Raw genomic sequence first — 230,686 nt, 5'->3', positions numbered from 1 at the left:
TCCTCGGTTTTCTCTCCTTCGGGTAATGCACGCTCAAACAATTTGTTGATGCCGTTACCTACCATGAAGTTATAGGAAGCGACTTCATGAGTCGGATATCCCAAAGTTTGCAGAGCATGATTCGTACTATGTGCCAAATCGGCAATGGTATTCAATAAAGTACCATCCAAATCGAATATTATCAGTTTCTTCATATCTTTATACCTCTATGTTTACGACAAAGATACGGATAATTCAGCGGTAACTTTACTGCCATCCCACCTACAAGCTTTATAATAATTGTTAACGGAAAAACAGAATCAGTCCGAAAAGCTCCTTTTTCAAAGAAAATATTTTAAGTTTGTGAAATAGCAACAAAAAGGGAAGAATTTGAACTTAAAAACTGAAAAGGAGACGCTTATGGGATCAAAGAAAACAGACTTAATGCGTATTTCATATTTTGTAGCCATCGTGATATTGGTATGTCTGATAGGTAATCTCAAAGACCTTTGGCTACAATCGTGGACCGACCTGATCATCTATCTGATAGTCCTGTTTGCCGCCGCCGAATGTCTGTTCAGTACGTTTGCACGCATCCGTGCGGTCGGAGAGCAAAAACAGCCCCGTTGGCTGACTTCTATCTCCCTGCTGATTTACGGAATCCTTTTCCTCGGAACTCTATTTTTTATCGGAGATTTCTTAATAAACAAGTTATGACAAAGAAAAATCTACTCAAAGGAATCTGCCTGCTATGGCTATTGCTGGCAGTAACTCCTGTATTGCAAGCCCAGGATCGTGCGCAACAGGCATCCGAACTTCTCGACCGACTGATTGCAGGCCAAGGAGACAGTGTGTATGTACATCTGGACGATAACATCCGGAAAATGCTTTCCGTAGAGATGTTGAACGGACTGTTCAAGCAATTGGAACAACAAGCAGGTAAGTATCAGTCGCACGGAGAGTGGAACACCGAACCAATAAACGGTATGACTGTTTATTATTGCGACGTTAAGTTCGAACGCTTACCATTGCGTTTTCTCACAGCGTTCAATCCGGACGGAAAGGTGAATACCATTCGTTTCGTACCTGTTCCGCCTGAAAAGACCACTCCCCCGACGACATCGGTACAAGATAAAATAAAAGAGACAGACATACAGGTTTGTACGGGGAATTTCAAGCTTCCCGGCACACTGACTCTTCCTAAAAACGGCAAAGATCTGCCGGTAGTCATTTTGGTACACGGTTCGGGGGCCAGCGACCGGGACGAAACGGTAGGGGCCAATAAACCTTTTCGGGACCTCGCGTATGGACTGGCCGAGCGTGGAATAGCCGTGATCCGTTATGACAAGCGTACCAAAGTATATGGAGCCGACAGCGCACCTGCAGGCAAAGAAATTACTTTCGATGAAGAATCAGTGGATGATGCCCTTTCGGCAATTAAACTTGCCCGTTCCATACCGACAATAAATCCCGAACGGATCTACATTCTCGGACATAGCCTGGGAGGCACCTTGGCTCCCCGCATCGCCCAACGTAGCGATAAAGTTCCGGCAGGGATTATTCTGCTTGCCGGTGCAGCCCGTCCACTCGAAGATCTGTTTATAAGTCAGGTGAAGTTTCTCGCCTCTGCACTCCCATCGACTAAAGATATTGAAAAGGAAATAGCCGAACTACAGAAACAAGTGGACAACGTGAAAAGGCTGGGTACAGACACATTCGACATTACAACTCCTTTGCCCATGAATCTCTCTCAAGCTTACTGGATGCTTGCCAATCAATATAAGCCTCTGGAAGTGGTCCGAAAACTGACTCTCCCCATACTTGTCCTTCAAGGCGAACGTGATTATCAGGTCACCATGCAAGATTTCGAATTATGGAAATCCGCCCTGGCAAAGCATCCGAATGCGATATTTAAATCTTATCCCCGACTCAATCATCTGTTTCAGGAAGGAGAAGGGAAGTCAACCCCTCTTGAATACAGCCGTCCCTCCTCTATTCCTTCTTACGTGACGGATGACATCGCAGCTTTCATCAACCGACCCAAGCCCGGTAACTGATGACAACGGAAACAACAGTTCCAACAAACAAGCGTTATTTATCCGTACAAGATCACCCATCCCCCATCCTTCTCAATCGCCCCTTCCTTTCTTGAAAATCGGCATCGGTATCATTGTGGTTTTGATAAATACCATCTATCATCACACCCGGACAAGCAGGATAGCAGAAAAACTAGAAACAACAACGATCCACTCTGTATCAACAACTTAAACGACTTCACTTTCAGTATATAAAATGCTTGATTTAACAGAGTGTTAAAACAAGCGTTTTGTTTGCAAAGAACAAGTCTTTTAAACACAAAACACTTCTTCTTTGCCAACAAAAAGAAAACACCCGGAAAACCGCATTAACAATGTTAACGAAAGAGGAGACCACATTTATAAGTCCATAAGGTTGTCAGTCCGCCTCCCTTTCCACTCTTACTTATTAAATTTCCAATCAAAAAGATGCTCCTTCCGCTTTCTTTTACTAAATTTGCATTTAAATTTGCCCGAATCATGAAGAATGAACCAACATATAGCTTGCTAAACGCCATCAATTATCCCAAAGACCTGCGCCAACTGAGCGTAGATCAATTGCCGGAGGTATGCGAGGAATTAAGGCAGGACATCATTAAGGAACTATCGTGCAACCCGGGACACTTCGCTGCCAGCCTCGGTGTGGTAGAACTGACTGTAGCACTGCACTATGTGTACAACACTCCTTATGATCGTATTGTCTGGGATGTGGGACATCAGGCCTACGGACACAAGATACTGACCGGACGGCGTGAAGCTTTCTCTACCAACCGTAAACTAGGCGGTATCCGTCCTTTTCCCTCACCGGAAGAGAGTGAATATGACACATTCACTTGCGGTCATGCCTCCAACTCCATCTCGGCAGCGTTGGGTATGGCAGTGGCAGCCGAGAGAAAAGGAGAAAAAGACCGCCATGTAGTAGCCGTTATCGGTGACGGATCCATGAGCGGAGGACTTGCTTTCGAAGGATTGAACAATGCTTCATCGACTGCGAACAACCTGCTGATCATACTCAATGATAATGACATGGCCATCGACCGCAGCGTAGGCGGCATGAAACAATATCTGTTCAATCTCACTACTTCGAACCGATACAACCAACTGCGTTTCAAGACATCCCGCCTGTTATTCAAAATGGGATTACTCAATGAAGAACGTCGGAAGGCCTTGATAAGATTGGGAAACAGCCTGAAATCTCTGGCAGCCCAACAGCAGAATATCTTCGAAGGAATGAATATCCGATACTTCGGTCCCATCGATGGACACGATGTAAAAAACATAGCCCGTATCCTGCATGATATTAAAGATATGCAGGGACCAAAGATTCTACACCTCCACACCATCAAAGGAAAGGGATTTGGTCCGGCAGAAAAACAGGCTACTATATGGCATGCCCCGGGTAAGTTCGATCCGGTAACAGGAAAACGTATTGTAGCCAATACGGACGGGATGCCTCCCCTGTTTCAGGATGTATTCGGGCATACGCTGGTAGAACTGGCGGAAAAGAACAAACGGATCATGGGAGTCACCCCCGCCATGCCGAGCGGCTGCTCCATGAACATGCTGATGGATCGTATGCCGGATCGCGCCTTTGACGTAGGCATTGCCGAAGGACATGCCGTGACTTTCTCCGGAGGTATGGCAAAAGACGGATTACTGCCCTTCTGCAACATCTATTCCTCGTTTATGCAGCGGGCTTACGATAACATTATCCATGACGTAGCGATACAAAAACTAAATGTAGTATTCTGTCTTGACCGCGCCGGGCTGGTAGGTGAAGACGGTCCTACGCACCACGGTGTGTTCGACATGGCTTATCTACGCCCGATCCCCAACCTGACTATCTCGTCACCGATGGACGAACATGAGTTGCGGCGCTTGATGTATACTGCCCAATTGCCCGACAAAGGACCTTTTGCCATCCGTTATCCGCGCGGGCGGGGTTCGTTGGTGGACTGGGAATGTCCGTTGGAAGAGATTCCGGTGGGAAAAGGACGGAAACTAAAGGACGGAAACGATCTGGCAGTAATTACAATCGGCCCTATCGGCAAGTTGGCTGCCCGTGCCATCGAACGTGCTGAAGCAGATACCGGCATTTCCGTAGCGCATTATGACCTTCGTTTCCTCAAGCCGCTCGATGAAGAGCTACTGCACGAAGTCGGCAAAAAGTTCCGCCATATCGTAACGATAGAAGATGGAATCATTAAAGGAGGTATGGGATGCGCCATACTCGAATTTATGGCCGATAACGGATATTATCCCGAAATCAGGCGCATCGGTGTACCGGATCAGTTCATTGAACACGGATCGGTGCAGCAACTCTACCACTTGTGCGGGATGGATGAAGAAGGAATTTACAAGGTAATTACTAAAAACAAATTACGAATGGATGCTCCTGTGGAAAGCTGCATGGCTACCCATTCTTAATCCCCCAATACGCAATAGAACCGCAATTTGCAATCACAATGAAGATAATTATTGCTGGTGCCGGAGCTGTAGGCACCCATTTGGCTAAATTACTCTCACGCGAGAAACAGGACATCATCCTGATGGACGATGACGAAGAGAAACTAAGTACGCTTAGTTCTAACTTCGACCTGATGACTGTTACGGCCTCTCCTTCGTCCATATCAGGACTGAAAGAGGTAGGCATCAAAGAGGCAGACCTCTTTATCGCCGTCACTCCCGATGAAAGCCGGAATATGACCGCGTGCATGCTTGCCACCAATCTGGGAGCCGAAAAGACAGTAGCCCGCATCGACAATTACGAATACCTGCTGCCAAAGAACAAAGAGTTCTTCCAGAAACTGGGTGTCGACTCCCTTATTTACCCGGAAATGCTGGCTGCCAAGGAGATCGTATCATCCATGCGTATGAGTTGGGTGCGCCAATGGTGGGAATTTTGCGGAGGATCACTTATCCTGATCGGTACAAAGATGCGTGAAAAAGCCGAAATACTGAATGTCACGCTGGCCGAACTGGGTGCGCCGGATATTCCCTATCACGTAGTAGCCATCAAACGGGGCACCGAAACCATTATCCCCCGTGGAGACGATACCATCAAACTGCACGATATCGTATACTTCACCACTACCCGGAAATACATCCCTTACATCCGAAAAATTGCCGGAAAGGAAGAATATGCCGACGTACGCAATGTGATGATTATGGGCGGCAGCCGCATCGCAGTCCGTACAGCACAATATGTACCGGATTACATGCAGGTAAAAATTGTGGATAACGACATAAACCGCTGTAACCGCCTGACAGAGTTGCTCGATGATAAGACCATGATTATCAACGGAGACGGACGGGATATGGACCTGTTGATTGAAGAGGGACTGAAAAACACGGAAGCTTTCGTAGCCTTGACCGGTAACTCTGAGACCAATATCCTGGCCTGCCTTGCCGCCAAACGCATGGGAGTGAGCAAAACAGTGGCGGAAGTAGAAAATATCGATTACATCGGTATGGCGGAAAGCCTGGACATCGGCACGGTAATCAATAAAAAAATGATTGCCGCCAGCCACATCTACCAGATGATGCTCGATGCAGACGTTTCGAATGTGAAGTGCCTGACCTTTGCCAATGCGGACGTAGCAGAGTTCACAGTACCCGAAAACGCCAAAATTACCAAAAACAAAGTGAAAGACCTGGGACTACCCAAAGGGACCACTATCGGTGGCCTGATCCGCAACGGAGAAGGTATACTGGTTACGGGTGATACCCTTATTCAGGCAGGTGACCACGTCGTCGTATTCTGCCTCAGCATGATGATCAAGAAGATAGAAAAGTACTTTAATTGATGGTATGATAAACTCTAAAATGATATATCGCATCACAGGTTTCCTCTTACTGATAGAGACAGGCCTGTTACTTTGCTGTGCAGGTGTTTCGCTGATATACCGCGAGGATGACCTGAGCAGTTTCCTGTTGTCGGCAGGATTGACTACTTTAGTCGCCATCCTTCTGCTGGCTCTTGGCAAAGGAGCCGAAAAACAACTTAACCGCCGAGACGGATATGTCATTGTCAGTGTAGCATGGGTCGTGTTTTCCTTATTCGGAATGCTCCCGTTCTACCTCAGCCATTATATACCAAGCATAACCAATGCCTTCTTCGAAACGATGTCCGGATTCAGCAGTACCGGAGCCACCATTCTCGACGATATCGAAGCACTGCCCCACGGACTTCTCTTCTGGCGAAGCATGACACAGTGGATAGGCGGATTGGGCATTGTCTTTTTTACCATTGCCGTACTGCCCATTTTCGGTGTGAGCGGCGTACAACTCTTTGCCGCCGAAGCCAGCGGGCCTACCTACGATAAAGTACATCCCCGTATCGGTGTGACGGCCAAATGGATATGGACTATCTATGCCGGACTGACAGCCATTGAAGTGATTCTCCTGTTATTCGGAGGCATGGGACTGTTCGACAGTATCTGCCACTCGTTTGCCACGACCGGTACAGGAGGTTATTCTACCAAGCAAGACAGCATAGCCTATTACAATTCACCTTATATAGAATATGTGATAGGTGTTTTTATGTTTCTCTCCGGAATCAACTTTACGCTACTTCTCCTGCTATTTACCGGTAAACTGAAGAAAGTATCTCAAAATGCCGAGTTAAAGTGGTACGTGATGTCAGTGATTCTCTTTACCGCATTCATTGCGGCAGTGCTCTACCGCACCACCCCGATGGGAGCTGAGGAATCTTTCCGCAAAGCCTTTTTTCAAGTAGCTTCGCTGCATACTTCCACCGGATTTGTAACAGCCGACTACATGCAATGGGTACCGGTACTTTGGGGTACCCTGACTGTCATCATGCTGATAGGTGCCTGTGCCGGAAGCACCACAGGAGGTATGAAATGCATCCGAATGGTGATTCTGGCCAAAGTGTCACGAAATGAATTTAAACACATCGTACATCCGAACGCCGTACTTCCGGTGCGGGTGAACAAACAGGTCATTTCTCCTGCCATCCTGTCGACGGTACTGGCATTCTCATTCATCTATGCCGTCATCATCATTGTCAGTGTACTGTTGATGCTGGCAATGGGCGTAGGTTTCACAGAATCTATCGGGACGGTGATTTCAAGTATCGGAAATATGGGACCGGGATTGGGGAGCTGCGGTCCGGCCTATTCATGGGACGGACTCCCTGATCTGGCCAAATGGTTATTGTCGTTCCTGATGTTACTGGGACGTCTGGAACTATTCACCGTCTTACTTTTATTCAGTTCTGACTTTTGGAAAAGGAATTAGAAACAAGTAGAGAAGCTTCATTGTTGTATCATACAAGATAATATATAGTAGAGGCGGGTCAGAAATCGGTTGATAATCCCTCCAACTTCTGACTCCCTTGATTTATTAAAAAACCTTTTTTGTCACGTGGAGTTTGCAAAAGAGATAAAATTAAATTCTATATTTGCAACCGTTTAAGAAATAGGAATGAAACAAAACTTAAAATATTATATAATAATAGTGCTTGCCGTGCTGCTTCATTCGGTAACGATGAAAGCGGCAAACACCTCTTATATAATAGAAGATCCGGACCAGGAAGAATGTTTCATTTCGCAAGCTACTCCTGCAAGCCGGAATATCCTGGAACGCTTTCATTTCTATTGCACCATTATGCCCTGTGAAATGGGGCATGCAGATATTTCTCATGTACCAACGGACAAAAGTTTTATCCGTCCTGAAATGATCTTTCATAAATACAGAATGAGAAATAATCCTTTTTCTGTCCATTCAAATCACTCACATACATACAATCCGTCTGATCCACTGACCTACTATGTCTACGGATTAAGGAAAATCATCATTTAAAGAGTCACAAACCACGAGTAGCCATGCTATCATGTAAACTGTTTCACTGATAGCTGTCAATACTCTTTCAATCAGTTGTCACTCAGAGGTGTGTCAACTTATTGCTTACTTCAGATTATTCAATCTAAACATACTATTGGATTATGAATTTTACATTGTTAGTTGTCGTTCTGCTGACCGCAATTGCCTTTGTCGGTGTGGTGATAGCCCTTTCAAACGCTATCTCGCCGCGGTCGTATAATGCACAAAAGTTCGAAGCGTATGAATGTGGTATCCCTACGCGCGGTAAATCATGGATGCAGTTCCGTGTAGGATACTACCTGTTTGCCATTCTGTTTCTGATGTTCGATGTCGAAACAGTATTTCTGTTTCCCTGGGCCGTCATAGCCCGTGACCTGGGACCTCAGGGATTGATTAGTATTCTCTTCTTTTTAGTTGTGTTGGTTCTGGGCCTTGCCTATGCCTGGAAGAAAGGAGCACTGGAATGGAAATAATGAAAAAGCCTAAAATAAAGTCTATCCCGTATGAAGACTTCATCGACAACGAATCGTTGGAAAAGATGGTCAAAGAACTCAATGAAGGCGGTGCAAACGTCTTTGTGGGAGTACTTGACGATCTTATCAACTGGGGACGCAGCAACTCGCTGTGGCCACTTACTTTCGCAACCAGCTGTTGCGGTATCGAATTCATGGCACTGGGTGCCGCGCGTTACGACATGGCCCGCTTCGGGTTTGAAGTAGCCCGTGCCAGTCCGCGCCAAGCCGATATGATCATGGTATGCGGCACCATTACCAACAAAATGGCTCCGGTACTGAAACGTCTGTATGATCAGATGGCAGATCCCAAATATGTAATTGCCGTAGGAGGATGTGCAGTAAGCGGAGGCCCGTTTCGCAAATCCTATCATGTGGTGAACGGAGTAGACAAGATTCTCCCGGTCGATGTATATATTCCCGGATGCCCTCCCCGCCCGGAAGCATTTTATTACGGTATGATGCAACTGCAACGGAAAGTGAAGATAGAGAAATTCTTCGGAGGAGTAAACCGGAAAGAGAAGAAACCTGAAGGGAAATGAATCTGCTTTAATTAGTAAAATATGGAAGAAATAAAATACATAGAACCCGCAGCACTACACGACGAAATGCTGCGTCTGCGTAACGAAAAACAGATGGACTTCCTCGAAAGCCTAACGGGTATGGACTGGGGAGTGGCAGACGAAGGTGACGCACCGAACGTAACCCGGGGACTTGGAGTAGTCTATCATCTGGAATCGACCGTAACCGGCGAACGCATCGCGATAAAAACATCCACAAATAACCGCGAAACTCCGGAAATACCTTCCGTCAGTGACATCTGGAAAGCGGCCGACTTCAACGAGCGTGAAGTTTTCGACTATTACGGCATTGTATTCATCGGACATCCCGACATGCGACGTCTTTATCTGCGTAATGACTGGGTAGGCCATCCGATGCGTAAAGATAACAACCCGGAGAAAGACAATCCGCTACGTATGGACAATGAAGAGACGTATGATACGACCCGGGAAATAGAGCTGAATCCGGACGGAACGTATCAAACTCAGGAGAATGTGATCTTCGATGACCGTGAATACGTAGTCAACATCGGGCCACAGCACCCGGCAACCCACGGAGTGATGCGCTTCCGCGTCTCACTTGAAGGCGAAACCATCAAAAAGCTCGACGCCAACTGCGGATATATACACCGTGGGATCGAGAAGATGAACGAAAGCCTCACCTATCCGCAGACTTTGGCACTGACCGACCGGCTCGATTATCTGGGAGCACACCAGAACCGCCATGCACTCTGCATGTGCATCGAGAAAGCAATGGGTATCGAGGTCAGCGAACGCGTGAAATACATCCGTACCATCATGGACGAACTTCAGCGTATCGACTCTCACCTCCTATTCTACTCCTGTCTTGCCATGGACCTGGGCGCATTGACAGCCTTCTTTTACGGATTCCGTGACCGTGAAATGATTCTGGATATGTTCGAAGAAACTTGCGGCGGACGTTTGATAATGAACTACAATACCATTGGAGGTGTACAGGCAGACCTGCACCCGAACTTCATCCCGAGAGTAAAGAAGTTCATCCCTTACCTGCGTGGAATCATCCACGAATATCACGACGTATTCACCGGCAATGTCATTGCCCGGCAACGTCTGAAAGGTGTAGGGGTGCTGAGTCGCGAAGATGCCATTTCTTTCGGATGTACCGGTGGAACAGGCCGTGCCAGCGGCTGGGCATGTGATGTACGCAAACGTATGCCTTACGGCGTATACGATAAGGTGGATTTTAAAGAAATCGTTTATACCGAAGGCGACTCTTTTGCCCGTTACATGGTGCGTATGGACGAAATCATGGAGAGCCTGAACATTATCGAGCAATTGATTGACAATATTCCGGAAGGACCGATACAGGAGAAAATGAAACCCATCATCCGGGTACCGGAAGGAAGTTACTATACCGCCGTTGAAGGCAGCCGCGGTGAATTCGGAGTGTTCCTCGAGAGTCATGGCGACAAGACACCTTACCGTTTGCACTACCGTTCGACGGGGTTGCCACTGGTTTCGGCTGTCGATACCATCTGCCGGGGAGCTAAGATTGCCGACCTGATCGCTATCGGCGGAACGCTGGATTATGTGGTACCGGACATCGACAGATAAGAAAGCCCTGACGGCTCTTATCCTAAATCCGGATCACTCCAATCGTAAATAGTAAATCGTCTAATCGTAAATATAGTATATGTTTGACTTTAGTATAATAACAAGTTGGATACACCAGACATTAACCTCCGTCATGCCGGAGGGATTGGCTGTATTCATAGAATGTGTCGTTATCGGGGTGTGCATTGTGGCTTTGTACGCCATACTTGCCATTCTCCTTATTTATATGGAACGCAAGGTGTGCGGTTTCTTCCAGTGCCGACTGGGTCCGAACCGCGTAGGAAAGTGGGGAAGCATCCAGGTGCTCTGCGATGTGCTCAAGATGCTGACCAAAGAGATCATCGAACTGAAGCATTCGGACAAATTCCTTTATAACCTGGCTCCGTTCATGGTGATTATCGCCTCATTTCTCACCTTTTCGTGCCTGCCTATCAGTAAAGGGCTGGAAGTGCTGGACTTCAACGTAGGTGTCTTCTTCCTGTTGGCAGCTTCGAGCATAGGCGTAGTGGGTATCCTGCTGGCCGGCTGGGGTTCGAACAATAAGTTCTCACTGATCGGTGCTATGCGAAGCGGTGCACAAATCATCAGTTATGAATTGTCTGTCGGACTTAGTATTCTCACAATGGTGGTCCTGATGGGTACCATGCAGTTTTCTGAGATTGTGGAAAGTCAGGCTAACGGATGGTTTATCTTCAAAGGACACATCCCGGCCCTGATCGCTTTCGTTATCTATCTGATAGCCGGCAACGCAGAATGTAACCGTGGTCCGTTCGACCTTCCCGAAGCAGAAAGTGAACTGACGGCAGGATACCATACCGAGTATTCGGGTATGCACTTCGGCTTCTTTTATCTGGCCGAATACCTGAATATGTTCATCGTAGCTGCCGTAGCCGCTACCATCTTCCTGGGAGGCTGGATGCCGCTGCACATTGTCGGGCTGGACGGATTCAATGCAGTGATGGATTATATTCCGGGATTCATCTGGTTTTTCGGAAAGGCATTCTTCGTAGTGTTCCTGCTGATGTGGATCAAATGGACTTTCCCGCGTCTGCGTATTGACCAGATACTAAACCTGGAATGGAAATATTTGGTACCAATTTCAATGGTCAATCTGGTAATCATGGTATTAATCGTAGTCTTCGGACTGCACTTCTAACCCGGAGGGCTAAAAGATGAAAAATGAAGAATATACATATCTAGGCGGCCTGATGCAAGGCATCGGCTCCCTGCTGACGGGTATGAAAACCACCATCAAGGTATATTTTCGAAAGAAAGTGACCGAACAATACCCGGAGAACCGCGCCGAACTCAAAATGTTCGACCGCTTTCGCGGTACATTGAACATGCCTCACAACGAAAACAATGAGCACCGTTGTGTAGCCTGTGGGTTGTGTCAGATGGCATGCCCCAATGATACCATTAAAGTGACCAGCGAAACCATTGAAACCGAAGAGGGCAAAAAGAAGAAAATACTGGCAAAGTATGAATACGACCTTGGTTCGTGTATCTTCTGCCAGCTCTGTGTCAACGCTTGCCCACACGACGCAATCACCTTCGACCAGGTATTTGAGCATGCCGTATTCGACCGGACCAAACTTGTCCTGCAACTCAACCGCGAAGGAAGTAAAGTAATCGAAAAGAAAAAAGAATAAAAGAATATGGGACTTACACTTGAAACAGTAGTATTCTACTTTCTGGCAGTGTTCATCATTGCCATGTCCATACTGACAGTGACCACGCAGCGTATCGTGCGTTCGGCCACTTACCTGCTGTTCGTGCTTTTCGGCACAGCAGGTATCTACTTTCTGTTAGGATACACTTTCCTCGGATCGGTACAGATCATGGTCTATGCCGGAGGTATCGTGGTGCTCTATGTATTCTCCATCCTGCTGACGAGTGGAGAAGGCGACCGGGCCGCTCACCTGAAACGGAGTAAATTCCTGGCAGGGCTTGTCACTACGATTATAGGTGCAATCCTGGTGCTCTTCATTACACTGACACACAAATTTGTGCCGACAAGCGATCCGGAACCTGTAGAAATCAGTATCAAGACCATCGGACATGCTTTGTTAAGCAGTGGTAAATATGGATATGTATTGCCTTTTGAAGCAGTCAGCATTCTGTTGCTGGCCTGTATCGTGGGCGGATTATTAATTGCACGTAAAAGATAGGACGATATGATGATACACATGGAATATTACCTGGTGGTTTCTACCATCATGATGTTTGCGGGAATATACGGGTTCTTCACCCGCCGCAACACACTTGCTATCCTCATCTCTGTAGAACTGATGCTGAATGCTACAGATATCAACTTTGCCGTATTTAACCGTTTCCTTTTTCCCGGAGAGCTCGAAGGGTATTTCTTTGCCCTGTTCTCCATTGCCATCTCGGCAGCGGAAACGGCTATCGCTATCGCCATCATGATTAATATTTACCGGAATATACGTAGTATTCAAGTAAAGAATCTGGATGAATTAAAGTGGTAAATACGTCATTATGATCATAGAAATAATAACTAAATTATGGAATATACAATTCTGATCCTTCTTCTCCCCTTCCTCTCCTTCCTGGCATTAGGGATAGGAGGCAAGTGGATGAGCCACCGAACAGCGGGCACCATAGGCACGCTGGTATTGGCAGCAGTGACAGTACTCTCGTACGTCACGGCCGTACATTACTTCTCGGCACCCCGTCTGGCAGACGGAACGTTTGCCACACTCATTCCTTATAACTTTGAATGGCTTCCGTTCACGGAAACACTAACGTTCAACCTGGGCATTTTGCTCGACCCCATCTCGGTGATGATGCTGATCGTAATTTCTACAGTCAGCCTGATGGTACATATCTACTCTTTCGGCTATATGAAAGGCGAACGGGGATTCCAGCGCTACTACGCATTCTTATCCTTATTCACCATGTCTATGCTCGGACTGGTAGTGGCAACCAACATTTTCCAGATGTACTTATTCTGGGAGTTGGTAGGTGTATCTTCTTACCTCCTGATCGGTTTCTACTATACCCGTCCGGCTGCTATTGCCGCCAGTAAAAAAGCATTCATCGTGACTCGCTTTGCCGACCTGGGCTTCCTGATCGGTATCCTGATATACGGATACTACGGAGGTACTTTCGGATTTACTCCCGACACAGTTTCAATGTTGAGCGGTGGCGCCGGTATGTTGCCTCTGGCACTCGGGCTGATGTTTGTCGGCGGTGCCGGCAAGAGTGCCATGTTCCCGTTGCATATCTGGTTACCGGACGCCATGGAAGGTCCGACTCCCGTCAGTGCACTGATTCATGCCGCCACCATGGTAGTAGCCGGCGTTTACCTGGTGGCACGCATGTTCCCGCTTTTCATCGAATATGCTCCGGACGTACTCCACCTGATTGGTTGGGTAGGTGCTTTCACCGCTTTTTATGCTGCCAGCGTGGCTTGCGTACAGAGTGACATCAAGCGTGTACTTGCTTTCTCGACCATCTCACAAATCGGATTTATGATCGTGGCACTGGGTGTTTGTACCTCTTCCGATCCGCATCACGGAGGGTTGGGATACATGGCCGGCATGTTCCACCTTTTCACACACGCCATGTTCAAGGCCTTGCTCTTCCTGGGTGCAGGCAGCATTATCCATGCCGTTCACTCCAACGAGATGTCGGCTATGGGAGGATTACGCAAATACATGCCGATCACGCATATCACCTTCCTGATAGCTTGTCTCGCCATTGCAGGTATTCCTCCGTTCTCGGGTTTCTTCTCCAAAGATGAAATTCTGGCAGCTTGCTTCCAGTATAGCCCGACGATGGGTTGGGTGATGACCGTCATCGCAGCTATGACCGCCTTTTATATGTTCCGTCTCTACTACGGCATCTTCTGGGGTGGCACAGCACCGGGGCAAAAGTCGACAAGCGATGATACAAGCCACGTACATACTCCCCACGAATCTCCCCTGACCATGACTGTTCCGTTAATCTTCCTGGCCGCCGTCACTTGCGTGGCCGGTTTCATTCCTTTCGGACATTTCATCAGCTCCAACGGTGAATCGTATACCATCCATCTTGAGACATCAGTAGCCGTCACAAGTGTAGTGATTGCTGTGGCGTCCATCGTCCTGGCCACTTGCATGTACCTGCGTCAGCAGCAACCTCTGGCAGATAAACTTGCCAAACGTTTTGCCGGACTGCACCGTGCAGCCTATCATCGTTTCTACATCGACGAGGTGTATCAGTTCATCACACACCGGATTATCTTCCGTTGTATCTCTACACCGATCGCCTGGTTCGACCGCCACGTGGTAGACGGATTCTTCAACTTCATAGCCTGGGGTACCCATGCTACAAGCGATGAGATACGGGGATTGCAAAGCGGACGTGTACAGCAATACGCTTATGTATTCCTGCTCGGAGCGCTGATACTTATCTTAATATTAATCTTATAAAGCACAAAAGATATGAACTTTTTATCCTTATTCGTACTCATTCCTCTGCTGATGCTTGGCGGGTTATACCTTGCCAAAAGCATTAAGGCCATCCGCGGAGTGATGGTAGCGGGAAGTACGGCGTTGCTGATCCTGAGTGTTGTGCTGACGTTCCTTTATTTGGGCGAGCGCCAGGCAGGAGCTACAGCCGAGATGTTGTTCCGTGCCGATACGGTATGGTATGCACCGCTTCACATAGCCTACTCGGTGGGAGTAGACGGAATATCGGTAGCGATGCTGCTGCTTAGCGCTGTCATCGTGTTCACCGGCACCTTTGCCTCCTGGAAGTTGCAGCCGCTGACAAAAGAATATTTCCTGTGGTTCACCCTCCTGTCGATGGGAGTATTCGGTTTCTTTATCTCCATCGACTTATTCACCATGTTCATGTTCTACGAAATCGCATTGATACCGATGTACTTACTCATCGGTGTATGGGGTTCGGGACGCAAAGAATATGCAGCCATGAAGCTGACCCTGATGCTAATGGGTGGTTCGGCATTCTTGCTGATCGGTATTCTGGGTATCTTCTTCGGTGCCGGCGGAACAACCATGAACATTCTTGAAATAGCTCAACTGCATAACATTCCGTTTGCGCAGCAATGCATCTGGTTTCCGCTCACTTTCCTGGGATTCGGTGTGCTGGGAGCACTCTTTCCCTTCCATACCTGGAGTCCTGACGGTCATGCCTCGGCACCGACTGCTGTCTCTATGCTGCATGCCGGCGTATTGATGAAGCTCGGAGGCTACGGTTGTTTCCGCATCGCCATGTACCTGATGCCGGAAGCTGCAAACGAACTGGGCTGGATCTTCCTGATCCTGACAGGTATCTCCGTTGTATACGGTGCTTTCAGTGCTTGCGTACAGACAGACCTGAAGTACATCAACGCATACTCTTCCGTAAGCCACTGCGGCCTTGTGCTCTTCGCTATCCTGATGATGAACCAGACAGCAGCTACCGGAGCGGTGCTTCAGATGCTCAGCCACGGATTAATGACAGCTCTGTTCTTCGCCCTCATCGGTATGATATACGGACGTACCCATACCCGTGACGTACGCGAGCTGAACGGACTGATGAAAGTGATGCCGTTTCTCAGTGTCTGCTATGTGATTGCCGGACTTGCCAACCTGGGTCTTCCGGGACTTAGCGGCTTCGTAGCCGAGATGACTATCTTCGTCGGTTCATTCCAGAACTTCGATGTATTCCATCGTACACTGACCATCATCGCTTGCTCGTCCATCGTGATCACGGCAGTCTATATCCTCCGACTGGTAGGTAAGATTCTATATGGAACGTGTACCAACAAACATCATCTGGCACTGACGGATGCAACCTGGGACGAGCGCTTTGCCGTCATCTGTCTCATCATTTGTGTCGCCGGACTGGGTATGGCTCCTTTCTGGGTCAGCCACATGATTGGCGAGAGTGTATTGCCCGTTGTTTCACACTTAATACCCTAAAAGAAGATGGATTATTCACAATTTCTATATATGAAAGAGGAGCTGTCACTGATAGCAGTTATCCTCATCCTGTTTGTTGTCGACCTGTTGACCTGTCCGGACCAAAAAGGTGCCACTCCTAAGGTGAACGTCAGGTCGCTCACCTTGCCGGCTGTGATCCTGATGACCCTCCACACCGTAATCAACCTCTTTCCCGGAACTCCGGCAGAGGCTTTCGGCGGAATGTATCAGTACACACCGATGCAAACCATCATCAAGGCAGTGCTCAACGTAGGTACCATCATCGTGCTACTGATGGCCCATGAATGGTTGAAACGCGAAGACACCCGCATCAAGCAGGGAGAGTTCTATGTACTGACACTCTCTACCCTGCTGGGTATGTACTTTATGATTTCTGCGGGACATTTCCTGATGTTCTTCATCGGATTGGAAATGGCAAGTATCCCGATGGCCGCACTGGTGGCATTCGATAAATATCGTCATCACTCCGCAGAAGCAGGTGCCAAGTACATCCTGACCGCACTGTTCTCAAGTGCATTGCTGCTATTCGGTCTTTCAATGATATACGGTACGTCCGGTACGCTCTATTTCAATGACCTCCCTGGACACATCACAGGCAATATGCTTCAGATTATGGCATTCGTGTTCTTCTTTGCCGGAATGGGATTCAAAATCTCATTGGTTCCTTTCCACCTCTGGACAGCCGACGTATACGAAGGAGCGCCTACAGCCGTAACCTCTTATTTAAGTGTGATTTCCAAAGGATCGGCAGCTTTCGTGCTGATGACCATCCTGATGAAAGTGTTCGCACCGATGGTGGCACAATGGCAGGAAGTGTTGTTCTGGGTAACCATTGCTTCCATCACCATTGCCAACCTCTTTGCTATCCGCCAACAGAACCTGAAACGTTTCATGGCATTCTCCGCTATCTCCCAAGCGGGATACATCATGCTGGGTGTCATCGGAGGCAGTGAAATGGGAATGACTGCCCTGGTTTATTATGTACTGGTTTATCTGGCAGCAAACTTAGGTGTATTTGCAGTCATCTCAATTGTGGAACAACGTAGCAACAAAGTGGAGATAGACGACTATAACGGACTGTACAAGACCAATCCCAAACTGGCTTTTATCATGACCCTTGCCCTGTTCTCACTGGCCGGTATCCCTCCGTTTGCGGGTTTCTTCTCAAAGTTCTTCATTTTCATGGCTGCATTCAACAGCGGATTCCATCTATTGGTATTCATTGCCCTGATCAATACAGTCGTATCGCTTTACTACTACTTACTGATTGTAAAGGCCATGTATATCAATCCCAATGAAGAACCGATCCCCACTTTCCGCAGTGATAACTACACCAAAGTGAGTCTCGTACTTTGTACTTTGGGTATCATAGCTCTGGGTATTGCAAGTTGCATCTATCAGGGAATTGACAAGTTCTCATTCGGAATGGGAATGTAAAAACGGTAAACGATCAGCTATAAACAACAAACGGTGAACAGGCATACAGTATAGTATGTGTTGTTCACCGTTTGTTGTTTATAGCCGGACCGTCTATCAATCGTTAACGATTGACTGTTCGCTGTTAATATAGGGAATGGTGAACCAGAAACGGGCCCCTTTCCCTTCTTCCGAGTCCACTCCTATGACGCCGCCCAGCTGCTCCACAATACTTTTACAGATGGAGAGTCCGAGCCCGGTTCCGTGGATAAAGCTGTTCAGCTTCACAAAGCGTTCAAAGATATGCGTCAGTTGCTCTTTAGAGATTCCGATTCCCGTGTCGCTTACATAAAACTCCACACCCTCTTCCTTCTTTTCATATCCCACATGGATGCTGCCCGAGGAGGTAAACTTCAGGGCATTGTTCACGAAATTGGAGATGACCTGATGCAACCGGTTCCGGTCACTTATCACAGTGCAATCCGAAGGATGCGGATCGAATACTAATTCAATTCCCTGGGGAACCTTTATCTGAGAGCTGCGAACGATATCTTCACAAAGCATATTCACATCCGTCTCCCCGTAGGTGAACTCAAACGTACCGGCCTCAATCTTCGATAAGTCCAGAATGTCCGAGATCAGCTGCAGCAGCAAGTCATTATTCTCTTGTACGATCTTGATGTATTCGCAGCGTTCCTCCATGTCTTCCGTATCGACCAAAAGGCCCGAGAAACCGACAATCGCATTGAGTGGTGTACGTATCTCGTGACTCATATTCGCCAGGAAAGCGCTCTTCAGCCGATCCATGGTTTCCGCTTTCTCTTTCGCCTCGATAAGCATGGCTTCCGTCTCCTTCAGTTCCGTAATATCATAATTAATGCCGATAATCTCCACCTCCCCATGCTCCGGTTCAAACTTGGTCACTACCACATTCATCCGTACCCAGTTCCACTCGTTGGTAGCGCCGGGTTTCAGGATACGCATTTCGCTACGGAAGTCCTTCTCTTCACCCGCCAATACCTTCTCGTAAAAGTCAAAGACCTTCTGCCGGTCTTCAGGATGCATCTTATCATAAACGCCCACAACGGATGAAAGCGGAATATCCTCCGTCTCACCCATATTCTTAAACCACTGTTTGATGGCATAGCCACGTTTACTCAGCAGGTTCAGTTTGGCATAACCTACTTTTGCATAGTCCGATATCAAAAGGAAGAAGTTCTCAAAATCACGGATACGGTTAATGGCATCGATACGCTCCGTATTATCGATGTTGATCAGCACATAGCCGTTGAAGTTCCCTTGGCTGTCAAAGAGTTTACTGACCTTTGTATACAGCTCGATTATATTACTTTTATCGGAATGGTAGTAATCGGAAGCCTTATTAAAAGAGTAGTTCAGTCTGAAATCGACCAGGTCTTCGTTCCGTACCCGTTCTCTGATTTCAAGAGGCACATTCGGATTCTCAAAGAAATTGACTCCCATTACATCGGCTTTATCTTTTACACCAAAGGTTTCCATATCCCAGTTGTTCAAGTCGAGCAAATTGCCATCCTTATCGTAAATCTCCACTCCCGCGGGAATATTGGCAAAGATATTCTTGAAAAGCTTCTCACTGCGATCTAAAGCCCTATGGGCACGAATCGTCTCGGTAGAGTCCAGAAACAGAGCGACCACCTCGTCCTTTTCCGGAGAATACACGATGCAATGGGAACTGCGCTGGGTGCGATGGAAGTAGACATCAGTCTCTTTGTGCACACTGCCCTCCATCACATCGAGAAGATAATCCACCTTGGCCTTAAAGTCCGCATGCAACTCGCTGGCAAGGCATCCCACGTAATCGGAAAGAGACATTCCTATGAGTTCCGAACTCAAATCATTGGCATCGGCTATCCGGTAATCACAAGGTAGTCCGGCAGCATCCCGGACCATAGTCATACGTATATACCCCATCGGCATGAAGCGGAACAGATTACGCAAAAAAGAACGTTCGCGCACAGCTTCGTCTTTCGCTTTACGCAGCTCGATACAGATGCTGATGATATTGGCAAGAGACGATAACCATTGGAAGTCTTCATTATTCCAGTTGCGATAATTCTTCACCAGATCGATCCCCATATACCCCCATACATGTTCGCCGGCTATCAGCGGAGTGATCATCAGTGACTTGATGTTCTGGCGGCTCAGGATCGCATATTCCGCTTTTGCATGTTTCGGAAGCTGGTCCAATGAATCCAGTATCACCGGTTTACCCGACAGGGTCTGCTGCCTCCACCAAGGTAAACTGTCAGTCGGGATACGTTGCAGGCTATCGATCTCCGGCAACACTCCTTCGGCCACCACCTCGTAGGTACAGTCCTGATAGCGGTAATATTCATCATATTCAAAGATATACACGCGTCCCCCATGAAAAAGATCGAGGATATCCTTCAATATCTCCATGATACAGAGGTCCACACTATCATCTTTGAGAAAGCGTAAGAGTGAATGGGAAATGGAGTTCTGCCTGTACAGCAAGTCGTTGACACGCTCCAGAACCCGCTCGGAAGTATCATTGGGAGCTTCTACCCGCTGCATGATACCGAATGAAACGACTCCCCTGCCCGGTATTTCTTCACGCTCCCCCAAACGGGTGTGCAACCACACGATTCCCTCTTTGGAGTGAATGGGGAAAGTCTGTTCATAAAACTCCCTATGGATGGAAGCATTGAACTCCCGGACTATCTGTTCCTGATAATCCTCACGCACCCGTTTCCTGAAGTCCGTAAAAGATATGGTATTTCCTTCAAGTCCCAATAAATCGCAGAGGTATTCTGAGCATACATAATGCCCGGCTGTGAAATCAGCTTCCCACCATCCGAGTTGCGCCATGGACGCCATTTGCCGAAATCGTTCAATATCGTTATCCATAAAAGTAGTTTACAGGAGTATATGTTTGTTTGCTGTTAGTACGCAAATTTAGGAAATTATCCATTCACACCAAGAGAATGGATTAAATATTTGTGGCAAGCAGACGCTGAGAGCAGCACTGCGGAAAGGGTACACAGGAATGTAACACAGATGTTAACGAATCGTATAGGGCATGTATCACCCCCGTAACCTGAATCGTGCAACTTTGCACCGACAGAAAAACGTAGATAAAAAGACATGAAACAACAAATCGGGAGACTTCTCTCCACTCTTCTTCTCGCAACATTTTCCTTAGGAATCACAGCAGGGGTCATCCAGGGAACCATCATTGATAAACAGACCAAAGAACCCCTGACCGGAGCTACCGTACAGATTGCCGGAACCACGACCGGAACCGTAGCCGATGTAGACGGTAACTACACACTGACGCTAAGCAACGGCACCTATACCATTGAAGTGAAATATATAGGATATAAAACACTCCGGATGAATGAAGTGAAAGTGAAAGCCAATGCGACACTGAACTTTGAACTGGAAGTAGACGCGCAAACGCTGGACGCCGTCACCGTAGTGGCCCGGAAAAACCTGGAAGGCGAAAAGGCTTTACTGCAAGAGAGACAGAAAGCAACGCTTGCCATCGAAAACATGGGAGCCAAAGAGATGACCCTGAAAGGTATATCGAACGTACAGGACGGAGTCAAGAAAATAACCGGTATCTCCATTGCAAGCGCCGGACAACTGATAGTACGCGGACTGGGTGACCGGTACAGCACGACCACCCTGAACGGTTTGCCCATCGCCTCGCCCAACCCGGACAACAAGTTGATTCCGCTCGACCTCTTCCCGGCCTCTACCGTAAAGAACATCACCGTCAGTAAAGTATATGCCGCCGGAGCCTTTGCCGACTATTCGGGCGCACATATCGACATCAGCACCAAGGAGAACACGGGAAGTGACTTTTTCTCCATCGGCTTCAACGTGGGCGGACGCTTCAACACTGTCGGAAAAGATTTCTATTATAGCGACCGGAAAGGCGGACTCTTCAGTACGGGAAACCTCAGGAATAAAGACCGGATTCTGGCTATGGGTAAAAGCGAGTTCCGCGATTACGCCCGCAACAATGACCCGTTCGGCACAAACTTCGCTATCAGCAAGCACCGTTCACTACCCGAATTCGGTGGTAACCTGGGAGGAGGCAAGAGCTGGACACTCCCCAACGGAAACCGTCTGAGCGTGCTTGCCTCGGTAGGTGTCAGCAACGAAAACCAAATCTTGAAAGACGCCTACGTGACCACTATGACCGCTCAGGGCACACACCTCGACAAGTTCAATTATGACAGTTATTCCAGCGCACTGAAAATAGCCGGATTGGGCAACATCGGCTACTCGTTCCGGCAGGCGGACCACATCAACTTCACCGTGTTCTATGCACGCAATGCCATCAACGATTATATGTCCCGCGAGGGGATCGATGCCGAAAAGAACAACATCACATCGAGCAACAGCGTTTTCCATGCCTACTCACTACTGAACAACCAGTTGCTGGGACACCACGAACTGACTTCTCAGTGGGATGTAAACTGGAGCGCTTCGTACGGACTGACCAACAGTGACGAACCGGATCGCCGGCAGGTGGTCTTCTTCCGTAACGAAGGCAGCGATAAGCTGAACCTCTTTAAACTCAACCAGACTACCAACCGCTACTTCGGAGAACTGCAAGAGAAAGAGATTGTAGGAGATCTGCGCACCTCGTACAAATGGGGAGATGCGAACCTGATTCGTGTGGGAGGTACTTACAAAAGCAAAAAACGCGACTTTGAAAGCGTGAACTTCTACTACGATATCAATGCCTTGAACGCTGACGTCACCAACATTTATGATACCAACGGATATCTGAATCAGGAAAACATAGCCAACGGGACGATAAAAGCCAACATCGATGCACAGCCCCGTTACAACTACTACGCCGGAATGGATGTGTGGGCAGGGTTTGCAGAAATAGAGTACTACCCGATGGAATCTCTGCTGGTCAACGTGGGACTGCGCTACGAGCAGGCCAAACAATGGGTACGCTATTGGACGGACGGCGGACAGGAGAAGAAAACGAACCTGGACAAAGGCGACTTCTTCCCGGCACTGAACCTGAAGTACAGCCTGAACGAAACCAACAGCCTGCGCCTCTCCGTATCACGCACTGTCACCCGCCCTTCATTTATCGAAATGGCTCCGTTCCTCTACCAGGAATCTTACGGAAGTGCCTATATCCGCGGTAACAACGAACTGAAAAACGCTTATAATTATAACATCGACCTGCGCTATGATTTCTTTCCGAAACGCAACAACGGGGATATGTTCTCTGTCACGGGTTATTTCAAAAAACTGAAATCGCCGATTGAACAGACTCAGGAGTCTTCGGGCGGCACAGTGATCCGCTCTTTCCGCAACGCCGAAGACGGAATAGCCACAGGAGTGGAAATAGAATTCCGCAAAGAACTGTTCAAGAACTTCCGTATCGGAGCCAATGGTTCATACATGTACACAAACGTCGTATTGCCCGAAGGCGGGGTATATACCGACTCGGAACGCGCTCTGCAAGGAGCCTCTCCGTTCCTGATCAATGCAGATCTCAGCTACACTCCTCAACTGAGAGGAGAAAGCGACCTGACACTGGCACTGGTTTACAATGTGCAAGGCCCGCGCATCGAGACAGTAGGTATCTACGGAACAGGTAACATCAAGCAACAGACCCTGCACACGATGGACTTCATAGCAAGCTATGCCATCAACAAACACCTGAGCCTGCGCCTGCAGATGAAAGACTTGTTGAACAGTACCATCCGCTTCAAGCAGGAGCTGCCGGCAACGGGACAAAAGGTGGAAGTAGAATCATTCCGTCCGGGAACCAGTGCAGAAATAGGAGTCTCGTACAGATTCTAAGGCTCGCCACAGGGTCACACAGAATATTTATATGAATAATCAAACAGATAGTATAAACCTAAAACAGTATGAATATGAAAACGAATTATCTAAAACTCAACTCTTGGGCCGTAGCAGCCCTGATGGGAATGTGTTCACTTGCAGCTTGTAGTGACGACAACAGCGGCGAAGGCGGCGGAAACGGCGACAGCGAAGAGGTGATCGCCAACAACGGAACACTGAAAGGAAGCGTAGACGGGTCGAAAACCGTCATCCTGACCAAAGGCTACAACTTCTCCCTCGACGGAGAATATATCGTCAAAGCCGGTTCCACCCTGAAGATCGGCGAAGGTGTGACAATCAGCGCCAAAAGCGATGATGCCACCATCGACTACATCCTCGTGGAGCAGGGAGCCAAGATCGAAGCAGTAGGTACTGCCTCCGCACCGATTGTCATGACTGCCGATACCAAAGAACCGGGAGCATGGGGCGGCATCCACATTTGCGGCAAAGCCCCGATCAACATCGGATCGACCGGTAAATCGGAAGTCGGAGATGCCGCTTATGGTGGTTCCGATCCGGCGGACAACTCGGGTATCCTGAAGTACATTCGCCTGGAATACGCCGGATACAAGTTCACTACGGAAAAGGAGTGTAACGGCTTCACCTTCTATGGTGTAGGAAACGGTACGACCCTCGAATACCTCGAAGCATACAAAGGTACCGACGACGGCTTCGAATGGTTCGGAGGTACGGTCAATGCCAAATATCTGGTATCGGTGAGCAACAGCGACGATTCATTCGACTGGACAGAGGGATGGAGCGGAAAAGGGCAATTCTTTGTCGCCTACCAGGAAGATCCCGCCACTTTGGGATATACATGCGACTGCCTGATCGAGGCCGACAACTATGACAAGAATATGGATGCCGCTCCGATCTCATGCCCGACACTGGCCAACCTGACACTGATAGGCGCCAACAACGACGAAGGCAAAAGAGGCATCCGCCTGCGTGCCGGAACTCAGGCCAAGATCTACAATGCACTTGTTACAGGCAAGGCCAATAACCTGACTACCGAAACAGAACAGACCGAGAAATTCCTGATCGACGGTCCTTCGGTACTGAACTACATCGCTATCGCGGGAGATATCAAGGCAAGCGGTGACGGCGGTTACTCTTCTGCCCTGTTCACAGCCGAAGGCAATCACAATGCCATCAACCAGACTTTGAGCTTCAGCAATATCTTTATCGGAACACAGGACGGAGGAGCCGACCTGTCAGCAGACAGCTTCTTTGAAAAAGCGGCTTATAAAGGTGCAGTGAAAGCAGACAATGAATGGACCAAAGGTTGGACCAAGTTATAAATCACGTATACACTCACAGAATGAAGCACCGGACAGTCCTGCTGGCCCGGTGCTTTACCTGTTTTTCAAACTATGGACAGATACAGACTAAAGATTATCGCATTGACAGCACTGGTGTGCCTGACCGGCAGCAGCTGTACGGACGACGAGAACAACGGACAGGGCAATAACATTATTTATGGTGAGAATATCATCGGAAACGGAGAACAGACCTTCGAGATAAAAGATCATCAATACCTGAAACGGGGCACTTACCTGATGAAGGGATGGTGTTACGTCACTTACGGTTCGACGCTGACCATTGAAGCGGGCACCGTTATCAAAGGAGACAAGGAAACCCGCGCCGCCCTGATTGTAGAACCGGGCGGGAAACTGATTGCCAGGGGAACGGTAGATGCTCCCATCGTATTCACCTCCGAAATGCCCGCCGGGAAACGGAAACCGGGTGACTGGGGAGGATTGATTTTATGTGGTTATGCCCGGAACAATGAAGACATCATGCAGATAGAGGGAGGCCCGCGTACCATGCACGGAGGTCCGAACAACGCGGATAATTCGGGCGTCCTGAGCTACGTCCGTGTAGAGTTTGCGGGATATCCGTTCAAGAAAAACCAGGAGATCAACGGCATCACCTTCGGTTCGGTAGGAAACGGCACGCAAATAGACCACCTGCAAGTATCGTATGCCAACGACGATGCCTTCGAATGGTTCGGCGGAACGGTTCATGCGGAATATCTGGTGGCCTATCACTGCTGGGACGACGATTTCGACATAGACAACGGCTATAGCGGCACATGCCGGCATCTGCTGGGCATCCGCCATCCGCGAATAGCGGACATCACAGGTTCTCATGCCTTCGAATGCAGCAATAATGGCACGAACACTCCTGCGACACCTACCACAGCCGCCACCTTTGAAGATGTCACGATCTATGGCCCTGCCTCAGGGGATGCCTCGTTCGTAAATCATCCCGACTTTATCAATGGCGGCGGCCTCCGGCCTGAGAATGAAAGCATGCTCGGGCTATTCGGCGCGGCACTGTATATGGGCAACAACACATCGGTGACTTTCCGGAACTGCCGGATCAGCGGATATCCGTCGGACATGGAGGGCACACCGGCCTCAGCGGATAACGTAGTATTCAGCGAAAGGGAAGAAACCGGTTATCCGGAGTGGACCCAAGGATGGTGTAACTTCAACCCGCAAGAGACAGAGTATTGAATTCACCACAGAGTCTTATTCATTGCCGCTTAACAGAGCGGTTTTGACATTCTGTCCAAATGATATTTCAATCCTCTCAGATTGCTTTCTTTCGGCCCGAGGGAAAGGCACTCTGCGAAAAACGCCTCCTATGGCAATCCGGCATGATTGCTTTCGTAGGCCAAACAAGCCAAAGACAAACAAAACCGCACTACTTTCCAGAGGACAGGCAACCGATAGACAGTGATACCCCTCTAAACACAACTTTTTATCACTTCCGCTTTGTTCATCTCAGAGTAGTAACCGGAAAGATTCCGTCCACTTTTGAGCCTCCGATCGGAAACAATAGGAGTAATCCGGAAAAACATTAGGAGATATTTCGAAAAGAAGTAAGCATTTTCGGGAAACGCTTACTTCTTTCGGAGTAAATGCTTGCTTCTTTTCTCCGAAACTCCGGCCTATTCTCATCAAATCCCGGCTTTCGGAGCCCCGGACCTTGGCTTTCCGGAGCAGAAAGTCCTTTTGTCGGGCTTTTCTTCTCCCAGACGGACCTGAAAAAAGAAATGCGCTGTTTGTCAAACAGCGCATTTCATACCTTTTTGAAAGAACAATCGAATATAATCTATCAGAATGATTCATAAGAGGAGTTACTGTTAGCGACGATCGCTATACACTCCATCTCGATCAGCCAGGCAGGCCGGCATACAGCAGCAACAACAAATTGTATCGGTGTATCAGGAAAGCGTTTGGCAAACAAAGCGCGCACAACCGGATAATCCGAAGCGTCCCGCAGATAAACAATCGTCTGCGCCACATCCTCAAAACCGGCTTTGCCCTCTTCGAGCAACTTCTCTACATTTTCCCACATCCGCCGGGTCTGTTCCCGGACATCACCTACATGAACCACTTCACCGCGATGATCGATACTCGCCGTACCGCTGATAAAGAGATGACGACGGTCGCCATACTCCACGGAAGTTCCCCGTTCGAAAGTCACTCCATACAAGGCTGTCGGGCTGAGATGAGACAGCGCATGCAGGTAAGTCACCTGTCCCGGCTGCAATCCTTTTACCGCATAGGCATCAAACAGCACATGTATCTTCGGATCGGCATGCCGTCCCTCTATGCCGGTACTGGCTATATAATGGGTCGATTCGGTCAGTCCCTGCCCCAGAAAGTTTTCACGGCGTGCCTTGACAATGCCGGCATAATTCACATCCACGTTCTGCACAAAGATCCAGGTACGGATGCAATCGGAAGCCAGCGTACAGCCTTTTCCTACCAGATCGGCTTCATAAGATTTCAACAAGGTTTTCATCTGCCGCTCCGATTTGCCGCAAGACACACCCGCACCGGCTGTCCAGTAATGCTTGTAAGCGGCATTCGGTTCGGAGGTCAGATAGACCCACAAAGCAATCTTACTTCCATCCAACGGGGGCTGTTGCACGACAGAGACAGCGCACGACGGCTCTTTCTGCAAGACAACCTGCAAAGCCTCCCACTGATTGGCGGCATCACTCAGGAAGTAACGGCAAAACACGGGTACCATTCCCCTGATTTTCACCTTCCTGCTCAGTATCCTATGGTATGCTTTACGAATAGCCGTCAGCTGCTCTTCATAACTCCCCGCTTCCGGATCGACATGAAACATCAAATGCGCCTCTCTCGTTCCTCCCTCACCCCCAAAAAGGGAATATTCAACAGTAGTCCTTAAATACTCTATTCTATGTTTTCTGTATTCCATATTCTTACTCATCTTTTATTTCACTTTAACTCGCTCCTTCGACATCAGCCCTTTGGCCATCTCCCGCTTGTCCCATTGCACCGGAGCAGACACAAACTCGGGAACATTATACGAATAGATCAACTGATCGTAGAACGTATACGGATCTTGCTGAGGCAGCAGGAAAGGTTTCCCTATACGCCCCTGTCCGTCCACCGAGGAGATATAAAGGCGGGTGTACAACCCGTCACCTCTCCGGCTGCTGAACACAAACCAATGTGAATTGCTGCTCCAGTTGTGATAGCTTTCCGTGTCGTCACTGTTCACTTCCTCCAAGTTGCGATAGGTTCCGGTCTTCAAGTCCAGCAGCCAGAGATCGGCCTCTTTGTGCCAGATGGAGAAGTTCCCATAATCGGAAAGCGTGAACATCAGGTATTTTCCGTCGAACGAAGGTTTGGGGAAAGAGATACTTTTGTCCAGCGTGCGGGCTGAGATCAACGTATCGATCCGGTCACCGAACGTTCCGTCTTCGGGATGGAAAGCAATGCTGCACAAGCTGTATTTCACGTCTTTGTATCGGACAGGCATCTCTTTCTGCTCGGCCGAACAGAAATAAAGCGTTCGTCCGTCGGGCGAGAATGCCGGAAAAGTTTCAAACGAAGCCGTACTCAGCAAAGGAGTAGTCAGTATCCGATGGGACCGGGGATGATAAACCACCACATCCGAAGCCTGGTCGAATACCTCTATCGGCTTCTTTCCTCCCAGATGAAAGGCCTGATTGGTTTTGTTCACCGAATAAGCGATGTATTCGCCCGAAGGATGCCAGTACGGATAGACACAGGCCGACAATTGCCCGTCGGCTTTGGTATCGAGAAATTCCAACCGATCTCCTGTGTCGATTACAGTGGCTCCATGCCCGCCTCTTACATGTACGCTCGACGGTGTGGGCTCCGTCCGGTTGAAAGCATGGCAATTGATGCAGGCGGCCGTCACCTGCGTATTCTCAAATAAAGGAGTCTGGCGGAATGTTGAAAGTTCACGTTCGTAGATCCCCATCTTGCTGTACACTTCATATCCGGGTGCGAGCAAACGGTATACCAACCCGTAATCGATCGGGAAAGGACTGACATATATCGGAAACGGACGATACTCTTTCCACTTCTTCCCCTGGCGGACAGAGACTTTCACCTCGATGCTGTCTCCCTTATTACTTTCAAGAAGTTCGTGCCATTGCTTGGCGGGAATGTCTACGGATCTTCCATTCAGCCGTACAGGCTTTCCTTTCGTACCGGCAATCACGACATCAACCGCCTCTACCCCATCGTCCGTCACCCGGAAGTTAAGCGGGGCAATGGTAGAGGGAATGGTAACCCCGACATAATCGGGGAATATCGATGGCAATGTATCCACCTTGGCAGGGGATGTCACCTTCTCTTGACAAGCTGCAAACAAGAAGAGCAGCCCTATCATGCTAAAACAGTATTTTATCTTTTCCATCTTATCTAAAGTCTGCATAAAACCAATATGTATCTCCGAATCGGGCAGACAATGCATCTGCCGAACGGGCAGATGTGAAAATCTGTGCGTATTCTCTCAATCTATTCTCTGTCTGCGGGTTTATCTTCCAGGGAATTGTATCTGTTGCAGTGTGTTTGCTCATAAGCCAATAGAACAACAACGCTTCCTGATAGCCCTTGGGAACGGAAGAATATCCCAGATCGGCTCCCAAAGGATAATAATGCACAAAACGTCCCACATCCTTCTTCAAGAGTGTACAAGCCATCAAATACTCATACGCCATCCGGTTGCGGGGATTTGCATGAAGCAGGAACTCCAATGTCATCTCCGGCAGGTCAGGGTTAAAGAAGAAATCGGTTCGCGGAGTAAGCCTCCTCAATCTCCCGTATTCCGGATGTGCATTGACCCGGTCTTCATCATTCAGGCAAGCCAGAGTTTCAGTAGCCCAATCTTTATAAAAGAGGGTATGCTGCAAGATACGCAGATACTTCCGGGCCACTTCGTACCTGCCATTAATCAAATTGGTCTCAGCAAGCCTTTTAAAACAACGCACACTCTTCCGGTAATCCGGAACGGCCTCCATAGCCTCGAAGACAAACTGCTGCGCCACATTGACCAATCCCAGGTAATAATAAGGTTCACCGGCTACCAAAGGAATGGTGAAGTCGTTGACAAATGACATCAGTAGTCCTTCCTTCCCCCGCTGGTAAAAACTAAACATACGTTCCGGCAGCTGCCCTTTCATTGCTAAAGCCAAATTGAGACAAGAAACCGACATCGGTGTATCGGGTGCTTTCTTTTCCGCCATCGCAATCACTTCATCCCATTCTTGCATGCGCACATGATAATCATACCCCATCACTTCCTCTTTATTCAACCCGATACCGTATTTGCCATACAGATTCAAAACAAACAACATCAGGATAAATTGCAGAACCCATGCTCCCGAGTAGTATCTCCAAGTCATCTTCTCGGGCAAACGAGCTACCAATAACGGTACCAGAATCACAGCCAGCCAGGCTATCACCTGCATTTGTGGAAAGACTAATGGAAAACGATAACTTCCGATCGCCCACAACAGGCGGTCGGCCGGATATGGAAATACAGCCAAGGATATCCAATAGGTCACTCCGGCAATTCCCAATGTACCTCCCACCAGAATCCACCAAGGCAGACGCCTACCGGCAAACCGGCAAAACTCAGTTATCCATATCAATGGAATGAAAAGCCATGCACATCCTCCCGCCAGCAGATAAAGCAGCGGAATGCCGACTCCCCAATAAATCAGGCGTATCCGCCTATTCTCAATAAATGTATATCCGATGAGTGCTCCCAGCACCATTCCCACAGAGATGGCTCCGGAAAGAAGAAAATTTTCGTCGCAGAACAGAATAAAGAAACATAAAGAAGGTAGCAGAGTAAGCGGATACCATGCCGGGTGTCCGCCCAGGCGGTTTGCAATCCAAACCATCAACCTGTGAATACCTCCTATTGCACCGGTCAAGATAGCGGCTCCCGCCCACGAATAATAATAGAATTGGGTGAGAAAGCCTCCCAGATAGTCCGCCATTCCCCCGGGATGGGATACTTGTTCGACAAAATAGTCGGATGTAAAGAGAAACATCTGGAACTGTTCCTGATAATGCAGATGGTAGGAGTAGTATACTCCGAAGAAAATGAAGACACCTGCTCCCAATAAGATGGACAAAAGCAGGTTTATTCTTTTGACGTGCTTGTTTTTCATATTCGGTAAATTGTGCCCAAAAGTACAAAAAGTTTGGAAAACAATCTAACGAAACAGGAAACAATACAGTTATTCGCCCAACAGCTCGATGCACATACGTCCGTTATGATAAGGACATTTCCAGAAGCCGGCCTTATCATCATCCCGGTTCAGGCTACCGTCGGCACGAAGGCTCCAGAACCATTCGCCATGCACATCGTCAGTCAAATGTCGTTTAATAAACTCCCAGCAGTCGATGGAATGTTGCAAAGCCCCTCGATCACCGAAATATCGGAACAGGTTATAGTATCCGACTACGGTTTCGGCTTGTACCCACCAATGGTAGTCGCCGTCGATGTGTCCGGTAGTGAGATTCTTTTCATATATCATTCCTCCGTCGGAAGTAAGTCCTTCGGATGCAGCCGCAGCTATCTTCTTTACAACAGGTTCTATCTCCGCAATGAGTCCGGCGTCTCCCAATACCCGGGCGGCTTCATGCAACAACCATGAGGCTTCGATATCATGTCCATAAGAGACGACCGGGTATTTGCTTTGCCAGTCGTTATCGAAAAAGAGTTGTAAATGGGATGTGTCCTTATCCAGTATCTTCTCTGTAAAAAGTCCTATCAGGTTGTAGAGCTGACGTTCCAGCCGTGCATCTTTCCAGACCCGGTACAGGTTGGTGTAAGGTTCGAGGATATGCAGATGGGTATTCATAGTCTTGCGTTCATTCGCATCTTTCTCGCTGAGGCGCATATCGGCTATTTCGTTCCATTCACGGGTAAGCGCTTCACAATAACCGTTCTTCAGCCCATCAAAGCTGTGGGACTCTATATCATTGAATAAACGGACGGCATACATCAATGCTTCCGGATCTCCGGTAGCCCGATGGAACTCGCTCAGTCCGTAAATGGCAAAGCCGATGGCATAAATCTGTTTCTTGGTATCCAGCGGCTCACCTCTATAATTGAGTGACCAGTAGACCCCTCCGAACTCGGAATCATAAAAGTGGTCGATAAGGTATCGTTTGGCACGGTTTGCCATCTCTTTGTACTCCTCTCTACCCAGCAGACGATAGGCAGCAGAATAAGTCCATAAAATACGCGCATTCAGAATAGCCCCTTTATCGGCCCGGGGCATTAATTCCTCCTGTCCGGTGATGCGTCCGTAAAATCCACCGTTCTCCTGATCTACCATCCGTTCCATCCAGTAAGGAAGAATACGGGTAGTAAGCTCTTTCTGCATTTCTTGTTTAAGAATCTCGTCCATATGATGTCTGAATTATGATTGAATAGCCTTTCTTCTCTTCTCCAACTCTGAAGTCACCTCTCTCATCTTCTTCTCCGATAGCGGATACATACTGATGAAAACGACGGACAGAACTGTTCCGACAGCGGGCAACCAGCTGAGAAACATCTTAATCCCATGAATAGCCTCTACACTCTGCACTTCGTTGGCACGAAAGCCGAAGTAAGCCAACAACCAACCGGTCAGTGCACTTCCGATAGCCCAACCGAACTTCTGGCTCATGGACGAAGACGAAAAGATCAGACCTGTAGCCCGGTTGCCGGTCTTCAGTTCCGAATAGTCAGCACAGTCGGCGTACATGGACCAGAGCAAAGGGAAAATACTTCCGGCACAGATACTGATCAGCACCTGAAAAACAAAAATCAGGGTGATGTCTCCTTTCCCAAACCAATAAAAGATAACGGAAAGGAGAGTAGCCAGACTCATGGCTCCCATGTATGTGTTTTTTTTGCCAATACGGTTACTGACCGGAGCTGCAAGAATCACTCCCACAATATTGGCAGCCTGTCCCACTGCCAGATAAAGGCCGCTCAGCACAAAAGAAACGCCAAAGAAGGAAACCGTGGAGTAATCCTCTTCCACAACAAAGTACTTGAAGTAATAAACCGTAGCTCCGTCACGAATAGAATTGAATACCAAAGCTGCCACTCCGGCTCCGAGCAGAATCCACCACGGACGGTTGTGAAGCAAATCTTTCAAATCGTCTTTCAGGGAGTTTTGTACTTCCCTGATCGGTTTTACCCGTTCACGTGTCAAGGCGAAACAAAGATAAAACAGAGCCGCACACATCACAGCAATCACCACCACACTCAACATCCATCCCCGTTGCTCGTCTTCTGCACCACCAAACAGGTTGACCATCGGCATGAAGAGCAGCAAAGCAATAAAACTGCCGATATAGGCAAAAGTCATACGGTAAGTGGACAGGGTATTCCGTTCTTTCGGGTCAGGACTCATCACTCCCAGCAGTGAAGCATAAGGCACATTGATAGCCGAATATACCATCATCATCAAAGAATAGGTGATGTAGGCATAGACCAGTTTTCCGGTATCATTCAACTCCGGAGTGGTGAAAGTAAAAATACCAATCAGTGCAAAAGGAACGGCAAGATACAGTAGATAAGGACGAAATTTCCCCCAGCGGGTCTGTGTGCGATCGGCAATCACTCCCACGATCGGATCGAAAGCCGAATCCCATACCCGGGTAATCAGAAACATGGTTCCTACCACGGCAGCAGGCAAGCCGAATACATCGGTATAAAAAATCATCAGATAGGACCCGAACAGTTTCCAGAACATGGACGAAGCCATATCGCCCAGTCCGTAACCGATCTTCTCTTTCAGTGTAATCATGGCAGTCATTCTATTCTTGGTTTTCTTATTTCATCAATCTCAGATTTCGTTCAATCAGGTTTTTCAGTATCTCTACCGAAGCTGAGGAAGAAAAGCCGTCCTGAGGAGTGTGCAGGCAGTAATCCACCAACCGTTCGATAGTTGAGGTAGCTACATGCATACGGGTGTCCGACGAAGCATAGTAGATAAATACTTTTCCGTCATCGTCGGCTATCCAACCATTCGAAAAAAGCACATTCGACACATCCCCAATGCGCTCTTCTCCTACCGGAGCCATAAAGTACCCCGCCGGAGAAGCTATCAGCCGGGTGGGATCATCCAACGATGTCATATACATATACAATACATACCTGAGCCCGGCAGCACAATTGCGTACTCCGTGTGCCAGATGAAGCCATCCCTGAGGAGTCTTGATAGGATGCGGCCCTTCACCGTTCTTCACCTCCTTGATGGTATGATAATATCGTTTGTCGATGATCTTCTCTTCTCCAACCTCGGCGTGGGTTATATCGTCAATCAATGCCCATCCGATACCACCTCCGCTACCGGTATCGATAAATCCGTCTTGCGGACGGGTATAAAGTGCATACTTTCCATCCACAAACTCGGGATGCAGCACCACATTACGTTGCTGACTCTTTGTTTTCAGATCCGGCAGACGTTCCCAATTTTTCAGGTCTTTGGTACGGGCAATGCCGGCAGTGGCTGTAGCTGACGATAAATCACCTATGGGAGCATTGTCATCGTGCCGTTCGGCACAAAAGATGCCATATATCCACCCATCTTCATGGGCAGTGAGACGCATATCGTATACATTGGTTGCAGGAACCACATCTTCGGGTAAGGTCACCGGATACTCCCAGAAGCGGAAATTATCAATACCGTTCGGGCTTTCGGCAACAGCAAAAAAAGATTTGCGGTCTGCTCCCTCCACTCTCACCAACATCAGGTACTTCCCATCCCACTTAATGGCTCCGGCATTCAACGTCGCATTCATACCGATACGTTCCATCAAAAAAGGATTCGTCTCCTCGTTCAGGTCGTATCGCCAGAAGACAGGAGTATGCGCTGCAGTCAGTACAGGGTAACGGTAACGCGTAATCACTCCGTTTCCCTCTTCTACCGGTTCATTCTTACGCATCAGCAGTGCTTCATGCCCGGCAAGCAATTTAGCAACTTTATCATTAAACAGACTCATAATGGACAGTGTTTTTATCGTTATTTATTTGATTTTCTATTTATAAAGGTTCTTCACGTCCGACACAAACAGAGTTTTCGGTTCACGGTAGAACTTCACAAAGTCATCGGCGGACACCTGTCCGGGATAAGGAGCATAATAGTGGTTTACCCTTTCACGTGCATTGCGCCACACCAACACATAACTGATAGGATACTTGCTGATTACCGGATAGAGAGTCTGTGTCCACCAGACAGAATCGGGAATAGCCTCGAAACCGGTTTCGGTAATGGCTATAGGCTTATCGTGCGCCTTACCTACTTCAGTCAGGATAGCAAGCGACTTATCCAATTGCTCCATATATTGTGTCCGGTCGAACTGATAGGTGTCAAAGCCCACCAGGTCGATGATATCATCTCCCGGATAACGCTCCAGATAAGCAGTCGAATCTTTGGGTTCCGATCCCGGTGAATAAGCATAAAGCAGGTTCTTTACTCCCCGGGCATGCATACGATCATGCGTCATCCGCCAAAGAGCCTTATACTGGTCGGCCGTGCAAAGATTTTGTCCCCACCAGAACCAACTGCCGGTATGCTCGTGCCAAGGACGGAAAATAACCGGTATTTTTGTACCTTCTTCCGTCTCCAAAGTATTCATAAAGGCTGCAACAGCATCGAGCCAACTTATAAATTTCGCATGATGTACACCACCGGGCAGTATGGAAGCTACAACCGTCGTATCACTCACATCCCACGCATCTTTACCGGTCAAGGGGTTATCGAGATGCCAGCTAAAAGAAACCACTCCTCCCCTTTTATATTGATTAATCGTCTCCTGACGTATTTTGCGAAACGGCACGTTATCCAGACTTTTCTCTCTTTCCAGTTCAATGTGGCCCAGATCAAACGACATGACAGCCGGATAATCACCACACACACTTTTCACGTCACTGCGATCTTCGTCACCTTCCCAGCCGACACCGTAAAGCGGATCGTCATGATGACCAAACATAATCCCCTGTGTGGGAACCTTCCGTAGATTATTCAGTAAATTCACTGTTTCCGCCGTTCGCAGAGTGTCGACAGTCGAATCCGCTCCTGTTTTCTTTCCGGAAGGTGAACAAGCACCCAATCCTGCCAATAGCAGTGCACCTGTAGCTAATATCTTTATTCTCTTTATCATAATTCGTTTATTTAACGATGAATACTATGCAAAAGTACGAGGGTTCCCCCTTGAAAACAAGTACAATATTATCCAATACTGGTATTATCATTCACCTACCCTTATTGTACTTCTCTACAGCCAGATAAAAGGCCTGAATATTGTCAAAAGGTACTTCGGGCGGAGTATCGCAACCGGTGGATATAATAAAGTTAGCGTATTCTCCGGTACAGGTCAGAAGTTCTTCTGTCCGTGCAAAAACATCTTCAGGCGTCAGTACCCTGAACACTCCTACAGGATCCAGATTACCCATCACCCATACATCCGAAGGGCATTCCCGGAGAGCAGTTATCATATCCGCTTTATTTCCGAAATGATACCCTTTAGCACCGGTAGCCAGCATAGCAGCAGTGCAATGTCCGGTGTTACCGCAATTATGCAGAATAACTGCAAACGAATCATCCTGGACAGCATCGATAATACGTTTCACATAGACCGAAGAATAGCGTTGACAATCTTCATTCGAAAGAAGTCCGGCAGCCGGTTCCGCCATAATAACACCGGCCACTCCGGTCTCTTTGATAGCCAGACAATAACGGAGAATGAATTCCGTGCATTTCTCCAGTAAAAGCAGGACAGTATCGGGCTCGGTATAGATAGCCATCATAATTTCCGTCATATCGTATAGACGACCTGCCAGAGAATAGGGACCGATACAACCGGCCAGCACGGGCTTGTCTATTCCTTCTGCTGCCAGGCGGTCGGCCAGCAAATACTGAGGCATGCGTCCCGATTCGACCGAAGGAATCTGCAAAGCCTCAACATCTGCATATCCAGTGAGCAAACGTCCGCAAACACTGGGTACTTCATTGGGGGACATACTAAGTCGAGCTCCAAAAGCTTCTGCTTCCACGGTAAGATCCATAATAGTGGTACAAGCCGCCGATTGCGGAAAACATTCGTTCAATGCACGGATAGCGTGATAATGAATTTCACCGTTCGTTACGGCATCCGATACCTGTTTCCCTAACAATTCAATACCCGGATGGGTCATAATGGGGATGGCTACCCGTTTTCCTGATACTAATTTATCTTTTATATATAGTGATAGTTCCATAACATTCTATCTGTTTAGTTTATTTCTGTTTTTATAGCAATCGGCTTTGCCGCATAGTTCGCATCCATATTTCCGTTTGACAATACATGGACCATAAGCAATAATACCACTGACCGATTTAATAGGCGACATCAGCGAAGAATCACTCAATCGGACCCCGCAGGGAAATTCAGGCAAGCAGCTGAAAAGCAACTGCTGTTGCGTGACGTGCCATCCGCAATAACCGGGACTGTAAGGATGACTGACTCCGTATCCCAAAGGAAACATTCGGGATTCCACTTTCCGGCATACTTCACGGACAACTGCTTCAGCAATTGCCGAACCGTAAGCATCCAGAAGAAATTCGCGTAAGATGTCTCCCTGACTGCCTATCCTATGCTGAAAAGCCTCAAACTCGTACCCCGCAGTAGCAACAAAGAGTACATAGCCCGCAGCATCTTTAAGATAAGGAGTTATAACAGATCCTGTTTTCAGAGAAATACCGTTTACTCCCACCTCACAAGTACCGGCCGGCTCGGCATCGAACAGAGCATACAGAAAGCGGGGTGTACAAATTCCGGCAATCTCTGTTTCCAATGCATCAGATATTGCCTGTATCTCCGCATCAGGCACGTAACCGGCTCCCATTGAAAGATTAATATCCTCCGGATCGAGTCTCAACGAAGTGAAAGGCAGACACTCTTCAACAATATGGGAATTCACCAGTGGCATATTCAACAGGCGTTTATCAACTTCTTGGCCATTATTACGGCTGCATTGGCATTACTGGTATAGGCATCGGCACCGATAGATTTGGCAAAGGCATCGCTGACAGGTGCTCCTCCTACCATTACTTTTACTTTTCCTCTTAACCCGGAGGTTTCAAGGGCATCGATCACTTCCTTCATGTAATTCATGGTAGTGGTGAGCAGTGCGGACATGCAAATAATATCTGCCTTATTTTCCAATGCCGCAGAAATGAATTTATCACTCGATACATCCACTCCCAGATTGATGACTTCAAACCCACATCCTTCAAACATCGAAGCAACCAAGTTCTTACCTATATCATGCAAATCCCCTTTTACCGTACCAATCACAATCCGACCGATATACGAATTGACCTGCCCTTGCATCAGTGGTTTGAGTATATCGAGGGCACCACGCATGGCACGGGCGCTCATCAAGAGGTTCGGAACAAACACTTGTCCCGATTCAAAACGTGCTCCAATGGCTTCCATGGCTTTAATCATATATTCATTAATGATTTCCTGGGGTGCTGCTCCTCCGGCAACAGCTTCCCGAGTAACACTGACTGCCTGTTCCAATTTACCGGCCAAAATGGCTTCATATAATTCATTGAGGTTGTTCATAGCTTTTATCATTTATAAGATTAATAATATATAGATACTCTTTCTTAAAGATTACCTAACATAAATTTATTGTACAGCGAGATGATTTTACGATTTGCCAACCGATCTATCAGGGGACTTTAAGAGAATTTCAAAGCCATCTGATGATCAATACAGGCCAAACATGGTAGAAATAGTATTTTCTGAAAATTATCAAGAGATATCCTTTAGAGCATCGAACATCGCAACTACATTGTCTACCGGAACATTGGCCTGAACATTATGGACAGCATTGAAAACAAAACCTCCGTCACGGCCCAATATCTCACACTGCCCCATTACATGGCGACGTATCTCATCGGGAGTACCGAAAGGCAGTATCTTTTGCGTATCTACCCCACCGCCCCAAAAGGTCAATTGACTGCCGAATTCCTCTTTCAATCTTCTGGAATCCATGTCTTTGGCATTAATCTGAACCGGATTGATAATATCAAATCCGGCTTCGATCAATCCGGGTAGAATCGGGATAATAGCTCCACAGGAATGCTTAAAGATTTTCCAGGTAGTATGTTGATGTATCCAATCATTCATCCGTCGATAGTGTGGTAACCAAAGCTCACGGAAGGTATCTATAGAGCAAAACTGTGATTCCTGGGAACCGAAATCGGTCCCACATGTCAACACCACATCTATCTTATCTCCTAATGCAGCCCAGAGTTTTTCATAATTGGCAATGGCAATGTCGATCTCTTTCTCAAATACCTGATGCAAATAGTCCTGCCGCATAGCAGTAGACATATACCATTCTACCACACTACGAATCCCCTTGGGCTGCTTCAATCCCATACCGGGAACAAAAGCAACATCCCCCAGAGCCGTTCCCCCGAAACTGGCAACAACAGCTCTGCCGGTCTGATATGCCTTGTCTGCCTCAGCACAGTAATAAGCCAGATCATTCTCTGTCAATAGCCCGAACTCTTCTACATTGTCTTCCGGGTCCAAACGATCTTCTTCAATGGGCTGCTGACGCTCAATAGCATTAATGAAATAACATCCTTTGGGCATCACGGCACTGGGGGGATAGTTTTGATCCCCACCGGCATACACATATACATCTCCCCGCATATCAGGAGTTAAATCCATTGCTTCAGGCACCAACACCCGTTGCCCCCAAGGGGTTGTCTGTTCGTGCATACGAGTCGTATCCAAATCGAAGATATCTTTGGGTCCACCTATACCTATACAGTCTACTCCGATCTTTTCGGCCAGTTCCGCATCTATCTCTCCTAACATCTGAAAAGCATCTACAATCTTCACCGGACGGGGTGCCAGTCCATAATAGTTTCTTAGCGCTTCCACAATACGGCAATGGATACCCGTGACTGCTGTAGACCCGAAATCAACCGGTATACTACCTGCATTCTGATGATTGAGTGCACAACGCACTTTATCTCTTGATCTGTTCATGACGTTTACATTTTAAAAGTATATTTTCGGTTTATCTCAAATGCTTGTCGGCAGGCAATATCCTCGGAAGAGCCTCCCACCATTATTGTAAAGCGTCCCGGTTCGACCACCCATTCCCCCTCTTGCATATACAGAGCCAATGACTTCTTATCAAGAGTAAAAGTTACTTCTCGGGATTCACCAGCCTTCAGGTGAATACGGCTGAACGCCCGTAACTGCTTGGCAGGAGTCGTAAAACTGCTTACGTCATCCCGGAAATAGAGTTGTGCCACTTCATCACCATCTGCAGTACCCTGATTTTGTATGGTTACTGTTACATCTACCCGGCAATCATCACTTCCTTCAGTTACCTGCACTTTCATATCCGTATAGGAAAAAGTTGTATAACTAAGACCATAACCGAAAGGATAACGAGGAGTACCCGGTTCTTCAATATATCGGCTACGATTTCCTTTCCGTCTTGTATTGTAGTATACCGGCAACTGACCGACCGAACGTGGCACAGAAAGAGTGAGACGTCCTGCGGGATTGTAATCACCGAAAAGCACATCGGCCACAGCATTCCCTCCCTGCATGCCCGGATACCAGGCATCCACAATTGCCTCTGCCTCTTGAATAGCTCCCTCCATCAATAACGGACGCCCTTTAATCAATACCAATACCACCGGTTTACCCAACCTGGAGATTTCTTCCAACAACTCCAGTTGTCTTCCCATAAGATGAAGTGTGGCTCGATCATAGCCTTCGCCACTTTCCATATCACTGATCTGATTTATAGTGACTTTTGCCGCACCGGTTTCTTCATATTCCGAGGAAAAATCCCGGGCACTCGATCCTCCCATAACCATTACTACGGCATCGGCATTACGGGCTGTTTCTATAGCATCTTTAAATCCGGTACGGGAAGAATCACGCACTGTACACCCCTTGGCATACAGCACACGAGTTTCTTTAGAGACCTTTTGTCGAATTCCATCCAAGACTGTCACTACAGTCCCATCGGCTTGAGGCGCGGTATAGTCTCCAAGCATATTATACACATTATCGGCATTGGGACCTATAACAGCAAGGGTACGAATATCCTTCTTCAACGGCAACAGCTTGTCCTTATTCTTAAGCAGAACGATTGACTGACGGGCTACTTCACGAGCCAGTCCGGTATGTTCGGAAGAGGCAACAAGTTGTACTGCCTGCTTTTCATCTACAAATGGATCATCAAACAATCCCATTTGGAATTTGAGAGATAAAATGCGACGTACCGCCTTATCTATCGTTGCTACAGCAACATCCCCTCTTTTGACCGCAGCAACCAACTGCTCAGCATAGACATTCGTTCCCAAATCACTATCCACTCCGGCATTCACGGCCTTTATGGCCGCCTCATAGTCATTGCCGGCAACACCATGTTCCCGTAATCCTCCGACAGCATACAAATCGGACACGACAAAACCTTTGAATTGCCAACGATCTTTCAGGATATCCGTTAACAAATAACGACTTCCGGTACATGGATTTCCGTCTATTTCATTGTATGAACTCATCACAGACAATGCCCCGGCACCTACCGCCTCACGAAAAGGAGGAAAGATAGCCTCTTCCAGTTCGCGCTCGCCTATATGGGCAGTACCTCCGTTATGTCCGCCTTCCGTCCAGCCATACGAAGCAAAATGTTTGAGGGTCGCTATCACGCTTTTACCGTCGTTTAATGTCTCTCCCTGAAAACCACGTACCAGAGCAGTTCCCATCACCCCATTCAGATAAGGATCTTCTCCATAAGTTTCCTCTACACGCGACCAACGCGGATCACGGGCCAAGTCGAGTACCGGTCCATAGCCGATGTGTGCTCCCTGAGCACTTGCTTCAATAGCAATGACACGTCCCATCTGCCGGATCAGTTCCGGATTCCAGGTACTTGCCTGACCGATGGAAGTCGGAAATACTGTTGTACCAATCGCCATGTGGCCATGCGGACATTCTTCCGCCAGAAACAGCGGAATACCCAAACGGCTATGTTCTATGACGTAAGATTGAAGACGATTGGACGCTCGGGCAGCCAGCGAAGGATTGAGTCCGGTATGCAACGTACGTTGCGTCCACGGATCAGCCCGCATAAAACCCCAGAGCGATCCGATATGGTACTCTCCGATTTCTTTCTCCAACTGAGGGGTCAGGCGGATGTCCTCTCCCACCCGTTCGTACATGGGCCACCCCAATGAAGTAAGCATCTGTCCTACCTTTTCCTCCAAAGTCATCTGTGACAAAAGATGCTCCACACGATACTCCACAGGAGCAGAAGGGTTTTCATAAGTGTCCATCCGCCCATTCTTATTCAGGTCATAAAAATGCAAGCGCGTCACTTTGTCTTTTTTCTTCCCGAATGTGTTTTTAGCCCGAACCGGAAAAATAAAAAACACACTCAACATCAAAAAGCATATTAATTTCATTTTCATTGTTTCTGAATTATCTGGTTAATATCACTTACCGCCTCCTTTATCATATTTATCGTCGAATCTGTTGCATAAACCGAATTCAGCCCTTGTTCCTCCTGCCCGGGATCTCCCATATAGTCATCTCCCCTTTGCCAAAAGAGATGTTGAGGTTCCGCAAATCCACCCCATGCCCAGAAGTTACATCCTTGGAAAACACCCTTTTCGGCAGCATGCTTTTCGACGATATCAAACACAGCTCTGTAATACCGGTCCCGCTGAACAGTGGAAGTATTCGAAGTAAACTTCACACTGTCTCTCGGTAAACCAAACTCTTCAAGTACCAGCGGCTTGTTTATCTTAAAAGCTTCCTGCACATGCATATCGATATAAGAGCAGGTGTTTTCTATTGCCTGCCCGATGGTACCCGGAATATCTTTCTTATCGATCCATCCCCAATTATTCGGCCAAATATGAATCGTAGTATAATCAACATTCGCATCGGCATGGATAGAAGTCCAAAGTGACAAATCCCCCTCACAACCGGCCATTCCTTCCGATCCAATAGAAACCAAATGGTTAGAATCCATAGATTTAATAAGAGCAGCGCAATCGGCAATCCAGGCTGCAAAACTCTTTTTATTGTCCTCACCGAACGGACGGGGTTCATTACCTATCTGCCAAGACATAATTGCAGGATCTTCACTATATTTTTTTCCAGTATACCGATTGACACGATTTACAACGTGAGTAATATGATCCCGGAACAAATGGTGTGCTTTTTCCGACTTAGCATATTGTGCCACATAATTCGAAAAAGCATCCCATCCGGCTACATTCGGCATAGGCACTTCACCATGTCCCGCCCAATAAAGATACTGGGAATATCCGCCCGACCACTCCCAGCTGTTATTCAGGAAAAGTACGGCATACATATCCCGTTTATCCAACTCCGACAGGAAGAAATCGAGCCCGTCAAAAATAGTATCATTATACACACCGGCTTCCACCTGAAGTGCAGGCTCAGCTTTCGTCGGAATCCCATCTTTTCCGTCTGCTCCAACAAGAACACGCAAATTGTTAATACCAAGAGCCTTCAAATAATCCAGTTCACGAAGTAATCTCTCCCGGTTACCTCCCTGTCCCTGTGACCCCAAAATAGCTCCATACCAAAAATTAGTTCCTATATAATAATAGGGTTTTCCATTCACCGTCAGACGTCCGTTTGACACACGGACAAAAGGATCAGGAGAAACCTGAGGAGAAGTGCACGCCCCAAGCACAATCAACAAGGTTAATAGGATAGTCGATAGGATTTTCATAATCATCAGATATTTTATTTATAAGATTCTTTCCACCCTGAAAGTGATATTGCAAAGATAGACGTTGGATGGATGTATACCTAATACTATCTTAGCATTCCATGATATTATTTATAAGCAGGTTCAGTGCCAAGTATAAAAATTAGGAATTTCATCAGCGAAGAGCACCAAAGTGTCCCTCTTAAACCGACAAAAATCGGCTGCTGCCGGATGTCCTTTATAAGGAGAAAACCCCGACCAAGTGCATACATAATTCAAGGCTACCCCTTCCGAACGCAGAATAGATAACAATTGTGTATACCACAATGAATCACGTGTCTGTGTACCTGTCTCAGTAATGGCAGAAAGTTTTCCATGCTTTTGCGCATATTGTGTAAGGATACGGGCTTTCAGAACTACCAGGGAAGTATCTCCCCCATCCGGACGAAAATCCCAATAATTATCCATACCTACAACATCTACATATTTGTCTCCCGGATAACGTTCCAGATATTCGGCCTCAGTAGTGAAACCACAGTCCGGAGAAAATGCATATAAAAAGTTATGCACCTCTAAAGAATCTCTGAGATAAGTGACTGTAAACCGATACAATTTTTTAAATTCTTCAACCGAACAATGATTTTTTCCCCACCAAAACCAATTACCATCAAACTCATGCCAAGGACGGAATATGATCGGAATCAACTCTCCGTCATCGCCCTTTGCATTGTGTGCAAAATCAGCAATGATCTTCAAATCGGCTTTGAAGGTAGCATGATAAGAACCTCCCGGCAAGATATGACGAACCACTTGTGTTGTATCATAAAAATTTCCTCCGGTCACCGGACTATAATAATGCCAACAGAACGTAATAACATTTCCCCGATTATATGCAACATGGAATTTTTCCTGTATGTAATTCAATTCTTTTGTTTCCCAACTGCGAGGATTCGTAAAATGAAGGAAATCAAAACTAGCCAAAGCAGGATAAGCCCCCGTCACATCATACGCATCACATCGGTTTGCCTCATCCCTCCAGCGTGTACTATCCGAATCGAACCCATCCATTTCATAATTATGTTGTCCATAAACCACCCGTTTTCCGGTCAGTTGCCGCAAGTTATAGAACAATGCCGCCGTATGTTCAGTTGCTCTCGTATCAACCAACATCAATCTGGTTTCTGTCAAGAGGTTCCTTCGCGAAGATATGCAAGACAGGATGCATACTACAATAACAATATATATTCCAATTCTTTTCATTAATAATCTATTTGAATGATTTTTGATGCCTCACTTTCATGATCCCAAAAGGATACGGAAGTCACGCAATAATAATAAGTTCCTTTCAGAGAAGTCCCGTCGAAATCAAATCCATTATCGGCAAAACTCTGTGTATTTCCCGCTACAAACGTCACAAACGTATCTGCTCCGATTTTAAAATTAGGAGTTCTGCTACGATAGATGCGATACATTTCCACATTTGGCACACGACTCCAAAACATACGTTTACCACAAATTGGTTTTATCATCGGAACTTCGGGTTTATCATCTCCCGGTACCTCAGTTACTACCACCGTATGATTCCGAGCCGGAGCCGAACCCGGATAGCAAAATACATTGTCAGAATCTGAAACCGAAATGTAGTATTCTATTCCCTGACGCGTAATCTCAGAAGCAGGTAAGGTTAATGTGAAGACACCTCTGGTCCGGTGCTTAAATGGTATTTTTTTCCACACTTTCTCTCCTGTTCTCCGATAGTGAAATATCCCGGATACAAATTCCGGTAACCGATTTTCAACGACTGAAAACCGAATGTGCAACGGAGTTCCCTCCATTATTGAAGTCAACGGGGAATTAATCACAATAACCGGAGCTTCCCGGTCAGCACTCCCGGCCAGACAATCGGCAGGTATTCCCAAAGGGCTTTTATGCCCTTCAATATCCACTGCATATACCGTATACGAAGCTGCTCCATGAAACTTATCCTGATAACAATTCACATCAGACGCCAATGTATCAATCTCTTCTCCATTACGACAAACCACGAAGGAACTTACTGCCGGCTCTTCATTACGCCAACTAATCTGTGCTCCCTCAAGAGTACCTTTAGCTATAATATGCGAAGGAGCCTGTACCCGTTGCTGTTTACGTAGCTGGTTGATCTTCTCTACATAGTTCTGTTTCACAAACCGATTCTGAGTACTCATAATGTTTCCATAGGAAGAAATATCTTCAATACGATACAAAAAGCTACGCGCCCATTCATCCATTTTCCCCGGTAAATCATTCCATTGATAATTTTCAAAATCAGTATTCAAAGCTATATGGCATGCTGCTCCATGAATACGTGCTCGTAATCGGGAGAGACGCAATTGTTGAAGTACATCCGAAGTAACGGCCATACAACTATCAATTGTTTTCAGCTGTTTATCAGCTAATTTCCCAGCTTTGGCTATTACATTAAAAGGTTGAAAACGAACATAAAGCGTATGAACACCTTTTAACCCTTTCACCGGAACGGTCAATGATTTCCAGGATTGCCAACCTTCCGTGTTCTTTACTTCAAACCGAGCGATAGCAGGTCCTCCCAATCGATCCAGATAAACAGTAGCAACACCACCCGAAGATGCAGAAGCAATCCGTATGGACATTCGTTCGGGACTATTACTAAAATCAACTGCCGGATACTGCAACCAGTCATCAGCCATAATATATCCCACGCACTCTCCTCCTTCATCACAAGGAGCATTTTTTGTACCTTTTTTCTCTGCATATCCGGTGGCCTTTATCTCCACATCCTTTCCATTCTTTCCCCCAAAAGTCATCGAATAAAGATTCATCAACGGATAAGTATGTACCATCTGATTAAATCCGGGTGTTTCCTGACACTCACCGAAATCGGTAGCAAAAGGTTCGTTTTGATCGATAATGTCAGTAATGGCATCCACTGCATTTTCTCCATAATTGGCAAGTGCAAAATCCCGATACACTTTCTCCGAAGAGTCCAGCACTTCATGATTATACCAAGGAGCCTTACTGATGTACCACATCTTTGGAGAAATAGCATCCGCCAATCTCCATGTCAGCGCATAAAATCCGTTCATATTGGCAGAAGCATCTCCAAAGGCCCGGATTGTTTCCGAAAGATCTACATTATAAGGATAGTAATACTCAGAACTGTTAAAATCACGTTCCAGCCAGGGACATCCCCAGTATTCACGATTTCCATAAACACTTCCCGGCTCAAAAGCGGCCGAATAGTAAGATATAGGAGCACAAATGACATCTTCAGGCAGACTATTCACCGATTCCGCAGTTAGCCCCCAGCCCGATACAGCTATACGGGTAGAAGGCGACTTCCGCTTCATCTCTTCATAAAATCCATCAAAGACTCTTCGCCAACGGGCATAAAAAGCCTCATTTTTCTGACCTTCGGATTGAAAACAAAGCAGATAGTCCAATTCCGGATACTCACGAGCTATTTCTGCGACCTGTACCTTTATCAAGTCTTTGTTATCCGGTTCAGACTGATATTCCGGCAAAACGACATCAATATCTAACCCTAAACCTATTTTTACACCACGTAAGTGTGCATAGGCAATCACCTTACGGAATATAGTTGCTCCTTTCTCTTTGATCTGACCATTCGTCAACGTTTCATTATGCAAGCCATAGTCTGCCCCGAAATCATAATCATCATAAACTTCAGATGCCCCGAAAAGATATTCGTTGATATTCCATCCGGGACAGCCCCATCCGTGTCCTGTCTTTATAGTAGGCATCCATCCACGCGATAAATGCCCTTTGTATTCAAAATTATGAAACAGTTCATTATGTCCGCAAAACCCGTTATAGTTATGAATCATAATGAAGCTCATACGCATCCGTGCTGCCTGATCTATGATGTAACGCCAATCATCCCAAGAATAAATGGTAGCCGATTGCGGAAAATTAGTCCAGGGAAGAAATCCACGGATAGCCACTGTCGGAGTTCGTTCATCTTGAATCAACGGTATTCTCGTCTGAACCTCTTTCTTATCAGGATATACATCTCCATTCATATAGAAACGCATTCCTAAGTGATCTTCCAGCAACCCATATACACCATAAAGCAATCCATTGGCATCAACACCTGCAATGACAACCAATTCCCTGCCTTTTTCTTTTACTGTCCGAATGACATATCCCTGCTCTCCCGGCATGGACTTCAGAGGTAATACTCCTTTGTCTCTCCAAGACTTCACTAACGGATGATCCAGTCTTGTCAGAACAAATTCCGTTTTCCTGTCCGGTACTTCTTCATGATCGATGGACAACAAGCGTCCGGACAGCTGATAATAATACCGCTGAAGTTCTACCGCCGCATATTCTTCAATCGGCGTAGCAGAAGCTGTTAACAAAATCTGTGCTTTGACAGCCGATGCTGCCATCCCCCAAATTAAGATAGCCAGCAGGTGATATGCCATTCGTTTCATTTTTCTTTTATTTTATTTTCCAGATAAATTTTAAGATCATTATATTCGCGCCACACACGTTGATTCAAAGAGCTAAGTACTCCCAATTCTCCACGAGAATGAACACGTTCCATATAAGTATCAAACATTTCTTTAACAGGGGCTGAAACTAACAGCCGATATGCGTCCATATACTCCTGCGAACCATTTATTTTCTCACCTTGCACTTCCTTCTTTTTTAAGATAAAAGCAGGCATCATAGCCCGATCTACCTCATCCAACAACAGTTCAAAACGGAACATTGCTATGAAACGTTTCAGATTCTCCCGTTTCTCTCCTCTTAACTTTTTCAATAACGATTCTCCCGAAGACACCAACTCTTGTCGTATTCGCACATTATTTTCATCTAATAATCCCCATTCCGGAGTATATGCATAAAATTCCGGTGACGGTACATTCCATTGAATCTGTTCACGATCCATTCTGGCAAGTAAAGGAGTCATTTCTTTTGCGGCTTCTTCCCCAAATTCCTCTGTCAGATATCGGTCATACAATTGATCTACACTCTCGTCAGCACCCTTATCCGAAGCAAAACGGGCAAACGTTCGAAAATTAAAACGGGGTTCCTCTGTACGCCAGTGAATAGCAATTACTCCGTCCAGATTTTGTTCGGCAGCAAGCTTTACCTGTTCACGCATCATATTGACCCTCGGCTGAAAATGCCAGAGTTGATGATCCCCCTCCAACCAGGGTACAGCCCAAACACTACGGTTTCGGGCAATCTCTTCCAAGAAATCAGGTTGCGGACTTTTTCCTAAATCCGGATTAAGGCAACTGAAAATAATATCTTGTGGTAAGGCCCTATCCAGTCCTTTCAATAAAGAAGGCAACTGATGTCCCCCTCCCCAACCACCAAGGATTAACTTTGCACGAGAGCCTTTTGATTTCAAATGTTTATAAGTCAATTTCATGTATTCCAATGCCCATACCCCGACAAAACGAGCCGATGAATCGGCAGCCTCTTTAAAGAGTGCCTGATTCTCTTGATAAGCCCGGGCAAAGGGTTTATCTCTAAGTGCTTTCTGAACATCGACACCCATAAATGAATGTTCATTCAGCCACATCCAGATATAATCGATATCCGGATAAGTGTTTAGGATATCATCAATTGCCGCATAATGTATCTCGGCAGCTATCTGACTTTTCGGATTGGGGATCATATTCGATTCACCTGCCCAATAAAAACAATCTCCGGCTACATTCAAAGAAAAATATTCGGGAGGGATCACTCCAAATTCAAATCCCATAGCCATTCGGATTCCCCGTTCATGTGCCATCTTCAGAACATCCCTCATCAAGGACTGAGCTTTTTCATAATGTTCCCGAGAAGAATGTGATGTTATCGAACCATTATTGCCAAAAGCTTCTGCACCAACAGGCAATTGAAATATCTTTCCCGTATCAAAAGCAAAGTCTTTCACAGCCATCGGAAGATATCCCCAACGGGCTGTCATCGAATTATCAAAACAAGCTTGCGGAAGAATATTTTTATATTCTATTTTTATCATAGGTTCCACATAGGTGGCATAGCGTTCTCCACCACCAGTATAATTATGAAAACCAATAAAATTGATACCATTCTTCCGGCATTCATCCAGATAAATCCGGTAATCCGACAGATTCCAGGAAGTAGGTCCCGATAGAAAATTATGCCAGGGCAACACTCCCCTGATATTAAATTTGTCTTGTGCCTGGATTTCCAGGCAGATAAACAAAGCAATAAACAAATATTGAATTTTTCGCATTATCATTTTTGTTAGATTTATATTGCAAGCTGAGTTAAAAAGAGGGATAGTTCCATAAAAACTTCCCTCTTTTACCAACTCTACCCTACATCAAGCAGATTATAATCTGCTTTTTGCTAAGCACACCTTAATCTTTGGGAACGATACGGAAATTATCAAAACAGATATCCGTATCTTCCGCCCAACTATTACCCATAATCTGCAGGACTCCATCATTAGGAATATCTCCTTTCCACATCTCTCCCAGATCAATAGAAACGGTTTTCCATTCTCCATTTGTATTCAGAGCAAGTCCCGATGCAAAAGGTTCCCAATCGTAATTGATCTGTGAAAAATAGAAACGAATCTGCCTTTTAGTCAATGGTTTGATTGTATTTACTTCAAACTTCAGCAAATATTTATTTTGATCGGCAATAACCTCCGGAGAATATTCGACAGCACACTGTGCAATAGTAGTCACCTCGTTCCAGTCCCAATCGTTCGCATCCCCTTTATTGATCTTGAAACGGGAGAAGTATCCACTGTACGGAGCAGGCACAGGACCATCTATCACATATTTACTACCTCCCCAACCGGTAAACGGATCAAAGTCACACAGCATGTTGCCTTTTTCCATATATTTACCTGGAACCGTTACCTCTCCACAAACCGGACTGACTAATTTAATTTTTGATCCCATTACAGCATCTTCCGGCAATACAAAACTCAAGCTGTTGCCCGTTGATTTTGTAATTTTCACTTCTTTACCACCAAAGAACAGTTGTCCCGATTCGGTCGTTATCTCATAAAGATCGAAATAATCGCCGACTACTTTCATTGTATCACCGGCCGGTGTAAATTCATTGAACATTCCATTCACTTCCAATTCGGGGATAAACACTGATATCGGAGCTGTCACTGTAGAATTTCCACTCCCTAAAGTTATCAGATTATTTATTTCTCCCGGAATCACTCTTGGAATCGGAAAAGTAATTTCTCCGGAAGTGATGTATGCGTCTTTCAAATCAACCTGCACATCATTCACCAGAATTGAATTAACAGCATTCAGTCCCGTACCTTGCACTATGATGTACTGTGCAAGATTAGCCTGATCAATGCCCTGCTCACGGTCAAGTACGGTAGATACCCTTGTAACCGCCAAAGGAGCATATTCCACTTCATCGTCCTCACATGATGCAAAAAGCCCACAGCCCAGCATCACCCACACGAATAAAATATATCTAAATGTTTTCATTGCATCTTCAATTTTAAATGTTACGAATGTATTCATTACCATCCCGGATTATTAGAATCAATCTTATCATTAGAGTTCACTTCACTGGTAGGTATCGGATAAAGAAGATTTCGTTCCAAACGACGTTTAGTCACATTATGCTCATCCATATCGATGGCATTCATCACATCCAGATAGATACCCCAACGGAAAAGATCATAACGGCGGTCAGCTTCATAGGCCAATTCGCGGGCACGCTCTTCCAGTACAGCCGAACGGAATTCATCCTGATTCATTCCGGAGAACGGAGTGGCATGTGCACGCGTACGAATGCGGTTCACCTGATTATAGGCCTCAGCGTCCGGCCCACCATTCAATTCATTGACAGCCTCAGCATAAATCAACATGATATCCGGCAAACGGAGTAACGGAAAGTGAAAATCACTGTTTTTTTGTTTCCGGTCTGTAACAAAAGTAAATTTTGTCAACTTCGCCAATGTCCACCCCTGACCTTCATGATAGACTTCCGTACCATCAAAAGCATTGCCCTGACTGTCATATACCTCCTTATTCTCCACTTTATCTGCATACCAACGGGGATAATAGTTATAGATAACCTTACCATTGGATATACCATCCGACGCATATCGATGAATAACTCCATCGACAATACGCTTATCCTGTTCTTCGAAAAGCAGATACCAGTGATCGCGCATACCATACCAGTTACCTTCCATCGTACCGTCTTCTTTGAAAATGCCCACATAATCCTGACAGATCGTGTTTCCAAAGTCCTTATCACCGCTGATGGCCTGTGCCATCCAGATGTGTTCTCCCTTATTACGGTTTCCTATGGCCCATACGTCCATATAATTATCAAACAGGGTATATTCGTTTATCACCTCCCAAGCTTTGTCACGTGCCAACGCATAATACTTGGCCGGATCAAAAGACTCATAACCTGCAACAGTCTTTGCAATGTGCGTGATAGGTTGTGGTTCAAATATATTCGGATTTCCTCCCTTAACCACGATAGGCACACCGGACATCGCCCCGGAAGCCATAGTAACATATACCTTCGCCAACAATGCTTTAGCAGCTCCATTTGAAGCATGCCCCACCACGAAACCTGCATCATCTTTTGAGTACATACCTTCAGCCTGTTCCAACAATTCGATAATATGTGCATATACATCCGAAACCGATGCACGAGGTTGACTCATAGCTTCTCCTTCCGAAATGGATTTCCGGAAAATAGGTACAGGACCGTAATTTCTCACCAAATTAAAATAAGCCCATGCTTTAAGGAAACAGAGTTGAGCTAAAGCATCCTGTTTACTCTCCTGGCTCAGATTACTCATTGCCGAAATCTTGGATATACCCAGATTTGCCCGGTGGATTAACGTATAACTACCTTGCCACATGTGGTCTATCCCCCAAAAACCTTGTGGGTTTCCCGCTCCCACATTACCGAATGCCCATGAAGCTCCTGATGCGTAGTCACAGTCCATATTGGTCAGGTAAAGATAAGATCCCGGAGCAATAAAGCTGGTGATCACCGTATTATAGGCTCCTGTCACGAGCTGAGAAGCTGCACTTTCACTGTCGCCCAACTGCTCAGGCGACACAAAATCATAGGCCTTTTCATCCAGTAAATCATTGCATGAACATGCCAACAAGACCGTCCATAACAATAAAAACGATTTGAATATTATTTTTTTCATGACTTTTCTTGATTTGAGTTAAACATCAGAATGTACATTGTAAACCAAATGAGAAGGTGCGACTGCTTGGATATGAGAATAAGTCTACACCACGACGGGAAGCATCACTTCCGAAAGAATTTACATCCGGATCATACCAACTATATCCCGAAATGGTAAATACATTACTAACGGAAGCAAACAGATTGATAGATTCGATTCCTTTGAATGGAGAAATAAACTTATAGCCCAGATTAATGTTCTTCATTCTCAGATAAGATCCATCTTCTACATAGCGGTCGGACAACTTCATTGTTCTCCCATAGCCGGCATAAGCTTTCGGCCATTTGGCATTCTCCCGATTTTCGGGTGTCCAACGGGATTCATATATATTCTGAGGAATATTACCAATACCACTCATAGTCACTTCAAGCAAGTTTGCATTAAAAATATCACCTCCGACACAGCCTTGCAGGAAAAAACTCAAAGAGAAATTCTTATAAGTAAAATTGTGAGTCATACCAAACGTAAAGTCCGGATTCGTGTCACCAATTACCTGACGATCGGCATTCGTAATACCGGCTACCCCATCAAAATCCTTATATTTTACCTCACCTACCATTGCTTTACATACAGCCTCCGACTCTTTTGCATAGAACGGATCAGCTCTCACCTCAGCTATATTATCATAAAAGCCGTCTTCCACAAATCCATAAATGGTTCCGATCGGCATTCCGTTACGCTGTAAGAACACATTATCAGCCTTACTCCATCCTTGAGCAAACTGATCGCCCGGAAGACCACTGATTTTATTACGATTAAAAGAAATATTAGCATCAAAGTCCCAATTGAGATTCTTTCCGGTGATTGCATAAAATTTTCCCGTAATTTCAAGTCCTTTATTGGTTACGTTACCAAAATTTGTCGTCATATTTGAAAAACCTGTACTTTGGGGTATCTGTATATTCTGTAACAAATCAGATGTTTTCTTATAATACAGATCAATAGTCAGATTAATTCTATTCTGGAAGAAACCCATATCCACTCCTACATTATACTGGCTGGTAGTTTCCCACTTCAGGTCCGGATTGGCCGGTCCTCTCCAAGTCAGATTAGCAAATCCACTGGCAAGTGCACCATTAATTGGATAATTGGCCACAGTCAGATAGTCACGGGTAGCATATGCCCCAATCGCCTGATTACCTGTTTGTCCATAACTTGCACGGAATTTCAGGTTACTAAACACATTCAGATCTTTAATAAACTGTTCTTCTGATGCTCTCCAGGCAATAGCCCCTGAAGCAAAGTTCGACCATTTATTACCAGGCGCAAACTTACTGGAACCATCTCGGCGGAAAGAGGCAGTAAACAGATATTTATTCATCAGATTATAGTTGGCACGTCCCAAAAAGGAAACCAAAGAAGTCATTCCTCGCCCGCTAGTCGGTTTCTGAGGATTCACAGCAGCACTCATATCAAAATCTTCTGTCAAGTCTTGCGGAAATCCGGTAGCTACCATTGCCTTATTACCATAATCCCCTCTTTCATAAGAGAAAGCTGCGACTACATTTAGCGAATGATTCCTATTAAAGGTCTTATTATAAGTTGCCATCGTTTCAAGTACCAGGTTTTTCGACCAGTTATCTGCCTTGGAAGCATATCCGTTTGTCGGATCTTTACCTTCTACTGTTTCCCTGTTGTAATACACATCACGTTCATTGATATTGTAGGAGAAACCAACATTCTGACGAACCTTCAAATCTTTGTACGGAGTGATCTCTACAAATGAAGAAGAAAAGAAACTATTCGTTGTCAGTTCATCTTTAGCAGCACGTGTATATACATAAGGATTAGAAGAGAACCAGTTCAACTGGGCATTATTCGTTTCATCATCCAGCGGAGCGGTAGCCGGATAAAATAAAGCACCACGAATAATACCGTCACTGACAGAATTCGTTTTAGCAAGTTTATTCAGCGAATTGGTAAAACTCATATTCGTACCTATTTCAATCCATTCATGTACTTTACGAGCCAAGTTCGCACGGAATGAATAACGTTTGTATCCGGAGTTATGAATGATACCACTCTGATCCAAAATATTACCGGAGATTGCATAATATCCTTTATCATTCGAACCGTTCACGCTCAGATTGTATTCCTGGGAAAATGCTGTTTCAAATACTTCATCCTGCCAATTTACGCTAGGATATGTACCATTCCGATAGTCCTCCGGTCCAGGAGAATAAACAGATTCACCGGTACTGGGATCTACTTTGGAAGTACCCGGATATGGAATTGCTTCATTCGCATTCTCGTATTCATTAAACATCTGCGCTGCTTCATTCCTATACATCGCATATGCATATCCATCCAACATATCCAATTTCTTCACTACTTTCGATATTCCGAAATTAGCACTGAAGCTGATATTATCTTTTCCTTTTGCACCACGTTTGGTAGTAATCAATACCACACCATTTGCACCACGCGATCCATAGATGGCTGTGGCAGAGGCATCTTTCAAGATCTCAATAGATTCGATATCCGACGGATTAATTGTCGAAAGCGGATTGGCTGTCTGCATCATACCGTCTTTGCCTGTTCCCGGCATTCCACTACTGGTAAAAGGAATACCATCCACGATATAAAGCGGTTCGGTAGAGGTGGAGAATGAATTAGCACCACGAATCTGAATACTTACCCCGGCTCCGGGAGCACCATCATTCTGGTTAACCTGCACACCTGCAATACGCCCTTGGAGTCCCTGATTAATACTAATCGGGTTTGTTTTCATTAAATCTTCACTTTTGATGCTGGTGACCGAACCAGTCAAGTCACTCTTCTTCATGGAGCCATAGCCTATAACTACTACTTCATCCAGTAGTTCAGTATCCTCTTTCATGGTCACATTGAGCACTTTTTGTCCGGGTTTTAAAGTGATCTCCTGTTCTTTATAACCTACACACGAAAAGACCAATACATTCTTACCATTTGGGACGTTAACACTATACTTACCGTCCACATTGGCAATAGAACCGGTTCCGGCACCTTTAACCAGAACATTGGCTCCGATCAATGGAGATCCATCGTTAGCATCGGTAATTACACCTGTAACAATGGTTTGCTGAGCCATCATATGGCCACTCATTAAGAGTGCCATCAGAAACAACATCATGTTCTTCATACTATTACACTGATTTTAAATGATTAATTTTGTGATAATGCAAAAATAGAGTCAACCGGCAGAACAAACAAATATGATTTTATCATTCACTTATGCAATTCAAACAAACACTCTTTATTCGCTTTTTGCCTTTAATGCATCCGTTATTCCACCATAGTTTATCTAAAAGACGAAATTGAGACTTATTTCATCCCAATATCGGGGAACTTTCTCAAATGTAAAATTAGTGCAGTTATTATTAACAATCCAGTATTATTTTATCTGATACTGATACAATCAGCACACCCTCTACATCAGAGAACAAGTACATACAGAAATCACCTTCAAACAATCTTTCCTTAAAAAAACAACTACTACCCCAGAACCTGTAAAAACTAACTTTACCTTATCTTAACCTCAAAACCTTTCGTAATACCTTTCGCCAACCCCGGTTGTCCGGAACCGATAAACAAAGTATACTTTCCGGAAAGCATCCTCCATTTCCCATCTTCCCAAACTGATAACTCCCGGGGAGCTATAGTAAAATCCACTTTCTTTTTCTCACCTGAAGCAAGTTTTACTTTTTTAAATGCCACTAATTTTTTCAACGGATATGTGTAAACAGGAGTATTCTCCCTCGAAACATAGACCTGAACCACTTCTTCTCCTGCTAACTGACCTGAATTGGATAACTCGACCGAACATTGTAAAATCGCATCCGGCTGCAAAGTATCATTCCCTTGTATATTATCGAACTCAAAAGATGTATAACTCAATCCATGGCCGAAACCATATAAAGGTTCCCCTTTCATATAACGATAAGTACGCCCTTTCCACATATCAAAATCCAGTATATCCGGTAACTGTTCTTCGGTTTTGTAGATAGTCATAGGCAACTTACCCGACGGATTTTCATTTCCAAACAGCAAATTGGCCAAAGCCCTACCCGCTTCCTGTCCCGGATACCAAGCCTGCATAATAGCCAGTATATGTGTATCCGCCCATTCGGAAGTCAACGGATTTCCCGTGTGGAAAACCAATACAATTCTCGGATTCACCTGATAAATCTTTTTTAGAAACTTCTCTTGTTCCTCCGGTAAATAAATAGAAGGCATATCATGGTTTTCTCGTGCCATTTTTTCATCACTACCCAAAGCTACAAGTACTATATCTGCCCCTTTTACCACTTGCGCTATAGAATCCGCAGAGGTTCCCATTCCGTTCAGATAAGTGACTTTCCCTTTTTTACCTATCAGCTCCTTCACTCCTTTCAAAAGGCTAACCGAATAAGGAGGCTGTCCGCTATATCCCCCCAAATAATTGTAATCGGCAAACGGTCCTACTACGGCTACAGATTTAATCTTTTCTTTATTTAAAGGTAACAAAGCATCGTTTTTCAATAGCACGACCGACTTAACAGCAGCCTCATAAGCAAGTTCTGCAAATTTCTTTCCTGCCAATAGTTTCTTATCATAATGATTATATGGGACAAGTTCCATCGGATCAAACTCTCCCAACTTAAACCGTGCCGTTAATACTCTTGTCAAAGCCCGGTCAATAGCAGCTTCTGAAATTAATCCTTGTTCTACCGCTTGAACAAGTTTTTCCTTATAAGTAGTACCACATTCCAGATCACAACCACTGTTTACTCCTAAAGCAGCTGCCTCCTCCAGCGAGTTTACCACCCGGTGCTGCCAATTCATCACCCCAATAGCCCCGCAATCAGAAACTACAAATCCATCGAATCCCCATTCTTTTCTCAGCACATCATCGAGTAACCAATGCGAACCGCTGGGTGGTACTCCGTTAAAAGCATTATAAGCTGTCATTACCGATTGTGCGTTTGCCTCTTTCACACAAGCCTCGTAAGCGGGGAAATAATATTCATATAGCTGTTTCGTCGGTATTTGTGAAGAACTGGAGAAACGATTGTTCTCTTCGTTATTGGCCACAAAATGTTTGATTGTTGCGACAGTTTTCAGATAAGTCGGATGATCCCCCTGTAAGCCTTTAACAAAAGCCACTCCAAGTCGCGAAGTCAGATGCGGATCTTCACCATAAGTCTCTTCATTTCTTCCCCAGCGTGGATCACGCGCCATGTTTATAGTAGGCGACCAGTAAGTGAGCCCTTTTCCTATCTCCAGATATTTCAACCGTGCCTCCGTAGAAATAGCAGAAGCCACCCGTTTGACTAACACCGTATCCCAGGTAGAAGCCAGATTAATGGCTTGCGGAAAGACTGTCACTTCACCGGCACGAGCCACTCCGTGAAGACATTCATTCCAATAATTATAAGCAGGAAGATTCAACCGCGGAATGCTATCACTTTCGCTCACCAACTGAGCTACCTTCTCTGCCAATGTCATCTGTTGAATCAGCGTCCTTACACGAACTGCGACCGGTTGCGACAAATCTCCGATAATCCTCTCTTTTACACCACGGACTTCCACTTTTCCTCCTGCATTAAAAGCCGGACAATCCTCACACCCTCCATTGTCCTGAGCCCTCAACATTATACCTGTAGAAAGTAGAATCCCTATCATTACTATTTTTGTTTGCATGTCTTTCATATTCTGTCTCCACTGTTTTTAGTTCATACGCTTTTCAATAATGCAAAATTATCGGGATTCCATCAAACCATCCAGTATTATTTTATCCATTCATAATACAATTATTATTTTGATAACCTATGTTGCTCCATAAATCGATTATCTTTGCATCATAGTTAATCTTCAAAAGATCTCAGCATATGATCAATCCTATTTATTCAGCCGATAAAGCAAGATACTCCGGTGGGATGAAGTACCGTCGTTGTGGTAAAAGCGGTATACTGTTACCGGAAGTTTCTCTGGGCCTCTGGCATAACTTTGGTGATGTTGACACATTAGCCAACAGCCTCCGGATGGCTCACTTTGCATTCGACAAAGGTATCACACATTTCGACCTGGCTAATAACTACGGTCCCTCTTACGGCTCAGCTGAAGAAACGTTCGGACTCATCATGAAGAAATCCTTTATGCCCTATCGGGATGAACTATTCATATCCACCAAAGCCGGCCATGATATGTGGGAAGGTCCTTACGGAAACTGGGGCTCCCGAAAATACCTGATGAGCAGTCTCAACCAGAGTTTAAAACGTATGAATCTGGAGTATGTCGATATTTTCTATACCCATCGTTACGACCCCGAAACTCCACTTGAAGAAACTCTTCAGGCGCTCGTCGATATTGTCCGGCAAGGTAAAGCCCTCTACATCGGTATATCCAAATACCCCAAAGAAAAGGCAGAGTTCGCCTACCGATATCTGGAAGAACGAGACGTGCATTGTCTACTCTATCAGGGACGATACAACCTGTTTAACCGCGAACCGGAAGAACAAGGCATTCTGCAACAAGCCAAAGAAAATGGTACGGGCTTTATCGCCTTTTCTCCTCTGGCTCAAGGTCTGCTCACCAACCGGTATCTAAATGGAATTCCGGAAGACTCAAGAATAGCCCGCGGAGGTTTCCTGAAGAAAGAGCAATTGACCGAGCAAGTATTCAATAAAATCAAAGCATTGAATGAAGTGGCAGGTAGTCGGGGACAGACCTTAGCCGAAATGGCATTGGCCTGGGTCTTGAAAGATGATCTGGTAACCTCTGTTATCGTCGGCGCGAGCTCCGTCAAGCAACTGGAAGACAATCTGAAAGTGACGGAAAACTGTAAGTTCAGTACAGACGAGATTCAACGTATCGGGAACATTCTTCAATGAACTCTTTTTCACCACAGATTAACAGATCACACAGATGTGTAATATTCAGATTATCATATGGAATTTAGAGTCAATCCACGACCCAACAATCAATATTCCTTGTTTTCGAGCTAAAGTTCACTCCTGCCTTTAGCAGTTGACGGGGATCATTGGCAAACGGAGCGGCATATCCCTTTTCTTCTATCTGTTTCAAAGCCTCTTCCGCACTCCCGTCAAATTTGAACTCCATCACATAAATGTATCGGTCTGTCTTCAAAACCATATCGATGCGCCCGTTAGAAGTATGATACTCCGCCTGGACATAAAAACCAAGTAACTTATAAACAATAAAAAGAACATTCTGATAATGCAACTCCAAGTCACGTACCAGTTCATAAGGAGTATCGGCGAAGAAACTTTGCAGACGACGAAAGAAAGCATCACAATCTCCCTGTTCCACTTCAGAAACGAACCTGGTTATATGAAACCCTGTTTGTCCTTTATCAATATTTGCATAAAAAGGAAGTAAATACCTGATAAATCCTTCCTCTACTTCCCGATTGGGAAATCCCAGGCGGTAGATATCAAAACGTTCATCATACCCTTTTATCGTCAGATAGCCACTCTGATAAATCACCGGCAGAGGATTCTTCGAAGTAGAATCTATGCAATTCAGCATATCTGATGTCGCCTCATCGTGCGCCAGCTGTTGCAAGTCATATTTATCACGCAGTAAAAGTTTTACCAAATAAGACGGAGTACCTGTTTCGAACCAGTAACTGCCAAACTTCATCTTATAAAAAGTATTCAGTATACTGAACGGATTATATAAACCGATAGAATTTTCCGTGAAATGATAACCATCATACCGTTCCTTCAGCTCCCGGCAAGCATCTTCGTACGACATCTTTTGATATTTCGCCAACTGACGAATTTCCGGTTCCAGATAATGATGGATTTCCTTTTCTGTAATTCCACACAACTCCACATAAGGTTCGTCCATAGAGATATCGTTCAGATTATTCAGGTCACTAAACACACTTACCTTACCAAACTTGGTAACTCCCGTCAAAAGGGCAAAGCGGATATACCCGTCCATCGTTTTCAGCACAGAATAAAAACCTTTCAGTGTATCACGATACTTCTCTCCCAACTCCTCATTACCGATAGCCTGCAACATCGGTTTATCATATTCATCAATCAAAATCACCACCCGCTGCCCCGACTGTTCACAGGCACGCTGTACAATACCCTTGAAACGCAAAGGAATAGAAGTTTCAGAAGGAGCAGTCCCGTACACCATTTCCCATTTAGCCAACGTATCGTTCAATATTCGATCCAGGCTTTCGGGCGTATCATACTTTTCGGTGTTCAGATCCAGATGTAAAATCGGATATTTTATCCAATCTTTTTCCAACTCCTCCATAGCCAAACCACGAAACAAGTCCTTTTTCCCTTGAAAATAAGCTTCAAGAGTAGATATCAGCAGACTCTTGCCAAAGCGACGGGGACGGCTCAGGAAATAATATGAACCCGTTTTTACCAATCTACAGACTAATGCAGTCTTATCTATATAAAGATAGCCTTCCCTACGTATTTTCTCAAAGTTCTGTATCCCAATCGGGTAAAGTTTAGCCATAACACATTTCTATTAATCGTTTCACTCACAAATATACAAGATTATTCTTAATTATCGGTTTTGCTAACCATAATAATAAATGCCGGTACCCATTCTTCCGAACAGATACCGGCATTTATTTTTTCAACCGAAACGATCGGTCAACTATCAGAGCAATCCCTGCCCTCCTATCACTCCTGCAATGGCGCTTGCCACAGCTATAATCACCTTTAAAAGGATATTCCAGCTATTCTTCTTCATGTATTTATCTGATTAAAGTTATTATGCAGTCGGATCATCCACAATGTCTCCATCACCATTACCGGAATCATGACCGCCCGAAGTGCCGATACTGCCTATCTTCTGAAACTCAACACCCTGAAGCAATGCACGGGTAGTGCCAATAGCGGCAGGCCGGGTATATTTCGGTGTGAAGTGACAGAGAAGAGCCCCCACCTGGTTCGGATTGACATCCTCCTCTTTGTCTACTCCCCTCCCCCGGCTACGCGCCTTCATCGTAAAAGTACCCAACCCTTCCAGGCGTACCGTCTTACTGTTCAATAACTCGCTGCGCATTGCCGTCATTAAGTTCCGGACCACATTATGCACATCACCCGGGGTCAATGACGACTTCTCCGCAATCATCTCTGCCAGTTGCTGGGTGGACACCGTTTTACCTATCTTCACCAGATTCAAATGCCACTTCTTGTCACCGGCCTTAGTTGCCATGGTCGATTGTACTGCTCTATAAAATAAAGTCATATTCCTAATCTCCTTTTGTTCATGTTATTACTACTAATTTTATTCACATTTCGTTGATCAACATTGCAAAGGTGGACATTTACAGGAAGATGACAAAGGAAAACAGGGCATCTGGAACCGATCACTCAGGGAAAGTTATAAGTATCATATTATCAACAGTTTCAACGCATGTACAAAACCTAATCTACACCGACTTTCTCTGACAGATCCACCTGTGTTAGTCCAGTTTCCCTACGCATTTGTTTTACGTATTCTGCTATCGTTTGATTTTCCATATTATACCTGTTGGGGCACAAGTATAATAAAAGACTCCCACTTTTATACCCGATATGGTATAAAAGCGGGAGCACAGTATTTATTTATACCCCAACGGGTATACTTTTACATATCTTGTCTGATCGTATCTACTACTCTCTTGATATCTTCATCCGTCAATGTCGGTCCTGAAGGCAGACAAAGGCCGATATCAAATAAGTGTTCACTCGTACCGTTTCCATAGAATGGAGCATCTACAAATACAGGCTGAAGATGCATCGGCTTCCACAAAGGACGAGTCTCTATATTCTCAGCATCCAGTTTCAAACGAATGTCCTCACGAGTCTTACCGGCAACACTCGGATCAACCAGGATACAAGTTAACCAGAAATTTGAATCAAACCTCCCATCAGGGTTTTGAAGAACCGTTATACCGGGAACGTCCTTAAGCAACTCCGTATAAAGAGTATGTATAGCCCGTCTTCGGGCAACATGTTCATCGAGGACAAACATCTGCCCACGACCGATACCCGCACAAATATTACTCATCCGATAGTTGTAACCGATGTGGGTATGCTGATAATGTGGAGCGGCATCACGAGCCTGCGTAGCGTAGAACTTTGTTTGCCGGGCCTCTTCCTCCGTGCGACAAATCAGAGCACCTCCCCCGGAAGTCGTGATCATCTTATTCCCATTGAAAGAAAGCGCGGCCAATTCACCAAAAGTGCCACACTTCCGTCCGTTCAGTTCCGCACCCAACGCCTCGGCAGCATCCTCCAGAACCGGAATCCCATAACGACCCGCAATCTCCATGATCTCGTCCATCTTGGCAGGCATACCGTAAAGGTGAACGGGAATGATCGCTTTCGGGAGCTTACCCGTCTTGCGCAAACGGTCCTTTATAGCCTCCTCGAGTAATACCGGATCCATATTCCAGGTATCCTTCTCACTGTCCACAAAAACAGGTTTGGCCTCCAGATAAGAAATCGGATTGGCAGAGGCGGCAAAAGTAAAACTTTGGCAGATCACTTCATCACCGGGTTTTACATCCAGGAGAATCAAGCCCAAGTGAAGTGCAGCCGTTCCGGCACTCAAGGCCACCACACGACGGTCCTCATGTAAATATTCAACCAAAGATTGCTCAAAGGCATCCACGTTAGGTCCCAAAGGGACAACCCAGTTCGTATCAAAGGCCTCTTTTATAAAGTCTTGCTCACGGCCACCCATGTGAGCAAGCGAAAGCCAGATTCGCTTATTCATAATATTGATGAAATTAAATATCTATAAATAGTATTTTTCTCAGAAAAACGATAAATTTGTCATAGAATCAACTAAGTCTGAAAATTAATGAGCAAATATGACACAAGGGAGAATGAATCAGAAACTCTCCCCAACCTTCAAAATCTAAGCAATGCCGAAGACATTGCAATAGCAGAATTGGAAGGCTTTATGTTTTCTGAATTATTCTTAGAAAATGAACTAACAGAAAAGACTAAGTTTAATGTTGCGTATATATGCAAGATTCACAAACTTGCATTTCAAGATTTATACTCTTTTGCAGGAAAATACAGAACCGTTAATATTTCAAAAGGAGGATTTGTCTTTCCGGCTGCGCTATACATCCCCCAATCTATGCAATCGCTTGAAAAAGAGATTTTATCAGAATTACCCGATCGCTATAATAATCAAAAGCAACTAATAAAAGATATAGCCAAAGTCCACGCTGAATTATTATTTATCCATCCTTTCAGAGAGGGCAATGGTAGGACAGCACGCATTTTAGCCAATTTAATGGCAATAAAGCAGGGATATCCAAGACTAAATTTTTCCGCCTTCACCAACCGACAGTTTCCTCTTTACATAGAGGCTGTTCAGAAAGCTGCGGAATTAAATTATACGTATATGGAAAGAATTATAGAGAAATGTTTTGAAGACGAGACTGAACCTTCTGAAAAATAGCTAAAGCCTTTTCTTCAGAGATAACAATACCCTCTAATCTAAAAGAAGCCAATATAGATGTTATAGTTTGGCTCTTTTCTTTCTCTGAATATTGCTTTAAAACTCTTTTTGCTTTCATAATGCCCAATCATTTGTATCCATTTACAAAGATACAATATTCTTTCCATTTAGTTCAGTGCTTTCTCTATTTTCTTAGATACTCTTAATTATTTCACATCTGTTTCCCACTGCCAAAACACGGTCAGGAATATCCTTAGTCACCACAGAACCGGCACCGATCACACTCCACTTTCCTATCTTCACACCGGGAATAACGGTAGTACCGGCACCAATCCAGCTCCCCTCCCCCACCGATACATTTCCACAAAGAGTGGAATGCGGAGAAATATGCACATAATCTTCAATGACACATTCATGATCCACAGAGGCACCGGTATTAATAATACAATGCCTGCCTACCTGAGCACACACCTGTATAATACTCCCTTGCATCACGACACTCCCCTCTCCAATATCAGCAAGCTCAGATACAATGGACAAAGGATGAATAGCACATCCAAACTCCACGGACAAAGTATCCACAATCCTCTTCCGTATCCGATTATTTCCAATACTGACGATCAGTGGTCCCCGCACTTCCGACGGACGTAATACGGGATGACCAAGAAGAGAAGTAACCTCCACATTATCATCAAACAACGCTTCAATCGATTCATGACCGGCTCGTAAAATATCAATGATCACTTTGGCATGACCACTGGCACCATATAAATACATTCGTTTAATTATTTCCAGTAAAAGGTTCCATTGTTACTGAAGTATCAGAACTGATACCCTCACGTACAAAAACCTTTTTAATAGTCAAAAAAAAGATCTTCAAGTCCAACAAGAAAGAACAATGATCCACATACCACACATCCAATTCAAACTTCTTTGTCCAAGAAATAGCATTACGACCATTCACTTGTGCCCAGCCGGTTATACCGGGCCGAACTTCATGACGACGAGCTTGCTCTTTACTGTATAGAAGTAAATATTGAGGTAATAAAGGACGAGGACCAATCAAAGCCATATCTCCTTTTAGCACATTTATCAATTGGGGTAATTCGTCAATAGAAGTAGAACGGACAAACTTACCAACTTTCGTCAAACGTTGTGCATCAGGCAAAAGACAACCTTTTGAATCACGCTCATCAGTCATGGTTTTGAATTTTATAACTTTGAAGATTTTACCATCTCTGCCGGGACGATTTTGTAAGAAGAAAACTCCTGCACCTTTATTAGCAAAATATAACCAGAAAACAATAATGAAAAGTATAGGGCAACAAATCACCAAAGTGCAAAAAACAAGACTAAAGTCAATTACACGTTTCAAAAAAGAACGATACATATAGCCAAAATTTAAAAATTAGTCTGTTGAAAAAATTTCTTCAAGAAACGATACAAAATCATCAGCTAATTTTATTCTGGAGAAATTAGCTTCTGCAAACTTCCTTGCATTTTGTCCGGCATTCATTCTATAATTATCATCATCTACCAGCTTAATCAAACCATTGGCAAAAGCTTGTGCATTATTCGGTGGTACCACTACACCCAAATCATTTTTTTTAATCATATCGGCCAACCAACCGGGATAATTATTCAAAACAGCTAATCCCGATGAAATATAATCAAAAAACTTATTAGGTGAAGTTCCGTAATAAAACGCAGGAACATTCGCCAACACCATTAACCCCACATCTGCCGATGCTACAATTGTATTTAATTCTTTCTTAGGCATCGGATCATAAAATCGGCAACTATCCAATTTTTCTCTTTTCACTCGATCCATCAGATGGGGTTTCATTTTTCCATCACCGATAAATGCCAATACAATATCACTCCTACCTCTATTTTTCAATTCATTTGCAGCGTCCAATATTGCATCCAGCCCATTAGCAATTCCATGTGCTCCAGTAAAAACAGCAACTTTATCCGTTGGTTTTATACCTTTTAGTTTCAAAAGCTCTCTTGGAGCAGGTTTGAATATATCTAAATCACACCCATTGGGTATCATAGCTATGCGCTTGTCAGACTGACTACGTTTCCGAATGCCTTCACAAATTCCAGGTGAGAGTCCCACACAAGCATCCGAATAATGATAACTCATCCACTCTAAAAGACTCATTCCCCAAAGAAGAAACGGATTCTTTATGCCCAATGCTTTAGGAAGTTCCGGCCATAAATCGCGTACCTCGAATATAAATTTTTTCTTTCGGAACAGTTTCATCACAATTCCCGGAATACCAGCCGTCAATGGTGTTGAAGTGGCAAACAATAAATCGTACTCTTCTTTTAATGCGATTTGTACTCCTTTCCAACCAAACTTTATAAATGTCAATGCTCTTTTAGCTATCCCATCCTTATTCGAATAAGGTAAAGCTATTTGTATCACATCAATTCCATCCACCATCCCTCTGTGCACATTTTTGATTTGAGTTCGGGGTAAATCTAACTTTGCAGTCTCACCACATACCATACAAACAGAATGTCCACGTTCTACGAGACGTTTTGCCAATTCATAAGATCGTGTACCTCCGGCCTGAGTAGGAACCGTAAAATGTTGATGGAAATAAAGAACTTTCATTTTAAATCACTTGAATAATTGTTGTTATAGATTCTGAATTACTTATAAATTCGATTTCCTTATTTTCTTTTTTCTGTCCATAATATTCAGAGTACATGCCCTTAGACGAAATGTTATGATGACCTACTGATTTAAAGTCTATTCTCGAAGACTGTGTATGCCACAGTTGATGTATTTTGCTCCCTTGAGGTTTATTTAAAACAATATCCTCAACGACCCATTTCGGATCATTTTTCTTCTTTATTATCTTTCTTGAATGAGTTATATCTTGCCCTAACTGTCTGAAACAACTTACTACTCCTAAAAAACAATAAGATTCATCCAACTCCTGTATAGAGGCCTTTAAAGCTTGCGACCAATAAAACCATATAAACCTTGCTCCTTTCAGCATCTGGTTATTATTATCCAACATGATTGTATTGTGAGATTGTGTCCCCATAAAGTAATTGATATCCGAAGCATCCGTATTATACTTATAACTACCTCCGTCCATCAATATGTTTTCTCCTTTATGCCAGACATCCATATGCAAATTATCTGCGTGTGCCGGACGATCCTTATATTTACCGCAACGAATAAAAGTCAATGTATCCTGTTCACGTATCAAATAATACCCTCCTATATCAAAAGAAACACATCCCATCTTTTGTCTGAGAGGAGTAAACTCAACATGTATACAATCCCAGTTATTTGCATACCAACCTCTATCCTCATATACATCATCATAAAGATTTTCACCGGTCAGCAAATAATGAAGCGCATCGAGCTGAGGACGGTAATCTCTATAATCTGAATCATTCAATTTAAAGAATAGAGCTCCATCATTCGAACCGTAATTGGGTAAATATCCATTCGATAATTCCTGACACTGATATAGAAAATTGACCGATTGATAAGCGCGCTGATAGACATGTTTGTTAAAACATTCTCCATTTCTTTCAGCAAGAGCAATGCCCCATGTCAGTAACTGAATCACCACCCTATGATAATTCATACTAAACTGAAGGTAAGTTCCATCTTCTGCTATCTGATACTCGATCTCTTTTTCGAACCACTTTTTTCCCTTCGCTTTCCATAACTTCGCATCCGGAAACCAGGGAAAAAGTAAACCAACAACATACAATGTTAATGTCTCCGTTATAGCATGATTATTACGAACTGCTATTCTTGAGAAACTAATATTACCATAGACGTGCTTTATCTGCCAGTATATAGAGTTTATAATCTTCTGAAAACAACTTTCTGTTAAAAAAGGGGATGATTTGTAATAATATAGAGCAAAAATCCAATTGAGAACCCTTAACGAAATCTCCTGACTACACTTATAATTCGGTCCGCAATTCAGAGGATTTTTATCAATCCAGTCCTGTATCTGATTAAAAACGAACTGACTATGATCTTCTCCGGTTGAGTGATCATATCGTATCACTGTATAGAGATATGAAAATCTTGACTTTTCCCATACATATTTGATATCTCCGGCTTCTTGTACAATATCCTCCACCTCAGTCCAATGCTTGGATACGTCATACTTATAATTTGTATCGGGATTAGTCACCCAATCATAATCAGCACCCAAATTATACCATTTAGATGAAAAAAAGTAGCATTCCCCTTTTATAACACGTTGGAAATCAGAAGCTAAATCATATGTATGCACATTACTCAATGAAACCTCTTTTGATGAATCAAAAAAGAACGGCATCGCTTTCTCTTTCCATTCTTCTAATGAAAAAAAATTCTGCGATGCATAATTCACCGGATATCTAAACCGTAATAAACCCGATTTACGTTGAATTTCATAGGAGATGCGAAATAAGAAATATTTTGCGCCCATGTCACAGAGAATTTGAAAATATAAAGAAAATATGTTCATCTATTTTATATTTTAATTCTACAATTCCGTCTTTTTTGAAGGTTAGCGTCCTATTTTGATATATCACATAAAGAAAGCCTCCGAAAGACGGTTATCTCTTAAATAAATTCAAAAAGGGAGTTGATTTTTAAAATTTATTATTAATGCGAATCAGCAGTTGAAATCACTGCTTGATTCAGTTAGTTAAAAAGTTATTATTCAGTTAATTATCTCGTTTGTTTATTTCTTAATTTCCTTGAAAATCAGTATATTAGAAGAATAAAACCACTCATTATTCTAATTATGATTCCCAAGGAGAAAGAACTAAAACTTATAAAAATATATATGTATATCTGCGATATTTACCAGTCTTCACTGAAGTTCTACTGCCAGAGATTCAGTAATAATGCAAATCCTATCTTTACCGATGAGGAACTGCTTACCGTATATCTATTTTGTAGAGCCTATCAGCGATACTTCAACATCAAAGAGATACATACATTCACTAAAGAGTATTTGCTTTCATGGTTCCCAAACCTCCCTTCTTATCAGACATTCAACTATCGGTTAAACCTGATGAATGAGGCCATTAGTGAACTTGTAAAGCATCTCATTACATTCTTTAAACCAGCAGACTGCGATTCTATGACATCACTTATTGACTCTATGCCTATTATTACTTGTGCAGGAAAGAACAAAACCGGGAAAGTCGCTACTGAAATTGCGACCAAAGGTTACTGCTCTACAAAGAACATGTATTACTTCGGTATCAAACTCCATGCTTTAGCCTTCCGTAGGGAGGGAACCATTCCATTCCCTGAAATGATTATCTTATCATCCGCAGAGGAGAATGACCTGACAGTCCTTAAAAGAGAAGCCGCTGATTGCATTATAAACAGGGACATCTTTGCTGATAAAATATACTCAGACTTTTCTTTTTGGGGAAACAAACAGCAAGAACAAGGACTTTCTATGCTCACTCCCGTCAAAGCTATAAAGGGGGAGCAACCGGTTATTACTCAAAGAGAAAAAGCCGGTAGAGACCTATTCTCGACCGCTGTATCAAAGGTCAGACAACCCATAGAATTATTTTTCAACTGGCTGAATGAGAAAACAAATATTCAAAGAGCGATGAAAGTCAGATCAACATCCGGACTTTTGGTACATACGATGGGAAAAATTGCCATCGCATTTATTTATTTAATTTTTTAAAACAAGAATCAGAGTTCAACTGCTGATTCGCATTATTACTTAGTCCAATAGCTATTGAAAAAAGATTCTCATAAATTTACTATTTCCCAGAAAAACATCTTAAAGTATTGCAATGCAGCCCCCCTGCATCTTACAAATGAATACGATGGTATTAATAAGCGACCGATACTCGGGTCATCTTGCTTGCTACTGCCAAAGAATAACGAGTTCTTTGCTCACCCAACAACGGGCGTATGAAACGTACTGCAATAAAACTGTCGATCGTGTACAAACCGTCTTTGGTATAAGCAAAGAGTCGGAATCAAAATGAATGAAGGTAGTTCAGTGCTTTATCTATCAGATCACCTCTTGGCGAATACACATCTAAGAGCATTGTATCCAACTTACTTCGTATTTTTATAATAATCTCTTTGGTCTTAAGATTTTGGCGGTAAGCCTTAATCTGTTCGGCACTAAACTTACCTTTTTTCGGCAACCAACCGGTACAGTTCCCCAAAAGCATCAAAAAAACAACATTTTTATCACCGCCTTGCTCGGAAGTATATTTAAATTTTGCACGGACATGGGCCGAGCAACAATTTATTCATACACTCAATGGCTTATTATTCAATTTTAATCAACTTTTCAATGATTCTTTCACAAGCTAGTCCATCACCATAAGGATTCACAGCCTTACTCATTGCCTCATAATATTCAGTATCATCCAAAAGCATGGAAACTTCAGATATGATTTTGTCATAATCTGTGCCTACTAATTTCACCGTCCCTGCTTCAAGCGCTTCAGGACGTTCTGTCGTATCACGCATTACCAATACTGGTTTCCCTAAACCTGGAGCTTCCTCTTGAATACCACCACTATCCGTTAAAACGATAGTCGCCTTTTCCATTAAATACACAAATGACAAGTATTCCAAAGGTTCAATAAAAAACATATTATCTAAAGTTGATAAATCATCTCCAAAAACTTCATGAATAGGTTTTCTTACATTAGGATTCAAGTGCATTGGATACACAAAATCTACTTCAGGATATTTTTCGGTTAAAGCTTTTATAGCTTTGCACATCGAAATAAACCCATCCCCAAAATTCTCACGACGGTGTCCTGTTATCAATACGAGCTTCTTGCCATTATCCAACCGATGAATATCATATCCGGATATTTTTAAAACATGCTCTAATTCAGCATCCAATTCCCGATTTCCTTTTATTTTATTTACAACCCAATAGAGAGCGTCTATTACTGTATTACCTGTAATCAATATACGATCCTCTTTCACCCCTTCACCTAATAAATTTTGTCGACTCAACGATGTGGGTGCAAAATGGTATGTCGCGATACGTCCTGTAATTTGCCTATTCATTTCTTCAGGCCAGGGACTATAAACATCATAAGTTCGCAAACCTGCCTCGACATGACCGACAGGTATCTGCTGATAGAAAGCTGCCAATGCGGCAGTGGTTGAAGTTGACGTATCTCCATGTACTAATACAATATCTGGATGTACCTCTTTAAAGACATCTCTTAATCCTAAAAGGACACGTGCTGTCACATCATACAAATCTTGACCTTGTTTCATTATATTCAAGTCAAAATCCGGCTCAATGGCAAAAATAGAAAGAACTTGATCAAGCATTTCGCGGTGTTGTCCTGTCACACAAACGAGTGTTTGAAACTGATCAGGATGCATTTGGAACTCTTTTACTAAAGGAGCCATTTTAATGGCTTCGGGACGAGTCCCGAAAACCAACATTACTTTTTTCATAATAACATTATTATTTTTTATAAATGCCACAAAAATCAAGAATTACTTTGTCGCTAACATATGGTAATGCCTTGAAAACAGAGTGTGCTACTAAAAAAACCACAATATCAGCCTTTGCATAAGCTTCTTTATAATCAGTCAGTTTAAAAACCTTATGTTCGCTGACGTTCGGTTCTACAATTAAAATATCCGCATTATTACAACTTTGCATGACCTTTGTTGTAATATACTTGGCAGGGGCTTCTCGAAGGTCGTCAATATCCGGTTTGAAAGCTAGCCCCATCATAGCTATCGTTGGCTTATGGTGGTGTTCCAATTCAAATTTCAACATCGCATTTTCTACCTTCTCAGCACACCAAAAAGCTTTATAATTATTTATTTCTCTAGCTTTGGCTATTATTTGAGATTCAATAGGAAAATCTGCTGTTATGAAATAGGGATCTACGGCGATACAATGCCCCCCAACGCCACAACCAGGTTGAAGTATATTTACACGAGGATGTTTATTTGCTAAACTAATCAATTCCCAAACATTGATGCCAGCTTTATCACAAATCACTGAAAGCTCATTGGCAAAAGCTATTTGCACATCACGGGATGAATTTTCAGTTAGTTTGCACATTTCTGCCGTTTTACAATTTGTACGATGTAAAGTACCTTTTACAAACTGGCTATAAAACTCAATAGCTTTATCTGTCGATTCCTTATTCATTCCTCCAATCACACGATCGTTATGTACCAGTTCATGAATAACATTACCCGGTAATACACGTTCTGGACAATAAGCAATATAAATTTTCTCTTTCAACTCTGGACGAAGAGAGAATATCAAATCTTTCATTTTATCTGTAGTGCCGACGGGAGAAGTCGATTCAATCACATACAAATCTCCCTCTTTCAAAAAAGGAACAACAGCACGTGTAGCTGCTTCCACGTATGAAATATCCGGTTCATGATTCCCCTTAAAAGGAGTAGGAACTACTATAAAATAGGCATTGCTCTCCTTGGGAGTAGTAGAAGCTATCAATTGACCTTTGCTTACGACCTCTTCAAGTAGATCCTGCATACCAGGTTCTATGATATGCAATTTACCCTGATTGGTCATTTCTACCACTTTAGGATTAATATCTACTCCTGTTACTTGTACTCCGTGCTTTGCTGCAATAATTGCAGTAGGAAGGCCAATATAGCCTAACCCCATAAAACATGCTTTCATCATCGTTTATATTTATCAATTCAATTCTTAAAGTTCGTTTCTATTTTTTTTAACAGCTGAATTGCTCCATCGTCAATCATTGTTGCTTTGGGGATTGACTTTATTTTATTAATTCTATTTTTTATTTCTGTGGAAGTTAGTCCGGATATAAATTCTTTTATGGTTTGCATATCACTGGCATCTACTCCGAAACCTACACCCATTGAATTTACTTTTTCAGCTAAAAATGTATGAGAAGAGACTATTATTGGTTTCCCATAATAGATTGATTCAAATAATTTATTAGGTTCAGCTAATCTGACATTCAAAGATTTTACATCATAACAAGATACGACCAGATCAACTTTCTCATAAATATTTTGTAAATCATCCGGATATTTATAAGGGCCAAAATAATGGATATTAGGATACTCTTTTATTAAATTATCAATTACTGTCATATTCATAGCTTTACCATAGAAATGAAAGCTATAATTTGGGAAATACTCACCGACAGTTTTCGCAAACAGGAGAACAGAATCAGCTCTTACAAATCCAATAAAAGAAAAAATAAAATGATCATTAGTCGGACATTCTGATATTTCTATATTTTTTCCTAAAACTTCTTTGGGTAAATTATTAGGTTGATAGATAAATTTATTTGCAATATTTTTACTTCCCAAATACTTTATAAAACCTTCAGATGTAACTACTGTAGTAATTGATTTCTTAATAATTAATTTATCGATGGTCTTAAAAAAAGATCTAATTAAAGTGGTAGGAAAATAGCCATAAACTAAATCTGAAATTTGATAAATGTATTTTTTATTTGAAAACAGTAAAGTTATCAGAGCTAAATCAAAAGAACACGCAAAATACATACAGTTTTCATTCCGATATAAATTGAATATTTTTTTTAGTTTAGAAGTTGCTCTGAAGAATTTTCCTACATATCCTTTTCCGTTGGGAACTAGTCCTAAGTCCGTAACGTTAACTCCTGGAGGATAGTTTCCTCCAACACCATCTCCTCTATTAAAAGCAAACACTTCAACTATAAAACCCGCTTGATGAAGAGCTGTGACTCTTTTTATAATATGTGTTGCTGTTATAGAAGGAGAAATTACTATTATTTTTTTCATTCTATATTTTTCAATAAATCTTTCAAAGTGATTATTCGAATATTATCCTTTTCCAAACGATATAGAAATTGGTTTAAATAACTCAGAGAGTCTGGAGAGAAATTTTTTGGATGGCCTATAATTGTAAAGAAATCACTTTTCAAATGCTTATGATGCTGATAAACTTTATTTATATGGAAAAAACTTTGATAATCAATACTGGCGGAAATAGTATGGAATAGCGATAATTTTTTCACTCCGCTTGTAATTCTTTTATAAAATGGCAGAGGGTCATCACCCCCATCCCCCCAGTTAACAGATTGATAAGCTCTCATGTTTTTTCTCTTATCAAGAAGATAGCCTATCAAATTTTGTCGAAAAGTACTTATAGGTAACTCCCAGTTATAACCGTTTTTGTCTTCATTAACAACATTTGTCAAAAATCGATACAAAGCCTTATGCGGAACAAAACGGTAATCATAATTATGAGTTTTATTATCTCGTGCCGTCCTAGCTCGTGGTAATACAGAAGAATCAATCTTGATACCATTTGAATTCAACAAATCAGCAAACAAATTAAAATTTTGTATTGAATATCCTCCAGCTCTAAATCCAATAACTTTAGAATCAACTATCTCTTCCAAAAGATGCACACACTCATTAAATCTCGGGATAACTTCATCAAAAGACATATCAGAAAGTTTGTAATGCTCCCAATCTAAATTCCAGATTTTATTATCAAAATTAGAATAAAACCACTGAGGATGAATATGTAATTCAATATCATGTCCAAATTGAGATAAGGATTTCACATGATTTATAACTTTATTATATTCATTTCTTGCATCTTTACTTTTTTCAGAGAGTTGTTTCAACCTATAGATATAAGCTGCATCAACAAAAATAGTCACTTTTATATCATGTATTAAGCATACTTTATTAAGTTGTTCCATCGGTTCGATTAGGCATTTATCAATGGTACCAACTTTATCGTTTAAAAACAGCTCATAATCTAACGTAATCAATGTATCCATCATAAAAATAATTCACTTATCCCACCATTCTTTTTTTACCATATTTTCATCCCAAATAAACATTTTTCGGCATTGTATAGAATTATCTTTATATAGAGAATAATTACTATCTACCATTTTTACAGCACCTATTAATTCATGCAAATCCCGTCCGTCGGATTCAAGGTATACACCCATTTTAAATTCGTCAACTATTGATTTCATAGATTCATTACTACCACAAATTATTGGGATGGCTAAAGAACATGCTTGATAAAACCTATTTGCTTCACAATACCTATTGTTCGGAGTATCTTTTGTATATAATATCACAGTGAATATAGCATCTTTTAAATATAAAGATAACGATAACTGATTTGTCCATCCTGCAAGAAACACCCGTTCTTTAAACTTATCACCATACTTCTTTTCCAATTCAACTTTTTCATCGGAATCAAGACCGCCAATAATTACAACTTTGTAATTCGTAGCATCTAATACACAAGCTATAGAATTAAAAGGATACCTATCTTTCTGTTCCACTCCCTGTATATAAACATATTTTTCTCCTTTAAGCCATTTAATAAATCTTTCATAAACAGGTGATTCTATACACTTCTCCAAAAAGATATGGTCTGGATAATTTCTGATATAACTATGTTTCGACTTATCAGATATAACACCTTGTTCATAAAGATAATCCAAACGAAAAGGATTAGCATGTAAGATTTTTAATGATTTTCGCTCTATATAATGGAAAATCCACTTGCATTTATTATTCAAAAACAATTCAGGTATTTCATGCAAATCCCATACAGTCTTGTTCTTTTTTGCGAACAAAGGAAATAAAAAAGTATTTTCATCATTCGCCCATAATACATCATACTTTCTTACATGCATTATCACTTTCAAGTAAAATTCTAGTGTTTTAAGCAATAGGAGTTTTTTTGATGGAAATAGAGCTCTAGACCTCAAGCTAAATGAATGGTAATGGATGCGATAACTTGTAATATCATCTTTTTCTGTATTATCATTCAACAATGCAAATATTTTCACATCCGCATCTTTAGAAAGTGCCAATGACACTTTTCGTATTCGATCATCAAATTCCAAACTATTTGTTTTGACGATCATTGCAATCTTCTTCATATTCCGGCTTTTTACAATGAATTACCTGTTCTCTGCCTATAAAAGTTTATATTATTATTATCTCGTTCACTATACTGTTTATGTTCTGTTAATATATACCAAATGCTATTTGAGTATGGTAAATACACATATCCTTGCCACAATGACTTTGACATGAGAAGCATAAAATATGAAACGAAAAGCAACTTGAGTAAATTACCTTTCTTTAGTAACATTGCTACCGCTATTGACAAAAAATATCCCATAGGAATTACTAATCTAAAGCCACTAGGCACAATCAATAATATTCTGAATAGAAAAAAATAAATTATAATATATGAGTATATCTTCTTTCCATATTGTTGGTTGTGTTCAACAATATAATTCCTAAATGAAACAATAATTATAAACAGAAAAGCATTTATCATTGAACCAATAGTGAAAAAAGCATCATTATCTTCGACTGAATAAGAACCAAAATTTTTGGTTCCTAATAATTCAAGTTGAGGAATAAGCTGTGATATTAAGTTAGATACAGGGCCTGTAGAACTAAAAGCAAAAGAAACTATAAAAAATAATACAATAAGTATAAGCCTTTTGGAGCGAAATATAATATTATCAAATTTAATCAACAATAAAATGAAAACAATAAAAATAGTAGTAATATGAAAAAATGGAGCTAAAACAGCAATCATTAAAAACTTTTTTGTATGGCCATTCAGTAAATATCCCAGTCCTATATTCAAAAAAATAATTGACGTCATAAACCTCAATGGATTATCTACCAACATAAATAATAAACTTATTGGCAATAAAATTGAAATAGAAGAAATCCAAAGAGGAGTTATTTGTCGGAACAAACGAATTAACGTATATAAATATATGCATTTCAAAAAAGCTAATGTGATAAAGAAATCACTAATAAATAATTTAAGAAAATAGAATAAAGTATAAAAACCTTTCTCATAGGTAGCATTATAATAGTAGTAATCTGCTGATTGGTATTGCAGTTCATACGCTCTCCAGTCAGAGCCAGTCATATAACCGAAACATAAAAATATATAAAGCCAAATGATAAAAACTATTTTTATATTTTTATTTACACGAAAGCTATCTAAAAGAATTCCTAACAAAAAAGTTATTATATAAATAAACATTTATTTCATCAAAATTTATCATTAGATTTCTGGGCGCATCTTTCAATATAAAAATTCATCCAGTATTTCGCTTTTTCATTCCAACCATTATTAATTATCTCCAACTTCAATTTAGAAGAAATAACTGGGAAATCTCCAGACAAAATCTCTAAAATAGAGTTTGGCAGTTGTTCAAATGTGTCAATCTGTTTATAGGGTTTTCCATACTTTTCTAAAGTAGGATATCTCAGCCAAGTAGCATTAATTACAGCAGTATCACAAAGCAGATATTCTTGAACGCTCGCTGAATATGCATCACTAGACTGCATGTGAATAAAGATATCTGATGATTTTCTTAAAGCAACTAGTTTATCTAAAGAAAGAAAGTTTGTATACATAATATAATGAATGCCACATGTTTCAAGACGCTGTTTTATTTCTTTTTTATAGAGTTCAGTACCGCCATAAGTAAAAGGAAAAACCAAACACAGATTTTCTGGTAATTGCGACTGGATTTTCTCTATTGCATCCAATAATTTATGATGATTCTGAGAAATAGAAGCATTATAGCCACATGTAATAATGTAAGAATCTTCTAGCCCAAGTTTCTTTTTAGCTTCTTCTTTCGAAAGTTTTTTTTGTGCATTAATAGCATCAATTGTATCAGAACCAAATCCTAAATTTACAAATTTACCATCCGGTACATTGAATAACGTCGCAATATCATCCCGAAACTTAATAGGAGCAACAGAAATGTAATCAACTTTATGATAACATAATTTAGCTATCAGTTTGTCAAAAGCATTGATACGATAGACATCGCTTCCCCATGGAGAGATCATTAATTTAGGACTTATTATTCTATAAAATGGATATAAAAAAAAAGAATTTCTATTCCAGAGATGTACATTAACTAAATCATAACGATGTTTCAAAATAGGTAAGAATGAAATATAAACATCCAACAAATTCAGCAATGAACGTAGTATTTTTATTTTATATAAAAATCTAAAAAACAAGTGTTTTGTGTTATATATTTTATAGCATAAAAAACTGGTTTCTCTAGAATGAAAATATAAATCAAAAATATCGATATCTAATTGATGTTCTTTATCTAAAATATTGAGATGAGTTAATAACCGCCTAACATGGTTATCTGTAGACTCCCCTACAATTAAAATCTTAGATTTCATTCTTTCCTATTTTTAATAGTTCTAAGTAAAGAAATAAATAATTTCTTTCTAAAAATATAACATATTGTCAAATATATAGCTATATATAAAATTATTCCTAAAAACAGTTCAAATAAGCTAAAAGTATATATTTTCTGAAAAAGCAACGCTATTATTGTTAGAATAAAAGAAACTTTTAAAGGAAATAATTGTTTTGTAAGGTATTCAACTAAATTTACGGATATCATTTTATGTAAATTCATCCTAACCATTAAAGGTACTGAAACCAGAGTACAAAATAAAATAAATGTAATAAAGATATTAAAGTTAAAGCAACTTCCAATTCCTAACAAAAGACAAGATAATATTATACGGCAAATTGTCCATTTCAGACCAATGTCAGTTCTACCTAATGCAATTTGCAAACTACTGACAGGTGTACTTGTACAATTAATACCATATACGACGGACAATATTGTCAAAATAATCCAATATTCTTGATAAGATCTACCATACACTATAAGCAAAATTAATGGAGAAAATGCAGCTATTATAAAAAAAAGTGGATAATTAATAATAGAAATTATTTGCACCAATTTCAAAAAAGTTTTTTTGAGTAATAATACATCACTTTGTATTGTAGCTAAAAAAGGAGTTACAACTTTAGGCAATATGCTATTTATTAAATAATATATTTTTAATACTAATTGCTTACACAAAGAATAAACGCCTAGCATTTCTAAAGAATACACATTACTGATCAATATAATATCTAATTCACGACTAAAAAAATCAAAAACAGCTGAACCTATTTGATAACATCCTATAGATAAAAATGGTTTAGTATCATTAAATGCAAAATGCAACTTAACATTTTTTTCTATATGAAAACACAATATTAAATATACTATACTTATGAAAAAAGTACCTATCAAAGTCGAAAAAACAAGGCTATAAATACCAAAATCCATTACTGCTAAAATCATAGCAGACAAAAGCATTAAACATGAAGAAAAGATATCTATTAAGGCTACAAATTTAAATCTAAATTCTTTTTGCTGGATAGTTCTTTGTAAACGAGAAGTTGATAGAAATAATAAATTTAAAGATAATAAAGGTAATATATATTTCAATTCGCTCAATTTATAATATTCTGCAATAAAAGGGGTAGAAATTAATAATAAAAAGAATAGAATGATTCCCATTACAATATTTAACCAAAACAAAGAACTATACTCGTTTTTTGTAATATTTTTCCGATACATCACAGCTGAAGATATTCCCATATCTAAAAAAATATCTGTAAATGATATTATAAGTAATGCAATTGCAACTAGGCCAAAATCATTTTTATCTAAATAACGAGTTAAAATCACAATCTGTAAGAACTTAGCTATACTGCTTATCACTGTACTCGTACTTGTCCACTTAAATCCAGTTATTGTTTTTTCAAGAATTGTCTTTGCCACTTTCTTCTATTAAATCAAAAACATTTATTGTATACTCTATCAATTAATTATAAAAATAATAAATATCTTAGATTCCAAGTAGCTTTAGATATTCGTTCCATTCTCCAATATCAGTCCATGACTTTTCGCTGACAGGAAAACACCCTATTTTACCACCTCTACTTTTTACTTTCTCCATAAGATGAGTAATATGAAATAATTCATTTTCTGGAATTTCATTGATTAATTCAGGCTGTAATATATAAACTCCCGAATTAATCATATAGGTAAATTCAGGCTTCTCAATCAACTCAGTCATTAATCCGTTTTCAATAGTTTCGATAACCCCATAAGGAATACGTGTTCTTTTAACAGCCGTAACAATTGTAAGATCATTACTATTGTTAATATGATAATCGTATACGTCCCTATAATCCTGATCTATAATTATATCACAGTTAGAAACAAAAAAAGGAGTTGATATTTTATCTTTTAGTAATGAAACACTTCCAATTGTACCCAATGGCTTATCCTCTTTAAAAAAACGAATATCGTATTTATGATCCAACTGAGCCAGATAAAATTTTAAAATATCATATTTGTAATTTACTGACATATAAAATTTACTACAACCTATAGATTCAAATTGATCCAGAATTGCCTCAAGAATTGTTTTATCTCCTATTGGGATTAAGGGTTTAGGGATGACATTTGTGAGGGGTTTTAAACGCGTGCCCTTACCGCCTGCCATGATAACTACTGGTAAATCTATTTTCCTGTCATCCACACGTACTTCATCAATAAACAAATCTTTCCAAAACAAGACATCAACCAATTCACCTTTACTGTCGAGTATGGGCATGCATTCCGCACGTAAATGAATCATTTTATTCTTTATTATTTCAAGGCTTTCACCTTTATACGCAAATACCTTATTCTGATCAAGGATATTATTTATTTGCATACTTGTATCATTTTGTTTGATAATAGCCCTTTGGATATCTCCAATTGTTAAAATTCCAACAAAACAATCTCCTCTAAAGACAAATAGAAGCTTTACTTTCTCTTCATCCATCTTCTTCATCGATTGAAAGATAGAAATATCAGACTGAATGATTAGATTCTGTATTTTATCAAGAAGCATATTTACTGTTTATTTCTCTATAATTTAAATGCGTAATAAATAGAATAGATGAGAAAAAAGTCATTTAGCGGGACTACCTTTTACTACAGTATTAGGACGGACTGATTTTGTAACAACAGAACCTGCTCCCACTGTTACATTTTCCCCTATTTTTACTGAAGGCAATAAAGTTGCATTAGCACCAATATAAGCCTTGTCATCAATCTCAACTTTCCCTAATAAGACAGCATTAGGCGCTACAGTAACATAATTGCCGATTAGACAGTCATGCATAATATTGGCATTCGTATTTACTTTAACCATCTGTCCTATTTTGATATTTGAAGAGAGATTGGCACCTCTCTGTATTATTGTTCCTTCACCTATTATTGCACTACGGGAGATGGATGCATCCCGGCTGATTAATGAAGCCACCTGGAAACCAATACTTTTATAATAATGGTATAACTTATAACGAACATGAGGTACATCCGGAGTTATCAATACCGGAACATTCTTATATGTTTCAAACAAGACTTTGGCTTTATCGTCCGTACCTATGATCGGATATCCCCAATATGTATCATTTGTGAGATAGTTATCAATTATACCTGCTATTTCAATATCGTTATCTTCACAAAGCTCTATAATTTCATGGAAGCCACCCACTAATATTACTTTGTTATCCATTGATTGCAACATCCACAGTGTGAGTTACAAATTCAATCTGTTCATCCGTCAAATCGGCATACATTGGCAATGTTATTTCATTATCAGCAACATATTCGGTCTGAGGTAAAACTGCACCATAATCTTTATAAATCGAGAATTTATGTATTGCCGGATAATGGTTGCTGGTTTGAATACCTGATGCATGTATTCTATTTCTTATTTTGTCCCTTTTATCTTTAGTTGAGTTAACCAAAACAACCGGCATTATATAATTTGAAACAAATTCTGTATTATCTGCAAATGGGACTATGAGCCCTCCTATTTTAGAAAGTTCCTCAATATATTTGCTTCTGACACGAACACGTTTCTCTAAATCAGCCTGTAATTTCCGCATCTGAACACAACCTATTGATGCACGTATATCATCCATACGAAAGTTGTAACCTAAATCAATGATGTCGTATGCGGTAGCATGACCTTTAGCTCTTTGATATGACATTGTGGTCATACCATGTGAACGAAGTAAGCGGGCTTTAGATGCAATCTTTTCATTATTGGTTATCAACATCCCGCCTTCTCCAGTGCTAATATTCTTATTCGAAAAGAAACTAAACGTGGCTACGTCTCCAATTGTACCTAATTTTTTTCCTTTATATTCGGATAACGGCCCATGGCAAGCATCTTCAATGACTTTGAGGTCATATTCTTTAGCTATGGACATAATTTCATCCATTTTTGCAGGAAAACCCGCCATGTGAACGACGATAATAGCTTTTGTTTTCGAAGTTATTTTTCTTTTTATATCTTCCGGATCAATATTTATATGGTTCGGACCTACAATATCACAAAATACAGGTGTTGCCCCCACATATCGAATACAATTGACAGATGCAGCAAAAGTCAAAGAAGGGCAAAGTACTTCATCTCCCGGTTGAATGCCACTAGTTAGACAAGCTAAATGCAAAGCGTCTGTACAATTAGATAAACTCACTGCATACTTCACATTCATCATTTCAATAAACAAATTCTCCAGTTCTTCACATTTAGGACCTGTAGATATCCATTTTGAACGAATAGTGTCTGCTACTGCCTGAATTTCATCTTCATTGAAATTCAACTGAAATAAAGGGATTTGATATTCCATTGTATATTATTTAATTAACTTACATTTTCTGGTCTAAATTCTTTCCTTTCTCCACGTGTTCAAAATTGGGAAGAAATCTTTTAAGTGCAGTCACGATATCAGACTTATGGCAATCCGGAAGGGCAAAGAGAGACTCCAGTTCATCAAAGAAGGAATCCAATTCAGACAAAGGACGTTTACTGGCATCCTCAATCACACCCAAAGAAGAAAAACGTTCCAAATTTAACTTTTCACCGGGCACATAGAACTCTTCGTAGCCTTTCTCACCCGTGGTATCACTTTCAAAATAAACAACAGGATATATCTTGCTGTCATCCGGCATTTCGGCAGCATATCTTCTGGCTTCTTCATCTGTAGCACACTCTTTTTTTTCATAACCCAAAGTGCGGAGGAAACGGTCACAGATAGAAGAAAAAGTGATCATCTTTTCCTCACCTAACTTTGGAAAGAAAATCTCTCCATTATTTCCAAGAACGCAGGCAAGCATACAGATCTGACCGCTTTCCTCAGGAGAAACAAAGTAACGTTTCACGTCGTTGGGGGCAGCCAAAGGCTGTTTCTTCATGATACGGTCAATAAAACCGGCCAATAGGGAGCCATTGGAAAAGGCGACATTGGCAAAACGGGCAGTAGTGACTTTAAATTTAGAGGAGTAGGCCATTATCATATCTTCCATGATACGCTTGCTAGCCCCCATTATATTCACAGGATTGGCTGCTTTATCCGTAGAAACACAAAAGAAATGACGGGGAGGAAATTCCGATAACAGATCAAGCAGTTTCTTGGCTTTTATTACATTATTTTCAATCAGAGCCTGTACCGAATATTCGTCTTTCTCACTCCGTACATGCTTGTGTGCCGAAAAGTTGGCTACAATATCAAAACCCTGCTCCTTACGGAACATCCGCTCGAAGATGGGATCTGCAAAGTTCAGGGTATAAGTACGATACTCCTTCGGAATATACAGCCCATAAGTGGAACGCAAATCACGGGTAAGTTCGGCCAATCCATTCTCGTTTAAATCGATCACAACAAGTTTGGAAGGCTTAAAAGGAAGAATGGCTTTTATATAGGAAGAACCGATGGAACCCGCACCACCAATCACCAATAAACTCTTACCTTCAACCTCCTGGCGAAGACGATCACTGTTTGCTGCAATATCAGGAGCAAACATGCTGGAACGACGAAAAGTAATATTTTCGCCGATAAAATTATCTACATTAAGCATATTATCTTTCGTTCATCCAAATTTATTCTTCAACATACTCCCACGGATAAGGATTATCCACCACAGTCTGAAACTCGTTGATAGCCTCTTGCTGTTCAGTAGTAAGTGATACCGAATCCCAAGAAGCGATAATTGCACGGGCTTCGTCAGCCAAAGGCTCGTCGAATACCTCACCATAGCAGGCGGTAAGCAGACGAAGCTTCAATAGTGAAGCGGGAAGAGTATCGAGGATATCCCAGCAACGATCTAATATCTTCTGGACATGTTCGCGCTTTTCTCCGTGGTCGATGAACGATGCGTTGTAACCCATTAGGAGAGCGAGACAGACAGAGGCCTGTTCTTCAACCGTGGAACCTTGGACACCGGAATTATACAATGTTGTGGTCAAGCGGTAAACTTCATTGTTGCGGCGGGACAAGTCATCGCTGTAAATGGGACTCCCGTCCATGCCCAAATACATCAGGTCGTGCGCGGCACGCTGAAGGGAAGCTACTTCTTCGGAAAGAGTCATAATAAATTTGAATTATGAATTATTTGATTACTTCTATAAGATCAGGGTGAATAGTGGCCATGGCAACGGCTATGACACCTTGTATAGCAATGACTACGCGACGATCCCGGGCACCTTTCACTTTCAGGAAAACACCTTCTTGGCCCTCGAAGTCACCACCTGTAATACGGACTTTGGTTCCTTTGGACAAGTTGAGTTCATCGGGTTGAAAGTATAAAAGATGGTCACTGTAAGTACCGGCTACAGCGATGAAACGCTGCATTTCATTGTCGGGGATAATTATCTTCTTGCCGCTACGGGTATCGGTGATATATTGCAAATAAGCAACCATAGACTTGACACGTTTCACTTCGGAAGGACAAGCATGAATAAAAATCAGATTGTGAATGATAGGAACCAAAACACGGACTTTTTTCCCTTTCTTTATACTTATCTTATATTGCATAGGAACAAAACAGCCCAAGTTCTCTTTCGCAAGCAACCGCATAGCGTCAGTCTCTCGACGATAAGTGGCACGCATAGCGAACCATATTTCGGTCTCTTTTTCCACTTCCATTATACGATTATTTCAGAAAAGGACATTCTCCCGGGGCTTTGAACTTCTTACATACACTTGAAATTCAATCACTTGCGAGTACTTTATGTAATATACGGCAAGCTTTGTACTCTCTTGCCACGGTTTCTTGTAGTTACTCATTACCTATCTGGTAAGAAACTATAAACAAACGAATTATACTAAAAAAACGTGTTTTTAAACGTTCGTCTATTTGAACACTATTTTTGTATTCATTTTTTCAGTATCGAAACATAAAAGCAGACAGATAAAAAAGAGATTTTTATCCATAGATATCTATCTAGAAATTAATATATTAAGGTAGAAAGGCAAGAGTGCAAATCTTTTTTTTAATTAAACATTTTGCTATTATGAAAATACCCCTTATCTTTGCGTTCAAATAGACGAACGTTTTTTGAAACATCTCTCCTTAAACAAATTATCTCACTATAAGCCAACAGCTTACCTCCAAAAAGAAATTAAACTCCACAATTTATCTTATATTTGTAAGTTTACTAAATTTTTCGTTCATACCTTTGCAACATTTTATACAAATAAAAATCACTAAAATTAAAAAGATTATGAACTACGAAAACAAACAACAAGAAGAAAAAAAAAGAATTCAAAAAAAACAAAACGGACAACAAGCAAATCTCTGACAATAGAGACCTTAAGTCAAACAGAGGACGAAAAAAGGAGAAACCCATACAAGGGATTGTTTTGAAACACTACGAATGCTTAAAGCTACTAATCACACTCTATCAAGATGGGGCAATGGGTATAAAAAAGGAGACATCACAAGTTGCATTAGCACGATATATAGACGACAAAAAACTATTAGGGAATATTCGAAATGGAATATTCATTCCATTGAAGTTCAGCACTATTCTAAAGGAAACAAACACCATCTGGAACGAAATGCTACGAGATAAATCCATTGGCATAAAATAGACAAGAAAACACACCATGAATTATTATACTCCAACCTAATCGGCAAACACTCTACCTTCGGGCCGACAAACAATTTATAAACTTTAAAATCATTATAATATGAAGAAGTTGAAAAGCCCGGCATCACAAAGTGAAGCCATGAAACTGAGATGGAAAAAACGGATCGTCTTCGAGAAAGGATACACCGAGTCGTGCGCCGAATGGATGGCAGAACGACTTGAAGCACTCCTGGACCATATGCAATATGGACATGCGACGGTAGCTTACCGAAAACAAAACGGGAGTTTCCAACTGGTGAAAGCAACATTGATTTACTACGAAGCGGAGTTCCGTAAGAAGTATGATCCCACAAAAATAGAAGGCGCAGTAGTCTACTGGAATGTGGACGAACAGCGATGGACGACATTCCAGGTGGAGAACTTCATGGAGTGGAGACCGATCGTATAGGGCGTCACCACAGATTACACGGATTTTCACGGATGAATTATTTATACTTTGAGGAATCAAGTGAAAACGTCTTTGGAAATCCGGAGTAATTTGTGGTAAATGTATTATTGAAAGTACAAACAACTAATCTAAAAAAACAAATATGGCAATAGCATACGACGGGATCAATTATTTTCCGGTGGGCGTAAACTTCATGGAAGAGAACGCAATGGAAGTGATAGAAGCAAAATATGGAATAAAAGGGTCGGCAATTGTGCTGAAACTGATGTGTAAGATTTACAAGGAGGGATACTACATACGATGGGATGAAGAACAATGCCTGATTTTCGCAAACAAGGCAGGAAGAGAGGTGCAGGCAGAAGAGGTGCAGGGGATCATCGAGATTCTGTTCACCAAAGGAATACTGGACAGAAACAGTTATCAGGAAAACGGAATACTGACTTCGGAAAGTATACAGAAAGTATGGATGGAAGCGACAAAGCGAAGGAAAAGAGAGTTGTCGGAGCTCCCTTACCTGATGGTGAAACCGGAAAAAGAAAATGGAAAAGCCGACACTCCCCCGGCACTACAAGAAATTCAGCAACCAGAGCTGTTCAAAAAGGAAAAAACACCTGTTAACCCGAAAAATGTAGTACATCATGTAGCCGTTGACGCAAAAAATGCATGCAATTCCGGACAAAGTAAAGTAAAAGAAAAGAAAGCAGAGGAAAATAAAGAATTTCCCCCCTCAGCTCCCCCCAAAGGGGAGGAAGAAGAGCGGAAGGGGGATTCTGCTTATCTCCCGATACCGGGATACGCCTTCAATACAATGACGCACAATTACTCGGGACTGATGGACACGCTAAAGAGATTGAGCATTACCGACACCGGGGAAGTAAACTCCATACTCAGGCTGTCGGACTATGGGAGGAAGGGAACGACGGTATGGAAACTGATTGCCAACACTTGCTGGAGCGACATCGGAGCCAAAGGAAGATACCTGATAGCGGCGCTAAACAAGACGAAAAGAAGGTAGCAGAGAGTGTCAGTCCCCTATTTGTAGTTGACAAAAAAGCAAGTATACAGGCTTTTGACCAGAAAAGGATTCAGTGAAACAAAGAAGTAAAAAGTGTGCTTAACGAACTAAAACACAGTGTTTTTAAAGCACAAGATTTCTCTCGCCCAAAGCTTTGTTTTAACGCTACGTTAAAGCTTGTTCTTTAAATGCAAATAGCAAGTGTTTTCAATGCAAAAGGCTTGTTATTTGCACACAAGAATAAAATAACGGAGAAATGGAGTTAACAATGTTAATTGAGAAACACTCTACAAACAAAAAGAAATCTCTGTCATTCTAAAATCAAAAGTACAAATAGCCGTAATCAAATTCACAATATATTGTGAATTTCATGATAAAGGTACATAACTCAAGCCACAAAAAGCTCAAATTCACAATATATTGGGAATTTCCTTGCTTATCAAACAAATACTTAGTATTTTTGTTTCAAATTCACAATATATTGGGAATATGAAACAAATTGGAATACAGATTCGCCAACGAAGAAAAATGTTGGGTATAAATCAGCAAACACTTGCCGATTTAGCACAAATCAGTATCAATACTATAACAAAAATTGAAAATGGAGAAATAAATATTAATTTTCAAAAGCTCTATGCCATATTGGAGGTATTAGGATTAGAACTTTCTCTGAAAATTAAAAATAAGGAGGGACATCTATGAGACAAGGAGTCGTATACTTGAATAAAGAACGGGTAGGCATTATTACGGAATTATCTTCTAACGAATATAAATTTCGCTATGATGACGAATATTTCAATGATCCATCAAAGCCCTCCATAAGCCTGACATTGACAAAACAACAACAGGAATATACTTCCCATTATCTATTTCCTTTTTTTGCCAACATGCTGTCAGAAGGGCACAACCGCATCGTTCAGGCAAGATTATTGCAGATTGATGAAAAAGATGATTTTGGTATTTTATTAGCTACAGCACATACCGACACGGCTGGGGCTGTAACCATAAAACCTCTCGACTATGATTGAATTAACTTGCTGTCCTTCTACTTTACAAAAGGGATTCTCAACCTATTCGCCTGTTGCATTGAAAGAGCTGTTCAATAGCCAAAAGGTAAACCATATACTGCCATACAATGGCATGGACAATAATGAAACGGAACAAAAAGAATTTCAGAATAACAACAAACACATGTCTATATCCGGAGCTCAACAAAAATACTCTCTTGTAGTAGATAATGGGCAAATGAGACTATCACTGGAACAGGAGCAAGCCACATTGTTACTTAAAACCAAACTTTCTGAATATGCCAACAAAGAGATAAGTCCGGCCAATGAACACTTAACCATGCAAATAGCCTCGCAAGTTTACAATATTCCTACAGCAGCCAATGGGCTCTGTTTTTTTCAAAATGATGAACCTGCCTATATCACACGACGTTTTGACATTGCACCCAATGGAAGAAAATTCAGAAAAGAAGATTTTGCTTCTTTAGCCGGAATATCAAAGGGGAATAAAGGTCCCAACTACAAATATGATGTATTAAGTTATGAAGAGATGGCGGATATTATCAAACAGTACGTCTCAGCATCATCTGTAGAGGTTCTAAAATTCTTTCGATTAGTTATTTTCAACTTCCTTTTTTCAAATGGAGATGCTCATGCTAAAAATTTCTCTTTGTTAGAAACTCCTTCTGGAGATTTTATACTTGCTCCGGCATATGATTTGCTAAATACCAGACTGCATATTTTTGATGATCATGTATTTGCTTTACAACGTGGCTTGTTTAAAGAGAATACGTTAAACGGAAATGACGGTGCGGTTACAGGAAAAGAATTCATAGAATTTGGTATCCGCATCGGCATTCCCCCCAAAAGAGTTCATAAAGAGCTAATAAGCTTTTGCCAAAAGGCAGAACAAGTACAAGATTTAGTCGAAAAATCATTTTTACCGAATCAATTAAAGAAACAATATTTACTCCATTACCAAATGAGAAAAGATTCCTATCTTTCGGTAGGCATTCCTACATAAAATTATACCAGTTTCTTTTTCTTCCTGTAGTTTTCACGAAACTCTTTGGGCGAACATTCTTTCTTTTTCTTGAAGATCCGATTGAAATTAGAAAGATTATTAAACCCGCATTCATAACAGATTTCAGCAATAGACATAGTAGAATCAACCAGCAGGCGGGCAGCAAACCCCAAACGAATGTCAATGATATAGTCCGAAAGATTCTTACCGGTACGCAATTTAAAGAAGCGACTGAAAGATACCGGAGTCATTCCTACCATATCAGCCAGCTGATTCAGGCGGATCTCTTCCTGATAATGGGCATTAATATATTCCTGCACTTTCTGCACACGGCGGCTATCCGAATGAATGCCGATTTTCGCGAAGGAAGAACTTGACAACGTACGGGCCTCTTCATTGAAAAGTGACAGTTCATAAAGTATGGTCAAGAACTTGATGACAGCATAAAACCCCTGTTTCTCGGATGCCAGCGTATCGAGAAGGGGATAAATTTTCAGGATGGCGGACATCGGAAAACAAAGACCTTTCTGAGCTTTCTCAAGCATATCACGAATAGAATCGAACTGATTCTTATTGATAAAACTTTTGAAGAAAAGATCGGAAGAGAACTGAATCGTTATTTCACGGATCTCTTTCGAATGACAATCATGTTGTTCCCATACATGTTCCAGATCTTTTCCGGTAATCAGAACCAAATCATAATCACTGATCACTTCTGCCGAATCACCGACGATCCGTCGCACACCGGCTGCTTTCTCCGTAAAGTTCAGCTCAAATTCGGCATGATTGTGAATGGGATAAGTAAACTCCGTTTTATACCGTTCGGCAATGTAGAAACAATCCTTATCGGACAACGGAGTGATCTCCCGAATAATGTTGCTTTGTAGTGCATTCATAGCTAATATAGTATTATTAGCCACAAATATAACACACTTTTTTAATTTCTTCTATTCCACTCCCGAAAATCTTCTCCCGTAGGATTCTGGAATACGCGCAAACCAAATTCCGGAACAATGGCAAGCAGATGATCGAATACATCGGCCTGAATTCCTTCGTAAGGTACCCACTCTTTCACAGCAGAAAAAAAGTAAAGTTCGACCGGAATACCTTGTTCGGTGGGCTGAAGATACCGTACCATACAAGTGAGGTTCTTATTGACATCGGGAAGACTTTTCAAGTAGTTGGTCAGATAGGCACGGAATACTCCGAGATTGGTCTGACGTCGCCCATTGACCAAAATAGAGTTGTCTATGTGATGTTCTTTATTATACTCTTTCACCACCTGCTCGGTCTGCTCCACATAATCGGTCAACAATTGGATTTTCTTATATTTAGCCAACATTTCGGAGGTACAGAATCTTACACTGTTCATATCGATATTGATAGAACGCTTCACACGCCGTCCACCGGACTCTTGCATACCCCGCCAATTCTGAAAAGAATCGCTGACCAGCAGATAGGGAGGGATGGTAGTGATGGTATTGTCCCAATTGCGCACTTTCACCGTATTGAGCGTCACTTCAATCACCGTACCGTCGGCTCCGTATTTGGGCATAGCAATCCAGTCACCTACTTTCAGCATATTATTTGCAGAAAGTTGAATGCCGGACACAAATCCCATGATACTGTCTTTAAACACCAACATCAGGATGGCAGCCGAAGCACCAAGCCCGGTGAGCAATACCATCGGAGATTTATCTATCAATACACTGATAACAACAATTCCTCCAATGAAAAATAGTATCACTTGTGCCGTTTGCAACAAACCTTTCAATGGTCGATCACGAAACTGTTCTCGCTCACTGTATACATGATAAACAGCCGACAGAAATGCACTGATAAAACGCAGAAAAACCGCAATGATATAAATCATGCAGATACGACGGATAAAATCGAGGGCACTTACATTCGGAATAGCCAAAGGAATCAACACATAAATAATGATGGGAGGGACAAGATGACTGAGGTAAATCAAAACTTTACGGTCGAACACAATATCATCCCAGGTTGCTTTGGTCTTTTTCACTAGTTTGGCAACTACTCTTAAAAGAATGTTACGACAAATAAGATCGGCTAAAAAGGCAATGCCAATAATCAGTACCAGTGTCATAATGGGACCTACTTCACTGGAGTCAAATCCCCAGGAAACGAATAAGTCATTTATTTTTTCGGTTATCTGTTCCATATAAAAACTCTTTTATGTCTTCTTTCAACCATTGATAAAGGTATAAATCTTTGTAAGCACTATTTTTGCGAAGCATTACCTCCACATTGACCTGACTGTTTTGATAACAAGTCAGTTCATTATGAAATTGTTCGTCATGTTCCGCCAATTTTTTGATTTCTTGTTCCCGTTCGCGTCGCAGGGCTGTACAAACGGGAGTCAATACTTTCATCACGACATTGTCCATGATGTGATGCCCCTGAATAAACAGATATGTTGTGTCAGGAAGCACTCCAAGTCCTTTTAATTCGACCGATAACTTATCGACCTCTTCGATACCTTGTGGAAAACGCGTGGATAACTCAGAAAGTTTAGACGTTACCGAACGCCTCACTGCCTCCAAAGAACGTTCCGGATGCCTCAAGCTGACATCGTGCAAACGAACACAGGCATTGAATTCACTCATAGTAAACGTATAAGTATCATGACGACGATAAAACCAGACAGACCACAGGAAAAGTGGATAAGCAATCTGAGAGTATCGTTTCATAAACTCATTGAAGTCAATCAGGTGTCTGTCGTTCAAAGTGGCTTGCACACAGACCTCATGCAAGCTATCGGCATAACAATGATAGTTTTCAATAGCATAAGCATAGGTCTGAAAAATATATCTATTACGATTAATTTTACGTGAAGTAGCAGTAGCTCCTTGCAACAAAAAGTCATAATCGCTATCCACACAGGCAATCAGACTTTTGCCTAACTCGGCCGTATTAAGGGTATTCATCAGTACCATTTTCTTGCCTTTAGCCAAAGATGTAGCCGAAGGAAGCATCACCTGAAAATAATGTTCTTCGTCCTCAAACTCCTCAAGCAGTGTACGCCAGAAAGCTACATCGTCATAACTCTCAACATAAGCTACAATCCGGCGGCGCGCCTTTTTAGAGTATAACTTATGAGCAGCATTGAAATAGGAAGAAGTCAGATTGTCTTTGAGACTGATTGCCATAGGTCGTGTTTTAGTTAAATCCTACTTATAGCTGGTTGCAATATCACTTACTTCGGTCACAGCATCGAGCCATCCTTCCATGATCACTGCAGGAGAATGTGTCGTTAGTATAATCTGCACATTCGGATTCAGTTCACGGATCATCGATATCAGCTTTTGCTGCCATTCGATATGCAAAGAAGCTTCGGGCTCGTCCATGAACAATACGCAATGGGCATTATCCTGTACAAGTACAGTAAGCAGAATAACTAACATCTGCTTTTCACCGGAAGAAAGTTTATAAGGAAACAGAAGTTCACCATCCTGATAGAAAGCAATATCATTGCGTCTACGGTCTATTTTTTTACGGGTATAGCTGAATAGTTCGTCAACCATGTCTTGAAAACGACGTTTAGCAATGGAAAGCGTGGCTGCTTTACTACGTTCTTCCTCGTTATTGCTGCTCAACAGCTCGATCATCTTATTGCCTATATTGACTTGATAATCCAGATAACGGCGCTGCAACAGATAGAGTTGCCAGTCGAGTTCGGACTTTACATTCTTATCTGCCATACGGGCTGTGAAATCCCCCATAATAAGCGGACGATCGTAACTACGGATAACATCATAAGGAATGTAAGTAGCTTCGGGATTGTCGAAAAAGATATGTACTCCGTTTTTTTCATCACTCTTCACTTCACCCGACAGTTGCTCGAGATACCCGACCGATCGATTCAGGATAGTGGTTTTTCCAACTCCATTGATTCCGGATAGTATATTGACATCCGGACGAAGGTCCCAGACTATATTGAAACGGTCCCATAATCCGTCTATTTCAATTCGTTTGATATAATTGGCTGATAGTTCCATAAATGGTTGCATTTAAATTAAACAAATATAGAAAATTCAAACGATAAATTGGTTACTTTTGCATCAGTTTTCAATAAAGGTAACATTTTCGGTATGGAGATTGATAAGAATCTGAAAGGACACGCATTGGCATTTACAGCCAACATGATGTGGGGGCTGATGTCCCCCATCGGTAAATCGGCATTGGCAGAGTTCTCAGCGCTTTCGGTAACCACCTTCCGCATGGTAGGTGCCGCAGCAGCTTTCTGGATACTTTCCGCTTTCTGCAAACAAGAGCAGGTAGGACACCGTGACATGGTGAAGATTTTTTTTGCTTCTCTGTTTGCCCTTGTTTTCAATCAGGGGATATTTATATTCGGATTGTCTCTCACTTCTCCGATAGACGCATCTATCGTAACAACAACTTCACCTATCATCACTATGATTGTAGCGGCCATCTATCTGAAAGAACCGGTTACCAACAAAAAGGTTTTGGGCATCTTTATCGGAGCAATGGGAGCGTTAATCTTAATTCTAAGCAGTCAGGCAGTAAGTGCAGGAGGAGGAAGCATTTGGGGAGATTTACTTTGCATGATTGCGCAACTTAGCTTCTCCATCTATTTAACCGTATTCAAAGGGTTATCCCAACGCTATTCGGCCATCACGATTAATAAGTGGATGTTTATCTATGCATCCATCTGTTATATTCCTTTCTCATACCAGGATATAGCAAGCATTAAATGGGACAGCATTTCGACAGCCGCCATCTATCAAGTACTTTATGTGGTACTATGTGGAAGTTTCATTGCTTACATCTGCATCATGACCGCGCAAAAACTAATGCGCCCTACAGTAGTAAGCATGTATAATTATGTACAGCCTATTGTTGCTTCTATTGCTGCTATTTTAATGGGAATCGGAAGCTTCGGCTGGGAAAAAGGAGTTGCAATCGCATTAGTATTTCTTGGAGTCTACTTTGTGACTCAAAGTAAATCGAAAGCAGATTTGGAAGGTGTGTCATAACTCACCACAGAATTTTGACACACCTTTATCATTATTTCAGATCTTCAAAATAGGTATCGAGTAGGCTCTTGGCAGCAACAAAAGAGGTCAGATTTCCCCTGAGCACTTGTTGCTCCTTTTCTTGTAACATCGATTCGATCTTGGCATTATGATAGAAACTGTCACGTAACTGTTCATTGATGCTTTCATACATCCAGTATTTACTTTGTTCGTTACGGCGATATTCAAAATAGCCATTACCTTTCACAAAATCGATATACTCATACACCATATCCCATATTTCCTTTACCCCAAGATTGTAGAATCCGGAATATGTGAGTACACGCGGTGTCCATCCGGAATCGGGAGCGGGAAAAAGATGCAAAGCATTACGGAACTGAGCAGCGGCTAATTTGGCTTTATCGATATTGCTACCATCAGCCTTATTAATCACAATACCATCTGCCATTTCCATGATACCGCGTTTAATACCTTGAAGTTCGTCTCCCGTACCGGCCAACTGAATCAACAGAAAGAAATCGACCATCGAGTGAACAGCCGTTTCACTCTGTCCCACTCCCACCGTCTCTACAAATATCTTATCGAAGCCGGCCGCTTCACACAGAATGATTGTTTCACGGGTTTTACGGGCTACTCCCCCCAAAGAACCGGCGGAAGGGCTGGGACGTATAAATGATTTAGGATGCACTGAAAGCTGCTCCATACGAGTTTTATCACCCAAAATACTTCCTTTGCTGCGTTCACTGCTCGGGTCGATGGCTAAAACAGCTAACTTACCTCCCTTTTCGAGAACGTGCAATCCAAAGACATCAATCGAGGTGCTTTTACCGGCTCCCGGTACACCACTGATACCTACACGGATTGAATTTCCGGAATAGGGCAGACATTTTTCAATAACTTCCTGGGCAGTAGCCTGATGTTCAGGACGCACACTTTCTACCAAAGTCACAGCCTGACTCAAGATCGTCACATCTCCCTTGACAATCCCCTCCACAAACTCACTAACCGACAATTGACGCTTCTTTACCTTCCGTTTCAGATAAGGATTTACAGATGACGGTTGTTCAATGCCTGCATTCACAACCAAACCTTTATACGCTTCGTTATTCTCAGGATGTTCCATGGCAGATATTAATTATGTGATTCGTTATTCGTAGCTTTTACATCGATCTCCACTTTCGGTTGCACCGGATCATTGGTGATCATCAGGATACGTAAATGTCTCTTTTTCTTTCCAAGGTTCTTTTTCAGAACAGTCACCCTCAGCCGAGTACTTTCACCCGGTTGCAGTACAGTTTTTTTCAAAGCAACCCCCACTGCCGGATTAAATACTTGCAGTTTGCTAATTTGCAGAGGAGATTTACCTGTATTAGTGATAACAATGTCTCGTCTGGCTTTGTTTTTCTTGGCCAGCACCTGACTTAAATCAATCTTAGATTCGGACAGGCGAATAACAGGAGCGACCGCCTTATCCTGTTCGGTCATTCCTGAAAAGTCCGGAAGAAGGACTGCTGACACAGGTATTTCGTTCTCTTCACCCACTTTATCACCGGCAAAACGAGCCAGATAAACAGAAGACTGGGTCAAGCCCAAATCCATTAGTTGTTTGGTGTCGAGTGTGAGAGTAATGGTTCCTTTCTTACCCTTTAAAAGGACGGTCGGATTAGTTTCCATTTTCAGATAAGGCGGAAGGTGCATCAATACAGGTTCGTATGGACGATCGGAAAGATTGACTACTCCTAATGTGATTACCGGTTTCTCTCCACTGTGTGCATCCGGAAAATCAATATCTGTACGATCAATCCGGATTTGCCCGATTGCATAAGGATGTGTTTTAGTAAAGTCCTTGATTTCCTGAACCACCTCCCCGTCAAAATTCAGATAAACCAAACTAGGCTGTGCATTGCTGTAAATGCCGATTGACTTATTGAAATGCCCTAGCGCTTTAGCATCAAACGTAGCACTAACTGTTCCTTTTTCTCCGGGAGCAATCGGAGTTTTCGTCCAGTTAGCAACCGAACAGGCACAAGAAGTGGTAACATTAGTCAGTACCAAAGGTTTATCACCTGTATTGGTAATAGTATATTCTACAGAAACCGGACGTTTCCATTCGATTTGTCCGAAATGATGGGTCTCCTTATTAGAAGAGATACGAGGTTGAGCTACAGCCGATAAAGTAATAGTAAGTAAAGTAAATATGAAGAGTAAACTACGTTTCATTCGTCTCTGTTTTATAATTATTAGTTGTTTAGAGTACAAAAATAGGGGTTTTCAGTGAGATTCTGCCATTGATTACATATTTTTAAGCACAAGACATGATAACATACTTCTTTTGTAAATACTCTTAAAGCAACTATTTACCACTATCCATTAACATAGATATGGCTTTCTCGTATTGCTGCCATGACTGCTTATTACGTAAAGGGTTTCCCAACCATACTACCTTATTTGAGCGGTCTATAACGAAATCTTGATATAAAGGATTATCAAAAATACCATTTTCTTTTTTAAAACATCCCAATGAATCAAAAAATATCGGATAACTGACATGCATTTGTCTAAACACCTCATTAACAGTAAAAGTATCTTTTTCATGCACAATCATAAGAACTCCTGTATGCGTATCCAGCAACCGACGCTTATTTGTTTTCATATATTGCATCTTCTCCAAACTACAAGGTGTACAATTACCCGAATCGACATAAGATATCAGTAAAAATTGGTCTTTAAAAGCCTTATTACCAACCGTATTAAAGTTTTTATCGGAAAAGATAATTTCTTTTCCGATAAAAGCTTCTAGTTCCGGATATACGTTATTCTTTTTACCACAGGATAATAGAACAATGGTGCAGAACATCAGACTAAGAATTCCAAGCTTTCCCATCAATACTTCATTTACTAAGCCAGGAAACGTCATAAGCCCAAATCGAATCATCTTCACCCTGAGCGTACAATCTATTATTTTGAGGATCTAAAGTGATCCAAGAGATCTCCTTATCCAACTGTATCTTATATACGGGCCGCCCTTCCCAATTGAAGACATGGACAGTCTTTGATTTAAAAGGATACTTACCTCCCATTTCTGCCTGATCAATATAAAGGGCAAATATATATCGTGAATTCACAGCCGCACTTGTATAATAATAGCGTATGCACTCAAGATTTTGTTCTATATCACTGAAGTCAAGCGTATCATCCATCCTGTACCCTACTTGTTTTCCTGACTTTACATCTAATATGGTGATCTGGGCAACCCGCTGCATGGCAATGGCCACTTTAGTCTGATCTGGATGTATATAACTATGATTAGCGTAAAACATGCCACTCAGAACATCATATTTATCATCCTTCAAAATAACCGGTCGGTTGAACAACTTATATTCCTTCACTTTATTCCCCAAAGAATCTTTATATAAATAAAATTTGCGCGGAATATATTCTTTACCTTTGGAATACTGTTCCTCACACTGATTTTGCCCTAATATATATCCATCTTTCAAAAAGAACAGGGTAGTAGCCGGGTAAACGAAATATTTATTCCAATCCATGGGAATAATAGCATCGCAAACAGTAGCTCCTGTCTCTATAGACTTTGTAATATTCAATAATCTAGCTGATTTGGCATTATCTCTGACCCATAACTTCAATTCGCCATTCTCCCTTATAAACTGCTGAGAGTTTTTACAGGATAAATAGTCATTTGGCCCTTGCCCTTTGGGACATAAAGAAGCGATATGTTTGCCACTATTCACACTAAATACATACATCCAGCAATCACTATATTTATGCGAAGTAAAAAACAATAATGAGTCATACGCTAATACTGAACCGTCATAAATATCTTCAAGCTCTACTTTTACCGGAGACAACAAAGTATCGTTATCAAACGATTTGATAACTGTTATATCACCATTAAAGTAAAGATCCGTCTCTTCTTTACAAGCAAAAAAAACAAATCCGACCATGAAAAGGATTAAAATAAACCTATTCTTCCATTTATTTTTTAAAACCATCATTCTAACATGTATTAGTTAACTATCTCGTACAATAAAGAAAACTATATATCCAATCTTTGTGACCTTCGGTAGTACCAGATGGACAACGGTAAATAACGCTTTCGGTAGTTCCTGAATTACACACCAAATAATACTCTCCCGTAGAATCATCTTTTGTAAATTCACTGGAGCTTACACACTTTTTTATCGTAGTTGATGGATTATCCTCATTCCCTATACCATCGCCTTCAGCATTAGCAAGAGATTCAACATTTGCCAATGCAATATCTCTGGCGTTCTTTTTATTATCTACGAATTTAAGAAACACAACTCCTGCTAAAGCAGAGAAACAAAGCACTGTTAGAATAGTAAATAATTTTTTTATTTTCATAAAAATAGATTTAAGGTTTAACAATCATATCCTACAAAGATAAGTTTTATTTGCAACAAAAACCATTTTAATAAAAATATTATAATATAATTCAAAGATTATAAACTAAAAATAAAAAAGAGATGCAGATACTTACATAATCCAAGTATCTGCATCTTAAAAAAAGACAGAGTTCTATTTACTGAGAAACTTCGTAACGGGCAGAAGCTGAATGGGCAGCATATTCGGGTGCATAGGCACTTTGAATAGTAGCAATTCCTGCTTCATAACTTCCCGCACGGTCTACACGATAACTGTATTCTAAAACATAAGTCCCCTTATTCAAAGTATCGAAGAAGAAATCGGTAGAAGCATCTTTTACTGCAACATAACAACCGACATCACCGACATTACGATATCCGGACAGGACCTCTACCGGTTCAAGACAAGCAGCACGTTGATCTTTCAATTGTACAAAGTCCATTGTACGATCGAGACGAACGGTCAGACGAACAACTACTTTATCACCAACCTTTAATTGAGTTTTACCGATAACCGGCTGTAACCGGCGATTATTATTAACAATCGTCTCTACATACAATTTCTTATCAACATTCAACCCACTTCCCTGGCGGACCACTTTATCAAGATTCTCTTCGAACTGTGCATAAACTGCTCCCCAGGCAATACCCGGATCTCTCTTTTCAACGATAATCTCATCGGTATTCACGGTCTTCTTATCGGTAAAAGTCTTTTTGATATAGCCTAATCCCGGAACAGTCGTCTTGGCAGGACTTATCGTTTCTAAAACTTCATTGCCAAGGACAATACGCACGTCTCCCTGATTATCCAATAAATTAGTACCCCGGTAAAGCAAAGCATAAACAGCATTGGCTGTAGCTACCGGAGAGTCCCACTGTTGAGTTTGCTTCTGTTTTAAAAGCCACATTTTCATTTCTTCAACAATCGTGGCATTGCTGCCTACCATCTCAAAAGCCTCCATTACATCAACATGGGCAGGCACTTTTAAGTTATTCCAAGCATACGGACTATCAGTCCTATCAAAGAACATGCCTTGCTCGTCTGTTTGAGTAAGATATTCTTTGAGAGATGCCATAAACTCCTGAGCTTCTTTTACCTTACCTGCCTTCTGTAATACAATAGCCGACCAGGCCTTCTCGGTGACGGATTGTTGAGACAATGATGGAGCAACTTTGGATAGGAAGTAATCATAACCTTCTTTCACCGATGCCGGAACTTTTTCGCCAGAGACAGCAATCAAATAAAGATACTTCAATGCACTTCGTGAAATTCCCTCTGATTTATTGCCAACCTTTTCTGCCTCACGGATAGAACGATATTCCTGCAAGGCTTCTTTATGGAGATAACCGAAAGCTGCTTGTTGCATATCCAGCGCTCCTCCCTCCAGCGGCTTCCCTGTAAGCAGGGCTATACGTGCATTCTGTTCTACAATGAAGTCGGTGACAAAAAGACTTCCGTCCATTCCTTTATACCAGCTCCACGAACCATCAGGTAACTGGAGTTCCTTTAATTTCAACAAAGCTGCTGTATTACAGTTACGGATATTATTCAAATCGAATAAAGTGGCAATACGCTCTTTTTGTTCGCTTTCCGAAGTCGCTTCCATCACCCAAGGAGATTCAGAAAGAAGGATATTCTTCACTTCCTGATTTTTTTGCAAATTACTCAAGAAGCTTTCTTTAGTGCCTCCCTGGAGTTTCCAACTATCAAATATTGCCTGAATACGTGGCTGAGCATTCATGATATAAGAAGCCATTGTATTGGCATACCAGGAAGTAGCCCACGAAATAGCATCATCATTCCGAGGTTGTGATAGTGCCGGTAATGCTTGCACTGCATACCAAGCCGGATTGGAAGTAAACTCTACAGTTAAACGGCGGTTGGTCGCAGTCTTACTATGGTGATTGAACAGATCGGCCAAAGAAAAAGTACGTGTTTGCTCGCCACGAACAGGCATGGGCAAAGTCTCTGTCAAGTTCTCCTTATCACTGAGAACCGGAAGCAAATGCTGCTCTCCATCACTGAAATTTCCTCCTTCGGCAATCATCCGGCATCCCAAAAGTTCATATTTATCGGTTACTGTGAACAAGAAACTTACACCGACACTCTGTCCGGCTCCGGCATTAAATTTCTTCTGTTGGGTCGATATTACCTGATCTGTCATTGGATCGAAAAGTACCAGTTTCACAGTACCAGACAGATTTTTACCGGTCAGATTACTAACAGAAGCAGCCATGGAAGTGTGATCTCCTACCCGGACAAACCGAGGTAGATTCGGAGTAAGCATAAACTCTTTACTGGTAACAGCAGTAGCATCCATCTGCCCTGTCATCATATCTTGTGTATGAGCATATCCTCGGAAATTCCAGGTCGTGAGACTTTGAGGCATACGGAAAGAGAAACTGACCTCACCCTGAACGTTCGTGTGAAGCTGCGGATAAAAGAAGGCAGTTTCCGCAAAGTCGGTACGTAACTCTATATCTGTTGTCCTACCCATATCGGCATTGTCCATTGACATTGCCATTCCGCTCTCTTCCGTAACAGGAACCATTTCAGATTCGAAAACGACATCGGCTACGGCAGCGCTCTTCATTTGTGGTTTTGCAGCACCCATTCCGCGCAGACGTGCATATCGGGTAGTCGGGGCAGCATCATTGGTGACCGACAACATTTCGGCAACCGCATATAAAACCGGAGGCAAGTCAAAATGATCATAGCTAAACGGAGGCACCTTAAAATCAGTCCGGCGGAAACCAAAATAAAAATAGTTTGAGCCAACATAATCTCTCCTCCAACGAGCAATGGGGACAGAAAGTTGATAATGTAATTGCAATGACTGGTTGGTCTTCCAAATTTTATCCAAAGAGGCATCATACATAGTAGCCAGCATTTCGGCCAAAACAGGTGATTTCTGTGGATTACGGATAGTCAGTTTCCATTCCTCTTCCTGCCCGGGACGTAATTTATCACGGAATACATCCCAACGCATATTCAAGTTATGATCGGGCAAACGTTTTATCAGGCTTACCTCCTGTTCGTAAACAACACCTTTACGAACAAATACAAAGGTAATACCCAAACCATTCCCGTAGGCTTCCCGATACGGATATTCAAAACGAACAAGAGAATCGGACAAATGAAGAAGCTTACTCTCCAGATGCTTATTACCACAGAACACATCCATTAAGACATAAGTATCTTTTTCGGAAGTACCAAAATAGAACAGGGCAGGATGTGCTGCATCAAACCGGGTATTCACTTCATAACACCACAAAGGCATAGATACCGGAGGACGCTTATCATCGGAAGCAAAAAGAATCACTACCTTTTCCGCATCTACCTTACGGCCTTGATCATCTTTCACCGAAGCTACAAGTTTGTAAGCACCTGAAGGAAGTTTTTTCCAATCGGAGAACAAGATCTCTTCATTGGACCTAAACGAACCGGAAAGAGCCGGTTGATCGGAAACGTCCTGTTCTTTCAAGGGTTTTGATTTCTGATAATCGGAAATCAAAAACAACCGGTAACTGCCTTCGACACTGACCGGTTTACGATCCAGATTATTTACCCGAAAAGTCGCTTTCACAGAATCATCCTTGCAAATCAGTCCGGATATATCAGCAAACAATAACAAAGAGGTCTTTCCTGCCCGCAGACTTGTTTCTGAGGTTTGCGTTTCACCTGCGACATTGGTTACTGAAAGCTGCACTTTATAGTCATAATATAAAGAGGTATTGTCACCGTCTCCCAAATCGGGATTCGAAGTGTCTGGTTTCAGATCCACAGGAATTTCGAAGTTTCCATCTACTCCCAAACGGACAGTGTCAGAGGCCAAAATAACCGGATTCATCCCCCACATCCGCCAAGTATACAATGAGCGGGTAATGGTATAAGCAACAGGAATATCCTGTAACGGCACACCACTGAAAGTTTTTACACTCCCTTTCAACTCGACACGATCTCCCAACCGATAACTTTCAGTCACCGGCTCAAAAGTAATATCAAATGTAGGACGTTTGTAATCCTCTACACGAATGGAACGAAATCCGTTTTGAGTATTCAAACTGAAAGTACCGTTCAAACAAACGGACGGTAAAACAAATTCTGCGGTGAAAGATCCAAAATCATTGGTACGCAGCTTCTTTGCACTGATTTCTTGCCCATTGGCATCCGAAAGAGTCAGCGTATATTCCTGTCCCGCAATCACATGGGCAGAGTCAGGATACTGTTCATAGGCAATGCCTTTTACATAGACAGTCTGCCCCGGACGATAAACAGAACGGTCGGTAAGCAAAGTTACCACAGAAACAGGTTTTGAATGGTCTGCAAAATTATAATCTCCTCCCCATAAATACATCTGCGGCATAGCTGTATCATTCCCTTTGGCAGCAGTCAGATACCTATATTTTTCCGACGAAGCAAACTGTACTTTCCCTTCGGTATTGGTAGTGGCTGTCAGAAGTTGTTTGTTCTGTCGATCGAAGAATGAAAGAACAACACCCTGCAAAGGCTTGCCACTCATAGCATCGAGAATAGCTACCTCACTCAGATTAGAAGGTAGAGATCGGGTAAGAACTTTAAAGCAAGTAGAATAGAGAAATTTTGAAACATTGGAACGAACCTTAACACCCGGAATAACACGGAGGGCGTACAGTCCTGTTTCAGATGCCTTTATGTGGTAGATGGAATCTTTCACTTTATAGTCATCTGACGGGAAGAGAACATAATGTTCCGATGAAAGTAAACGTCCATGTTTTTTTAGAAATGCGTCATTGGGTGCTTCCACCGTATTCGGACGTGCCGGTAAATTAATTACATACAACTCTACCGTAAAGTCTTTCAAATTTTTAAAGCTGACTTTTAAATCAAACTCCTCACCCGGATAAACTGTTGACGGGGATTGTACTGTCAGATCGGGACGCAGAATTTCTTGCTTCAGTTCTTTCAGAGCATTGATGCGGCGATAGTCCGGATAGCGAGAGATAGCCTCTTCGCACAATTGTAACGCAGAAGCGGGCACTCCTGCATCCATTGCCGCCTGTGCCTTGAGCAAATAAACTTCTGCACAGACATCATGTGACTTATTTTCGGCAATCAGTTTGTCCAGTGCAGCCAAATAAGGATCCTGTGTCAAGCCAAGTTTCCCCTCCGGAGCACGATAAGGCCGAAAATCGATATCAGTAAGCCTCTTCCACTGCAAATAATCCAAAGTAGTAAGCAACAGAGCATCGTGATTATCAGTCCGACGATATGAATTCATCATATGCTGATAAATTTCTTCAATGCGTACATTTATTAAAGAATCACGGCCAAATCCGGACAGATTCTCCAATGAAGTAATGGCACGGGAAGCCAACAAATGATACATATCATGATGATAGTAATCACTGGTTACTCCAAGTTCCACAAAAGGAATGTAGCTTCGGGAGGAAGTATCGAGCAGTAGCAAAGAGTCTTGAAATGTTACGGCTATTTCTGTCATTACTTTAGTTACAAACTGATTCTTACTCCACTCCCGGATATCAACAGAGGGAGCTTCTTCTTCCAAATCCGTACGTTGATTCAGTTTCCAACGGTTTTGGGAAGCATAATCTGCATACATACTACCGATAAGCGAATGCAGGATTGCACGGTCCAATGGCTTGTCCGTAGTCACCGCCCACTGCTCTAAGCCATTCAACGACACGTAAAAGCTATCCGGAGTAATCTCTTCCCTAAATTTCATCTGCCAAATATAAGCTTTCAGCATTTGAGGAGAATTCTTCTCTGCTTTAGCTTTTTGATAAATTTCACCGGTTAATCGGACAACTGTTTGGGGCAAACTTTTCTGCTGGGCCTGCTCCACTTGCTTCCATAATCTATCGTATGATTGAGCATATGTCCATGACATCATCCCCATAGAAAGTAACACGATAATACAAATCAGTTTAATTCTCATATATTAAAAGTTTAAGTATCAATACATAATTAACAAAGTAACAAATTAAAGTTTAAAGATTTGTTCTTTTTAGCTTAAAAAAAGAGAACAGGGCAAACGTGATACGATTATTAATGGTTCTAATTAATCTCTTTTAACACAAAAATCAAAATAGCAAAACTTTTTCGGGTATCTTTGTAATAAGAACCATTTATCTAATCACAAACTAAGGCACAACATTTTATGAAAAACCGACATTACTTAAGGCACATACTGGCCATTACTGCGTTATTATTCAATGGAGAAACCATTTACTCGCAAACTTATCCAATAGAAAACTACTTAAAAGCAGCAGGAGACTATGTTACTATTTACAATGGTGAAATCGAATTAACATACAGTCTTGCCCAATACGACAATCTTCCCTATTTTCAAGGTGATGAATTTACCACAGGAGAGATTATCTTCAAAGGAAACCGATACCCGGGACTGGATCTTCATTTGGATTTACACAAAGACCAACTTTGTGCACTGACTCCTGACAGCCATTACAGCATGATTATCAATAATGAAGGAATCGAACAAGTCAACCTGCACAATACTACATTTATCTATTTCCGTCCGACAAAGAAGACAGATCTCAATAAGGGATTTTACGAATTACTACAAGACGGAAAGCGACTGAGACTGCTGGCACGAAAAACATACTCCGTTGCTCAGATCAACGTAGAAAAAATAGCCAAAACCCGCAAACATCAAACTGAATATTTCATATACGGAGTAAAATATTATCTGGAATACAATGGGATATATTATCCCGTCAGTAACAACAAGTCGTTTGCCAAGATCTTTCCGGAGCAACATAAACTGATAAAACGTTACGCACGAAAACATAAACTTAATTTTCGCCATGACGCTGATGCCTCATTAATCGCTCTTACTAACTTTTGTGAAGAATTGATAGACCAAAAACAAACACGATGAAAAAAAGTACATACTTATGGATGTTGCCCCTACTATTTGCATGGCCGCAACAAATGACGGCTCAACACCCCCTCTCACTTCCTGCCGACAGTATAACTATTGACTCCTTATTGGAGACTGTAGAAAAAAATACACCCTATAGGTTTTTCAGCACTATTAGTGCTCCTTTCAAGGTTTTGGTGAAAGGAAAAGCTTCACCCCTGCAACAATTAAAAGAAGCACTTGAGCCGACTCCCTATAAATTGTCAGTATCCGGAAACAATTTATTCGTGCTGAAAGAGCAGGAACTCATCACGCTATTACCTGCTAAACTGACCGGAGAACCGGAAAAAGGCGAAAGTTATTATGGTGACGTATATACTTACCTAAGCGGAGAACCTGAAAAGGCATCTTCAGAAAACAAAGTGTATAATGTGGGAGATGTACGAATCAAGCAACCACCACGAAAAGCGGTACTCAAAGGGCAAGTTACTAACTTTAAAACCGGTGAGCCCATGATAGGCATCAATCTGATTTTAAAGGACCCATGGATTGCGACGACAACAGATGTTAAGGGAAACTTTACTCTTGAACTTCCTACCGGACACAAACAAATTGATATCAAAGGACTTAACATTAAAGATACCCGTCGACAAATTATGCTTTACAGTGATGGTACACTGGACATCGAACTTGAAGAAACTACACATATGCTGGACGAAGTAACCATTACTTCCGGACGTATACAAAATGTGAAAAGTACGCAATTAGGTGCAGAAACACTGCGTCCAACCCAATTGAAGAATATCCCGATGGCCTTGGGAGAAGTAGACATTTTAAAGATGGTACAGGCTTTACCCGGTGTAAAAACAGTAGGTGAAGCTTCAAGCGGCTTCAACGTACGTGGTGGAGCTACCGACCAGAATCTAATTCTGCTAAATGACGGAACCATCTATAACCCGAACCATTTATTCGGCTTTTTTGCAGCCTTCAATTCAGATATGGTAAAAGAAGCCGAGATATATAAAAGCAGCATCCCGGCACAATATGGTGGACGTATTTCATCCATTCTAGATATCACCGGTAAAGAAGCCAATAAAGAAAAATTCACCGGTTCGGCCGGTATCGGTCTGGTAACGAGTAAACTGAATCTGGAGATTCCGATTATCAAAGACAGAACGTCTGTATTACTAAGTGGGCGTACTACGTATTCTGACTGGATCATGAAGCAGCTTCCGGAGAAAAGCGGATACAAAAACGGTACCGCCGGCTTTTATGATTTGGCTGCTATTGTGGCACATAAATTCAATGACAAACATAGTCTTAATGTCTACGGATACTATAGTCATGACCGTTTCGCTTTCAATTCAAACGAAAAATACGGCTACAATAATCTCAATGCTTCCGCACGATGGAGAGCTGTATTTAACGAAAAACTGATAGGATACTTCTCCGCCGGATACGATCATTACGATTACAATAACCGCGAGACCGTCAATGCATCAGCTGCTTATAAACTTTCATTTGATATTAATCAGTATTTTGTCAAAGCAGACTTCACAAACATACTGGCCGATAAGCACACGCTCAACTTTGGTTTCAAGTCCATGCTCTATCATATCAATTCGGGCACTTATGAACCTGAAGGAAGTGAATCATTTGTAAAAAAGGACGTTTTACAAAAGGATAAAGCCTTGGAAACGGCATTTTATTTAGGTGATGAATGGGAAATCACTCCCAAACTATCGGTCAACGCAGGTATCCGTTACTCACTGTTCAGTGCACTCGGTCCACGTTCGTACTATCAATATGCATCAGGCATGCTCCCACACGAATCGACCATAACGGACACCATCACTGCAGGAGCAGGAAAATTCATGAAGACTTATCATGGGCCGGAATTCCGGTTATCCGCCCGGTATGCCTTCACAGATAATTTCTCGGTCAAAGCCGGATTTAACTCGATGCGGCAATATATCCATAAGTTGTCGAACACTGTCATTATGTCGCCAACGGATACATGGAAGTTGAGCGATGTGAACATCAAACCCCAAAGAGGCTGGCAAGCCGCAGCCGGACTTTATCTAAATTCTCCGAGTGGCATCTGGGAATATTCTGTGGAAGGATATTACAAACGAATGTCCGATTACCTGGATTATCGTGGAGGAGCAAAGCTACTTATGAACCACCATATTGAAACTGACGTCATCAACACGCAGGGACATGCTTATGGCGTAGAATTGCAGGTAAAAAAACAAGTCGGTAAGCTCAACGGATGGATGAGTTACACGTATTCACGTACCTTCTTGAGACAGAATGATAAACGAATTGAGAAACCGGTGAATAACGGTGACTGGTATCCTACAGAATACGATAAGCCTCACGACTTTAAGTTTGTAGGTAATTACAAATTTACGCATCGATACAGTATGTCAATCAACGTGGATTATAGCACAGGACGCCCCACTACCATACCTGCCGGACAGTATTATGATGAATCAACGCAATCGATGCGAGTTTACTATACGGAAAGAAACTCATACCGCATACCGGATTACTTTCGTACAGACATCTCTTTTAATATAGAACCCAGCCATCATCTGACCCTGTTGACACATAGTTCTATTTCGATTGGGGTATACAATGTCACCGGAAGAAAGAATGTGTATTCTATTTATTATATGCCGGAAGAAGGACAAATAAAAGGATACCAGATGTCTATTTTCGGAGTTCCGATTCCTTTCATTACGTATAACATAAAATTCTAACATCATGCTGAAATCAAAATATAAAATCTATCTGTTACTACTCTGCCTGACAGGTTGTGTTTCAGAATACAACGCACAACTACCTTCTTCCGATGAAGAATTGCTGGTAGTAACCGGCGACATTATCGCTAATACAGAAGCCATATTCTCATTAAGCAAAAGTATTCCACTATCCGAAGACATGCCGGAAGATTATCGAAACATTTATGCCAGAATTGCTGTAGTAGGCAGCGACGGCTATCGAAGTGATTTCGGAACGGCTCTTGGTGATGGTAAATACCAGGTCAGTATCGGTGAATTGCAGGATGATGTATCCTACGGAATAGAGATAGAATACGACGGAGAGATTTATACCTCGTCTCCTTCCACACCGATGGTATCTTCTGAAATAGACAGTGTTTCGTGGATACAACCAGAACCTGAACAAGCACTTTCTATACGGGTATCGACCCATGGTGATCCCGGAAAAACTCAATACTACATGTGGAACTATCGGGAAGACTGGGAGATAAGAGCCAGCTACATTACAACTTGCTACTTTGATCCGGATATGAACCGCATCTATGAAGACAGCAATTATCCAACTTTCTATTGTTGGAAAAAGGAAATATCAAGAAATATATTGATTGGCTCTACGGAAAAGTTGAAAGAACATCTGATCATAAATAATAAGCTACTTGATGTGCCGGTCAATGAAGACAGATTCACTGTACTATACAGCATACAGGTACAGCAACGGGCATTGAGTAAAGAGGGATATGAATATTACTTGAATGTACAGCAACAGAATGAAGAAATGGGAGGAATCTTTACTCCACAACCCTCTGAAATCCAAGGAAACATTAGTTGTATCAGTCAGCCCAAACGAAGGACGATCGGTTATGTAGGCGTCTATAAAAACATCTCTGAAAAGAGAATATACATTCATCCCAACGAAATTAAACGTCCTCCTCTATACAGTGGCTGTGAAGAAGTGTCGGATAGCGAAATGGATGAACAGGGCTATAGCACATATCTGATAAGATACCTTGCCGGTTATCGTCCAGTCGGTACAGGCACTCACATTGACCACTGGGCCCTACGGAGATGTACAGAATGTGAAGCCAACGGAGGAAGTAAAAACAAGCCTTCATTCTGGCCCAACGATCATCAATAACTTAAACAAAAGGAGGCAATTATGAAACGGATTTTCACACTATATCTCTTTATCTTATTCTGTCTGATTTTGCAAGCACAAGAAGAATTATATGAACGGGTATACGTACATACGGATAAAACGTGTTATTTGGCCGGTGAAGAAGTATGGCTCAAATTTTATACTATTGACACACATTTTCGCCCATCTTCTTTCAGCAAAGTGGGATACGTAGAAATATCGAATACTGAACGGCCTAAAGCACAACTTAAACTGGCACTTGACAATGGGAGCGGTTCGGGCAAAGTCAAGATTCCTACAGACGCTCCTTCGGGAATTTATGAATTGACCGGATACACACGATATATGAGGAATGAAGGAGAAAAAGTGTTCTTCAGAAAATCCATTGCTGTAATTAACACTTTCCGAGTATCAGACTCCGATCCTATTGAACTAGCGGATTCTGCCGAGATATATCCGAAAGGGAAACCGGCTACCACCGAAAATATTCATATAAAAACTTCCCGGTCGAACTACAACACACGCCAACTCGTAGAATTGACCATTAATAGACTACCGGATGAAGTATCCGATCTTACTGTCTCGGTAAGCCGTAATGATTCACTGGTAACCCTCCCGCCTCTTGAAGAATCCACCTGGAGAAAACAAGTGACCGCTACTCCCGGAACATTTTCCGGAAAATGGATACCGGAATATGAAGGGCATATCATCTGCGGACAGATAGAAAGCCCTACAGGAGAAACATTGAAGCAAGTACAAAATGAACCTATATCAGCCGACATCGCTTTCGTAGGAAAAGATATACGATATGTGCAAGGACAAGTGGAATCGGAAGGAAATACACTGTTCTACACAAGCCATGTATATGGAACAAACGATGTAGTAGCCGCTGCATGGAACATTAACGGGGAACCGTTCAGAATGAACATCTTATCACCCTTCAGTGAAAAGTTACCCCAAAACCTGCCATCATTAAAACTCTATCGGAATAAAAAACGACTGTTGGAAAGGAGCATAGGTATACAGCTGCAGCAAGTCACAGTGCTCGATTCATTGGATCATGCTATTCCTCTGCAATCTTGTTATGGACTTCAACCTTATCTGAATTACAATTTGGATGAATACACACGATTCAATACAATGACAGAAACTTTCGTGGAATTCGTACGCAGTGTGATAATACGTAAAGTTAATGGAAAACGTAGATTAAGAGTACTCAAAGAAGGAGAAAAAAGATTCAATATCGGAAATACATTGGTACTGCTGGACGGTGTTCCCATTCATGACCATGAGGATATTTTAAAATATAATCCCAGATTGGTGAAGAAAATCGAAATATATAACGGCCGTTATGGATTTGGTGGTGAAGTATTCGAATGCATGATTTCACTTACTACCCAAAGAGGAGACTTACCTTCCATACAGCTTAGTGACGATTCACGACTAACGGTTTACGAGTGTCCGCAACTGCCTGTTACATTTAAGATGCCTGAATATAAAGACGCTACTGACAAAAAATCACGTAGACCGGATTTCCGCCATACGCTATACTGGAATCCCTCTGTAGAGACAGAAGCAGGAATAGATACCACACTTTCATTCTATACTTCTGACCTTGAAGGAGAATTTAAGGTGGTAGTGGAAGGCTTCACATTAAAAGGAGAGCTGATCAGAGGCGAGGTAAACTTCCATGTAAAAAAATGACCCGGCCTCAAAACTCAACGACACGAAACAAACTTGAGTCAAAATAAAAAAAGTGGGGAACACTTTTATTTAGTGTATCCCCACTTCATCATTTCATTTCTGCCGGCTTCTCTCAAACATCTTTCCAGCAGATGCATTACTACTTTTTTCATTGCTTTAAATACTAATAATAATTACCTTAATTAATACACACTGAAAACCTGAAGGGAAAAACGCTTAGAGCGTCACATATCCCCAAATGTTAGGATTGGCATTAGCCAAATTCTTTAATAAACTTCTTACAATCTTCATAATCTTTTCACCTTAAAAACTGTTACCTAAAAACTTTGTTATCCTAATTTTTATGTTTTACAACACAAAAGTAAAACCAAAACAGATACGTTGTACTCAAAAGCAAGATAAAAACATGTTTTAAAACACATTTCTTGATGTATATCAAGAAAAAGAGTCCCGGATGGTAATCAAAAGACAAAACAGGACAATAAGGGAGTCAAAAAGACAGGCTGCAACTGACAATATCTCACATCCGAATGACAGGCCGTCATAAAGTAGACAGGAAGAAAGATAGTTTTCAAAAGTAGAAAAGACACTAAAAAGAAAAGAGGAAAGCGTTTACACCACGCTTACCTCTTTTCACTATCAATGGACTTTATTTATTTCATTGGAGTCTGCTCCAAAGTAGCAATTAAAAAGTCATAGAATTTTTGAACTGTCGGAATCAAAGCTCTTTCATCGGGAGAATGCGGAGAGCGTAGTGTTGGCCCAAATGAAATCATATCCAACCCAGGAATAATAGCTCCGATGATACCACATTCCAATCCGGCATGAATTACTTTCACTGCCGGTTCTGTACCAAACTGCTTCTTGTAAGATTCCTTCATAGCATGTAAAATCGGAGAATTAATATCGGGTTGCCATCCGGAATAGCCTCCGGTCATCTCTACCTTCATACCTGCCATAGAAAAACAACATTCCAAACTGGTAGTCAGACATTCCTTCATACTGTCACTGGAACTGCGCGCAAGGATTTTGAAAGAGGCTTTACCTTCACCAATATTGATGATAGCTAAATTTGAAGAGGTTTCCACGGTATCGGGAATAGTAGGAATCATACGCATCACACCATTCTGGCAAGCAAAAATAGCATCGATCAGATTATCCTGGATTTCTTCAGGAACTTCTCCTGCAGGTAATTCTACCCGTTCTGCAGTAAAGCTGATAGGAGTTTCGATCGCTTTGAACTCTTCATTGAAAAGATCTTCACAATATTTCACCAAAGCCAACAATTCTTCTTCATTTTCAGCAGGAATAGTCACTACAGCATGTGCCTCGCGAGGTATGGCATTCCGCATATTTCCGCCTTCCCAGCTTGCCAGGCGGGCTTCATAAGTTGCTACTGCCTCACGTATAAAACGTACCAACAATTTGTTGGCATTGGCACGTCCCTGATTAATCTCCAATCCGGAATGTCCTCCACGAAGACCTTTCAGATTCACTCTAATAGCGATATCACCTTCTTCCGGAGCAACTTCCTTATATTCAAGAGAAGCTGTTACATCCATACCACCGGCACAGCCAATATAAAGTTCACCTTCATCTTCAGAATCAAGATTAAGCAATATTTCGCCATTCACCGTACCCGGTTTTAAGCCAAAAGCACCATACATGCCCGTTTCTTCATCTTTCGTAATCAAAGCCTCCAATGGCCCGTGTTTTAGATTCTGATCTTCAAGAACAGCCATGATAGCAGCTACACCCAAACCATTATCGGCCCCCAATGTAGTACCTTTCGCTTTTACCCATTCACCATCTATATAAGTTTCGATCGGATCTTTCTCAAAATCGTGAACCGTATCGTTATTTTTCTGCGGAACCATATCCATATGTGCCTGAAGGATAACTCCTTTACGATTCTCCATCCCCGGAGTGGCGGGTTTACGGATAATCACATTACCGGCATCATCCACAAAAGTTTTCAATCCAAGACTATTACCGAAGTTTACCAGAAATTCGGTAATTTTTTCCATATGTCCCGATGGCCGGGGAATCTGTGTCAAAGAATAAAAGTGCTTCCATACATTTTGTGGAGCTAAATCAAGAATTGTGCTCATAAATGAATTATTTATAGGTTTTAAATCAATTTCTGAAGGTCAAAGCTACTAAAAAGAATGGAAAAGAAAGAATTACCGGAAGAAATTCAAATAAAAAAAGTTCAAAAAGCGGATTCAGAGATTAAATATATATCGTTCGGTACATACAATATTTAATCCACCCCCGTCACTTCCGGTGTAAAAAAGAAATAGTCACCAATCCATAAACACCCAATAAAATAACCAGCAGAGTCTGGATGCCATGAACAATTAGTGCAAAAATCCCTGCATCCGTCGCATTTACTCCGTAAAGCATCATCATGGTAATAACGGCAAAATGCCATGGACCGGCTCCATTCGGAGTAGGCACAATTACAGCAAAGGTGCCTCCAACAAACATAACCAATGCAGCAAGTAAGCCCAAATGTGCCGTAAAAGCAAAACAATAAAAAGTGAAATAAAAATGCAGGAAATAGCTAAGCCATATCAAAAAACTATAGAGTAGAAAAAGCGGAAGATTCTTCACATTACGCAGTGACATAATTCCTTCACAAACATTAAGCACAACTCCTTTCACTTTCTCAAAGAAAGAAAGCGTACGAATCAGATAGTAGAGAAGTACAATAACTCCGATTGTACAAAATAAAATAATGTAAAACCAGACAGAAGTAAGTAAATGCATGAATGAGGGGATTTTCGTTCCGGTTTGCTCAAGGAAGGTAACAAACACAGGCATTTGCAATAGAACCGTAACGCCGGTAATCAAAAGAATAGTCACAGTATCTACCAGACGTTCGGTAACCACAGTTCCTAAAGATTTAGCAAAAGAAACGTTGTCATACTTAGCAAGTACCCCGCAACGACTCACCTCACCTACCCTCGGTACAACCAAACTAGCTGCATACGAAATGAAAATGGCATCAACACAATCCCTTCTTCGGGGAAATGCTCCCAAAGGCTCCAGCGTCTGGCGCCAACGCCAACCACGAAATACCTGTGCAAATATGCCGAAAAGAAGCGAGAAAGCCATCCACCACCAGTTTGTGCCATGTTGCAAAACTTCCGTAGCCTTCACAAAATCGAAGTCACGATAGACCCAATATAAGATAAAGCCTCCCAAAACCAATGGTAAGATAAGTTTCAGCGCCTTTTTTATTAGTTTCTTCATCCCTAATTCTTTATTCTTCATTTAAAAGAATTACCTTTGTCTGCTGCAAAAGTAGTTATTTAGTTGATAAATGAAATTAGTAAAGCCTAAAAAGTTTCTCGGACAACATTTCCTGAAAGACCTGAAAGTGGCACAGGACATTGCCGATACAGTAGATACATTCCCCGATTTGCCAATTTTGGAAGTCGGACCGGGAATGGGTGTGCTCACTCAGTTTCTTGTTAAGAAAGAACGGTTGGTAAAAGTTGTAGAGGTAGACTACGAATCAGTAGCCTATTTGCGAGAGGCCTATCCGTCATTGGAAGATAACATCATCGAGGATGACTTCCTGAAAATGAACTTACAACGTTTGTTCGACGGACATCCTTTCGTCTTAACTGGAAACTACCCTTACAACATATCCAGCCAAATTTTCTTCAAAATGCTGGATAACAAGGATCTGATCCCCTGCTGTACTGGAATGATTCAAAAAGAAGTAGCCGAACGCATCGCCGCCGGACCGGGTAGTAAAACGTATGGTATACTCAGCGTTCTGATACAGGCCTGGTATCGGGTAGAATATCTGTTTACAGTAAATGAACAGGTGTTCAATCCACCTCCCAAAGTGAAAAGCGCAGTCATACGAATGACACGCAACGAGACACAAGAGCTCGGTTGTGACCCCAAGCTATTTAAACAAATTGTAAAAACAACTTTCAACCAGCGTCGAAAGACATTACGAAATTCAATCAAACCGATTTTAGGTAAAGATTGCCCGTTGACAGAAGACGCCCTGTTTAATAAACGACCGGAACAACTGTCGGTGCAAGAGTTTATCCACCTGACAAATCAGGTGGAACAAGCACTAAAAGTTCCGATAGAACCAGTTTCTCAGATAGAAAATCCATAAAGAACCAACCGGATTATCGGACTGAACTAACAAAGTAGGAAATGTAATATACAAAACTTATCTTCCTTATTATTATAGGAAGTTAAGTAAGGCTGTAATTATGAACGAAGAATACATTGACAACGTAAAAGAACTTATCGAAGAAAAAGATGCCGATAAGGTAAAAGAGCTTCTTATCGACCTACACCCTGCTGACATAGCGGAATTGTGTAACGAGTTGAACCCGGAAGAAGCCCGCTTCGTCTACCGATTACTTGATAATGAAACAGCTGCGGATGTACTTGTCGAAATGGATGAAGACGTTCGTAAAGAGTTTCTCGACATCCTGCCATCAGAAACTATTGCCAAACGCTTCGTTGACTATATGGATACGGACGACGCAGTAGACCTGATGCGTGAACTGGATGAGGATAAACAGGAAGAAATACTTTCGCACATTGAAGACATCGAGCAGGCAGGAGACATTGTCGACCTGCTGAAGTATGATGAAAATACTGCCGGTGGTTTGATGGGTACGGAAATGGTAACCGTCAACGAAAACTGGAGTATGCCCGAATGTCTGAAAGAGATGCGCCAACAAGCCGAAGAACTCGACGATATCTACTATGTATATGTAATAGATGATGATGAACGCCTTCGCGGAATATTTCCACTGAAAAAGATGATCACATCTCCCTCTGTATCTAAAGTAAAACATGTAATGCAGAAGGATCCTATCTCAGTACACGTAGACACCCCTATCGATGAAGTGGCACAAATTATTGAGAAATATGACTTGGTTGCCATTCCTGTTCTTGACAGTATAGGCCGACTAGTAGGACAAATCACCGTAGATGACGTCATGGACGAAGTTCGTGAACAATCAGAACGTGACTACCAGTTAGCATCCGGTCTTTCTCAAGATGTAGAAACAGACGATAATGTACTCCGCCAGACTACTGCCCGCTTACCTTGGTTGTTAATCGGTATGATTGGAGGTATTGGCAACTCTATGATATTGGGGAACTTTGATTCCACTTTTGCCGCGCATCCCGAAATGGCCCTTTACATTCCATTGATTGGTGGTACAGGCGGAAACGTAGGAACTCAATCGTCAGCTCTCGTCGTACAAGGCTTGGCCAACAGTTCCCTTGACGCCAAAAATACTTTCAAGCAAGTCAGCAAAGAAGCCGTAGTTGCCTTGATCAATGCTACGATCATCTCTTTATTGGTATATACCTATAATTTTATCCGCTTCGGAGCAACCGCCACAGTCACTTATTCGGTATCCATCAGTCTGTTCTCAGTAGTGATGTTTGCCTCCATCTTCGGTACTTTGGTTCCAATGACACTCGAAAAGATGAAAATAGATCCGGCCATAGCTACAGGACCGTTTATTGCCATTACGAACGATATCATCGGCATGATGATGTATATGGGGATTACGGTGTTATTATCGTAAAAAATGGCTCAATTAAAAAAAAATAAAGGAAAATAGTATGAAGTAATCATTTTATTTCATTAATTTGTGATCTAATGGATTTAAAGACAAATCCTGTTTTCCTAAAAACGAATATACAATGATGGACTCTCATGACACTAACCAACCTTTGAAACAAGGGGAATTAGAAGAAGAAAAAAAAGCAGTTGAGGTTTCTGAAGAAATTACAGAAACTCCGGCTGAAGAAACTATTGTGGAAAAACCGACAGAAAATGCTTCGAAACTAAGCACTAAAGAAGAGGTGCTGCTCCGGTTAAAAGAAGTTGCCCAAGATGCTGAAAATGCAAACAAGCAGGAACTGGATGGTTTAAAGCAAACTTTCTATAAAATTCATAATGCCGAAATCGAGGCTGCGAAAAAAACGTTCGTAGAGAATGGTGGTGCCGAAGAAGAATTTATTGCTCAGCCCAGTGGCGTGGAAGAAGAATTCAAAAGTTTGATGGCAGCTATTAAAGAAAAAAGAAGTGCCTTGGCAGCTGAGATTGAAAAGCAAAAGGAAGAAAATCTACAAGTTAAACTATCGATTATCGAAGAGTTGAAAGAGTTAGTGGAATCACCCGATGACGCCAACAAATCCTACAACGAATTTAAAAAGCTACAGCAGCAGTGGAACGAAGTGAAATTGGTGCCACAAGCTAAAGTGAACGAGTTATGGAAGAACTACCAGTTGCATGTTGAAAAGTTCTATGATATATTAAAACTGAATAATGAATTCAGAGAATACGACTTCAAAAAAAACCTGGAGATTAAAACACATCTCTGTGAAGCTGCCGAAAAGTTGGCCGATGAACAAGATGTAGTCTCCGCTTTCCATCAATTACAGAAACTACATCAGGAGTTCCGTGACACCGGTCCTGTCGCCAAAGAATTACGTGACGAAATATGGAATCGCTTTAAAGCCGCTTCTACAGCCGTCAACCGTCGCCATCAGCAGCATTTCGAAGCTCTAAAAGAGACTGAACAACATAATTTGGATCAGAAAACAGTTATCTGTGAAATAGTAGAAGCTATTGAGTTTGACCAATTGAAAACATTTGCGGCATGGGAAACCAAGACACAAGAGGTGATCGCCCTGCAAAACAAATGGAAAACAATTGGTTTTGCTCCGCAGAAAATGAACGTGAAAATCTTTGAGCGTTTCCGTAAAGCTTGTGACGAATTCTTTAAAAAGAAAGGAGAATTCTTCAAGTTGCTGAAAGAAGGTATGAATGCTAATCTGGAAAAGAAAAAGGCATTGTGCGAAAAAGCAGAATCTCTGAAAGATAGTACAGAATGGAAAGAAACGGCTGAAATCTTAACCAAGCTCCAAAAGGAATGGAAAACAATTGGCCCTGTTTCTAAAAAATACTCGGACGCTGTTTGGAAACGTTTCATTACTGCATGTGATTACTTCTTTGAGCAAAAAGGCAAGGCCACTTCTTCTCAACGTTCTGTAGAACAAGAGAATCTAGAAAAGAAGAAGGCAATCATTGCCCGCTTAACTGCTATTGACGAAACGACGGATGCCGATGAAGCAAGCAAAGAGGTTCGTGAATTGATGAAAGAATGGAATGGTATCGGACATGTACCGTTTAAAGAGAAAGACAGGCTTTATAAACAATATCACGGTTTGATTGACCAACTTTTCGATCGATTTAATATCAGTGCATCGAACAAGAAACTGAGTAATTTCAAATCTTCTATCGGCAATATTCAAAGTGGAGGCTCCCAGTCACTCTACCGTGAACGTGAGAAATTAGTCCGTACATACGAAAACATGAAAAATGAACTCCAAACTTATGAAAATAATTTGGGCTTCCTGACTACCTCTTCTAAGAAAGGAAATAGTCTTTTGACAGAAATCAACCGCAAGGTGGAAAAATTAAAATCCGACTTAGAATTAGTATTGCAGAAAATAAAAGTAATCGATGAATCAATCAAAGAAGAATAAAGGAAAATAATTTTAGTTCTATGTAAAAGGCGTATCAAAGGGATTTTGAATCTCTTTGATACGCCTTTTCTAAATTCAAGTGTTACACATTAAAAACAGGTATAAACATTCCCCATTTACCTACATAATATCAACAGATTATATTATTTCGTTTGAAAGAACGATAAGAAACGGTTCTCTGCCACCGAAGATATTACCGAACAACTGTTTTATCAAAAAGACTTAAAAGGATAAAAAATCCCTCTAAAACCGTAGTTTTAGAGGGATTTTACTTATTTATAATGTGAATTTGTTGGGCTATCTGGACTCGAACCAGAAATGACAGGACCAGAATCTGTAGTGTTACCATTACACCATAGCCCAATGTGACTTACGATCAACATCTCTTGTTTCTCGTTTGCGGTTGCAAAGGTACAAAGTTTTTTTTAATCACAAATACTTTTCGCTCTTTTTTTCTAAAAAAATATCTAATATGCCGGATTCCAAAGAGATGCATCCCTAAAAAAAAACAAAAAATGAAATAGATTTAGCACATTACTTTCATTGATACAATAAATCAGCGTATATTTGTAAAAAATATCACGTTTATGACAAGAAAACAAAGAATCCCCTTTCCTTGTTATAAACAGAAACTGAACATTGATTATTTAATTTCAACCTATAAATGAACGAAACGAAAGTATTAATAGAAAAGATAACCGAAGGTATACAAGAAAAAAAAGGTAAAAACATTGTCATAGCAGACCTGACAAACATAGACGACACGATATGCAAATACTTTGTAATCTGTCAGGGGAACTCTCCCAGCCAGGTCATTGCCATTGTAGATTCCATAAAAGAATTTACCCGCAAAGGTGCCGGCACCAAACCCTCTGCCATCGACGGACAGCGAAATGCAGAATGGGTAGCTATGGACTTTTCAGATGTATTAGTACATGTATTCCTACCGGAAGCCAGAAACTTTTATAATTTGGAGCACCTGTGGGCAGATGCCAAGTTAACTACAATTCCCGACATTGATTAATCTATCAGTATGGACAATAACAGCAAGAAACCCAACAATAAAGTAAATATGCCCAAGTTCAACCTGAACTGGATGTATATGATTATCGCCCTAATGCTTTTAGGGCTGTATTTCGCTAACGGAAGCAGTTCTGTCAGTAAGAACATCTCTTACGATGAGTTCCAGCAGTACGTACGTGACGGCTATGTAAGTAAAGTGATCGGTTATGATGATAATTCGGTTGAGATTTATATCAAACCCCAGTACGTAGGAACCGTATTCAAACAAGATTCCACCCGTGTAGGCCGGAATCCGATGATCACTACGGAAGCCCCTTCACGCGAGAACCTGGATAACTTTCTACAAAAAGAAAAAGAGGAGACGCACTTTGACGGTTCTGTCAGCTATGATAAGAAAAAAGACTATTTCAGTGCAATACTTTGGAATGTACTGCCGATTGTCTTCCTGATTGCTTTATGGATATTCTTCATGCGACGCATGGGCAGTGGTGCCAGCGGAGGTGCAGGCGGAGTATTCAATGTAGGAAAGTCGAAAGCCCAGCTTTTTGAAAAAGGCGGTTCCATCAAAGTAACTTTCAAAGATGTAGCCGGACTGGCAGAAGCCAAACAAGAAGTAGAAGAAATTGTGGAATTCCTGAAAGAACCCCAGAAATATACTGACCTGGGAGGTAAAATTCCTAAAGGCGCTCTATTGGTGGGCCCTCCGGGAACAGGTAAAACGTTGCTTGCGAAAGCTGTGGCCGGTGAAGCCAATGTACCTTTCTTCTCTTTGGCCGGTTCCGATTTCGTTGAAATGTTTGTCGGTGTAGGTGCATCCCGTGTACGCGACCTCTTCAAACAAGCTAAAGAGAAAGCTCCTTGTATCGTTTTCATCGACGAGATTGATGCTGTAGGACGTGCTCGCGGTAAGAATCCTGCAATGGGCGGAAATGATGAACGTGAAAATACGTTGAACCAGTTGCTGACGGAAATGGATGGTTTCGGCTCAAATAGCGGTGTTATTATCCTGGCAGCCACCAACCGTGTGGATGTACTAGACAAGGCATTGCTCCGTGCCGGACGTTTCGACCGACAAATCCATGTAGATTTACCTGATCTGAACGAACGTAAAGAAGTATTTGGCGTACACTTGCGCCCCATCAAAATAGACGATACGGTAGATGTAGACTTACTGGCACGCCAGACACCCGGATTTTCGGGTGCAGACATTGCCAATGTATGTAATGAAGCTGCTCTGATCGCCGCGCGTCACGGAAAGAAATTCGTAGGCAAGCAAGACTTTCTGGACGCAGTAGACCGTATTATTGGCGGACTTGAAAAGAAAACAAAGATTACTACGGAAGCCGAACGTCGGTCTATTGCCCTGCACGAGGCCGGACACGCCAGCATTTCCTGGTTATTGGAATATGCCAATCCATTGATTAAGGTAACTATCGTCCCCCGCGGACGGGCCTTGGGCGCTGCCTGGTATCTGCCGGAAGAAAGACAGATCACGACTAAAGAGCAAATGCTCGACGAGATGTGTGCTACTTTGGGCGGGCGTGCTGCTGAAGACCTTTTCATCGGCCGTGTATCAAGCGGAGCTGCTAACGATCTTGAGCGCGTAACCAAACAGGCGTATGGCATGATCGCATATTTGGGCATGAGTGAAAAGCTACCCAATTTATGCTATTATAATAATGATGAGTATTCATTCCAGCGTCCATATAGTGAAAAAACTGCCGAACTGATTGACGAAGAGGTCAAAAGAATGGTAAACGAACAGTATGAACGTGCCAAACAGATTCTCTCGGAACACAAAGAGCAACACAACGAATTGGCACAGCTACTGATCGATAAAGAAGTCATCTTTGCTGAGGATGTAGAACGTATCTTTGGAAAACGTCCTTGGGCTTCTCGTTCGGAGGAAATCATGGCAGCTAATAACAAACAAGAAAACGCCGTTCATCCTGCAGATGGAGAAGATGTAGACACAACTACTCCGCAAGCAACAGAGTCTCAAGAGGGCAATACGCAACAAGAGTCAGCGGCATCACAAAACTAAAAACGTAACAACACCTTGAAGAACAACTTTTTACAACGCGCCATAACAGGAATATTATTCGTAGCCATCATAGTGGGTTGTATACTATATGATCCACTGGCTTTCGGCACTCTTTTTGTCACTGTCAGCGCTCTGACTATACGCGAATTCGGACATCTCGTCAACCAATCGGGAGAGGTAAGCATCAACCGGACTATCACCATGTTGGGAGGAGCTTATCTGTTTCTGGCCATTATGGGTTTCTGTATCGACGCTGCCGGTTCTAAAATATTTATTCCTTACCTGATATTAATCATTTATCTGATGGTAAGCGAGTTATATCTCAAAAAGAAGAATCCGGTTTTAAACTGGGCTTACTCCATGCTGAGCCAGATGTACATCGCGCTTCCCTTTGCCATGCTGAATGTGCTTGCTTTCCAGAATGATCCGGAAGCAAGCAGCGTATCATACAATCCGATATTGCCTCTATCCATCTTTGTCTTTTTATGGCTGAATGATACGGGGGCATATTGTTTCGGATCACTTTTCGGCAAACACCGCCTATTTGAACGCATATCACCTAAAAAATCATGGGAAGGTTCCATTGGCGGAGGTATTGTAGCCATTGCCTCTTCATTTGTTTTTGCCTGCTACTTCCCCATCATGACATGGGCAGAATGGGCGGGACTGGCATTGGTAGTTGTCATTTTCGGAACTTGGGGTGACCTGACAGAGTCTCTGCTGAAACGCCAATTGCAGATTAAAGATTCAGGAAGTATTCTACCCGGACATGGAGGTATGCTCGATCGCTTCGACAGTTCACTAATGGCTATACCGGCAGGCGTTATTTACCTATATGCACTGACATTGCTCTAAAGCAGACCAAAAAATAAGTCACAAAAAAATAACGGGCTACAAACACCAAGTACCCTGCAAAAGATAGCAGAAACTTATTGTTTGTAGCCCGTTATTCTTTTAACTAACCTTCTTTTATTTTATTTGCACTTCATCCGAAAGCGTCACCTGCTTTGCTTCCTCCGGCATTGACTGACCCTTTAAGTTAAAGACCACTTCCGTTTCCCCGTCCTTTACGGAATTCAATTTCACCTTAATGCCTTTCTTACCGGTCAGATCCAATGAATTCAAGTTGAAAGATACGGCACCATTCGCCTGGCGAGCGGTCACATCATCGTATGTTTTATAGCGAAGTTCCAAATGGATGTATCCATCATCCTCTCCTTCAGCAGCTGTAGCCCGCATATCACGAACCAGACTGACAAGATGCTTCTCCTTAACCGGTAAATTCTGACGGAAAATGACATTCAGGTATCCCCCGCCGATCCACATCATATCCTTGTTAACCCAAACCGGATCATTCCCAAATTCCGATTCATTCTCAGCCGTCAAATCTTCTACCTGTTTGGTCAGGACATTATAATTATGCTCTACCTTCACAGCATGATCATATCCTTCATAATTATCGTAAAGTGGGTTGAAGTAAGTAATCACCCGTTGCCCGTCTATCGGCTTATAAAATGGAATAGCAGTTGCAGCCGGCCAAAGAGTTCCCCAACGGTCAGCATTCAGCGAATAAGTGTCGCCACCGACCACACGTACCGTAGCCCAATCTACCGCTATATCTCCCAATGAATAGCCATCATTATCGTCACACGATTGCAATGCCGGCAGCATCAGTGTCAACATTGCCATCCAAAGTAGTTTTATTTTTTTCATCTCTTTTTTTAGTTAATCCTTATATCCTATAAATAAAAAAACCGGGCATTTACTGCACCGGTCTCCTGTTTATTATTGAATAAAAAACTATTTTTTAAGCAATTTCACCATTTCACGAGCTGCATGCCGGGGGGCTCCGGCCGGTCCGAGTAACCGTGCCATCTCTTCGTAACCGTCCAACATTTTGCGACGATAATCCTCCCGAAACAGCAAACGCTCCAATTCGGCCCGCATATTCTCTACCGTCATCGTATCGGCCACCAACTCCCTGACAACTTCACGTCCGGCAATTAGATTGACCAACGAGATAAACTTCACCTTCAAAATATGCCTTCGGAGAAAAGACACCAATTTGCCCACCGGAGTATGATAACAAACCACCTGAGGAACACGGAAAAGAGCTGTCTCGAGAGTAGCCGTACCGGAAGTAACCAAGGCAACATCCGCCTGTTGGAGCAAACGATAAGTCCGGTCAAAAATCACCGCCAGTTCCGTTCCTTTTACAAATTTGGCATAGTATTCCGGAGAAATGCCCGGAGCAGCTGCCAGCACAAGCTGATAACCGGGAAAAGCTGAAGCAGCCCGGATCATATCGGGCAGATTATCCTTAATCTCCTGTTTTCTGCTACCTGCAAGCAAAGCTATGATAGGTTTATCTGCCAATTCACTATCGGCAATAAAATCGGCAAAGGACTCCTGATGCGACGCCTTGAAGGCGGTCACCTCATCTACCGTCGGATTTCCCACATAATGAATGGGATATCGATGTCCCTTGAAAAATCCTACCTCAAAAGGAAGTATGGAAAAAAGCTCGTCCACATCTCTTTTTATATTCTTGATCCGATACTCTTTCCATGCCCAAATCTTGGGAGAGATATAATAATAAACCGGTATCTTTGTTTTCGCATGCACAAACTTAGCAATATCGAGATTAAAGCCCGGATAATCCACCAGAATGACCACATCGGGCGACCACGCCACGATGTCCTCCTTGCATCTCTTCATGTTGGCAAAAATGGTCGTCAAATGTAGCAGCACAGGGATAAACCCCATGTAGGCCAACTCTTTATAATGCTTCACCATTGTTCCTCCCACGGCAGCCATCAAATCACCGCCAAAGAAGCGAAATTCAGCTTCCGGGTCTTCCTCTTTCAGTGCAGCCATCAAGTGGGAAGCATGCAAATCGCCCGAAGCCTCGCCAACAATCAGATAATATTTCATAATTCCCAGGATTTCAGTTCATCCATAAAATGATAAGCGGTCATATCCACTACAGTAGGTGTAATCGCTACGTATCCATTAGCCAGTGCCCAGTGATCATTCTTTTCGTTTTCCGGTTCATGATCGATAAATTCTCCGGTTAACCAATAGAAATTCGCATCGTCTCTCCGGGGGCAAGCCTGCCATTCTCCGCTCCAATGTCCTTTGGCCTGTTCGCAGATTCTCACCCCTTTTATCTCCTGAGTATTAGGAAAATTCACATTGAGGCAAGTCAGTGGCGGAAGTCCTTTCTCAAGCACCATCGCAGCTATTCTCCGGACATAAGGTCCTGCTGCATCAAAATCAGCTCCGGGGGCGTGGTCACAAATAGAGAAACCGATAGAAGGAATCCCATTGAGACAACCTTCGATCACGATCCCCATCGTACCGGAATAGTGCACATTGGTAGCGGAATTGTCACCATGGTTGATTCCACCAACAACCAGGTCCGGCTTCCGGTCGAGTATCTGATTCCGTGCCAGTTTTATGCAGTCGGTCGGTGTACCGGAACATTTATAAACAGTCAGTCCCACATCTTTCTTTAATAACTGATAGTGCACCGGCTGTGTCACCGTTAATGCACATCCACTGCCGGAACGAGGGGCATCCGGGGCCATTACCACTATCTCGCCCAGCGGGCGGAGGAATTTTATCAGTTCACTAATACCTTTTGCCATGATGCCGTCGTCATTGGAGACGAGGATCAGAGGTCTTTTATTTTCCATACAATCTACCTTATCTGTTATTTTATGTTTTCGAAATGCACAAAAGTAACAAAAAGAACTTGTATCGACAACAGAACCAAATAGGAAAGCGAAAGTCTCTTCATTTTCCATAGATGATAACTATAAAAGAGAGGAATAAAAACATCCGGGTGTTTTACACAACAACATCCGGATGTTTTAAGATAGAACATGGGGATGTTATTATCCAAAACATGGGGATGTTTTGCCACTTCTCTTTTCATGTAAACCCAGAAAGGGTCTGATGTTTAGCCATGCAGACTACCCGTTTACAAATCTTAATCTTCTGCAAGTGAGTAAAAAAAGGAATCGATATTCAATTTTAATACGTATATTTGCAAGCTAAAAAGAGAAAAAATGCCCGTATCTCACCTGGCAGTTATTAACAAAACAGGTGACTTATCAACAGATTAAGCAAAGTTTCTATTTTTTAGTAGGCGCTCTGAGGATTTATCACTTATTTCGCTGCCAATAAATTTAGATAATATGGGAAAAATAATTGCTTTGGCCAATCAAAAAGGTGGTGTAGGAAAAACAACGACTACGATTAACCTCGCAGCTTCGCTGGCTACGCTCGAAAAGAAAGTACTGGTTGTTGATGCAGACCCACAGGCAAATGCCTCTTCCGGATTGGGAGTCGACATCAAGCAATCTGAATGTACTATCTACGAATGCATTATCGACAGAGCCAACGTACAGGACGCTATTCATGACACCGAAATTGATTCGTTGAAAGTCATTTCATCGCACATTAATCTCGTAGGCGCCGAAATAGAAATGCTAAATCTCAAAAACCGTGAAAAGATACTGAAAGAAGTGCTGACTCCGTTAAAGGAAGAGTATGATTATATTTTGATAGACTGCTCTCCTTCGCTGGGACTGATCACAATCAATGCCCTCACGGCAGCCGATTCGGTGATTATCCCCGTACAAGCGGAATATTTTGCCCTTGAGGGAATCAGCAAACTGCTGAATACCATCAAGATCATCAAATCGAAACTGAACCCGGCACTCGAAATAGAAGGTTTTCTGCTGACCATGTACGACTCACGTCTGCGTCAAGCCAACCAAATCTATGATGAAGTGAAACGCCACTTCCAGGAACTGGTGTTCAAAACCGTCATCCAGCGTAACGTAAAACTGAGTGAAGCCCCCAGCTACGGCCTCCCCACCATCTTATATGATGCAGAGTCCACCGGAGCGAAAAATCATTTGGCGCTGGCTAAAGAACTAATAAGCAGAAACAGTAAATAAACGAAGATATGGCAACACAGAGAAGAAATGCATTAGGCCGCGGGCTGGACGCCCTACTCTCCATGGAAGAGGTGAAAACCGAAGGTTCTTCGTCTATTAACGAAATAGAACTGTCGAAAATCTCCGTCAACCCCAACCAACCACGCCGTGAGTTTGATGAAACGGCACTGGAGGAGTTGGCCGATTCGATCAGAGAAATAGGAATTATCCAACCCATCACCTTACGTAAAGTCTCGGACGACGAGTACCAGATTATTGCCGGAGAACGCCGCTACCGCGCCTCTCAGAAAGCCGGACTGGATACTATTCCCGCATATATCCGGACAGCCGATGATGAAAACGTGATGGAAATGGCGCTGATAGAGAATATCCAGCGTGAGGATCTTAATTCAGTGGAAATCGCACTGGCCTACCAGCACCTGATAGAGCAATATGACCTGACACAGGAACGGCTGAGTGAACGTGTCGGCAAGAAGCGTACGACCATTGCCAACTATCTGCGCCTGCTGAAACTGCCGGCACCGATACAAATGGCCCTGCAAAACAAGCAGATAGACATGGGACATGCCCGGGCATTGATCACATTAGGCGATCCGAAACTACAAGTTAAAATATTCGAAGAGATTCTGGAACACGGATACTCCGTTCGCAAAGTAGAAGAGATCGTGAAATCGCTGAGCGAGGGAGAAGCCGTAAAGAGCGGAACCAAAAAGATAACCCCGAAACGGGCCAAACTGCCCGAAGAATTCAATATGCTGAAACAGCACCTTTCGGGATTCTTTAACACCAAGGTACAACTGACCTGTTCTGAAAAGGGAAAAGGAAAAATAAGCATCCCCTTCAGCAATGAAGAAGAGTTGGAACGTATCATGGAAATCTTCGATTCACTGAAGAAATAAATGGCAAAAAAAACTAAAACATACCCGTTATACATTGCCCTGCTTCTCTGTTTCTTTCAGGTAGCAGGGATTGATGTGTATGCACAGGAGCCTGTCAAAGTATCCCAAGACTCCATTTCTCCGGTACGCGAAGCCCCCAAAGCACGGGCACGCCGCCATCGCGAGCCGGTCGTTTCTACTCCGGCCACCGACAGTGTGAAAGTGGAGAAAGCAGTCGTCCTCCCACCGATAGACAGTTTGGAGAACCTGAAACCCGCTATCGTTACGGCAGACAGCCTGGAGGAAGTCAACCGACAGAACCTGGAAAGGATAGAAACACCCGTCATGCCATCGGTCGTAAAGGCAGATAGCCTGCCACCCGTCATGTCCAAGAAGCTTTTCGTACCTAACCCGACGAAAGCTACCTGGTATGCCATCGTATTTCCGGGCGGAGGACAAATTTATAACCGCAAATACTGGAAGTTACCTATTATATATGGTGGATTTGCCGGATGTGCTTACGCATTGAGCTGGAACGGGAAAATGTATAAAGACTATGCTCAGGCGTATATGGATATTATGGATAACAATCCTAATACCAACAGTTTTCAGGATTTGCTTCCTCCGAATCATAACTATACCGATACGCAACTGAAAGACCTGCTCCGCAAACGAAAGGACACATACCGGCGCTATCGGGATCTCAGTATATTCGCCGTCATCGGTGTATATCTGATTTCCATCATCGACGCCTATGTGGATGCGGAACTATCGAATTTCGACATATCACCCGACCTGAGTATGAGGGTGGAACCTACTATTATAAATAACAACCCGTTGCAACCCGGCAGCAAGTCGGTAGGCGTGCAATGCAGCCTCAGATTTTAACCCATGAAGATTGAACAAATAAGAATGAAGAAATTAGCAAACTATTGCCCCCTGATTTTATTATTTTTGTTTGCCACACCCAAGGTAAACGCACAGAGTGTAGACGTAGTGATTCGCGACAACGGCAAAGAACGCCAAGAGAGCATCGAGCTTCCCAAAAGTATGACTTATCCTCTCGATAGCCTGCTCAACGACTGGAAAGCCAAGAATTATATCGACTTAGGAAAAGACTGCAGTACAGCGGAGATCAACCCGCTGTTCAGCGACTCCGTATACATCGACCGCCTATCACGCATGCCGACTGTTATGGAGATGCCATACAACGAAATTGTACGTAAATTTATTGATATGTATGCCGGACGCCTGCGGAATCAAGTCTCTTTTATGTTGAGTGCCTGCAACTTCTATATGCCTATCTTTGAGGAGGCCCTCGATGCGTATAATTTACCATTGGAATTGAAATATCTGCCTATTATCGAATCGGCCTTGAACCCGTCGGCAGTATCGCGCGCCGGTGCAGGAGGCTTGTGGCAGTTCATGATCGGAACCGGCAAAATGTACGGTCTGGAGTCAAACAGCCTGGTGGACGACCGTCGTGACCCGATAAAAGCAACCTGGGCAGCAGCACGCTACCTGAAGGATCTATATGACATTTATCATGACTGGAATCTTGTGATTGCGGCTTACAACTGCGGACCGGGCACTATCAATAAAGCCATCCGCCGCTCGGGAGGAGAAACCGACTATTGGAGTATTTATAATTATCTGCCCAAAGAAACAAGAGGTTACGTACCGGCATTTATCGCCGCGAACTATGTAATGACCTATTACTGTGATCACAACATCTGCCCGATGGAAACCAATATTCCCGAAAGCACTGATACGATTCAAGTTAACAAAAACCTCCATTTCCAGCAGATCGCCGACTTATGCAACGTCCCAATGGACCAAATCAGAAGTCTCAATCCACAATATAAAAAAGAAATCATACCGGGCGAAAGCAAGTCGTACACACTGCGCCTTCCACAAAACGCGGTCAGTTCGTTCATCGACCGTCAGGATACGATTTATGCCCACCGTGCCGGCGAACTGTTCAAGAATCGGCGTACAGTGGCCATCAGGGACGACAGTTCAGCCTCCAAGAGGAGAGGTAGCTCTGCCAAAGCCGGCAGTGGTACACCCACTTACTATAAAATCAAAAACGGGGATACCCTGGGAGCCATTGCGGCAAAATATGGTGTACGCGTAAAAGATCTTCAAAACTGGAACGGATTGCGGGGAACTAACATTTCCGCAGGAAAACGTTTGAAAATATACAAATAAATCGCCTTTCGCTTGCCTGATGTTTAAATTTGATTATTTTTGCAGAAAAGGAACGAAAGGACTAAATTATGGACACTGAGAACCAGAAAGAAATAGCTGAAGAGCAGATGATTGAACAAGCGTTTCAGGAATTGCTGAACGATTATCTTGCTACCAAGCACCGCAAACGTATTGAGATTATAACCAAGGCCTTCAATTTCGCCAATCAGGCACATAAAGGCATCAAACGACGCTCGGGGGAACCGTATATCATGCATCCCATTGCCGTCGCGAAGATCGTATGCAATGAAATAGGCCTTGGCTCGACTTCCATTTGTGCCGCTTTGCTGCACGATGTTGTCGAGGACACCGATTATACAGTAGAAGATATCGAAAATATCTTCGGGGCCAAGATTGCACAGATTGTCGACGGACTGACCAAAATCTCCGGAGGTATTTTTGGTGACCGGGCTTCGGCACAAGCAGAAAACTTCAAGAAACTCCTGCTCACCATGTCTGATGATATCCGGGTGATCCTGATCAAGATTGCCGACCGCCTGCACAACATGCGTACACTCGGTTCCATGTTGCCCAACAAGCAATATAAGATTGCAGGCGAAACCCTTTATATTTACGCCCCTCTTGCCAATCGCCTGGGACTGTATAAGATCAAGACGGAACTGGAAAACCTCAGTTTCAAATATGAACATCCTGAAGAATATCAGGAGATTGAAGAAAAGCTGAACGCAACAGCTGCCGAACGCGATATGGTATTCAACGAATTCACCGCTCCCATACGCGAGCAGTTGGATAAAATGGGATTAAAATATCGAATCCTGGCACGTGTGAAGTCCATCTACTCTATCTGGAACAAGATGCAGACCAAGCATGTTCCTTTCGAAGAGATTTATGATCTTCTGGCTGTACGGATCATTTTCGAACCACGCAACATAGACGAGGAACTGAACGACTGTTTCGATATTTATGTTTCTATCTCCAAAATCTATAAACCGCATCCCGACCGTCTGCGCGACTGGGTGAGCCACCCCAAAGCTAACGGATACCAGGCACTGCACGTCACTTTGATGGGCAATAATGGCCAGTGGATCGAAGTCCAGATACGCAGTGAGCGGATGAACGATGTAGCCGAACAGGGATTTGCCGCTCACTGGAAATATAAAGAAGGAGGAGGCAGCGAAGACGAAGGCGAACTGGAGAAATGGTTGCGTACCATTAAAGAGATACTCGACGATCCGCAGCCGGATGCCATCGACTTTCTCGATACAATCAAATTAAACTTATTCGCCTCGGAAATCTTTGTCTTCACCCCGAAAGGAGAGCTCAAAACCATGCCGCAGAACTCCACTGCCCTGGATTTCGCCTTCTCACTGCACACGGATATAGGAAGCCACTGTATAGGTGCCAAAGTGAATCATAAACTGGTGCCGCTAAGCCATAAGCTGCAAAGTGGTGACCAAGTGGAAATCCTGACATCCAAGTCACAGCGTGTACAGCCCCAATGGGAAGTGTTTGCCACTACTGCGCGTGCAAGAGCTAAGATTGCGGCTATTCTGCGTAAGGAACGAAAAACCTTCCAGAAAGAAGGAGAAGAATTGTTAAATGAATTCTTTAAGAAAGAAGAGATCCGCCCGGAGGCAGCCGTCATCGAGAAGTTGTGCAAACTGCATAACATGAAGAACGAAGAAGAGTTTCTTGTAGCCATCGGTAACAAAACCATCGTTCTGGGAGATGCCGACAAAAATGAACTGAAAGAGAAACAAAGCAGCAACTGGATGAAGTATCTGACTTTCTCTTTTGGCAATAATAAGGATAAACAGCAGGAGGAAAAAGAACCGCAGGAAAAGGAAAAAATCAACACCAAACAAATTCTCAAACTGACGGAAGATGCCCTGCAAAAGAAATATATCATGGCCGAATGTTGTCATCCCATCCCCGGTGACGACGTACTGGGATACATGGACGAGAATGACCGCATCATCATCCACAAGCGTCAATGTCCGGTAGCGGCCAAACTGAAAAGCAGCTACGGCAACCGCATCATTGCCACTGAATGGGATACACACAAGAAACTTTCGTTCCTGGTATACATTTATATTAAAGGAATAGATAATGTAGGGCTGCTGAATGAAATTACACAAGTTATTTCACGCCAGCTTAATGTGAATATCCGGAAACTGGATATGGAAACGGACGATGGCATTTTCGAAGGAAAGGTCCAATTGTATGTGCACGATGTGGAAGATGTAAAAGCTATTTGCAACAACCTGCGCAAGATTCCGAATATAAAGTCGGTGACACGTGTAGAAAACTAACAAAACAATAAATTAAATAACGGGAAGAGGAGCAATGAGTGCTTGAACAATCACTCATTGCTCCTCTTCCCGTCTTGTTGAAAACCCATCCAAAGCATCCCTCATTCCGATCAACTCTTGACGAATCTGCTTCAAACGGTCGATAATTTCAAAATTCCGGATCGTCGCTTCCCTGTTATCTTTCAGTTTCTGGCGAGCTCCGGGCAGAGTCATTCCTCTTTCTTTCACCAAATGATAGATCAGGCGAATGGTTTCCACATCCTCTTTCCTATACTGGCGCACGCCACGACTCCCTTTCTTTGGGGATATCTGCGGGAACTCCTTTTCCCAGAAACGAAGCAACGATTCGTTGACATCAAACATTTGGGCAACTTCACTGATAGAGTAATATAATTTCAGGTCTCTCTCCGTATTTTGCATGATTTTCTTCTCTTTTAGTCAAATACTTTACCGTGGTTGGCGGCAATCTGAATCATCCGTTCATAATCTTCCGCACTCAAATCCATAAAGTAATAGTTCACCGGATTGACCACCTGTCCTTTGACGTGCACTTCGTAATGCAAATGCGGGCCGGTACTCTTTCCCGTACTTCCTACCCCGGCTATAACTTCACCACGCACGACCTTTTTACCCAGTTTAGTACGAAACTCCTGTAAATGGGCGTAGCGGGTACGATATCCGAAGCCATGGTCAATCTCGACAGTATTGCCATAACCGGTCTCCCATCCCATTTTCACAACCGTACCATCACCCGTGGCATACACGTCCGTACCCGGATGCGCCGAGAAGTCCATGCCGGCATGAAATTTCGTTGTTCCGTAGATGGGGTCAATCCGTGTCCCATAACCGGATGCTGTCTTCCGAAGGTCCTTATTGGATATAGGCTGGATGGCGGGAATACATTTCAGCATCTGATCATGATTTTTACACATTGCCACTACATCGTCAAATGACTTGGACTGGATATAAAGCTGTTTGCTCAGTACATCCATCTTTTGGGTAGTGTTGATCACCAACTTTGAGTTAGCCATATCCATCAATTGTTCGTAACGGTTCGTACCACCATAACCGGCCTGACGAATAGCCGGTGAAACAGGATCGGCCATAAAAATCACTCTATAGAGGTTATCATCACGCTGCTGGATATCCTGAAGCACCCCCATCGCCTCGTCAAGACGACGAGAGAGTACGTTATATTGCGCCAAGAGTTGGCTATTTTCTTTCCGCAACTCCTTCTCTGAGGGAGAACCGAAAATCAGTAACAGAATGATGAAACTGCCGGCTCCCAGTCCCATTCCTATAAAAAGACGGCGGAGAATGCTCAGCGCCCGTTGTCGGACAGTCGGATAAATCCGGTCATAAGTCTGCGTTTGCGGATTATAGATGTAGTAAACTTTGCGCATCTTATAAATATTTCGCTTGTTAATACGGCAAAAATAATAAAAACAAGCTATCTTTGCACTGCTTTTTTCAGAATATTAACCTCAACAATAGATATATAGAAGTATGTTGACTGCAAAAGAAACCAGAGATTCGTTTAAGAATTTCTTCGAGTCAAAAGGACATCAGATCGTTCCTTCGGCTCCAATGGTGATTAAAGATGACCCCACCCTGATGTTTACCAATGCAGGGATGAACCAGTTTAAAGATATTATTTTGGGTAACCACCCGGCGAAATACCACAGAGTCGCGGACTCACAAAAGTGCCTTCGTGTAAGCGGCAAGCACAATGACCTTGAAGAAGTAGGACATGATACCTACCATCACACCATGTTCGAAATGCTGGGTAACTGGTCGTTCGGTGATTACTTCAAGAAAGAAGCCATCAGTTGGGCATGGGAATATCTGGTAGACGTCCTGAAACTGAATCCGGAACACCTGTATGCAACAGTATTCGAAGGTAGCCCGGAAGAGGGTCTGGAGCGTGATAACGAGGCCGCCTCTTACTGGGAGCAATACTTGCCTAAAGACCATATCATCAACGGAAACAAACATGATAACTTTTGGGAAATGGGTGATACAGGCCCTTGCGGTCCGTGTTCGGAGATCCACATCGACCTCCGTCCTGCAGAAGAGCGTGCCAAGATTTCAGGACGCGACTTGGTGAACCACGATCATCCCCAGGTTATCGAAATCTGGAATCTTGTATTCATGCAATACAACCGCAAAGCCGACAGCACTCTTGAGCCGCTTCCGGCGAAAGTGATCGATACCGGTATGGGATTCGAACGCCTGTGCATGGCTTTGCAGGGTAAAACATCCAATTACGACACGGACGTATTCCAGCCGTTGATTAAAGCAATCGCCCAAATGGCCGGAACGGAATATGGCAAAAATGAACAGAACGACATTGCCATGCGTGTTATTGCCGACCACATCCGTACCATTGCGTTCTCAATTACTGACGGACAATTGCCTTCGAATGCCAAGGCCGGTTACGTGATTCGTCGTATCCTGCGTCGTGCCGTTCGTTACGGATATACATTCCTTGGACAGAAACAGGCATTTATGTACAAATTACTTCCGGTTCTGATTGACAGCATGGGAGATGCCTATCCGGAACTGATTGCTCAAAAAGAGTTGATCGAAAAGGTTATCAAAGAAGAAGAAGAATCATTCCTCCGTACTTTGGAAACCGGTATCCGCCTGCTCGATAAAACAATGGCTGACACCAAAGCTAACGGAAAGACTGAAATCAGCGGTAAAGACGCTTTCACATTATACGATACATTCGGTTTCCCACTCGACCTGACAGAGTTGATTCTGCGTGAAAATGGTATGACAGTCAATGTCGAAGAGTTCGATGCCGAAATGCAACAGCAGAAACAACGTGCCCGCAATGCAGCTGCCATAGAGACAGGTGACTGGATCATACTGAAAGAAGGAACTACTGAATTTGTAGGTTACGATTACACGGAATACGAAACCTCCATCCTGCGTTATCGCCAGGTGAAACAGAAAAACCAAACTCTGTATCAGATCGTACTGGACTACACTCCGTTCTATGCAGAGAGCGGTGGCCAGGTAGGTGATACCGGTGTATTGGTAAACGAATTCGAGACTATCGAAGTAATCGACACCAAGAAAGAAAATAATCTTCCGATACATATTACAAAGAAACTGCCCGAACATCCGGAAGCTCCGATGATGGCATGTGTAGACACAGACAAACGTGCCGCTTGTGCAGCCAATCACTCGGCTACCCACTTGCTGGACGAAGCGCTCCGTGAAGTTTTAGGCGAACATGTAGAGCAGAAAGGATCATTGGTTACACCGGACTCTCTGCGTTTTGACTTCTCTCACTTCCAGAAAGTGACAGACGAAGAACTCCGCAAAGTAGAGCATCTGGTAAACGCCAAGATACGTGCCAATGTTCCATTACAGGAACACCGCAACATCCCTATCGAAGAAGCGAAAGAACTGGGCGCAATCGCCCTGTTCGGCGAGAAATATGGTGACCACGTACGTGTTATCCAGTTTGGCTCATCCATTGAATTCTGTGGAGGTACCCACGTTGCCGCTACCGGAAATATCGGTATGGTAAAAATTATCTCTGAGAGTTCGGTAGCTGCCGGTGTACGCCGTATCGAAGCATATACCGGAGCTCGCGTAGAAGAAATGCTGGATACGATCCAGGATACTTTGAGCGACTTGAAAGCTCTTTTCAACAATACTCCCGACCTTGGTGTGGCCATTCGCAAGTATATCGACGAAAACGCAGGACTGAAAAAACAGGTGGAAGACTTCATGAAAGAAAAAGAAGCTGCCGTCAAAGAACGCCTGCTGAAAAATGTACAAGAGATTAACGGCATTAAAGTCATTAAGTTCTGCTTGCCGATGCCCGCCGAAGTAGTGAAGAACATCGCTTTCCAACTTCGTGGTGAAATTACAGAAAATCTCTTCTTTGTAGCCGGAACAGTAGATGCCAATAAACCAATGCTGACTGTTATGATCAGTGACAACCTGGTTGCCGGCGGACTGAAAGCAGGTAATCTGGTGAAAGAAGCTGCCAAACTGATTCAGGGTGGCGGTGGCGGTCAACCTCACTTCGCAACAGCCGGTGGCAAGAATCCGGACGGACTGAACGCTGCTGTTGAGAAGGTACTGGAACTGGCAGGAATCTAAAGGGGCCGACTCTTACGAGTGGGTACCACGCTATCCGAAAGTTCCCATATAAAGTTAGAAGTCAGATTAAACATCATAGACTCTCCGAGTAAAGAGTCCGGTACTGCACCGGACTCTTTCTATTTTATTCCCCTTCATCGAATGTCCATATCACAAACTCACTTTATCCCCCGGAAAGAGCAAGAATGATCTTGTTTATTCTACTCCTTCTACTACAGTAACGGAGAAGAGTGGACAGACTCAGCCTCATCCAAGATTCTTGATCGCCCGAAACTCTTTTGGAGAGATACCCGTATTCTTTTTAAAGAAATGCGTCAAATAGGATTGGTCCGGAAAATGCAGTTGCTCAGCTATTTCTGTTACAGATAAACGAGGCTCATTCAACAGCACTTTTATTTCGGCCACCAACTGTTCATCAATAAGCTGTTTAGGCTTCTTTCCATCTAAATGCCGAACTGTAATTTTATGCAGGTAACGAGACGATATACAAAGTTTTTCGGCATAAAAAGCTACCTGATGTTCATGCATACTATATTCACGGATCAATTGCATAAACCGATGGCAAAGTAATTGCGTACGACTATATTGCTTACTGACAGCCAATTTTTCCGGAATCGTATTAAACAGCCACATAAGCAGACTTTGCAAAAAGTTGTGCTCTTGTTGTCCCCTGAACTGGGGCATCGGTTCGGTAAACAACATTTGTGCCATATCCATCCACAAATTGATCTGCCGCCAGGTCTTCTGACTCCGTTCGTCAGCAGTATGATGGTAACAGGGATGTTCGTGAGTATAATTAAAGTAAGGTGTATCGATAGGTAACATGGCATTTAAAAATGCTTCTTTAGGAAACATCAACATTTTCACCTGTAAATCTCCTGAAGTTTCGAGCACTTGCAGCAAACCGCCGGTCAGGAAGATCAATTCTGTCTGTTCATTGAATATATATTTCTGCACACCGGTAGAGACAACGGCTTCTCCCTGCGTACAAATCAGATAGATACCACACCGGAAATGGTATGGGGCCGATATCAAAGAGGCCAGGTCGGTCTCTTCATATCGGATCGTTTTTGTATCGGCAAGCAATCGGTCTGTTTTCATAAAAGTCTGTTTTAGGCAACAAATGTAGGTTTATTTTTGATATTCGGGCTATTTTGTTCTGAAAACAACATGTTTTGTACAGATTAGCCTATATTCGATTCCTAACAGATGGAGTAATTTTGCAACCATATTGATCAAAGAGAATAGCAATGACTGACAGACAGAATTCCAGACGGTTCTTATTATTATTTTTAGGTGTATTAAGTGCTTTCGGCCCTTTTATAATGGACATGTATTTGCCTACCTTACCGGCTATGGCAGATTTTTTCCACACTTCATCTTCTATGGTACAATTGGGACTCACCACCAGCATGATTGGCTTGGCTGCCGGACAATTAATTTTCGGTCCCTTGAGTGACAAGTACGGGCGACGTCCTCCATTACTTCTGGCCATGATTCTGTTCCTGCTCGCTACGGTGGGGTGCATCTTTTCACATACCATTTCACAATTTGTGACATCCCGATTCTTACAAGGCATTGCCGGAGCAGGTGGTGTAGTGATTTCCCGCTCCATAGCTACCGACGAGTATTCGGGACAGCAACTGGCCGGCATGCTTGCCGTTATCGGCGGAATAAATGGAATAGCTACAGTCATCGCCCCTATCGGAGGAGGTATACTGGCTCAGATAACAAGCTGGCAAGGCATCTTTATCTGCTTATTCTTTATGGGAGTGGTTCTCCTATCCGGAAGCTTACATTTGAACGAATCACTTCCGGCAAAACACAGACAGACTGTGAGTTGGCAAGACTTATACCATAGTTTCGGAGAAGTCCTCCACAACCGCCGCTATGTAGGCTACGTCCTGCAATATGGTTTCACTATGGGAATACTGTTTGTCAATATCTCTTCTGCACCATTCATCATGCAGCAACACTACGGACTCTCTCCTCTATCCTTCAGCCTCTGTTTCGGAATCAATGCGATAGCAATGGTTATCTCTTCAGCCATATCGATAAAATTACCTACCATGGAACGGGCTTTATATATAGGAAGCCGGGGCATGCTGTCAGTATCTGCACTATTGATGGTATTCTTGTCCTTGAGATGTGATTTTTGGATCTACGAGTTATTGATCTTCGCTCTACTCTCGATGATTGGCATGACTTTTACAGCATCCAACACCTTGGCCATGGAGTGTGAGCGACGGAATGCAGGCATTGCTTCGGCACTTTTGGGAGCCACCGGGTTTGCATTCGGAGGTATTGTATCGCCATTGGTAAGTTTAGGAGATATGATGACCTCTACCGGAATATTGTTTTTAGCAGGTTCTGCCTGTGCCTATGCATGCACCCGATATGTACTGTCACAATCCGTTCAACCCTCCGGAGTGCTATATCATTGAAAGTTACTATGGCGTTCTTTCCTGACAAAACGCTAAAAGGAGATTTAAAATCCAATGCAACCGACTAAAGATAAAGTCAAAGCATACCATAAGCCATGATTCACTAACAAACAGATACTTAAGATTCAAGATATTAATTGAAAACCAAAGGGTCCTGCCTTTAAAACCAACAATCCTTTGGCTTTTAAAGCAACGGTTCTCCTCTTTTCAACCTATAAGAACTCCATCCAAATCATCTCATACGTTCGATTGTACGCCGGGGAACAGATGTATTTTATCTATACATCCCGTTTTTCAAAACATTAAGAAGGGATCACTGAAACGGAAAGCATATTATCTCCCCCGGCTGTTTATAATGCCCCCCTCCGCCCTCATGATAACGAGTCGAAATACAAAAAGACGAATCAATCAGCACACAAGCTCTTTCGTTTTACATTTATATTCTCTACCTTTGCACACTAAATCAATCAATTACTTAAAAAACTCTAACCCAAGCCGCATGAAAGTACTTTTTCATTCACTATTTATTCTTTTATTTGTTTTCACTGCCTGTACGTCTACCCCTAAACAGGCAACTATTGACTATACCCAATATGTAAACCCATTTATCGGAACCGATTTCACCGGTAATACCTATCCCGGAGCACAAGTCCCTTTCGGCATGGTACAACTTAGTCCGGACAACGGACTTCCCGGCTGGGACCGTATCTCCGGATATTTCTATCCCGATAGCACTATTGCCGGATTCAGCCATACCCACCTTTCTGGTACGGGGGCAGGCGACTTATATGACATCTCTTTTATGCCCGTCACCCTGCCTTATAAAGAAGCAGAAGCTCCGTTAGGTATTTACTCCAAATTTTCCCATCAGGACGAAAATGCCACGGCAGGATATTACCAGGTACTGCTGAAAGATTACGGCATCAACGTCGAATTGACGGCAACCGAACGATGCGGCATTCAGCGTTACACTTTTCCTGAAGCCAAAGCCGCTATCTTCCTCAACCTGAAAAAAGCTATGAATTGGGACTTTACCAATGATTCGCACATCGAAGTTATCGACTCGGTAACCATTCAGGGATACCGCTTCTCCGACGGATGGGCACGCGACCAGCATGTCTATTTCCGTACACGCTTCTCTAAACCTTTTACAGCCGTTCAAATGGATACAACTGCCATCCTGAAAGACGGAAAACGAATGGGTACGGCTACCATAGCCCGATTCGATTTCGACACACAAAAAGGAGAGCAAATACTTGTCAACACAGCCCTTTCCGGTGTCAGCATGGAAGGAGCAGCTCAAAATCTGGCAGCCGAAGTTCCGGAGGATAATTTCGATAAATATCGTGAGGCTGCACGGGACAACTGGAACCGGCAACTCTCTAAAATCGCAGTCAAAGGCGACCATAAGGACGATTGGGTAAACTTCTACACCGCACTCTATCACACCATGCTTGCTCCTACCATTTATAGCGATGTCGACGGTTCGTATTACGGTCCGGACAAAAAGATTCATCGCACAGACGGATGGGTAAACTACAGTACTTTCTCTTTATGGGATACATACCGCGCCGCACATCCTCTATTTACCTATACCGAACCCGAACGTACCAACGATATGGTTCAATCATTTCTGGCTTTCTACGAACAGAACGGACGCCTGCCGGTTTGGAATTTCTACGGTAGTGAAACAGATATGATGATTGGCTATCATGCCGTTCCGGTCATCGTGGATGCTTATCTGAAAGGTATTGGAAACTTTGATCCGAAAAAGGCATTGGAAGCTTGTGTAGCCACTGCCAACCTGGACAATTACCGCGGAATTGGTGCTTATAAAGAACTGGGATATGTTCCTTTCAATGAAAAAGATAGTTATAATGCCGAAAACTGGTCGTTATCCAAAACACTTGAATACGCTTATGATGATTACTGCATTGCCCGCATGGCAGAAAAACTGGGAAAGAAAGAGATTGCGGACGAATTCTATAAGCGGTCGCAAAACTATCGTAACGTATACAATCCGGCAACCTCGTTCATGCAACCTCGTGATGACAAGGGAGAATTTCAGAAAGACTTTAAAGCAGATGCTTATACACCGCATATCTGCGAAAGTAACGGTTGGCAATATTTCTGGTCGGTACAGCATGACATAGACGGACTGATCGGTCTGACAGGCGGAAAAGAACGTTTTGCACAAAAGCTGGACAGCATGTTCACCTTCCATCCTTCGGCCGACGACGAACTTCCGCTCTTCAGTACCGGAATGATAGGCCAATATGCTCACGGAAACGAACCGAGCCATCACGTCATCTACCTTTATAATGCGGTAGACCAACCCTGGAAAACCCAGGAGTATGTGGCAAAAGTAATGAACGAACTCTACCTGAACAGCCCTGCCGGACTCTGCGGAAACGAAGACTGCGGCCAGATGTCGGCTTGGTATGTATTCAGCGCCATGGGATTCTATCCGGTAAATCCGATAAGCGGTCAATATGAAATAGGTACTCCCCTTTTCCCGGAAGTGCAACTGCACCTTGACAACGGGAAAACATTCACTGTCAAAGCTCCGGCTGTCAGCAAAGAGAATATCTATATCCGATCAACCAAACTGAATGGAAAACCCTATGATAAAAGTTACATTACTCATGAACAGATTATGAGTGGTGCAACCCTTGAGTTTGAAATGGGAAAGGAGAAAGTTACGAGTGATCAATAACTTGTAGCCCGCACACCCAAAACCAGCAGCTAAAAAAGATGGACGACACATTTGATATAACCTACAAAGCCCTGTTCCGGAGGTACTATCCGAACCTGATGTTCTACGCCACCCGCCTGGTGGGCGATGAAGAAGCAGAAGATGTGGTACAGGATGTATTCGTGGAACTGTGGAAACGAAGAGATTCCATGGTAATAGGCGACCAGATCCAAGCCTTCCTCTATCGGGCGGTATATACCCGGGCCTTGAATGTGCTGAAACATCGCAGCATAGAGAACGGATATTGCGCTGCTGTGGAAGAAATCAACCAAAAACGAGCGGAATTCTATCAGCCGGACAACAACGAAGTAATCCGGCGGATAGAAGACCGCGAATTGCGAAACGAAATCTACCAAGCCATTAACGAGCTACCGGACAAATGCAAGGAAGTGTTTAAGTTGAGCTATCTGCACGAAATGAAGAATAAAGAAATAGCCGACGTGATGGGAGTCTCTTTACGTACGGTAGAAGCCCACATGTACAAGGCACTGAAGTTCCTACGAAACCGTCTCGGCCATTTATGGTTTTTATTTCTACTATTTTTTATCAAATAGATAAGTGTTTTTAAAGATTTAGTTGTTTCTATTATATAATGAAAAAGAAAAGATGAATAATCTGAGCGAAGACATATTGATGAGATATCTGACAGGCGAATGTTCTGACGAAGATTTTGCCAGAGTGAACGCTTGGATCAAAGAATCAGACGATAATGCCCGCCGACTTTTCCGAATGGAAGAGGTATATCATTTGGGCAGACACGACAGCTTTCCGGATCAGAAAAAAGTTGCCCGGGCAGAAGCACGACTATACAAGAAACTGGCTCAGGAAGATGCACATAGCCGCAAAGTGATCAGAATGCACCAATGGATGCGATATGCCGCTATCATCGTGCTCGCACTGATGATAGGCACCGGAGGCGGATACCTGTACTATCAGGCCGATCCGACCCGGAATATGATAACGGCCTCGTCCACGGATGGCAAAGTGAAAGAAGTGATGTTGCCCGATGGCACAAAAGTATGGCTCAATCAATCGGCCACCCTGAGATATCCCAAGGAATTCTCAGAATCCGAAAGAGATGTATATCTCGATGGAGAAGCTTATTTCGAAGTCACTAAAAACCGTCGGTGTCCTTTCGTTGTAGAAAGTGAGGCTATGCGTATCAAAGTGTTGGGAACCACTTTCAATTTCAAGTGCGACAAGAGTCACAAACTGGCAGAAGCAACCTTGATCGAAGGAGAAATAGAAGTGAGAGGAAACCACGATGAAGGAATGATTATTCTTTCGCCCGGACAAAAGGCCGAACTGAATAAAACAACCCGCAGACTGGTGGTGAAGCAAGTAGATGCCAAATTGGATGCCGTATGGCACAATGACCTGATCCCGTTTGAACAGGCGGACATTTTTGCCATCACCCGGACGTTAGAACGCTTTTATGATGTGAAAATCATTCTTTCACCCGACATTAAGTCCGACAAAACTTACTCGGGTGTATTGAAGAAAAAAGATAATATAGAGTCTGTACTCCAATCGTTGGACAACTCTATACCTATCAATTATAAGATTGTGGGAGACAATATCTTTATTTCTTCACGTAACAAGTGAGCAACCAATTAAAATAAACATACAGTACCATGAAATTTAAAACATTCCTGGCGGGATGTTTAGGAGGCTTATTGTCTCTGAACTCCTGCACAAACTCGCCGGACATGACTGATTACGCAGCCTACGTCAACCCATTTATCGGTACAGGCGGACACGGTCATACTTTTCCGGGCGCCATTGTCCCCCATGGCATGATTTCTCCCAGCCCAGACACCCGCATAGATGGGTGGGATGCCTGCTCGGGATATTATTACGCAGATTCCACCATCAACGGATTCTCACACACCCATTTGAGTGGAACCGGTTGTTGCGACTATGGAGATGTACTACTGATGCCTACGGTGGGCGAACAAAAGTACCTCCCCACAGGTTCACAGAGCCAGCAGATGGCTTATGCTTCTGCCTTTTCACATCAAAATGAGACTGCCGAACCGGGCTATTACTCAGTCTTCCTGGATACTTATCAAGTAAAAGCCGAACTGACTGCAAGCAAACGGGCAGCTATCCACAGGTATACTTTTCCTGAAAGTAAAGAAGCAGGATTCATCCTCGACTTGGACTACAGTCTGCAACGGCAGACCAACAAAGAGATGGAAATAGAGGTCATCAGCCCCACTGAAATCTGCGGCCGTAAAAAGACCATGTACTGGGCTTTCGACCAATATATCAACTTTTATGCAAAATTCTCGAAACCTTTCACCTACACGTTGGTGACTGATTCGATGGCACTCGACGATGGAGGCAGACTGCTGCCTACCTGTAAAGCATTACTTCACTTTGACACGACCAAAGACGAACAAGTGTTTGTCAAAGTCGGAATCTCTGCTGTGGACATAGAGGGTGCACGCAAAAATGTAGAAACTGAAATACCAGACTGGGATTTTGACGGAGTACGTAAAGACGCACGCAAAGCGTGGAATGAAACGTTATCGAAGATTGATATTACTACCAATGATAAAAATGACAAAACCATCTTCTATACCGCACTCTACCACACTGCCATTAGCCCGAATCTGTTTACGGACGTAGACGGACGTTATCTGGGTATGGATCTGCAAGTACATCAAGGAGATACACTGAATCCGATGTATACCATTTTTTCTTTATGGGATACCTTCCGTGCACTGCATCCGCTAATGACCATTATAGATCCGGATCTGAACAATGCTTTCATCCGTTCACTGATCAAAAAGCATCAGGAGGGGGGCATTTTCCCAATGTGGGACATGGCTTCCAACTATACCGGTACAATGATTGGTTACCATGCCGTTCCCGTCATTGTAGATGCATATATGAAAGGCGATCGTAATTTCGACATCCAAGAAGCTTACCGAGCCTGCGTGCGTGCGGCAGAATATGATACAACAGGAATCAAATGCCCCGATCTGGTGTTACCCCATCTGATGCCGAAAGCCAAATATTATAAAAACTCAATCGGCTACGTACCGTGTGACCGCGAAAACGAATCGGTTGCCAAGGCCTTGGAGTACGCTTATGACGACTGGTGTATTTCAGTATTTGCCGATGCATTGAACGACTACGACACCCGGGACAAATACGCACGTTTCGCAAAAGCCTACGAGTTTTACTTCGATCCGGAAACCCGCTTTATGCGCGGATTGGACAGTAAGGGCGAATGGCGCACTCCCTTCAATCCACGCTCTTCAACTCACCGCAACGATGATTATTGTGAAGGGACTGCCTGGCAATGGACCTGGTTCGTTCCACACGACATCGAAGGATTGGTAAAACTAATGGGCGGCGAAGATGCCTTCGTCGGTAAACTGGATTCTCTGTTTACCGCCGACTCTTCACTGGAAGGCGAAACAACCTCCTCGGACATCAGCGGGCTGATCGGACAATATGCCCACGGCAACGAACCCAGCCACCACGTGATTCATATGTACAACTATGTGAACCGTCCGTGGAGGACGCAAGAATTGGTAGACAGCGTATACCGTAGCCAATATGCCAATGCCGTAGACGGACTGTCGGGAAATGAAGATTGCGGACAAATGTCGGCTTGGTATGTACTCAATTCTATGGGATTCTATCAGGTATGTCCGGGGAAACCGGTTTATTCTATCGGACGCCCCGCATTCGATAAAGCCGTAGTAAACCTGCCCGATGGCAAAAAGTTTACAGTGATAGCTAAGAATAACTCGAAAAAGAATAAGTATATCAAAAGCATGACACTGAACGGAAAACCATTGGATAAACCATTCTTTACGCATGACGATATCATAGCAGGCAGTACGTTGGAAATAGAAATGACAGACCGGCGGACCCAACCCTAAGAAAGTACTCTGTTTCATCACAGATTATACGAATATGTAGCCTACACGGCACCGATGATAGAAAATATATAATATCCATATAGCAATACACTTATCCACACCATGAGAAAAATTCTTTTGACCGCTTGCCTTATAGCTTGCTCACTAATGGCTGAGGCCAAAGACTGGACCCAATACGTAAACCCACTGATGGGAACGCAGTCTTCTTTCGAATTATCAACCGGGAACACCTATCCCGCTATTGCACGTCCGTGGGGAATGAACTTCTGGACACCGCAAACGGGCAAGATGGGGGACGGATGGCAATACACGTATACAGCCAACAAAATCAGGGGATTCAAGCAAACCCACCAACCCAGCCCATGGATCAATGATTACGGACAATTCTCCATCATGCCCGTCACAGGCAAACTTGAGTTTGATGAAGAAAAACGTGCCAGTTGGTTCAGTCATAAAGGTGAAATAGCAACTCCTTCCTACTATAAAGTATATTTGGCCGAGCACGATGTAGTGACCGAAATGACTCCGACAGAACGTGCGGTTCTGTTCCGTTTCACCTTTCCCGAAAACGAACACTCGTACATTGTAGTAGACGCATTCGACAAGGGTTCCTACGTAAAAGTAATTCCGGAAGAGAACAAGATAATCGGCTACACCACCCGTAACAGTGGTGGAGTGCCCGAGAATTTCAAGAACTACTTCGTTATCGAGTTCGACAAACCTTTCACTTACAAAGGCACTTTTGCAGACAAAAAGCTGGAAGAAGGCAACTTGGAGCAGAAAGCCGACCATACGGGAGCCATCATTGGTTTCAGTACCCGTAAAGGTGAAATCGTGCATGCCCGTATAGCTTCTTCGTTCATTAGTTTTGAACAAGCGGCTCAGAACCTTAAAGAATTGGGTAACGACTCTTTTGAGCAACTTGCACAAAAAGGGAATGATGCCTGGAACAATGTATTAGGTAAAATAGAAGTAGAAGGCGGCAATCTGGACCAGTACCGTACATTCTACTCCTGCCTCTACCGTTCTCTGCTATTCCCCCGCAAATTCTATGAGTTTACGGCAGACGGGCAACCGGTTCATTATAGTCCTTACAACGGTCAGGTACTCCCCGGATATATGTACACCGATACAGGATTTTGGGATACATTCCGTTGTTTGTTTCCATTCCTGAACCTGATGTACCCATCGGTAAACAAAGAAATACAAGAAGGACTTATCAATACTTATAAGGAAAGCGGTTTCTTTCCGGAATGGGCGAGTCCCGGACACAGAGGTTGTATGATAGGCAATAACTCTGCTTCAGTATTGGTAGACGCCTACATGAAAGGAGTAAAGGTAGACGATGTGAAAACTCTGTATGAAGGGCTGATTCACGGTACAGAGAATGTACATACGGAAGTCTCTTCTACCGGACGCTTGGGGTATCAGTATTACAATAAGCTGGGCTACGTACCCTATGACGTGAAAATCAATGAAAATACAGCCCGCACATTAGAATACGCTTACGATGACTGGTGCATCTACCAACTGGCTAAAGCCTTGAACCGACCGAAAAAAGAAATTGAACTATTTGCCAAACGTGCCATGAACTACCGGAATGTATTCGACAAAGAAAGCAAACTGATGCGTGGCCGTAATGAAAACGGCCAGTTCCAGTCACCATTCTCTCCGTTGAAGTGGGGAGATGCATTCACAGAAGGTAACAGCTGGCATTACTCCTGGTCGGTATTTCACGACCCGCAAGGATTAATCGATCTGATGGGAGGCAAAAAGATGTTTATCACGATGCTGGACTCCGTATTTGCAGTTCCTCCTGTATTCGACGACAGTTATTATGGACAGGTGATTCATGAAATCCGCGAAATGACCGTGATGAACATGGGTAACTATGCACACGGCAACCAACCGATACAGCACATGATTTACTTGTACAATTATGCCGGACAGCCCTGGAAAGCGCAATACTGGCTTCGTCAAGTAATGGACCGCATGTATACTCCGGGTCCTGACGGTTACTGTGGCGACGAGGACAACGGACAGACCTCTGCCTGGTATGTATTCTCAGCCCTCGGATTCTATCCGGTATGTCCAGGAACAGATGAGTATGTCATTGGAGCCCCTCTATTCAAAAAGGCAACGCTACACTTTGAAAATGGCAATAATCTTGTGATCGATGCACAGAATAACAGTAAGGAGAATCTTTATATCGAATCCCTCCGGGTCAACGGGCAAGAATCAACCCGGAACTATCTGAAACATGCCGATCTGCTGCAAGGCGGAACCATTGAATTCAAAATGGGTTCACACCCCAACCTCAACAGAGGCATCAACGATGATGATGCTCCCTATTCATTCTCCAAGATGAAATAGTCCTCTCTCTTTAGACAACTCATATCCCCTGAGGGTGCATACCCAGAATCCAATACGGATACACGTACGCATCCTCAGGGACATATAAAATAATTCTCAAAAAAGTTAGTAACTGAAGTAAGTGTTTCTTTCGGGACACTTGTTTTATTAACATCAAGGGTACAAAAGCCGTTGACTTATATTATAAATACAATGCTTAAACCTTGTATGTTTTTAAAGTTAACTAATTAATTTAATTATAGTCAATGAAAAACAAAATCCTATTTCAAAGACCCAGGCTGCTCAAAGCATCGCTGGTTCTTCTTTTAGCTGCCGCTCCTATCCAGTGGTCATTTGCACAATTCACATTTTCAACTTCCCGCACTACATTGGGGCAAGTCATCAAAACGGTGCAATCTCAGTCTAAGTATCAATTCTTTTATGATGACCAATCGTCAAACATGCCGATTGAGAATCTGAACGTAAAGAATGTAAGCCTGGAACAACTGTTGAATACTGCGCTCAAAGGCAAAAACCTGACATACAAAATCGAGGATAACATTGTTTATCTGTCTCAGGCTTCCAAACAACAGGATCCGGTTCAGGCATCGGCCAAACGTCAGATCAGCGGTACGGTTGTAGATGCTAACGGCGAGGCGCTGATCGGCGTCAATGTATCTGTTAAGGGTACCAGCACAGGAGCCATTACCGACCTGGAGGGTAAATACACCCTGACTGTCAATGATCCGAAAGCTGAAATCGTATTCTCCTATATCGGATACAAACAACAAGTGTTGCCCGCTAAAGAAAGCATTCTGAATGTAACGATGAGTGAAGATACCCAGATGATCAGTGAAGTGGTTGTAACCGCTTTGGGCATCAAACGTGAGAAGAAAATGTTAGGATATGCCGTACAGGAAATCAAAGGCGACCAACTGAACCAGACAGGGGATCCTTCAGTGACCAGTGCATTGCAAGGTAAAGTAGCCGGTCTGCAAATGAATACAGCCGGAACTGGCCTGGGTGGTTCTACCAAGATTACAATCCGCGGTAACTCTTCTCTCGCAGATAACAACCAGCCGCTCTGGATTGTAGACGGTGTACCGTTCAGTGACAATAATAACTCGGATGCTACCTATTACGGTGGTGTCGACCGTGGTGGTTCGTCCGTCGATATCAACCCGGAAGATATTGAATCGATCTCTGTACTGAAAGGTCCGAATGCCGCCGCTCTCTACGGTTCGCGTGCCGGTAACGGTGTGATCTTGGTCACAACCAAAAAAGGTAGCAAGAAAGATGGATTCGGAGTACGCTATAGCGGCAACTTCACTTGGAGCCAGGTAGCCGAAACTCTTGAAATGCAAGATCGTTACGGACAGGGCCACATTGTGACTCAGGATGAAAACAAGAATCCTCTGTCTCAATATTATGCCAAATATGATCCGACAGACTCTTCCAGTTGGGGACCGGTATTGGACGGAAGCATGCAGAAAGCCTGGAACGGCGATACCTATGCATTCTCTAAATACGGCAACAAACTGAAAGATTACTTCGATACCGGTTTCGCGCAAAACCACAATGTATCGGTGAGCAACGTAACAGATAAATCGCACTTTCGTGCTTCTTTCGGCAGCTCGAACAATAAGGGCGTATTCCCGAACGAGAAGCTCAACCGAATCAACCTCGACCTGAATGCCGGAATGGAAATGAACAAATATCTCTCTATGGACGGAAAGATTTCACTTTCACGTACCAAAGCAGAAGATCGTCCTTACTTCGGTACTTACGGAGCAATCGCTCAATTGATGGGTATTCCTAACAATATTCGCCTGGACGACCTGAAACAATATTCGACAGATGGCAATGCACACGTAAACTGGACAGGTCCTACTGCCGGTATCCGTAACCCTTATTACGTCCTGAACCAGCGCCACAACTCTGACGAACGTTGGAGAGCATTCGGATATTATGGAATGAAAATCAACTTTACTGACTGGTTGCACTTGTCTGCCAAATATGCATTCGATTATTATCGTACCCGAATCGAAGAAACGAACGCAGGTGACGGTATCAACGGTGAGAGCAGTATCAAAGATATCACCGATGACGAAATGAACCGCGAGGAGCAGAACTTCTTCGAATCGAACGCAGAAATCGTATTGATGGGTGACAAACAGCTGACTGACAATTTCCGTTTGGGATTCACGGTAGGTGGTAACTTCATGTACCAGAATTATGAATCACTGAATGCCGGCGTACGCAATATGCTGGATAAGGGACAATGGATTTTCAATGCAGCCAATATGCTGAACACTGCCGGAGAAACCGGACATGAACGCGCAACAAATTCAGTATTCGGATCTTTGCAACTCTCTTGGAAAGAATATCTGTCACTAGACTTGACTGCCCGTAACGACTGGTCGTCTACACTGCCGAAGAAGAACAACTCTTTCTTCTACCCGTCTGCCAACTTAAGTTTTGTCGTTTCTGATTTTGTCCGTTCACTGGACAAAACACTGCCCAACTGGCTGACTTTCGCCAAGGTACGTTTGTCTGCCGCACAAGTAGGTAAAGATACGGACCCGTATCAGTTATACAATACGTACGGATTTAAATTTGAAAAAGGTGAGCTGATTCCAAGCAAATCGAACGTGAAAATGAACGACCAGCTGAAACCGGAAATCTCTTCTTCTTACGAAGCAGGTTTGGATATGAAGTTCCTCAACAACCGTTTGGGATTTGACTTTACCTATTATTATAGCCGCACGAAGAACCAGATCATGAAAGTGCCCGCCGCTGCTCCCTGGAGTGGAGGTAAATGGGTCAATGCCGGTCTGATCACCAACAAAGGTTTCGAAATGATGATCTACTCTACACCGGTACAATTGAAAGACTTCTCTTTCGATCTGAATGTCAATCTGGCCAAGAATGTATCGAACGTAGAAAAACTGGCTGACGGTGTAGACTACATCTACTTCAATGGCGACTCTAACTTCCCGATCAACGTAGGTGCACGCCCGGGTCACAAATTGGGTGAAATCTATGCCAAGACTCTCTACAAACGTGACGAACAGGGCAACATCATTATAAATAAAGAGAACGGCTTGCCTATGACGACCACAGATGCTGACGAACGCCTGGCTAAACCTATCGGCAACATCCAGCCTAACTTGCTGATGTCTGTATCTCCGTCGTTCACCTACAAAGGCATTACACTGTCGGCCATATTCGATATGAAATTCGGTGGCGATATCATCTCTATCTCCGAAATGAACGCAACAGGCTCGGGTATGGCTAAACGTACTATGAATCGTGGAGAAAGCGATAACTTTATGATGATCTTCCCGGGTGTATACGAAGACGGAACACCCAATACTCAGAAGATCTCAGCATCCAACTATTACGGAGCACAGAACGCAGAAGACTTTATCTATGATGCTTCTTTCATCAAGCTGAAGGAACTGGCCATCGGCTATACATTCCCCAAAAGCATGCTGAAGAAAACGCCGATCAACTCGCTGAATGTTTCGTTCGTAGCACGTAACCTGGCTTATCTGTTGAAACATACTCCGGGAACAAGTCCGGAAGGTGGTTACGACACAACCATGTTCTCTCAAGCCATCGACTTTATGGCTGTACCTTATACCCGTACATTCGGATTCTCAGTTAACCTTGGTTTCTAATTTTATAAATTAAAGATACAGTATGAAAATCAAAATATACAAATCGCTTGCCATGTGCACTCTCCTGTTAGGACTGGCTGCATGTAATGATTTCGAAGAAATGAATACCGATCCCTACGCACCGGTATACGATCCGGAAATAATCGGTGCCACACCTGACGGAATCGATATCGACTACGAACTGACACCCAGTGCACTGAAAAGCCTTCAAGGCACGGAAAGCGCCATCGGTTCGGTGTTCGCCAACCTAACTTACGAAGGACTGTATAATGATTATCAGGTTACGACCAACCTGACTCATGACATCTACGCTGCTTACTTTGCCAACAACGTTAGCGGATTCGTGACCAACTCGCCTACCTACGGTTATAACGACGGATGGTCCAAAAGACGCTGGGAGCACTTCTACGATAACCGCACTGTAGAAGAATACAGTCAGTTGATCAAAACATTCTGGTTCTGCGGAAAAGAACGCTATCACAATGCGTTCTATATGACCCGTATCTACTACGCATTCCTGATCTCTATGCAAACAGACACTTATGGAGCCATTCCATTGGAATACTACGTAAAAGGTGCAATGCCCACAGACGAGAAAGTGAAATACATGGATCAGAAAGATGTATACGACGTTATCTTTAAAATGCTCGATCAGGCCATCACTGCACTGCACAACACTCCTTCTACTGCACAATACAGCCTGGGTGAAAACGACAAGTGCTTTGGAGGCGACAAAGACAAATGGCTTCGTTTTGCCAATACCCTTCGTTTACGATTGGCACTACGTGTATCGAATGTAGATCCCCAACTTGCTAAAGAACAGGGTGAGAAAGCCATGGCCGACCCTGCCGGATTGATGCAAAACGATGATGATAATATGAAGCAGACTCCCAAATACTCGTACATCACGGGTGGTAACGAAAACATCTACACACTTCTGTACAACTGGAGTGCTAACGTAGTGTTATCCAAAGAAATGGAACGAGCTTATAAAGAACAATCGACCATTCTCGACCCACGTTGCGAAATATTGTGGTGGAGACCGACCGCTCTTGAGGACCTGAACCAAACCGAACCCAAAGAAGACATGACAAAAGACTTCAATGGTTGCGAAAACGGTGAGACTTCATTGGGAGGAAGCTACACAACGACTTATTCTCCAAGCCGTGTATTCATCAAGCAAGATCAGAAAAAACTCGACCGCAAACATTGGTGGTGTTATGCACGCGAAATAGTATGGCTGGGTTACTCCGAAAGCCTGTTCCTCCGGGCAGAAGCCGCTCTCCGAGGATGGGCCGGTGCTAAAGGTACCGCTGAAGATCTCTATAAGGAAGGCATTGAAGCTTCCTTCAACTACTATCAGATTGGTGCTGACGAGGAAGGACAAGAAAAGATCAGCAAATACATGGAAGGATTGAAAGGCTTACAAGCCTTCAAGAGTGGTGACAGAGAAGCACAGTTGGAACAAATCATCACCCAGAAATGGATTGCCGTATATCCCAACGGTAACGAAGGATGGGCAGAGTTCCGCCGTACAGACTATCCCCGCTATATGAAAACACCTAAAGGAGGCAATAACTCAGGGGGTGAAGTTGCAAACGGGAAGTTCATCAAACGCCTGAGATACCCGGACAGTGAAGTATCTAACCCGAACCGTCCGAAAGATGTAGATACACAGGGAACTCGTTTATGGTGGGACGTAGCCGACACCAATGATGATGGAGGCAATTACGTTACCCCAAACAACTTCCGCTAAACAACGAGATTCATATTCATGCACTGACAATAAATTAAGTTACACAAAAGAAATAGGGAGCCCGAGATGGGTTCCCTGTCTTATTTATAGTCCGGTCACTCTATTTGCTCTTCCGGATAATTCACCAAATAGAGAGTTTTCGATGCACGCGTAAAAGCTGTATACAGCCAACGGAAATAATCAGGTGTCAGATACTCATCCGACATATACCCCTGGTCAAGAAAAACATTTTGCCATTGCCCGCCCTGCGCCTTATGACAGGTCACCGCATAAGCGTACTTCACCTGTAGAGCATTGTAGTGTGGGTCAGCCTTCATTTTTTTCATTCGCTCCCGCTTGACGGTGATGTCCACATAGTCTTCAAGTACAGAATAAAAAAGCCGGTCGTTTTCTGTTTTGGGTAAAGCAGGTGCATCCGAATGAAGCGTATCAAGCAACAAATTAGCTTCCAACTCAAAGTCATTTTGATCGGGAAACGCAAGAAGTACTTCAGCAAACCTGAAACCATACAGTTCACGAGTACGCCTCACCCGACGAACCACAGCAATCTCTCCGTTCGCTATAAAATCCATTTCTTTATACTTCTCTGTCCAGAAGTAATTATTCTTCGCTACCATGAGTAAGTCACCCGTATTCAGTTCATCTTCCCTGTAAAGAATCTGAGCACGTATACCTTTATTATATATGTTAGCCCGTTTATTGGAACGGCATACCACAATCGTCTCGTCCATTCCGTCTTTTTCGTAGCAGTCGGTCAGGGTATCGATCAACTCGTCGCCACGTACCACCTGTATATCCGGAAATCCGCTTACTTTTATCTTAGGCAGCGAAAAACACTCGTCTTCAGCAATCAACTGCCGAATCTGAGTGGCATTCCATAAAATACCGGACGACTGAACCTGACGTACCACCTGTGTGAGATCAACCTCTATGACATTCAGTCCATATCCTTTCAATGCCTCGGTAGCAAGTGCCGGACTTTGCTCTTCTCCTACCGGAGGCAACTGAGCCGTATCTCCCATCAACAATAAACGACACCCTGCACCGGAATAGACAAACTCCACCAAATCATCCAACAGACGTCCGGTACCGAACATCGAACCGGACAAACCTTCATTCGAAATCATGGAAGCCTCATCTACAATATATAATGTATGAGTAGTCAGATTATCATTAATTGAAAAATTACTTACTTCATTCGAAAAAGACTGCTGCCTGTATATCTTTTTATGAATGGTAAAAGCCGGGTGTCCTGCGTAAGCAGAAAATACTTTAGCCGCTCTTCCCGTAGGAGCCAGTAAAACCGATTTCTGTTGTAACTTATCCATCGCTTTCACTAAGGCCCCGACAAGAGAAGTCTTTCCTGTTCCCGCATATCCACGAAGCACAAAAACCGTATCATTAGCCGTAGAAAGTAGAAACTCCGAAAGAGATTTTACAGCTATTTCTTGCTCAAAAGTTGGCTGATAAGAAAAATTTTCCTTAATTTGCCGCTCTAAATAGTTATTTATCATTTTTGTACGAGAAAAAAGTTACAAGAACTATCGTTAATTAGATTTATTTATTTTATTTTTGCGCTACGAATATAAACTAAAAAAAACATATTTATCATGAAAACAGTATTTAATATCGTACTAGGTGTATGCGCCATTGCTTTGGTTTACATTTGCTATGCTAGTATCATGGGTCCTATCAACTTCGAAAAAGCTAAAAAGCACAGAGACAAAGCAGTTGTTGCCCGCTTGATTGATATTCGTAAAGCTCAGGCAGAATATCGTAACATTTACAAGCAGTATACTGCAAGCTTTGACACACTGATCGATTTCGTTAAGACACAAAAGATTCCTTTCGTATCTAAAGAAGGCGTATTGAGCGACAAGCAGCTGGAAGACGGTATGACTGAAAAGAAAGCCATGGCTCTGATCAACAAGGCTAAAAAGACTAACAACTGGAAAGAAGTTGAAGCTGCCGGCCTGATGGGCTTCAAACGTGATACAATATGGGTTGCCGTAACAGATACGATCTACGATAAGTCATTCAATGCAGACTCTTTGAGATATGTTCCGTTCGGTAATGGTGCACAGTTCGAAATGTACACTAAAAACGATACAACTAAATCAGGAGCTCCTATCTTCTTGTTCCAGGCCAACACTCCATATGATGTATACTTGAACGGACTTGACAAGCAAGAAATTGCAAACTTGAAAGACCTTCAAACCAAACTGGGTAAATACGCAGGTTTGATGGTAGGTTCTATCGATACTCCTAACAACGGAGCAGGTAACTGGGAATAATCCGAATATGCCCGATAGAGCAATTGCAGAAACGATTGACTTTGGTAAATCGGAACAATATACATTGTCCATCCGTCTTAGTACGGATGGATTTTCTTTTTCTATCTACAATCCGATTCACGATAGTTCGCTCTCTTTCTTTGAGAAGGAGGTCGAGGCTTCATTATCTCTTACAGCCAATCTCAAACAGGCTTTCCGTGAATTGGACTTTCTGAATCATACTTACAAACGGGTAAACATTCTGATGGCAGACAAGCGTTTCACCCTAATCCCCCTTGAACTGTTTGAGGATGATCAGTCCGAAATGATATTCTACCATAACCACACTCCCAAAGAAAATGAAACGGTAAAATATAATATTTTAAAAAAGAATAATGCCGTAGTCATCTTCGGTATGGACAAAAGTACTTGCCAGTTCTTATCCGATCAGTATCCTGAAGCAAGATTTTATTCACAAGCAGCTCCATTAGCAGAATATTTTTCGGCGAAAAGCAGATTAGGCAACAGTAAAAAGATATATGCTTCTATTCGCCGTGATGCCATCGACTTTTTCTGTTATGAACGTGGACATCTGCTTCTTGCCAATTCATTTGAATGTCGCAAAACAGGTGACCGAATCTACTATCTGCTCTATCTCTGGAAGCAGTTGAATTTTGATCAGGAACGGGACGAACTTCACCTGACAGGTGCATTTTATGATAAAGAGAAACTAATGCAGGAGTTACGTAAATACATACAGCAGGTATTCATAATGAACCCTGCAAGCAATATTGACATGCAAGCCTTATTAACATGCGAGTAATCAGCGGAATATATAAAAGAAGAAGATTTGATGTGCCCAGAACCTTCAAGGCACGTCCGACAACAGATTTTGCCAAAGAGAATCTGTTTAATGTATTATCCAATTACATGGATTTTGAAGAAGGCATTGTTGCTCTCGATCTGTTTGCCGGTACAGGCAGTATCAGTATAGAGCTGGTTTCACGTGGGTGTGACCGCGTCATCAGTGTGGAGAAAGACGGAGCGCATCATGCTTTCATCAGCAAAATCATGAAAGAGGTGCAAACAGACAAATGCCTGCCTATCCGTGGAGATGTATTTAAATTCATAAATGGCAGTCATGAACGGTTTGATTTCATTTTTGCCGATCCTCCCTATGAACTAAAAGAGTTGGAAACAATTCCGGATTTAATTTTCAAGAACAACCTGCTGAAAGAGGATGGTCTGTTCGTTCTGGAACATGGCAAAAAGAATAACTTTGAAGATCATCCCCACTTTATAGAAAGAAGGGTATACGGAAGTGTCAATTTTTCCTTCTTCAGATAGATTGAAGAAGGTTTTCCTTATAGCAACGGAGCCAATAATCGAACTACAGACTCCATTGCCTTCTGACGCGAAGAACGTTTTTCCCAGCTCTTCAGGAAAATCTGAGTACTTTCCCGCTGATCCTGCAAGAAAATCTCCCGCATCTGCAATGCTGTCTCCATATCGTACATAAAGGCATTTACTTCAAAATTATGTTCAAAACTACGGAAATCGAGATTGGTAGACCCCACTGTCGAAAGCATATCATCCGAAACCATTAATTTAGAATGCAGGAAACCCTTTTTATAAAAATAGACCTTGACTCCTGCACGCAATACATCTGCCAGATAAGAACAGGAGCCCAAATGTGTAACACGATTATCCGCATGCTCAGGCAACATTAACCGGATATCTACTCCTGCCAATGCAGCAGTCTGCATTGCACCCAAAATTTGTTCGGTAGGTAAGAAGTAAGGCGTCTGCATATAGAAATATTTCTTAGCACCGGATATGGCTACTGTCAACCCTTGCATAATCTCTTTCCAGGGACCGATCGGTTCACTTGTCACAATCTGTACCAAAGAATTGCCATAAGCTTCTATCTTAGGAAAGTAGCGCGAAGCAGTGATCAGAGTGCGATCCACGAAATACCAATCGAGCAAAAAAGCAGTCTGAAGACCATGTACCGCTTTTCCTTCAAGCAATATATGCGTATCTCTCCAGATTCCCCACGAAAAGCCACGCATATAACGTTCGGCAAGATTCATTCCACCGATAAATCCAATACGTCCGTCAATCACCACAATCTTCCGGTGATTGCGATAATTCACTTTACTCGTGAACAAGGGAAAACGGACCTTCAAAAAACTGCGTACCTCAATTCCTGCATCTCTCATCTCTTCGAAAAAGCGATGAGGAACATGCCAACATCCTACATCGTCATAGATCACACGCACCTCGACTCCCTCCCGCGCTTTCTCGATCAGTACATCACGTACCAATCGTCCCACAGGATCATCCTCAAAGATGTAATATTCCATATGAATATGAAGCCTCGCCTTTTGCAGCTCTCTCAACAGAGCTTGTAGTTTAGAATATCCGCCAGTGTAAATATCGACCCGATTTCCCTCAAACGGAAAAGCCTGGTTCGTATTCTGGAACAGCTGTATCAGCCGTGCATATTCCTTCGGCGTTTCACAGCAGTTCTGCGCCAAATACTCTGCCATCGGTTTTTTAAGCAAACGGTCATAACTTTTCTTACCGATAATCTTCTCACGCCTTTGGCTACGCCCAAAAAAGAAATAGAAAACCAACCCTACAACCGGAAGAAACATCAGGATCAGAATCCATGCCATTGTCTTCACCGGATTACGATTGTCGAGAATCACGATGACAATCGTACCGATAATAGCCCCGAAATAAATAATATCAAAGGCAACGGTAGCTATTACACTTGCTATGTAGTTCCAATCTATCATATTCTCCCTCCGCGGATTATACAAAGAACAAATGTATGGAAAATATCGGATACGAACAACAACTGTCCCGATTCAAAACGATAATCCCTCCGGACCGATACAAAATTAAAGAGATTTTGCATCGGTCCGGAGGGAAGTTGCCTGTGTTAACAAGATATCTTATTAAAAGCGGGGATGTCCGCCACCAAAGCCACCGCCGGGACCTCTACCGGGTCCACCAAAACCTCTTCTACCACTATTCATCATCTTTTCTCGAGCAGCTTTACTGCCGAAGATATTCAGACGGTAGATAAAGTGTACCATACAGTAACTATTAATACCGTTATATTCGGATACCGAACGCATATCGGCTGACAATGAACGGCTGATGTTACTCTGTTGTCTCAAAATATCATAAACCTCAAAACTAACAGTAGCAGCACCTTTCAGCAATGACTGGGCAAGTTGTGCATTCCAGATAAGTTCGTCACGGTTCATGCTTGAGTCACGATAGCCGCGACGACTTTGATTGGCGATGTTTGTAGCCAAAGTCATTTTCCAAGGCATCGTAATATTGGTACTTGCTCCATAAGAATATGTATAAGGTTCCTGATTGTTCTCCGGACGAAGTTTATTGCGTTCGGCTGTGTAATTGATCGAACCGTTCAAAGAAAATTCAAACCAATCATTGCGATAGGAACCTGTTACTCTCTCACCTAATGTCAGGCCTGTACTTGTATTTCTATCATTGTTTTTCGTATCCTGATTATAAAGGAACGCCACATTATTCTGGTAGTTCACATTAGTGAAAGTATTAATCGTATACTTCTTATTCTTTAAAGCTGTATTGAAACCGAACATACCAAACGCATTCCAATTACCATTGATATTCTCCGGTCGTGTAATCAATCCACCGGTTTCTTCATTATAGCGAGTACTGTTACTGATGCTGTTCTGTGTAGCTGTAAAGCTAAAGTGAGTCATGATTCCACGCTGTTTCTCTGCATTATATGTATTATAGAACAAACGCATCGTATGTGCAAAAGAAGGCTTCAATCCGGGATTACCCATACGTATATTCAACGGATTGGAGTTATCGGTTATAGGCAATAAGTTCTCCATAGTAGGCTGATTGCTACGTCCCCGATAGGTGAAACGCAACTGACTAACTTTTGAGAAACGAAAACGCAAGTCCATATTCGGTGCGAAGTTGAATACAGTACGTGTTGTATCAATCATATAGTCTCCTTTTTTATAAGACAAGGTAGAATTCTGTGGTTGGAAAGACATGCCCACATTCAACTGATACTTCGGACGAATGAAACGCAACCCCACTGAAGCGTCATGGTTATAATAACGATATTCAGCATTCTTGCTCAAGCTGTCCACTGCATGAGACTCATACCCGGAAGGGAGAGCTCCGCCGATAGCCCAGTCCGGATAATCGAGCAAATCGAACGTGGTCTTGTCACTCTTGCTATATTTATACTGAAACTGATAACTGAACTGCAAGAAAGTGGCCTTGGCAATGGGTTCGCTATAAGTCACTTGGGCCGTATAGTTATAGTTGCGTGTAGGAGTTGTAATATATTGATTACGATATAGGATAGAGTCACCTCCCAAATGATTCAGCAATTGGTAATAACGTGTTTCAGACTGTGTATACTGATCGTTATCATTATCACCATATCCAAAGACTCCACGGAAAGTCAGGTTACGTCCTCTATTATTCAATTTTCGGTTAACCTGTAAAGTGGCGTTTCCCGAAAGACTTTTGCCTTTAGACAACGAAGCACTATTGGTGGCATTCACACGAATGTCTTTCAACGGATCGTCAGACAAATTATCAAAATTCAGATAATCATTTGGATTTACGATCAGATTGAAAGGATCTTCATTGAAAGTGCCCGATTCAGAGCGAGAAGCATTATTTGTCCTCCCATAGGAGAAATTAGGGCGAAAGATAATATTTGTCAAAGTATCCGGTTTCCATTCCATACGGAAGTCAGCATTCAGGTTTGTTCCTTTATTCCGGTTCTTATTATTCGAATTAGAATATGAATTGCCATTCTGAAGGAAACGTTCGGAAGAATTGATACTTGAGATATCAGCATCCTGGAAGTTATATCGTACACTACCTCCCAGTTCTAGCTTGTTGGTCTGGGTCGCAAAGTTGGCACCCAACATTTTAGTAGCATTCAAGCCATTGTTACTACGCCAGCGCGGACCGCCACCCCCTCCGGAGAATCCCTGATCATTTACATTATTCGCCGAGCCTATAATAGAGAACTGGGTTTTATCGACAAAGCGGTTCAGCATCATTCGTCCGGTATAGCGATCTTTAGTACCGGCTCCCAAATCTGCATTACCAAACCATCCCTGATTCATCCCTTTTTTCACTGTCAAGTCGAGTACCGTTTCTTCTTCACCGTCATCAATCCCCGTCACACGTGCCAGATCCGACTTTTTATCATAAGTTTTCAGTTTATCGACCATGTCTACCGGAAGATTCTTCAAACCGGTTTTCACGTCTCCACCGAAAAACTCCTTACCATCAACCATAATTTTCTTCAGATCCTTACCATTGATTTTCACATTACCGTCATCATCAATTTCAGCACCCGGAAGTTTCTTGACCAATTCTTCCAACATAGCCCCCTCAGGTGTACGGTAAGCACTGGAATTGTACATTAACGTATCTTCTACAACCGTCACTTGCGGAGCTTCTGCTACCACAACCGCTTCTTGCAGCATGACAGCATCAGTTGCCAGTTCAATATTCCCCATCTTTTTTGCAGGAACATTAGCTGTTAGCTGCACAGGAATAATTTTGGTGACATACCCGATGAAAGATACTTTAAGCAGATATTTTCCCGGTTTCTGCTTGGATAAAGAAAAGTAGCCTTGTGTCGAAGTGGTCATACCCGCTACCTGAGCACTGTCAGGGAGAGATAATAACTGCACAGCAGCGAGTTCGACCGGTTCCTTCGTACCGGCCTCTATTACACGGCCCGATACGGTTACAATTTTGTTTTGCGCATAAGTGGATAGGGTAGCTGTCAGCAGCAACACCGTCCAGATCAATAGTTTCTTCATTTGCCTGTAGGTTGAATAATAACAATCGTTTGTTTGACAACCTTCAAAGCAAAAGGTTTAATTTAAACACAATTATCTTTTAAAGATTTTATCGATTCGCGCTTTTTGCATACCAAATTCAAGGCAGAGTACATTGATAATAAGAAAAATAAGAAAAGAAGAGGTATCTACGGTCATGATATCTCCTGTTGCTACCCGATAAAGCATCCCGCCAAACAAAAAAAGTACAGTCAGAAAAATAGCATTACGAGTAGCTTTGTTCCGTATAATCTCTGTTTCACGACCTTCATTACGTGATAAAGCAAAAATAATCATCATTGCTCCCAATATCATCAGCAGTTTAATACACTCTTTATAAAATAATAAGTTACTGTCCGTTACCATTCCTTGCATCAATAACAGGAATGGAATAAACATAGAAATAACAAGAATCACATATCCTAAAGGACGGCAGAATACAGGTAATAATGCTTTCATTTTATCTAAATTTAATGTCACAAAGATAGCTTTTTCTCACAAACAGAACCCCATGTTTTACATTTTTAAGTGCTAAGTTTCACTATTTATCTCCGAACTCCTATCTTTGCAGTACATAAAAAAACATAGAACCATTATGAGTAAACAAGAAGTCATCCTTTGTGAAGATCTGGAAAGTAGTCTTAAACGTGCCATCGACAACTGCCCACACGACCGCCTGTTCATTCTCACTGACGATCATACTCACCGTCTCTGCCTTTCTCAACTGGCAGGCTTATCAATCCTGAAAGATGCTGTCGAAATCACCATCGGAGCCGAAGACGTACATAAAACACTCGAAACCCTGGCCTCTGTCTGGCAGGTATTAAGTGAAAAAGGCGCTACCCGTCACTCGCTCCTCATCAATCTCGGGGGCGGAATGGTCACTGATTTAGGTGGATTTGCAGCCGCAACCTTCAAACGCGGCATTGCCTATATCAATATTCCCACCACCCTGCTGGCAATGGTAGATGCTTCTGTTGGCGGGAAAACCGGCATTAATTTCAACGGATTGAAAAACGAGATAGGTGCCTTTGCACCGGCAGCCAGTGTATTAATCGAAACAGAGTTTCTCCGTACACTCGATGCACATAATTTCTTTTCGGGATACGCCGAGATGCTAAAACACGGACTGATCAGCAACACCTCTCACTGGGCTGAACTGCTTGCATTCGATACGGAGAAGATGGATTACGGATATCTGAAAAAATTGGTAGGCCACTCCGTACAAGTGAAAGAAGATATAGTGGAACAAGATCCATTCGAACACGGCATCCGCAAAGCATTAAACCTGGGACATACCGTAGGACACGCTTTCGAAAGTCTGGCGCTTGCTGAGAATCGTCCGGTTCTTCACGGATATGCCGTAGCTTGGGGCATTGTTTGTGAACTCTATCTGTCACATCTCAAAGCCGGCTTCCCAAAGGAGAAAATGCGTCAGACCATCCAATTTATAAAAGATAATTATGGAGCTTTCCACTTCGACTGTAAGCAATACGACCGTTTATACGAATTCATGCAACATGATAAGAAAAACAGTGCAGGTGTCATAAATTTCACACTCCTAAAGGAAATCGGCGATATCAGTATCAACCGGACAGCAGATAAAGATACCATTTTCGAAATGTTCGACTTCTATCGGGAATGTATGGGAATGTAGAAAATAAGATAAATGAAACAAAGAGTTACCTCCAATCACATCGAACGATTGCAACCCAATGAAATATTCGTTTTCGGCAGCAATCTGTCCGGGCATCATGGCGGTGGCGCCGCCCTTTTGGCAATGAACAAATGGGGTGCCATCTGGGGACAAGGTGTAGGTTTGCAAGGACAAACTTACGGAATACCGACCATGCAGGGTGGAGTAGAAACAATCCGCCCTTATGTAGACGAATTTATTCAATTTGCAAATAAACATCCGGAAATGACTTTTCTGGTTACGGAAATAGGATGTGGCATAGCCGGATTTACTCCTCAAGAAATAGCTCCACTATTTGCTAAAGCCACAACTACAGAGAATATCCACCTCCCACAACGGTTCTGGGATTTATTAGAAAGAATCCCATAACACATTATTTATCAAAAGATTATATTGTTAATTATTTATTTCTAAAAGATTAGTTTTAACGCTCTGTTAAAACTAATCTTTTAGAAACAGATCACTTGTTCTTTGTTGATAAAGAACAAGTGATCTGCAAAAAAAACGTTCAACCTAAAACTTTCAAATTAACAATGTTAATTAGATTACTACTTCCCAGAGCGCTTCCTTAGCAAGAAAAAACAAATTAAAAGAAATAATCCATCCGAATATTTTGCTTATTCAAAATAAAATTCTACTTTTGCATCCGCAATTCGGGGTGTAGCTCAGCCCGGTTAGAGTACGCGTCTGGGGGGCGTGTGGTCGCTGGTTCGAATCCAGTCACCCCGACTAACCACAAAGCATTGATAATTGTAAGATTATCGATGCTTTTTTCTTTTAGAGCACTTAAGAACTATCATACGGTGCAGACGTAGGTGCTCCCCCAAACAGGATATTTAACCGGGATTTATGTTTTATCAAACAGTACCGGATATCGGATATTAAAAAAAATGTTGAATATTCAATGCAGTTGCACGGATTCTTTCCGTTTGTTGCTCAGTATCTCAAGTTTTTTTCTATCTTTGCGTCAAATAAAGCAGCGCCCTGAAAATCAATGAAATATTTCTATTATGAATAATGCTGCACATAAAAAAGACAACACAAAGAACATCTTATTAATAAAAAACTCAAACAGAAAATGAAACGCATTGTTTTTTTAGATTATGTACGCGTATTTGCGTGCTTTCTCGTTATGATTGTACACTCCAGTGAAAACTTTTACGGTGCCGCCGGATCCACGGACATGGCCGGACCGCAATCTTATTTGGCCAGTGAAGCAGACCGCTTATGGGTAGCTGTATACGATGGCTTTTCACGCATGGCAGTACCATTATTCATGATTGTCTCCGCCTTTCTCCTTGCTCCGATGAAAGAAGAACAAACTACATGGCAATTTTATCGCCAGCGATTCCTTCGTATCATACCACCATTTTTTATATTCATGATACTATACAGCACCTTACCAATGTTGTGGGGACAGATAAACGGAGAGACATCATTAACGGATCTATCACGAATTTTCTTGAACTTCCCGACACTTGCAGGACATCTATGGTTTATGTATCCTCTAATCAGTCTTTATCTATTCATACCTATAATATCTCCATGGCTGAGAAAAGCTTCGGCAAAAGAAGAACGCTTCTTCATAGGGTTGTTTCTGTTATCAACATGCATCCCATATCTCAACCGTTGGTGTGGTGAAGTATGGGGACAATGTTTCTGGAACGAATATCACATGCTATGGTACTTCTCAGGCTATCTAGGTTACCTCGTGCTGGCACATTATATACATACTCACCTTACGTGGAGTCGTTCAAAACGTTTCATCATAGGAACCATTTTAATGGTTATCGGAGCCGTATTAACCATCTATTCATTCTATAGCCAGGCTATACCCGGTGAGACTCTTTCCACTCCCGTAATAGAAATAGGATGGGCCTTCTGTACAATCAACTGTGTACTGCTCACAGCGGGTACATTCCTCATGTTTACGTGTATCAATAGCTCAAAAGCTCCACGAATCATAACAGAAATGTCAAAGCTCAGCTACGGTATGTATCTAATGCATATCTTCTGGCTAGGATTATGGGCAACAGTATTTAAGTATACCCTGGCACTGCCTACTGTTGCCGCTATACCATGCATTGCAATCAGTACATTTATCTGTTGCTTCATAACTTCAAAACTCATTTCATTCATACCGGGCAGCAAATGGATCATAGGATGAACATTTGAGTATGGCTACTTCCATAAAATCGGATACGCCCCATATGTAATAGTCCCATGTAGACGATTTATATTCAGACATGTACAAATCTGAACCTGACAGAATTCTCTTTAAATAGATAAATAGCAATTGAGCCCCTGATCGGAATATACCGGCCAGGGGCTCAACTTTAAATATAAAAGAAAGGAGAGTTAAGCACGCGGCTTAACTCCCTCTATCTTATTGAGTTACTATCTTATTTCTTATAAACCTTCAGATTTGTAATCTTACTATCAAACTTTCCGGCTTTCTCTAGCGGGAAGACTAAAGTGCGAACATAATTCATAGAATCTTTCCCGGCATTATAGTAAAGTTTTTGAGTATTCATTTCCTCTACTACCTGTCCATTGATAAGTAGACGGGTCGACTTATTGTCACCACTAATACCGATGGTTGCTTTCTCACCTTTGTGGATACGGTGACTAAATGTATTCAAATAACCGTCACGGGCAAAACCCAACATGCCACGGATCGGATCGGAAAGATAAAATACGGCATCCGGAGAACGGAACAGTTCCGTACCCTTTGCTTCATTGGCTCCGTCAATATCAAATGTTACCAGATAATCGTAACCGATTTCACGGTGAGGAGTCTCGCTATTGGGAGCAACGGAAGCCTGTTCATACACCAATCCCGGTGTAGTACCGATACGGCCGAGTTGATTAACACCCGGAGCCTCACTGATGGCATTGCGTTGTTTATCAAAGTCAGCATACGGAACAGATACATCTTTTCCGGTCCACATCTTCACAGCCAAAGTCTGCAAAGCCGGATAAACGCGGTGATGAATATCTTTTGTCGAGATGCCATTGCCTACATGATCGTTCCATACGGCAAACATACCACCGAGGATAGACGGATCTTTCTCCGGGAAAACAGCCTTTCCAATCTGTACAGGAGTCCAATTTTCGTACAAATACTTCGTGTTCAGATAATCATAATAGTATCCGGCAGCCGGAACAATGTATACCAGCCCGTCAGGAATACTAATCAATTTATAGCCTTGCTCTATCATGTCTTTCGGGTTGGCATAGCCATTGTACCAAGCACTCATGATCACATTCTCCGATTTCACCGGTGTATCACCTTTGGCATGCGTCAGTGCTCCCCATACACAAGCCTGTTTGCCAAAGCTCTCTACATAGCGGATATAATGGTCGGTGAAAGCACGGAACTTCTCTACTACATCTTTTTTCTTATTTGAGTATTCGTCAGTACCGATATGCACTTTCTTTCCACGGAATACAGGTTCGTCCCCTTCCAGATACTCCTTAAATAGTCCATCCATAAACTTATACGTTTCAGGATTAAACAGATCGAGATGGTCCATGCCGTACTCTTTACTGCCGATCTCCGGTTTATAATGTGTAAAGGCAAGAGTATGCGCCGGAGCATCAATCTCGGGAATGATTTCTACGTAAAGGTTCTCAGCCAACTTTTGTAAATCGATAAATTCACGCTTGGTGTAATAGCCGTCTTCGGCAGCCAAGCCCGGATAAGTATCCGACTCCAAACGGAAGGCTGCATAAGTTTTCGACCAATCGTGCCCGAAGAACTGTTTAAAGCCATTATCATTCAAGTGAATCTGCAAAGTATTCATCTTGTAATAAGCCATAATCTTCACATAATCCTGAAGGAAAGAAAGAGGAATAAACTTTCGACCGCAATCTATCATAAAGCCACGCATAGCGTAGTCCGGAAAGTCACGCAAAGTACCTTTCGGGAACTGATGATTTTCGCTCTGTTCCGCAATCTGAAGCAGCGTACGGGTTCCCCAATATACCCCTATGCTTTCGGGAGCAGTCAGCAAGATACGATCGGTAACTTTCACCGTATAGCCTTCTTTGCCCAACTTCTTATCTGCACGAATGGCAAGAATAACATCACCGGCTCCGCCTTTACCTTGTACTACCTCCGGTTTGTGACCGAACATCGTTTCACAATCATCGGCCAGCATACGGGCAATGCGCAATAGTTCCGGCTGATTGGCAGGACAGACTATTTTTGTTGTTTCAGTCGGTACAAATGCCCCTTCGGCACCTTTCCACTCTTTCAGTTCGGGAATCACAAAAGGTTTGGGATTAACAACTGCACTAACGCCGGGACAAACCAGACATAGTGCCACAAGAATCATAAAGAATCGGTTAACAAATTTCATATCGTGTCGTTATAAAAGGGTTAATTCAACCGGACATCCGATTGTGGTACCAAAAGTAGTGTAAATCTACCGATTCTCCAACATTCTGTCTAAAATAAAAGAATGTTGGCACCCCGACAGACAAAAAGATCTATCTGTCGAAGTGCCAACGTGGGATCATTGTTTCCGCTGAAACGGTGACCTCATCACAAACAAAACAAACATCAAGCTGATGGGAATCATCAACTTGCTACAGAAGTCCTTCTCAGGGAACCTCACGGTCACTCATCCGTAGATTTTAAATATGATTGTCGGATAAATTGGGGATAGTAAACCAGAAAGTCGATCCTTCTCCAACTTCCGATTCCACTCCAATCGTTCCGTGCATACGCTCAATAATAATTTTACAAAGGGACAATCCCAATCCAAGCCCTTGGGTAAAGCTATCAAGTTTCACAAATCGTTCAAATATCACTTCCTTTTTATCGTTAGGAATACCACATCCGGTATCCGTCACATAAAACCTAATTTGACCATTCTCTTTCTCTTGATACCCCCAATGAACGGTCCCCTTTGTTGTAAATTTAATAGCATTATCCAATAAGTGCTCCAATATCTGTATCAGCCTGTCCCGATCTGTATAGATGTGAGCATTCGACTGCTCCCGATCCCAAGCCAAAACCAGGTTGTTCGTTTCTGCTTTGGGAACATACGTCAATTCCATCTCTTTCATCAATGAATCGAGGACTACATCCGAACCGACTATGTCCATAACGCCCGACTCAATATTGGAGAGATCGATAACATCGTTCATCAATCGCAAAAGATGCTCCGTATTACTCTGTATCAATCCGATATACTCCTGCTGCTCTTTTTCGTCATCTATGATAGAGAGCAAAGATGCAAAACCTACAATCGCATTCAACGGTGTACGTATCTCATGGTTCATATTAGCAATCAATGCCGATTTCAACCGATTGGCTTCTTCTGCTTTCTCTTTAGCTGCGGTCAGTTCTTCTTCCATAACCTTTCGCCTGGTAATGGACATCAGCGATCCCTCTACAGTCAACAGTCTGCCATTTTCATCAACTTTCCCGGGAATGGCATGCATTTCCAACCACTCCAATACGAATCCCTCTCTCTTTTTAGCCCAGAAACGAAGTTCGACCACCACTTTCTTCATTTTGCCTTTCAGTATCCCCCGACAAGCTTCAATCACCCGAAGGCGGTCTTCCTTATAGATGCCTTGATAAACACGCGCTATAGAAACCGGAAACGAATCATTATGAAAAATCTCCCATCCTGCAGGATCGTCCGACGGACGGGCATCAAACCATACCATATGCTCTGCCAATTCCCACTTCCATGGAAAAACTTCCGCGACCCCAAGCGTCATTAACAACTTGCGGTTCACTTCATTCAGCATCTGCTGAGTCCGCAACAGTTCGGTTTGTTTTTCTTGTTTCATTTAAGCCACTATTTATCGATGCATACGATATTCTGTAAGCGTCATTCCTGTGTGCTTTCTAAAAAAACGCCCCAGCGACGACTGGTTCGCAAAGTTCGTTTTAATAGATATCTCCTGTATATTCATGGTAGAGTTCTTCAACATGGCTTTGATCTCCAATATGGCATACTCTACAATCCAATCTTTTGCTGTCTTTCCGCTCGCCTCTTTTATCACCATTGACAGATACTTGGAAGTGATGCATAACTTATCGGCATAGAAAGCGACATCCTTGTGTTCCCGGTAATGCTGCATAATTAAACAGAAAAAATCATGCGCCAGCTTACTCTTACCCATATCCGATCCCCCTTTCATCAAATGAGACTTGCTGTAATATTCGTTATAGATATCCAGATAAAAGATTCTCAGTAACAACAATACAGACTCCCTCCTGAAAAAATGGGTAGGGTCTTTTGCCCGCTGTGAGAGTGATCCATAAAAAAGTTTGAACCGCTCAATCTCTTCTCCTGTCAATTCATACCAATAATGGCTTCTCATGTAAACAAAGAAAAGAGGAGAAAAACGACTGAACCCACTCAACGTATCATCAAAAAGCGCACGCGACAGCACAACTATATTACAAAGAAAATCAGGACTTAGTTCGGTTATCGAAACCAACTGCCCCGGCAGAATAACCGCCAGTTCATTCTTAGCAAGAATATGAATATTATCAAAGATACAGATCTTGGCAGTACCTCTCAAACACAAAATGATCATCCCAACTTCGGTGTAGGACGGAACAGACGTCACACGAATGTGCTTCATGTTCTCACAAACCATAAGTTCATCCCCCAATAAAGTCGTAGTATAACCATCCGTTATCAATTTCTCACTATCCCTGTTTGGCATCAGAATCCTTTCTTTGTTGATACAAAAGTAAAATAACTACATTAACCCCGTAACTACACAAGTCTTTTGGTATCATATTACAGAAATATGGAGCTACTTCTTGACATTTTTTTATAAACAAAATGTCCTTAGGACCTTAAACAACCTATTTTTTAGCTGTTTGTTCGCTTCGTTAATGTATATTGGATTCCGTTCATATCTTTAATATTTTAGGAAGAGGATAGAGGCAAAAAAGAATAGATTTCCTATTTTTGCAACCGAATATAACTATAGAAATAAAGACCATGCGTTATCTACTCTCAGCGCCTTCGCAGATAAAGGCCACTATCCAGCTTCCGGCGTCCAAAAGTATCAGCAATCGTGCCCTTATCATCCATGCTCTGTCAAAAGGAGACGATGTGCCTTCGAACTTGTCCGACTGCGATGATACGCAGGTGATGATAAAAGCTCTGACCGAAGGCAATGAAGTGATTGATATTCTTGCGGCCGGAACGGCCATGCGCTTTCTGACGGCTTATCTGAGCAGTACTCCGGGTATCCATACCATCACCGGAACGGAACGGATGCAGCAACGACCCATACAGATATTAGTAAACGCCTTGCGCGAACTGGGAGCCCATATAGAATATGTTCGGAATGAGGGTTTTCCACCCTTACGGATTGAGGGTAGAGAGCTCACGGGCAGCGAAATCACCCTAAAGGGCAATGTGAGTTCACAATACATATCAGCCCTGTTGATGATCGGTCCGGTACTGAAAAACGGTTTGCAACTCCGGTTGACCGGAGAAATCGTTTCACGACCTTACATCAACCTGACTTTGCAATTGATGAAAGATTTCGGCGCCTCGGCTTCGTGGACATCCGACCAGAATATCCAGGTTGATCCACAACCTTACCACTGCCTTCCGTTTACCGTCGAAAGCGACTGGAGTGCAGCTTCTTACTGGTATCAGATAGCTGCCCTGTCTCCCCAAGCAGATATAGAACTGACCGGACTGTTCCGCCACAGTTATCAGGGCGACAGCCGCGGAGCAGAAGTATTTGCCCGCCTGGGAGTGGCAACCGAATATACGGAAACAGGTATACGACTGAAGAAGAATGGCACATGTGTCGAACGGCTGGATGAAGATTTTGTTGATATTCCCGACCTGGCACAGACCTTTGTTGTGACTTGTGCACTGCTCAATGTGCCTTTCCGCTTCACCGGGCTGCAAAGCCTCAAAATAAAAGAGACAGACCGGATCGAAGCCCTTAAAACAGAGATGAAAAAGCTCGGGTATATATTGCATGACAAAAACGACAGTATCCTTTCTTGGGACGGTGAACGCGTGGAACAACAGACATGTCCCGTTATCAAGACTTACGAGGATCATCGCATGGCTATGGCTTTTGCTCCGGCAGCAATTCATTATCCGACAATACAAATAGACGAACCTCAAGTAGTCTCCAAATCATACCCCGGATATTGGGACGATTTGCGCAAAGCCGGTTTCGGCATCAAGGTCGGAGAGGAATAAGATAGACAAGACCTTTGCGAGACACACTTCGAAAGATATTGCGCCCTGCTCTCTCAAAGTTCCGACTTTGAGGAGCAGGGCGCAAAACTTCAAACAGATTCAACATCCGGAACAACCATAGGTCTCCTTGTCCGGATAACAATCCTTATCTCAATGGTTCCATTCGGAAAGAATAACTATAAACCGTATCCTTCCGGATTTCATAATGGGGACGCGGTCCCGGTCCGCAACTGGCATTGCCCAATCCACGCTGAATGCAATCTAAATTGAGAACAACCTCCGCACGGCGGATATCAGACAAATCATGTCCATATTTTACCTGCCATAAATCTTTATCTGTATAATGTTGGGCACTGAAATCCAACGTATCCGTTGCGGTGATCCTGAGTCCTTTCCCTTGTCCGTCTGTCAACGCCAGCCAGTGTGTATCTGTGCGTTCGCCCATTGTTTGCGCCCGCGCATAATGCTCGGCCATATCCATAACAGTCGTTTTGTAGCATCCCATGTAGGCTGCGTTCTTCCGGTCACGATAGTTCTCCATCGGACCGCGGCCATACCATTCGACTTGTTCCAGTGAAGGATTGAGGAACATTTGCAAGCCCAGACGAGGTAGATCGAAATTACTTTCTGTCGTAAAGTCGGCTGCCACATCGACCCTGCCGTTACTGTAAACCCGGTATCTGACTGTATACGGTATATTGACTTGCCCAACTTTGACCTCTATCTGAGACTGAACAGACGCCGACTTTCCATCTTCCGCCAGTTTCCAGTCAAAACCACGCAATACAACCACAGGCTGAATCCATTCGCGAGGATCATTACTGATGGAACGATACCAGTTCAACGCCGGTCCTTGCTGACCGTGTATCATGTTTTGTCCGTCATATCGGAGACCGATCATCATGCCTGTCTTTGAATCAAATGAAATCTCGGTACCCGGAGCACGGAAACGGATGTACTGACGTTCTTCTACCACCTGCAGGGAAGCAGAGAGTTCCGGAACCTCCGTTTTCTGTTTTCTCTCTCTTAGTAAGAACTGCTCCGTTGCCACTACATGTCCGGCTTTAGCCCAGACGCAGTCATGCTTCAACTTCACTTCCAAGTTGATGTGGTAATCGGCATCTTCCGTCAAGTGACGGAGATAAGGGATATGGATCGTACGGTGTTCACCCGGCTTGCCGTCAGGCAGCCCGAACTCCTCTTCCGCAACAGGCACCCCGTCTTTGAGGATGACATAACGCAGGTTGAAATGACGCATATTCAGGAATGAATAATGATTGCGTAACCCCACATTGTTCTCTCCCACTTCTTCAAAAGTCATATATTGGTATACCTTTTTCACTTCCCATAACTTAGGAGTAACTCTACGGTCGGGTGTCACCAGTCCGTTACAACAAAAATCATTGTCGTTGGGACGATCACCGAAGCTGCCCCCGAAATAATAACGGTCCGGCGCTTCTCCGGGTTTATTGATGCCTTGATCCACCCAGTCCCAGATACAACCTCCGATCATGCGTTTAGACTGATTGGCAATATAGTCCCAATATTCTTCCAGGTTACCGACAGCATTTCCCATGGCATGTGCATACTCACATAGAAAGAAAGGTTTATTGCGCGGCTCGTTGTCCTGAGCTATCATACTTTCGATAGATGGATACATCCGTGAGTCCATATCGGCAACATCATTCATTCCTTCATAATGGATGAACCGTGCGTCAATCTCTCTGGCAGCCTGATAAGCGGCCTCGAAATTGGGTCCTCCGCCCGATTCATTCCCCATCGACCAGAAGATTACGGAAGGATGGTTCTTGTCCCGTTCCACCATACGTACCACCCGGTCGACAAAGGCTTCTTTCCAACTTTCCCGCTTGGTCAGCATCATGTTGCCATGACATTCCAGATCGGCTTCGTCCATTACGTAAAGTCCATAGTAGTCAAACAGAGCATACATCTTCGGATCATTCGGATAATGACTGGTACGAATGGTGTTCAGGTTGAAACGCTTAAAGAGAAGAATATCCTCTATCATGCTTTCTACAGGTACCGCTTTACCGAAACGGGGATGAATATCGTGACGATTGGCACCCTTGAACAACACCAATGCATCATTGATATACACTTTATTGTCACGTATTTCAATTTTGCGGAAACCATATTGCTGGGTAGTTGCCTCGAGCACCTTGCCGGAAGCATCCAGCAATTCCAGATTCACAGTATATAGATAAGGTGTTTCGGCGCTCCAGAGTTGGGGATCACGAATACTTGCTTTTGCAGGCAGACAGATCTCTTTTCCGGCAGCCAGGTTACCGACCGCAGTTGTAAACGTACGCAAAGTTTTGCCACCGGCATCCAGCAGAGCTATGCGCACGGAGGCATTCACAGCAGACTTGCCATAGTTCTTCACGTCTGCTTTGACACATAAGTCGGCCTTGTCGAAACGGTCACTGATGACAGAAGTAAGATGCACGTCGCGCAGGCGAAGTTTCGGAGTCGCTACCAGATAGACATCCCGGTGGATACCGCTCAGGCGGAACATATCCTGGTCTTCCAGATAGCTGCCGTCACTCCAGCGATACACTTCGACTGCCAATATGTTTTTACCCGGCTTCACATACTGTGTGATGTTGAACTCGGCATCGTTGTTGGCACCCTGGCTATACCCGACTTTCTTACCATTGATCCACAGATACATAGCGCTGTACACTCCGTCGAAGTGGATAAACACTTCTTTATTCTTCCAGTCGGCCGGCAGAGAGAATTCCCTCCGATAGGAACCTACCGCATTAGGCTCTTTCTCTACCGTATATCCTCTCTGTCCCTGTATAAAGGGCGGATTGTTGCGTATCGGATAGGTGATATTGGTATAGATGGGGGTTCCGTATCCCAGCATCTCCCAATTGGAAGGAACCGGAATCTCTTTCCAGGCAGACACGTCATAGCCCGGTTTATAGAAATCCACCGGACGTTCGGAAGGTTGCTTCACCCAATGAAACTTCCAGTCACCATTCAGCAACAGATAACGGGAAGACTGATTGCGTATCCAAGGACGGGTGTACGAAGGATCGCTCTTCATCTCTTCCGTATCGGCAAAGGGGACAAACGTAGAACGCCCCTCTTCTTTGTTAACGGCAAATATCCGTTCATTCTCCCAGTCATTATCACTCCGGGTTTTAAAAGCCTCAGCCACCACTTTCAGATTCGATTTCACGATTTTCCATTGCTGGCTTATTTTCTGCGCATCCGGTTTGAGCTGGTAAACCGGCTCGGCCACAAGACCGGCATCCGGGAAGCCCAGGTTATAACCACTCGCTACACAGGTGAACAAATAATTCCCATTGGGCAAAGCCGTGATACGCCATTGCTGATTGGGATTTTCTTTATTAGGGTCCCATTGGATGACCGGACACTCCTTGCTTCCATTGCCGCTATTGTCAATTCCCAGTTCGGTGAGCGGACTGACAATGGAGTAGCAGCCGTCACCACAAGGAATCAGATTCCAGACCTGCGACTCTTTATGGGGTTCCTTTTTAGAAATAAATATCTTACCACCTAAATCCAGACTCTCCTGATTGTCCAGGACAAGTCCGTTCTGGGTATGGATCTCGTAGCTTTGCTTCGGATCGAACTCCTGGGCACGAACCATTCCTACTACCGACCACAGAGCAACGCTTACCAGAAACAGATGTTTAAAATTTAGCATACTATTGATATTAAGAAAAGGCAGGGAAGAAAACCAAGGGCTGTATCCGCCAACAAAACCTATGTCTGCCTGTGTGATACAGCCCAAACCTATATTCAACCCAACTACCTATTGTTTTTACTGAAATAAAGCCGATTGTTTGTACACTCCGAATGTATGGATAGCAGGACAGGCAAATCCGTCGAGGATACGAAGACGTACCTGTTTGGCTTTTACCGGTTCGAAACGTACGATCCATTTATACCCCACCGTCTGCTTATCGGTTGCTTCCGGTATCGGGGTCCAGTTACGGCCATCATTAGAGTATTCCACACTCCACTTCGTCGTGCGGTGTCCCAATTCGATCACTTCCTGAATCATCAGGCAGTCGAACTCTGTCTGCCGGGGAAGAGTGAAAACGATGTCCGAGGTTTTGGCTCCGTCTCGGCCGGCAAAATAAGTTTCCTTATTGTTGTCTGTCAGGAACTCCGGACGGAATTTACCTCCGCGTCCGTTCGTTGCTTTCACCTTGGCCTTAGCCAACAGATTGTTTCCGAAGGTTTCATCCAATCCCTGCTTCAACAAGGCAGCATGAAGTGAATCGGTAGGATGAATCAGTCCGCGACGATCAGGCGGGAAGTTGAGCAGCAACACACTGTTGTGACCGACAGAAGTGCAATAAATATCCCAAAGTTCCTTTACGCTTTTCACGCGGCTGTCTTCCTCAGCATGATAAAACCAACTGGGACGGATCGATACATCGGTTTCGGCAGGGATATATGCATCACCGCCTTTTACTCCTTCGTTCAGCCCTTCATAGTTCTTCCATTCATCTCTGACGCATACAGAGTCGGTAGTCGACCAACAAGGATCACCGGCTTTGCCGGACTCATTTCCCATCCAACGCACATCGGCAAAAGGATACGAGTTCTTGGTCCCGAAAATGACACAGTCCGGTTGCTTCTCTCGCACAATCTTATACCAATGAGTATAGACGGGAGTAGTCAGTTCGTCTGCTCCGGCACCGTCCCACCAAGTTTCCCAGACTTTTCCATAGTCACCCATCAATTCTTCCAACTGGTGACCATAATACTGCTTGTACTTCTCCGTAGTATAAAGGGGAGAAAGATGCTCGTGCCGGTCGTGCGGACCCAGATAGATGCCCGCCTTAATGCCATACTCCTCGCAAGCATCCACAAACTCGCGCACAACGTCTCCCTTTCCATTCTTCCAGGCAGAGTTCTTCACTCCATAATCCGTATATTTACTGGGCCAAAGGCAAAACCCATCGGCATGTTTGGCTGTAATGATGGCACTGGGGATACCGGCCGACTGAAGGGTACGCATCCACTGTCCGCAATCGAGGGCCGTAGGATTGAATATAGCTGCCGGAGCACGTCCGTCCCCTTCGTTTACATACTCCTCAAAGGTATTGATACCGAAGTGAAAGAAAGCGATCATCTCCCGGTTATACCACTCTACCTGTCTCGCACTGGGAGTCAGCCCGTAGGGTTCGGGGGCCTTTTGCCCCCATACAGGTACCGCTACAGCAGCGATTCCCGCCGCTAAAAAGAAATTTCTTAGATTCATGTGTTCGTCTATTTTACAGTTTTGTATATCAGAATAAATTAAGTTCGCTTATCGTCACATGCGGTCCGCCGTTCACGGCTGTGATGGTTACCTTCAGGTAGCGTCCATCTACAGCAGCGGGCAGGAAGGATCGGAACTCACCCTGTGCCGGAATATCTTTAAACTTAGCGGCTACCGTCCAGGTGGCATTATCATCGCTCACTTCCACAGTCACCTCTTTCGGCCCGTCATACCCCTCTTCACGTGCCTGGCAAGCGAATCCCTGGATATGGGTTGTTTTCTTCAGGTCAATAACAATCCAGTGAGGTGGTTGCGGATGCTGAGTACTCCAGTCGGTACCCCAGAAAGTATTCAGATCGCCATCCAGACAAGCTTCTTTCAGTCCGCTGTGTCCCCAATCGCCCTCTTTCGGCTCTTCGGACGAAGCACTCAATGCTTCCCATCCGGTACGGTCGAGCAACTCCATGTTGCTGGCATCCATCGAACCTCTGAAGATGAAGTAGATGGTCTGACAGCAATGATCGGCTACCGCTCCCTCCACCGAAGTAATGCTTACGGGCAGCAGATACTCCTTGAACGCCTCGATGTTACCTTTTGCATGAACCGTGATTACGGCTTCCTCAGACTTCGGTGTCCCGGCTTTTACCAATACCTCTTCAGTCAGGTCGTAAGCGGCTTCCGGCAGCAGTTCATATTCGGTTCCGTTCTTCGCGTTATACTCGTCTACCTTGCCCGGATCGGCTTGCAGATGTACCACAGCATCATTAGGCAGTCCGTATTCCGTCAGTTGCGGATAGGTTTCGGGAGTAACGGCCACATTAAAAGTCTGCACATACGGCTCGTCTTCAATGTAGAAATTGGCTTTCACGGCAGTTCCCGCATCGGGTATGTAGATGGTCAGATCGCTGTCATTGTCACTGCATCCCACTGTGCAGCAGAATCCGGCAGCCAGAATGGCTGCCTTCAGTATGTTCTGTTTCATGATTCTTCTCATTTTAAATGTTTATTCCCATCCGGGATTATTGGGTAACAAGTTCGGATTCATCGTTGTCTCGTCGATAGGCAACGGATGCAGATAGAGTTTATCGTCCCATTTGCGGGTTGTCCTGTCCGGATAAACAATCAGCAGATTGTCCTGCGTCAATTCACGGGAGAAGGAGTCGTACTGCTCTTTCAGCTTATCCGATACTTTCATTCCAAGCATACTCTTCGGTGCTTCCAGCAACTTGCCGGCTTTCCAGCGTACAATGTCATCCCAACGGAAGCCTTCGCCTACCAACTCGACTGCACGCTCGCGGCGGATTTCGTAAAGCAGCGGAGAGAGTTCATAACCATAATCCGGCCAGTTCGGATCGGTGAAACCGACATTTACTTTCAGATGCGGCATTTCTACACGGTCTCTCAGTTCATTGACAGTCTGGTCCAATACCTCCTGGGTACATTCACCCAATTCGGCTTTCGCCTCGGCATAGTTCAACAGCACCTCGGCATAACGGAAGATAAACACATCCAGTGTAGACTGCCCGATGTTCCACTGTTCGGGATCGGTAGAGTGATACTTCATCACGTAATATCCGGTAGTACAATATTTGGTATCTATTATGGGAAGGGCATTGAACTGTTTCGTACCATCGCTCAGCACCTTAAAAGGAAGTTCCGGATTATCGATCGTCTGGCGCAGGCGCGGATCACGCTGCATCAACTCATCCATCGGCATGTCGGCCTCCTCGTATCCCGGACTGACTGCGGTGGGCAGACCATCGGCACATAGGTATTGTTCGAACATGGCACGGCTCAGACCTGTATACGACTCTTCCATCTGGCGGGTGTTGTTGTGCATCAATAGCTTGGTGATATAAACCCTGGGCATGATACACTCGCTATTGGAGGCTAAATCTTCCTGTACAAACAGGTTGTAATAATCCTGTAAAGGCTTATCGGTCTTATAGATGGAGTAACCTCCCTCTTCGATCACCTGTGCGGCTGCATCAGCTGCTTCACGATACAACTCTTCGTAGTCGCCCAGTCCGTGATACTTACGGAAAGACGCTTCGTAGAGGCAAGCTCTCGACTTGAAAGCCAACGCAGCATACTTATGCATATTGCCGGTTTTGGTTTCATTAGGCTTCGGAAGGTGTTCGATGGCAAAATCGAGATCTTCCAGGATGTGTGTGAACACGACTTTTCTGGAATCACGTCCCTTGTACAGTTCTTCGGAGTCCATCTGCAACTCGGTTTCATACCAGGGCACATCGCCAAAGCGTTTCACTTTGTACACATACTCCCAGGCACGGAAGAAGCGGACCACGGCTACCGAACGGTTAATCTGGCTTTCATCCCCTTTCACCTGTTTGTAACGAGCCATAAAATAGTTGCAGGAACGGATGTTTCCCCAGTCTCCATTTCCCCATCCGCCACCGGAAGTAGGAATCGTTTCAAGATTGAAGATCCAGGTCTTCGGTTTCTCGTTCACGTAACAGTCCGATTCATCATCGGCACCAGGTCCCTGCGCCCCCGGTAAAATACCGTAAAAGCCGTTGGCATAAAGTTCAAGGTCTTGTACACTTGTCCAGAATTTCGGATCCGAGAGAGAATCTTCGGGATACAAGTCCAGTAAATCGGAGCAGGAAGAGAACATGGAAGTACATGCCACTGCCGCTATCAGTAATATCTTATTCTTTTTCATAATCGTTATCGTATTAGAGGGTAATGTTTAATCCGAATGAAACAGACTTAGTCAGCGGATAAGTGCTGAGACTCACTGTTTCGGGGTCGTATATGTCAAACAGGTGATCGAACGTCAGCAGGTTTTGTCCGCTTACGTAAAAACGCACATGATCTATCTTCCACTTGGCCAGGAGCGCTTTCGGCAAAGAATATCCCAATGTGATAGACTTCAGGCGCAGATAAGCGGCATTCTGGAGATAACGGGTCTGCGTTTCACGGTTACCGGTCACGTTGTCGTAGGTAGACCGGGGGAAGTAAGCATTGCGGTTATCTTCGGTCCATGAGTCGAGTGCATGTTTGAAAGGTACATGCCATTCGTTGCCGAAGCCCCAGAACTGGTTGCCTCCCAACACTACATCCTTCTTGCCGATGCCCTGGAAGAATACATCAAAGTCAAAGTCGCGCCACTGCAATCCGCCTTTAATACCATAACTGTAACGCGGTTCGCTGTTACCGATAATCTTTTGGTCACCCGGATCGTCAAGCGTATTCTTTCCCTTGTTTATCTTGCCGTCACCGTTCAGGTCTTTGTACTTCACATCACCCGGATACCAGCCACCGCCATAGATCTCCGACTGATCGGCATGGGCACTTACCTCTTCTGCCGACTGGAAAAGTCCTTCGGTTACCAATCCCCAGATCTCACCCCACTTTTTGCCTACATAATGGGTAGAGAGCAAATTCTGCGGATTATTGAACTTCGTGATTTCTGCCTGATAGTCGGACAATACGAAACTTACGTCATACGAAAAGTCTTTGTTCACCCGGTCTCTCCATCCCATTGAAAGCTCCCAACCGGTTGTTTTCAGGTCGGCAGTATTGGCCTGCGGAGCTCCTGTTCCCAGTACGGCAGGAAGCGGTGTACCGTTGGTCACCATATCGAGTGTCTTCCGCATGTACCAGTCGAAGGTTCCATACAGGCGGCTGTTCAGCAATGCCCAGTCGAGACCCAAGTCAATCTGGCGTACAGTCTCCCAAGTCAGGTAAGGACTGACGATACCGCCGGGACTCACGCTGGCTATTTTCTTTCCGTCCACCAGGTATCCCATCTCGCCATTGGTGCCCATGGTAGCGATATAAGGATAGTCGCCGCCAACCGACTGATTGCCCAACGAACCATAAGAGGCCCTGATCTTGAGTTCATCTACAATCTTCTTGGCAGGTTCGAAGAAAGCCTCGCTCGAAATTCTCCAGGCAGCCGATACGGAGGGGAAGAATACGAAACGCTTGTCCTTGGGGAACTTGGAAGAACCGTCATAACGTCCGTTCAACTCCAGAAGATAGCGTTCATCGTAGTTATAATTGATACGGGCAAAATATCCCATAGTGGCCCAGGAGTGCTGGCCGCTCCCGTTGTACTTCTCTCCATAAGCCTGTCCCAGACCGGCAAGATCATTACTGATCAGGTTCTCGCGTTCGGCATTGAACCAGCGGTAGCTCTTGGTTTCGTAATTATATCCCAGCAACAGTTTAATGTTGTGTTTACCCAAAGACTTGGAGTAGTCGGTATAGGCATTGAACGTCTGGTAATAGTTGTCGTCGGTGGTAAACTTCACGCGGCTCGGAGTGGTATGCGGGAATACGGTTACAATGTCCGGATTGGCCGTATGCTCCAATATCTCTTTACCGTGCTGCTTCTTCGAGAGGATATACATATTATAGGTATAGTCCACATTGATGGTCCAGTCCTTCAGCGGAGTGATTTTTAAACCGCCGGTCAGCCAAAGGTCGTTCTCCTTATTCTTGCGCTCGCCCGAAATGGCCTGGGTAGCCACCATATTCGTCCAACTGCCCTGACCGGAAAAGTTTCCGTCCGGATGATATACCGGCATCATCGGACGAAGGTCGGCACCGTAGAATGCACTGTTGATCTGTGCTGTCTCGTCACTGTTGTTACTTCCGTAAGGAGCATCCCGGTAAGTGTTGTTGTAGACGGTCTTCAACCGCACCTGCAACCAATTGGTGACGTCCGAAGTCAGGTTCAGGTTGACATTGAAACGGCGGTACTTATCGTCATAATGTTTCAGTGTTCCCCCTTGGTCGAGGAAACCTATCGAACCGTAATAGGCGGTCTTGCCCGAACCTCCGTTGAGAGACAGGGTGTACTGCTGCATCAGGGTGTTGTCTTTGATGGTTTCATCTATCCAGTCGGTGTTGCCGCAATACAGATACTTGTTGGGATTGGACGGATCGATGAATACCGGCAGATTGTGTTTCGGGTCGGTATAATAGGCATAGATATGATCCATATAGTTCTTATCGTAGTAATCGCCTCCACCCGAGTTGCGGTTGGTCAGATTATGGAAATTGGCAAATGTCCACGAATCCATGTACTCCGGTTTACGTGTAGGCGAATTGACAGACCAGTTGGACGAGAACGAGATCTTGGCTTTCTCGTCTTTACCTTTCTTGGTGGTAATCAGCACGACACCATAGGCTGCCTGTGTTCCGTAAATAGAAGCCGAAGCCGCATCCTTCAATACCGATACGCTTTCCACATCGGCCGGATTGATCATGTTGGGATCCATCTGCACACCATCGACCAGTACCAAGGGTCCGGAAGAGTTTATAGATGTAGTACCACGAACGTTGAACCCGTATCCTTTGCCCGGTGCACCGTTGTCGGCGGAAATGTTCAGGTTACCGATCATACCCTGTAGTCCCTGGCTAAGATTGGTGATCGGGCGACTCTCCAATGTCTCTGCCGAAACACTGGCTACGGCTCCGGTGAGGTTGGCTTTCTTTTGTGTACCATAACCCACCACCACGACTTCGTCCAAGGTTTTGCTGTCCTCTTTCAGGGTGATCTGCAGACGGGTCTTTGCGGAAACGGTCACGACTTGTGTTTCCATTCCAATAAAGGAGATCTCAAGTTGCTCTCCCTGTTCCGCTTCAACCGAGAAGTTACCATCCATATCGGTGATTGCTCCACGTCCGGGAGCACCCTTTACCAATACAGAAGCCCCGGGAAGCGGAGAACCCGTGACGTCAAGAACACAACCGGTTATTTTCTGTTTCTGCTGTTCTACCTGCACCACTCCGGCAGATGCTGCATTGTAGCTGTGAGAAGCAAGGCAAGGTTGAAGTCCCATACCCGAAAGAAGGACAAACATCCCTGAAATCCTTACGGCTCTTTCTACTAATTTTCGTTCTCTCATAATAATAATGAATTAAAATTAACATTAGGAATCAAGCAAGGCGTTGCTGACTCTTTTTAACTAAAGACGAAAGCAAAGGTATCTCCATGGTCTTAAGAGAGGGATTAAATAAGGGTTAACGAAGCGATTAACCTCTCATATTTCTTGTTAACCCGACCCTACAGCAGTCCAGACATTGACTTCCACTCATTAAAAAATACACAAAGATAGCACAAAGAAGAACCAAGGTTTCAGAAAGACAGCAAAAAGCCTTTTCCGTTGACGAGGTCTTCTTCCAAAAGAGCTCAACCGGAAGAGAAATACGGCAAGAACCGGGTTGTTGAACACGAAAAACCGGGGTAACCGACCTTCAAAGCCTCGATCGGAGATGAAAAGTACCTTACTTTTCGGAAAAAGAAGGAAGCATTTGGTCAGAAAGAAGTAAGCATTTTCGGAAAATGCTTACTTCTTTTCTAAATATCTCTATATGTTTTGGCAGTTATCATATATTGTTCCGGAACAAAGGCTCTGAGAAGCCCGTTCTACTTCCGGTTGGTCTGTTGAAGAAGTCCTGTTTGATGTATCAAAAGGACAGGCATTCTTCTCTAAAGCGAACACAAGGTATGCGAAGAGGCTCGTCACCGTCTTTAATTAGCAAGAACAGGTATCTATACCATCAGAAAGATAAACCGATAAACGAAATGGCGGCGTTTTTCCGGTCATGCCCCGCCCGACGGCCGAAAAAACCAAAAGCAGAGAGGTTGCTTTATCATTTTGACAAACTGACAATCGGGAGGGAATCTCAGACCTTGATGTCAGCGAAAGCTATGCCGTACTCCTCGTTCATCACCCGTCTATAATCTTTCGTAAACGCGGCATAACGCCTGATGGCTTCCTCCTGGTTGTTCTGCTTCCGAAGGGCACAAACGGTATAAGCAAGTGCCAGATCCGACAAAGGATCGGCTATAAAGAGGATGTTACAAAGACGGATGACGATACTGAACCGGGCATCCCGGTAAGCCAGTTCCAACTGGCCGGGCAGAAGAGAATGGATCAGCGTTTCCACTTTCTGTTTGTAGTAATCGAAAAGGTCGGACTCGGCGGCGGGTATGAACTTACCCCGCAAAAGTATTTCCAACCATTCCGCACGTATGGCACCGGGAGTCTCTTTTTTCTTTTTCTCCGGAGAGGTAAGGTTCATCAGACGAATGTAATCGCAATAAAACTCTTCGCCAAACACCATGCAGAAGTATCCGTTGCGGTATACGAGTTCGATGCCGTCCACATCCTGCAATATCTTCCTCACATGATTCATGGAAACTCCTTTGAGGTTCTTCACATTGCTGCCGGACTTATCGGGCCAGAATATCTGATTCATGTCAGACGAAAGCACTCCCCTCTTGCCTACACTGTTCAGCAGAATATACAAAAAGATAGTACGCAGCTTGGGACTGAGCATATAGGTAATGTCACGTCCGGCATTATCGAGAATGGTAAACATGCCGAAAAGGAAAATAGCATTCTTGTCGGGCGGCAATACCGCCGGCAATTCTTCCCACTCGGAAGGCTCTTTCTCAACTTCTTCTTCTTTCACTTCCGGTGACTCCACAGCCGGAACTTCCGATATATCGGACACTTCTTCCGGACGTACTCCGGCAGATGCGGTCTCGGCAGACATCCTGTCCCGCCTCCGCTTATGGTGCATGATGCCCCATACACAGGCCGCCAACAATAATACTCCACCCACGACTGCTCCCAGCAGACCGGCATTCAGGGCATTCCGCCTCCGGCTATAGTATTCCACATCGTCCAATGTAACCGGCGGAGCAGACAGGGAGTATAGACGGGTAGTCACTTGCCCGTGCTTCTCGAACTCTTGGACGGAACAATAGAACTCATTTAATTCTTCATTGAAGTATAGATTGGCGTTGGTAGCAATCTCTTCCGAAACAATGGGAATACTGTCTCCCACCGCTTCACACTCACCGTCACGCACAGACAACCGGTACAACTGCAAAGTGGAATTGGGCAGATATTCGGGATATCCCAGGAGGAACAGGTGTTTTTCATCGGCAGAGAGTATCATATTACGGGGTACCACCCGATTGACCGCCGGTGCTTTCGCTTCCCAGAGTTTCTGCACCGAACGGGTCTGCATATCTATCCGGTATAAATCGTACAGATAGTTGCGCCCTACATTCTGATCACCGGCTTCGTTGCCCATGCCTCCGTAGAGGTATACCCGCTTGTAATCATTGCTCACAGCCATGCCCGAAAAGTAACGGGGAATCACCCGGTCGCCGGAGAAGGCCAGTGTATCCCAACGACAGGTATTCAAATCGTACGCCAGGAACGTATTGCTGTACCTACGGCTTCCGTAACCGCCAAACAGGAAAAACTTTCTTTCGCCCGGATGAAAGAATCCGCAATGATGATGGAGCTGTTGGCAAAGATAGTCGGAACTGGCCGGACGCCACTCTTTGGTAGTAAGATCCAGCACCGCCACCATGGCATCGCCATGCGAATCGGCCACTTCATAAGTATACAGCTCACGGGATGCCTCATCCAGAAAGTTCATACCCAGGCGAAGCTGAACCGGAAGAGGGGTCTTATAAGGTGTCTTCGATAATTCGTGCGTGTAAAGGTCGAACGCGGACAGAGAGTCCTGATTAAAGAAGAGGATGTTCTGGTGTGTCTTGTCAAAGTTAAGACCGGAAGGCGTGGAAGAATAGTCCGTAAAAAGTTCTTTCCAGTAGTAGGACTGATTAATCAGCCACACAGGATTGGTGACCTGTCCCACAACATGTCCCCGGCTGTCGTGCACATCTTCTCCGCTGCTCTCGTTCAAAGGAAATATCATGATCTCTTCACCGTCGGTAAGAGACAAGTTACGGATGGCATACGAAGCCACATCCAGGATGTATTCGCATTTACCAAAATAAATATGCGGTGAGAATCCTGTCGGCTCCAGTCCCAGGTTGGAGATCTCCTTGCTCCGCTTGCCAATCGTAATTCGGGCACAGTCTGCGGGTATATCCAAAGCTATGGAAACAGGCAACCAGCGGTGATCATAGTCTTCCTTATCCAGTTCGAAAGTACAAAAGATACGTTTGCCGTCTTCGTTGAAGGAGAAAGAACAACGGTCGCCGGGTTTGTGCAGATACGTAAAACTATAAGTTTTCCCGGCATCCCGGTCTTCCAGATAAAGGATGTAACCGGGACTCTCCACATTCCGGACCAGATAATCAAAGGAGATACGGAAAGCGTTGGTGAAAGTGCGCTCGTGCCCTTCACGCAATACAGAATAGGTGGCACGCTCACTAATCCGCTTTTCGTTCCCATAGAAAAGAAGTCCCTGCGAAAAGCAATCGACTATGCAAAGCCACATCATTCCGATAGCAAACAAACATCCCAACCTTCTCATATACTGTTCTTCGATAAATGCGTCATCCGTTTCATAGTGCAACAAAAATACGAAAAATTATAGAATTGGCAAACGTATGCGCCGATTAGTGCTCGTTGGAGTAAGAGTAAGGCAAGTCTTTCTTCTGAGTACCGCGCCGGGAATCGGGCACGCTGTCCATCCATAACACCAGCTCTCCTCCGGAAGTAAGCTCACGGTGCGTCAGGTAGTTACGGGTAAATTCACTTTCATTGAGCAGGGCTTTCCCGATATACCGGTTCGCCGGGCTATTGCCTTCCGCCTTCACTGTGAAGTTCTTTCCGTCGGGCAAATGTAATGTCAGTTTCGGGAAGAGCGGAGATCCCATGGCATACTCCGGAACACCGGGACAAACCGGATAGAATCCCATGGCGGAAAAGACATACCAGGCGGAAGTCTGCCCATTATCTTCGTCACCGCAGTAGCCTTTGCTGCCGGAGTGATAAAGCTTATCCATCACTTCGCGGACGTGCTTCTGGGCCTTCCAGGGCCGGCCGATATAGTCGTATAGATAGATGGCATGTTGCACAGGTTGGTTGCCATGTGCATATTGCCCCATGTCAAGAGCCACCATCTCGGCTATCTCGTGGATAACAAAACCGTAAGTACCGTAATTATAGGTATTGGGAGCTGTAAACATAGAGTCGAGACGGGCTTCCATCGCTGTATGTCCTCCCATCAATCGAGACAAGCCTTCGGGATCATGCAGCACACTCCACGTCCAGTGCCAGGAACTGCCCTCCGTGAAAGGGCCTCCCCATTCCGTCGCGTCAAAAGCGTCTCTCCATTTCCCATTGGCATCTTTTGCCCACATGAATCCATAGTCGGGATAGTAAAGGTTCCGGTAGTTGAGGGCTTTCCGGTAATAGGTATCGGCAATCTCCTTCCGGCCAATGGAGTCGGCAAAACGTGCGACACACCAGTCGGCATAAGCATATTCAAGGGTCTTGGCCGTGGCCTCGTGCACTTCGGGATAGGGAACATAGCCTAAACGGTCATAGTACCCGAATCCGTCACGTCCCACCGAGCTGATTCCGGGATGCCGGGCCTCGGTCTGATGAATCATTGCCTCAAGAGCTTTCTCCGGACAGATGGTACGAATGCCTTTCATCCATGCGTCTGTCAACAAGGAGATGGAATTATTACCAATCATACATTCCCGGTGGCCTGGACTCGCCCACTCGGGCATGAACCCACTTTCATCGTAAGCATTGAGGATGGATTGGGTAACCCGCTCGGAAACTTCCGGATATAATAAGGTAAACAAGGGATGGACGGCACGGAACGTATCCCAGAATCCATTATCGGTATACATATAGCCATCCTGTATCTTCCCATTGTAAGGACTGTAATAGACAGGTTTCCCCTGAGCGTCGAACTCATAAAATTCGCGGGGGAAGAGCAGGGTCCGGTAGAGGCAAGAGTAAAAGGTACGCAATTGCTCCTCGCTGCCTCCCTCCGCTTCAATTCGTCCCAGATAACTGTTCCATTGTTTTCGGGCTTCTTCTCTCACCTGGGCAAGGCTCTTGCCTCCCACTTCGCGACTGAAATTGACAAGCGCCTGTGCAGGACTTATGAACGAGGAGGCGGTACGGACGGTTAATTTCTCTCCCGCCGGCACATTAAACCTGAGGTAGGCACAAGTATAATCACTCTCCAACGTCGGCCGATGGCGCATCAGTGTATCTCCGTCATACACGCCTTCTTCTGCAATGGGATGGCTGAACTCTATTCGGAAATAGTTGGCAAAGTTATCCGGTACCCCGCCATTGTGATTACGCGCCACACCGGTCACGCACCGATTCTCCCGGTCAATCGTCAACGCACTTCCACCGTTGTAGGCATCCACAACGATATACTGGGCAGAGTCCTGCGGAAAGGTGACTTCGAATACCGCTCCGCGTGAAGTAGCGGAAAGTTCTGTCCGGAGTCCGTCGGCAAACGTAACGCTGTAACTGTAGGGAGCCGCCGCCTCTTGGGTATGTGAGAAAAGTACTCCCCGTTCTTTATGATCCATCTTCAGCACACCGGACAGCGGCATAATAGAGAAAGTACCGTAATCGTTAATCCACGGACTGGGCTGATGGGTCTGGCGGAACCCCCGTATCAGGCTGTCGGTATACGTGTACATCCAGCCGCTACCGTTCTCTCCGGTCTGCGGACTCCAGAAATTCATTCCCCAGGGAACCGCCACCGCAGGATAAGTATTCCCATGTGAAAAAGCATAAGTAGACTCCGTCCCCATCAGAGGATTCACATAGTCTACAGGGCTGAAAGACTCTTTTTGTTGTACACACGAAGCCAGTAAAAGGGCTGCACCGACAATTAGGATAGTTGAAAAATTCTTCCTCATAGCTTAATTTTATTTTCTAACAGAGGCTGTGGTGAAAAGAGTTTCGACACATCCCCCTTGCATTTTATTTAGGACGCAAAACTAATGAGGAAGGGTTAGGAGGAGGGTTAATTCCCGGTTAACCTTCTTGCGAAAAGTCATTAACCGGGACTATTTTCTTCTTGCGACCTGCAAATTGGATTGCCGTGCATAGCCAATCCTGAAATTAAGGGGGTTCGGATCACCCAGTTGATAGGCATCGCGCAATTGCGGCTGAAGATACTGAGAGAAAGTGGAGATCGGCTTGTAGAAGGTACCGTACAAAGTAACCGACCACACCTCCGGATCAAAACAGGACAACGGAATGGAAGAGTCATCTTGTACAACAGCAGACGATTTCTGAAGAATCGTCTCGCGTATGCGCGAAAAAGCAGGTTCGTGCATCAGATAGGAAGCCGACTTGACAAATGTTGCTGTGGTCTCCGCATCAAAACGGTCCATAAACGCCTGTAACGGTCGGTTGGCTTGCAACCCCTCGTTACTGATATCTGTGCAGAAATAATAGAGGGTCTGCAATCGGGAAGCGCCCGGACGGAAAAACCGGACTTCCATCCCTGCACTGCATGTGTTCCGGATGGTATCCCCCTCTTTTCTTTCGAAAAGATCTCCGGTTTCCGATAACCACACTTCCTGAATGCTGACTATCTTACGGTTCCCCCGGGCCATCAATAACGAATAGATGGGGACAACCCCGTCGATGGTATCATTGGCCAGTTCCTTATCCATATCGTTAAAGAAACTCAGATTGAGTACGTTCGATACGGCATTCTGATACAACCGGTAAGTTTCGGCAGAAGGATGCTTCACTTTCGGAGCAGTGCCGGCAGGTTCCAACCCGATCAGTACATAAGTGTCCATCTCGGGGAAGAACGCATTGGCAAACAAAAAGTCAGGACCGCCAAAAGGATAAAACAGAGTATGGCAACGAGTATTGATGTCTTCCAGTTCCGTCTGTGAGAAAGCTACCAGCCGGGGAGCCGTCTGCCGGAAAACATTCCATATCTGATCCATGTAACGGGCATGGTTCTTCCATTCCTTGGTCCGAGTCAGTGCGTAAAGCTTTCCGCTTGCTTTATCAACCGGCAAACCTGCAAGTACGCAAGACGCATCATTCAGGGCTTTATCAGGAACCAGCTTCGCAGAGTCATTGGAAGCAATCCTCACCCGGGAAGCATTTTTTCCTGCATTGCCGGAAGAGGCCGCCCCCTGACAACAAGCAAACAGCACTCCCAGCATAAAAGAAAGTAATACGGTTTTTACACAATTAGTTAGTTTAGTTTTCATTTCGTTCTTAATAATCCTTTTCGTTAGCCAGATTCCAGACGTTAAGGAAAGAGGCCTTAGATATTTCAACCACTTTATCCCAATTCAGACGGTCTGCATGGTCAGAAGGCTGATGGTAATCGGGATGACCGTCGGTATGATACCAAATGATGGGAATACCGGCTTTGGCAAACGAGCCGTTATCACTTCCACCCACCGGCTTGTCCCAAGGGCGGTAATTGGGTTCTAACTGCAAGCCGTACTTTTTAATGTCTTCTTTCAGCCAACGCCCGAAAGCCGGATTGGCTTCTGTATAGAAATAAACCACATGCTTGGGATTTTGCGGCTGATTGTTGCGGCCAATCATATCAAAGTTCAAATATCCTTTGACCTGATTAATGAACGGACACTCCTGCACAAAGTATTTCGATCCGAGAAGCCCTTTCTCCTCTCCGTCCCAAAAAGCAAAAATTACATTCCGTTCCGGTTGCTGTCCGCTTACCACAAAAGCCTTGGCTATTTGCAACACCGCCGATACTCCGGAAGCATTATCATCGGCACCATTGTAGATCTGGTCGCCATCCAAAGCGGGATCAATGCCCAGATGGTCGAAATGTGCACCTACTATCACGTATTCATTCGTCTTCTTTCCGGGAATCATACCCAATACGTTGTTCATAGACAACTTCTGATGCACCACTTGTTTCAGTTTGGCAATGGAGTCAGGGTGCACTTCCAGTCGTCCTTTCTGCTGGCGTTCTTTCCGGTAAGCATCAAACGGCTGATAATAGCTCTCGCCTAACGGACGGATACCCATTTCCTTCAATAGCGAAGCGATATACCGGGCAGCTACACGTGAACCGTGAAATCCGGCTTCACGTCCTTGAAGTTCATCATCGGCCAAAAATCCGATATAAGCCTCGGCAGCCTGGCGGTTAATACTTTTAAGCCCCTTTTCGACCGGGGTCTGAGCACATAAGGTAGTGGCAACACACCACATAAGGACAGTAATCAGGTGTTTTCTTTTCATGATCGGGATGTTTCTGTTTTAGTTCATTTAGCACATTGCAAGGACAAATATACGGAATAATACAAATTAATAAGTACCTTTGCGAAAATTTGATTCGTAATTATGTGGATACTTATAGTTGGTCTGGTGTTGCTCGCCATCGTGGCAATGATTGCCGGGTATATCCGCAACAAAAGACTGCAGAAGAAAATAGATAACGGAGAACTGGACAGTTTTCCGGAAGTAAAGGAAGTCGACGTAGAGTGCTGCGGACAGCACGAAGTTTGCGAACGTGACAGCCTGCTGGCTGCCGTCAGTAAACAGATAGAGTATTATGACGACGAAGAACTGGATACATTTATCGGCCGGGCACCCGAAGATTATACACCGGAAGAGGCGGATAAATTCCGCGATGTCTTTTATACAATGCAGGACACCGATGTAGCCGGATGGGTACGTAGCCTGCAACTGAGGGGGATCAGCCTTCCTGATGAAATAAAAGACGAAGTGTTTCTGGTAGTCGGCGAACGGAGAATCCATCCCTGATCCGTCTGTTCCCTCCACACTCCTAACTGCTGAACCGTATGAATTTACTACAATATACATTTTTTCAACACGCTCTCCTGGGGAGTCTTCTGGCAAGCATTGCCTGCGGCATTATCGGCACGTATATCGTGACTCGCCGGTTGGTGTTCATCAGCGGCGGTATCACCCATGCCTCTTTCGGCGGCATCGGACTGGGATTGTATGCAGGCATATCTCCCATTTTATCGGCTGCTGTCTTCTCCGTTTTATCGGCTTTCGGGGTAGAGTGGCTCAGTAAACGGAAAGACATGCGCGAAGATTCGGCCATAGCCATGTTCTGGACGCTGGGTATGGCACTGGGAATCATGTTCAGCTTTTTGTCACCGGGATTCGCACCCGATCTTTCAGCCTATCTGTTTGGCAATATCCTCACGATCACACAGACGGACTTACTCATGCTGGGCATTCTTGCCATCTTGCTGATCCTGTTCTTTACCCTGTTTATCCACCCGATCATATACGTGGCTTTCGATCGTGAATTTGCCCGTTCGCAAGGCATCCCGGTCGTAGTGCTGGAATATATCCTGATGATGTTCATTGCCCTGACCATCGTTTCCTGTCTGCGCATGGTGGGGATTGTACTGGCAATCTCGTTACTGACCATTCCGCAAATGACAGCCAACCTGTTTACGAACAAGTTTAAACGCATTATCTGGTTATCGATTGCCATCGGCTATCTGAGTTGCCTGGGAGGTCTGCTGATCTCTTACCGCCTGAATGTTCCTTCGGGAGCATCCATCATCTTCTTTTCTATTCTTATCTATATTGCCTGTAAGATAGGAAAGAGCCTTTTCAGAAAGAAACAATAAACCAACATACAAGTATGGAAATCAAGATTCAATCACTGGAACAAATTCACGAAGCTGCCCGCGAGTTCATCTCAGCCATGGGCGATAACACGGTCTTTGCACTCTACGGAAAGATGGGAGCAGGTAAAACGACTTTTGTCAAGGCACTTTGCGAGGAGCTCGGAGTATCGGATGTCATCACTTCACCGACTTTTGCCATTGTAAACGAATACCGTTCGGACGAGAACGGAGAACTGATCTATCATTTTGACTTCTACCGGATCAAGAAGCTGAGCGAAGTATACGATATGGGATACGAAGACTACTTCTATAGCGGTGCACTTTGTTTCATCGAATGGCCGGAGCTGGTAGAAGAATTATTGCCGGGAGACGCCGTGAAAGTAACCATTGAGGAACTGGAGGACGGAACAAGAAAAATAGTGATCAACGACTAATCATCCGAAGAATGGCCCCTCAATATTTTGTACAGGGAATATTTGCCACCGCAGGGCTCATAGCCCTGCTGGCATCTATACTCAACTGGAACTGGTTCTTCACCGCTCAAAATGCACAACTGATCGTACGGAATGTCGGTAGAAGACGTGCCCGGCTGTTCTACGGACTACTGGGAGTCATTATGATAGGTATAGCTGTCTTCTTCCTCAATACGCAACCCGTATCAGAGTAACTGGCGCGATTTCATTTCCAGATATTTATTGATCACATCAATCGACAGCTTATCAGGAGTTGTCAGCAGCGAGTAAATGCCATGCTGTTTCAAAGTTGACACAATCAGTCTCTTCTCGAACGCAAACTTCTCTGCGATGACATGACGGTAATAGTCCTCGGTAGTCACCGACTTGCCCGCTATATACTCTTTCAGATCGGCATCCTCAAAGAATACAACCAATACTCTGTGTTGCCGCGCCAATTGTTGCAGGTAAACTAATTGCCGGTTCAGGCTGGTCATATTACTAAAATTGGTATAAAGCACCAGAAAGCTACGTTTATTCACATGCTTGCCCAAGTGCCCGCATAAGGCAGAAAAGTCCGTTTCACCAAATGTTGTTTCCTGTTTATAGAGGTTCTCAAGCAAAGTCTGCATCTGACCGACTTGTTTGGAAGCAGGAACAAACGTATCGAAATACTCGTTAAACGTAACCAGCCCGGCTTTATCGTCCTTCCGCATAGCTACATACGAAAGCACCAACGAGGCATTGATGGCATAGTCCAGCAATGTCATGCCACGGAAAGCCTGCTGCATCACACGCCCTTTATCGATCACGCTGTATATCTGTTGACTGCGCTCGTCCTGATAGACATTTACCATCAACTGATGACGGCGTGCACTGGCCTTCCAGTTTATGGTGCGATAATCGTCTCCCTTTACATACTCTTTGATTTGTTCAAACTCAGTCTGATGCCCAGCCCGACGAATACGCTTGATACCGAGTTCGGTCAGGTTATCGCTCATAGCCAGCAGCTCGTATCGATGGAGCATCAGGTAAGAAGGGTATACCTTAACGGTTTCAGGTCTGCCACAGGTAGCCCTGCGGGATATTAATCCGATTCGGGTAGTCGTAAAAACGCGGATGAATCCGAAACCGTATTCTCCCCTGCGAGTCGGCCTCAACCGATAGGTAAGCGTCTTTCCCTCATTAGGTAAAAGCGACAGCTCGAAGTGTACATTCCTTTGCTGAAATATGACCGGCACTTCATCTATCACGATCAAACGGACGGGATAGGAATAACGGCTCTCTATACGCAGGCTGACTTCGTTATCATCACCGTTAGAAAAACGTCCGGCACACTGACGGAAAGCCTGGATACCCTTGGTGCGATACAACAGATATCCATCGAAAGCCAGAGCAAGCAGCAGCGCAAGCAGCCCTAACTGTCCGATGATAAACAGAGAACCGAACAGGTATCCGCCACCTAACAAGAGGATGACGACAAGGACGAGTATATAGAAACGTTTGGTCAGGAACATAATTATTTGGGTACTTCCACTTTATCAATCAACCGCTGAGTCACCTTGACAGGCGAATAACCTTCCATCTCTGCTTCCGCAGTCAGAATCAGGCGATGCTGCAACACATAAGGTGCTACAAACTTAATATCCTCCGGCGTTACGAAGTCACGTCCCTGTAAGAGAGCATAGGCTTTGGATGCCTGCAACATAGCCACCGAAGCACGGGGAGAAGCTCCCAGATACACAGCTTTACTGGTACGGGTTTGTTGGGCAATCAAGGCAATGTACTGAAGCAGAGTACGGTCAACAAATACCTTTTCCGTCAATCGACGAAGAGAAAGGAGTTCTTCACGGGTAATTACCGGTTGTATCTCTTCCAGTTTTACCAAGGCGGCATTAGTGTGATGGCGTTCCAGGATATTGATTTCTTCATCAAGTGACGGATAGTCCATGGTAATCTTCATCAGGAAACGGTCGAGTTGGGCCTCAGGCAACTTATAAGTTCCCTCCTGCTCCACCGGATTCTGGGTTGCCAGAATGGTATATAGTTCTCCCATCCGGTAAGTTGTTCCGTCGATACTGGCCTGACGTTCTTCCATGACTTCGAAAAGAGCGGACTGCGTTTTGGCGGGTGCACGGTTAATTTCGTCTACCAATATGATATTGGCAAAGACAGGTCCCCGATGGAAATCAAATTCATTGGTTTTCATATTGAAAACAGTCGTACCCAGGACGTCACTCGGCATCAGGTCGGGTGTAAACTGTACACGGCTGAAGTCGGCATCTATCAAACGGGCTGTCAGGCGGGCAAGTAAAGTCTTGGCTACTCCCGGCACTCCTTCTATCAAGACGTGACCGTTAGCCAAAATAGCTGTCAACACCAAATCGACAGTACGTTCCTGCCCCACAATAACGGAAGCGATCCGGCTTTTCAGTTCCTGCATCTTCTCTGAAAAAAGAGTCAAATCGGTACGCGGAGTTTCTTCTCCATGCATATCATTCATATTTTCTTCCATATTCTTTTTATTTATCAAATTCATATTTCATTCCTCCCACAGCTTTCTTCTTCCGAAAAAAGGTCAGGGTTGAGGCTTTTCTATCTCGTTCATCCCGTCAATCAGATCTTTCATCAACGTCTCGCCGACTTCCTGCTGCCCGCGAATCACGGGACGGAGCTTACGGAACAGATTCCGGACTTTTTCTTCATCAGTCCCTGTTTTCCGGGAAATCCGCCTAGACAAGGCATTGTCATCACTGTCATCTTCCACATCCACCTGAATATTCCTCCGCAGGCTCTCAGCAAAGTAAATAAACTTTTTGCGCACAAGATCAGCATGATTCTTCTTTTGATAATATAAAGTACCGATCAACTCGGCAAACTCGAGATTACGGTTTGCAGGCTCACGAATCACCGGAATAGCCCTTTGCCTTCTGCGGGCGGTAAATACCATAAAGAGCACCAATACCAGCATCGTCAGGTAAAGCGCCCACCTCAGAGGACGCTGGGAAAGGAAGTAACGAAAAGGAGATACCTCAACCTGTGCTCCCGCCCCATAGGCTTCGGTACGGACTACCGGTAAACCTTTCAGATGAGAAAGCAGACGGAAAAGGTAGGCTGCATTGTCGCCATCGAGCATTCCATAGTTGGTAAACAATAACGGAGTAGTGACCAAAACAATCTCTCCGCTCCCTACCGGACGACTAAGGGCCACGGGCGGAAAACAATCCGGCAAACTGTCATTGAACATTTGCATCGAATCAATCCGACTGGTAGCTAAGGGTAGAGACAACGAATCGTATTTTGTGAAGTAAATGCCACATAAATGAGGATAAAAACGAAAAGTACGCTTATCATATACTGCTGAATCCCCAATCCAGCAGACACTGTCACGCTCCAATAAATTGCCCGCATACTCTTTCATCCGTCTCGGATTAAAATAAGCATACGAATTGTCGAATCCCAACGTATCAGACAGTGAAGTACTGAAAGAGGAAGCGGCTATCAATATCTTGTTTCCCCTTTGGGCCAGATCGAGCAAAGCATTGAGATCCGCCTCCACCAGATTGACATGTTGAGTAATGACAAGAATACTCCGGCAGGAGTCACTGTCAGCAGCGAACTGATAGAATGTCTTGCGCGAAAGAAAATATCCATCCGGAAGAGAGGACTTCAAGACATCATCAAACACGGCACACCCCAGTGGCTGGTGATCATGTTGTGCAAAGGTGGGATTCCAGACGAATTTCTTCGGCAGATGAGATTCTACCACAAACATGATCAGCAAAAAGAGAACGATCCCGATAATAAACCAACGACTGCTTCTCATACATCCCCTCCCTTCCTGATTTGAGTTTGCAGAGCTGCCAGCTCTTCAAAAAGAGACTCGGAAGCGGGAAAATTACCATAACGTACCCGTAAGAAACCATGGGTCAGATTCCTGAAAGGAGTACGAAGCATCTCCTGCTTTACCTCATAAATATATTCTGTAGGAGTCTTATAAAGTTGCCAATCTATCCGGCCGTCATCGCTCAACAGTTTAAGGGTCTGCAAATAAAGCAGACGGATGGCCTCCCGGTAATCCTTGCGGTCTATGGCACGCCTGATCTCTGCATCAAAATCGACTCCGTAAATGGTATCTTCGTGGACACTATAGTTTACAGGACCTCTGCGTGAACGCATAAAAAGCTCGGGACGCTTTTTATAAAGAAACCAGAGGATCAGCAACAGGATGAGAATAGCAATAATAATCAGGATAATGCCGGAATACTCCTCAGCAAAACGACTTCCGAAAATGGCACGAAGTAACTTGGAGAGCTGCATACTGAGCCACCCGTAGATATCAATCTCAGGAGTCATCAGTTCACGGTTATAGTCATAATCCGGATTGGATTGCCAAAAAGCAACCCTTGCGGTATCGCAGACCAATGTATCAGCTTGCAACGTCATTTAAAGTCGATCATAATTGCTCAAATTTATCTATCTCGCTTTCTACCGAAATGCTATCTACCACCTCACTGGCATGACCGTATTGATATACCATACCAATCAAAGAAAATATCATAGAAAGATAGGCACCAAAAGTCTGGACGATAGCCAACAGGTAGACCATGAAACTATATCCGGCAGAGATGGTCAGTTCATTCTGTGTATCGCTCAGCATAAAGAAGTATTTTACGATAGTGGCAATATACCACGGAGTCGTAGTAACTCCCTGCAATACACTGGATATCAAACCCATGACCAGAGATACTAAAAAGACACCGCCCCATGTGGCAAATCCCAGACGGAAAGTTTTCCAGAAAGCTGCAAGAATGCCGATCTCCTCGAACAAGTAAATCGGAGTAAACAAGGCTAACGGCACTGCACAGGCTATCAGCAACGGAATAGTAAGCAAAAGCGTGAACGGAGAAGCTACAACCAGAATCCCCATAACAATGCCCACCACTATAGTAAGGCCTATACAGAACAGTACCATAACCAGCAGCCGTCTTATATTCTTGAACAGAAAAGGTTTCAAGTCGGCAAACGTCACACCGGCCAACCGTTCTTCGCGCTGATTATAAACCTGCATCAGTCCGTAAATAATAGAAGTCAGCAATATAGAACCTACCAGATAGCAGAGAAACATCAGTCCGTAATTTACCCAGAATTGCATTCCGATGGCCGCTAAAGAATTGGTCCCGGCCTCTTTGGCAGCTGCAATTCCCATTGCTCCTCCCATAATTCCATTCATGCTGATGGCTTGAATCAGACATAACGGCAGAATCAAATAGGTACAGAACTTCAACATCGGTTTCCAGTTCTCTTTTATAAAGTCCATGGTCGCATTCAGTTTATCACCAAAAGGACGCTTCACATATAAAGCAATTTTAGGTTTTTGTGATTCCATGAGTTTTTCTGTTTGGTAAATAAATATAGTAATAGATAATAAATGACAGTGACAATAGAATGATGCCCAACCGCAAAACATCGGGTAATTCGGTATGACGCGTGATAAAACCTTCGATAAATCCGGCCATTATAAAGATAGGAACTGTACCTACTATAATTTTCAGCCCTTTCTTGGCTCCCCTCATAAAAGACTCTTTACGGGAATAAGTTCCGGGAAACAGCCACCCGTTTCCTAAAGCCAGCCCTGCAGCACCGGCTACGATAATGGCCCATATTTCCAAAGTCCCATGCAACCAGATCGCAAGCATGGATTCGCCCAACAAACCATGTTTAAAGAAAAAGGTCTGAAAAGCACCGAGCATCACTCCGTTATTAAACAGTAACCATCCTGTTCCAAAGCTGGTGAGCAACCCCATTGCAAAGACATTGAAAGAAACCATGATATTATTTAAAGTAATGCCCAGAAACATAGGTACCTCTTCCGAACCGTTGTACACAGCCATCGGCTCACCACGCGCTATGTTATCGAGTGTCATATCCACATAGCCGTTGCCCAGAATCAGGCGGACGAAGTTATCATCATTCGCTGCTGAAACAATGCCCACCAATACGCTGGCCAAAAAAATCAGGACCGAAACCAACAACTCTTTACGAGCATGGTACATCGTTTGCGGAACCTCTTGCGTCCAGAAAGTAAAGATACGGGTCCATTTCTCCTTCTTATTGCGATAAATCACATTATGAAGAGCCGAAGCCAGATTATTCAGATAAATAGTAATGCGGGAAGACGGATAATGAGTTTGTGCAAACGCGAGATCTGCCGTAAGTTCCGTATAAGCGTCGGCAAGACGGTCAGGAGTCAGTTTATCTGCCTGCTCCACCACCTTCTCAGTCTCTTTCCATTTCTCAATATTCCGACGTATAAACGTTACCTCTTTCATCCAACCGGTTCGGCTCCGGATAAGTTTTGTCCGAAACCGGAAGCAAAAGTAAGAGAATTATGATATATTTGCAACCAAAACTAAAAAATGTTTAACCGGAAATGACAGAATCGACTATGATTGTCACACTTTAGAAGAAATCGGATTAACTCTGCTTAAAAACAAATAGAATGACCATCATCACCGATGGAGAATCTTACATTCTGATAGTTGTAACCCATAATGACATTTTGTATTTCTGATGGAACTATACGCATCTATTTCCGATCTAGGTTGCGAGTAGTACCAAAAGAAGCCCTTATTTTGCCATTAGGCAAAACCGGAATGCCAGTCATTTCACCTTAGCTCGATCACAGAACCTGGAAACCACCATACGACACAAACACTTTGCTTTAATACTTTTCATTTTACATACACAAAGACAGATTACCAATACCCATGCCAAAGTACCAATTAGCATTGAAAAACATAACTTTCTTCTCTGTCTTTTACGAAATTAACTCCTTACGGACAAAACATTAACTTCTTACGGGCAAAAGACTAACTTCTTATCATTAAAACATTAACTTCTTTTCCCGAAAGAAGCTAATGTTTTAATGATAGAACCGGAATATTTACCCGAAAAGGCAAGAAAATCCGTATACAAATACTCTATTTATGTACTTTACTTCTCTATCAGGAAGATTTTGAGAATAGCGACTGTCACCAAAAGAGAGATAAAGATATCTTTTTCATGCAAAAACGCGAAAAAAAAATCTATTTGCGCGACTCCTTCTCTCTGAACGCACCCGAAATAAAACAACCAGCATCCTTTCACATCTGCTTGGTTGCAGTTCCGGATAAGTTTTGTCCGAAACCGGAAGCAAAAGTAAGAGAATTATGATATATTTGCAGCCGGAACCCAAATGTGTTTAATCAGAAATGGCAGAATCGACTATCATCACAGGACAATTCGTACGAATCAGTCAGGTACCCGCCAGCCTTGGCGAACGGATACTGGCTCGTATTATTGACTATTTTCTGCTGTTTATCTACATTCTTGCCACTTCTTATATATTGGGGAAACTCAATATACATGCTTTTTCCGGAAGTACGTTTTTCCTGTTGTTCCTGTTCATCTATCTGCCTGTACTATGTTACTCGTTACTTTGCGAAGTTTTTAACCAAGGACAGAGTGCCGGAAAGAAACTTATGAATATCCGTGTGGTAAAAGCAGACGGTACGACACCCAGCCTGAGCGCCTATCTGCTAAGGTGGTTGCTCTATGGGATAGACGTAACTATTACCGGAGGATTGGGCGTACTGGTCATACTATTGACCAAAAACAGCCAACGTTTGGGAGATCTGGCTGCCGGTACAATGGTAATTAAAGAAAAGAACTATCGCAAAATACAGGTAAGTCTTGACGAGTTCGATTATCTGACTAAAGGATATCATCCCAGTTTTCCATCAGCTGCCGACCTGTCTTTGGAACAAATAAACGTAATCAGTAAAGCATTAGAATTACATCATAAGGATCGGACAAGACATATCGCACAATTGGCACCCAAAGTTCGTGCCCTGCTATCTGTAGATCAAACAAATATAAACGATGAAAAATTTCTTCAGACCGTTGTAAGAGACTACCAATACTATGCATTAGAAGAAATTTAGTATATCTTATTTCGTAAAAACAGACTAAACCGGGCTTTTATTCATCCCACTTTCAAGCAAATATCCGGACTCTTATACACACCTGATACTTCAAAAAAACATAATGCACTTTAGTAGGAGGAGAAGAATCAAGACGAAGTAAACTATCACACATACATGCAACAAAAAAGCGTGCAGAAGTGTTTCTACACGCTTTTTATCTCTTGGTTTACGAAGACTGGCTTACTCCACCTGTCCCAGAGAGTTGCCGTATTCCATTTCTCCCTGCACCACAAATAAGATATCTTCCGGGTCATATTCACCCACTTCATCTTTTTTGGCTTCTTTCACGATGAATTCTACTACCTGCTCCAAGTCGATGTCAACATAACCGTCAGCATCGGGCTGAACATCTAGGATTCCGCTTTCAGAGTAGTACTCATCAATCAAATCGAGGAAATAGTACAACTCGTCTTCCGAAAACTTTTCCTTCAATTCCTGAGGCAAATAATTCCGGATGAACTCGATGGTCTTTTCATCATCGGCGTCATTTAACAAAAAATCGTCTTCCAGTCCCATAAACAAATATTTTTAATGAAAGTATATTATAATAATTTCTCAACTTTCTCTACAAATGCAGGTTTACCTACGGCACCGACTTGTTTGTCTACCAATTCTCCATTCTTAAAAAATAGAACAGTAGGAATATTGCGGATACCAAATTCTGCAGGTAGATCACTGTTTTCGTCTACATCACATTTACCCATGATCACTTTTCCTTCATATTCTTTAGCCAGTTCATCGATGATAGGACCTACCATCTTACAAGGACCACACCAAGGAGCCCAAAAGTCAATAACAACCGGTGATCCTTCTGCGAGGATTTCCTTAAAGTTGTTGTCAGTAATCTCTAAAGCCATTTTCTATAATTATTAATTGTTAGTTATTAAGTATCTATCACTGTTATGCGGCAAAGATAATCAATTTATATGAAACGCAAGTTCGGGACGTTCCTTTAAATAGGAAATTAATTCTCTGCCAACCGAAAGTTTCACAGGACGGGAAATCAGGTCTACATACATCTTCCCCTCCGTATCCGTTACTTTGAAATAAAGTTCCGTATTTCCCGGGTGTTCTTTCGTTAAAGAAGCAAGCTCGGTTACCAAAGCCGAATTAAGTTCGGCAAGCGGAATCAGAATCGTAATCTTCTCTATCAGTTGTTCCTTGACATCGGGCAGCAATTCCATCGAAGTAATCTTGACATCAAGTTCATCGGGACGCCATTGTTTAGGTTGACAACGGGCTTTGATAAACAAGAAAGTACCTTCACCTAAATAGCCTTGGAAAGTAACCCAGTCATTTCCAAAGAAAGGAATCTCTGCCGAACCGGAATAATCTTCTATTTTAGCTATACCATAAGGATTTCCATTCTTACTGATACCCCGGCGGACACTGGTAACAATGCCTCCCATCGTAATCTCTCTTCCTGCCAAAGCCGATTTATCATCAAGCTCGCTCATATGTGTATTGCAAACATGTTCCAACACAATGGCATATTCATCAAGCGGATGTGCCGACAAATAAATACCTACCAGTTCGCGTTCCTTATTCAGTCTCTCCAAATCGTTCCAACGTTCCGCCGGTAGAATTTCGGGAGTCGCTATATCGATAACGTTATCTCCGCCGAACAAAGAATTAACGGCGGCAGCCTTATCAGCTTGGTAACGGTTGCCATAACGCATCAATGTCTCAAGAAAAGTCTCTCCTTTGCTGTTCACAGCAAAATACTGTTCACGCTTCAGTTCAGGAAAGCTATCGAATCCACCGGCAAGTGCCAGGCATTCCATATTTTTCTTGTTACAAGCATTCAGGTTGACACGCTGCACAAAGTCGAAGATACCTTTAAAGGGACCGTTCTCTTTTCGCTCCTCCATGATGCTTTGCACGGCAGCCTCACCCACACCTTTGACGGCTCCCAATCCGAAACGTATATTTCCATTCCGGTTTACGGTAAACTTCAGGTTACTTTCATTCACATCCGGTCCCAACGTCTGTACTCCCATCATTTTACACTCGTCCATCAGTTTGGTAATATCAGTGATATTCGACAAACTTCGGCTCATGACAGCAGCCATATATTCAGCCGGATAATTGGCTTTCAGATAAGCAGTCTGATAGGCAACCCAAGAATAACAGGTGGCATGTGATTTATTGAACGCATACGATGCAAATTTCTCCCAGTCCGCCCAAATCTTTTCAAGAACTTTCGGGTCGTGTCCGTTTTTCCTTCCGCCTTCTACAAACTTGGGTTTCATGTGATCCAACTTATCACGCAATTTTTTACCCATCGCTTTACGGAGGGCATCCGATTCACCACGCGTAAAGTCGGCCAGCAGACGTGACAAAAGCATGACCTGCTCCTGATAGACCGTAATACCGTATGTATCCTTCAGGTATTTCTCCATGACAGGAATATCATATTCAATAGGCTTACGTCCATGTTTACGATCAATAAAGTCAGGAATATAATCCATCGGACCCGGACGGTAAAGGGCATTCATCGCAATCAGGTCCTCAAACGTAGAAGGTTGCAACTCACGCAGGTACTTCTGCATACCGGCAGACTCAAACTGGAAAGTACCGATCGTTCGTCCGTCACTGTAAAGTTTATAAGTAGCCGGATCCTCGATTGAAATGGAATCGATATCCAGTTCCATTCCTTTACTCAAACGAATATTTTCGACAGCCTCCTTTATAATAGACAATGTTTTCAGCCCCAGAAAGTCCATCTTGATCAATCCGGTATCTTCGATCACCGAACCTTCATATTGGGTAACCAGCATCTTTTCGCCGGTCTCTTTATCATCAGCCGTGCTGACCGGTACCCAATCCGTGATATCATCACGACAAATAATAGTGCCACAGGCATGTACACCCGTTCCACGCACATTCCCCTCAAGCATCTTGGCATATTTCATCGTATCCCTCACCAAAGGATCGGGCGATGCTTCAGCCGCCTGCAATTCGGGCACATATTCTATGGCATTCTTCAGATTCAGTTTCTTATCCGGAATTTTATCCGGAACCAATTTGGCCAAGCGATCCGATTCGGCAAGCGGAAGTTTCTGGACACGGGCAACATCTTTGATAGCCAGTTTCGTAGCCATAGTACCATAGGTAATGATATGCGCCACCTTTTCCTGTCCATATTTCTCCGTCACCCAACGTAACACTTCGCCACGACCATCATCATCGAAGTCAATATCGATATCAGGCAATGAAATACGATCGGGATTCAAGAAACGCTCAAACAGCAAATCGTATTTGATCGGGTCTATTTTAGTGATCTGCAAACAATAGGCTACGGCAGAACCGGCAGCGGAACCACGTCCCGGACCAATGGAGACTCCCATATTACGCCCGGCGGCAATAAAATCTTGTACTATAAGAAAGTATCCCGGGAAACCCATGGTCTTCATAATATGTAATTCAAAGACCAGCCGCTCTTTGACCTCCGGTGACAACGGATCACCATAAAACTTCTTAGCTCCGTCGAAAGTCAGCTTTTTCAGATAGTCGGCTTCCAGTTTGATACGGTACAGTTTATCATAGCCTCCCAAACGTTTTATTTTATCTTTGGCTGCTTCCTCACTCAACACCACGTTGCCGTTTTCGTCTTGGGTGAACTCATCAAAAAGATCCTTTTCCGTATATTTTTGCCGATATCCTTCTTCTGTACCAAAGTCCTCGGGGATTGCAAAAGTAGGCATAATCGGTGCGTGATCGATTGAATAATACTCTACTTTATCCAGAATCTCAAGTGTATTACTCAATGCTTCGGGCACATCGGCAAAGAGTTCATTCATCTCTGCCTTCGTCTTCATCCACTCTTGTTTCGTATAATACATCCGGTTCGGATCGTCGAGATCTTTTCCCGTACTCAAACAGATCAGCCGATCGTGCGCCTCAGCATGTTCTTCGTTGACAAAGTGAACATCATTCGTACAGATTAACTTGACATTATACTTTTTGGAGTATTCAATCAAATGCTTATTTACATTCACCTGCAACGGATAAGCTTCATGATTTGCTTTAGGCACTGTCGCTTTATGGCGCTGCATTTCCAGATAATAATCGTCTCCAAACAGGTTCTTATACCATTGGATGGCTTCTTCTGCTTCCGCCAACAATCCCTGAGTTATCTTTTTGGGCACTTCACCGCCCAAGCACGCAGAACAGATAATCAAACCTTCGTGATATTTCTCCAACTCGTTCCGGTCTGTACGGGGACGCATATAGTAACCTTTGGTCCATGCCCGCGAAACCAATTTTATCAGGTTATGATACCCCTTCTCGTTTTTGGCGAGCACAATCAGGTGATACCCGCTCTGGTCAGGCTTTCCCTCCTTTTTATCCATTGTACGGCGAGCCACATACATCTCACAGCCTATGATAGGCTTGAACAATCGCCCTTCCGCATCCGCTATTTTAGCTTTACAGTCAGCAATCTCGGCATCTTTATCCGCACACTCCACTTCACCGGCTTCAATAGCTGCAATCCGCTTCTTCAGGTCCTTTATTTCTCCTTTCGGACCTCCATTTTTCTTATTAACATAGTTCGTAAACTCTTTAATGGCGAACATGTTTCCATGGTCCGTAACGGCAATACCTTTCATCCCGTCTTTCATAGCCTTATCGACCAATGCACTGACACTGGCCTGACCATCCAGAAGAGAATATTGCGTATGGACGTGTAAATGAACGAAATCCTGCATAGTTATAGGTTGATAATTTGAAGCCATAAAATTACAATGTCTACAGCTACTAACAAAGATAAACTTCAAAAAGTTATCAACATAAGTCATTTCTACCTGCAAATGCTTGCTGGATTTTTAAAATAAGTATACTTTTGCGGATAATTATCATTAAATAGCGCAAATGGGTCGACTTAAGAAATTAAAAAAGATAAGAATTCACCGTGAAGGAACACATATTTTATGGGGTAGTTTTTTTCTGCTACTGATCATAAATCTGGCTCTTTACTGGGGAATTGATTGTAAAATACCATTCTATCTGGTGGCTTTGGTAAGTATCGTCGTCTATCTGTTGATGGTTAACTTTTTCCGTTGTCCCATCCGGCTTTTCGGACAGGATACAGAAAAGATTGTAGTTGCACCGGCAGACGGAAAAATCGTAGTCATCGAAGAAGTAGATGAACATGAATACTTCCACGATCGCCGCATTATGGTATCTATTTTCATGAGCATACTAAATGTACACGCCAACTGGTATCCGGTAGACGGAGTGGTCAAGAAAGTCACTCATGATAATGGTAAATTCATGAAAGCATGGCTTCCGAAAGCCAGTACAGAAAATGAACGTTCAATGATCGTCATCGAAACTCCTGAGGGAGTAGAGGTAATGGCACGGCAAATAGCCGGTGCAATGGCAAGACGTATTGTAACATATGCCGAACCGGGAGAAGAATGTTATATCGACGAGCATTTGGGATTCATAAAATTCGGTTCACGTGTAGATGTATATCTCCCGTTAGGCACAGAAATCTGTGTCAGCATGGGACAATTGACCACCGGTAACCAAACTGTTATCGCCAAATTAAAATAAGAAACAATAATGGCAAATGCTATAACCCGCCACATACCCAATACAGTAACCTGCCTGAACCTTTTTTCAGGCTGCATTGCCGGCGTGATGGCTTTTGAAGCTAAGTATGAACTAGCTTTTATCTTCATTATATTAAGTGCTGTCTTCGACTTTTTCGACGGCATGCTGGCACGACTGCTTCATGCATATTCTCCGATAGGAAAAGAACTCGACTCACTGGCGGATGACGTCAGTTTTGGAGTAGCCCCTTCTTTACTTGTTTTTTCATTTTTGAAAGAACCCGGATTGATATACCCCGACTTTCTGGCAGGATTAAGAGATTATATCCCTTATCTGGCATTCCTTATCTCTATTTTTTCTGCTTTACGTTTGGCTAATTTTAACGTAGACGAGCGGCAAACCAGTTCTTTCATAGGCCTTCCGGTACCGGCCAATGCCCTCTATTGGGGAGCGTTAATCGTAGGTGGCAAAGATTTTCTGCTGGCACATTGCAATGTTATATACCTTATTATAATGGTAATGCTCTTTTCATGGTTGCTTGTGGCTGAAATTCCCATGTTCTCTCTGAAATTCAAAAATCTTTCTTGGAAAGATAATAAGGTAAGTTTCATATTTCTGATTGTCTGCATTCCATTACTACTGTTTCTGGGTATCAGCGGATTCTCAGCAGTTATTGTGTGGTATATCATTCTTTCACTTTTAACAAGAAAAAATAAATAAACAATCCTTCTGGCACGTTTGTTGTACTACAAATTTTAAACAATGCATAAAACAAATAGCCCATGTTTCACATTTTAGGATTTTTATTCATTATTGTCATAGCCGTTATAATCATCGGATTGGCCCTTGTAGGCAGCGTATTAAGAGCCGTTTTCGGACTTGGAAAACGCTCGCCCTCGTCAGGTTCAGATCGTAACGGACCCAATAATAATTCAGGAAGCAGAAGATACTACCACCAAACTCAGGCTAATGATAAAGAAGAAATCATCACTGGGACAGGAGCCAAGCACAAAAAACTGTTTGATGATAACGAAGGAGAATACGTAGACTACGAAGAAATAAAAGAATAGGGGCAGTGGTGAACTATCACCTCCTCTTAGCAGCAAAAAAGTCTTTCATCAGCCCGGCGCACTCATCAGCCAATATTCCTTTGACAACAACTGTTTTAGGATGGAGTGCTTGCGGAGCATATCTCTGATAGCCTCTCTTATCATCTTCGGCACCAAACACCAGCTTTCCCGTTTGAGCCCAGGCAATAGCACCGGCACACATCACACAAGGTTCCACTGTGACATATAAAGTACATTCATTCAGATATTTCCCACCAAGAACATTGGCAGCGGCAGTAATGGCCTGCATTTCAGCATGGGCAGTCACGTCATTCAGTGTTTCAGTCAGGTTATGCGCACGGGCAATGATCCGCTCTTTACAGACCACTACAGCACCAACAGGGACTTCTCCTCTCTCTCCTGCTTTAACAGCCTCTATCAAGGCCTGCTTCATAAAATAAGAATCATCCAGCATACGTCTAACGCCTCATATCGTGTTCACCAAAAAGAGTAGGATAATCCTCCTCCATATTTTTATGTATAAACATGAGAATCGTCTCACGAAGCCAGCGTGATTTATTCGTTATCTTATACTTATCCAGATAACGATCCACAATCTGCTGCTCATCTTCGCTCAGCAATATGCTCATCCGTCGTTCCCGCTTAGGTTCGTCCGGAGTTGCCTTATTACATTTTTTATCTCTCTTTCTCATATTCTTTGCAAATTTACTTTTACTTCTGTAATTTCAAAGAATAAAAAGAGTAAATTTGCAGAAATAATATGTCCGGTCGGCCGATACACATCCATGTTTTATCACCGGACCGACCTATAAATATAAAAATCTTCTTTATGGCAGAACACAACCTTCTAGGAAAAGCCGGAGAGGACGCCGCCGTCGACTATCTGGAACGGCATGACTACGTAATTCGGCATCGTAACTGGCGTAAAGGACATTTCGAACTGGACATTGTGGCAGCTAAAAACGGAGAACTGATTATTGTAGAAGTAAAAACCCGAAGCGATACGGACTTCGCACTTCCTCAAGACGCCGTCACTCCACAAAAAATCAGGCGCACTGTAATAGCAGCCGATACATATATCAAGTTATTCCAAATAGATGAACCTGTACGGTTTGATATTATCACCGTGATAGGCAAAACCGGAAATTTTAGAATTGAACATATAAAAGAGGCGTTTTATCCGCCATTATTTTAGAGTTTTATGAATATAGAATCAGCAAGAGAATACTGCCTCCGGAAAAAAGCAGTCACAGAATGCTTCCCATTCGACGAATATTCACTCGTCATGAAAGTAATGGATAAAATGTTCGCCCTGATCGATCTGGAAAGGGCCAATACGATTTCATTGAAATGTGATCCGGACTATGCCATCGAATTACGTGAGCACTATTCGGCCATCGAAGGAGCTTATCATTTTCACAAGAAGTATTGGAATCAAGTCTACTTTGACCGGGATGCGGATGACAAGCTGATCAAGCAACTGATAGATCATTCTTACGATGAAGTAATGAAGAAGTTTACCAAAAAATTACGTACCGAATATGATGCCCTGCCCTGAATCTTTCCCTGTCCCCCTTATTCATATTGCAAAAGCAGACTCCACCAACGGTTATTTAAATGCCCTCTGCGAAAAGGAGAAGGTTAGCGAACTGACCACAGTGGTGGCAGACTTCCAGACTGCAGGCAGAGGACAGCGCGGAAACAGTTGGGAATCGGAAGACGGAAAAAACCTGATGTTCAGCTTCGTGTTGTATCCAACTTTCCTGGAAGCACGTAAGCAATTCCTGCTTTCACAAATCGCCTCTTTAGCAGTTAAAGAGACACTTGATCTATATATAGGAGACGTTTCTATAAAATGGCCGAATGACATCTATTGGAAGGACAAAAAAATCTGCGGAATGCTGATTGAAAACGATCTGATGGGAATACATATCAGCCAGAGTATTGCAGGAGTAGGTATCAATATCAATCAGAAAGAATTTCACAGTTCTGCTCCCAATCCCATCTCAATCATACAGATCACCCACCGGGAGTCTGACCGTATGGAAATACTCGCACAAGTTCTTCAGCGGATAAAAGAATACTATAAGATCTTACAGGAAGGAGATATTGAATTTATCACCGATCGTTATCAGGCAGCTCTCTTCCGCAAAGAAGGCATACACTTTTATAAAGATTCAGAAGGAACATTTAATGCCGGAATTGTAGAAGTAGAAGCCGATGGTCATTTAGTTCTACAAGACGAGACGGGTAAGATCCGTCGATATCTATTTAAAGAAGTACAATACATTCTTTAAAATTGAGATTTAAAGTTTAAACCATTATCTTTGACCCTGTGTTCTTTATAAAAAAACATTCTTTTATGAAAACAGAATATTTATTCGTTATACTTTTAGTACTTATTGGTTTCAGTAGTTGTGAGGATTCCACCTCCGATGCTACACTTGAATTATCCCAATCAACTTTTGAAAACATCAGCAGTGACGGGGCTACTTTAACCGTAAACATTACCAGTAGTGACTCCTGGACAGCAGCAAGTTCTTCTACAGCATGTAATCTCGTTCCTAATCAAGGAACGAGCAATCAATCACTCAGCATTGTTGTGGAAGCTAACCTGGATGAAGCCGAAAGAAATATGACAGTTGTCGTTACTTCCGGCGGAATCAAGAAAACCATCAGCATTAGCCAGCAAGGAAGAAGTACAACAGCAGGTGAGTATCACTATAACCTCCCGGTTATTTTCCATGTACTATATAAAGATAAAAACAATCCTTTACAATACGTTAAACAAGACCGTTTAGCCAAAATATTAGATACAGTCAACAAGCTTTATAAAGATAAAACCAAAAGTGTGGATATGAACTTGACTTTTACGCTGGCTACTACTGATGAAGATGGGAAACCCTTATCAACTCCGGGAGTGAAATATGTTTTATGGGAGGAAAGTTACCCTATCGACTGTGATGTCTTCATGAATGACGAAACAGGTAAATATGTAAAATACATCTGGGAACCGAATAACTATATCAACGTAATGGTATACAACTTCAAGGACGATGAGAGTACAAACAGTACCACACTGGGAATTGCACATATACCTTTTTCCACAGTAGGAAGCAATTATCTGGAAGGACTGAGCAAAACACAAAAATCTTATTTAGAGAAACAAAATCTGAAATTTCCATATAGTGTCTCCATCAACAGTTTATTCATTAATGACCAGTCAACTTCAACCCAATATAGTACAGCAGACATCACCGTAACATTAGCTCACGAATTAGGTCATTATCTGGGCTTACACCATGCTTTTTCTGAAAATGACGAAGGTATTTATGACGGTTGCTTTGATTCGGATTATTGTGACGACACCCCTACTTATAATAAAGTGGAGTATGACGCTGATTACGCCTACACCGCGAAGAATGATCCGGCAAACTTCACGTTTGACTATCTGGTAAAACGTAAAAATTGTAAGACCAATCAGACATTTACTTCTACTAATATTATGGATTATTCCGTAAGTTACTCAGACCGGTTTACCAACGACCAACGTTCCCGTATCCGTCACGTCCTGACATACAGTCCACTGATACCCGGCCCCAAACAAGGACAAACACAAACGCGTTCCGTTGTCGAAGGACCTATTGATTTACCCATACGCACAGCCCGGTAACAACATATAGAAAAAGAGGTGAACAGTTATCTGTTCACCTCTTTTTCTATAAGCTTTATTCTTTCTAATGTCTTTTGAGCTTCAGTAGAAGGGAATTGACTGATCACCTTTTGAAGATATTCCCTTGCCTTTCCGTATCCGGTACTCATCACACGGCTAAGACCATCACGATAGCGTGCATACTGCATCCGAGTGGGAGCACTAATCTTTTTATAATCTGCTTCTAACTGTTTTTTCTCTCTCTCCGCCTTCAAATAAAGATAATTACCGATAAAAATATTGGCTGCCAGATTATCCGCATCCAATGACAGTACTTTCCGGTAAGTCTCCAAAGCTTCAGACTCCCGCCCACGGCATACTTCCATCTCAGCACATGACACAAGACAATTAACATCATTCGGAGATTTTTGAAGCAACTCTTTGTAAAAAAGATACGCTTTGTCATAGCTGCGTGATTTTTTGTAATAAGCAGCCAGTTCCCGCCCTATCCTGGATGATACTTCCAGACTCTTATCCACACCTGTCCAATAGAACATTTCGGCTTTCTCTACATTGGTATTTACCGCTTGGCGGAACAAAGTAACAGCTTGGTCCCACTGTCTGTTATCAAGGGCAGCAGAGACCTTCTGCAAAGTCTCTCCCACCATCTGAGCCGAAAGCACAAACGGGAAAGAAAAGAGCAAGGAAAGAAATAAAGTCAAGGTTTTCATCTTCTTCATTTTTATTTAGTTAGGTCCCTACAAAGATAGTATTTATATTGTGTATTCCCAAGTCACATACTCACTATTATTTTCAATATTTGTGAGCCTGACTCTTTGTTATATTCAGAGCTTTCCCACACGCCGGCTCGCCGGAACTTTCATCCCATTACCTTTAACGGTGTAAATAGCATCCTGATCACTTTCCTGATAACATCTGCAATAATCAAAATAGACATAGGCAGGTACTTGATTTTCCATCACATTACCTCCCCATTCTCCTGCGGAACAAGAGAAATAAACCATTTGGTAAGCACTTGGCACTTGTTTGGGATCATCTTTCCGATTCACCCGACGGGTAACCTTACCATCTGTGTAAAAAATCAGTTCTTCGGGGGTCCATTCCACAGCAAATGTATGCTCTTTACTCTGAGCTTCATCCAATACAAAATACTTGGTAGACGAACGGTGTTCTTTAAATTGCCCACTTTTATCGTAATCCAGAGCTGCATGTTGCACTTCTGATTGCTGCTCCTCCATTGCTTGTTTTTTATACCAATGAAGTGTCTGAAAGATTTGTTTATCTTTAGGAATATATTCAAAAACATCAATTTCAGTTCCTTTTCCATACTTATCGGCTTCATCAAAATGTATCCAAAAAGCAGGCCAGTAACCTTCACCAATACAGTCTCTAAATGAAGCCTTTGTCTCATAATAACCATAACGTGCCATGAACCTGCCCAGTGATAAAATCCCACCGGTCATCACAACATTGTTTTGTGTCGGGTATTTAGAGACTTCCAAACGAAGTTCGCCATGCAACTCTTTGGTCCAATCCTCATGACACAGCACATAGTAAGGTTTCTCTTGATACATACCTCTACGGGTAAAAGGACTTCTTCTACTTCTCGTATCCCATTTTAAAGTATCTATCACTCCATCATCGAACTCATCATTAAACACTAAATGATACGTTCTACCCGTTATCGGCGATTTAAATACGGTAGGAATCTCTGATGGATGAAAACTCAACCTACCGGTTGTGTTCATACCTTTTCTGAGTTTGCCTTTAATCGCTTTAGGATTAAGTGTAATATTAATAGCTTCTGACGGAACAGTTTGTACTGAAGATGTCTTTAATGAAAGAATAGCCATACTATCATTTACGTCAACGTTAAAAGCTATTTCTTCCGCATTGCCAATCAACAAAAAAGCAGGTGCCTCTGTTTGCTTAAAATGTAATCCCTCGGGAAGTTTTACTACTAATTTCCCCCCATAACAGTTAGGCGTATTCGTTTCCATAAATCCAGTAGCCGCCTTGCCAAGCAAATCAATAAAAATATCATCCGCTTCGGAATAATCCCATTTCCACGTTATGTCCTTAGACCCTGCATGCGCATGAATGACTTGTAGTAATATACAAATCATTATTAGAATAAATTGCTTCATATGTTTTTCATTTAGTTATTAAATTCAAATTGATGATGCTGCCTCGCTGCGATGTTTGTTAATTGTCTGTAAGATATCTTTCAATATGCAGACAAAAATAATATTAATTCCTGTATTGAGAACGTTGCGAACCAATATAATTACATGATTGTTCACATCATTTTCATATTCTCTGTTTTTCATGTAACTTTGCATGTCAATGAATAAACAAATGCACATCAGTAACGGAAACAAACGGATTCTGCAAATAGCCGTTCCCTCTATTATTTCCAATATCACAGTCCCGTTATTGGGACTGGTCGATGTCACTATTGTAGGACATCTGGGATCGGCCGCCTACATCGGAGCCATTGCTGTAGGTGGCATGCTGTTCAACATCATTTACTGGATATTCGGCTTTCTACGGATGGGCACCAGCGGCATGACTTCCCAAGCATTCGGACAACGTAATCTGGAAGAAGTAACAAAACTGCTTCTACGTTCAGTCGGCGTGGGATTGTTTATCGCACTCTGTCTGATGACTCTGCAATATCCCATCCAAAAAGCCGCATTTGCTTTCATACAGACTTCCGACGAAGTAGAACGTCTGGCCACTCTCTACTTTCGTATCTGCATCTGGGGGGCTCCTGCCATGCTCGGCCTTTACGGTTTTGCCGGCTGGTTCATCGGAATGCAGAATTCCCGTTTTCCGATGTATATCGCTATTACGCAGAATATTGTGAATATCCTGGCAAGTCTTTGTTTTGTATTCCTTTTCGGAATGAAAGTAGAAGGAGTAGCTCTCGGAACGCTTATAGCCCAATATGCAGGTTTCCTGATGGCTCTGCTTTTATGGCTACGTTATTATAAACAATTGCGGAAACGAGTCCATTGGAGAGGCATTTGGCAAAAACAAGCCATGTATCGGTTCTTTCAGGTAAATCGCGATATTTTTCTCCGTACTTTGTGCCTGGTAGCTGTAACGATGTTCTTCACCTCTGCCGGAGCCGCCCAAGGCGAAGTAGTACTGGCTGTAAACACTTTATTAATGCAGCTGTTTACCCTCTTTTCATATATTATGGATGGATTTGCCTATGCAGGCGAGGCACTTGCCGGTCGTTATATTGGCGCCGGTAATCGTATGGAGCTTCACCGTACCGTCCGACAGTTATTCGGATGGGGTGTCGGATTATCAGCCGGGTTCACCCTTCTTTACGGTATTGGTGGACAATCATTTCTGGGATTACTGACAAACGAATCATCCGTTATCCAGGAAGCCGACACTTACTTTTATTGGGTATTAGCCATTCCCCTTGCCGGATTTTCCGCCTTTTTATGGGATGGCATTTTCATAGGTGCCACCGCTACCCGCCAGATGCTTTTCTCCATGTTCATCGCTTCTGCCAGTTTTTTTCTTACCTATTACATCTTCCAAGAAGTAATGGGAAATCATGCCTTGTGGATGGCTTTTATTATCTACCTGTCGCTTCGCGGACTTGTACAAGCTTTTTTAGCAAAAAAGATAGTCCATTAAAAGGAATCGCGTATCTTTGCAAAAAAGTAAACCAACAATCAGAATCGTATGGCAAAATACAAAAGAGTCCTGTTGAAGCTCAGCGGTGAGAGCCTGATGGGAGAAAAGCAATACGGCATCGATGAAAAGCGATTGGCCGAATATGCCGCACAAATCAAAGAGATTCATGAACAAGGCGTACAAATCGGCATCGTTATCGGTGGTGGTAACATCTTCCGTGGACTGAGTGGAGCCAATAAAGGTTTCGATCGGGTAAAAGGTGACCAAATGGGTATGCTGGCCACAGTAATTAACAGCCTTGCCTTAAGTTCGGCATTAGTTGCGGCCGGTGTGAAAGCACGTGTACTTACAGCCGTACGCATGGAACCTATCGGTGAATTCTACAGTAAATGGAAAGCTATTGAATGCATGGAAAATGGCGAAATCGTCATCATGTCGGCAGGAACCGGGAATCCGTTCTTCACTACCGACACCGGCTCATCGCTTCGCGGTATCGAAATAGAAGCAGACGTCATGTTGAAAGGTACTCGCGTAGACGGTATCTATACTGCCGACCCGGAGAAAGATCCTACGGCAACCAAGTTCCACGACATCACTTACGATGAAGTGCTGAAACGAGGACTGAAAGTGATGGACTTGACAGCTACTTGTATGTGTAAGGAGAATAATCTGCCGATCGTAGTATTCGATATGGATACAGTAGGCAACCTGAAAAAAGTGATTACCGGAGAAGAAATCGGTACATTGGTACACAATTAACTTCATAAACTACACTTATTATGAACGGGTTAACAAGTAGATGGAATACTTCTACCTGTTAACCCGTTCTTCATTCTTCATCTTTCGCGTTCTACTTTGTTCGCCTTCTTTTTCTTACAGCAGACCTTTTATCATCAATAGCCCCGATAATCGGTATTACTACTCTCAGATATGGAAATGGACTTTCCCTCGAACGGCGTATGAGCATGGATATAATACCTACCTATCCTCTAGCCTTTACTATCTTTATTTCTTGCGTTTTATCAACATAATCACCGAATTCGATTCTTCATTCAGTCCCGCAGCAATTTCTTTTAGCTTACCTTTCAGTTCTCCTTTTTCGTTTGCCTCGACAAGGTCTGAAGCATTTAAAGCACGACAGGTTACAATTTCTTCATCTACAGATTTTTCGGGTTGCTGTCCCAATGCAACCCGGTGTTTATTAGAAAAGTCATCATTATATACGGTATATTGAAATATTGCTTTTTCCTGTTTATCATACACTAAATCATTGGTCGGGAAACCTCTCCCCTTTTCAAAATTAAACTTCTTATCAAGAGTTTGCATAAAATAATACCGATCAGTGATAATAGTCGGAAAAAGAAATACTTTAGGATCCATAGAATGAATGGAAGGAGTCCGTACAATAAATGGACTGAGAGTGCCATCCGGTAAGTAATTGTATACTGTGTCAGATGATGTTTTCGTCAGCAGACAATTACCATCATGCGGGGTTATCAGAAAAAAACCTGGAGTCACTATCGCCTCATCTTTCGTCACAACCGGTGTCTCGAGTTCTTTGAAAGGAATTTGAATTTTTCGTGTAACACTTCCGTCTTTCTTGGAAATAAGTACATGGCATGATTCGTCGGTTTCTATCAATGGCAAATAACTTTTATAACCAATCAGATGATCCCGGTCATAGTCCGATAAAAACTCATAATAGCAGGTATCTGGAAATGGGAGACTTCTATTGAACTCTCCATATAAGTCATATACCAATATTTTCCTTGCAGGATAATCTACAACAAACATTTCGTTATTATCTTCATCCAGAACAATAGACGTAATATGCGAATATTCTTCACCACTTTGTCCCAAACGGTTAATCTTCCGTACCCCTTTACCAGTAGCCCTGTCAAACACAAAAATATTACCATCCATAATCCTGTTTGCAACCAACAGAATTTTCTTGCCGGTAGCTTTCACAATACCTTGAGTTATAAAATCGTCAGTAGTTTCCAACGGAACGTATTCCACATCCATAAAATCTTGAAGGATCAGTTCCTTTTTAGGATAATCCGCACTAACATCAACCGTGATGCAATCATCTGTCAGTTGTTTATTTCCTCCACATCCTGTCATTACAAACAGAGATATTACCAAAGCCGCATTGATCTTTTTCATTTTATCTATATTTAACGTGAGTTCAATATTATGAATAATATAATAATCAAGAGAAATAATTATGAGTACTGAATCTATAGTATCTAACAATAGCAATTACCGCTATGCTCTCAGAGGCTAAAGTTACTAAAATCTATTGTTTAACAAATGATTTCTACTAAGAATCTGAATGGTAGCAAGAAAAAGTACATCATCATCGTAATGCTCCCAACTAAATAAATAATTGGGAAACTATAGTTATCCTCTTTCTATTCTATTTAGACAATTCTCTTTATTTCAAATATTATTACCCATAATATACATACAAATACCTGACATATCTGTTTCTCATACGTATTTTTATTATTTTTTTGAATTGAGGAAATAAATTCTACCTCCTCCGACAATTTTCATCAAATAAGTGTTACTGGGTGAATATACAAACATTAACTTGTGGATTCCACTCCCCAAGTATATACCTAACTAAAAAACATTGATTCATAAGACTTTAAAAGGTTATAACTCATGGAGAGTGTTAAACTAAGTCGTTTCTCAAATTCAAGTTGTATCTGATTATTAACGGTAAAGAAAATATTTTATGATAAGCACAACCGATTAAATAAACCTAGAAAAGACCGATGATAAACAATAAACCAATAAAGAACATCTCTAAAATAGAAACACTCTAGTCAATACTTATTTAACTATTATATTATGAAGATATTGACTGCTATAGTTACCCTTCTTTGAAAAAAGATCCACCATTAACTTTAAATTAGTCTATGATGGACAACTACAATTATTCTAATATTGTATCAAGCTCATATTAAATTAATGCACTAAAAGCAGTACCAACCATCAATATAAATTAAAGAAGTCTTTACTGATTTCAATTTTGTACCGGATATCCGGTACAAAATCATTTTACAACAATTTTATAAAGCAATATGTTTGATTTTCACAACTACAAACTATATATTTGCGAGACAAGATTAAAAAACACACAATTATTCGTTATTTGATCTAATAAAAAGTATTCATACTTTATGTAAAACCAGAAATAAAAATCTATTATATTAATCTATAAACACACACAACATGGAATGGCCCAAAAGTAAAAATAACAAAATGGAAGAGCTATTGGAAAGAATGAGCCAATTTGAAGCTAATCTTGCTCAGTTAATCTCAACCGGAATGCCCAATCACACTCCCTCTCCAGCTACCGATGAGGCGACATCCTCCCCCAATGAACAGGAACAACTTTCTCCCGAACAAGAAGAAGAAATGAAATTAAAAATCCAAGAGCTTCAACAAAAAGAAGAAGAGTTGAATCTACGTGCTGAAAAGTTGGATAAATTAGCAAAAGAACTTGAAGAACGGCAGCAGAACCTGGAGAATAGGAATCCAAACGATGAACGCTCCATAGAGCCTGCGACGCATCCCGATCACTCGTTCCCTTCTCAAATCGGAGATCAAATAAATGCATTAAAAAAACTATTGGAAGATTCTTCTTACAAAGATAAAATCATTAAGGATCTTCATGAAGAACTGCAAAGTCATAACCGGGATCTTCATGCGGAAATCGTAAAACCTCTTCTGAAAAACATGATAAAAATGCATGAGCGACTCACGAAAACTTATAAGTTTTATGAAAATACAGAAGCTAAAAGTTCCCCTGAAACTTATACGAGATTATTGAGAGAAGTGGAAAATTGTAAACTGCATATTCAAGATATTCTAGAAGACGAATACGACTTAGAGTATTTTGAACCGACAATAGGCAGCGCATATTCACCTAAAGAGCAAACAGCCATCCGGACAGTGATCACTGATACCCCGGAACAAGCCGGCACTATTAAAGAATTTCATTACGGAGGCTTCCGAAATACTACCACAAACAAAATATTTCAACCCTCAACAGTCACTGTATATAAAAAATCAGAATAATCAACTCATCTAAAAAAAATTCTAAAAAGATAAATAACTATGGACAATACCAGAAGTGTATATGGTATCGATTTGGGTACCACCTACAGTTGCATTGCACAAGTAGATAAATTCGACCAAGCCATTGTTCTCCGCAATTTCGAAGGAGATGCCACTACTCCATCCGCTGTATATTTTGAGGATATGGACCATGTTGTCGTGGGAAAAGAAGCCAAAGGTATGTTGGCCACTGAACCTACCAAAACGGCAGTATTCATAAAACGCCATATAGGTGTAGATGACAGTTTCGATAAAAATACAAACGAATTTCCCTATCATTACGACCCAACAGAAATTTCGGCTTTCATCTTAAAAAAGCTGGTTAAAGATGCCAACGATTTGGGAGATAATCCGGAACCGATCAAAGATGTCGTTATCACTTGTCCGGCCTATTTTGGAACCAAAGAGCGTATGCAAACCAAGCAGGCCGGAGAAATAGCCGGCTTAAATGTACTTTCTATCATCAATGAGCCTACGGCTGCCGCGATCTCTTACGGTGTAAAGACTGATCAGAAAAAAACGGTTTTAGTATACGACCTCGGAGGCGGAACATTTGACGTTACCTTGATTAACGTGAACGGTGGTGCCATTAAAGTAATAGCCACAGGTGGAGACCATCATTTAGGAGGAGTAGACTGGGATACCGCATTAGCTGAATATATGCTGGCAGCTTTTAACGAACAAAATAACACTTCTTATTCGTTCGAAGACCGATTAGACCTAAAATATGAGTTGTTATTACTTGCAGAAGACAAGAAAAAAGTATTGACAGCCAAGCAGACAGCGAAAGCAACTTACCAATATGAAGGCAATTCCGCACGTATAGAGATTAGCCGTGAGTTATTCAATTCACTGACAGAAAGGAAACTGGACGAAACGATTGATGCCACCAAGAAGGTTATTGCTATTGCCAAAGAAAAAGGTTACAATAATATTGATGAAATACTGTTGGTGGGAGGCAGTAGCCGCATGCCACAAATAAAGGAACGGGTAGATAAAGAATTCAATTGTGATGCCAAACTAACCGACCCGGATGAATGTGTAGCCAAAGGAGCGGCAATTTATGCTATGAATGCCGCCTATTCACAAGCAGTTCGCGACTATGAAGAAGGAGAAAGTGATGATAAACCGGCTCCTCTCCGTGGAGATCGCACCACAGTGGTCAATGTCACCAGTAAAACATATGGTACCGACGTAATCATTGAAGGACAAAGCATGGTGCAAAACCTCATTTTTGCAAATAGTTCGTTACCCACAAAACGAATTGAAACCTTTACTACTTCTATTCCTAACCAACGAGGTGTATCTGTGAAAGTATTTGAAAGTGATTTCACAAATATGGAAACAGAAAGTATCGTGGAAGAAAGATTCTGCACACTAATTGACGACCATACGCTTAAACTGAGCAAAGACTGGCCTCAAGGTACCCAGATTTCAGTTACATATCAGATTGACCAGGAAGGTATCTTGCACGGATTAGCTTATGTAGAAAATGATAAACTTGAATTCGATCTCAAAATCACCGGTGTAAAATGTGAAGAAGAACTCAGAAAATCAAAAGCAATCATCGACAAAGCATCAGTAGAGTAAAAAACAGAACAAAGCAGAACCCTATAAATGGATAAGACTTTATTAAAACTGGAAATCGGCAAGTGGAACGAAGCTTGTCGATTTCTTAAAAGCAAACAAACAGAACTCTCTACAGCAGAATGGACTGCTATAGAGACACTGGCCGACTATTGGCGAAAAAAATTTGATCCGGATGCTACCAGCGAATGCATGGACCTGATAAGCACTCTTGAACAATCGGATAAATTACACAGCAATAATAAAGAAATTATTGTATGGAGTAAAGAGTTTCGTACCATCGCCAGGAAGTATTACACTAAAGACGAAACTACATTTTTAGTATTCCAAAATGCATTAAAGGAATTATATCAGAGTTCTGCACCCCGCTCTTCGGCTCCTCTTCAGACACCTGTCAACAGTGAATCTCAAAATATCATATTAAAACAAAATGCAAAAAAATGGGTAAGCACTTATTCGCAGTTATACGAGAATCAGAATGAACTGGACCGAGATGAATGGAATGCTGTCCGTTTCTTAGCCAATTTCTGGAAAAACGGTACATTTAACGAAACGTCCCGAAAAGAATGTGAGCAGTATATCTCCATTCTAATCGCATCAGACAAATTGCATAGCAATAACAAAAACATCATTACCTGGAGCAAAGATTTTCGTGGAATAGCCAAAACATATTATACAAAAGATTCTAAAACTTTTGAGGACTTCAAAAAGTTCATGACGAAATATACCCGCGAAAACCCGATACAAGAAAGGGCCCCTCAGGAAAGAATACCACAAACTCCTCCCCGGCAAACATCCCCTTCCATTGAAATAACCGGATTGGTAATTGCCAATACTGACGAAAAAGGTGATCCCATTCCTTCGAACCAGGCCGAGCTCGATACTCGTAGCTGCTATTTACAGCCTCGAATTGATTATCGAGTATTAAGAGGAGGGAGCAGTGTAGATATATGGTACAAATTATACGCTCCCGACAGGACACTCATGACAGCCAGCAACAGCAAGTCCGGTTATACGTGGTATGGTAATGTCCCTCTCACAGGTTCCCGATCTGCATATCCCTTGAATGGCTTCGGAAGTATGTCTGGAAATGTATTCTCCGCTGGCCAATGGATTATTGAATTCTTTGAGAATGATCTGCAAATTGCAACGTACACATTCACTATCAAACAATACCGGACCTCTACTCCCCCCACACAATCACGGGTAACGCCGCCACCTCCTCCAAGAACTCCATCTAACCGACGAACATCTACAGTTTCGCCTAAAAAGGGGCACGGAGGTTTGTGGTCGTTCCTGATTATCGCCGCTATTATAGGCTTTTGCGGCCATCAATATTGGTATAAACCTATGACCATTGATCGGGATGCAGAGCGTACCTATGTATACGTATCCAGCTTGTTGCAACGTTCCGATAAAAATGCAAATGTAGAATATAATCGTATCCAATCTCTGCCCTATGGTTCGGAGCTCATCACTTACCAAAAAGAAGGAGATGGATGGTCATACATTAAAGCTAATGAGAAAAAGGGATATGTATCTACCAATTATACCCTAAGTAAAACTGATTTTGAATTGTTGAATAACTTATGGGGAAGCAAAGAAGCTATGGAAGGAGCACCGACAGCAAAATGTCGGCTGGCACTCGTAGACTTTATAAAGAAAAACAACTATAAAACAGGGACGGGGCAATGGCAGTTGTTTGCACAACCTATAGAAGTCAAACCTAATGCAGTACTTTACCCTCGACTGGCTAACGGATATACGAAGTTTACAGAATTTGCATTTGTCTTATCCAACAGCTCCACACATGAAGGTGTATTGGCTATTTATTCGTTTGCAGATGACGAAACTCCCGTTTTTATATATCAAGAGCAAACAACAGAAAATGCCAAAATAAAAGATGTTAGATATTATCCATGGAAAACAGATAAATATAAAGTTATCTATGCTACCCCAAATGCTATGGTTAGCCGCTCGCCTCAACTCCCAACCAACCAGCAACCGTCAAAAGCAAAGAGTGAGAACGGACTAAAAATAACGAAGGCACTTTTTGGAAATACTGATAAAAGTTACAATATTCTTACTCAATTTGGGACACAGCTCCCCACCACCACTCAGTACTTGTCTCCACGTATTTTCTATGAAAATCCTGCGGGGAAGAGTTCAGTGGTCATCAAATATAAAATTATCACTCCACAGGGGAACTTAATGACTGGAACAGGATCACCCTCCGGATATACTAATGAACAAAAAGTAACTCTAAACAGATCCGGATATATTAATTTAGCCGGTTGGGGAAATACAACCGGAGATGCGTACACTTCTGGAACTTACCGAATAGAATTCTGGTCCGAAGGAGAATTATTGTATTCAACCGGAGTGCAAATTCAGGGCAATTCAGAAAAGGCTGTAACTGTTTCTTCAAAACCAGTTGAGTGTCCCATCAAAATCCGAACAATGTTATTTGCCAACTCAAACGATAAAGGGACTATTTTAGAAGATTATGGGAAGCCGCTTTACGGAAATAAATTACAATACCTGAAACCAAAGATTATTTATTCAAGTCTAAACGGGGCCAGAAATATTACATTGTATGCCAAAATCTATCGTCCCAATGGTGTACTCATTGCCAACAAGAACTCGCCGAACGGATACACTTACAAACATGGTATGTATACACCTGCTGTCGGAGCTGATAACAATGTTTCTTATTTAACAAGCTGGGGAAGTCCAGAGTGTGACGTGTATTCTCCAGGTACTTATCAGTACGAGATATGGTACGAGGGAAGTAAAATCTTCTCCTGCCAAGTAATTGTACACTAAGCATAATACAATGAAAAAGAAAATTATACGGTATCTAATTGTATCGCATCTAACATTTATCCTTTCTATAGGCGGTATGGCAGTAGCTTTCTACTACTACCATACTGCCCAAATGGCACAAATTAAGAATGCGAACATTCTTCTCATCTCAAAAGATGAAATGAAATTACGCTTAATAGACTATAAGGGCCAAGAATTATTCACTGCCGACATAGCTTGTGGAAAGAATTATGGCAACAAGGAAAAACAAGGAGATTTAAAAACTCCTGAAGGAACTTTTAAAATAATCGATATCCAAGATGCTTCTAAATGGAAACACGATTTTGGAGATGGGAAAGGTGAAATAGAGGGTGCATACGGTAATCATTTCATCCGGTTAGAAACACCCGGACATAAAGGAATTGGGATTCATGGCACCCACGACCCATTATCTATTGGGACCCGAGCGACCGAAGGATGCATTCGAATCAAAAATTCAGAATTAGAGCAATTAGTATCTTTAATCCGAGTGCCAACAACTGTTATCATCACGCCCTCTGTAAAAGACATAAAAACCCAGTAAATAACAAACTGATGAAAACATTCAAACGATTCCTGTTCATTTGTATCGGACTATTCATTATAGTCCTCTCTACCCAAGCTTTGGAAAAGTATGAAGTGACCGCCAATACTTTTCTAAACATACGTAGTCATGGAAGCACAAATGCTCCTGTCATCGGAACAATAAATCATGGAGGAATCGTAAATGTAGAATCAATAGATGGAGAATGGGCAAAGGTATCCTTCAATGGCGGATATGGATACGTAAGTACGACCTACATACGACCTGTTACTCCAACACCTCCCGCAAAAGCTCCAACAAATACACTCAGCGACTGGTTTCGACAAACAAATTATGATTGCCGCCCTTTAGTTTATATCATATTAGGACTTTCTATTGTGCTATTCATCCTTAGAATGCGTCGTGGAGAAAGTACTCCGCTAGAAGACAGCGAACATACGATAAACCTCAGTTTATTCATTACCGTCTGTTTGTTAGAACTATTTTATGTGTTTTCAATGGGCGCAAATAGTATTTGGTTTTGCACTCCCGATAAAATAGGATGGCTATGGACCATCATTAATTTCTTTATATTCGGTGCAGTTGTATTTAATCAATGGATGTGTTTTTTCAATACCTTGAATGATGTGCAATACAATTCCTACGCAACTTTCAATTGGACATGGGGAATATATACTTGGGGCATCTGTATCATAGGCGCTATCATTTGTGGCTTTTTCTTTGTAGGCTTTTTGCCTGTGGTAGGAATTGGATTTCTTGTCGGACAATCTGTGCAAACAGGTATTATTTTCAATAAAGTACTTCCCAAAGGTGGATGGAAACATGCGTGTATCTGTACATTAACTTATTTAATTGGTTCAACAGCCACTGTCTTAATTGTAGCTCATTTCCTCATCCTTTTACTAATTGTACTAATCGCTCTCTTTCTGCTTTCACTTTTAGGAAAATCATCTTCTTCATCCGGCGGTAAAAGATGCTCCAATTGTAGTCACCTCAGTGGTTCCAGTTGTAACTTAAGCGGACGTTATATCAGCAGCCCGTCTACCACCTATTGCGATAATTACCAATAATACTATTTAGAAAGAGAAACGTCAGGCAACGCATTTCTCTCTATAGATAGTTGCAGATAATCAAAAAATAATCTACTTTTGTTTTCAAAATGAATCAAAGTGCCAATTTTATAAATACTTAATAAGATGGTAGACGTAAAAACGATTATCGAAGAATCACAAGAGAAGATGGATATGGCAGTGATGTATCTGGAAGAAGCACTGGCACACATCCGCGCCGGAAAAGCAAGCACACGCTTGCTGGATGGTATCCGTGTAGACTCTTACGGAAGCATGGTGCCCATCAGCAACGTAGCTGCCGTAACCACTCCCGATGCACGCAGCATCACGATTAAACCTTGGGATAAAAGCATGTTCCGGGTTATTGAAAAAGCCATTATCGACTCCGATCTCGGCATTATGCCGGAGAATAACGGTGAAATTATCCGCATCGGTATTCCACCTCTTACCGAGGAACGCCGTAAGCAACTCGCCAAACAATGTAAAGCTGAGGGTGAAACAGCCAAAGTCAGTATCCGTAACGCACGGCGCGACGGCATCGATGCACTGAAGAAAGCTGTAAAAGACGGTTTGGCTGAAGATGAACAAAAGAACGCAGAAGCTAAACTGCAGAAGGTTCATGACAAATACATTGCCAAAATTGAAGAAATGCTGGCTGAAAAGGACAAAGAAATTATGACCGTATAATTGAAATACAAGTTACGGGCTACCATACACATCTGTGTATAACGCCTCAAAGTTTTCTTAATAGCCCGTAACTTGTAACTAGCTGCTTATAAAACATGAAGGGATTAGTAATAAAGAATACAGGTAGCTGGTATCAGGTGAAAACTGATGACGGGCAGCTGGTTGAATGTAAGATCAAAGGTAATTTTCGGCTGAAAGGCATACGGAGTACAAATCCCGTTGCCGTAGGTGACCGTGTACAAATCATACTCAATCAGGAAGGAACAGCCTTTATCAGTGAGATAGAAGATCGGAAAAATTACATCATCCGCCGTTCATCGAACCTCTCCAAACAATCACATATTCTTGCAGCCAACCTCGACCAATGTATGCTGGTGGTGACTGTTAACTATCCCGAAACTTCAACCACTTTTATCGACCGCTTTTTAGCATCGGCAGAAGCCTATCGGGTACCGGTGAAGATTCTTTTCAACAAAGTGGATGCTTATGATGAAGACGAATTGCATTATCTGGACAGCCTCATCACGCTCTATACCCAAATAGGTTACCCTTGTTTTAAAATATCCGCACTGACCGGTGAAGGAGTCGATGCCATACGCGAGGAACTGAAAGGCCGGGTAACCCTCTTCTCCGGACATTCGGGAGTGGGTAAATCAACCCTCATCAATGCCCTTGTTCCGGGGCTGGAAGTCAAGACTGCGGAAATATCAGCTTATCACAACAAGGGAATGCACACCACCACTTTCTCCGAAATGTTCCCTGTACCGGGAGACGGATACATTATCGACACTCCGGGAATCAAAGGTTTTGGTACTTTCGATATGGAAGAGGAAGAGATAGGTCACTACTTCCCCGAAATATTCAAAACTTCGGCAAACTGTAAATATGGAAACTGCACACACCGCCAAGAACCCGGTTGTGCTGTTCGGAAAGCAGTAGAAGAGCACTACATCAGCGAATCACGCTACACTTCCTATCTGAGTATGCTTGAGGATAAGGAGGAAGGAAAATACCGTGCGGCATACTGAATCTCTGCTATTTTTCAGAGAATATTCTTTATTCTATTTTAATGCTTCACTTGGCAGAGCAACTGCTTCTCCTACAAAAAATACGTTTCGATCTTCCGTCTTCCACCTTTTTCCACTTACTCCATTAATAATCAATGCAATGACGCGGTGGAAGATCGCATTTTCAGCCTGTTTATCTTCCACCCGCATCTTCTATCTTCCACCCGTCAACTTGAGTGCCATCCAATCGTTAAGACGCTGATAGGCAACACTAAGGAACGTATTTATTAACTGAATACATTGTTTAGAGCATTGTGCTTTCCTTTACTGTTTAGTCGAAAATGATCCGTTCTTCATCCCATCCCCGCCACCCGGGCTTATGAGCCCGTATACCAAGGCCCATGAGCCCGCATACCAGGGCCGGAATAAACAAACGGAGATTCATCATAACATACTTGTATACAATCGTTTAATATCAAAAACAAATACCGTTGGTTAGTTCGTAATCCGCAAAGAAGAAAAGAACCGTCGCACTTTATCAAGAGGATGATTCGATGGCTGTTACAATAAGTCCTCACTCTTTTACTAAAAAGATAATGAGGCTTTCATATGTATACAGATTACCCCGGATATGGTTCGCTCCATCGGAGAGAGTTTATCGTTTATCTCCGAAAGTATAACAGGCCAGTCAGCGACCGCCACCTTCACCAAACGCGAAAATACAGCATTGATTTATAATAGAAGGGATACAGCAAAAGAAAGCGTAACTACTCAGATATCAACAGAGTACATACTATTCGTCTCACTATTCAATAACAGCAAGAATGGCATTGCATACCGTTTTTTTTAATTAGTTAATTAAAAATAAAAAAATCTTTTTGGAGGATGTTCATATAAAAAAAAGTCATATATTAACAAAATAATAATTTTATTATTACTGAAAACCAAGAAACCTTACTAATTATGAAAATACTTTTTTCCCTAGACGTCTCCAACCAGCGACAAGTTGACTTTTGTAATAGAATACTAAAGATTCTGGATAATAAAGATGATAGCAATGATATCACCCTTATATGTAAATCTCAAAATCATCTCAGTGATTATCTATATATCCCCCCGTCAAGTCATATAAAAACAGAAGAAGCAGAGATTATTCTTACTTATGGCAAAACAGGTTTGAGCCACATTAGTCAATTTGCAAGAAAATCAAATATCCCAATCATACACTTCATAAATACAGAGTATTTAAAAGACGAATATTTAAGTGAAGACCAACAAGTAGAAAAAATAATACTTTGTGATTGCTTCAATCAGCTCTTGGAGAGTTTCTTTCAAAAAGACAAAATGTTTGTCTTACCATATTTTTCTATACCAGTCGTTACTAAAAATGTAGAAATAAGAAATAAAAATAGCCCCAAACTATTAATAGCTATCGCACACCCTAACCTTAAAAATTCACCGGTCTATTATATCAGTAACTTATTAAATATTTTATCAGACTATAGAATCACAATACTTTATAATGGAGATCCTCTTATCCCTATATTCAATTCTAATATTACACTTATCAATGTAAAAGAATCGAATATCGAAAAAGTAATTCTATCAAATGATATAATCATCGGGGATGGTATTTCTATTTACACAGGAATAATGTTAGGTAAACCATGTATCGTGATTGGAGAGCAAGGATATGGAGGACTTATCACACCCCAAAACCTCAGCCAACAATTCGCTAATAAGTTTCAGGGACGGATAGGGGGAAGCTTAAACGAATACATCCCTTTGAATTTGATCATGAACGATATTCAATATGTACAAAATACAGAAAAGAGCAAAAACATAGACTGCATTATTATTAAAAACAAAGAATTGTTGGACAATGAGTATCGCCAAACCCAGCAATCGCTTAACGACTTAATTTTAGAAGTAGCAGCCAACCACAAACAATTATATACGTTCCCTATGGAAATTCACCTTAGGTTATCGGATGCTTTTCACCTTATTAAATTTTCTGATACCAAATTTGTATTAGCTTATACAGCCAACAACAAAGTCCATTCAAGTTTTGGTAAAGAAGAAGCTGAAATTATAGCCCTTTTTAAAAGAAGTTGCTTAATAAAAGATGCTATAAATATGAGTCCATACAAAAAGGAACCTAAAATATTTGTGGAGTTTATCCAAATGCTGTTTAATGAAAAAATACTGATAGCATGAACGTAAATAAACCCACAACAGAAAAGAAACTCATCGATTTAAATAATGATATTATTCATAACTTCGATGTAAGTATCGTTATGTCTTTCTATAAAAGATATACGGAGTTCAGAAAAGTATTACCACATAATGCACCCTATTTACAACGAAACGGTATTGAGGTAATCATTGTTCTGGACGACCCCGATGAAAAGTCAGAACTTCTAATGCTGCTTCAAAATTATCCATTCATAAATTGGAAGCTAATTATTAATGAACGAAAACATGCTCCTCGCAACCATGCTTCCGTACTAAATGTAGGACTCAAGCATGCTACCAAAAAGTATATCCTACAAATAGATCCTGAAGTAGAATTCCTCACTGATATTATATGGCAAATGAGAGATGCCATAGAGAAATATCCCATGCACTATATCCTCGCAATGATGGCATATGTACCCTATGAGCAGGAACTTACAGAAAATAATATAAAAGAGTTGGATTTTATCCCGTGGGGTAATTTGATGGTAGAACGTAACCATCTATACAAATTACATGGTTATGATGAAACATTCATCACATGGGGTGGAGAAGATAATAATATGCGTGCACGGTTGGACATGTCTGGTATCAAAAAATTCATCCTCCCAGAGGCAAAGACTATTCATCGGGAAAAAAATTATGATCCCAACGAACGCTCTAAACGTATCAATAAACATAGCATCTCGGATTGGAGAAAAATGAATTATCCTTCGGAAGCAATTGCTAACAAAGATATTTGGGGAAGTGAATTTAACAAAGTCATTTACGACTGGCAAGACAATCAATATGCAAAAGACTTGTGCTATACATATCTACAGCAATTTATCGGTTTCGAAATCAGACACCCCGCCGCATTTCGGAAAAGGCATAAAAAGATAGTCCTCTGCCAAGCGTACAACGAAGAAAAACTGATAGAAGGTTTTCTAACAAATATGGCAAACTATTTTGACGGTATCATTTTGCTGGATGATGAAAGTACGGATCGAACTTGGGATCTAGCAATCCATGACAAAATTATATTAAAAGTGAAAAAGAAAAGAAGTGGGTTCAACGATTTAGAGAATAGAAATATATTACTCGATTTAAGTGCCTTCTTCCAATCCGAATGGTTTTGTTTTATGGATATTGACGAAAGATTTGATGAGAGATTTACCAATTTTTCAGAATTTGAGAATAATAAAGAGATACATGTGGTAAGTTTTAGGGGTGTGTATTTATGGAACGATGAACAAAGTTATAAAGGTGATATTCCGAATTCTAACAAAGGTATCCTCACAGTTTACCGAATGTTCAGACCTATAGGGCATACTCACATAAACACCCATAAGAAATTACACTTCATAGCGACTCCGTATTTCACGAACACATGGCAAAGCAATATATTATTTAAAGACTATGGATCCATGAAAGAAAATGATCGAATTAGAAAATATGAAAGGTATATACAAGAAGACCAACAAAAGGACATGTCGTCAGGGTATGATTACTTATTGAATAGCGAAAATCTATATCAACTGGATAAAATTGAAGAATA

Annotated in this window: 174 protein-coding genes and 2 tRNA genes (2 of these 176 cut by a window edge); 83 read left to right on the top strand and 93 right to left on the bottom strand. The window is 43.0% G+C overall.

The window, feature by feature from the left end; genetic code table 11:
• On the bottom strand, positions 1 to 194 hold the 5' end (the start) of the coding sequence (locus BF9343_RS03755) for an HAD family hydrolase (protein ID WP_010992202.1). 454 nt of this gene lie to the left of the window's left edge; the window shows 194 of its 648 coding nt (coding positions 1-194); it begins with the start codon at positions 192 to 194; the stop codon falls past the left edge of the window.
• Between the two features lie 205 nt (positions 195 to 399).
• Between BF9343_RS03755 and BF9343_RS03750 the strand changes: the two genes are divergently transcribed.
• From BF9343_RS03750 to BF9343_RS03675, 16 genes are all read left to right on the top strand, one after another.
• Positions 400 to 696: a hypothetical protein gene (locus BF9343_RS03750; protein WP_010992201.1), complete on the top strand. Its 297-nt coding sequence runs from the start codon at positions 400 to 402 to the stop codon at positions 694 to 696.
• The gene (locus BF9343_RS03745) at positions 693 to 2,036 is read left to right on the top strand and encodes an alpha/beta hydrolase (RefSeq protein WP_010992200.1); all 1,344 of its coding nucleotides are present in this window, start codon (positions 693 to 695) and stop codon (positions 2,034 to 2,036) included. Before BF9343_RS03750 ends, BF9343_RS03745 begins: the two co-directional genes overlap by 4 nt.
• Positions 2,037 to 2,534: 498 nt before the next feature.
• The gene (dxs, locus tag BF9343_RS03740) at positions 2,535 to 4,481 is read left to right on the top strand and encodes a 1-deoxy-D-xylulose-5-phosphate synthase (RefSeq protein ID WP_010992199.1); all 1,947 of its coding nucleotides are present in this window, start codon (positions 2,535 to 2,537) and stop codon (positions 4,479 to 4,481) included.
• A 38-nt stretch (positions 4,482 to 4,519) separates the two neighbouring features.
• Entirely contained in the window at positions 4,520 to 5,860 is a 1,341-nt protein-coding gene (gene trkA, locus BF9343_RS03735) for a Trk system potassium transporter TrkA (RefSeq protein WP_005785058.1), read from the top strand.
• Between the two features lie 4 nt (positions 5,861 to 5,864).
• Positions 5,865 to 7,316, top strand: coding sequence for a TrkH family potassium uptake protein (locus BF9343_RS03730; protein ID WP_008658690.1), 1,452 nt, complete (start codon positions 5,865 to 5,867; stop codon positions 7,314 to 7,316).
• Between the two features lie 186 nt (positions 7,317 to 7,502).
• Positions 7,503 to 7,880 carry a hypothetical protein gene (locus tag BF9343_RS03725; protein WP_005785055.1) on the top strand — a complete coding sequence of 126 codons (378 nt, stop codon included), beginning with the start codon at positions 7,503 to 7,505 and terminating at the stop codon, positions 7,878 to 7,880.
• A 143-nt stretch (positions 7,881 to 8,023) separates the two neighbouring features.
• Positions 8,024 to 8,374: an NADH-quinone oxidoreductase subunit A gene (locus BF9343_RS03720; RefSeq protein ID WP_005775585.1), complete on the top strand. Its 351-nt coding sequence runs from the start codon at positions 8,024 to 8,026 to the stop codon at positions 8,372 to 8,374.
• Entirely contained in the window at positions 8,365 to 8,955 is a 591-nt protein-coding gene (locus BF9343_RS03715) for an NADH-quinone oxidoreductase subunit B (protein ID WP_008769486.1), read from the top strand. Before BF9343_RS03720 ends, BF9343_RS03715 begins: the two co-directional genes overlap by 10 nt.
• A 21-nt stretch (positions 8,956 to 8,976) precedes the next feature.
• Positions 8,977 to 10,569 (top strand): NADH-quinone oxidoreductase subunit D, encoded by a 1,593-nt coding sequence (locus BF9343_RS03710; protein ID WP_005785050.1) that lies wholly within the window; start codon positions 8,977 to 8,979, stop codon positions 10,567 to 10,569.
• A 79-nt stretch (positions 10,570 to 10,648) separates the two neighbouring features.
• The gene (nuoH, locus tag BF9343_RS03705) at positions 10,649 to 11,725 is read left to right on the top strand and encodes an NADH-quinone oxidoreductase subunit NuoH (protein ID WP_005785048.1); all 1,077 of its coding nucleotides are present in this window, start codon (positions 10,649 to 10,651) and stop codon (positions 11,723 to 11,725) included.
• Positions 11,726 to 11,741: 16 nt separating this feature from the next.
• Positions 11,742 to 12,221, top strand: a complete 480-nt coding sequence (locus BF9343_RS03700) for a 4Fe-4S dicluster domain-containing protein (RefSeq protein ID WP_005785046.1) — start codon at positions 11,742 to 11,744, stop codon at positions 12,219 to 12,221.
• 6 nt (positions 12,222 to 12,227) lie between these two features.
• Positions 12,228 to 12,740, top strand: coding sequence for an NADH-quinone oxidoreductase subunit J family protein (locus tag BF9343_RS03695; RefSeq protein ID WP_005785044.1), 513 nt, complete (start codon positions 12,228 to 12,230; stop codon positions 12,738 to 12,740).
• A 9-nt stretch (positions 12,741 to 12,749) separates the two neighbouring features.
• Positions 12,750 to 13,058, top strand: coding sequence for an NADH-quinone oxidoreductase subunit NuoK (gene nuoK / locus BF9343_RS03690; protein ID WP_005775579.1), 309 nt, complete (start codon positions 12,750 to 12,752; stop codon positions 13,056 to 13,058).
• A 36-nt stretch (positions 13,059 to 13,094) separates the two neighbouring features.
• The gene (gene nuoL / locus BF9343_RS03685; protein WP_009291628.1) at positions 13,095 to 15,005 is read left to right on the top strand and encodes an NADH-quinone oxidoreductase subunit L; all 1,911 of its coding nucleotides are present in this window, start codon (positions 13,095 to 13,097) and stop codon (positions 15,003 to 15,005) included.
• A 12-nt stretch (positions 15,006 to 15,017) separates the two neighbouring features.
• Positions 15,018 to 16,502 carry a complex I subunit 4 family protein gene (locus tag BF9343_RS03680; protein WP_005785038.1) on the top strand — a complete coding sequence of 495 codons (1,485 nt, stop codon included), beginning with the start codon at positions 15,018 to 15,020 and terminating at the stop codon, positions 16,500 to 16,502.
• 6 nt (positions 16,503 to 16,508) lie between these two features.
• A complete protein-coding gene (locus tag BF9343_RS03675) occupies positions 16,509 to 17,960 on the top strand; it encodes an NADH-quinone oxidoreductase subunit N (RefSeq protein WP_010992198.1) in 1,452 nt (483 codons plus the stop codon).
• 96 nt (positions 17,961 to 18,056) lie between these two features.
• On the opposite strand, the gene BF9343_RS03670 is transcribed toward BF9343_RS03675, so the two are convergent.
• On the bottom strand, positions 18,057 to 20,846 hold the full coding sequence (locus BF9343_RS03670) for a sensor histidine kinase (RefSeq protein ID WP_041926172.1): 2,790 nt from the start codon (positions 20,844 to 20,846) through the stop codon (positions 18,057 to 18,059).
• A 237-nt stretch (positions 20,847 to 21,083) separates the two neighbouring features.
• Here BF9343_RS03670 and BF9343_RS03665 point away from each other — a divergent pair, with 237 nt between their 5' ends.
• The 3 genes from BF9343_RS03665 (at position 21,084) to BF9343_RS03655 (ending at position 26,347) form a co-directional block, all read left to right on the top strand.
• A complete protein-coding gene (locus BF9343_RS03665) occupies positions 21,084 to 23,783 on the top strand; it encodes a TonB-dependent receptor (protein ID WP_010992196.1) in 2,700 nt (899 codons plus the stop codon).
• 68 nt (positions 23,784 to 23,851) lie between these two features.
• Complete coding sequence (locus BF9343_RS03660; RefSeq protein ID WP_005796088.1) at positions 23,852 to 25,126, top strand: hypothetical protein; 1,275 nt, start codon at positions 23,852 to 23,854, stop codon at positions 25,124 to 25,126.
• 72 nt (positions 25,127 to 25,198) lie between these two features.
• On the top strand, positions 25,199 to 26,347 hold the full coding sequence (locus BF9343_RS03655) for a hypothetical protein (protein ID WP_008769478.1): 1,149 nt from the start codon (positions 25,199 to 25,201) through the stop codon (positions 26,345 to 26,347).
• A gap of 604 nt (positions 26,348 to 26,951) precedes the next feature.
• Here BF9343_RS03655 and BF9343_RS03640 read toward each other — a convergent pair.
• The 20 genes from BF9343_RS03640 to BF9343_RS03545 all read right to left on the bottom strand — a co-directional run bounded on the left by BF9343_RS03640 (position 26,952) and on the right by BF9343_RS03545 (position 58,839).
• A complete protein-coding gene (locus BF9343_RS03640; protein WP_010992193.1) occupies positions 26,952 to 28,082 on the bottom strand; it encodes a Rid family hydrolase in 1,131 nt (376 codons plus the stop codon).
• 3 nt (positions 28,083 to 28,085) lie between these two features.
• Positions 28,086 to 29,519, bottom strand: a complete 1,434-nt coding sequence (locus BF9343_RS03635) for a TolB family protein (protein ID WP_010992192.1) — start codon at positions 29,517 to 29,519, stop codon at positions 28,086 to 28,088.
• A 28-nt stretch (positions 29,520 to 29,547) separates the two neighbouring features.
• Positions 29,548 to 31,311 carry a DUF6057 family protein gene (locus tag BF9343_RS03630; protein WP_032569887.1) on the bottom strand — a complete coding sequence of 588 codons (1,764 nt, stop codon included), beginning with the start codon at positions 31,309 to 31,311 and terminating at the stop codon, positions 29,548 to 29,550.
• Between the two features lie 69 nt (positions 31,312 to 31,380).
• Complete coding sequence (locus tag BF9343_RS03625) at positions 31,381 to 32,559, bottom strand: cellobiose 2-epimerase (protein ID WP_008658675.1); 1,179 nt, start codon at positions 32,557 to 32,559, stop codon at positions 31,381 to 31,383.
• A 12-nt stretch (positions 32,560 to 32,571) separates the two neighbouring features.
• The gene (locus BF9343_RS03620; RefSeq protein ID WP_032496674.1) at positions 32,572 to 33,951 is read right to left on the bottom strand and encodes an MFS transporter; all 1,380 of its coding nucleotides are present in this window, start codon (positions 33,949 to 33,951) and stop codon (positions 32,572 to 32,574) included.
• A gap of 25 nt (positions 33,952 to 33,976) precedes the next feature.
• Positions 33,977 to 35,149 (bottom strand): 4-O-beta-D-mannosyl-D-glucose phosphorylase, encoded by a 1,173-nt coding sequence (locus BF9343_RS03615; RefSeq protein WP_005785018.1) that lies wholly within the window; start codon positions 35,147 to 35,149, stop codon positions 33,977 to 33,979.
• A gap of 36 nt (positions 35,150 to 35,185) precedes the next feature.
• On the bottom strand, positions 35,186 to 36,310 hold the full coding sequence (locus tag BF9343_RS03610) for a glycoside hydrolase family 26 protein (protein WP_005785016.1): 1,125 nt from the start codon (positions 36,308 to 36,310) through the stop codon (positions 35,186 to 35,188).
• Positions 36,311 to 36,401: 91 nt separating this feature from the next.
• Entirely contained in the window at positions 36,402 to 37,406 is a 1,005-nt protein-coding gene (locus BF9343_RS03605) for a methylcobamide--CoM methyltransferase (RefSeq protein WP_010992190.1), read from the bottom strand.
• A 6-nt stretch (positions 37,407 to 37,412) separates the two neighbouring features.
• Complete coding sequence (locus BF9343_RS03600) at positions 37,413 to 38,117, bottom strand: vitamin B12 dependent-methionine synthase activation domain-containing protein (RefSeq protein WP_008769470.1); 705 nt, start codon at positions 38,115 to 38,117, stop codon at positions 37,413 to 37,415.
• A gap of 2 nt (positions 38,118 to 38,119) precedes the next feature.
• Entirely contained in the window at positions 38,120 to 38,758 is a 639-nt protein-coding gene (locus BF9343_RS03595) for a cobalamin B12-binding domain-containing protein (RefSeq protein ID WP_005785010.1), read from the bottom strand.
• Between the two features lie 192 nt (positions 38,759 to 38,950).
• A complete protein-coding gene (locus BF9343_RS03590; RefSeq protein ID WP_005801343.1) occupies positions 38,951 to 40,204 on the bottom strand; it encodes a uroporphyrinogen decarboxylase family protein in 1,254 nt (417 codons plus the stop codon).
• Positions 40,205 to 40,209: 5 nt separating this feature from the next.
• Positions 40,210 to 42,627: a glycoside hydrolase family 3 N-terminal domain-containing protein gene (locus BF9343_RS03585; protein ID WP_172579068.1), complete on the bottom strand. Its 2,418-nt coding sequence runs from the start codon at positions 42,625 to 42,627 to the stop codon at positions 40,210 to 40,212.
• A gap of 23 nt (positions 42,628 to 42,650) precedes the next feature.
• On the bottom strand, positions 42,651 to 43,958 hold the full coding sequence (locus BF9343_RS03580; RefSeq protein WP_005813231.1) for a glycoside hydrolase 5 family protein: 1,308 nt from the start codon (positions 43,956 to 43,958) through the stop codon (positions 42,651 to 42,653).
• A 117-nt stretch (positions 43,959 to 44,075) separates the two neighbouring features.
• Positions 44,076 to 45,191 (bottom strand): glycoside hydrolase family 26 protein, encoded by a 1,116-nt coding sequence (locus BF9343_RS03575; RefSeq protein ID WP_010992187.1) that lies wholly within the window; start codon positions 45,189 to 45,191, stop codon positions 44,076 to 44,078.
• Positions 45,191 to 48,406, bottom strand: coding sequence for a carbohydrate-binding protein (locus BF9343_RS03570; protein WP_010992186.1), 3,216 nt, complete (start codon positions 48,404 to 48,406; stop codon positions 45,191 to 45,193). The genes BF9343_RS03575 and BF9343_RS03570 overlap by 1 nt, the downstream gene beginning before the upstream one ends.
• The gene (locus BF9343_RS03565) at positions 48,403 to 50,190 is read right to left on the bottom strand and encodes a hypothetical protein (protein WP_032556213.1); all 1,788 of its coding nucleotides are present in this window, start codon (positions 50,188 to 50,190) and stop codon (positions 48,403 to 48,405) included. The genes BF9343_RS03570 and BF9343_RS03565 overlap by 4 nt, the downstream gene beginning before the upstream one ends.
• A gap of 127 nt (positions 50,191 to 50,317) precedes the next feature.
• Positions 50,318 to 51,460 carry a glycan-binding surface protein gene (locus BF9343_RS03560; protein WP_005796119.1) on the bottom strand — a complete coding sequence of 381 codons (1,143 nt, stop codon included), beginning with the start codon at positions 51,458 to 51,460 and terminating at the stop codon, positions 50,318 to 50,320.
• Positions 51,460 to 53,127 (bottom strand): RagB/SusD family nutrient uptake outer membrane protein, encoded by a 1,668-nt coding sequence (locus BF9343_RS03555; protein ID WP_010992183.1) that lies wholly within the window; start codon positions 53,125 to 53,127, stop codon positions 51,460 to 51,462. Before BF9343_RS03555 ends, BF9343_RS03560 begins: the two co-directional genes overlap by 1 nt.
• A 25-nt stretch (positions 53,128 to 53,152) precedes the next feature.
• Complete coding sequence (locus BF9343_RS03550; RefSeq protein WP_005784991.1) at positions 53,153 to 56,290, bottom strand: SusC/RagA family TonB-linked outer membrane protein; 3,138 nt, start codon at positions 56,288 to 56,290, stop codon at positions 53,153 to 53,155.
• Positions 56,291 to 56,670: 380 nt separating this feature from the next.
• Entirely contained in the window at positions 56,671 to 58,839 is a 2,169-nt protein-coding gene (locus BF9343_RS03545; RefSeq protein WP_010992182.1) for a glycoside hydrolase family 3 C-terminal domain-containing protein, read from the bottom strand.
• Positions 58,840 to 59,018: 179 nt separating this feature from the next.
• Between BF9343_RS03545 and BF9343_RS03540 the strand changes: the two genes are divergently transcribed.
• Positions 59,019 to 60,020 (top strand): aldo/keto reductase, encoded by a 1,002-nt coding sequence (locus BF9343_RS03540; RefSeq protein ID WP_005796125.1) that lies wholly within the window; start codon positions 59,019 to 59,021, stop codon positions 60,018 to 60,020.
• Positions 60,021 to 60,090: 70 nt separating this feature from the next.
• On the opposite strand, the gene BF9343_RS03535 is transcribed toward BF9343_RS03540, so the two are convergent.
• From BF9343_RS03535 to BF9343_RS03525, 4 genes are all read right to left on the bottom strand, one after another.
• Positions 60,091 to 61,638, bottom strand: a complete 1,548-nt coding sequence (locus tag BF9343_RS03535; RefSeq protein ID WP_005796126.1) for an ATP-binding protein — start codon at positions 61,636 to 61,638, stop codon at positions 60,091 to 60,093.
• 147 nt (positions 61,639 to 61,785) lie between these two features.
• Positions 61,786 to 61,878, bottom strand: a complete 93-nt coding sequence (locus tag BF9343_RS23575; protein WP_005784981.1) for a smalltalk protein — start codon at positions 61,876 to 61,878, stop codon at positions 61,786 to 61,788.
• Positions 61,879 to 61,899: 21 nt separating this feature from the next.
• Positions 61,900 to 62,379, bottom strand: a complete 480-nt coding sequence (locus tag BF9343_RS03530) for an HU family DNA-binding protein (protein WP_010992181.1) — start codon at positions 62,377 to 62,379, stop codon at positions 61,900 to 61,902.
• Between the two features lie 381 nt (positions 62,380 to 62,760).
• Entirely contained in the window at positions 62,761 to 63,894 is a 1,134-nt protein-coding gene (locus tag BF9343_RS03525; RefSeq protein WP_010992179.1) for a DegT/DnrJ/EryC1/StrS family aminotransferase, read from the bottom strand.
• Positions 63,895 to 63,981: 87 nt separating this feature from the next.
• Here BF9343_RS03525 and BF9343_RS03520 point away from each other — a divergent pair, with 87 nt between their 5' ends.
• Complete coding sequence (locus BF9343_RS03520; RefSeq protein WP_005818407.1) at positions 63,982 to 64,593, top strand: Fic/DOC family protein; 612 nt, start codon at positions 63,982 to 63,984, stop codon at positions 64,591 to 64,593.
• Positions 64,594 to 64,785: 192 nt separating this feature from the next.
• Here BF9343_RS03520 and BF9343_RS03515 read toward each other — a convergent pair whose 3' ends face one another.
• From BF9343_RS03515 to BF9343_RS03500, 4 genes are read right to left on the bottom strand one after another with little or no spacing between them, the layout of a single operon-like run.
• Positions 64,786 to 65,370 carry an acetyltransferase gene (locus tag BF9343_RS03515; protein ID WP_010992178.1) on the bottom strand — a complete coding sequence of 195 codons (585 nt, stop codon included), beginning with the start codon at positions 65,368 to 65,370 and terminating at the stop codon, positions 64,786 to 64,788.
• Positions 65,371 to 65,374: 4 nt separating this feature from the next.
• Positions 65,375 to 65,983 (bottom strand): sugar transferase, encoded by a 609-nt coding sequence (locus BF9343_RS03510; RefSeq protein ID WP_010992177.1) that lies wholly within the window; start codon positions 65,981 to 65,983, stop codon positions 65,375 to 65,377.
• 18 nt (positions 65,984 to 66,001) lie between these two features.
• Entirely contained in the window at positions 66,002 to 67,219 is a 1,218-nt protein-coding gene (locus BF9343_RS03505) for a glycosyltransferase family 4 protein (RefSeq protein ID WP_010992176.1), read from the bottom strand.
• A 1-nt stretch (position 67,220) separates the two neighbouring features.
• Entirely contained in the window at positions 67,221 to 69,095 is a 1,875-nt protein-coding gene (locus BF9343_RS03500; protein WP_010992175.1) for a heparinase II/III domain-containing protein, read from the bottom strand.
• Positions 69,096 to 69,650: 555 nt separating this feature from the next.
• Between BF9343_RS03500 and BF9343_RS03495 the strand changes: the two genes are divergently transcribed.
• Positions 69,651 to 70,286, top strand: a complete 636-nt coding sequence (locus BF9343_RS03495) for a transposase (RefSeq protein ID WP_224223181.1) — start codon at positions 69,651 to 69,653, stop codon at positions 70,284 to 70,286.
• A gap of 602 nt (positions 70,287 to 70,888) precedes the next feature.
• Here BF9343_RS03495 and wecB read toward each other — a convergent pair.
• From wecB to upgY, 14 genes are all read right to left on the bottom strand, one after another.
• Positions 70,889 to 72,049, bottom strand: coding sequence for a non-hydrolyzing UDP-N-acetylglucosamine 2-epimerase (gene wecB, locus BF9343_RS03485; protein ID WP_010992173.1), 1,161 nt, complete (start codon positions 72,047 to 72,049; stop codon positions 70,889 to 70,891).
• Between the two features lie 10 nt (positions 72,050 to 72,059).
• Positions 72,060 to 73,265 carry a UDP-N-acetyl-D-mannosamine dehydrogenase gene (gene wecC, locus BF9343_RS03480; RefSeq protein ID WP_041926171.1) on the bottom strand — a complete coding sequence of 402 codons (1,206 nt, stop codon included), beginning with the start codon at positions 73,263 to 73,265 and terminating at the stop codon, positions 72,060 to 72,062.
• Positions 73,266 to 73,285: 20 nt separating this feature from the next.
• On the bottom strand, positions 73,286 to 74,383 hold the full coding sequence (locus tag BF9343_RS03475; protein ID WP_010992171.1) for a capsular polysaccharide-like protein: 1,098 nt from the start codon (positions 74,381 to 74,383) through the stop codon (positions 73,286 to 73,288).
• Positions 74,380 to 75,399 carry a polysaccharide deacetylase family protein gene (locus BF9343_RS03470; protein WP_010992170.1) on the bottom strand — a complete coding sequence of 340 codons (1,020 nt, stop codon included), beginning with the start codon at positions 75,397 to 75,399 and terminating at the stop codon, positions 74,380 to 74,382. The genes BF9343_RS03475 and BF9343_RS03470 overlap by 4 nt, the downstream gene beginning before the upstream one ends.
• Positions 75,400 to 75,408: 9 nt before the next feature.
• Positions 75,409 to 76,524 carry a glycosyltransferase family protein gene (locus BF9343_RS03465; RefSeq protein WP_010992169.1) on the bottom strand — a complete coding sequence of 372 codons (1,116 nt, stop codon included), beginning with the start codon at positions 76,522 to 76,524 and terminating at the stop codon, positions 75,409 to 75,411.
• Positions 76,525 to 76,535: 11 nt separating this feature from the next.
• On the bottom strand, positions 76,536 to 77,636 hold the full coding sequence (locus BF9343_RS03460) for an EpsG family protein (RefSeq protein ID WP_010992168.1): 1,101 nt from the start codon (positions 77,634 to 77,636) through the stop codon (positions 76,536 to 76,538).
• 32 nt (positions 77,637 to 77,668) lie between these two features.
• Positions 77,669 to 78,832 carry a glycosyltransferase gene (locus tag BF9343_RS03455; protein ID WP_010992167.1) on the bottom strand — a complete coding sequence of 388 codons (1,164 nt, stop codon included), beginning with the start codon at positions 78,830 to 78,832 and terminating at the stop codon, positions 77,669 to 77,671.
• Entirely contained in the window at positions 78,829 to 80,280 is a 1,452-nt protein-coding gene (locus BF9343_RS03450; protein WP_010992166.1) for an MOP flippase family protein, read from the bottom strand. Before BF9343_RS03450 ends, BF9343_RS03455 begins: the two co-directional genes overlap by 4 nt.
• A gap of 67 nt (positions 80,281 to 80,347) precedes the next feature.
• Positions 80,348 to 81,403: a sugar phosphate nucleotidyltransferase gene (locus BF9343_RS03445; RefSeq protein WP_010992165.1), complete on the bottom strand. Its 1,056-nt coding sequence runs from the start codon at positions 81,401 to 81,403 to the stop codon at positions 80,348 to 80,350.
• A gap of 60 nt (positions 81,404 to 81,463) precedes the next feature.
• Positions 81,464 to 82,072 carry an acetyltransferase gene (locus tag BF9343_RS03440; protein WP_010992164.1) on the bottom strand — a complete coding sequence of 203 codons (609 nt, stop codon included), beginning with the start codon at positions 82,070 to 82,072 and terminating at the stop codon, positions 81,464 to 81,466.
• A complete protein-coding gene (locus tag BF9343_RS03435) occupies positions 82,065 to 83,198 on the bottom strand; it encodes a DegT/DnrJ/EryC1/StrS family aminotransferase (RefSeq protein ID WP_010992163.1) in 1,134 nt (377 codons plus the stop codon). The genes BF9343_RS03440 and BF9343_RS03435 overlap by 8 nt, the downstream gene beginning before the upstream one ends.
• Positions 83,199 to 83,217: 19 nt before the next feature.
• Complete coding sequence (locus BF9343_RS03430) at positions 83,218 to 84,426, bottom strand: UDP-N-acetylglucosamine 4,6-dehydratase (protein ID WP_010992162.1); 1,209 nt, start codon at positions 84,424 to 84,426, stop codon at positions 83,218 to 83,220.
• Positions 84,427 to 84,448: 22 nt separating this feature from the next.
• Positions 84,449 to 84,937, bottom strand: coding sequence for a UpxZ family transcription anti-terminator antagonist (locus BF9343_RS03425; RefSeq protein WP_005813291.1), 489 nt, complete (start codon positions 84,935 to 84,937; stop codon positions 84,449 to 84,451).
• A 19-nt stretch (positions 84,938 to 84,956) separates the two neighbouring features.
• Positions 84,957 to 85,493 carry a capsular polysaccharide transcription antiterminator UpgY gene (gene upgY, locus BF9343_RS03420; RefSeq protein ID WP_005784914.1) on the bottom strand — a complete coding sequence of 179 codons (537 nt, stop codon included), beginning with the start codon at positions 85,491 to 85,493 and terminating at the stop codon, positions 84,957 to 84,959.
• Positions 85,494 to 86,540: 1,047 nt separating this feature from the next.
• On the opposite strand from upgY, the gene BF9343_RS03410 reads away from it, so the two are divergent.
• The 5 genes from BF9343_RS03410 (at position 86,541) to BF9343_RS03390 (ending at position 89,934) form a co-directional block, all read left to right on the top strand.
• Complete coding sequence (locus BF9343_RS03410) at positions 86,541 to 86,888, top strand: SH3 beta-barrel fold-containing protein (protein ID WP_005784912.1); 348 nt, start codon at positions 86,541 to 86,543, stop codon at positions 86,886 to 86,888.
• Between the two features lie 142 nt (positions 86,889 to 87,030).
• On the top strand, positions 87,031 to 87,903 hold the full coding sequence (locus BF9343_RS03405) for a DUF4373 domain-containing protein (RefSeq protein ID WP_010992160.1): 873 nt from the start codon (positions 87,031 to 87,033) through the stop codon (positions 87,901 to 87,903).
• A gap of 489 nt (positions 87,904 to 88,392) precedes the next feature.
• Positions 88,393 to 88,605 carry a helix-turn-helix transcriptional regulator gene (locus tag BF9343_RS03400; protein WP_005818358.1) on the top strand — a complete coding sequence of 71 codons (213 nt, stop codon included), beginning with the start codon at positions 88,393 to 88,395 and terminating at the stop codon, positions 88,603 to 88,605.
• A complete protein-coding gene (locus BF9343_RS03395; RefSeq protein WP_005784907.1) occupies positions 88,602 to 88,931 on the top strand; it encodes a HipA N-terminal domain-containing protein in 330 nt (109 codons plus the stop codon). Before BF9343_RS03400 ends, BF9343_RS03395 begins: the two co-directional genes overlap by 4 nt.
• Positions 88,924 to 89,934 (top strand): type II toxin-antitoxin system HipA family toxin, encoded by a 1,011-nt coding sequence (locus tag BF9343_RS03390; RefSeq protein ID WP_041926169.1) that lies wholly within the window; start codon positions 88,924 to 88,926, stop codon positions 89,932 to 89,934. Before BF9343_RS03395 ends, BF9343_RS03390 begins: the two co-directional genes overlap by 8 nt.
• Before the next feature lie 2 nt (positions 89,935 to 89,936).
• Here BF9343_RS03390 and BF9343_RS03385 read toward each other — a convergent pair whose 3' ends face one another.
• From BF9343_RS03385 to BF9343_RS03370, 4 genes are read right to left on the bottom strand one after another with little or no spacing between them, the layout of a single operon-like run.
• A complete protein-coding gene (locus BF9343_RS03385; RefSeq protein ID WP_005775503.1) occupies positions 89,937 to 90,830 on the bottom strand; it encodes an AraC family transcriptional regulator in 894 nt (297 codons plus the stop codon).
• Between the two features lie 41 nt (positions 90,831 to 90,871).
• The gene (locus BF9343_RS03380; RefSeq protein ID WP_010992159.1) at positions 90,872 to 92,119 is read right to left on the bottom strand and encodes a mechanosensitive ion channel family protein; all 1,248 of its coding nucleotides are present in this window, start codon (positions 92,117 to 92,119) and stop codon (positions 90,872 to 90,874) included.
• Positions 92,091 to 93,107 carry a DUF4435 domain-containing protein gene (locus tag BF9343_RS03375; RefSeq protein WP_005784898.1) on the bottom strand — a complete coding sequence of 339 codons (1,017 nt, stop codon included), beginning with the start codon at positions 93,105 to 93,107 and terminating at the stop codon, positions 92,091 to 92,093. The genes BF9343_RS03380 and BF9343_RS03375 overlap by 29 nt, the downstream gene beginning before the upstream one ends.
• A gap of 21 nt (positions 93,108 to 93,128) precedes the next feature.
• Positions 93,129 to 93,956 carry an AAA family ATPase gene (locus BF9343_RS03370; RefSeq protein WP_005784896.1) on the bottom strand — a complete coding sequence of 276 codons (828 nt, stop codon included), beginning with the start codon at positions 93,954 to 93,956 and terminating at the stop codon, positions 93,129 to 93,131.
• A gap of 93 nt (positions 93,957 to 94,049) precedes the next feature.
• Between BF9343_RS03370 and BF9343_RS03365 the strand changes: the two genes are divergently transcribed.
• Entirely contained in the window at positions 94,050 to 94,958 is a 909-nt protein-coding gene (locus BF9343_RS03365; RefSeq protein WP_005801389.1) for a DMT family transporter, read from the top strand.
• Between the two features lie 31 nt (positions 94,959 to 94,989).
• Here the strand turns inward: BF9343_RS03365 and meaB are convergent, their stop codons facing one another.
• From meaB to BF9343_RS03335, 6 genes are all read right to left on the bottom strand, one after another.
• Complete coding sequence (meaB, locus tag BF9343_RS03360) at positions 94,990 to 96,081, bottom strand: methylmalonyl Co-A mutase-associated GTPase MeaB (protein ID WP_005784891.1); 1,092 nt, start codon at positions 96,079 to 96,081, stop codon at positions 94,990 to 94,992.
• An 8-nt stretch (positions 96,082 to 96,089) separates the two neighbouring features.
• Positions 96,090 to 97,178, bottom strand: coding sequence for a DUF1573 domain-containing protein (locus BF9343_RS03355; RefSeq protein ID WP_005796193.1), 1,089 nt, complete (start codon positions 97,176 to 97,178; stop codon positions 96,090 to 96,092).
• A 133-nt stretch (positions 97,179 to 97,311) separates the two neighbouring features.
• Entirely contained in the window at positions 97,312 to 97,842 is a 531-nt protein-coding gene (locus BF9343_RS03350) for a redoxin family protein (protein ID WP_010992157.1), read from the bottom strand.
• A 7-nt stretch (positions 97,843 to 97,849) separates the two neighbouring features.
• Positions 97,850 to 98,974: a BF3164 family lipoprotein gene (locus BF9343_RS03345; RefSeq protein WP_010992156.1), complete on the bottom strand. Its 1,125-nt coding sequence runs from the start codon at positions 98,972 to 98,974 to the stop codon at positions 97,850 to 97,852.
• Positions 98,975 to 98,993: 19 nt separating this feature from the next.
• A complete protein-coding gene (locus BF9343_RS03340; RefSeq protein WP_005784884.1) occupies positions 98,994 to 99,344 on the bottom strand; it encodes an NVEALA domain-containing protein in 351 nt (116 codons plus the stop codon).
• 178 nt (positions 99,345 to 99,522) lie between these two features.
• The gene (locus BF9343_RS03335; protein WP_010992155.1) at positions 99,523 to 105,303 is read right to left on the bottom strand and encodes an alpha-2-macroglobulin family protein; all 5,781 of its coding nucleotides are present in this window, start codon (positions 105,301 to 105,303) and stop codon (positions 99,523 to 99,525) included.
• A gap of 222 nt (positions 105,304 to 105,525) precedes the next feature.
• On the opposite strand from BF9343_RS03335, the gene BF9343_RS03330 reads away from it, so the two are divergent.
• The 4 genes from BF9343_RS03330 to BF9343_RS03315 are packed head-to-tail and all read left to right on the top strand — an operon-like array spanning position 105,526 to position 111,873.
• Positions 105,526 to 106,266 (top strand): hypothetical protein, encoded by a 741-nt coding sequence (locus BF9343_RS03330; protein ID WP_005784880.1) that lies wholly within the window; start codon positions 105,526 to 105,528, stop codon positions 106,264 to 106,266.
• Positions 106,263 to 109,013, top strand: a complete 2,751-nt coding sequence (locus tag BF9343_RS03325; RefSeq protein ID WP_010992154.1) for a TonB-dependent receptor — start codon at positions 106,263 to 106,265, stop codon at positions 109,011 to 109,013. The genes BF9343_RS03330 and BF9343_RS03325 overlap by 4 nt, the downstream gene beginning before the upstream one ends.
• Positions 109,014 to 109,017: 4 nt before the next feature.
• Positions 109,018 to 110,169: a DUF4249 domain-containing protein gene (locus BF9343_RS03320; protein WP_005813299.1), complete on the top strand. Its 1,152-nt coding sequence runs from the start codon at positions 109,018 to 109,020 to the stop codon at positions 110,167 to 110,169.
• A gap of 21 nt (positions 110,170 to 110,190) precedes the next feature.
• Complete coding sequence (locus BF9343_RS03315) at positions 110,191 to 111,873, top strand: hypothetical protein (RefSeq protein ID WP_010992153.1); 1,683 nt, start codon at positions 110,191 to 110,193, stop codon at positions 111,871 to 111,873.
• Between the two features lie 653 nt (positions 111,874 to 112,526).
• Here BF9343_RS03315 and BF9343_RS03310 read toward each other — a convergent pair.
• Positions 112,527 to 113,984: an aminoacyl-histidine dipeptidase gene (locus BF9343_RS03310; RefSeq protein WP_005784872.1), complete on the bottom strand. Its 1,458-nt coding sequence runs from the start codon at positions 113,982 to 113,984 to the stop codon at positions 112,527 to 112,529.
• Positions 113,985 to 114,150: 166 nt separating this feature from the next.
• Positions 114,151 to 115,152 (bottom strand): lysylphosphatidylglycerol synthase transmembrane domain-containing protein, encoded by a 1,002-nt coding sequence (locus BF9343_RS03305; RefSeq protein ID WP_005784868.1) that lies wholly within the window; start codon positions 115,150 to 115,152, stop codon positions 114,151 to 114,153.
• Positions 115,153 to 115,201: 49 nt separating this feature from the next.
• On the opposite strand from BF9343_RS03305, the gene rsmA reads away from it, so the two are divergent.
• The 3 genes from rsmA (at position 115,202) to BF9343_RS03290 (ending at position 119,430) form a co-directional block, all read left to right on the top strand.
• Positions 115,202 to 116,020 carry a 16S rRNA (adenine(1518)-N(6)/adenine(1519)-N(6))-dimethyltransferase RsmA gene (gene rsmA, locus BF9343_RS03300; protein ID WP_005784867.1) on the top strand — a complete coding sequence of 273 codons (819 nt, stop codon included), beginning with the start codon at positions 115,202 to 115,204 and terminating at the stop codon, positions 116,018 to 116,020.
• A gap of 100 nt (positions 116,021 to 116,120) precedes the next feature.
• Positions 116,121 to 117,461, top strand: a complete 1,341-nt coding sequence (gene mgtE / locus BF9343_RS03295; RefSeq protein ID WP_005784864.1) for a magnesium transporter — start codon at positions 116,121 to 116,123, stop codon at positions 117,459 to 117,461.
• A 118-nt stretch (positions 117,462 to 117,579) separates the two neighbouring features.
• Positions 117,580 to 119,430 carry a DUF349 domain-containing protein gene (locus BF9343_RS03290; RefSeq protein WP_005796206.1) on the top strand — a complete coding sequence of 617 codons (1,851 nt, stop codon included), beginning with the start codon at positions 117,580 to 117,582 and terminating at the stop codon, positions 119,428 to 119,430.
• Between the two features lie 292 nt (positions 119,431 to 119,722).
• Here BF9343_RS03290 and BF9343_RS03285 read toward each other — a convergent pair.
• A tRNA-Gln gene (locus BF9343_RS03285) sits at positions 119,723 to 119,793 on the bottom strand.
• 301 nt (positions 119,794 to 120,094) lie between these two features.
• Between BF9343_RS03285 and rsfS the strand changes: the two genes are divergently transcribed.
• From rsfS to BF9343_RS03270, 3 genes are read left to right on the top strand one after another with little or no spacing between them, the layout of a single operon-like run.
• A complete protein-coding gene (gene rsfS, locus BF9343_RS03280) occupies positions 120,095 to 120,454 on the top strand; it encodes a ribosome silencing factor (protein WP_005784862.1) in 360 nt (119 codons plus the stop codon).
• Positions 120,455 to 120,463: 9 nt separating this feature from the next.
• A complete protein-coding gene (gene ftsH, locus BF9343_RS03275) occupies positions 120,464 to 122,497 on the top strand; it encodes an ATP-dependent zinc metalloprotease FtsH (protein ID WP_017142128.1) in 2,034 nt (677 codons plus the stop codon).
• Positions 122,498 to 122,512: 15 nt separating this feature from the next.
• Positions 122,513 to 123,352, top strand: coding sequence for a phosphatidate cytidylyltransferase (locus tag BF9343_RS03270; protein WP_010992151.1), 840 nt, complete (start codon positions 122,513 to 122,515; stop codon positions 123,350 to 123,352).
• Between the two features lie 114 nt (positions 123,353 to 123,466).
• On the opposite strand, the gene BF9343_RS03265 is transcribed toward BF9343_RS03270, so the two are convergent.
• The 3 genes from BF9343_RS03265 to surE form a co-directional block, all read right to left on the bottom strand.
• Positions 123,467 to 124,210, bottom strand: a complete 744-nt coding sequence (locus BF9343_RS03265) for a NigD1/NigD2 family lipoprotein (protein ID WP_010992150.1) — start codon at positions 124,208 to 124,210, stop codon at positions 123,467 to 123,469.
• Between the two features lie 87 nt (positions 124,211 to 124,297).
• Positions 124,298 to 125,431, bottom strand: coding sequence for a lipid-A-disaccharide synthase (gene lpxB, locus BF9343_RS03260; protein ID WP_005796212.1), 1,134 nt, complete (start codon positions 125,429 to 125,431; stop codon positions 124,298 to 124,300).
• Entirely contained in the window at positions 125,428 to 126,195 is a 768-nt protein-coding gene (gene surE / locus BF9343_RS03255; protein WP_005784852.1) for a 5'/3'-nucleotidase SurE, read from the bottom strand. The genes lpxB and surE overlap by 4 nt, the downstream gene beginning before the upstream one ends.
• 504 nt (positions 126,196 to 126,699) lie before the next feature.
• Here surE and BF9343_RS03250 point away from each other — a divergent pair.
• The 5 genes from BF9343_RS03250 to BF9343_RS03230 all read left to right on the top strand — a co-directional run bounded on the left by BF9343_RS03250 (position 126,700) and on the right by BF9343_RS03230 (position 132,868).
• The gene (locus tag BF9343_RS03250; RefSeq protein ID WP_005784850.1) at positions 126,700 to 127,467 is read left to right on the top strand and encodes a ParA family protein; all 768 of its coding nucleotides are present in this window, start codon (positions 126,700 to 126,702) and stop codon (positions 127,465 to 127,467) included.
• 8 nt (positions 127,468 to 127,475) lie between these two features.
• Entirely contained in the window at positions 127,476 to 128,366 is an 891-nt protein-coding gene (locus tag BF9343_RS03245; protein ID WP_005775476.1) for a ParB/RepB/Spo0J family partition protein, read from the top strand.
• Positions 128,367 to 129,233, top strand: coding sequence for a DUF5683 domain-containing protein (locus BF9343_RS03240; RefSeq protein WP_010992148.1), 867 nt, complete (start codon positions 128,367 to 128,369; stop codon positions 129,231 to 129,233). It abuts the gene before it with no gap.
• Between the two features lie 24 nt (positions 129,234 to 129,257).
• Positions 129,258 to 130,556, top strand: coding sequence for a lytic transglycosylase domain-containing protein (locus tag BF9343_RS03235; protein ID WP_005784844.1), 1,299 nt, complete (start codon positions 129,258 to 129,260; stop codon positions 130,554 to 130,556).
• Positions 130,557 to 130,624: 68 nt separating this feature from the next.
• Positions 130,625 to 132,868, top strand: a complete 2,244-nt coding sequence (locus BF9343_RS03230) for a RelA/SpoT family protein (RefSeq protein WP_010992146.1) — start codon at positions 130,625 to 130,627, stop codon at positions 132,866 to 132,868.
• 54 nt (positions 132,869 to 132,922) lie between these two features.
• Here BF9343_RS03230 and BF9343_RS03225 read toward each other — a convergent pair whose 3' ends face one another.
• Positions 132,923 to 133,288 (bottom strand): MerR family transcriptional regulator, encoded by a 366-nt coding sequence (locus BF9343_RS03225; protein WP_005784840.1) that lies wholly within the window; start codon positions 133,286 to 133,288, stop codon positions 132,923 to 132,925.
• 14 nt (positions 133,289 to 133,302) lie between these two features.
• Entirely contained in the window at positions 133,303 to 134,271 is a 969-nt protein-coding gene (locus BF9343_RS03220; protein ID WP_005796222.1) for a M23 family metallopeptidase, read from the bottom strand.
• Positions 134,272 to 134,374: 103 nt separating this feature from the next.
• Between BF9343_RS03220 and alaS the strand changes: the two genes are divergently transcribed.
• The gene (gene alaS, locus BF9343_RS03215) at positions 134,375 to 136,993 is read left to right on the top strand and encodes an alanine--tRNA ligase (protein ID WP_010992145.1); all 2,619 of its coding nucleotides are present in this window, start codon (positions 134,375 to 134,377) and stop codon (positions 136,991 to 136,993) included.
• Positions 136,994 to 137,239: 246 nt separating this feature from the next.
• Here the strand turns inward: alaS and BF9343_RS03210 are convergent, their stop codons facing one another.
• On the bottom strand, positions 137,240 to 138,094 hold the full coding sequence (locus BF9343_RS03210; RefSeq protein WP_005784835.1) for a helix-turn-helix domain-containing protein: 855 nt from the start codon (positions 138,092 to 138,094) through the stop codon (positions 137,240 to 137,242).
• A gap of 149 nt (positions 138,095 to 138,243) precedes the next feature.
• On the opposite strand from BF9343_RS03210, the gene BF9343_RS03205 reads away from it, so the two are divergent.
• The 8 genes from BF9343_RS03205 (at position 138,244) to BF9343_RS03170 (ending at position 153,885) form a co-directional block, all read left to right on the top strand.
• Positions 138,244 to 139,437 (top strand): multidrug effflux MFS transporter, encoded by a 1,194-nt coding sequence (locus tag BF9343_RS03205; RefSeq protein WP_010992144.1) that lies wholly within the window; start codon positions 138,244 to 138,246, stop codon positions 139,435 to 139,437.
• A 499-nt stretch (positions 139,438 to 139,936) separates the two neighbouring features.
• The gene (locus BF9343_RS03200; protein ID WP_010992143.1) at positions 139,937 to 142,153 is read left to right on the top strand and encodes a GH92 family glycosyl hydrolase; all 2,217 of its coding nucleotides are present in this window, start codon (positions 139,937 to 139,939) and stop codon (positions 142,151 to 142,153) included.
• Between the two features lie 38 nt (positions 142,154 to 142,191).
• Entirely contained in the window at positions 142,192 to 142,746 is a 555-nt protein-coding gene (locus BF9343_RS03195) for an RNA polymerase sigma-70 factor (protein ID WP_010992142.1), read from the top strand.
• A 52-nt stretch (positions 142,747 to 142,798) separates the two neighbouring features.
• Entirely contained in the window at positions 142,799 to 143,797 is a 999-nt protein-coding gene (locus tag BF9343_RS03190) for a FecR family protein (protein ID WP_010992141.1), read from the top strand.
• A gap of 29 nt (positions 143,798 to 143,826) precedes the next feature.
• Positions 143,827 to 146,094: a GH92 family glycosyl hydrolase gene (locus BF9343_RS03185; RefSeq protein WP_005796236.1), complete on the top strand. Its 2,268-nt coding sequence runs from the start codon at positions 143,827 to 143,829 to the stop codon at positions 146,092 to 146,094.
• Between the two features lie 102 nt (positions 146,095 to 146,196).
• Positions 146,197 to 148,467 (top strand): GH92 family glycosyl hydrolase, encoded by a 2,271-nt coding sequence (locus BF9343_RS03180; protein WP_032573600.1) that lies wholly within the window; start codon positions 146,197 to 146,199, stop codon positions 148,465 to 148,467.
• 245 nt (positions 148,468 to 148,712) lie between these two features.
• Positions 148,713 to 152,129 (top strand): SusC/RagA family TonB-linked outer membrane protein, encoded by a 3,417-nt coding sequence (locus BF9343_RS03175; protein ID WP_010992139.1) that lies wholly within the window; start codon positions 148,713 to 148,715, stop codon positions 152,127 to 152,129.
• A 22-nt stretch (positions 152,130 to 152,151) separates the two neighbouring features.
• Positions 152,152 to 153,885 (top strand): SusD/RagB family nutrient-binding outer membrane lipoprotein, encoded by a 1,734-nt coding sequence (locus BF9343_RS03170; RefSeq protein WP_005784821.1) that lies wholly within the window; start codon positions 152,152 to 152,154, stop codon positions 153,883 to 153,885.
• Positions 153,886 to 153,980: 95 nt separating this feature from the next.
• Here the strand turns inward: BF9343_RS03170 and BF9343_RS03165 are convergent, their stop codons facing one another.
• A complete protein-coding gene (locus BF9343_RS03165; protein WP_010992138.1) occupies positions 153,981 to 155,399 on the bottom strand; it encodes an ATP-dependent DNA helicase in 1,419 nt (472 codons plus the stop codon).
• 96 nt (positions 155,400 to 155,495) lie between these two features.
• On the opposite strand from BF9343_RS03165, the gene BF9343_RS03160 reads away from it, so the two are divergent.
• The 3 genes from BF9343_RS03160 to BF9343_RS03150 are packed head-to-tail and all read left to right on the top strand — an operon-like array spanning position 155,496 to position 157,505.
• A complete protein-coding gene (locus BF9343_RS03160) occupies positions 155,496 to 156,179 on the top strand; it encodes a hypothetical protein (protein ID WP_005813328.1) in 684 nt (227 codons plus the stop codon).
• Positions 156,180 to 156,186: 7 nt separating this feature from the next.
• Positions 156,187 to 156,981 (top strand): DUF3822 family protein, encoded by a 795-nt coding sequence (locus tag BF9343_RS03155; protein WP_010992137.1) that lies wholly within the window; start codon positions 156,187 to 156,189, stop codon positions 156,979 to 156,981.
• Positions 156,972 to 157,505, top strand: coding sequence for an RsmD family RNA methyltransferase (locus tag BF9343_RS03150; RefSeq protein ID WP_010992136.1), 534 nt, complete (start codon positions 156,972 to 156,974; stop codon positions 157,503 to 157,505). The genes BF9343_RS03155 and BF9343_RS03150 overlap by 10 nt, the downstream gene beginning before the upstream one ends.
• A gap of 17 nt (positions 157,506 to 157,522) precedes the next feature.
• Here BF9343_RS03150 and cls read toward each other — a convergent pair whose 3' ends face one another.
• The 3 genes from cls to BF9343_RS03135 form a co-directional block, all read right to left on the bottom strand.
• Positions 157,523 to 158,962, bottom strand: coding sequence for a cardiolipin synthase (gene cls, locus BF9343_RS03145; RefSeq protein WP_005796243.1), 1,440 nt, complete (start codon positions 158,960 to 158,962; stop codon positions 157,523 to 157,525).
• 162 nt (positions 158,963 to 159,124) lie between these two features.
• On the bottom strand, positions 159,125 to 162,037 hold the full coding sequence (locus BF9343_RS03140) for a TonB-dependent receptor (protein WP_005796251.1): 2,913 nt from the start codon (positions 162,035 to 162,037) through the stop codon (positions 159,125 to 159,127).
• A gap of 72 nt (positions 162,038 to 162,109) precedes the next feature.
• On the bottom strand, positions 162,110 to 162,514 hold the full coding sequence (locus BF9343_RS03135) for a hypothetical protein (RefSeq protein ID WP_005784807.1): 405 nt from the start codon (positions 162,512 to 162,514) through the stop codon (positions 162,110 to 162,112).
• A 136-nt stretch (positions 162,515 to 162,650) separates the two neighbouring features.
• Here BF9343_RS03135 and aroB point away from each other — a divergent pair, with 136 nt between their 5' ends.
• The 4 genes from aroB to BF9343_RS03115 all read left to right on the top strand — a co-directional run bounded on the left by aroB (position 162,651) and on the right by BF9343_RS03115 (position 165,918).
• Complete coding sequence (gene aroB / locus BF9343_RS03130; protein ID WP_005784805.1) at positions 162,651 to 163,712, top strand: 3-dehydroquinate synthase; 1,062 nt, start codon at positions 162,651 to 162,653, stop codon at positions 163,710 to 163,712.
• A 12-nt stretch (positions 163,713 to 163,724) separates the two neighbouring features.
• Positions 163,725 to 164,120 carry an A1S_2505 family phage non-structural protein gene (locus BF9343_RS03125; RefSeq protein ID WP_005784803.1) on the top strand — a complete coding sequence of 132 codons (396 nt, stop codon included), beginning with the start codon at positions 163,725 to 163,727 and terminating at the stop codon, positions 164,118 to 164,120.
• Between the two features lie 285 nt (positions 164,121 to 164,405).
• A tRNA-Pro gene (locus tag BF9343_RS03120) sits at positions 164,406 to 164,480 on the top strand.
• Positions 164,481 to 164,829: 349 nt separating this feature from the next.
• Complete coding sequence (locus BF9343_RS03115) at positions 164,830 to 165,918, top strand: acyltransferase (protein ID WP_008658534.1); 1,089 nt, start codon at positions 164,830 to 164,832, stop codon at positions 165,916 to 165,918.
• Between the two features lie 235 nt (positions 165,919 to 166,153).
• Here BF9343_RS03115 and BF9343_RS03110 read toward each other — a convergent pair whose 3' ends face one another.
• The 3 genes from BF9343_RS03110 to BF9343_RS03100 all read right to left on the bottom strand — a co-directional run bounded on the left by BF9343_RS03110 (position 166,154) and on the right by BF9343_RS03100 (position 170,450).
• A complete protein-coding gene (locus BF9343_RS03110) occupies positions 166,154 to 168,115 on the bottom strand; it encodes a family 20 glycosylhydrolase (protein ID WP_008658523.1) in 1,962 nt (653 codons plus the stop codon).
• A 277-nt stretch (positions 168,116 to 168,392) separates the two neighbouring features.
• Entirely contained in the window at positions 168,393 to 169,562 is a 1,170-nt protein-coding gene (locus BF9343_RS03105) for a sensor histidine kinase (protein WP_010992135.1), read from the bottom strand.
• A gap of 12 nt (positions 169,563 to 169,574) precedes the next feature.
• Positions 169,575 to 170,450, bottom strand: a complete 876-nt coding sequence (locus BF9343_RS03100; protein ID WP_010992134.1) for a helix-turn-helix domain-containing protein — start codon at positions 170,448 to 170,450, stop codon at positions 169,575 to 169,577.
• A gap of 284 nt (positions 170,451 to 170,734) precedes the next feature.
• Here BF9343_RS03100 and aroA point away from each other — a divergent pair, with 284 nt between their 5' ends.
• Positions 170,735 to 171,967 carry a 3-phosphoshikimate 1-carboxyvinyltransferase gene (aroA, locus tag BF9343_RS03095; RefSeq protein WP_010992133.1) on the top strand — a complete coding sequence of 411 codons (1,233 nt, stop codon included), beginning with the start codon at positions 170,735 to 170,737 and terminating at the stop codon, positions 171,965 to 171,967.
• A gap of 145 nt (positions 171,968 to 172,112) precedes the next feature.
• Here aroA and BF9343_RS03090 read toward each other — a convergent pair whose 3' ends face one another.
• The 9 genes from BF9343_RS03090 to BF9343_RS03050 form a co-directional block, all read right to left on the bottom strand.
• Positions 172,113 to 175,766 (bottom strand): glycoside hydrolase family 2 TIM barrel-domain containing protein, encoded by a 3,654-nt coding sequence (locus BF9343_RS03090; RefSeq protein ID WP_041926168.1) that lies wholly within the window; start codon positions 175,764 to 175,766, stop codon positions 172,113 to 172,115.
• Positions 175,767 to 175,784: 18 nt separating this feature from the next.
• Complete coding sequence (locus BF9343_RS03085) at positions 175,785 to 177,236, bottom strand: alpha-L-fucosidase (protein WP_005784787.1); 1,452 nt, start codon at positions 177,234 to 177,236, stop codon at positions 175,785 to 175,787.
• 28 nt (positions 177,237 to 177,264) lie between these two features.
• The gene (locus BF9343_RS03080; RefSeq protein WP_022347982.1) at positions 177,265 to 178,218 is read right to left on the bottom strand and encodes a discoidin domain-containing protein; all 954 of its coding nucleotides are present in this window, start codon (positions 178,216 to 178,218) and stop codon (positions 177,265 to 177,267) included.
• A 21-nt stretch (positions 178,219 to 178,239) separates the two neighbouring features.
• Complete coding sequence (locus tag BF9343_RS03075; RefSeq protein ID WP_005784783.1) at positions 178,240 to 179,922, bottom strand: RagB/SusD family nutrient uptake outer membrane protein; 1,683 nt, start codon at positions 179,920 to 179,922, stop codon at positions 178,240 to 178,242.
• Between the two features lie 13 nt (positions 179,923 to 179,935).
• Positions 179,936 to 183,121, bottom strand: a complete 3,186-nt coding sequence (locus BF9343_RS03070; protein WP_041926167.1) for a SusC/RagA family TonB-linked outer membrane protein — start codon at positions 183,119 to 183,121, stop codon at positions 179,936 to 179,938.
• Between the two features lie 781 nt (positions 183,122 to 183,902).
• Positions 183,903 to 186,569, bottom strand: a complete 2,667-nt coding sequence (locus BF9343_RS03065; protein ID WP_010992129.1) for a Kelch repeat-containing protein — start codon at positions 186,567 to 186,569, stop codon at positions 183,903 to 183,905.
• 40 nt (positions 186,570 to 186,609) lie between these two features.
• The gene (locus BF9343_RS03060) at positions 186,610 to 188,895 is read right to left on the bottom strand and encodes a GH92 family glycosyl hydrolase (RefSeq protein WP_010992128.1); all 2,286 of its coding nucleotides are present in this window, start codon (positions 188,893 to 188,895) and stop codon (positions 186,610 to 186,612) included.
• Between the two features lie 150 nt (positions 188,896 to 189,045).
• Positions 189,046 to 190,218, bottom strand: a complete 1,173-nt coding sequence (locus BF9343_RS03055; protein ID WP_010992127.1) for a hypothetical protein — start codon at positions 190,216 to 190,218, stop codon at positions 189,046 to 189,048.
• Between the two features lie 7 nt (positions 190,219 to 190,225).
• On the bottom strand, positions 190,226 to 191,227 hold the full coding sequence (locus tag BF9343_RS03050; protein ID WP_005796268.1) for a M28 family metallopeptidase: 1,002 nt from the start codon (positions 191,225 to 191,227) through the stop codon (positions 190,226 to 190,228).
• A gap of 102 nt (positions 191,228 to 191,329) precedes the next feature.
• On the opposite strand from BF9343_RS03050, the gene BF9343_RS03045 reads away from it, so the two are divergent.
• From BF9343_RS03045 to BF9343_RS03030, 4 genes are read left to right on the top strand one after another with little or no spacing between them, the layout of a single operon-like run.
• On the top strand, positions 191,330 to 191,752 hold the full coding sequence (locus tag BF9343_RS03045) for a hypothetical protein (RefSeq protein WP_005784767.1): 423 nt from the start codon (positions 191,330 to 191,332) through the stop codon (positions 191,750 to 191,752).
• 38 nt (positions 191,753 to 191,790) lie between these two features.
• A complete protein-coding gene (locus BF9343_RS03040; protein ID WP_005784764.1) occupies positions 191,791 to 192,600 on the top strand; it encodes a metal ABC transporter permease in 810 nt (269 codons plus the stop codon).
• A gap of 14 nt (positions 192,601 to 192,614) precedes the next feature.
• A complete protein-coding gene (gene tsaE, locus BF9343_RS03035; RefSeq protein ID WP_005784762.1) occupies positions 192,615 to 193,034 on the top strand; it encodes a tRNA (adenosine(37)-N6)-threonylcarbamoyltransferase complex ATPase subunit type 1 TsaE in 420 nt (139 codons plus the stop codon).
• 11 nt (positions 193,035 to 193,045) lie between these two features.
• The gene (locus tag BF9343_RS03030) at positions 193,046 to 193,267 is read left to right on the top strand and encodes an immunity 17 family protein (RefSeq protein ID WP_010992126.1); all 222 of its coding nucleotides are present in this window, start codon (positions 193,046 to 193,048) and stop codon (positions 193,265 to 193,267) included.
• Here BF9343_RS03030 and BF9343_RS03025 read toward each other — a convergent pair.
• From BF9343_RS03025 to BF9343_RS03000, 6 genes are all read right to left on the bottom strand, one after another.
• A complete protein-coding gene (locus BF9343_RS03025) occupies positions 193,259 to 194,569 on the bottom strand; it encodes a DUF58 domain-containing protein (RefSeq protein ID WP_005784758.1) in 1,311 nt (436 codons plus the stop codon). The two genes, BF9343_RS03030 and BF9343_RS03025, sit on opposite strands and share 9 nt — an antisense overlap.
• Before the next feature lie 2 nt (positions 194,570 to 194,571).
• Complete coding sequence (locus BF9343_RS03020; protein WP_005784757.1) at positions 194,572 to 195,567, bottom strand: AAA family ATPase; 996 nt, start codon at positions 195,565 to 195,567, stop codon at positions 194,572 to 194,574.
• 63 nt (positions 195,568 to 195,630) lie between these two features.
• Positions 195,631 to 196,878: a DUF4350 domain-containing protein gene (locus BF9343_RS03015; RefSeq protein ID WP_005813365.1), complete on the bottom strand. Its 1,248-nt coding sequence runs from the start codon at positions 196,876 to 196,878 to the stop codon at positions 195,631 to 195,633.
• Positions 196,875 to 197,498 carry a DUF4129 domain-containing protein gene (locus tag BF9343_RS03010; protein WP_005801447.1) on the bottom strand — a complete coding sequence of 208 codons (624 nt, stop codon included), beginning with the start codon at positions 197,496 to 197,498 and terminating at the stop codon, positions 196,875 to 196,877. The genes BF9343_RS03015 and BF9343_RS03010 overlap by 4 nt, the downstream gene beginning before the upstream one ends.
• 10 nt (positions 197,499 to 197,508) lie before the next feature.
• A complete protein-coding gene (locus BF9343_RS03005; protein ID WP_005796277.1) occupies positions 197,509 to 198,441 on the bottom strand; it encodes a hypothetical protein in 933 nt (310 codons plus the stop codon).
• A complete protein-coding gene (locus tag BF9343_RS03000; RefSeq protein WP_005784748.1) occupies positions 198,422 to 199,384 on the bottom strand; it encodes a stage II sporulation protein M in 963 nt (320 codons plus the stop codon). Before BF9343_RS03000 ends, BF9343_RS03005 begins: the two co-directional genes overlap by 20 nt.
• A 921-nt stretch (positions 199,385 to 200,305) precedes the next feature.
• On the opposite strand from BF9343_RS03000, the gene BF9343_RS02995 reads away from it, so the two are divergent.
• Complete coding sequence (locus BF9343_RS02995) at positions 200,306 to 201,037, top strand: RDD family protein (protein ID WP_005784744.1); 732 nt, start codon at positions 200,306 to 200,308, stop codon at positions 201,035 to 201,037.
• Between the two features lie 222 nt (positions 201,038 to 201,259).
• Here BF9343_RS02995 and BF9343_RS02990 read toward each other — a convergent pair whose 3' ends face one another.
• Genes BF9343_RS02990 through dnaE form a run of 3 tightly spaced genes read right to left on the bottom strand, consistent with a single transcriptional unit; the run spans position 201,260 to position 205,791 of the window.
• Positions 201,260 to 201,595, bottom strand: a complete 336-nt coding sequence (locus BF9343_RS02990; protein ID WP_005784743.1) for a hypothetical protein — start codon at positions 201,593 to 201,595, stop codon at positions 201,260 to 201,262.
• A 26-nt stretch (positions 201,596 to 201,621) separates the two neighbouring features.
• Positions 201,622 to 201,936 (bottom strand): thioredoxin, encoded by a 315-nt coding sequence (trxA, locus tag BF9343_RS02985; protein ID WP_005784741.1) that lies wholly within the window; start codon positions 201,934 to 201,936, stop codon positions 201,622 to 201,624.
• A gap of 60 nt (positions 201,937 to 201,996) precedes the next feature.
• Positions 201,997 to 205,791, bottom strand: coding sequence for a DNA polymerase III subunit alpha (dnaE, locus tag BF9343_RS02980; protein ID WP_010992125.1), 3,795 nt, complete (start codon positions 205,789 to 205,791; stop codon positions 201,997 to 201,999).
• A gap of 163 nt (positions 205,792 to 205,954) precedes the next feature.
• Here dnaE and BF9343_RS02975 point away from each other — a divergent pair, with 163 nt between their 5' ends.
• From BF9343_RS02975 to BF9343_RS02965, 3 genes are all read left to right on the top strand, one after another.
• The gene (locus BF9343_RS02975; RefSeq protein ID WP_005784739.1) at positions 205,955 to 206,641 is read left to right on the top strand and encodes a phosphatidylserine decarboxylase family protein; all 687 of its coding nucleotides are present in this window, start codon (positions 205,955 to 205,957) and stop codon (positions 206,639 to 206,641) included.
• Positions 206,642 to 206,650: 9 nt separating this feature from the next.
• A complete protein-coding gene (gene pssA / locus BF9343_RS02970; RefSeq protein ID WP_005784737.1) occupies positions 206,651 to 207,361 on the top strand; it encodes a CDP-diacylglycerol--serine O-phosphatidyltransferase in 711 nt (236 codons plus the stop codon).
• Positions 207,362 to 207,423: 62 nt separating this feature from the next.
• Entirely contained in the window at positions 207,424 to 207,711 is a 288-nt protein-coding gene (locus tag BF9343_RS02965) for a DUF4834 family protein (RefSeq protein ID WP_005784735.1), read from the top strand.
• 16 nt (positions 207,712 to 207,727) lie between these two features.
• On the opposite strand, the gene BF9343_RS02960 is transcribed toward BF9343_RS02965, so the two are convergent.
• Both BF9343_RS02960 and BF9343_RS02955 read right to left on the bottom strand, forming a co-directional pair.
• Positions 207,728 to 208,165, bottom strand: a complete 438-nt coding sequence (locus BF9343_RS02960) for a nucleoside deaminase (RefSeq protein WP_005784733.1) — start codon at positions 208,163 to 208,165, stop codon at positions 207,728 to 207,730.
• Between the two features lie 4 nt (positions 208,166 to 208,169).
• Complete coding sequence (locus tag BF9343_RS02955; protein WP_005784731.1) at positions 208,170 to 208,403, bottom strand: hypothetical protein; 234 nt, start codon at positions 208,401 to 208,403, stop codon at positions 208,170 to 208,172.
• Positions 208,404 to 208,540: 137 nt separating this feature from the next.
• Between BF9343_RS02955 and BF9343_RS02950 the strand changes: the two genes are divergently transcribed.
• The 4 genes from BF9343_RS02950 (at position 208,541) to BF9343_RS02935 (ending at position 211,384) form a co-directional block, all read left to right on the top strand.
• Complete coding sequence (locus BF9343_RS02950) at positions 208,541 to 208,906, top strand: YraN family protein (RefSeq protein ID WP_005784729.1); 366 nt, start codon at positions 208,541 to 208,543, stop codon at positions 208,904 to 208,906.
• 6 nt (positions 208,907 to 208,912) lie between these two features.
• Positions 208,913 to 209,269, top strand: a complete 357-nt coding sequence (locus BF9343_RS02945; RefSeq protein ID WP_010992124.1) for an MmcQ/YjbR family DNA-binding protein — start codon at positions 208,913 to 208,915, stop codon at positions 209,267 to 209,269.
• Positions 209,253 to 210,008: a biotin--[acetyl-CoA-carboxylase] ligase gene (locus tag BF9343_RS02940; protein WP_005784725.1), complete on the top strand. Its 756-nt coding sequence runs from the start codon at positions 209,253 to 209,255 to the stop codon at positions 210,006 to 210,008. Before BF9343_RS02945 ends, BF9343_RS02940 begins: the two co-directional genes overlap by 17 nt.
• Before the next feature lie 65 nt (positions 210,009 to 210,073).
• Entirely contained in the window at positions 210,074 to 211,384 is a 1,311-nt protein-coding gene (locus BF9343_RS02935) for a zinc-dependent metalloproteinase lipoprotein (RefSeq protein WP_005784723.1), read from the top strand.
• Positions 211,385 to 211,410: 26 nt separating this feature from the next.
• On the opposite strand, the gene BF9343_RS02930 is transcribed toward BF9343_RS02935, so the two are convergent.
• Together BF9343_RS02930 and BF9343_RS02925 are read right to left on the bottom strand one after the other, a co-directional pair.
• Positions 211,411 to 212,094 (bottom strand): tetratricopeptide repeat protein, encoded by a 684-nt coding sequence (locus BF9343_RS02930; RefSeq protein ID WP_008658473.1) that lies wholly within the window; start codon positions 212,092 to 212,094, stop codon positions 211,411 to 211,413.
• A 114-nt stretch (positions 212,095 to 212,208) separates the two neighbouring features.
• Complete coding sequence (locus tag BF9343_RS02925; RefSeq protein WP_032564227.1) at positions 212,209 to 213,531, bottom strand: glycoside hydrolase family 16 protein; 1,323 nt, start codon at positions 213,529 to 213,531, stop codon at positions 212,209 to 212,211.
• A gap of 199 nt (positions 213,532 to 213,730) precedes the next feature.
• Here BF9343_RS02925 and BF9343_RS02920 point away from each other — a divergent pair, with 199 nt between their 5' ends.
• Positions 213,731 to 215,044, top strand: a complete 1,314-nt coding sequence (locus tag BF9343_RS02920; RefSeq protein ID WP_008658470.1) for an MATE family efflux transporter — start codon at positions 213,731 to 213,733, stop codon at positions 215,042 to 215,044.
• A gap of 48 nt (positions 215,045 to 215,092) precedes the next feature.
• Complete coding sequence (gene pyrH / locus BF9343_RS02915; RefSeq protein WP_005784714.1) at positions 215,093 to 215,803, top strand: UMP kinase; 711 nt, start codon at positions 215,093 to 215,095, stop codon at positions 215,801 to 215,803.
• Between the two features lie 246 nt (positions 215,804 to 216,049).
• Here pyrH and BF9343_RS02910 read toward each other — a convergent pair whose 3' ends face one another.
• Positions 216,050 to 217,210: a 6-bladed beta-propeller gene (locus BF9343_RS02910; RefSeq protein ID WP_005784712.1), complete on the bottom strand. Its 1,161-nt coding sequence runs from the start codon at positions 217,208 to 217,210 to the stop codon at positions 216,050 to 216,052.
• Positions 217,211 to 218,287: 1,077 nt separating this feature from the next.
• On the opposite strand from BF9343_RS02910, the gene grpE reads away from it, so the two are divergent.
• From grpE to BF9343_RS02865, 9 genes are all read left to right on the top strand, one after another.
• Positions 218,288 to 219,136, top strand: a complete 849-nt coding sequence (gene grpE, locus BF9343_RS02905; protein WP_005801465.1) for a nucleotide exchange factor GrpE — start codon at positions 218,288 to 218,290, stop codon at positions 219,134 to 219,136.
• Between the two features lie 39 nt (positions 219,137 to 219,175).
• Positions 219,176 to 220,765 (top strand): Hsp70 family protein, encoded by a 1,590-nt coding sequence (locus BF9343_RS02900; protein WP_005775379.1) that lies wholly within the window; start codon positions 219,176 to 219,178, stop codon positions 220,763 to 220,765.
• Between the two features lie 27 nt (positions 220,766 to 220,792).
• The gene (locus BF9343_RS02895) at positions 220,793 to 223,588 is read left to right on the top strand and encodes an SH3 domain-containing protein (protein ID WP_010992121.1); all 2,796 of its coding nucleotides are present in this window, start codon (positions 220,793 to 220,795) and stop codon (positions 223,586 to 223,588) included.
• Between the two features lie 10 nt (positions 223,589 to 223,598).
• Entirely contained in the window at positions 223,599 to 224,150 is a 552-nt protein-coding gene (locus tag BF9343_RS02890; protein ID WP_010992120.1) for a L,D-transpeptidase, read from the top strand.
• An 11-nt stretch (positions 224,151 to 224,161) separates the two neighbouring features.
• Positions 224,162 to 225,220, top strand: a complete 1,059-nt coding sequence (locus BF9343_RS02885) for an SH3 domain-containing protein (RefSeq protein WP_010992119.1) — start codon at positions 224,162 to 224,164, stop codon at positions 225,218 to 225,220.
• Between the two features lie 126 nt (positions 225,221 to 225,346).
• Entirely contained in the window at positions 225,347 to 225,907 is a 561-nt protein-coding gene (gene frr / locus BF9343_RS02880; protein ID WP_005775374.1) for a ribosome recycling factor, read from the top strand.
• A 95-nt stretch (positions 225,908 to 226,002) separates the two neighbouring features.
• Positions 226,003 to 226,935 carry a ribosome small subunit-dependent GTPase A gene (rsgA, locus tag BF9343_RS02875; protein ID WP_005796320.1) on the top strand — a complete coding sequence of 311 codons (933 nt, stop codon included), beginning with the start codon at positions 226,003 to 226,005 and terminating at the stop codon, positions 226,933 to 226,935.
• A gap of 942 nt (positions 226,936 to 227,877) precedes the next feature.
• The gene (locus BF9343_RS02870) at positions 227,878 to 229,131 is read left to right on the top strand and encodes a hypothetical protein (RefSeq protein ID WP_005810554.1); all 1,254 of its coding nucleotides are present in this window, start codon (positions 227,878 to 227,880) and stop codon (positions 229,129 to 229,131) included.
• Positions 229,128 to 230,686, top strand: the 5' portion of a protein-coding gene (locus BF9343_RS02865) for a glycosyltransferase family 2 protein (protein WP_009291554.1). It continues 4 nt past the right edge of the window; the window shows 1,559 of its 1,563 coding nt (coding positions 1-1,559); it begins with the start codon at positions 229,128 to 229,130; its stop codon lies off the right edge, out of view. The genes BF9343_RS02870 and BF9343_RS02865 overlap by 4 nt, the downstream gene beginning before the upstream one ends.

The sequence above is a fragment of the Bacteroides fragilis NCTC 9343 genome (genome assembly GCF_000025985.1).
GTDB lineage: Bacteria > Bacteroidota > Bacteroidia > Bacteroidales > Bacteroidaceae > Bacteroides > Bacteroides fragilis.
The sequence above is the reverse complement of the archived record's forward strand: the minus strand, read 5'-3'. Positions and strand labels throughout refer to the sequence as shown.

What these genes read in the sequence shown, in the direction of transcription:
- BF9343_RS03750 (WP_010992201.1), top strand. Translation starts at nt 400, where the DNA reads ATGGGATCAAAGAAAACAGACTTAATGCGTATTTCATATTTTGTAGCC.
- BF9343_RS03745 (WP_010992200.1), top strand. Translation starts at nt 693, where the DNA reads ATGACAAAGAAAAATCTACTCAAAGGAATCTGCCTGCTATGGCTATTG.
- dxs (WP_010992199.1), top strand. Translation starts at nt 2,535, where the DNA reads ATGAAGAATGAACCAACATATAGCTTGCTAAACGCCATCAATTATCCC.
- trkA (WP_005785058.1), top strand. Translation starts at nt 4,520, where the DNA reads ATGAAGATAATTATTGCTGGTGCCGGAGCTGTAGGCACCCATTTGGCT.
- BF9343_RS03730 (WP_008658690.1), top strand. Translation starts at nt 5,865, where the DNA reads ATGATAAACTCTAAAATGATATATCGCATCACAGGTTTCCTCTTACTG.
- BF9343_RS03725 (WP_005785055.1), top strand. Translation starts at nt 7,503, where the DNA reads ATGAAACAAAACTTAAAATATTATATAATAATAGTGCTTGCCGTGCTG.
- BF9343_RS03720 (WP_005775585.1), top strand. Translation starts at nt 8,024, where the DNA reads ATGAATTTTACATTGTTAGTTGTCGTTCTGCTGACCGCAATTGCCTTT.
- BF9343_RS03715 (WP_008769486.1), top strand. Translation starts at nt 8,365, where the DNA reads ATGGAAATAATGAAAAAGCCTAAAATAAAGTCTATCCCGTATGAAGAC.
- BF9343_RS03710 (WP_005785050.1), top strand. Translation starts at nt 8,977, where the DNA reads ATGGAAGAAATAAAATACATAGAACCCGCAGCACTACACGACGAAATG.
- nuoH (WP_005785048.1), top strand. Translation starts at nt 10,649, where the DNA reads ATGTTTGACTTTAGTATAATAACAAGTTGGATACACCAGACATTAACC.
- BF9343_RS03700 (WP_005785046.1), top strand. Translation starts at nt 11,742, where the DNA reads ATGAAAAATGAAGAATATACATATCTAGGCGGCCTGATGCAAGGCATC.
- BF9343_RS03695 (WP_005785044.1), top strand. Translation starts at nt 12,228, where the DNA reads ATGGGACTTACACTTGAAACAGTAGTATTCTACTTTCTGGCAGTGTTC.
- nuoK (WP_005775579.1), top strand. Translation starts at nt 12,750, where the DNA reads ATGATACACATGGAATATTACCTGGTGGTTTCTACCATCATGATGTTT.
- nuoL (WP_009291628.1), top strand. Translation starts at nt 13,095, where the DNA reads ATGGAATATACAATTCTGATCCTTCTTCTCCCCTTCCTCTCCTTCCTG.
- BF9343_RS03680 (WP_005785038.1), top strand. Translation starts at nt 15,018, where the DNA reads ATGAACTTTTTATCCTTATTCGTACTCATTCCTCTGCTGATGCTTGGC.
- BF9343_RS03675 (WP_010992198.1), top strand. Translation starts at nt 16,509, where the DNA reads ATGGATTATTCACAATTTCTATATATGAAAGAGGAGCTGTCACTGATA.
- BF9343_RS03670 (WP_041926172.1), bottom strand. Translation starts at nt 20,846, where the DNA reads ATGGATAACGATATTGAACGATTTCGGCAAATGGCGTCCATGGCGCAA.
- BF9343_RS03665 (WP_010992196.1), top strand. Translation starts at nt 21,084, where the DNA reads ATGAAACAACAAATCGGGAGACTTCTCTCCACTCTTCTTCTCGCAACA.
- BF9343_RS03660 (WP_005796088.1), top strand. Translation starts at nt 23,852, where the DNA reads ATGAATATGAAAACGAATTATCTAAAACTCAACTCTTGGGCCGTAGCA.
- BF9343_RS03655 (WP_008769478.1), top strand. Translation starts at nt 25,199, where the DNA reads ATGGACAGATACAGACTAAAGATTATCGCATTGACAGCACTGGTGTGC.
- BF9343_RS03640 (WP_010992193.1), bottom strand. Translation starts at nt 28,082, where the DNA reads ATGAGTAAGAATATGGAATACAGAAAACATAGAATAGAGTATTTAAGG.
- BF9343_RS03635 (WP_010992192.1), bottom strand. Translation starts at nt 29,519, where the DNA reads ATGATAGGGCTGCTCTTCTTGTTTGCAGCTTGTCAAGAGAAGGTGACA.
- BF9343_RS03630 (WP_032569887.1), bottom strand. Translation starts at nt 31,311, where the DNA reads ATGAAAAACAAGCACGTCAAAAGAATAAACCTGCTTTTGTCCATCTTA.
- BF9343_RS03625 (WP_008658675.1), bottom strand. Translation starts at nt 32,559, where the DNA reads ATGGACGAGATTCTTAAACAAGAAATGCAGAAAGAGCTTACTACCCGT.
- BF9343_RS03620 (WP_032496674.1), bottom strand. Translation starts at nt 33,951, where the DNA reads ATGATTACACTGAAAGAGAAGATCGGTTACGGACTGGGCGATATGGCT.
- BF9343_RS03615 (WP_005785018.1), bottom strand. Translation starts at nt 35,149, where the DNA reads ATGAGTCTGTTTAATGATAAAGTTGCTAAATTGCTTGCCGGGCATGAA.
- BF9343_RS03610 (WP_005785016.1), bottom strand. Translation starts at nt 36,310, where the DNA reads ATGATAAAGAGAATAAAGATATTAGCTACAGGTGCACTGCTATTGGCA.
- BF9343_RS03605 (WP_010992190.1), bottom strand. Translation starts at nt 37,406, where the DNA reads ATGGAACTATCACTATATATAAAAGATAAATTAGTATCAGGAAAACGG.
- BF9343_RS03600 (WP_008769470.1), bottom strand. Translation starts at nt 38,117, where the DNA reads ATGCCACTGGTGAATTCCCATATTGTTGAAGAGTGTCTGCCTTTCACT.
- BF9343_RS03595 (WP_005785010.1), bottom strand. Translation starts at nt 38,758, where the DNA reads ATGAACAACCTCAATGAATTATATGAAGCCATTTTGGCCGGTAAATTG.
- BF9343_RS03590 (WP_005801343.1), bottom strand. Translation starts at nt 40,204, where the DNA reads ATGAACAGATCAAGAGATAAAGTGCGTTGTGCACTCAATCATCAGAAT.
- BF9343_RS03585 (WP_172579068.1), bottom strand. Translation starts at nt 42,627, where the DNA reads ATGTTGAGTGTGTTTTTTATTTTTCCGGTTCGGGCTAAAAACACATTC.
- BF9343_RS03580 (WP_005813231.1), bottom strand. Translation starts at nt 43,958, where the DNA reads ATGATTATGAAAATCCTATCGACTATCCTATTAACCTTGTTGATTGTG.
- BF9343_RS03575 (WP_010992187.1), bottom strand. Translation starts at nt 45,191, where the DNA reads ATGAAAAGAATTGGAATATATATTGTTATTGTAGTATGCATCCTGTCT.
- BF9343_RS03570 (WP_010992186.1), bottom strand. Translation starts at nt 48,406, where the DNA reads ATGAAACGAATGGCATATCACCTGCTGGCTATCTTAATTTGGGGGATG.
- BF9343_RS03565 (WP_032556213.1), bottom strand. Translation starts at nt 50,190, where the DNA reads ATGCGAAAAATTCAATATTTGTTTATTGCTTTGTTTATCTGCCTGGAA.
- BF9343_RS03560 (WP_005796119.1), bottom strand. Translation starts at nt 51,460, where the DNA reads ATGAATACATTCGTAACATTTAAAATTGAAGATGCAATGAAAACATTT.
- BF9343_RS03555 (WP_010992183.1), bottom strand. Translation starts at nt 53,127, where the DNA reads ATGAAAAAAATAATATTCAAATCGTTTTTATTGTTATGGACGGTCTTG.
- BF9343_RS03550 (WP_005784991.1), bottom strand. Translation starts at nt 56,290, where the DNA reads ATGAAGAACATGATGTTGTTTCTGATGGCACTCTTAATGAGTGGCCAT.
- BF9343_RS03545 (WP_010992182.1), bottom strand. Translation starts at nt 58,839, where the DNA reads ATGAAAGACATGCAAACAAAAATAGTAATGATAGGGATTCTACTTTCT.
- BF9343_RS03540 (WP_005796125.1), top strand. Translation starts at nt 59,019, where the DNA reads ATGATCAATCCTATTTATTCAGCCGATAAAGCAAGATACTCCGGTGGG.
- BF9343_RS03535 (WP_005796126.1), bottom strand. Translation starts at nt 61,638, where the DNA reads ATGGCTAAACTTTACCCGATTGGGATACAGAACTTTGAGAAAATACGT.
- BF9343_RS23575 (WP_005784981.1), bottom strand. Translation starts at nt 61,878, where the DNA reads ATGAAGAAGAATAGCTGGAATATCCTTTTAAAGGTGATTATAGCTGTG.
- BF9343_RS03530 (WP_010992181.1), bottom strand. Translation starts at nt 62,379, where the DNA reads ATGACTTTATTTTATAGAGCAGTACAATCGACCATGGCAACTAAGGCC.
- BF9343_RS03525 (WP_010992179.1), bottom strand. Translation starts at nt 63,894, where the DNA reads ATGAATAAGCGAATCTGGCTTTCGCTTGCTCACATGGGTGGCCGTGAG.
- BF9343_RS03520 (WP_005818407.1), top strand. Translation starts at nt 63,982, where the DNA reads ATGAGCAAATATGACACAAGGGAGAATGAATCAGAAACTCTCCCCAAC.
- BF9343_RS03515 (WP_010992178.1), bottom strand. Translation starts at nt 65,370, where the DNA reads ATGTATTTATATGGTGCCAGTGGTCATGCCAAAGTGATCATTGATATT.
- BF9343_RS03510 (WP_010992177.1), bottom strand. Translation starts at nt 65,983, where the DNA reads ATGTATCGTTCTTTTTTGAAACGTGTAATTGACTTTAGTCTTGTTTTT.
- BF9343_RS03505 (WP_010992176.1), bottom strand. Translation starts at nt 67,219, where the DNA reads ATGAAAGTTCTTTATTTCCATCAACATTTTACGGTTCCTACTCAGGCC.
- BF9343_RS03500 (WP_010992175.1), bottom strand. Translation starts at nt 69,095, where the DNA reads ATGAACATATTTTCTTTATATTTTCAAATTCTCTGTGACATGGGCGCA.
- BF9343_RS03495 (WP_224223181.1), top strand. Translation starts at nt 69,651, where the DNA reads ATGAATGAGGCCATTAGTGAACTTGTAAAGCATCTCATTACATTCTTT.
- wecB (WP_010992173.1), bottom strand. Translation starts at nt 72,049, where the DNA reads ATGAAAAAAGTAATGTTGGTTTTCGGGACTCGTCCCGAAGCCATTAAA.
- wecC (WP_041926171.1), bottom strand. Translation starts at nt 73,265, where the DNA reads ATGAAAGCATGTTTTATGGGGTTAGGCTATATTGGCCTTCCTACTGCA.
- BF9343_RS03475 (WP_010992171.1), bottom strand. Translation starts at nt 74,383, where the DNA reads ATGAAAAAAATAATAGTAATTTCTCCTTCTATAACAGCAACACATATT.
- BF9343_RS03470 (WP_010992170.1), bottom strand. Translation starts at nt 75,399, where the DNA reads ATGATGGATACATTGATTACGTTAGATTATGAGCTGTTTTTAAACGAT.
- BF9343_RS03465 (WP_010992169.1), bottom strand. Translation starts at nt 76,524, where the DNA reads ATGAAGAAGATTGCAATGATCGTCAAAACAAATAGTTTGGAATTTGAT.
- BF9343_RS03455 (WP_010992167.1), bottom strand. Translation starts at nt 78,832, where the DNA reads ATGAAATCTAAGATTTTAATTGTAGGGGAGTCTACAGATAACCATGTT.
- BF9343_RS03445 (WP_010992165.1), bottom strand. Translation starts at nt 81,403, where the DNA reads ATGCTTCTTGATAAAATACAGAATCTAATCATTCAGTCTGATATTTCT.
- BF9343_RS03440 (WP_010992164.1), bottom strand. Translation starts at nt 82,072, where the DNA reads ATGGATAACAAAGTAATATTAGTGGGTGGCTTCCATGAAATTATAGAG.
- BF9343_RS03435 (WP_010992163.1), bottom strand. Translation starts at nt 83,198, where the DNA reads ATGGAATATCAAATCCCTTTATTTCAGTTGAATTTCAATGAAGATGAA.
- BF9343_RS03430 (WP_010992162.1), bottom strand. Translation starts at nt 84,426, where the DNA reads ATGCTTAATGTAGATAATTTTATCGGCGAAAATATTACTTTTCGTCGT.
- BF9343_RS03425 (WP_005813291.1), bottom strand. Translation starts at nt 84,937, where the DNA reads ATGACTCTTTCCGAAGAAGTAGCTTCCCTTCAGCGTGCCGCGCACGAC.
- upgY (WP_005784914.1), bottom strand. Translation starts at nt 85,493, where the DNA reads ATGGAAGTGGAAAAAGAGACCGAAATATGGTTCGCTATGCGTGCCACT.
- BF9343_RS03410 (WP_005784912.1), top strand. Translation starts at nt 86,541, where the DNA reads ATGAAGAAGTTGAAAAGCCCGGCATCACAAAGTGAAGCCATGAAACTG.
- BF9343_RS03405 (WP_010992160.1), top strand. Translation starts at nt 87,031, where the DNA reads ATGGCAATAGCATACGACGGGATCAATTATTTTCCGGTGGGCGTAAAC.
- BF9343_RS03400 (WP_005818358.1), top strand. Translation starts at nt 88,393, where the DNA reads ATGAAACAAATTGGAATACAGATTCGCCAACGAAGAAAAATGTTGGGT.
- BF9343_RS03395 (WP_005784907.1), top strand. Translation starts at nt 88,602, where the DNA reads ATGAGACAAGGAGTCGTATACTTGAATAAAGAACGGGTAGGCATTATT.
- BF9343_RS03390 (WP_041926169.1), top strand. Translation starts at nt 88,924, where the DNA reads ATGATTGAATTAACTTGCTGTCCTTCTACTTTACAAAAGGGATTCTCA.
- BF9343_RS03385 (WP_005775503.1), bottom strand. Translation starts at nt 90,830, where the DNA reads ATGAATGCACTACAAAGCAACATTATTCGGGAGATCACTCCGTTGTCC.
- BF9343_RS03380 (WP_010992159.1), bottom strand. Translation starts at nt 92,119, where the DNA reads ATGGAACAGATAACCGAAAAAATAAATGACTTATTCGTTTCCTGGGGA.
- BF9343_RS03375 (WP_005784898.1), bottom strand. Translation starts at nt 93,107, where the DNA reads ATGGCAATCAGTCTCAAAGACAATCTGACTTCTTCCTATTTCAATGCT.
- BF9343_RS03370 (WP_005784896.1), bottom strand. Translation starts at nt 93,956, where the DNA reads ATGGAACTATCAGCCAATTATATCAAACGAATTGAAATAGACGGATTA.
- BF9343_RS03365 (WP_005801389.1), top strand. Translation starts at nt 94,050, where the DNA reads ATGGAGATTGATAAGAATCTGAAAGGACACGCATTGGCATTTACAGCC.
- meaB (WP_005784891.1), bottom strand. Translation starts at nt 96,081, where the DNA reads ATGGAACATCCTGAGAATAACGAAGCGTATAAAGGTTTGGTTGTGAAT.
- BF9343_RS03355 (WP_005796193.1), bottom strand. Translation starts at nt 97,178, where the DNA reads ATGAAACGTAGTTTACTCTTCATATTTACTTTACTTACTATTACTTTA.
- BF9343_RS03350 (WP_010992157.1), bottom strand. Translation starts at nt 97,842, where the DNA reads ATGGGAAAGCTTGGAATTCTTAGTCTGATGTTCTGCACCATTGTTCTA.
- BF9343_RS03345 (WP_010992156.1), bottom strand. Translation starts at nt 98,974, where the DNA reads ATGATGGTTTTAAAAAATAAATGGAAGAATAGGTTTATTTTAATCCTT.
- BF9343_RS03340 (WP_005784884.1), bottom strand. Translation starts at nt 99,344, where the DNA reads ATGAAAATAAAAAAATTATTTACTATTCTAACAGTGCTTTGTTTCTCT.
- BF9343_RS03335 (WP_010992155.1), bottom strand. Translation starts at nt 105,303, where the DNA reads ATGAGAATTAAACTGATTTGTATTATCGTGTTACTTTCTATGGGGATG.
- BF9343_RS03330 (WP_005784880.1), top strand. Translation starts at nt 105,526, where the DNA reads ATGAAAAACCGACATTACTTAAGGCACATACTGGCCATTACTGCGTTA.
- BF9343_RS03325 (WP_010992154.1), top strand. Translation starts at nt 106,263, where the DNA reads ATGAAAAAAAGTACATACTTATGGATGTTGCCCCTACTATTTGCATGG.
- BF9343_RS03320 (WP_005813299.1), top strand. Translation starts at nt 109,018, where the DNA reads ATGCTGAAATCAAAATATAAAATCTATCTGTTACTACTCTGCCTGACA.
- BF9343_RS03315 (WP_010992153.1), top strand. Translation starts at nt 110,191, where the DNA reads ATGAAACGGATTTTCACACTATATCTCTTTATCTTATTCTGTCTGATT.
- BF9343_RS03310 (WP_005784872.1), bottom strand. Translation starts at nt 113,984, where the DNA reads ATGAGCACAATTCTTGATTTAGCTCCACAAAATGTATGGAAGCACTTT.
- BF9343_RS03305 (WP_005784868.1), bottom strand. Translation starts at nt 115,152, where the DNA reads ATGAAGAATAAAGAATTAGGGATGAAGAAACTAATAAAAAAGGCGCTG.
- rsmA (WP_005784867.1), top strand. Translation starts at nt 115,202, where the DNA reads ATGAAATTAGTAAAGCCTAAAAAGTTTCTCGGACAACATTTCCTGAAA.
- mgtE (WP_005784864.1), top strand. Translation starts at nt 116,121, where the DNA reads ATGAACGAAGAATACATTGACAACGTAAAAGAACTTATCGAAGAAAAA.
- BF9343_RS03290 (WP_005796206.1), top strand. Translation starts at nt 117,580, where the DNA reads ATGATGGACTCTCATGACACTAACCAACCTTTGAAACAAGGGGAATTA.
- rsfS (WP_005784862.1), top strand. Translation starts at nt 120,095, where the DNA reads ATGAACGAAACGAAAGTATTAATAGAAAAGATAACCGAAGGTATACAA.
- ftsH (WP_017142128.1), top strand. Translation starts at nt 120,464, where the DNA reads ATGGACAATAACAGCAAGAAACCCAACAATAAAGTAAATATGCCCAAG.
- BF9343_RS03265 (WP_010992150.1), bottom strand. Translation starts at nt 124,210, where the DNA reads ATGAAAAAAATAAAACTACTTTGGATGGCAATGTTGACACTGATGCTG.
- lpxB (WP_005796212.1), bottom strand. Translation starts at nt 125,431, where the DNA reads ATGAAATATTATCTGATTGTTGGCGAGGCTTCGGGCGATTTGCATGCT.
- surE (WP_005784852.1), bottom strand. Translation starts at nt 126,195, where the DNA reads ATGGAAAATAAAAGACCTCTGATCCTCGTCTCCAATGACGACGGCATC.
- BF9343_RS03250 (WP_005784850.1), top strand. Translation starts at nt 126,700, where the DNA reads ATGGGAAAAATAATTGCTTTGGCCAATCAAAAAGGTGGTGTAGGAAAA.
- BF9343_RS03245 (WP_005775476.1), top strand. Translation starts at nt 127,476, where the DNA reads ATGGCAACACAGAGAAGAAATGCATTAGGCCGCGGGCTGGACGCCCTA.
- BF9343_RS03240 (WP_010992148.1), top strand. Translation starts at nt 128,367, where the DNA reads ATGGCAAAAAAAACTAAAACATACCCGTTATACATTGCCCTGCTTCTC.
- BF9343_RS03235 (WP_005784844.1), top strand. Translation starts at nt 129,258, where the DNA reads ATGAAGAAATTAGCAAACTATTGCCCCCTGATTTTATTATTTTTGTTT.
- BF9343_RS03230 (WP_010992146.1), top strand. Translation starts at nt 130,625, where the DNA reads ATGGACACTGAGAACCAGAAAGAAATAGCTGAAGAGCAGATGATTGAA.
- BF9343_RS03225 (WP_005784840.1), bottom strand. Translation starts at nt 133,288, where the DNA reads ATGCAAAATACGGAGAGAGACCTGAAATTATATTACTCTATCAGTGAA.
- BF9343_RS03220 (WP_005796222.1), bottom strand. Translation starts at nt 134,271, where the DNA reads ATGCGCAAAGTTTACTACATCTATAATCCGCAAACGCAGACTTATGAC.
- alaS (WP_010992145.1), top strand. Translation starts at nt 134,375, where the DNA reads ATGTTGACTGCAAAAGAAACCAGAGATTCGTTTAAGAATTTCTTCGAG.
- BF9343_RS03210 (WP_005784835.1), bottom strand. Translation starts at nt 138,094, where the DNA reads ATGAAAACAGACCGATTGCTTGCCGATACAAAAACGATCCGATATGAA.
- BF9343_RS03205 (WP_010992144.1), top strand. Translation starts at nt 138,244, where the DNA reads ATGACTGACAGACAGAATTCCAGACGGTTCTTATTATTATTTTTAGGT.
- BF9343_RS03200 (WP_010992143.1), top strand. Translation starts at nt 139,937, where the DNA reads ATGAAAGTACTTTTTCATTCACTATTTATTCTTTTATTTGTTTTCACT.
- BF9343_RS03195 (WP_010992142.1), top strand. Translation starts at nt 142,192, where the DNA reads ATGGACGACACATTTGATATAACCTACAAAGCCCTGTTCCGGAGGTAC.
- BF9343_RS03190 (WP_010992141.1), top strand. Translation starts at nt 142,799, where the DNA reads ATGAATAATCTGAGCGAAGACATATTGATGAGATATCTGACAGGCGAA.
- BF9343_RS03185 (WP_005796236.1), top strand. Translation starts at nt 143,827, where the DNA reads ATGAAATTTAAAACATTCCTGGCGGGATGTTTAGGAGGCTTATTGTCT.
- BF9343_RS03180 (WP_032573600.1), top strand. Translation starts at nt 146,197, where the DNA reads ATGAGAAAAATTCTTTTGACCGCTTGCCTTATAGCTTGCTCACTAATG.
- BF9343_RS03175 (WP_010992139.1), top strand. Translation starts at nt 148,713, where the DNA reads ATGAAAAACAAAATCCTATTTCAAAGACCCAGGCTGCTCAAAGCATCG.
- BF9343_RS03170 (WP_005784821.1), top strand. Translation starts at nt 152,152, where the DNA reads ATGAAAATCAAAATATACAAATCGCTTGCCATGTGCACTCTCCTGTTA.
- BF9343_RS03165 (WP_010992138.1), bottom strand. Translation starts at nt 155,399, where the DNA reads ATGATAAATAACTATTTAGAGCGGCAAATTAAGGAAAATTTTTCTTAT.
- BF9343_RS03160 (WP_005813328.1), top strand. Translation starts at nt 155,496, where the DNA reads ATGAAAACAGTATTTAATATCGTACTAGGTGTATGCGCCATTGCTTTG.
- BF9343_RS03155 (WP_010992137.1), top strand. Translation starts at nt 156,187, where the DNA reads ATGCCCGATAGAGCAATTGCAGAAACGATTGACTTTGGTAAATCGGAA.
- BF9343_RS03150 (WP_010992136.1), top strand. Translation starts at nt 156,972, where the DNA reads ATGCGAGTAATCAGCGGAATATATAAAAGAAGAAGATTTGATGTGCCC.
- cls (WP_005796243.1), bottom strand. Translation starts at nt 158,962, where the DNA reads ATGATAGATTGGAACTACATAGCAAGTGTAATAGCTACCGTTGCCTTT.
- BF9343_RS03140 (WP_005796251.1), bottom strand. Translation starts at nt 162,037, where the DNA reads ATGAAGAAACTATTGATCTGGACGGTGTTGCTGCTGACAGCTACCCTA.
- BF9343_RS03135 (WP_005784807.1), bottom strand. Translation starts at nt 162,514, where the DNA reads ATGAAAGCATTATTACCTGTATTCTGCCGTCCTTTAGGATATGTGATT.
- aroB (WP_005784805.1), top strand. Translation starts at nt 162,651, where the DNA reads ATGAGTAAACAAGAAGTCATCCTTTGTGAAGATCTGGAAAGTAGTCTT.
- BF9343_RS03125 (WP_005784803.1), top strand. Translation starts at nt 163,725, where the DNA reads ATGAAACAAAGAGTTACCTCCAATCACATCGAACGATTGCAACCCAAT.
- BF9343_RS03115 (WP_008658534.1), top strand. Translation starts at nt 164,830, where the DNA reads ATGAAACGCATTGTTTTTTTAGATTATGTACGCGTATTTGCGTGCTTT.
- BF9343_RS03110 (WP_008658523.1), bottom strand. Translation starts at nt 168,115, where the DNA reads ATGAAATTTGTTAACCGATTCTTTATGATTCTTGTGGCACTATGTCTG.
- BF9343_RS03105 (WP_010992135.1), bottom strand. Translation starts at nt 169,562, where the DNA reads ATGAAACAAGAAAAACAAACCGAACTGTTGCGGACTCAGCAGATGCTG.
- BF9343_RS03100 (WP_010992134.1), bottom strand. Translation starts at nt 170,450, where the DNA reads ATGCCAAACAGGGATAGTGAGAAATTGATAACGGATGGTTATACTACG.
- aroA (WP_010992133.1), top strand. Translation starts at nt 170,735, where the DNA reads ATGCGTTATCTACTCTCAGCGCCTTCGCAGATAAAGGCCACTATCCAG.
- BF9343_RS03085 (WP_005784787.1), bottom strand. Translation starts at nt 177,236, where the DNA reads ATGAATCTAAGAAATTTCTTTTTAGCGGCGGGAATCGCTGCTGTAGCG.
- BF9343_RS03080 (WP_022347982.1), bottom strand. Translation starts at nt 178,218, where the DNA reads ATGAAACAGAACATACTGAAGGCAGCCATTCTGGCTGCCGGATTCTGC.
- BF9343_RS03075 (WP_005784783.1), bottom strand. Translation starts at nt 179,922, where the DNA reads ATGAAAAAGAATAAGATATTACTGATAGCGGCAGTGGCATGTACTTCC.
- BF9343_RS03070 (WP_041926167.1), bottom strand. Translation starts at nt 183,121, where the DNA reads ATGAGAGAACGAAAATTAGTAGAAAGAGCCGTAAGGATTTCAGGGATG.
- BF9343_RS03060 (WP_010992128.1), bottom strand. Translation starts at nt 188,895, where the DNA reads ATGAGGAAGAATTTTTCAACTATCCTAATTGTCGGTGCAGCCCTTTTA.
- BF9343_RS03055 (WP_010992127.1), bottom strand. Translation starts at nt 190,218, where the DNA reads ATGAAAACTAAACTAACTAATTGTGTAAAAACCGTATTACTTTCTTTT.
- BF9343_RS03050 (WP_005796268.1), bottom strand. Translation starts at nt 191,227, where the DNA reads ATGAAAAGAAAACACCTGATTACTGTCCTTATGTGGTGTGTTGCCACT.
- BF9343_RS03045 (WP_005784767.1), top strand. Translation starts at nt 191,330, where the DNA reads ATGTGGATACTTATAGTTGGTCTGGTGTTGCTCGCCATCGTGGCAATG.
- BF9343_RS03040 (WP_005784764.1), top strand. Translation starts at nt 191,791, where the DNA reads ATGAATTTACTACAATATACATTTTTTCAACACGCTCTCCTGGGGAGT.
- tsaE (WP_005784762.1), top strand. Translation starts at nt 192,615, where the DNA reads ATGGAAATCAAGATTCAATCACTGGAACAAATTCACGAAGCTGCCCGC.
- BF9343_RS03030 (WP_010992126.1), top strand. Translation starts at nt 193,046, where the DNA reads ATGGCCCCTCAATATTTTGTACAGGGAATATTTGCCACCGCAGGGCTC.
- BF9343_RS03025 (WP_005784758.1), bottom strand. Translation starts at nt 194,569, where the DNA reads ATGTTCCTGACCAAACGTTTCTATATACTCGTCCTTGTCGTCATCCTC.
- BF9343_RS03020 (WP_005784757.1), bottom strand. Translation starts at nt 195,567, where the DNA reads ATGGAAGAAAATATGAATGATATGCATGGAGAAGAAACTCCGCGTACC.
- BF9343_RS03015 (WP_005813365.1), bottom strand. Translation starts at nt 196,878, where the DNA reads ATGAGAAGCAGTCGTTGGTTTATTATCGGGATCGTTCTCTTTTTGCTG.
- BF9343_RS03010 (WP_005801447.1), bottom strand. Translation starts at nt 197,498, where the DNA reads ATGACGTTGCAAGCTGATACATTGGTCTGCGATACCGCAAGGGTTGCT.
- BF9343_RS03005 (WP_005796277.1), bottom strand. Translation starts at nt 198,441, where the DNA reads ATGGAATCACAAAAACCTAAAATTGCTTTATATGTGAAGCGTCCTTTT.
- BF9343_RS03000 (WP_005784748.1), bottom strand. Translation starts at nt 199,384, where the DNA reads ATGAAAGAGGTAACGTTTATACGTCGGAATATTGAGAAATGGAAAGAG.
- BF9343_RS02995 (WP_005784744.1), top strand. Translation starts at nt 200,306, where the DNA reads ATGGCAGAATCGACTATCATCACAGGACAATTCGTACGAATCAGTCAG.
- BF9343_RS02990 (WP_005784743.1), bottom strand. Translation starts at nt 201,595, where the DNA reads ATGGGACTGGAAGACGATTTTTTGTTAAATGACGCCGATGATGAAAAG.
- trxA (WP_005784741.1), bottom strand. Translation starts at nt 201,936, where the DNA reads ATGGCTTTAGAGATTACTGACAACAACTTTAAGGAAATCCTCGCAGAA.
- dnaE (WP_010992125.1), bottom strand. Translation starts at nt 205,791, where the DNA reads ATGCAGGATTTCGTTCATTTACACGTCCATACGCAATATTCTCTTCTG.
- BF9343_RS02975 (WP_005784739.1), top strand. Translation starts at nt 205,955, where the DNA reads ATGGGTCGACTTAAGAAATTAAAAAAGATAAGAATTCACCGTGAAGGA.
- pssA (WP_005784737.1), top strand. Translation starts at nt 206,651, where the DNA reads ATGGCAAATGCTATAACCCGCCACATACCCAATACAGTAACCTGCCTG.
- BF9343_RS02965 (WP_005784735.1), top strand. Translation starts at nt 207,424, where the DNA reads ATGTTTCACATTTTAGGATTTTTATTCATTATTGTCATAGCCGTTATA.
- BF9343_RS02960 (WP_005784733.1), bottom strand. Translation starts at nt 208,165, where the DNA reads ATGCTGGATGATTCTTATTTTATGAAGCAGGCCTTGATAGAGGCTGTT.
- BF9343_RS02955 (WP_005784731.1), bottom strand. Translation starts at nt 208,403, where the DNA reads ATGAGAAAGAGAGATAAAAAATGTAATAAGGCAACTCCGGACGAACCT.
- BF9343_RS02950 (WP_005784729.1), top strand. Translation starts at nt 208,541, where the DNA reads ATGGCAGAACACAACCTTCTAGGAAAAGCCGGAGAGGACGCCGCCGTC.
- BF9343_RS02945 (WP_010992124.1), top strand. Translation starts at nt 208,913, where the DNA reads ATGAATATAGAATCAGCAAGAGAATACTGCCTCCGGAAAAAAGCAGTC.
- BF9343_RS02940 (WP_005784725.1), top strand. Translation starts at nt 209,253, where the DNA reads ATGATGCCCTGCCCTGAATCTTTCCCTGTCCCCCTTATTCATATTGCA.
- BF9343_RS02935 (WP_005784723.1), top strand. Translation starts at nt 210,074, where the DNA reads ATGAAAACAGAATATTTATTCGTTATACTTTTAGTACTTATTGGTTTC.
- BF9343_RS02930 (WP_008658473.1), bottom strand. Translation starts at nt 212,094, where the DNA reads ATGAAAACCTTGACTTTATTTCTTTCCTTGCTCTTTTCTTTCCCGTTT.
- BF9343_RS02925 (WP_032564227.1), bottom strand. Translation starts at nt 213,531, where the DNA reads ATGAAGCAATTTATTCTAATAATGATTTGTATATTACTACAAGTCATT.
- BF9343_RS02920 (WP_008658470.1), top strand. Translation starts at nt 213,731, where the DNA reads ATGAATAAACAAATGCACATCAGTAACGGAAACAAACGGATTCTGCAA.
- pyrH (WP_005784714.1), top strand. Translation starts at nt 215,093, where the DNA reads ATGGCAAAATACAAAAGAGTCCTGTTGAAGCTCAGCGGTGAGAGCCTG.
- BF9343_RS02910 (WP_005784712.1), bottom strand. Translation starts at nt 217,210, where the DNA reads ATGAAAAAGATCAATGCGGCTTTGGTAATATCTCTGTTTGTAATGACA.
- grpE (WP_005801465.1), top strand. Translation starts at nt 218,288, where the DNA reads ATGGAATGGCCCAAAAGTAAAAATAACAAAATGGAAGAGCTATTGGAA.
- BF9343_RS02900 (WP_005775379.1), top strand. Translation starts at nt 219,176, where the DNA reads ATGGACAATACCAGAAGTGTATATGGTATCGATTTGGGTACCACCTAC.
- BF9343_RS02895 (WP_010992121.1), top strand. Translation starts at nt 220,793, where the DNA reads ATGGATAAGACTTTATTAAAACTGGAAATCGGCAAGTGGAACGAAGCT.
- BF9343_RS02890 (WP_010992120.1), top strand. Translation starts at nt 223,599, where the DNA reads ATGAAAAAGAAAATTATACGGTATCTAATTGTATCGCATCTAACATTT.
- BF9343_RS02885 (WP_010992119.1), top strand. Translation starts at nt 224,162, where the DNA reads ATGAAAACATTCAAACGATTCCTGTTCATTTGTATCGGACTATTCATT.
- frr (WP_005775374.1), top strand. Translation starts at nt 225,347, where the DNA reads ATGGTAGACGTAAAAACGATTATCGAAGAATCACAAGAGAAGATGGAT.
- rsgA (WP_005796320.1), top strand. Translation starts at nt 226,003, where the DNA reads ATGAAGGGATTAGTAATAAAGAATACAGGTAGCTGGTATCAGGTGAAA.
- BF9343_RS02870 (WP_005810554.1), top strand. Translation starts at nt 227,878, where the DNA reads ATGAAAATACTTTTTTCCCTAGACGTCTCCAACCAGCGACAAGTTGAC.